The organism is Stieleria magnilauensis (assembly GCA_007753675.1).
Classification (GTDB): Bacteria; Planctomycetota; Planctomycetia; order Pirellulales; family Pirellulaceae; genus Stieleria; species Stieleria magnilauensis.
On record CP036432.1, the window covers coordinates 10,145,111 to 10,375,796 of the forward strand.

The 230,686-nt window shown below is 59.2% G+C and carries 156 protein-coding genes, 1 tRNA gene, 1 pseudogene and 1 riboswitch (2 of these 159 cut by a window edge); of the genes and pseudogenes, 85 read left to right on the plus strand and 73 right to left on the minus strand.

Annotated elements, in window-relative coordinates; genetic code table 11:
• Positions 1 to 24,240: the 5' portion of a CARDB domain-containing protein gene (locus tag TBK1r_RS35940; protein ID WP_145220840.1), read on the minus strand. Its footprint begins 17,703 nt before the window's first position; only the first 24,240 of its 41,943 coding nucleotides appear in the window; its start codon is at positions 24,238 to 24,240; its stop codon lies beyond the left edge, outside the window.
• Positions 24,241 to 25,068: 828 nt separating this feature from the next.
• On the opposite strand from TBK1r_RS35940, the gene TBK1r_RS35945 reads away from it, so the two are divergent.
• The 3 genes from TBK1r_RS35945 to TBK1r_RS35955 all read left to right on the plus strand — a co-directional run bounded on the left by TBK1r_RS35945 (position 25,069) and on the right by TBK1r_RS35955 (position 27,699).
• Entirely contained in the window at positions 25,069 to 25,716 is a 648-nt protein-coding gene (locus TBK1r_RS35945; RefSeq protein WP_419580723.1) for a hypothetical protein, read from the plus strand.
• Positions 25,717 to 25,719: 3 nt separating this feature from the next.
• Positions 25,720 to 26,565, plus strand: a complete 846-nt coding sequence (locus TBK1r_RS35950) for a hypothetical protein (protein ID WP_145220844.1) — start codon at positions 25,720 to 25,722, stop codon at positions 26,563 to 26,565.
• Positions 26,566 to 26,652: 87 nt separating this feature from the next.
• Positions 26,653 to 27,699 carry a DUF1593 domain-containing protein gene (locus tag TBK1r_RS35955; protein ID WP_419580724.1) on the plus strand — a complete coding sequence of 349 codons (1,047 nt, stop codon included), beginning with the start codon at positions 26,653 to 26,655 and terminating at the stop codon, positions 27,697 to 27,699.
• Between the two features lie 330 nt (positions 27,700 to 28,029).
• On the opposite strand, the gene TBK1r_RS35960 is transcribed toward TBK1r_RS35955, so the two are convergent.
• The 3 genes from TBK1r_RS35960 to TBK1r_RS35970 form a co-directional block, all read right to left on the minus strand.
• Positions 28,030 to 28,902 carry an SHOCT domain-containing protein gene (locus tag TBK1r_RS35960; protein WP_145220846.1) on the minus strand — a complete coding sequence of 291 codons (873 nt, stop codon included), beginning with the start codon at positions 28,900 to 28,902 and terminating at the stop codon, positions 28,030 to 28,032.
• A gap of 324 nt (positions 28,903 to 29,226) precedes the next feature.
• A complete protein-coding gene (locus tag TBK1r_RS35965) occupies positions 29,227 to 30,570 on the minus strand; it encodes a DUF1552 domain-containing protein (RefSeq protein ID WP_145220848.1) in 1,344 nt (447 codons plus the stop codon).
• A gap of 4 nt (positions 30,571 to 30,574) precedes the next feature.
• A complete protein-coding gene (locus TBK1r_RS35970) occupies positions 30,575 to 32,875 on the minus strand; it encodes a DUF1592 domain-containing protein (RefSeq protein ID WP_419580725.1) in 2,301 nt (766 codons plus the stop codon).
• Positions 32,876 to 33,215: 340 nt separating this feature from the next.
• On the opposite strand from TBK1r_RS35970, the gene TBK1r_RS35975 reads away from it, so the two are divergent.
• The 4 genes from TBK1r_RS35975 (at position 33,216) to TBK1r_RS35995 (ending at position 40,280) form a co-directional block, all read left to right on the plus strand.
• Complete coding sequence (locus TBK1r_RS35975) at positions 33,216 to 34,583, plus strand: enolase C-terminal domain-like protein (protein WP_145220850.1); 1,368 nt, start codon at positions 33,216 to 33,218, stop codon at positions 34,581 to 34,583.
• A 522-nt stretch (positions 34,584 to 35,105) separates the two neighbouring features.
• A complete protein-coding gene (locus tag TBK1r_RS35980) occupies positions 35,106 to 35,795 on the plus strand; it encodes a sigma-70 family RNA polymerase sigma factor (RefSeq protein WP_419580726.1) in 690 nt (229 codons plus the stop codon).
• Positions 35,796 to 36,265: 470 nt separating this feature from the next.
• Complete coding sequence (locus TBK1r_RS35990) at positions 36,266 to 39,214, plus strand: WD40 repeat domain-containing serine/threonine protein kinase (protein ID WP_419580727.1); 2,949 nt, start codon at positions 36,266 to 36,268, stop codon at positions 39,212 to 39,214.
• A 247-nt stretch (positions 39,215 to 39,461) separates the two neighbouring features.
• Positions 39,462 to 40,280 carry a Vgb family protein gene (locus TBK1r_RS35995; protein WP_145220859.1) on the plus strand — a complete coding sequence of 273 codons (819 nt, stop codon included), beginning with the start codon at positions 39,462 to 39,464 and terminating at the stop codon, positions 40,278 to 40,280.
• A gap of 495 nt (positions 40,281 to 40,775) precedes the next feature.
• Here the strand turns inward: TBK1r_RS35995 and TBK1r_RS36000 are convergent, their stop codons facing one another.
• Positions 40,776 to 41,018: a hypothetical protein gene (locus TBK1r_RS36000; protein ID WP_145220860.1), complete on the minus strand. Its 243-nt coding sequence runs from the start codon at positions 41,016 to 41,018 to the stop codon at positions 40,776 to 40,778.
• Positions 41,019 to 42,366: 1,348 nt separating this feature from the next.
• Here TBK1r_RS36000 and TBK1r_RS36005 point away from each other — a divergent pair.
• Complete coding sequence (locus tag TBK1r_RS36005; protein ID WP_145220861.1) at positions 42,367 to 43,422, plus strand: leucine-rich repeat domain-containing protein; 1,056 nt, start codon at positions 42,367 to 42,369, stop codon at positions 43,420 to 43,422.
• Positions 43,423 to 43,476: 54 nt separating this feature from the next.
• Here TBK1r_RS36005 and TBK1r_RS39355 read toward each other — a convergent pair whose 3' ends face one another.
• Positions 43,477 to 46,803 (minus strand): DUF6797 domain-containing protein, encoded by a 3,327-nt coding sequence (locus tag TBK1r_RS39355; RefSeq protein ID WP_419580728.1) that lies wholly within the window; start codon positions 46,801 to 46,803, stop codon positions 43,477 to 43,479.
• Positions 46,804 to 46,974: 171 nt separating this feature from the next.
• On the minus strand, positions 46,975 to 48,474 hold the full coding sequence (locus TBK1r_RS36015) for a BON domain-containing protein (protein WP_145220862.1): 1,500 nt from the start codon (positions 48,472 to 48,474) through the stop codon (positions 46,975 to 46,977).
• 159 nt (positions 48,475 to 48,633) lie between these two features.
• Between TBK1r_RS36015 and TBK1r_RS39360 the strand changes: the two genes are divergently transcribed.
• Positions 48,634 to 49,050, plus strand: a complete 417-nt coding sequence (locus tag TBK1r_RS39360; protein WP_419580729.1) for a hypothetical protein — start codon at positions 48,634 to 48,636, stop codon at positions 49,048 to 49,050.
• A gap of 75 nt (positions 49,051 to 49,125) precedes the next feature.
• Entirely contained in the window at positions 49,126 to 49,878 is a 753-nt protein-coding gene (locus tag TBK1r_RS36020) for a PRC-barrel domain-containing protein (protein ID WP_145220863.1), read from the plus strand.
• A gap of 207 nt (positions 49,879 to 50,085) precedes the next feature.
• Here the strand turns inward: TBK1r_RS36020 and TBK1r_RS36025 are convergent, their stop codons facing one another.
• Both TBK1r_RS36025 and mntR read right to left on the minus strand, forming a co-directional pair.
• The gene (locus TBK1r_RS36025; protein WP_145220864.1) at positions 50,086 to 51,078 is read right to left on the minus strand and encodes an MDR family oxidoreductase; all 993 of its coding nucleotides are present in this window, start codon (positions 51,076 to 51,078) and stop codon (positions 50,086 to 50,088) included.
• Between the two features lie 415 nt (positions 51,079 to 51,493).
• Positions 51,494 to 51,901, minus strand: a complete 408-nt coding sequence (gene mntR, locus TBK1r_RS36030; RefSeq protein ID WP_145220866.1) for a manganese-binding transcriptional regulator MntR — start codon at positions 51,899 to 51,901, stop codon at positions 51,494 to 51,496.
• A gap of 540 nt (positions 51,902 to 52,441) precedes the next feature.
• Between mntR and TBK1r_RS36035 the strand changes: the two genes are divergently transcribed.
• Together TBK1r_RS36035 and TBK1r_RS36040 are read left to right on the plus strand one after the other, a co-directional pair.
• Complete coding sequence (locus TBK1r_RS36035; protein WP_473772530.1) at positions 52,442 to 53,488, plus strand: DUF1559 domain-containing protein; 1,047 nt, start codon at positions 52,442 to 52,444, stop codon at positions 53,486 to 53,488.
• Positions 53,485 to 53,832 carry a hypothetical protein gene (locus tag TBK1r_RS36040; RefSeq protein ID WP_145220870.1) on the plus strand — a complete coding sequence of 116 codons (348 nt, stop codon included), beginning with the start codon at positions 53,485 to 53,487 and terminating at the stop codon, positions 53,830 to 53,832. The genes TBK1r_RS36035 and TBK1r_RS36040 overlap by 4 nt, the downstream gene beginning before the upstream one ends.
• Before the next feature lie 516 nt (positions 53,833 to 54,348).
• Here the strand turns inward: TBK1r_RS36040 and TBK1r_RS36045 are convergent.
• The gene (locus TBK1r_RS36045; protein ID WP_145220872.1) at positions 54,349 to 56,346 is read right to left on the minus strand and encodes a hypothetical protein; all 1,998 of its coding nucleotides are present in this window, start codon (positions 56,344 to 56,346) and stop codon (positions 54,349 to 54,351) included.
• Positions 56,347 to 56,424: 78 nt separating this feature from the next.
• Here TBK1r_RS36045 and TBK1r_RS36050 point away from each other — a divergent pair, with 78 nt between their 5' ends.
• Together TBK1r_RS36050 and TBK1r_RS36055 are read left to right on the plus strand one after the other, a co-directional pair.
• Positions 56,425 to 56,664, plus strand: a complete 240-nt coding sequence (locus TBK1r_RS36050; RefSeq protein ID WP_145220874.1) for a hypothetical protein — start codon at positions 56,425 to 56,427, stop codon at positions 56,662 to 56,664.
• A 384-nt stretch (positions 56,665 to 57,048) separates the two neighbouring features.
• Entirely contained in the window at positions 57,049 to 58,407 is a 1,359-nt protein-coding gene (locus tag TBK1r_RS36055; protein ID WP_145223343.1) for an ammonium transporter, read from the plus strand.
• Here the strand turns inward: TBK1r_RS36055 and TBK1r_RS36060 are convergent.
• The 3 genes from TBK1r_RS36060 to ribA all read right to left on the minus strand — a co-directional run bounded on the left by TBK1r_RS36060 (position 58,370) and on the right by ribA (position 62,082).
• Positions 58,370 to 59,821, minus strand: coding sequence for an MFS transporter (locus TBK1r_RS36060; protein ID WP_145220876.1), 1,452 nt, complete (start codon positions 59,819 to 59,821; stop codon positions 58,370 to 58,372). The two genes, TBK1r_RS36055 and TBK1r_RS36060, sit on opposite strands and share 38 nt — an antisense overlap.
• A gap of 148 nt (positions 59,822 to 59,969) precedes the next feature.
• Complete coding sequence (locus TBK1r_RS36065; protein ID WP_145220878.1) at positions 59,970 to 60,830, minus strand: prephenate dehydrogenase; 861 nt, start codon at positions 60,828 to 60,830, stop codon at positions 59,970 to 59,972.
• 1 nt (position 60,831) lies between these two features.
• Positions 60,832 to 62,082: a GTP cyclohydrolase II gene (ribA, locus tag TBK1r_RS36070; protein ID WP_145220881.1), complete on the minus strand. Its 1,251-nt coding sequence runs from the start codon at positions 62,080 to 62,082 to the stop codon at positions 60,832 to 60,834.
• A gap of 140 nt (positions 62,083 to 62,222) precedes the next feature.
• Here ribA and TBK1r_RS36075 point away from each other — a divergent pair, with 140 nt between their 5' ends.
• On the plus strand, positions 62,223 to 63,203 hold the full coding sequence (locus TBK1r_RS36075) for an alpha/beta hydrolase fold domain-containing protein (RefSeq protein ID WP_419580730.1): 981 nt from the start codon (positions 62,223 to 62,225) through the stop codon (positions 63,201 to 63,203).
• An 880-nt stretch (positions 63,204 to 64,083) separates the two neighbouring features.
• Here TBK1r_RS36075 and TBK1r_RS36080 read toward each other — a convergent pair.
• Together TBK1r_RS36080 and TBK1r_RS36085 are read right to left on the minus strand one after the other, a co-directional pair.
• Positions 64,084 to 65,268, minus strand: coding sequence for a trans-sulfuration enzyme family protein (locus TBK1r_RS36080; protein WP_145220887.1), 1,185 nt, complete (start codon positions 65,266 to 65,268; stop codon positions 64,084 to 64,086).
• A complete protein-coding gene (locus TBK1r_RS36085; protein ID WP_145220891.1) occupies positions 65,265 to 66,446 on the minus strand; it encodes a trans-sulfuration enzyme family protein in 1,182 nt (393 codons plus the stop codon). Before TBK1r_RS36085 ends, TBK1r_RS36080 begins: the two co-directional genes overlap by 4 nt.
• A 307-nt stretch (positions 66,447 to 66,753) precedes the next feature.
• On the opposite strand from TBK1r_RS36085, the gene TBK1r_RS39365 reads away from it, so the two are divergent.
• The 9 genes from TBK1r_RS39365 (at position 66,754) to TBK1r_RS36130 (ending at position 74,729) form a co-directional block, all read left to right on the plus strand.
• Positions 66,754 to 68,286 carry a hypothetical protein gene (locus tag TBK1r_RS39365; protein ID WP_419580731.1) on the plus strand — a complete coding sequence of 511 codons (1,533 nt, stop codon included), beginning with the start codon at positions 66,754 to 66,756 and terminating at the stop codon, positions 68,284 to 68,286.
• Between the two features lie 152 nt (positions 68,287 to 68,438).
• Entirely contained in the window at positions 68,439 to 69,977 is a 1,539-nt protein-coding gene (locus tag TBK1r_RS36095) for a HEAT repeat domain-containing protein (RefSeq protein ID WP_145220893.1), read from the plus strand.
• Between the two features lie 314 nt (positions 69,978 to 70,291).
• Complete coding sequence (locus tag TBK1r_RS36100) at positions 70,292 to 70,870, plus strand: hypothetical protein (protein ID WP_145220896.1); 579 nt, start codon at positions 70,292 to 70,294, stop codon at positions 70,868 to 70,870.
• A 333-nt stretch (positions 70,871 to 71,203) separates the two neighbouring features.
• The gene (locus tag TBK1r_RS36105) at positions 71,204 to 71,449 is read left to right on the plus strand and encodes a helix-turn-helix domain-containing protein (protein ID WP_145220899.1); all 246 of its coding nucleotides are present in this window, start codon (positions 71,204 to 71,206) and stop codon (positions 71,447 to 71,449) included.
• Positions 71,439 to 73,115, plus strand: a complete 1,677-nt coding sequence (locus TBK1r_RS36110) for a DnaB-like helicase N-terminal domain-containing protein (RefSeq protein ID WP_419580732.1) — start codon at positions 71,439 to 71,441, stop codon at positions 73,113 to 73,115. The genes TBK1r_RS36105 and TBK1r_RS36110 overlap by 11 nt, the downstream gene beginning before the upstream one ends.
• A 168-nt stretch (positions 73,116 to 73,283) precedes the next feature.
• Complete coding sequence (locus TBK1r_RS36115) at positions 73,284 to 73,493, plus strand: hypothetical protein (RefSeq protein WP_145220904.1); 210 nt, start codon at positions 73,284 to 73,286, stop codon at positions 73,491 to 73,493.
• Between the two features lies 1 nt (position 73,494).
• Positions 73,495 to 73,914, plus strand: a complete 420-nt coding sequence (locus TBK1r_RS36120; RefSeq protein ID WP_145220907.1) for a helix-turn-helix domain-containing protein — start codon at positions 73,495 to 73,497, stop codon at positions 73,912 to 73,914.
• Positions 73,915 to 74,022: 108 nt separating this feature from the next.
• Positions 74,023 to 74,418, plus strand: coding sequence for a hypothetical protein (locus TBK1r_RS36125; protein WP_145220910.1), 396 nt, complete (start codon positions 74,023 to 74,025; stop codon positions 74,416 to 74,418).
• Positions 74,415 to 74,729 (plus strand): hypothetical protein, encoded by a 315-nt coding sequence (locus TBK1r_RS36130; RefSeq protein WP_145220913.1) that lies wholly within the window; start codon positions 74,415 to 74,417, stop codon positions 74,727 to 74,729. The genes TBK1r_RS36125 and TBK1r_RS36130 overlap by 4 nt, the downstream gene beginning before the upstream one ends.
• 498 nt (positions 74,730 to 75,227) lie before the next feature.
• On the opposite strand, the gene TBK1r_RS39370 is transcribed toward TBK1r_RS36130, so the two are convergent.
• The gene (locus TBK1r_RS39370) at positions 75,228 to 75,473 is read right to left on the minus strand and encodes a hypothetical protein (protein ID WP_419580733.1); all 246 of its coding nucleotides are present in this window, start codon (positions 75,471 to 75,473) and stop codon (positions 75,228 to 75,230) included.
• On the opposite strand from TBK1r_RS39370, the pseudogene TBK1r_RS36135 reads away from it, so the two are divergent.
• Positions 75,393 to 76,289, plus strand: a pseudogene (locus TBK1r_RS36135) (tyrosine-type recombinase/integrase); the annotation flags it as partial. The gene TBK1r_RS39370 and the pseudogene TBK1r_RS36135 sit on opposite strands and share 81 nt — an antisense overlap.
• Before the next feature lie 179 nt (positions 76,290 to 76,468).
• Here the strand turns inward: TBK1r_RS36135 and TBK1r_RS36140 are convergent.
• The 7 genes from TBK1r_RS36140 to TBK1r_RS36170 form a co-directional block, all read right to left on the minus strand.
• Positions 76,469 to 76,542: transfer RNA gene (locus TBK1r_RS36140), tRNA-Ile, on the minus strand.
• Positions 76,543 to 76,799: 257 nt separating this feature from the next.
• The gene (locus tag TBK1r_RS36145) at positions 76,800 to 77,774 is read right to left on the minus strand and encodes a hypothetical protein (protein WP_145220916.1); all 975 of its coding nucleotides are present in this window, start codon (positions 77,772 to 77,774) and stop codon (positions 76,800 to 76,802) included.
• 892 nt (positions 77,775 to 78,666) lie between these two features.
• Complete coding sequence (locus tag TBK1r_RS36150) at positions 78,667 to 80,490, minus strand: IS66 family transposase (protein ID WP_145207195.1); 1,824 nt, start codon at positions 80,488 to 80,490, stop codon at positions 78,667 to 78,669.
• Positions 80,491 to 80,602: 112 nt separating this feature from the next.
• On the minus strand, positions 80,603 to 80,953 hold the full coding sequence (tnpB, locus tag TBK1r_RS36155) for an IS66 family insertion sequence element accessory protein TnpB (protein WP_145207196.1): 351 nt from the start codon (positions 80,951 to 80,953) through the stop codon (positions 80,603 to 80,605).
• Complete coding sequence (gene tnpA / locus TBK1r_RS36160) at positions 80,950 to 81,306, minus strand: IS66 family insertion sequence element accessory protein TnpA (protein ID WP_145207197.1); 357 nt, start codon at positions 81,304 to 81,306, stop codon at positions 80,950 to 80,952. Before tnpA ends, tnpB begins: the two co-directional genes overlap by 4 nt.
• A gap of 467 nt (positions 81,307 to 81,773) precedes the next feature.
• Entirely contained in the window at positions 81,774 to 84,362 is a 2,589-nt protein-coding gene (locus TBK1r_RS36165; protein ID WP_145220920.1) for a DEAD/DEAH box helicase, read from the minus strand.
• Positions 84,359 to 85,318: a HamA C-terminal domain-containing protein gene (locus TBK1r_RS36170; protein WP_145220922.1), complete on the minus strand. Its 960-nt coding sequence runs from the start codon at positions 85,316 to 85,318 to the stop codon at positions 84,359 to 84,361. Before TBK1r_RS36170 ends, TBK1r_RS36165 begins: the two co-directional genes overlap by 4 nt.
• Before the next feature lie 352 nt (positions 85,319 to 85,670).
• Here TBK1r_RS36170 and TBK1r_RS36175 point away from each other — a divergent pair, with 352 nt between their 5' ends.
• Positions 85,671 to 87,134, plus strand: a complete 1,464-nt coding sequence (locus TBK1r_RS36175) for an IS701 family transposase (RefSeq protein ID WP_145213181.1) — start codon at positions 85,671 to 85,673, stop codon at positions 87,132 to 87,134.
• A gap of 357 nt (positions 87,135 to 87,491) precedes the next feature.
• Here the strand turns inward: TBK1r_RS36175 and TBK1r_RS36180 are convergent, their stop codons facing one another.
• Positions 87,492 to 89,027, minus strand: a complete 1,536-nt coding sequence (locus TBK1r_RS36180) for an IS1380 family transposase (protein WP_145207156.1) — start codon at positions 89,025 to 89,027, stop codon at positions 87,492 to 87,494.
• 638 nt (positions 89,028 to 89,665) lie between these two features.
• Here TBK1r_RS36180 and TBK1r_RS36185 point away from each other — a divergent pair.
• Positions 89,666 to 92,821, plus strand: a complete 3,156-nt coding sequence (locus TBK1r_RS36185) for a DEAD/DEAH box helicase (protein ID WP_145220926.1) — start codon at positions 89,666 to 89,668, stop codon at positions 92,819 to 92,821.
• 443 nt (positions 92,822 to 93,264) lie between these two features.
• On the opposite strand, the gene TBK1r_RS39375 is transcribed toward TBK1r_RS36185, so the two are convergent.
• From TBK1r_RS39375 to TBK1r_RS36195, 3 genes are read right to left on the minus strand one after another with little or no spacing between them, the layout of a single operon-like run.
• On the minus strand, positions 93,265 to 93,417 hold the full coding sequence (locus tag TBK1r_RS39375) for a hypothetical protein (protein WP_419580735.1): 153 nt from the start codon (positions 93,415 to 93,417) through the stop codon (positions 93,265 to 93,267).
• 59 nt (positions 93,418 to 93,476) lie between these two features.
• Entirely contained in the window at positions 93,477 to 93,767 is a 291-nt protein-coding gene (locus TBK1r_RS36190) for a hypothetical protein (RefSeq protein WP_145220929.1), read from the minus strand.
• Positions 93,764 to 94,408, minus strand: a complete 645-nt coding sequence (locus tag TBK1r_RS36195) for a sigma-70 family RNA polymerase sigma factor (RefSeq protein ID WP_145220932.1) — start codon at positions 94,406 to 94,408, stop codon at positions 93,764 to 93,766. The genes TBK1r_RS36190 and TBK1r_RS36195 overlap by 4 nt, the downstream gene beginning before the upstream one ends.
• A gap of 363 nt (positions 94,409 to 94,771) precedes the next feature.
• Here TBK1r_RS36195 and TBK1r_RS36200 point away from each other — a divergent pair, with 363 nt between their 5' ends.
• From TBK1r_RS36200 to TBK1r_RS36225, 6 genes are all read left to right on the plus strand, one after another.
• Positions 94,772 to 95,899 carry a hypothetical protein gene (locus TBK1r_RS36200; RefSeq protein WP_145220935.1) on the plus strand — a complete coding sequence of 376 codons (1,128 nt, stop codon included), beginning with the start codon at positions 94,772 to 94,774 and terminating at the stop codon, positions 95,897 to 95,899.
• Between the two features lie 400 nt (positions 95,900 to 96,299).
• Positions 96,300 to 97,427, plus strand: coding sequence for a patatin-like phospholipase family protein (locus TBK1r_RS36205; protein ID WP_145220938.1), 1,128 nt, complete (start codon positions 96,300 to 96,302; stop codon positions 97,425 to 97,427).
• 319 nt (positions 97,428 to 97,746) lie between these two features.
• Positions 97,747 to 98,793, plus strand: a complete 1,047-nt coding sequence (locus TBK1r_RS36210; RefSeq protein WP_145220941.1) for a DUF1573 domain-containing protein — start codon at positions 97,747 to 97,749, stop codon at positions 98,791 to 98,793.
• Between the two features lies 1 nt (position 98,794).
• Complete coding sequence (locus TBK1r_RS36215; protein ID WP_145220944.1) at positions 98,795 to 99,247, plus strand: hypothetical protein; 453 nt, start codon at positions 98,795 to 98,797, stop codon at positions 99,245 to 99,247.
• Between the two features lie 73 nt (positions 99,248 to 99,320).
• Positions 99,321 to 100,346, plus strand: coding sequence for a hypothetical protein (locus TBK1r_RS36220; RefSeq protein WP_145220947.1), 1,026 nt, complete (start codon positions 99,321 to 99,323; stop codon positions 100,344 to 100,346).
• 308 nt (positions 100,347 to 100,654) lie between these two features.
• On the plus strand, positions 100,655 to 101,905 hold the full coding sequence (locus TBK1r_RS36225) for an AAA family ATPase (protein ID WP_145220950.1): 1,251 nt from the start codon (positions 100,655 to 100,657) through the stop codon (positions 101,903 to 101,905).
• A gap of 44 nt (positions 101,906 to 101,949) precedes the next feature.
• Here the strand turns inward: TBK1r_RS36225 and TBK1r_RS36230 are convergent, their stop codons facing one another.
• Positions 101,950 to 102,357, minus strand: coding sequence for a hypothetical protein (locus TBK1r_RS36230; protein WP_145220953.1), 408 nt, complete (start codon positions 102,355 to 102,357; stop codon positions 101,950 to 101,952).
• Positions 102,358 to 102,783: 426 nt separating this feature from the next.
• Positions 102,784 to 103,635: a hypothetical protein gene (locus TBK1r_RS36235; protein WP_145220955.1), complete on the minus strand. Its 852-nt coding sequence runs from the start codon at positions 103,633 to 103,635 to the stop codon at positions 102,784 to 102,786.
• A 180-nt stretch (positions 103,636 to 103,815) separates the two neighbouring features.
• On the opposite strand from TBK1r_RS36235, the gene TBK1r_RS36240 reads away from it, so the two are divergent.
• Positions 103,816 to 104,724 carry a 3-methyl-2-oxobutanoate hydroxymethyltransferase gene (locus TBK1r_RS36240; RefSeq protein ID WP_419580736.1) on the plus strand — a complete coding sequence of 303 codons (909 nt, stop codon included), beginning with the start codon at positions 103,816 to 103,818 and terminating at the stop codon, positions 104,722 to 104,724.
• A gap of 126 nt (positions 104,725 to 104,850) precedes the next feature.
• On the opposite strand, the gene TBK1r_RS36245 is transcribed toward TBK1r_RS36240, so the two are convergent.
• Entirely contained in the window at positions 104,851 to 105,966 is a 1,116-nt protein-coding gene (locus tag TBK1r_RS36245; RefSeq protein ID WP_145220958.1) for an EF-hand domain-containing protein, read from the minus strand.
• Positions 105,967 to 106,296: 330 nt separating this feature from the next.
• Here TBK1r_RS36245 and TBK1r_RS36250 point away from each other — a divergent pair, with 330 nt between their 5' ends.
• From TBK1r_RS36250 to asnB, 6 genes are all read left to right on the plus strand, one after another.
• On the plus strand, positions 106,297 to 107,013 hold the full coding sequence (locus TBK1r_RS36250; protein WP_145220961.1) for an SIMPL domain-containing protein: 717 nt from the start codon (positions 106,297 to 106,299) through the stop codon (positions 107,011 to 107,013).
• Positions 107,010 to 107,267 carry a hypothetical protein gene (locus TBK1r_RS36255; protein ID WP_145220964.1) on the plus strand — a complete coding sequence of 86 codons (258 nt, stop codon included), beginning with the start codon at positions 107,010 to 107,012 and terminating at the stop codon, positions 107,265 to 107,267. The genes TBK1r_RS36250 and TBK1r_RS36255 overlap by 4 nt, the downstream gene beginning before the upstream one ends.
• Before the next feature lie 68 nt (positions 107,268 to 107,335).
• A complete protein-coding gene (locus TBK1r_RS36260; RefSeq protein ID WP_145220967.1) occupies positions 107,336 to 108,070 on the plus strand; it encodes a glucose 1-dehydrogenase in 735 nt (244 codons plus the stop codon).
• Positions 108,071 to 108,515: 445 nt separating this feature from the next.
• Entirely contained in the window at positions 108,516 to 110,537 is a 2,022-nt protein-coding gene (gene mutL, locus TBK1r_RS36265; RefSeq protein WP_145220970.1) for a DNA mismatch repair endonuclease MutL, read from the plus strand.
• A gap of 135 nt (positions 110,538 to 110,672) precedes the next feature.
• Positions 110,673 to 111,659 carry a serine/threonine protein kinase gene (locus tag TBK1r_RS36270; protein WP_145220973.1) on the plus strand — a complete coding sequence of 329 codons (987 nt, stop codon included), beginning with the start codon at positions 110,673 to 110,675 and terminating at the stop codon, positions 111,657 to 111,659.
• 9 nt (positions 111,660 to 111,668) lie between these two features.
• Entirely contained in the window at positions 111,669 to 113,582 is a 1,914-nt protein-coding gene (gene asnB, locus TBK1r_RS36275) for an asparagine synthase (glutamine-hydrolyzing) (protein WP_145220976.1), read from the plus strand.
• A gap of 223 nt (positions 113,583 to 113,805) precedes the next feature.
• Here asnB and clpX read toward each other — a convergent pair whose 3' ends face one another.
• From clpX to TBK1r_RS36300, 5 genes are all read right to left on the minus strand, one after another.
• Positions 113,806 to 115,086 carry an ATP-dependent Clp protease ATP-binding subunit ClpX gene (gene clpX / locus TBK1r_RS36280; protein WP_145220979.1) on the minus strand — a complete coding sequence of 427 codons (1,281 nt, stop codon included), beginning with the start codon at positions 115,084 to 115,086 and terminating at the stop codon, positions 113,806 to 113,808.
• A 423-nt stretch (positions 115,087 to 115,509) separates the two neighbouring features.
• Positions 115,510 to 115,800, minus strand: coding sequence for a hypothetical protein (locus TBK1r_RS36285; RefSeq protein ID WP_145220983.1), 291 nt, complete (start codon positions 115,798 to 115,800; stop codon positions 115,510 to 115,512).
• 161 nt (positions 115,801 to 115,961) lie between these two features.
• A complete protein-coding gene (locus TBK1r_RS36290; protein ID WP_419580737.1) occupies positions 115,962 to 116,768 on the minus strand; it encodes a sugar phosphate isomerase/epimerase family protein in 807 nt (268 codons plus the stop codon).
• 46 nt (positions 116,769 to 116,814) lie between these two features.
• On the minus strand, positions 116,815 to 117,780 hold the full coding sequence (locus tag TBK1r_RS36295) for a UbiA family prenyltransferase (RefSeq protein ID WP_419580738.1): 966 nt from the start codon (positions 117,778 to 117,780) through the stop codon (positions 116,815 to 116,817).
• A gap of 4 nt (positions 117,781 to 117,784) precedes the next feature.
• Positions 117,785 to 118,972 carry a TlpA family protein disulfide reductase gene (locus TBK1r_RS36300; protein WP_419580739.1) on the minus strand — a complete coding sequence of 396 codons (1,188 nt, stop codon included), beginning with the start codon at positions 118,970 to 118,972 and terminating at the stop codon, positions 117,785 to 117,787.
• 888 nt (positions 118,973 to 119,860) lie between these two features.
• Here TBK1r_RS36300 and TBK1r_RS36305 point away from each other — a divergent pair.
• The 6 genes from TBK1r_RS36305 (at position 119,861) to TBK1r_RS36330 (ending at position 128,208) form a co-directional block, all read left to right on the plus strand.
• Complete coding sequence (locus TBK1r_RS36305) at positions 119,861 to 121,366, plus strand: outer membrane protein assembly factor BamB family protein (RefSeq protein ID WP_145220995.1); 1,506 nt, start codon at positions 119,861 to 119,863, stop codon at positions 121,364 to 121,366.
• Between the two features lie 156 nt (positions 121,367 to 121,522).
• Positions 121,523 to 122,137, plus strand: coding sequence for a phosphatidylglycerophosphatase and protein-tyrosine phosphatase 1 family protein (locus TBK1r_RS36310; RefSeq protein WP_419580740.1), 615 nt, complete (start codon positions 121,523 to 121,525; stop codon positions 122,135 to 122,137).
• Positions 122,138 to 122,187: 50 nt separating this feature from the next.
• Positions 122,188 to 123,330 carry a DNA-processing protein DprA gene (gene dprA / locus TBK1r_RS36315; RefSeq protein ID WP_145221001.1) on the plus strand — a complete coding sequence of 381 codons (1,143 nt, stop codon included), beginning with the start codon at positions 122,188 to 122,190 and terminating at the stop codon, positions 123,328 to 123,330.
• A gap of 344 nt (positions 123,331 to 123,674) precedes the next feature.
• Positions 123,675 to 125,381, plus strand: a complete 1,707-nt coding sequence (locus tag TBK1r_RS36320) for a DNA-methyltransferase (protein ID WP_145221004.1) — start codon at positions 123,675 to 123,677, stop codon at positions 125,379 to 125,381.
• A gap of 156 nt (positions 125,382 to 125,537) precedes the next feature.
• Entirely contained in the window at positions 125,538 to 126,218 is a 681-nt protein-coding gene (locus tag TBK1r_RS36325; RefSeq protein WP_145221006.1) for a hypothetical protein, read from the plus strand.
• 136 nt (positions 126,219 to 126,354) lie between these two features.
• Positions 126,355 to 128,208 (plus strand): hypothetical protein, encoded by a 1,854-nt coding sequence (locus TBK1r_RS36330; protein WP_145221009.1) that lies wholly within the window; start codon positions 126,355 to 126,357, stop codon positions 128,206 to 128,208.
• 56 nt (positions 128,209 to 128,264) lie between these two features.
• On the opposite strand, the gene TBK1r_RS36335 is transcribed toward TBK1r_RS36330, so the two are convergent.
• From TBK1r_RS36335 to smpB, 5 genes are all read right to left on the minus strand, one after another.
• On the minus strand, positions 128,265 to 129,482 hold the full coding sequence (locus TBK1r_RS36335; RefSeq protein ID WP_145221012.1) for a hypothetical protein: 1,218 nt from the start codon (positions 129,480 to 129,482) through the stop codon (positions 128,265 to 128,267).
• A 110-nt stretch (positions 129,483 to 129,592) separates the two neighbouring features.
• Positions 129,593 to 130,969 carry a TCR/Tet family MFS transporter gene (locus tag TBK1r_RS36340; RefSeq protein ID WP_145221015.1) on the minus strand — a complete coding sequence of 459 codons (1,377 nt, stop codon included), beginning with the start codon at positions 130,967 to 130,969 and terminating at the stop codon, positions 129,593 to 129,595.
• 99 nt (positions 130,970 to 131,068) lie between these two features.
• Positions 131,069 to 132,433: an ABC transporter permease gene (locus tag TBK1r_RS36345; RefSeq protein ID WP_145221018.1), complete on the minus strand. Its 1,365-nt coding sequence runs from the start codon at positions 132,431 to 132,433 to the stop codon at positions 131,069 to 131,071.
• 81 nt (positions 132,434 to 132,514) lie between these two features.
• Entirely contained in the window at positions 132,515 to 133,219 is a 705-nt protein-coding gene (locus tag TBK1r_RS36350) for an ABC transporter ATP-binding protein (RefSeq protein ID WP_473772476.1), read from the minus strand.
• A gap of 163 nt (positions 133,220 to 133,382) precedes the next feature.
• Positions 133,383 to 133,892 (minus strand): SsrA-binding protein SmpB, encoded by a 510-nt coding sequence (gene smpB, locus TBK1r_RS36355; protein ID WP_095740379.1) that lies wholly within the window; start codon positions 133,890 to 133,892, stop codon positions 133,383 to 133,385.
• A 116-nt stretch (positions 133,893 to 134,008) separates the two neighbouring features.
• Here smpB and lipA point away from each other — a divergent pair, with 116 nt between their 5' ends.
• The gene (gene lipA, locus TBK1r_RS36360; RefSeq protein WP_145221022.1) at positions 134,009 to 134,929 is read left to right on the plus strand and encodes a lipoyl synthase; all 921 of its coding nucleotides are present in this window, start codon (positions 134,009 to 134,011) and stop codon (positions 134,927 to 134,929) included.
• 130 nt (positions 134,930 to 135,059) lie between these two features.
• Here lipA and TBK1r_RS36365 read toward each other — a convergent pair whose 3' ends face one another.
• From TBK1r_RS36365 to TBK1r_RS36395, 7 genes are all read right to left on the minus strand, one after another.
• Positions 135,060 to 136,229, minus strand: coding sequence for an FG-GAP repeat domain-containing protein (locus TBK1r_RS36365; RefSeq protein WP_145221025.1), 1,170 nt, complete (start codon positions 136,227 to 136,229; stop codon positions 135,060 to 135,062).
• A gap of 51 nt (positions 136,230 to 136,280) precedes the next feature.
• Entirely contained in the window at positions 136,281 to 137,591 is a 1,311-nt protein-coding gene (locus TBK1r_RS36370; RefSeq protein WP_145221028.1) for an ABC transporter permease, read from the minus strand.
• A complete protein-coding gene (locus tag TBK1r_RS36375) occupies positions 137,588 to 138,958 on the minus strand; it encodes an efflux RND transporter periplasmic adaptor subunit (protein ID WP_145221031.1) in 1,371 nt (456 codons plus the stop codon). Before TBK1r_RS36375 ends, TBK1r_RS36370 begins: the two co-directional genes overlap by 4 nt.
• Positions 138,951 to 140,465, minus strand: coding sequence for an efflux RND transporter periplasmic adaptor subunit (locus tag TBK1r_RS36380; RefSeq protein WP_145221034.1), 1,515 nt, complete (start codon positions 140,463 to 140,465; stop codon positions 138,951 to 138,953). Before TBK1r_RS36380 ends, TBK1r_RS36375 begins: the two co-directional genes overlap by 8 nt.
• A gap of 188 nt (positions 140,466 to 140,653) precedes the next feature.
• A complete protein-coding gene (locus tag TBK1r_RS39515; RefSeq protein WP_473772477.1) occupies positions 140,654 to 143,314 on the minus strand; it encodes a TolC family protein in 2,661 nt (886 codons plus the stop codon).
• A gap of 309 nt (positions 143,315 to 143,623) precedes the next feature.
• Positions 143,624 to 144,382 (minus strand): NIPSNAP family protein, encoded by a 759-nt coding sequence (locus tag TBK1r_RS36390; RefSeq protein ID WP_145221040.1) that lies wholly within the window; start codon positions 144,380 to 144,382, stop codon positions 143,624 to 143,626.
• Positions 144,383 to 145,056: 674 nt separating this feature from the next.
• On the minus strand, positions 145,057 to 146,409 hold the full coding sequence (locus TBK1r_RS36395; protein WP_145221043.1) for a putative sugar nucleotidyl transferase: 1,353 nt from the start codon (positions 146,407 to 146,409) through the stop codon (positions 145,057 to 145,059).
• A 189-nt stretch (positions 146,410 to 146,598) separates the two neighbouring features.
• Here TBK1r_RS36395 and TBK1r_RS36400 point away from each other — a divergent pair, with 189 nt between their 5' ends.
• The 3 genes from TBK1r_RS36400 (at position 146,599) to TBK1r_RS36410 (ending at position 150,027) form a co-directional block, all read left to right on the plus strand.
• Complete coding sequence (locus tag TBK1r_RS36400; RefSeq protein WP_145221046.1) at positions 146,599 to 147,732, plus strand: hypothetical protein; 1,134 nt, start codon at positions 146,599 to 146,601, stop codon at positions 147,730 to 147,732.
• 313 nt (positions 147,733 to 148,045) lie between these two features.
• Positions 148,046 to 149,242, plus strand: a complete 1,197-nt coding sequence (locus TBK1r_RS36405; protein ID WP_145221049.1) for an amino acid aminotransferase — start codon at positions 148,046 to 148,048, stop codon at positions 149,240 to 149,242.
• The gene (locus TBK1r_RS36410) at positions 149,239 to 150,027 is read left to right on the plus strand and encodes a hydroxypyruvate isomerase family protein (protein ID WP_145221051.1); all 789 of its coding nucleotides are present in this window, start codon (positions 149,239 to 149,241) and stop codon (positions 150,025 to 150,027) included. The genes TBK1r_RS36405 and TBK1r_RS36410 overlap by 4 nt, the downstream gene beginning before the upstream one ends.
• Before the next feature lie 176 nt (positions 150,028 to 150,203).
• Here TBK1r_RS36410 and TBK1r_RS36415 read toward each other — a convergent pair whose 3' ends face one another.
• Positions 150,204 to 150,452 (minus strand): hypothetical protein, encoded by a 249-nt coding sequence (locus tag TBK1r_RS36415; RefSeq protein WP_145221053.1) that lies wholly within the window; start codon positions 150,450 to 150,452, stop codon positions 150,204 to 150,206.
• A 251-nt stretch (positions 150,453 to 150,703) separates the two neighbouring features.
• On the opposite strand from TBK1r_RS36415, the gene TBK1r_RS36420 reads away from it, so the two are divergent.
• Positions 150,704 to 151,744, plus strand: a complete 1,041-nt coding sequence (locus TBK1r_RS36420; RefSeq protein ID WP_145221056.1) for a ferrochelatase — start codon at positions 150,704 to 150,706, stop codon at positions 151,742 to 151,744.
• A gap of 457 nt (positions 151,745 to 152,201) precedes the next feature.
• Entirely contained in the window at positions 152,202 to 153,053 is an 852-nt protein-coding gene (locus tag TBK1r_RS36425) for a tetratricopeptide repeat protein (RefSeq protein ID WP_145221058.1), read from the plus strand.
• A 158-nt stretch (positions 153,054 to 153,211) separates the two neighbouring features.
• Here the strand turns inward: TBK1r_RS36425 and TBK1r_RS36430 are convergent, their stop codons facing one another.
• The 10 genes from TBK1r_RS36430 to galE form a co-directional block, all read right to left on the minus strand.
• Positions 153,212 to 158,596: a protein kinase domain-containing protein gene (locus TBK1r_RS36430; protein ID WP_145221061.1), complete on the minus strand. Its 5,385-nt coding sequence runs from the start codon at positions 158,594 to 158,596 to the stop codon at positions 153,212 to 153,214.
• A gap of 134 nt (positions 158,597 to 158,730) precedes the next feature.
• Positions 158,731 to 159,573 carry a hypothetical protein gene (locus TBK1r_RS36435; protein ID WP_145223349.1) on the minus strand — a complete coding sequence of 281 codons (843 nt, stop codon included), beginning with the start codon at positions 159,571 to 159,573 and terminating at the stop codon, positions 158,731 to 158,733.
• 119 nt (positions 159,574 to 159,692) lie between these two features.
• A complete protein-coding gene (gene fabF, locus TBK1r_RS36440) occupies positions 159,693 to 160,982 on the minus strand; it encodes a beta-ketoacyl-ACP synthase II (RefSeq protein ID WP_145221064.1) in 1,290 nt (429 codons plus the stop codon).
• Positions 160,983 to 161,164: 182 nt separating this feature from the next.
• Positions 161,165 to 161,410, minus strand: a complete 246-nt coding sequence (locus TBK1r_RS36445; RefSeq protein ID WP_095739641.1) for an acyl carrier protein — start codon at positions 161,408 to 161,410, stop codon at positions 161,165 to 161,167.
• Positions 161,411 to 161,659: 249 nt separating this feature from the next.
• Positions 161,660 to 162,418 carry a 3-oxoacyl-[acyl-carrier-protein] reductase gene (gene fabG, locus TBK1r_RS36450; protein ID WP_145221067.1) on the minus strand — a complete coding sequence of 253 codons (759 nt, stop codon included), beginning with the start codon at positions 162,416 to 162,418 and terminating at the stop codon, positions 161,660 to 161,662.
• A gap of 78 nt (positions 162,419 to 162,496) precedes the next feature.
• The gene (gene fabD / locus TBK1r_RS36455) at positions 162,497 to 163,417 is read right to left on the minus strand and encodes an ACP S-malonyltransferase (protein WP_145221070.1); all 921 of its coding nucleotides are present in this window, start codon (positions 163,415 to 163,417) and stop codon (positions 162,497 to 162,499) included.
• 119 nt (positions 163,418 to 163,536) lie between these two features.
• Entirely contained in the window at positions 163,537 to 163,719 is a 183-nt protein-coding gene (gene rpmF / locus TBK1r_RS36460; RefSeq protein WP_095739644.1) for a 50S ribosomal protein L32, read from the minus strand.
• Between the two features lie 208 nt (positions 163,720 to 163,927).
• Positions 163,928 to 164,944 carry a class I SAM-dependent methyltransferase gene (locus TBK1r_RS36465; RefSeq protein ID WP_145221073.1) on the minus strand — a complete coding sequence of 339 codons (1,017 nt, stop codon included), beginning with the start codon at positions 164,942 to 164,944 and terminating at the stop codon, positions 163,928 to 163,930.
• A 119-nt stretch (positions 164,945 to 165,063) separates the two neighbouring features.
• Positions 165,064 to 167,049, minus strand: a complete 1,986-nt coding sequence (locus TBK1r_RS36470; protein ID WP_145221075.1) for a c-type cytochrome domain-containing protein — start codon at positions 167,047 to 167,049, stop codon at positions 165,064 to 165,066.
• Positions 167,050 to 167,366: 317 nt separating this feature from the next.
• Positions 167,367 to 168,359 carry a UDP-glucose 4-epimerase GalE gene (gene galE, locus TBK1r_RS36475; RefSeq protein ID WP_145221078.1) on the minus strand — a complete coding sequence of 331 codons (993 nt, stop codon included), beginning with the start codon at positions 168,357 to 168,359 and terminating at the stop codon, positions 167,367 to 167,369.
• 110 nt (positions 168,360 to 168,469) lie between these two features.
• Here galE and xerD point away from each other — a divergent pair, with 110 nt between their 5' ends.
• On the plus strand, positions 168,470 to 169,423 hold the full coding sequence (gene xerD / locus TBK1r_RS36480; protein WP_145221081.1) for a site-specific tyrosine recombinase XerD: 954 nt from the start codon (positions 168,470 to 168,472) through the stop codon (positions 169,421 to 169,423).
• 18 nt (positions 169,424 to 169,441) lie between these two features.
• Here xerD and TBK1r_RS36485 read toward each other — a convergent pair whose 3' ends face one another.
• Together TBK1r_RS36485 and TBK1r_RS36490 are read right to left on the minus strand one after the other, a co-directional pair.
• On the minus strand, positions 169,442 to 170,095 hold the full coding sequence (locus TBK1r_RS36485; protein ID WP_372894299.1) for an FHA domain-containing protein: 654 nt from the start codon (positions 170,093 to 170,095) through the stop codon (positions 169,442 to 169,444).
• A gap of 98 nt (positions 170,096 to 170,193) precedes the next feature.
• On the minus strand, positions 170,194 to 171,417 hold the full coding sequence (locus TBK1r_RS36490; protein WP_419580741.1) for a class I SAM-dependent rRNA methyltransferase: 1,224 nt from the start codon (positions 171,415 to 171,417) through the stop codon (positions 170,194 to 170,196).
• Between the two features lie 162 nt (positions 171,418 to 171,579).
• Here TBK1r_RS36490 and TBK1r_RS36495 point away from each other — a divergent pair, with 162 nt between their 5' ends.
• Positions 171,580 to 171,858, plus strand: coding sequence for a ferredoxin family protein (locus tag TBK1r_RS36495; protein WP_095739652.1), 279 nt, complete (start codon positions 171,580 to 171,582; stop codon positions 171,856 to 171,858).
• A 93-nt stretch (positions 171,859 to 171,951) separates the two neighbouring features.
• On the opposite strand, the gene TBK1r_RS36500 is transcribed toward TBK1r_RS36495, so the two are convergent.
• Entirely contained in the window at positions 171,952 to 172,557 is a 606-nt protein-coding gene (locus TBK1r_RS36500) for an HNH endonuclease (RefSeq protein WP_145221089.1), read from the minus strand.
• A 578-nt stretch (positions 172,558 to 173,135) separates the two neighbouring features.
• Here TBK1r_RS36500 and TBK1r_RS36505 point away from each other — a divergent pair.
• From TBK1r_RS36505 to TBK1r_RS36580, 16 genes are all read left to right on the plus strand, one after another.
• On the plus strand, positions 173,136 to 174,956 hold the full coding sequence (locus TBK1r_RS36505; RefSeq protein ID WP_145221092.1) for a hypothetical protein: 1,821 nt from the start codon (positions 173,136 to 173,138) through the stop codon (positions 174,954 to 174,956).
• 89 nt (positions 174,957 to 175,045) lie between these two features.
• The gene (gene gltX / locus TBK1r_RS36510) at positions 175,046 to 176,596 is read left to right on the plus strand and encodes a glutamate--tRNA ligase (RefSeq protein WP_145221095.1); all 1,551 of its coding nucleotides are present in this window, start codon (positions 175,046 to 175,048) and stop codon (positions 176,594 to 176,596) included.
• A gap of 206 nt (positions 176,597 to 176,802) precedes the next feature.
• The gene (locus TBK1r_RS36515) at positions 176,803 to 178,161 is read left to right on the plus strand and encodes a cytochrome c (RefSeq protein WP_145221098.1); all 1,359 of its coding nucleotides are present in this window, start codon (positions 176,803 to 176,805) and stop codon (positions 178,159 to 178,161) included.
• A gap of 180 nt (positions 178,162 to 178,341) precedes the next feature.
• A complete protein-coding gene (locus TBK1r_RS36520; RefSeq protein ID WP_145221101.1) occupies positions 178,342 to 180,048 on the plus strand; it encodes a glutamine--tRNA ligase/YqeY domain fusion protein in 1,707 nt (568 codons plus the stop codon).
• A gap of 22 nt (positions 180,049 to 180,070) precedes the next feature.
• The gene (locus TBK1r_RS36525; protein WP_145221104.1) at positions 180,071 to 181,204 is read left to right on the plus strand and encodes an aminotransferase class I/II-fold pyridoxal phosphate-dependent enzyme; all 1,134 of its coding nucleotides are present in this window, start codon (positions 180,071 to 180,073) and stop codon (positions 181,202 to 181,204) included.
• 173 nt (positions 181,205 to 181,377) lie between these two features.
• Positions 181,378 to 181,454: riboswitch (cyclic di-GMP riboswitch) on the plus strand.
• Between the two features lie 59 nt (positions 181,455 to 181,513).
• The gene (locus tag TBK1r_RS36530) at positions 181,514 to 181,945 is read left to right on the plus strand and encodes a response regulator (protein ID WP_145221106.1); all 432 of its coding nucleotides are present in this window, start codon (positions 181,514 to 181,516) and stop codon (positions 181,943 to 181,945) included.
• Positions 181,946 to 182,002: 57 nt separating this feature from the next.
• On the plus strand, positions 182,003 to 182,287 hold the full coding sequence (locus TBK1r_RS36535; RefSeq protein ID WP_145221109.1) for a hypothetical protein: 285 nt from the start codon (positions 182,003 to 182,005) through the stop codon (positions 182,285 to 182,287).
• A 31-nt stretch (positions 182,288 to 182,318) separates the two neighbouring features.
• Positions 182,319 to 182,864 carry a chemotaxis protein CheW gene (locus tag TBK1r_RS36540; RefSeq protein ID WP_095741735.1) on the plus strand — a complete coding sequence of 182 codons (546 nt, stop codon included), beginning with the start codon at positions 182,319 to 182,321 and terminating at the stop codon, positions 182,862 to 182,864.
• Complete coding sequence (locus TBK1r_RS36545; protein ID WP_419580742.1) at positions 182,861 to 184,243, plus strand: methyl-accepting chemotaxis protein; 1,383 nt, start codon at positions 182,861 to 182,863, stop codon at positions 184,241 to 184,243. Before TBK1r_RS36540 ends, TBK1r_RS36545 begins: the two co-directional genes overlap by 4 nt.
• Positions 184,240 to 187,227: a hybrid sensor histidine kinase/response regulator gene (locus TBK1r_RS36550; RefSeq protein ID WP_145221115.1), complete on the plus strand. Its 2,988-nt coding sequence runs from the start codon at positions 184,240 to 184,242 to the stop codon at positions 187,225 to 187,227. Before TBK1r_RS36545 ends, TBK1r_RS36550 begins: the two co-directional genes overlap by 4 nt.
• An 81-nt stretch (positions 187,228 to 187,308) precedes the next feature.
• Positions 187,309 to 188,964: a response regulator gene (locus TBK1r_RS36555; protein ID WP_145221117.1), complete on the plus strand. Its 1,656-nt coding sequence runs from the start codon at positions 187,309 to 187,311 to the stop codon at positions 188,962 to 188,964.
• Entirely contained in the window at positions 188,961 to 190,571 is a 1,611-nt protein-coding gene (locus tag TBK1r_RS36560; RefSeq protein ID WP_145221121.1) for an FHA domain-containing protein, read from the plus strand. Before TBK1r_RS36555 ends, TBK1r_RS36560 begins: the two co-directional genes overlap by 4 nt.
• Before the next feature lie 46 nt (positions 190,572 to 190,617).
• A complete protein-coding gene (locus tag TBK1r_RS36565; RefSeq protein WP_145221125.1) occupies positions 190,618 to 191,463 on the plus strand; it encodes a hypothetical protein in 846 nt (281 codons plus the stop codon).
• A 15-nt stretch (positions 191,464 to 191,478) separates the two neighbouring features.
• Entirely contained in the window at positions 191,479 to 192,525 is a 1,047-nt protein-coding gene (locus TBK1r_RS36570; protein WP_145221128.1) for a formylglycine-generating enzyme family protein, read from the plus strand.
• 69 nt (positions 192,526 to 192,594) lie between these two features.
• Positions 192,595 to 193,503 (plus strand): TRAFAC clade GTPase domain-containing protein, encoded by a 909-nt coding sequence (locus TBK1r_RS36575; protein ID WP_145221131.1) that lies wholly within the window; start codon positions 192,595 to 192,597, stop codon positions 193,501 to 193,503.
• A gap of 5 nt (positions 193,504 to 193,508) precedes the next feature.
• Positions 193,509 to 194,282, plus strand: a complete 774-nt coding sequence (locus tag TBK1r_RS36580; protein WP_145221134.1) for a GAP1-N2 domain-containing protein — start codon at positions 193,509 to 193,511, stop codon at positions 194,280 to 194,282.
• A gap of 85 nt (positions 194,283 to 194,367) precedes the next feature.
• Here TBK1r_RS36580 and TBK1r_RS36585 read toward each other — a convergent pair whose 3' ends face one another.
• Positions 194,368 to 196,209 carry a M64 family metallopeptidase gene (locus tag TBK1r_RS36585; RefSeq protein WP_419580743.1) on the minus strand — a complete coding sequence of 614 codons (1,842 nt, stop codon included), beginning with the start codon at positions 196,207 to 196,209 and terminating at the stop codon, positions 194,368 to 194,370.
• Between the two features lie 168 nt (positions 196,210 to 196,377).
• Here TBK1r_RS36585 and TBK1r_RS36590 point away from each other — a divergent pair, with 168 nt between their 5' ends.
• Entirely contained in the window at positions 196,378 to 197,160 is a 783-nt protein-coding gene (locus TBK1r_RS36590) for a DUF1444 domain-containing protein (RefSeq protein WP_145221140.1), read from the plus strand.
• Between the two features lie 67 nt (positions 197,161 to 197,227).
• Here TBK1r_RS36590 and TBK1r_RS36595 read toward each other — a convergent pair whose 3' ends face one another.
• Both TBK1r_RS36595 and TBK1r_RS36600 read right to left on the minus strand, forming a co-directional pair.
• Positions 197,228 to 198,016 carry a hypothetical protein gene (locus TBK1r_RS36595; protein WP_145221143.1) on the minus strand — a complete coding sequence of 263 codons (789 nt, stop codon included), beginning with the start codon at positions 198,014 to 198,016 and terminating at the stop codon, positions 197,228 to 197,230.
• Between the two features lie 23 nt (positions 198,017 to 198,039).
• Positions 198,040 to 198,576 carry a Uma2 family endonuclease gene (locus TBK1r_RS36600; RefSeq protein WP_145221146.1) on the minus strand — a complete coding sequence of 179 codons (537 nt, stop codon included), beginning with the start codon at positions 198,574 to 198,576 and terminating at the stop codon, positions 198,040 to 198,042.
• Positions 198,577 to 198,765: 189 nt separating this feature from the next.
• On the opposite strand from TBK1r_RS36600, the gene TBK1r_RS36605 reads away from it, so the two are divergent.
• From TBK1r_RS36605 to TBK1r_RS36640, 8 genes are all read left to right on the plus strand, one after another.
• Positions 198,766 to 200,142, plus strand: a complete 1,377-nt coding sequence (locus TBK1r_RS36605; RefSeq protein ID WP_145221149.1) for a sulfatase family protein — start codon at positions 198,766 to 198,768, stop codon at positions 200,140 to 200,142.
• Between the two features lie 103 nt (positions 200,143 to 200,245).
• Entirely contained in the window at positions 200,246 to 200,635 is a 390-nt protein-coding gene (locus TBK1r_RS36610; RefSeq protein ID WP_145221152.1) for an EF-hand domain-containing protein, read from the plus strand.
• A 438-nt stretch (positions 200,636 to 201,073) separates the two neighbouring features.
• Entirely contained in the window at positions 201,074 to 202,318 is a 1,245-nt protein-coding gene (locus TBK1r_RS36615; RefSeq protein WP_145221155.1) for a metallophosphoesterase family protein, read from the plus strand.
• Positions 202,315 to 206,193, plus strand: coding sequence for an AAA family ATPase (locus tag TBK1r_RS36620; protein WP_145221158.1), 3,879 nt, complete (start codon positions 202,315 to 202,317; stop codon positions 206,191 to 206,193). Before TBK1r_RS36615 ends, TBK1r_RS36620 begins: the two co-directional genes overlap by 4 nt.
• A 247-nt stretch (positions 206,194 to 206,440) precedes the next feature.
• Positions 206,441 to 206,941, plus strand: coding sequence for a pilus assembly FimT family protein (locus TBK1r_RS36625; protein ID WP_419580744.1), 501 nt, complete (start codon positions 206,441 to 206,443; stop codon positions 206,939 to 206,941).
• A 7-nt stretch (positions 206,942 to 206,948) separates the two neighbouring features.
• On the plus strand, positions 206,949 to 208,139 hold the full coding sequence (locus TBK1r_RS36630) for a prepilin-type N-terminal cleavage/methylation domain-containing protein (protein WP_419580745.1): 1,191 nt from the start codon (positions 206,949 to 206,951) through the stop codon (positions 208,137 to 208,139).
• A complete protein-coding gene (locus tag TBK1r_RS36635) occupies positions 208,132 to 208,779 on the plus strand; it encodes a hypothetical protein (protein ID WP_145221168.1) in 648 nt (215 codons plus the stop codon). The genes TBK1r_RS36630 and TBK1r_RS36635 overlap by 8 nt, the downstream gene beginning before the upstream one ends.
• A gap of 12 nt (positions 208,780 to 208,791) precedes the next feature.
• A complete protein-coding gene (locus TBK1r_RS36640; protein WP_145221171.1) occupies positions 208,792 to 210,135 on the plus strand; it encodes a hypothetical protein in 1,344 nt (447 codons plus the stop codon).
• 176 nt (positions 210,136 to 210,311) lie between these two features.
• Here the strand turns inward: TBK1r_RS36640 and TBK1r_RS36645 are convergent, their stop codons facing one another.
• The 4 genes from TBK1r_RS36645 to TBK1r_RS36660 all read right to left on the minus strand — a co-directional run bounded on the left by TBK1r_RS36645 (position 210,312) and on the right by TBK1r_RS36660 (position 215,521).
• Positions 210,312 to 212,006, minus strand: coding sequence for a hypothetical protein (locus TBK1r_RS36645; RefSeq protein WP_145221175.1), 1,695 nt, complete (start codon positions 212,004 to 212,006; stop codon positions 210,312 to 210,314).
• A gap of 270 nt (positions 212,007 to 212,276) precedes the next feature.
• A complete protein-coding gene (locus TBK1r_RS36650; RefSeq protein WP_419580746.1) occupies positions 212,277 to 212,843 on the minus strand; it encodes a DinB family protein in 567 nt (188 codons plus the stop codon).
• Between the two features lie 269 nt (positions 212,844 to 213,112).
• Positions 213,113 to 214,822, minus strand: a complete 1,710-nt coding sequence (locus TBK1r_RS36655; RefSeq protein WP_419580133.1) for an IS1182 family transposase — start codon at positions 214,820 to 214,822, stop codon at positions 213,113 to 213,115.
• Positions 214,823 to 215,020: 198 nt separating this feature from the next.
• Positions 215,021 to 215,521: a hypothetical protein gene (locus TBK1r_RS36660; RefSeq protein ID WP_419580747.1), complete on the minus strand. Its 501-nt coding sequence runs from the start codon at positions 215,519 to 215,521 to the stop codon at positions 215,021 to 215,023.
• A 189-nt stretch (positions 215,522 to 215,710) separates the two neighbouring features.
• On the opposite strand from TBK1r_RS36660, the gene TBK1r_RS36665 reads away from it, so the two are divergent.
• The 5 genes from TBK1r_RS36665 to TBK1r_RS36685 all read left to right on the plus strand — a co-directional run bounded on the left by TBK1r_RS36665 (position 215,711) and on the right by TBK1r_RS36685 (position 222,631).
• Entirely contained in the window at positions 215,711 to 217,762 is a 2,052-nt protein-coding gene (locus TBK1r_RS36665; protein ID WP_145221180.1) for an efflux RND transporter periplasmic adaptor subunit, read from the plus strand.
• Between the two features lie 50 nt (positions 217,763 to 217,812).
• Positions 217,813 to 218,760 (plus strand): efflux RND transporter periplasmic adaptor subunit, encoded by a 948-nt coding sequence (locus TBK1r_RS36670; RefSeq protein WP_419580748.1) that lies wholly within the window; start codon positions 217,813 to 217,815, stop codon positions 218,758 to 218,760.
• A gap of 70 nt (positions 218,761 to 218,830) precedes the next feature.
• Complete coding sequence (locus TBK1r_RS36675) at positions 218,831 to 221,074, plus strand: hemolysin D (protein ID WP_419580749.1); 2,244 nt, start codon at positions 218,831 to 218,833, stop codon at positions 221,072 to 221,074.
• A gap of 286 nt (positions 221,075 to 221,360) precedes the next feature.
• Positions 221,361 to 221,753 (plus strand): DUF3467 domain-containing protein, encoded by a 393-nt coding sequence (locus TBK1r_RS36680; protein ID WP_095741756.1) that lies wholly within the window; start codon positions 221,361 to 221,363, stop codon positions 221,751 to 221,753.
• A 293-nt stretch (positions 221,754 to 222,046) separates the two neighbouring features.
• On the plus strand, positions 222,047 to 222,631 hold the full coding sequence (locus tag TBK1r_RS36685) for an LURP-one-related family protein (RefSeq protein WP_095741757.1): 585 nt from the start codon (positions 222,047 to 222,049) through the stop codon (positions 222,629 to 222,631).
• Between the two features lie 184 nt (positions 222,632 to 222,815).
• Here TBK1r_RS36685 and TBK1r_RS36690 read toward each other — a convergent pair whose 3' ends face one another.
• The 3 genes from TBK1r_RS36690 to TBK1r_RS36700 all read right to left on the minus strand — a co-directional run bounded on the left by TBK1r_RS36690 (position 222,816) and on the right by TBK1r_RS36700 (position 225,961).
• Positions 222,816 to 224,510 carry a hypothetical protein gene (locus TBK1r_RS36690; protein ID WP_145221186.1) on the minus strand — a complete coding sequence of 565 codons (1,695 nt, stop codon included), beginning with the start codon at positions 224,508 to 224,510 and terminating at the stop codon, positions 222,816 to 222,818.
• Positions 224,511 to 224,602: 92 nt separating this feature from the next.
• Entirely contained in the window at positions 224,603 to 225,316 is a 714-nt protein-coding gene (locus tag TBK1r_RS36695; protein WP_145221189.1) for an SDR family NAD(P)-dependent oxidoreductase, read from the minus strand.
• 411 nt (positions 225,317 to 225,727) lie between these two features.
• Positions 225,728 to 225,961 carry a hypothetical protein gene (locus TBK1r_RS36700; RefSeq protein ID WP_236649846.1) on the minus strand — a complete coding sequence of 78 codons (234 nt, stop codon included), beginning with the start codon at positions 225,959 to 225,961 and terminating at the stop codon, positions 225,728 to 225,730.
• 570 nt (positions 225,962 to 226,531) lie between these two features.
• On the opposite strand from TBK1r_RS36700, the gene TBK1r_RS36705 reads away from it, so the two are divergent.
• Entirely contained in the window at positions 226,532 to 226,948 is a 417-nt protein-coding gene (locus TBK1r_RS36705; protein WP_145221192.1) for a secondary thiamine-phosphate synthase enzyme YjbQ, read from the plus strand.
• Between the two features lie 320 nt (positions 226,949 to 227,268).
• Here the strand turns inward: TBK1r_RS36705 and TBK1r_RS36710 are convergent, their stop codons facing one another.
• Positions 227,269 to 229,998, minus strand: coding sequence for an MGH1-like glycoside hydrolase domain-containing protein (locus TBK1r_RS36710; RefSeq protein WP_145221194.1), 2,730 nt, complete (start codon positions 229,996 to 229,998; stop codon positions 227,269 to 227,271).
• A gap of 245 nt (positions 229,999 to 230,243) precedes the next feature.
• Positions 230,244 to 230,686, minus strand: the 3' end of a protein-coding gene (locus TBK1r_RS36715) for a phosphoglycerate kinase (RefSeq protein ID WP_145221197.1). 754 nt of this gene lie beyond the right edge of the window; 443 of the gene's 1,197 nt are visible here — the last part of the coding sequence; its start codon lies off the right edge, out of view; its stop codon occupies positions 230,244 to 230,246.

The following is a 230,686-nucleotide window of genomic DNA, read 5'->3' on the forward strand; positions in this document are numbered from 1 at the left end:
CGTGATGACATGATCACCTTCACCAAAGGCCTGGCCGGCGCGGGCGAAAAGATCCGCCAAAGGGAACCGGAACGACTTGTCGGCCGAAAGTTCATCGACCATTTCGACGTCCGCGGATCCGTTGATCGACATCAACAGGGAGCTGACGTCACTGACATCGTTGATGACCAGCGAGAACTCGGCGTTGCTTTGGTAGGATTCGACCAACGGCAGCGCGTTGTTCGGCAACGTGACGGCGGCGATGATCTGCGGCGCGACAAAATCGGTCGTCAGGGTCAGCCGATTACGCCAAGCGACAAAATCATGCCGATCGATGATCCCTTCACCGGTCAAATCGCGGTGCCGGACATACCGACTTGAATCGGCATTGGAGTTCAGACTGTTGCGGATGTCGCGCCAATCTTCCACTTCGACTTCGTTGTTGCCGTTGACGTCGCTGAGCAACCGATGGAACGGCAGCGGAAAATAATCCCCGCCGAACTCGGGACCGGTCGCCAACGTCTGCAGTCGATTCGCGGCGCTGGCGATCCCCGCCGTTCGAAGTGCGAGGTAATACTGTTTGTCTTGCTGAATCAGTCCGTCAACGTCCAAGTTCAGCTGGAATGTCCCCGAGTCGTAGGTGTAACGCGACGGATCCAGACGAATCTGATGACCGTCAATGTCGATGATAAAAATGTCCGCGGCGGGGTCGATGATCCAGGCGTCTTGATTGAACGTGACCGTCAAGGTGTGAATCAGCGAGCGTTGGACTTCGCCGCGGTTGACGACAAAATCGACGACGGACATCGGTTCAACAATCACGGACTCGACATCCAAATCCAGCGATTCAGTTTTGACGACCGGATCGGCAGTTTGATCGGTCGCGGTGACCTGGACTTCTAACTTGGCTTGCCCCGACCATCCGGCGGCGGGGATCAAACTCAACGCGTCCAGTTCATCCGGTCGCAAGCGATAGTGACCGTCGGCGACACGTGTTCCACCGCTGAGGGTCGCCCCCTGAGGCAGCGACTGAATCGTGATCATCACTTCTTCGCTGCCATCGATATCCATCGCGGCCGCATCGATCGACAGCGGCAATTCGGTGTCCTGGGGTCCCGATGTCCTCTCAGTCGTCAGCAGCGGGTCATCGGTGATCGGCGCGACCGTCAGACTGACAAACGCCTCGCCGGAAACAAACCCGTCGAGATCCTTGACCGTGTAAGTGAACGAATCGTTTCCGGAGTAGTCCAAATCGGGTGCGTAGGTCACATGACCGCTGCCGGGCGTGACGAAGAGCTGTCCGTGCGAGGGGCCGGACATGATGGTCAGCGTCGACGGATCCAACAACGATTCGTTGTCGACGTCGTTGGCCAGCACGTCGAAGATCACTGGCACGTCTTCGTCGGTCGTCACCAAGTCGGTGTTCGCCACGGGGGCGCGCAACTGGCCGGTGACCAGGAACACGTTGTCGATTTTGACCTCGCTGTGAGTTTCGGCGAATCCCAACAGATCGAACGAAAGCACGGCAAGGGTCCCCGCCGGGATCGCGGTCAAATCAATTTGCACCAGCAAGCGATCCCCCGAAACCGTTCCACCCAGATCGGCGGACGGATCGACGGAATCGGCGTCGCCCACCGTTACCGACGAAGCTGATGTGTACGTTCCGTCGGAGGCGATGTTGAGCAGTGCGTCGCTGTTACCGATGGCCAGTTGACCGGCCAGCGGCGCCAGGGACGTCGCGTCCAACAAGGCGACTTCGAAAGCATCGGGCGTTCGCGCATCGGTCGCGGCAAGGGTCAAACCCGTCACGGTGAAACGCAGGATCGATGCATCACCCGGGACAAAGAACGCTTGCCGCACAGACGTCCGCTCACCAAGCGTCTCGTGAAGGGTTGCGGTCCCATCGTCAAACGAAACGTCTCCACCGACGCTCCATTGGTCGCCCGCGGCATCGAACAGTCCGTTGCGGATGGCAAACGCCGCGCCGTCGGTCGGTGCCAGCGAGATCGGAATCAGCGTCGGCGGATCGACCTCGGGCACGGGTTCCGGCGCCGGTGTGATGCGCGTGTCGGTTCCCGTCGACGGATCGACCGGAGTTTCCATCGTGGGCGGCGTTCCCGAGACCGGATCCGGCTGGAAAATCGGAAACAGCGGATCGGTCACGAATCGGTCAGTCAGTGCCAAGGCGGCGAAATCGGACGTGAACCCGAAGTTGGCGGCCAACAACTGGGAATCCGCGACGGTGATCGCACCATCGGAATCAAAATCTGCGTGCGGGTTGTATTCCAGATCGCCGACAAAGGTGCCAAACGACTCGAAGATCAATTCGCTGTCGAGACCATCGACGGCGCCGTCGCGGTTGATGTCACCGACGACATCCAGGAACAGTTGGTAACGCCCGTCGTCGTCGTCTGACGCTCCGCGGACGTCCAGCACATACTGATCGGCGCGATCGATCGCGAACAACGCGACGGTACGGTCTTCGTCGACGCTCCGTGCGATCGGTGAAAGCCCGGCGATGCTCGGTGTTCCGGCAACAAACGGACTGCGATACCTTTCCACCATCGCCCGCACCCAGACGACTTGTTCGCCGGTCGAACGCAACTGGTCTTGATCGATCGTAAAGGCATACTGATGTGTCTGCCCGGCTTCGAGTTCGTTGATGATTTCGGCGCCGCTGAAATCGATCGCCCGGCCGAGATCACCGGTCAGGGGAAGCCCTCTGGGGTAAGAAGTGTTTTCGCCACCGATGCCGGTCGCCACCGTCAACGCGCCACCGCTGCGCGACTCGTAACCGTAGCGATGCAGGGAGACGGGTGGATCTCCGGTCGGCGGCACTGCGACCGCGGCGACTTCGATCAGCCGACCGGCGTCGTCATAGACGTAGTGCAAGTCGCCGAGACTGGAAAGCCCGGCCGGCAGTCGGATCGATTCCACACGCCCGGCATCGTCGGTGACGATCGGAATGAACGTCCCGTCGGAAAAACTGATCCCGCTGTCGCTGAAGTGCCAAACGTCACCGTCGGGCCAAACCTGCCGCGCCAAGCGACCGTTTCCGTCCAGCACGTCGACTTTCCCGCTGGGGTACGTCAACCGATAGGCCTGGTCGCCCAACACGTCGTTCGCCGGATGATAGGGCTGGCCGGTTTCCTGGTCATAGTAGCGATTGCCACCGGCGACGAGCAATCGATCGAGTGATTCAAGTGCAAAGTCGACGCCATCATCGGCCACCCAGTTCGGCCGGTAGAACACGAGCGTGTCGTTCTGGTCGAACGGCTGAACGGCAACCGGTTCGAACGTGAATCCCCCGCGGGTCCCGTCGGGCAAATCCAGATAAACGCGGTCACCGGCGGACAGCGCGGAATAAATACCGATCGATTCGAGGGCGATCGGATCGCTGCCACCGGCGCGTTGCTGCGGCGTGATACCGAGCTGCAATCGAGTTTCGCCGAACGTGAAACGCCAACCGTCGCCGAGTCGTCCGGTCACGTTTTGCGCGAGTGAATCGTACTGTCGGGCGAACTCAAACGTTTTCCCGCCCACGACGATCGTCGCATCGACGTCCGTGCGGACAAAGGCGTCGGTTTTCAGCGCCGAATTGATGGCCAGATCGATCGTCGTTTCGCTGCCTCGGCCGCTGATGTCGCGTGCCGACAGCCGCAGCGTGTAAATGCCGTTGGCAATCGTGGCCGGATCAATCGTCGTCAACACGAATCCGTCGCCGGTCGATTCGCCTTCGACCAGCGGGCGGAAGTCATTCGAACCGCGTGATGCGATCTCCAGTACCCAGTTGTCGAGATTGACGTCGACGACCGACGCGATCAGATCGAGCGGTTCGGTCGCCGTCGTCACGCCACCGAACGAGAGCGCCAGTTGAGGAGGAGTCTTGTCGGCGGAATCCCGTACACGAAGGGTTTCGGTGGTCGAACCGACAAACCCGTCCACATCCGTGGCGGTCGCGACCAGCGTTTGTTTCCCGGGAACTCCGGCGACGATCTCGCCTCGTCCGTTGGCATCCAACGCGACCGGCACGCCGTCCAGCGTCAGCCCCAGCGAATCAATCGGCGCGAAGCCATCGGCGATCACGTCCACCCGTACGGTTTGCCCGGGCAATGCGGGGAAACTGGGTGTGGTGACGATGCGGACGTCGGGCAACTGCGGTGTCGCGACCGAATCGATCACGATGGTGTGCTTGGTTTCGGCCAGACCGTCACTGGCACGGGCGTCGATGATCGTGCGTCCGAGTTGTCCAGGGTTCGGCACCCAAGTGATTCGTCCGGTGGCCGGATCGAGTTGCGCGCCAGTGGGCAAACCGTACGCCGAGAAGGTCAACGTGTCATCGAGATCGGGATCGGTTCCGGCGATCGAGAAATCGAGCAAGTTACCCACCACGACCTGGTGATGGCGACTCTCAATGACCGGCGCGCGATTGACGTTTTCGACCACGATCGGGACGGTGATCGAATCCGATGCGGATTCGGAATCGGTCAACGTAAACGTGACGTGGTACGTCCCCGCTTGGTCGTACCGCGGTTGCCATCGAAACACTCCGGTGCTGGCGTCAAAGAGTGCACCGTCGGGAACATCGCTGGCGGTCAATTCGAGGGATCCGCCGTCAAAGTCCGCGCCGGTGACTTGGAACTGTGCAAAAACCCCTTCCCGAGCGTATTGGGCGGCGGGGAAGGCCAGTCGCGGGGCGCGATTGACGGCGCCGACGGTGATCGCAAACGGTTTCGCGTCCGAACCTGATCCGTCGGTGGCGACGACCTGGATCGCATACGAACCGGCGTCGTTGAACGTCGGCGACCATTGCAATCGTCCCGTTGCGGGATCCAGTGTCGCGCCGGCGGGCAGATCATCGGCGAAAAATCGAATGGTATCGTTGTCCGGGTCCGTTGCGGAGAAATCGACCGACAGCGTCTCGCCTTCGTCGACGCTCGCATCGGCGGGAACGGTTAAGGTGGGCGCGGTGTTGGTACCGCGAACCGTGATCACGAAGGACTGCGACGAGGTGAGCGACCGCGCAAGATCCCCGTTGCCTTCATCGGTCACCGTGACGGTGACGTTGTAGATTCCCAAATCGGCGGCCGTCGGGTCCCAATTCAAAAGTGCTTCACCATAGCGGGCTCCATCAACCAGACGAGCTTCAACCGGCAGCCCACTCATCGCGTAGGTGAGCGGTTCCTGATCCAGATCGCTCGACTGCAACGGCAGACGCAACAGTTCGCCCGGCAAGACCACCAACGAAGACACGGGTGCGAGAACCGGCGGATCGTTGGCCGATTCCACGGTGACGACGAAATCATATTGCACGGTTTCGATTCGACCGCGTCCGTGTCCGTTTCCGTCGTCGCTGGCGATCAACGAAAGCGTGTAGTTGCCCCGGTCGCCCGTTCCCGGTGCGAAGTGGAACGATCCGGTCCCGTTGCCGTTGTCGGTAAAGGAAACGAAATCGGGCAGCGGCAATCCCGGAAATCCGTTGGCGGCTTCGAGCGTGATGTTGTCACCATCGGGATCGGCCACCGAGACCGGGATGTCGACCATGCCACCGCGGCCGAGCGTCAGGTTACTGATCGGATCGATGATCGGTCGCTGATTGATGTCGCGGACGGAGATCGGAACGCGTGATGAAATCGTGATCGGATCGCTGACGCCGTCGCCGTCATCGGTCGCTTCGAACAAGACGCTGTAGTCCCCGGACTGGTCGTAGCGCGGCGTCCAGGTGAGTGTCGCCGTTTCGCTGTCGAACGTCGCTCCGTCGGGCAGTCCGGTGACGCGGTAGGCGATCGGCGAAACGAGGCCCGGCGGGTCGAGTGTGCCGTCTCCCAAACGAACCGGTAACTCAAAATCGGGATGATCGGGGTCAAAGGCGAACGACGTGATGACCAGCGTCTGGCCTTCTTCGACCGACCAACCTTGCATCGCGTCAAAGCTGGGCGCGCCGTTGGCGTTGATCACCGTCACGTCGATTTGGCCGTCGACTGATTGACCACCCGCTGTCACGGTCACGGGAATCGATAGCGCCGGTGGAACATCAAACCCGACGGTCCAACGGAGTGTTCCGTCGCGCGAATCCAACGTGGCACCGCTCGGCAGGTCCGCGCTGGTAAACAGCAACCGGTCTCCGTCGGGATCCGACGCACCGATGCGATAGGTCCACTGGTCGCCCTGACGCAAAGTGAATTCTGGAATCGGGTCCAAAACCGGCGGCCGATCGGCTTGACCGACCAGCAAGTCAAACGCATGCCGCGTGATGCTGATCCCATCGGTCGCGACCAACGTGACATCTCGATAGACGCCTGCGGCGTTTTCGCCCGGTGTCCACCAAAGCGTTTTGGACGCCGGATCGAAGAACGCACCCGGCGGAAGGTTGTCGGCCCAGACATCGACCGGATCGTCTTCGCGATCGTCGATCTCCACGATGATTTGCAACGTCTCGTTCTCGATCATCCGAGCGTCAGCCGGCGGCTGGACGAATTCCGGTGCCCGGTTTCCACCGGTGACGCGAACCGTCCATGTTTGGGATGTGAATCCGCCGCGTGAATCGAACGCGTACAACACGACATCGTTCTGCTCGGCGACCCCAACCGTCGGGGTCCAGGCAACAAGTCCCGTCTCAGGATCCACCGTCATGCCGTCGGGTCCGCGTTGCAGCAGGTACGCGACCGCGACACCGTCCGGGTCGACCGCATCGGCGTCGTACGAATAGGGCTGGTCGACGGTCGCGAATGTCACCGGATCGGTTTCGAAATCGGGCCTCAAATTCGGCGACGCGGTGGCCAGGAATCCGGGAACGAAATCGGCAGCGACGTTGTTCGGTGAGAGCAACCGAATCGTCTTGGCCGTCGTCGATTCGCCCGGACGCAGGTGAACGCCGTCGGGGACGTTGGCGGTCAAGTCAAACAGCCATCGTCCATCGGGACCCGGGATCGCCGGTTGACCGGGAACCGCGCCGCCGGCAGAAACGTCTCCGCCGGCCGGATCGAGAACCAGACTCATCGGCAACAACAAGTCATAGTCACCGCTGTTGCGGATTTCGACCTCGTACGTCAGCGCTTGGGTCTGACGATCGAAGCGTGTTCCGGTCAGCGTGATGTCGACGTCCGCGGAGAATTCGCTGACCGTGGTGAAGTGGACTTCGTAACCCGCCGGCAGCGAGAACCCGCCCACACTTTCGATCCCTTTGCCGATGTACAGCGTGTGCTCCCCGGCAGAGAATCCTTGCACAAACAGATAGGCCGTTTGCGACGCCTCGTGGTAGCGGACTTCGGTGATGACCGGTTGTTGATCCTCGGGCAGGGCCGCATCACCGCGGATGGCGTAGTTTCCCGGATTGAGAACCGACTCGATCTCCGTGCCCAAACCCGTGAACATCTCTTCGCTGAACGTCACACTGACAAGACCCAGCGGCAGCGCGACGACGGTTTGTTCGGCTGGATGGGTCGCGACGACTTCGGGGATCGCGATCGGGCTGATCACATCGACTTGTTCGGACTGGGTGATCAGAACGCGTCCGTCGCTGGTCGTCGCAACGACGTCGCCGCGGGTGCCGCCGGTGGCGACCGCGACCCGACGCAGCGTCGCCATGTCGACCATCGTCAGCTCGCTGTTTTCGCCCGTGGCGACCGATTGGCCGAAACCGGTGTTCCCCGTGTTGTGGGAAACGAACATCAACCCTTCCAGTGACGTTTCAGTTTGTCCGAAGGCGATCGAATCGATCGGGGTTTCAAAGGAGAGCACCGTTTCGGCGCGTCCGAGCGGATTGAACCGCACCACCGCGTCTCGCTCGGGCCACTGCACGCCATAGAGTGTTCCGTCACCGGCGAACGCCAAACTGCCGACTCGCAAGTCCAAGTCACGACTGAGTCGTTTGAAGGTGCCGGTGTCGGGATCGAATCGTTCGACACCATAGCGGGAACCGACGATCACGTCGCCGCCGGCCGGATCGATGGCCAGACCCATCGTCAAACCTTCGCCATGTTCGGCCAGGATGCTGCCGTCGATCGGATCGAGTTGCAACAGCGGACCGCCGCCGGTGGTCGCCCACAGTCGACCGTCGTCATCAAACGCGAGGTTAAAGATCGGATGATCCAGTTCCGCCCATGTGCCTTCGGCCGTCCCACCGTTGGCATCAAACAGGTACAGCTGGTTTCTGGCCGTGCCGCCGCTGATCAGAATGTCTCCGTCGGGCGTTTCGGTGATCGCCATCGGTCCGATGCCGCTGGTTGCGACGCCGGTGGCGGTGATGTCGAAACCATCGGCAAATCGCTTGGCGGTAAACGGTTGCAAGACGGTGTCAAAGATCGCCGGGTTGGTGGTCGATCCGGTCGATGGGACCAGGTTTTCGGCTGCGGCGAACAACGGATTGGTCGACGGCTCGGTGGTCGGCGGCGTCGGTTGCCCAAAATTCGGACGTGTCGTCGCATCGACCGTCGGCAAGGCCCCGAGAGAATTGGCGGTGCCGTCGTCATCCGCTGTGGCGCCCGCCGGCGGGGTTTCGCGGTTTCCGGCCAGGTCCGTCGCCAACGCCAGAAACTCATACGTGTGCCCGACGCGACCGATGAAGACTTCTTCGCCGACCGCTTGGCCGACTTGGCGTTGCCAGATTTTGTAGTCGCCGCCGTCTTCGGCGACGTACAGCGTGACGTGCTTGAATCCACTTCCACCCGCATCGTCGGCGACATTCCAGGCGACGACGAAATCGTTTTGAGCGTTCAGCGGCGTGACGGTCACGTTGCTCGCGGGCGCCTGTGCATCGATGGTGTACGTCAGATCGTCGGCATCCTCCGGTGGCGCGTTGTCCAACAAGACACGGGCTTTGGCGGTCAACGATTGTCCCGTTTCGGCGTCATCGGAAAGCTCGATGCTGTAGGAAACGAAACCCGCCCCTCGGCCTTGAGCGTTGTTCGGCGGCAGCAAGCCCCCATCGGTATTCGTGCGGACTTCACCGGTCAGCGGATCGATGGCTTGAATCAACCAGGTCGCGGCGTTGGATTTGACATCGACCCCTCCGCTGACGCGAACATTAAACCCGAGCGTTTCGGCGAATTCAAAGTCGCCTTGATAAAGGGCCCGTCCGCCCGGAACGCGGATCGTGATGTCGCCGACCTTGATGTCGCCCAGCTGGAACGTTCTGACATCCATGTTCTCGTCCAACGGAACCACCACACGGACTTCGTTGGCATCGCGAGTCGTGTTCGGGTCGTTCTGGAAATTGATCGTGAACGGAAGCGGTTCGTTGGCGGGAACAAAACCTCCCGTTTCCAGCGTGAACGGACCGGTTTGCGAAACCGCGCCGACGTTGGTGCCTTGTTGGTCGTAGTACTCCTGCAAGTTCAACGGAAAGAAGACGTCTTCGTCGTTCGGCGTGATGCCGCGGATCTGGTAATCGGCGGGGATGCCGGCACCACGTTTGTCGAACGGAACCCATGGGACATAGACACGCATCGTTTGAAAATGCGTGTTCAGATCCAGCCCCAAATCGTAATCGTCGAACGTCGGCAGCTCGGGAACGGGATTGGCGCCGCTGAGGATTCCGAAGAACGACAATGAGTCGCCGGTGAAGTTGGCGCCGGTCGTGTCGTTGGGAGCTTTGAGAGTCGGATCGTGACCGTACCAGCGGCGGACGGTGTCAAAGAAGTCACCGAATTCGCCGGAGAGAATAATTTGATCACCGCCGGGTCCGCGCAGCACACCGCCGGCCAGCGTCGCCATCAAACTGGCCAGTTCCTGGTCGCGTCGCGTCGGCGGCACGGCATCTTCGGCGCGCAGCCGTCCGCTTTCGGCCAGGTAGCTCAGGTACATCGATTGCCAAGCCGCTTCGTTGCCGGCCAGATTCACCAGCGCCGCGTCGGCATCCGCGTCATCCAAGATGCCTTGACGCAACTGATCCGCTTCGGCCAACGCATGGTCGACGAACTCATCGCGCGACATCGACGTGGCCGAGGCGACGACATGGAATTGGAAGGGGATCTTGGGGATCGTCAAGAAGTCGGGGACCGCACCAAAGACTTCCCAGATGAACGACAGACCGGGTGAGATCTGGTCCAGTGCCGAGGGACCGTCGGCAAGCAGATCGATTTCGGCGTATTGCGGAAGCGCCGCGTAGATCTTGGCTTTGAAGGATTCCCAGGCGTGATCGTGCAACTCACGCAAGCCCGGATAGGTTTGGACTTGGAACGTGAATCCCGCGAACCCGTCGGCCGGATGGTCGAACAGGTAGCCGCCGGCGGTGACGGTTCCGTCGGTGTTGACTGCCGACTCGAGTTCCGCCCAGGGCAAATCGGCCAGCGAGCCTTCCTCGGGGCCGCCACGCAGATTGGACGTGAAATGGTTGTAGGGCAATCCGTAAACGAAGTCATTGATGCCCATTTCCGGGATGCCGACGTTGTAGAACACGTAGGGCGCATCGATGTTGCCCAGGTTCTGCAGCGCGACGCTATACGTCCCCGGATCTCCGGCGAAAATGTAACGCGGCCCGCCGATCCCGATCGTGACTTCGGGTTCGATCGTCCGTTCGATCTGGAACCGATACGGCACAACCGCGACTTCACCGCCCGGATTGATGACTTGCACGTCATACAAACCGTGCGGAGCATCTTCGAAATCAAACGTGACGATGATCTCGGACGCCGACACATAATTCCGATTGACGGGAACGATTTCGGCGAATCCCGGTCGGACCAGTTTGACGACCGCGTCTTCGTGAAAGCGTGCTCCGGAAATGGTCGTGGTGACGTACTTGGAATCCCCGCCGAGATCCGTTTTGATGTTGGTGATCGCCAGCGGCAACAACTCGGCGAGAATCCGAATCGGTGACTGATCACTCTCGGTGGCAAACCCCCGCACGAGCACATAGTAGGTCCCCGCTTCGGTGGCCGGAATGATTGCCGCGGGTGTTTCCGACAGCGTGCCGCCGCTGCTGGCGTCAAAGGTTCGCACGGTCGGCGCATCGTTGTGCCGCAAGAAGATTTCGTGGGTCGAATCGTCGTCGGCAAAAACGGTCACGCGCAACGTGCGGTCAAAGGGAACCTCGACCGCGTAGAGTCGTTGCTGTCCGGTTGCCAGAGTCGTCGGCAGGGGGACGTCCAGCGTCAAGAACGGCGCGGTCAATTGCATCGTCGATGGCGATGCGGTGATGTTGTTTCCGTCCGCGACGTCCTCGTAGACCTGATTAAAGATATCGGTGCGGACGATGGCCCGGTACGCGCCGGGGGTCAACGAAGGCGTGATCGTTTGAAACGTTTGGGTATAACTTTCTCCGGGCGCGAGCGTGCCGCGGAATTCCAATCGTCCCGCCGGAGCATCCCGCAAGTCCCATGTCGCGTCGCTGGAAAAGAACAGACTGTCGGACCAGCGTCCGCTGGCGGTTTCGTTGCTGGTGTTGGTGACGGTCCACGAGATCGTTGCCGGCGAACCGGCTTCGACATTCGCCGGAACGGTGATGTCGGTGACCTGCAAATCGGTCGGCGGCGGCAGTTCAATGATCGTGGGGACCGCAGTCGTACGCGAGTTATTGCGCTCGTTGGGCCCCTCGAAGACGTTTCCGCTGACGTTGTTTCGATCCGGGTCGGTGATCACGAAGACGTAATATGGCCCCAACAAATCCGCCGGCAGCGAGACCGTTCGCGAGGTCGTGTACGAGGCCCCCGCGTCCAACCCGACCTTTCGTTCCAGGGAGCCGAGGTAGACGTCCGTGCTGAGATCCAAGAACTCATCGCGTGACAGGTAAATCAGATCGAACCAGTGCTGTTGACCGGCGACGGTGTCACCGCCGAGATTGCTGACGGTGAATTCGACATTGATCTCTTGCCCCCGGTCGGCACGAAGCGGCGCGGTGACCGCGGTGACCTGCAAGTCCGGCAGCGGCGCCAACGTGATCGGCAGATCGCGGATGGCGATGTTGTTGCCCTCCAATTGGTATTCCTTGACATTGGCCCGCGCCGATTCACGCGATGCTTCGGACGCCAGATCCCAGGGGGCGAGTGTGCCGGGTGTTTCGAACTCGAGCCCGATCAATTTGAACCCGATATTGCTCGGTCGCCGCGCGCGATCTTGCCTAGCGGCCGAGTCGGTGAACAACAGCAAACTGAAATCACCTTCGATCCCATCGGGAAGACGTGCCTGGATCGTGCCGGTGTACGTTTCACCGGGCTTCAACGTTCCGGTACGAAAACGCGAACCGATTTCGTGGTCAAAATTATCCAGCGAGGCGTCGTGCGAAATGAACAGCCGATCGAACCACGACCCGACGCGTGTTTCTCGGTTGCCAACGTTTTCGACCGTGTAAGAAATCTGTATGGTCTCGCCGGACGTCGCCCCCGCCGGGACCTGAAAATCCGTGATCGTCAGATCGGCTTCTTTGTAGATGATGGGAAAATCGGCGCGGGCCAGGTTGTCGCTGGGGTCTTCAAACGCCCAACGATCAAAGTGGCCGAGCCACGTAGCGTTGTCGCCTTCATTGGCGGGATACCAATCCGTTTCCAGCAGCCGTGCCTGGTAGGGAAAGTACAACGGCGAGCGGTCATTGTGGGCGTCCAAATGCACCCACAGCGAATAATCGTCTCCGGTGCCTTCGGGCAACGTGGTGGTGAACGCGATCGTGTAGCGGTCGCCCGGGTTGATGATCGATGTGGGAGCGTAAATCGACGTGCCCAGGAAAGACGCCCGCCGGCGAACAAACTCGTCATCCGCCGACAGCCAAATGAAATCCTTCCAGTAACGCGTGCCGCCCCAGACCGGATGGGTGCCGATGTTTTCGACCGTGTAGGTGAACGTGACCTCTTCGCCGGAGAACACGTTGTCGGGAATGTCGAACTCCACGACCTTCAGGTTCGCCGGATAGCTGCGGATGTCGGAATTGACTGCGGTCGCGTTGTTGGTTTCGTCGACTTCGTCAACCGGATGGTACTTTTCCGGCGGCGGGATCTGTGGGAAGAACCCGGACAGGTCGATCGAGGGTTCCGGCGGCACGTCATCATCGGTGATGACCACGATGTACTGGCCGGTCGCCGAGGGCGACAGCGCGATGTCCATCGAATCGGTGTAAGACGCTCCTTTCGCCAACGGCAGGTCGCGTTTCTTTTCGCCGAGTAACAGCGTCGTCGCGTGGACGCTCTTGGGATCGGGCAGGTCGCTCAAGTAAATGCGATCGATCCATCCGCCGGGTTCCGCGTCGGCCAGTCCCAAGTTGTCGACGGTCCACGTCACGGTGATCGTGTCGCCGCCGGACCCCGTCGGCGGAGCGATCACTTCCGAGACGACCAGATCGGGTTGCGATCCCAACACGTCGATCGCGCGTGCTTTGTAGTTGTTGTTGTCAAAGTTGTTCGGGTCGTCGGGGTTGGTGTTCGACGCCAACGTGTCTTCGGGGATCACATCGAACGGATCCACCCAAGGCGTGATGTACCAGGTTCCCGACTCCAGTTCTCTCGGAATGCGGACGGTGGTTTCCGTTTCATATCCGGCAAACCGGTCCAACGCACCCTGATGCGTCAGCGTCGTTAGAAAGAAGTCGCCTTGACCGGGATGGGGACGATTTTTGTCACGCGTCAGCCAAACACTTTCCGACCAGGTGTCGCCGTGGGTCGCGCCGCTGCCGAGGTTGGTGACGGTGTAGCGGATCGAGATCGTGCTTCCGGCGACGACTTGGCTGGGCGCGACGACGTCGCTGACGACCAGATCCGCCAGCGGTTCGGGCTCGATATAGATCGACTTGTAGGTCAAGTTGTTATTGTTGTTAGGCCACTCCTCGACGCGGTCTTGTGCGTCGGTCACGGCGATCACGTAGACGTCTCCGCGATAGCGAATCGGCACGACGACGCTTCCCGCTTCGGTGCTGTAACGCTCGCCGGCCAGCAGCGCGGCGCTATTGGGCAGCTCGCCGATCAAGACGTCCGCGTGATCAACCGTCGTATCCAACGACAGGTACACGCGATCGACCCACTGAGTGCTGCCTGTGCCCACGCCGCCTTGGTTGACGACGACGAATTCGGGTGACAGCGTGGCGCCGGCTGGCAAGCGGTCCGGGATCGTGATCGATTCGACTTGCAGATCCGGCCGCGGAAGCACGTTGATGACGATCTCGTGGGACGTCGTGTTGTTGTCGTCGCCGGCACCTTCGTAAAGCGCGTCGTTGAAGTTCGTCTTGACGAACAGATTGAACGTCCCCGTCGTCTGCGTAGGAATCCGAACCCGTTCGCTGCGGTGGTAGGTTTGACCGGCGGCCAGCGGATCGATGAAGGGGAATTGACCGAGTTGGATCACGTCGGCGTTGGGGTTGCCGGCCTGTTGCAAGTAAACGCGGTCCACCCAGCCGCCGGACGCCTCGTTGAGTCCGATGTTTTCCACCGTCCATTGGATGTCGACCAGTGTCCCCTCTTGCGCTTCGGTCGGTGCGGTGACCGAAGCGACGATCAGATCCGGCGGCGGCAGCAAGGTGATCGAAAACGCCGCACTGGCGGTGAAGTTGTTGTCGTTATAGAGGAATTCGAAGGGGGCGTTACGCCGGGCCGCATGCACGATCAGATAATGGTCACCGGAAAGACCGTCGGGGATCCGCAGGTTGCCGGTGCGGTCGTAGGTTCCGTCGGGAGCGATTTGACCGAAGTGCTGGAAATCGGTTTCGGTTCCGTCGATCAATCCCGTCGCGTCAGGCGTCGTCGAGAGGTACACGCGATCGTACCAGTCGCCGCGGCTGGTCACCCCGATCCCCGCGTTGCGTACCGTCCACGTCAAACTGGCGATCTCGCCCGCGTTGACCGGCAGCGGCACATCGATTGAATCAACGACCAAATCGGCATAGGGTGCCGGCATGATGTCGATTTCGCCGAGCCGGGCGACATCGTTGTTCGCCTCCAAGTCGTTTTCGAACACCAGGTCGCCGAAGTCGCTTCGGACGAACAGGGTAAACCGTCCATTGGTGGCGATCGGCAATCGAAAATTTTCGCTGCGGGTGTAGGAAGCGTTTTGATCGAGTCCGCCGGTGTGTTCAAACGTGGCGACCACCAAGTCGTCGGCGTCGCCGACCGTCGCGTTTTCACTCAACACGATCGCATCGGTCCACTGGTCGACGAAGCCGCGACCGAGACCCCGGTTGGTGACGGTCCAACCGACCGTGATGTCCGCCGGGTCACCGATCGTCAGCGCCGGCGCCGTGACGTTGCTGACGGCCAAATCCGCATAGGGCGATAGCGTCAACTCAATCAGTTTCGCGGCGACGTTGTTGTTCTCGCCCGCCGAAAGCTCACCGAGTTGGCCGGCCGTGTCGGTGACGAGCAACAGAAATTTGTTGCCCTCTAGATCGACCGGCAATCGAATCGTCCGAGATTCCGACCGTGTTTGCCCGGGATCCAGCGGCGAGGAAATGATGAACTCATCGACCAGACGATCGTCGCCGGAAAGTGTTTGATTGTCCGAAAGGTAAACGCGTTGTTGCCAGGTTTCGGCGGCGGCGGTTCCCGAATTCAAAAAGTCCCAGGTCAATTCGACTTGTTGTCCCGAGTTGCCTGCCGCCGGTGCGTCGAAGTTGCGGATTTCGACATCCGGGTGCGTCATCGTCGTGATGCCGCCGTACAACGCATTGTTGTCTTCGTAGGGACCCTCGAAAATGCGATTGTTGTAGTCGCTGACGATCTGAATCCGATAGTCGCCGTCGGCCAGATCGGGCAGGTTGGTCGTCATCATCGACACGTAACTTTGGCCCGGACTGAGCGGGCCGGACTGCAAGACCGTTCCGATCAGGTAGCGGGTCGCGGGATTACTGACCGATTCGAGATAAACCCGGTCGTACCAGTGCGTCGCGGTCGGCTCGTCACCCTGATTGGTGACCTCCCAGGTGAACACGTTGCTTTGCCGTGGTTGTCCGGCCGTCGGTCCGGTGATGGACGTCGGCAGCAAATCGACCAGCGGGGGGAAGGTCAGTTCGAGGGCGGCGGAGGCATAGACGTTGTTCTCGTCCGACTCGCTGATCCAATCGAAGTAGTCGACCGCTGCGAGCAAGTAATAGGTTCCGGCAAGCAGGTTGTCATCGAGCGGCAACGTCAATGTCAGGTCCAACGGATAGCTGTCACCGACCGCCAGCGGATCATCGCGTGAAACGCTTTCGAGCAAGACATCGTTGCCGTCGAGGATCAGGTCGGTGGACAGGTAAACCCGGTCTCGCCAAGCGTTGCCTCCTGCGACGGATGCACCGGAATTGGTCACCTGGAAACTGAGCGGGATGTCGCCGCCGAATGAATAGGTCGTTTCCGGCGTGGTCAGGTTGCCGCCGACCAGTTCCAAGTCGGGCAGCGCCCAATCGAAGGTCCCGGTGAACTGGTCTTCGATCGGTTCGCCGTTGATCTGGTCCTTGTCTTGATTCATCACGTTGCCGACGAAATCCAACACGTCGGGACCGATCGTGATGCTGTATTGCCCGTCGACGTATTGGGCGAAGTCTGGCCGCAAGAGGAACAGGTTGTCGGTTTCGGCGAACGGTTCGATCGAATCAATATTGATGGGCACAGCGCCCGGACCGATCAAGGTGACATCGTCGACGAAGAACGACTCCGGATCGATCGGTTCGTCAAATTCGATGACCAAGAAGGGGCCGTTGGGATAAACAGCACTATCCGATGGCGTGATGCTGGTGATCGCCGCACCGCTGGAGAACCCCGTGATGAATTCCAGGCTGGTCGGTGACAATTCGGGTGCGAGCAATTGGCTGCCGAAATCGAGGCCTTCATAGGTAGGCGTTCCGAACTTGACGTCGAACGTCATCACCAGATAGCTATCACCTTCGGCGGGTTGATACCCGCCTCCCTGAACCGTCCGAATGGTGCCCAAAAACTCGACGAACCCGGTGACCTCCAGCACGTCATGCTGGGAAATCGGTGCCAGCCCGGCGATGTCAAACTCCAGATCACCGAGCGTGTCGAGCAGCAGATTACCGTCGATCGTCAACTTCCCCGCCGGAGCGAGCAACCCGCCCACGATCAAGTTGCCCACGACAACACCGCTTCCCGTCAACACGGATCCGGGCTCCAGCGTGAATTGCCCGCCCACCACACTGTTGCTGCTGGTCGTCACGTAGACCCCGCTCAGGTCGGTCAGCGATGCGGAATTGGAGCTTCCTAAATCAACGGCGCCGCCGTAGCGTGAATGGATCCTCGAGTACCGCGCATCGCCGGACAGGCTGCCGGCCGAGGGATCGGTGAATGACTGGAGTCCGGAGAGATTGATCGAACTACCAATCCCCTCACTGAGCAATTCGACGCGTCGTCGTCGTTGATCGCCCTGGCTGGTTTCCGTGATTGCTTGCGTACCGGAAAGATCAATGACCCCGCCGGAAAGCGATTCCAACAACAGAAGTGCGTTGTAATTGTTTCCACCCGTGATTTGGGTCACGTTTTGCAGATCGATGACGCTTCCATAGCCTTCGGCGCGCAAAACTTGCGATTGGCTCGAACCGGTGGTTAGATGGGTGATCGACGTGACCGCGGGCAACGCGAGGGTCACTCCATCGATCACGATCAAGTTCGCGCCGTCGATGTTACTCAATAGTGGCAATGCGACGTGACCGCCACCGGTGAGCGTGATCTCGCCGCGTTGGAGCGTGGTCAAAGCGGGCGCGGCGACTTGGTAGCCATGGATACGCAGCGCGGTTCCGGGCGCGTCGGTCAGCACGTTCAATTCGATCGTTCCGACACCAACCGGTTCAATCACGCTGTCGCGTGCCGATTCGAGTGCAGGTGCGGGAAACGTTCCGAGCTCATCCACATAGACGCGAACGCCACGAATCGTTGTTAAGGCTTCGGCGTCAACTTCTCCGCCACGGGTGGCGGTCAGGGTGGAGTAGACTTTGTCACCTGAATACGGCACCGGCGGTTGGCCGACATCGGTGAGTGTCGTGAGCATCGAGACATCGATTCGACTGGCGCGGCCGTCGGCGATAAAGTGAACCGCCCGACGTCGGGTGTCGCCTGAGGACGGGTCCGTGACGGTTGCCAGTTTTGGCAGTTCAATCGCCCCGCCGTCTTGAGCTTCGAATCGAAGCGTCGCTTCATAATGGGTGCCGCCGGTGATCTCGGTCAGATTCGGCAACGAGATTCGACTGCCATCTCCCGATGCGATGAACTGGCGCGTTTGATAGTTGCCCGTCGAAACGTGCGAATAAGCGGTGACCAAAGGAAACTCGACTTCGATTCCCGAAGACACCGTCACGCCGGATCCGTCAAGATTGGTCAACGAGACGAGGTTGGCGCTCCCATCGGCAGACAGGTTGATCGTTCCCTGCGTAAACTCGGTGATGTTGGGTGCGTCGATGGTCGCATCGTTGGCGACGAACGACGTGTAACTGGCTGTCAGCAGATTGGGAAAACGGACCGTGTTGCCCTTTGCCGCAACTTCCGAAGCGGACAGGGTGGTGACGCCGTCGAATGTCCAATCACGACGCTCATCGGGCTCGATCCGAACCCCGATCAACGTTTGCAGGGCATCGAGACGAATTTCGCCGCCGCGACTGAACACCAATTGTGATCGCTGACCGTCACTGCTGGACGACCCGCTGCTGTCTTGGAATCGCGACAGCGAACGCAGGTCGATCGAACTGCCCCGATCCCGAGCCACGACGTGGATCGCCCTGCGCCGTGTGTCGCCGGACAGTCCGTCGACGATCTCGGTAACACCGCGTAAATCAATCCGTCCGCCCGCGTGCGATTCGATCGTCAAGTCATTGTCGTAGAAGGTTCCCCCGGTGATTTTTGTCAGTCCGCTCAAATCGATCGACGAACCGGCACCGCGAGTCGTCCAAGCTCGGTCTTCATAGTTGCCGGTGGCAATGAAATCGTATTCGGTGACACCCGAAAGATCGAGTGAACCGCCGTCAAAGACGGACAGTGAAACACCGTCGATCTTGGTGAAATGGCTCCAATCGATCGCCAATCCGCCCCGCAGGTTGATCGCACCGCGATTGAGTTCCGCAAGAGCACTCAAGTCGGCCGTCGCTTGATTCAGCGTGATTGTCGTGTTGGCCGCGGCGGTCAGTCCGCTGAAATCGTAATCGCCGAAACTCAAATTCAAATAAGCATGATTCACCGATTGGATGTTTGCCGTTTGCATCGCGCCACGGCCGTCGAGTGAAATTTCCACACCGACCAGTGACTCGATCGACGGCGCATGAATCGTCCCCCAATCGTAGGCGACCAATTGGGAACGTTCGTCCGGATTGGCATCGGAGAAACTTGTCAGCGCGTCCAGACGGATTTCGCTGCCGAACCCCGAAGCGACGAATCGCACGCGGCGAACCCGGGTATCGCCGCCCCCATCGTTGATCTGGGTAACCGCGGGCAGATCGATCGTGCTTCCGGCCGTCGCGGAAATCGTCAGATCCGTGTCATAGTGCCCGCCCCCAGTGATAGCGGTCAAACCGGTCAGCGCAATCAAACTCTGTGGCCCGTCGGTCGTCCATGTTCGGTCTTGGTAGTGTCCGGTCGATGCGTGATCGTACGTCGTAACCAACGGCAGACTGATCGACGAACCGTCGCCGGCAAACAGGGAGGTTCCATCGATGTTGGTCAACAAAGGCGCCGAAATCGCGGCGAGATGGTGCAGCGTGATCGCCCCACGGGTGAACGACGTCAGCGACGAAAAATCGACCGATGAACCCGTCGCGGTCAGACGGACCGACGTGGCCGTAGCCACCGCACTCAAATCCAACGTCGATGTCCAGGGCTCGACATCGACCCGATCGAGCGACGCGACATTTTGCAACGTGACGCGGCTCTGGGCTTCACGGACGACCCGCACGCCGGCAAGCGTTTGCAGCGACGGGGTATTGATCGTTCCACGATCTCGCGCCTCGATCGAGGAGTACTCCCCATCGAATTCCGAGGAGCGATCGTTGATCGAGGTCAACAGCGGTGCGTCGATCACACTGCCGTGACCGTTGGCGACCAAGTTGATTCTGCGCAGCCGCAAGTCACCGGAATTCGGGTCCTCGATCGTCATCAAGGCCGGCATTTCGATTTGCCCACCACCGAACACGTCGATGCCGAGACGTGCCTGGTAATGAGTCCCCCCGGTAATCGTCTGCAACGCATCAAAGACGATCCGGCTACCGGCGTCTTCGACGAACCAACGCCGCGTTTGGTAGTTCGCCGTCGATCCTTGGGAGTATTGAGTCAGGGTCGGAAAATGCAACGCGGCGCCTCCGACGACGGTCAAGCTGGCGCCGTCCAAGTTCACCGTTCCGTCGGCGGTAAAACTCGCATCCCGTCCCGAAGCCGCCAAGGTCGCACCGTTGTTGACGACCAGCGATCCCGAGAGCACCGAGCCGTCATGAATCGTCAGCGACCCGCCGGTGATTTGCAGATTCCCCGAACCATTGATGCTGCGGACCGCTTGGCCGCCGGCGGAGATCGTGACGGTCACCGCCGCGTTATCCAAAATGACATCGTCCTCGGCATCGGGGACTTGGCCGGTACTCCAGTTTGCCGCCGTCGTCCAATCGCCGTCGCCACCGATCCAGGACACCGGTGCAGCCTGTGCCGACGGAGACTCGACCGGTGCCATCGGGAGTTCGGCGTGTGCGACGATGTCGTTGTTTTCAATGACCGGGGCCGCAGCAATGATCGGTTGCTCGGCGGTCGCAATCGGACTGTTTGCGACATCGCCGTTCACATCGGCGTTGACCAATGTCACGATGGACGGCGCAAAGATTCGGCCGTCGGACGTTTCGGTCAGAAACGAACGCACGTCCCCGTTGACGTCGATCAGGTTTACCAGCGAATCGAACGCGATCTCCGAACCGCTGCCCGTTGCCGTGAATCCAAACCGTCGTGTCCGCGTGTCCCCGTCGGGACGATCGACGATTTGTTCGACGCCGCTCAGATCAAGCGATCCGCCGTTGCTGACAGTGACATTGAGTCGGTTCTGGTAGGCACTGCCGCCACGAATCCATTTCACTCCGGACAGATCGAGTTTGCTTCCAGACCCGCTGATTTCCCAAGTCGACTGTTCATAATTTGAGGACAATGCCAGGTCATAGGACTCGATACCGGGCAACGAGACTTCAGTCCCACCGTAAACTCGGAAAGCCGTCCCATCGATCGTCGTCACTGCCGGCAGCTGGATCGTCGCGCCGGCGTCGGTGGTCAACGTGTTGAAGACGAACCGCGTGATGCCGGGCAAGGAAGCGTTGGCATTGTTGAGCGACAATTCGGTCCGGCTGATCGACTGCAGCGACGTGAAATCACTCGGCATCGAATGAATCGTCACCGCACTGTGCTCCAGGCGAACCAGGTTTGCCGCGGCCAGATCACCGGCCGTGTCCAGCGTCGTGGTGACACCATGCAAGTCCGTCAGCAGAGGAGCCACCAGTCGTCCGCCGGCGGTCGCATCGATTCGCGACCGCTGGTCGGTGTTTCGATCAATGATTGAGGTCAATGCACTCAAATCGATTTGGCTGCTCTCGCCTTCCGCCGTCACTTGAAAAGACCGCACGCGGGTGTCGCCGCCCCTGGGGTCGATCAGCTGCGTGACCGATGACAGATCGAGCACGCCTCCGCCGGTCGCCCGGATGGTCATGTCGGTGTCGTAGTGGCTGCCTCCTAAAACGCCCTTCAGGTTCGGCAGTTCGAGCCGGCTGTCGACGCCATCGACGTGCCAGATTCGATCGACGTAGTTGCCCGTTGATGCATGTTGATACTGGGTCACACCGGGCAGCGAAACGGTGACTCCGCCGCTGACGCTCAGGTCGGTACCGTCGATATTGGTCAACAGCGGCGCCGTAAACGTCGCTCCCGCAGTCGCCGAAATCGCACCTTCACGAACGCTGGTCAATAGTGGAACGCTCAGGTCGACTCCGGTCAGTGCAAATTCCGTCCCGTCGGCGATCGTCAATTGGTTCAGCGCCACACTGCTGCCGCTGAGTGACAGCCGCGAGTGGGACAACACTTCGAATTGCGACAGCGGCATCGTGCCCGTGCTGTCGTTGATGAAGTGGACGCCATGTGCATCGGTCAGATTACCGATCTGAAGACTGCCACCCGTAGCCGCTTGAAAGACCGAACGTTGATCGGTATTGAGATCGACGACCTGTCGCAGCGAGGCAAGATTGATCAACGAGTTGGCTTGGGTCGATCTGAATTCAAATGCCCCCCTGCGGTTGTCGCCGGGAATGTCTTGCACCGAGACTAGCGACGGCAGATCCAAAACCCCGCCGTCACTGGCGGTAAAGTAATGTCGCGTTTCATAACCGGGCGATCCGGTGATCGTGGTGACGTTCGGCAATTCGATTCGGCTGCCGGCGCCGGAGACGGTCCAAGTGCGGGAGTGATAGTTTGAGGTATTGCTGTCTCGCACGGCGGTGACCGAAGGCATCGACAAAACCGCACCGCCAGAAACATTAAAATCGGCCTGATCGATGTACTTCAGGGCACTGACGTCCAGCGTCGCTCCCTCGCGAAGAATCAAGTCGCCGCCTTGGATCCCGATCAGACTGGACAGATCCACGGCCGCCGAGCCGATGTCGAACGTGACGTCGTCGGCACGGGTCAGATTCGGAAACGCTCGGTCGACATCGCGGATCGTGACAACGCTTTGAAAGATCCCGCGGAACTGATCGGAGGTGATCGAACCGGACGCGCCCAAATTCAAGCGGGCACCACGAATGAACTGCAAATTTGGAGCGACGATATCGGCCCCTGCGGTCGCTTCGATCAACGAACTGTTTGAGGTGTTGCCGTCAAATCTGTAGTCCGCAAACGAGACCAGCTGCGTCAAATCAATCTGGCTGTCCGCGCCGTCGGCATCGATGACAACGCGTCGCAATCGTGAATCACCGCCGGTCGGTTCGGCGATCGTGGTGACCGAGGATAGATCGAGTGCCCCACCGTCGAACGCCTCTAAATAGAACTCGGCATCGTAATGCGACCCGATTTCGATGGCGGCGAGGTTCGGTAGTGACAACGTGCTTCCGGCACCGCTGGCTCGAAAACGTTTCCGCTGATAATTGCCGTCCGACCAAAATGAATAGTGATCCACCGCCGGCAACGTCAACGTCGCGCCGCCGGAAACGAGTAGGCTGGACCCGTCGATGTCGGCGAGCGCCGCCGGCATGAAGGTTCCGTCGCGCAGATCGACCGTCGAACGGACGGCGCGCTCCAGCAGCGGCGCCGTGTGAGTGCCTCCGGAGAGCACAAGCGTCGTGCGTTCCAAGTGCCGCAATGCATCCAGCGGCCCGCCTTCGGCGGACTGAAGTGTGATGCTGGCGCCGATCGCCGAATCCAGTGCACCGAGTAACAGGTCGCCGCCATCGGATTCGAGCAATCGGGTCAGCCCATCGGCGTTATAATCCTGCACGGCCACCAGCGCTGACAGATCGATCTGGCTGGTCGCGCCGGTGGCGCTGAACTCGATGACGCGATTGCGCGTGTCACCGCGACTGACATCGACGATCGATTCGAGCATCGGCAGCGCAATCACACCGCCGGCCTGGGCGCGAACATACGTGTCGGAATACCGGGAGGTGCCGCCGATGATGTCGACGAGGTTGGGAAACTCGATCCGACTTCCGCTGTCGGTGGCGGTGTAGTAACGATCCTCGTTGTACTCCGACGAAATCGGAAACCGCGTGACGCCCGGCAAGGAAATCACACCACCGGAATTGGCCGTCACGTTGACGCGATGGAGTTGCACATCGCCATCAACCGTCAACGCTGCATCGTCTCCCGTGGCAACCAGCGTCAAACCGCGTTTGAGATCCAAGTTGCCGCCGACGGAGACATTGCCCAGGATCACGAACTGGCTGGCCGAACCGTCGACGGTCATGTCCCCGGCGATCGTCGCCGTCAGGACCTGGCCGTCGGTCGGGTTGAGCGTGCCGTCTTCGAAGCTCACCTCTTGTGCGATCAGACTGCGCGTGCGCAGTTCCGCGCCGTTGACTTCCAAGTGTTCGGTCGTGTCGATCGAATCGACGACCACGTTCGCGTCGATCCGCACCAGCAACTCGCTCGACGCATCGGCGATCACCGCTTGATCGACTGCGGTCGGCACGACGTCGCCGTCCCAGTTGAGCGGATCGTGCCAACGCTCGTTGTCACCTCCGCCATCCCAGGTGACGGTGGCGAGCAAATGCCGGTCTTCCAGTTTCTCAAACGGAGACCGCATCAAGCCTTCGGAAAGCTGCTTGCGTCGCAGTCGAGCCGCCTTGATGCGACGACGATCACGAAGCTTTTCCACAACCCCGCGCTGGTCACCCAGCGAGTGTTTGTTCCGAGTCATCGGAGATGCCTACTGGTGCGGACGGCACGCGGGCAGATTCAGAGTCTCAATGAAGGGTGTCGGCTTTGGACCAACATCGGACGGAACGCTTCGCTGAATGACGGATCTACCCCGACCGCCCATTTATCAATGGAGGGGGACATCGGCTTGATTCACGCAGATCACGGACCGATTGAAGGCTGCCGGGAGCGGCGGGATCGAATCCGTCGTGAATCGATCCGGCACTCACCGAGCGGTCATCGTCTGGTCTGGCAAAAACGACGCAAAGTTCCACCGGGCATAACCTTCTAGCCTAGTGGTACCGAAGCGCAATTCAACATGCCGGCCGTGTAGTTGGTGGCATTCTTCTGCAATTCATCGAACCACGAAATCTCGCATAGTCGATGGGTCCGAACGTGTCGTCAAAGCGTTCACAGTGAGCTTGGCCATGTGCGACGAATTCGCCCGCGGCGCCTTCGCACTGATGCACATGACCGAATACGTCACACTCGCAATACCCCTCCGGCTGACTAGTCACCGAAGCGTCCAAGACGAAAGCTTGCTTTCGCCTGTCGGCTGGTCTATCGTCAGGGATCGGTGTTCACCCGCGCGCGGGTGGATTGCGTTCGCATCCACCACAGTCCCTCAACTTTTACGAAGAGGTTCCGATCATCCGAGAAGGACGCTCGACGCATCGGATCGATCATGAATTGCCAAGCATGTCCTAAGAGAGCCAAGCTGCCGGTAAATCATAAGCGGTATATCGCGGCTGCCTTTCTGCTCATCGTTGCCATAGGTGTCCCTCAATCGGATTGCCGAGCTGGGTTGATCGGAGGCCTAACGGAACTCGTGAATGACTCCACCTTGAAGCGATTGACGGCGGAATTTTGGATCAAAGCACAATACGACCCGACTGGTGGTACGTTTGTCGGTCCCAAAGACTTGGACTTCGTCGAGCTGGATATCGTCAAAACCAAGTTCAATTCGACATTTTTGGTCGATGACGATTCAAACCCACTCAGTTACAAGAAGGTGAAGCTCGATCCGGTGGACCACTTTGTTGACTGGCGAGACGCCACGCCGATGGACTACCAACAGTTCGGATTCAACGACACCTTCCCGTCTCGCGCTTTGCTGGAGGGATACGGCCCTCTAAATGCCACCGCATTTGAGATGCAAGACAATGTCAAATTCCAATTTGGAATTCTCACGTTTGACTACTCGGGGCTGACCATCAACACCGGCGACACCTTCACGCTCGACATTACCGGAGATTTGGAAGCGAGCGGTCTCTACACAACCAATGCAGTGGTTTCTGATCCGGGAGATCCCGGAGGAACGGTACCGATTAACTTTGAGTTTGATGCCGGTCTCGGACCGAGCGTGCAATCATATACCTTCGGTGCCACACAAAAGCCCGTCATCCCTGAACCAGGCAGCGGAGCGATCTTTCTCGGTTTGGCTTGCTTGACGTTGACCTCATTTCGTCGACGCTAGACCATGGATTTAAAGCCTATCTTGAATCTGAATTCCTCGGTAATCCGCTTAGTGGTCATCACTTGCGGAATTGCCTCAATCGCATTCGGGTCTCGTTGCCGAGCCGAAGTCATCGCTCAGTTCGACTTTGACGGAAACAACTACGTTGTCGATACCGCGAATCCATTGGGATCCAATACAGGATTGCAATTGTCAGGCGATCTTGGGCTAGTCGGCATCGCAGTAACGCAACTACAGTTCTCACCCGGTCTGGATCCGACTGCCGCGCTTGGCTTTGGTGCCGCTGACTACAACAACGCCCTGGGCTTCAGCACGGATGTCAACAACGATCGCGATTTCTTGACCGCCGACCAGACGGTTTTCTTTCAAGTTGAAGTGCAGTCGGGTTTTCTGCTCGACCTGGAGTCGTTTCGCTTTGACACGCTTAAGACGCGGGGCACAAATACCGACGACGCGCGGCTAACGTATTCGGTCTTTCTCAACCCGGCAGGCGATCCGTCGGTCGACGGACTGATCGGGGACTTCGACTTCTTACCGAACGGCAACGGCGCCCATGACCACTTCGCCGATGGCGTTGCAGGCGCGGAGACCACCGGCCCGAGCTTTTCCACCGGACGCCATGCGGTCGGACCGATCGACCTGAGCGCCAATCAAAACCTGACCGGGACCCAAACCATCGCGATCCGATTGTACGGCAGCGCGGGCAACGGAAACGACCAGGACTTCGGCATCGACAACCTCGTCCTCCGCGGTCAAGTCACCGCGATCCCCGAACCCGCCTGCACCGCTGTGCTGCTGCTGGGCATCGCCGCATCGACCTGCCGCCGACGCCGGTCGAACGCCCTCTGACCGTCCGGACGCCGGCTTGATATCATTCGGGCGACTCGTTTGCATGGGGCTGACACCGCCCATCCACCGTCTTTCAGAGTGAATTCCGTGGCCCTCCGTTCCATCGTTTCGATTGTGCTGCTTGCCGGGTGTTTCGCCACCGCACTGTCCCCAGTCTCACCCGCAGTCTCGCCCGCAGACGAGCGCCCTCGATTGTTCGTGCTGACCGACATCGGCGGTGACCCCGACGACCAACAGTCGCTCGTTCGGTTGATGGTCTACAGCAACGAATTCCAGATCGAAGGCCTCGTCGCCTCCGCCTCGGGAACGCCCGGGGAACTGAAAGTTGCCACGACCAGAACGGACATGATCCGCGAAACGGTGTCGGCCTACGGCAAGGTCCGCGGCAATCTGCTGCGACACGCCCGGGGTTGGCCCGAAACCGAATCGTTGCTGAACGTCATCAAGTCCGGTAATCCGCAACGGGGCCGCCAGAACGTCGGCGAAGGCCATGACACGGAGGGGTCGGCGCTGTTGATCGAACGTGTCGACGCGGGATCCGCAGATCGCCCCTTGAACATCACGATCTGGGGCGGACAGACAGACCTGGCCCAAGCACTGTGGCGGGTTCGCAAGGATCGCGGCGCTGAGGGGTTGGCAGAATTCGTCAAGCGATTTCGCGTCTATGACATCGCCGACCAAGACAGCATCGCCGACTGGATGCAGTCCGAGTTTGCGGGGATGTACTACATGCTCAGCAAAGCCAAGGCGGGGACCGACAAACGCAATGCAACCTTTCGGGGTATGTATCTGACCGGCGACGAATCACTGACCTCGCGAGAATGGATCGAGACGAACGTCCGCTCGACCGGCCCGCTCGGTCAACTCTATCCCACCAAAACCTGGACCAGTCCCAATCCTCACGGCTGCATGAAGGAAGGCGACACGCCTTCCTGGTTTTTCTTTTTGCCCCAAGGCCACAACGATCCCTCCGATCCCACGCAACCCGGCTGGGGCGGGCAATTCGCTCAGGCGGCTGACGGTTGGTATCGCGACGACCAACTGACAACGGACCCCCGCCTCAACGTCAGTCGATGGCGAGCCGAATTTCAAACCGATTTCGCGCTCCGCATGTCCTGGTGCAAGGGCCCCTGAACACGTTACTGGGCGGCGTGATTCGCTTGGCTGCGACGGTCTTGGCGACACCTGATCGGCGACATTTTCCCAGGTGGGGCCCGAAGGCTCACGCCCAATACCGCAAAATCGAGAAGCGACTTACCCAAAAATGGCTCCCCTCTCCCCCGAACAAGCCTCTTGGTCGATTCGGATTGATCATGCGCGCCAAGTGATTTTAGTAAGCGAAAACGTTGCGACGAGTAGAGGCTTGTTTGGGGGAGAGGGGAGCCATCGTGTTTGATTTTCGTTTCTCGATTTAGCGGCATTGGCCTCGCGCCAATCGGCTGATCATCGTTGAGCGGTATCGCGTTACAGCCGCGCGAGCAATTCGCTCTTCTTGCTGGCGAATTCTTCGTCGGTGATGTAGCCCTTTTCTTTCAGCGAGCCGAGTCGCTCCAGGGTCTCAATCACGTCTTCACGCGACGGATGCGTCGCGGGCGCGTCATTGGACGGATTTGTCGCGGCGACGTTTTCGGATCGGTTCTCTGGCGGCGGTGCGGCCGGACCGACGCTCATCGATGGCGCCGGTGCATTGGCCGGCGGGTGAATCGAACCGTCTCGCGAAACGACCGGCAGCGTCGACAAGTCGACCGTCCCGTACTGGCTGGTGAAGGTGATCGATTGCCCGCCGCCTTGCTGCTGGCTGAAGCCGCCGATCTGATGATCCAAGGTATCGTACACCCAGGGCGTCCCGCCGGTCGTGACGGCCAGCCGATGCGAATCGGCAAAGTACGCGTAGCGCAGACTGTTCTGTGATCCCACCGACGTCGGCGACCCGAGTTCTTTCGGCCACCAATTCGTCGACGGATCGGGCACGAACAGACTGTTGGACGAGCCCATCTGACCGCTCGCCTGAGCCTGGGAACTCATCCCGTTTTGACTTTGAGATTGAAACGAACCACTAAACGGCGTCGATTGATGGTTGGCCAATTCGTTGGAAATGTCATTGCACAGGTTGTCGACCAGGCATTTGAGATTGTTGTTGAACAGGTCGCTGACCATGGTCATCCCGCCGCGCATCCATTGACCGGAGCCGCAGAATTCGGGATGGCTGAACTGGGCCATCGTTCCGTTGCCGTTGTAAACGGCGATCAACATGTGGGTCACCGCGTCGTTGGAAAGGCCGTAACGGTTGGCGAGTGACTGGACGATTTGTTGTCCCGTCGGGGAGAGGTTTGGCATCTTTGTGCAAGGGTTGGAAATGGTGTCCTGCCGGGGAAATCCCCCGTCAGACTGGGGAACCGCTCGCGTCGCCGGCCTTGGAATCATTTCCACAAACGCAAGTGTTCAGAGATCGAACGAACTCCAGAGCCTAGCAGATCGACAACAAAAATGAATGTCCCTATTTGAGCCGGATCGTCGATTATTTGCCCGGCCCACGGTACGAGTGGGCTGTGAGTGAATGAGCCGAAGCCGCTCGCCGCGGGCCCAGTGGTGACGGCGCTTGGGATTTAGGGCATCACACGCCACTGGCTAACGCCACGTGCTGAAATGCATTTCAGCGAGCTACAGCTTGATCACACCGTTGCTGTCGCCGAACTGCTGTGCGTCGGCGCCCATTTGCTGCATCATCCAGACGTACAGATTGCACAGCGGCGTGCCGTTTTCGTACTTCAAATGACGCCCGGTCTTGATCCGCCCGGCCGCGGATCCGGCCAGCAAAATCGGCAGATCGTCGTGGTTGTGGCGGTCACCGTCGCTGATGCCACTGCCGTAAACAATCATGCTGTTTTCCAACAGCGTCCGGCTGCCTTCGCGGACGCTACGCAACCGCCCCAGCAGATACGCGAAACGGTCCAGGTGATAGCGATTGATCGTTGCGATCTGTGTTTGCTTGTGCGCGCTCTTGCCGTGGTGCGACAACTCGTGGTGCCCCTCGCTCACGCCGATCTCTTTGTAACTTCGATTGCTGCCGGCATTGGTGAACATGAACGACAGGATCCGCGTGCTGTCGGTTTGAAACGCCAACGTGACCATGTCCATCATCAGATCGCTGTGCTTGTCCAATTCCCGCGGTACACCGCTGGGGCGCGGGTAATCCGGAACACCGCTCTCATCAAACCTCAAACGCTCCGCGCCGCCGAGCCGTTTCTCCACGTCGCGGACGGCATACAGGTACTCGTCCAACTTGCGACGATCCACGGCCGGCAGGGCTTGATGCAATCGCTTGGCGTCTTCGAGTGCGAAATCGAGCACACTTTTGCGAAACAGTTCGCGTTTCGTTTTCGCCTGTTTGGTTTCCTTGACGCTCTTTCCGGCAAACAGCCGATCGAACACCGCCCCGGGATCAATCTCCTTGGCCATCGGGTTGGTCGGGCCACGCCAAGACATGTTGGATGCGTAAGCACAGCTGTACCCGCTGTCGCAATTGCCCGCCTGGGCGCTGGCTTCGAGCCCGAGTTCCAGCGACGCGAATCGCGATTGGTCGCCGACAGACTTGGCGGTCGCTTGATCGACCGAGATACCATTTTGGATGTCTGCGCCGTTGGTTTTACGGGGATGGGCGCCCGTCAAAAACGCGGCCACGCTGCGGGCATGATCGCCGCCGCCGTCGCCGTGGGCGCGAGCCCCGTCGAGCGTCAACCCGCTCAACACATTGACGTCGTCGCGAAAGTCGGCGATCCGCTCGAGCGTCGGCGACAGATCGTATTTGTAACCCGCCTTCTGTGGCGTCCAGTCCGGCATGTGCATACCGTTGGGCACATAAAAGAATGCCATCCGAAGCGGCGGACGGGTGCGTGCTTCGGCGGCCGACAACAGACGACTTGATGACATCACATCCAACAGCGGCAAGGCCAGCGAAACGCCGGCGCCACGCAATACGGTTCGTCGAGAAAGGGTCTTGGGCATCGGATTACTCTCGGAAACCTTGTTTCTGGAAGGGGTCACTTTGAATGATGGCGGCGATCAGATAGGCGAAGCGGTCGTCGTGCTCACGACACTCGCTGACAATCGTGTCGATCGCGCATTTGTCATAAAACTCGGTGCCGCGGCCGATCGCATAGATCAACAATTTCTCGGCCAGACAGCGAACGAATTGCTCTTTTCGAGAACCGGCCAACAGCCGACGCAGATCATCCACTCCATCGAACGCGGTCCCATCGGGGAACACGCCGGAGGCATCGATCGGGTCGCGGCCTTCCTTCATGCGCCAGCGTCCCACGGCGTCAAAATTTTCCAGCGCAAAGCCGAGCGGATCCATCATGTTGTGGCACGTCGCACAGGCCGGGTTCTGGCGATGTTGCTCCATCCGTTCTCGCAACGTGCCGACCAATTCGTCACGTTGCAATTCGGGAACATTGGGCGGCGCCGGCGGTGGCGGTGTATTGAGCAGGTTGTCCAGCACCCATTTCCCACGCTTGACCGGACTGGTGCGGGTCGGATTACTGGTCACCGTCAACACACTGGCGTGCGTCAGCAATCCGCCACGCGGTGTCCCGGCCAGCGACACCTTGCGAAATCCGTCACCATCAACACCCGCGATCCCGTAAAACTCCGCCAGCGGCTGATTCAGATACGTGAAATCCGCATCCAGCAGCGTGGTCACGGGCAGGTTCTCCCGCATCACGGCGGCAAAAAACGTCAGCGTCTCGCGCATCATCAACTTGCGAATCTGATCGTTGAACCCGCGATACACCTTGGTGTCGGGATCGACGTTTTCCAAGTTGCGAATCTGCAACCATTGCGAGGCAAAATTCTCGACGAACTGGTTGGCACGTCGGTCCTGGATCATCGACGCGATCTTTCTCAATAACACGTTCGGATCTCGGATCGTACCGCGATGGGCCATCATCAACAGTTCATCGTCGGGCATGCTGCTCCACAGGAAGTACGAAATCCGCGTCGCCAGTTCGTAATCGGTGATCAGCGGCATCGATCCATCGGGCCCCGGCGATTGCGGCCGCTCGACCTTGAACAAAAACGATGGCGAAACGAGCACGGCGCCGATCGCGACTTGGATGCTTTCTTCGAAGCTTCCGTCCGCATCACGCACTTGAGCGGCGAGTGCGGAGAGCCGATCAACTTCCCAGTCGCTGGCCGGTCGACGGAACGCGCGACTGGCAAACCGGGACAGGACAGCACGTGTCGCCTGGTCGACGGTCACGTCTTTGGACGGCGTGACAAAAATGATCTTCTGATGACTCGGTGGAATCTTGGACGCGTCGATCGAAACACTTCGGGTCTCGGTTCCCGCCAACTTCACGTGGTGCAAGTGGAAATTTCGATCCGCCACGTTCTTCTGGTAGTAGTCATTGATGAAACTGATTTTGATCGTGCGTTTGCCTTTTCCCAAACGCATCGGAATCTTGAATTCCTGGGGCTCGTGATTGGGGATTTCGATCACGGTCGGTCGACGCCCCCAATCGATCTCCGCCTTGACCGGTTCGTCCCCTCCCTGATCACCGCCGGCCATCAGCGTCAGCTGGTACATCCCGCCGAACGGCAGCGTGACCTCCAACGAAACGGTGCCGTGGGAGGCGAGAATGAGTGGCACACGGGATCCGAACTTTTCGGCACCGACCAACGACGCGGGGCCGCGTTCGATCTCGTACAACTCCGGCGGCGGTGGCGTGTAGATCGCTTCGCCGGCAATCTGCAACGCCGCATCGACGTACTTTTCCATCAACAACGGGGGCAGCGAGAGCACGTCACCGATGTTGTCGAATCCGTACCCCACATCGTCGCCGGGGAAATCCGCCGCCGGCGTGTAGTCGACGCCCGTCAAATCACCAATGGTGTTCCGATATTCGTCACGGTTGAGCCGGCGCAAGGCGACCCGACCGGCGTTGGGATTCTGGACACAATCGACCGCATTGGCCACCGCATCGATCATCCGCACCATCCGCTGCCGCGTCTCAGAATCCAGCTCCGGGCCGTCTTCGGGCGGCATCGTTCCCAAACGCAAATGGGCGATCGCCTGCCCCCAACGGGTCCGATTGGTCTGCAAACTGGTGGCGCGGTCGTCGCTGGCCAAGTCAATTTCGCTGCCGGAATCGTGACAGTCGTAACAATACGTGCGAAGCAACGGCAGCAAATGGGTTCTGAAGTTGGCTTCACGGGCCGCCGAATCCGCCCGACAGGGGGACGCCGCAAACACCAGCACCATCAACGTCACGTGAGGCAGAAACGTCGAAAAAGGCCGGCGGAGAAACATGGGGGCGGGAGCGGAGACGATGGTCGAAACAAAAAGTTCAAGGGCGATGCATCCATTCTACCTCATCAGAAACGCCGCACGCCGCACGCCGCAACAAGGTGCTCAGCAATCTGTCGACGGCGGTCCGTGTTTCGCCTCGTGCGCACCGCGTGGTCCGCCGACGGAGCGTGCATTCACCTGGCCATCGAGCCGGTGGCGCAATCTGATAGACTACCGCCCCGTCTGCGGCGTGTGGATTGAATCGCATCACACGCAGGGTCAGCCGGTTGGCTGCAACCGACAGGCCCCCACCTCGTCTCGGCGATCAAATTGCATCGCGAACGATCTGAATCAAGGAATCATGAAACCCACCGACATTCGCATCACCGGCGTCCGAACCAGTTACGAGCACCACGATTACCGGACGACGATGAAGTTCGGCGGCATGCCCGTCGATAAAGCCACGGTGTTGAACGTGGAGTGTGATGTCGTCACCCGCGATGGAAAAACGGCCACCGGATTCGGTTCCATGCCGCTGTCGAACATCTGGGCATTCCCGTCGCGTGAGATGAAATACGACCAGACCCTGGCCGCAATGACCACACTGGCCGGGCGCTGCGAAACGATCACGGGCGAGTACACCGAATTCGGACACCCGGTCGACCTGGGCATGGCGTTGGAGGAACAGTATCTGGCGGCGGCCGCTGAGGTCAGCGGCGAACTCAAGTTGGTCCAACCGATCCCGATGCTGGCCACGATGGTCACCGCCAGCCCCTTTGACGCGGCGATCCACGACGCGTTTGGCAAAGTCCACGGCAAGAATTGTTTTCAAACCTACGGCCAAGACTTCATGAGCCGTGACGTCGGTGCGTACCTGGGCCCGGACTACGCCGGAGACTGGATCGGAGATTTCTTGCTGGACAAGCCCAAGCCGCGGATGCCGCTGTACCATTTGGTCGGCGCGCTCGATCCACTCGACGACAATGAATTGCAGAAACCCACCGGCGATGGATTGCCCGACACGTTGCCCGAGTGGATTCGATACAACGGTCTGACGAACCTGAAACTGAAACTCAACGGCGACGACGTCAATTGGGACCTGGAACGGATCGTCAAAGTCGATCGCATCGCCGCAGAAACCCAGGCCACACTCGGCGTCGACACCTGGTATTACTCGCTGGACTTCAACGAGCGCTGCCCACACGTCGATTACTTGATCGAGATGTTGGAAAAACTTCGCGAGCGGACGCCGAAAGGATTTGACCGCGTGCAATACATCGAACAGCCGACGGCGCGCGATCTGAAGGCGCATCCGGAGAACAAGATGCACGAAGCGGCGAAGCTCAAGCCGGTCGTGATCGATGAATCGTTGACCGATCTGGAATCGTTGATGCTGGCCCGCGAGATGGGTTACACCGGGGCGGCGCTCAAGGCGTGCAAGGGACAGTCGCAATCGATGTTGATGGCCGTTGCCGCACAGAAACTGGGGCTGTTTTTGTGCGTGCAAGATTTGACTTGCCCGGGCGCCTCGCTGATTCACTCGGCCGCCATCGCCGCCCACGTCCCCGGCGTCGCCGCGATCGAATCGAATTCGCGTCAGTATTGCCCGAAGGCGAATCTGCCGTGGGAAGACAAGTTCCCGGGGATCTTCGTCGTGCGAGACGGATCGATGGACACCAGCTGCCTCAACGGCGTTGGCCTGGGCGCCGTCCCGGACGGCGCGATGTGACAGCCAGCGACGCGGCACCATCAAGCCACCGGCTATTTCGCATCGGTCCTACAGGTCGATGGTCACCCGACCGATGTCCGGAAACAAAGCCGTCGGACGATCGGAGACGGCGGGTAAAAAACTTTGAGAGGTAAGAAAATTGCCGACGATCAAGGATCGCAGCCGGAATTCATGTTCTTACCTCCGAAATCTTCTTACCTTTTTCCAGCGGCCGATTCGGGAAAGAGTGGCAAAACATTGGGGCAAAACAACTCCAGATCCTAATCGTCTTGCCCCGCATCGTTTTGCCCCCTGCTCGTTCTCGATTTTCACTCCACCGGACACATCGACGCCCGAATTCAGAATCAGCACACCGGCGCCGAGGTTGCATCGACCGAACACGGCCGGCAAAAATGCTTTAGCGCACGTTCCTTGAAATCCCGGACCCGATCCTCGGAACCGTCCACCGAAGCCTGCGATCCGCGTTTGGAAGCTAGATTTGGCCGCGTTAGCGAGCTGCGATCGAACGACGTATGAGAAAAGGTGTCAGGATCAGTCCTGGCACCTTTTCTCGCGCAGCCAGAGAAATTCGCGGCACGTATTCTTGAAAAATGCGTCTCTGGAAACAAAAATGCTAGCATGGCCGAGCAGAAAACATTGGGGCAAAGCGCCGCATCATTGGAAGCGAAGATCGAAAATCTTTCAAATTGGCAAGAGCGCGTGAGTCGCTGGATTGCCGAATCGTGCCGTCACTCTTTCTCGCGTTTTCCGCAACTTCGGCGGTGGGAAATGACTGGTGATGTTGCTCAGCAGGCGACTTTATCGTTGCTTGACGCCATCAATTCGAAGAAGGTGAACCCGACTTCTGAGGAGCATTTGCGCCGCATTGCGATTCTTCATGTGAAGTGGACTTTTCTGAGGCTGGCTCGGCAGCATCGGCGGTCTATTCGTACAGCGTACGCTACACCGATCGCTGAAAACGGAGGGCTCAGAGTGGAGGAGGTCCATGCGTCTGAATTCACTCCAATGAAGCGCAGAGTCGATTGGCTGCAGTTTCACTGCACGGTCGACAATCTACCTGAATTGCAACGGGAGATATTTCATAAGTGCTGGTACGACGAGATGAAGAAGTCGGAGATTGCTGAACAACTGGGTGTCAGTATCCGAACCGTCCAGCGAAACTACCGACTCGCTTGCGAGCGACTGATTTGTGCATTGGGTGATTTCAACTGATCGGCGATTTCATCCCGGCCTACGTTTTGTGGCCAAGAGGCAAATGGTGACTTGCAACGCGAATGGCGTTTGGGTTCAAATCTTTGCATGAATCAGTCCGACGAAAAGAATCCGGAAGAGCTTCAGAACCCGAAAGTGGGTGAATTGCTAGACGAGTTCTTAATTGCGGAAGAGTTAGGTTCACCGGTATCGGCTGAAGAGCTTTGTAAGGAAAACAGCGGTTTACTGACGGCGCTCCAAGATGCGATCGCTCGTCAGCGTCGCTTCGAATCACTCAAGGAGGACTTGGATTCGCAACTTCCGTTAGTCTACGGTTCCTACGAAGTCGTTGAAGTTCTTGGCAAAGGAGGATGCGGCACAGTCTTCAGGTGCAGGCACAAGCACCTTCAGCGTGAAGCAGCCGTGAAAGTGGTTGTGTTATCCATGGCAATCCTTTCGCCGAAGCTCACTTCGTTCGCGAGATTGAGGTTGTGCGAGAGTTCGGTCACGACCGGATTGCCACCATCTTTGACAGTGGCGTTCTCAACCATGGGTCAAGCATTGTCGGCTGGTTGGCAATGGAATACCTGTCTGGCGGCCGCATTGACGATTTCGTGTCGAATACAAACGCATCAGAATTCGCGATCCTTTCACTAATCAGAAGCGTCGTGTCGACGTTGTCAGACGCTCATCAATCAGGAATCCTGCATCACGACATCAAACCCGGTAATATCCTGATGTCCGAACGTGGGGAACCGCACCTAACGGACTTTGGATTGGCAAGGATTGCGGGAAGCCATGACTTGGAAGGCCCCCACGGTCCGATCGGAACGCCCGGCTACATCGCCCCAGAACTCAAAGACAGGACCGGGCGCCCCGGCGTGACTTCCGAGATATACAGTTTGGGAGTCGTACTTAGAAAACTGTTGGGTCGAATGTCTGACGTTCCGGCAAGTGCGTCGGGCACGCGAACACCCAAACGACGCCACGATTTCGTGGAATGGCGATCACGCGATCTGGATGCCGTCTTGGCGCGGATGACAGCGGACAATCCAAAGGATCGGTATTCGTCGCTTCCGCTACTATCTGCGGACATCGACTGCCTCATTGAGGGAGATTTGGTTGCGGTTCGACCAGTTTCGCTGGTCGAAAAAGGCGCCCGATGGATACGCCGAAACCCTACGCTGGCGATTCTTTGGAGCGTCATCGCAGCGACATTGCTGATGGCTTTTGTTCTCCTGACAGTGAACGTCACTTCAAGATACAGGCATGCACGAGAAGTCGACCAGCAGAATCAAGAACTCCTCGCCAGAGAACAGCAACTGAGGAGGGCAACGGTAAGTTCGCGTCTTAGATCGATTCAGTCGCTCCTGGGACGCAATCGGATTGTGGCGAAGCAGCAGCTTGAAGATGAATCGCTCTTTCCACTTGGAGATCGCGGTTTCGCATGGAAGTTCCTACATTCGGAGGCGACCGACGTTGCGTATGACTTGTCCGAATTAGACGGTGGATTTGGTGGGATCTATCAGGTCAGGTTCTCGCCTGACAACAGAAAACTTGTCGTATGCAGCAAGCCAAGAAGTCTTTCGCTCGTCGACGTGGTTCATCGAACTAGGATTGTCGTGCCTTGTGATTTGCGGCTTGCCGGAACCCTGCTTTCTCACCCGGCGATGACATCTTTTTACTGCCAGGAGTCCAGTGGCAACTTGTTGGAAATCTCCTGGGAGTCCGGTGCGATCCTGCGCCGCATCGATCTGCCAGTGCCAACGCGAGCAAAGATGGCTTTAACATCACGAGGCCACCAAAGCTATGGGCTCACCAAAGAAGGGTCCCCATTTCGAATCGATTTGGCGTCGGAAACTGCTCTGACTGGGAGCAATCCAATTGACGCCGTCCCCGCCGGCTTGTGGCTCACTCCAGATGACCAGGTCCTGCATTGTGTGACCCGAAAAGGTATTTGGCATCGCTGGGATACGGGTACGCTTGAAGAGCTGCAGCAAAGCAACATTTTTGATGCTCTCGATCCAGAGGCTATCCTTCTCGATTCAACCAAACGCACGCTGAGAGCAGCGGAAGCGAATTATGAAATGGATTTCGGCCTCTGTATCGTTCTCGGGCTCGACAATGGAATAGCAATAGTCGCTTGGCCCGGCTCGCCTCGAAGTTATTCTTTGATCGCTCGATCCTCGCCGCTGACAAGCCATTTCGCATTTAGGCCCAGGTCACAATGCGTCATACCGGACGGACGAGGCGGGCTCCTCTTCTCAGTATTCGATCCGGCAAATCAAGAAACGATCGGCGCAGTCACGGATAGCGTTCTTGCCGCAGCCGTTTCTTCTGATAACAGATGGACTGCTACCGGTGGGAGCAAGGGCAAGCTCTTCGTAAGGCGAATCCGAGATCCAAGTGAAAGGACTCGGCGATTGCAAACGTTTACTGGAGAAGATCGTGGGTACGGTCCCCCAGTGCGTACCGTCCAATTGACGGCATCCGGTGAAACGCTCGTTTGCCATCGAGAGGGCTGGTGCGCGGTGGTCGATGTGGAAACAGACCGAGTCCTCGAGGGCTTTCAAATCAACAACTCCCAATTTTCGACGATCGCCTATTCTCGAAAGAACCAATTGGCCGTGCTGGGCTTTCGAACTCCCGGGAGCAAGGTTGTCGCAATGCGGAGACGCGAGGATGGGGGCTTCTGCGATCAGGAACTGTCATCGACGGGAATATCGGAATCCTCAGGCCCTTTTTGTCCACCTCCAAAGCCTGCTTTTGAAATCGAATGCGATGCAAATGTCACGTCGTTGTGCTTTTCAAAGGATGAAGACGTACTACTCGTGGCGCTGCGAAACGGGGAGTTGTTCACGGCTGATGCTTTGACAGGAAAGATTCTTAAGCACTGTAGCCTTCTCGGAGGGAAATCGGCTTGTCTTTCAATGTCAGCGGTAGCGGGTGGAATCTTGTGCGGTGGAGCGGACGGTAGAATCCACCTCGTCAACGTCGGAGATGGAACGATCGAGGCGTCGTGGCGAGCCGGCGAAAGTCGCATCTACTCATTGACGGTCAACAGCGACGAATCCCTGATCTACAGCGGGATGGCAACCGGTGTGATTCGGGTTTTCGACCCCGAGGGAAAGCTTCGCCGCCAAATGTCGGGACATCAAGGCCGAGTTCTATCGCTAGCGCTAAGCAACGATGGTGAAACATTGGCCAGCGGAAGTGCGGACCACAGGATCGTGCTCTGGGACACGCGCAGCGGAGAAATGCAACTGCTGCTGAATCGGCACACCGACTCCGTGACGGACCTGTGTTTTTCAAAGGACGATTCAGAGCTCTGGTCCACATCGGCTGAAGGGACCGTCTACAGATGGAACTCGCAGGACAGCGACGGCTCCATTTCAAGAACTCCCGATCATTCTGAAACTCCCAAGAGCCCCCCCGAGTGATGGACTCCTGGCGAAGTGCAATGCATTGAACGCAATGCGCTCGTTTTCGATCCGTATTCTTGTCGCTTGACCCGTTGCAGTTTCGTCCGAGGCGGGACGTCTAAATCGAGCATCTGGAACGTGAGTTCTCACGGCAATTCTTGTCTTTCGTCCGATTTTTCGAGATTTCCTGACGCTTCGCACGCAAATCGGTTCAGGGGTAGCCGTGGAGATCTCATTTCAACCAATCGGCAGGACTTCAAGCACCATGATTCGCGCTTTTCTATTTCTGGCATCATTCATTGCCCCAGCCACCTGCAGTGCAGGACTAATGTTGTATGGAAATGACAACACCACGGATCAATTGATCAGGCTAGATCCAGTCACTGGGATCGGGACTGCAATAGGAGCAACGGGCATCAGTCGCATCGCCGGGATTGCAGTTGGGTCCGACGGAACCATTTACGCTTCCGCCGATCTGGACCAGAATCTCTTGACCCTTGATCCCGTCACGGGCGCGGCTACCGTTGTTGGTAGTTTCGGGTTTCCTGGCGTTCGAGGCTTGGCTTTCGATAACAGCGGGCAGCTTTTTGGATTTGACGATGGCACTAATCAGATCATAAAGATCGACATCTCAAACGGTGCTGGTACAGCTGTTTCGTTGGTAGGGCTGACCGATGTTAATGGCCTCGCCTTTGATTCTTCCGGAGTATTGTTCGCAACGGATCCGTTTAGCAACAACCTTTTGACAATCGACCCTGCGACCGGTGCTCACACCGTGATTGGCGCGTTTGGCGCCGGCACGACTTCCATCCGTTCAATAGCCTTTGATGACACCGGGACATTGTTTGGAGTGGATGCCGGCGCCACTGATTCGCTGTACAAGATCAATACATCAACGGGTGCCGCAACTCTGGTCGGCCCAACAGGATTTAGTACGATTTCCGGTATCGCTTTTGCTCCAGCAATTGTCCCGGAACCGAGTGGCCTAGCCGTTTGGTCTCTGATCCTGCTTACTGTGCCTAGCCGGCGAAAACGACATCCATCAAATCTTCGCCCACTTTTCCCGGGAGAGAAAAGAGAGTGAAAAGGTGTCTTATCGGCCGAAGCAACCATCTACGGATAGAACTCGCAGGACAGCGACGCTTCGTAAGCGTTCTATCTGCCCACGGTGGCCTTGGTGGCGGGGGAAGCTGCCGACGGCCAATCGTCGCCCCGTCAATTCGGTGGCCGCCGCTTCCCATGTCTCCAGCACGCAGTTCATCGGCGCTGCCACTGATGCTGCGTTTTGATCTCTCTGGGGTGTCTGTGAGCTCTACTTCCGCTCGACTCCCAAGGGGCGGCGCGAAGTGCGGTCAAGGGATTCGGTCTTTCGCTAAAAGAAAAACCCATTGGATCACGCATCGCATGTCACGAGGGAGTCAGGCGTCTATCGATCCACCACGGGCCACGAGAGATCAAAACGCTTTCGCGGTCTCATCGCTGGTAACCTACGGCCAGAAGACCCCTGAAGCTGGCGATAGCCTTGCTCGCCATCACGTCTGATTTCGGGCGTCCCCTGACGGAAGCGACCTGGTGCATTTCACCACATCATGTCCAGGCCCCCGTCACCGGTGCGCTGGGCGTAATCGAGGTGGTCGCACAGGTCAGCGACCGCTTCAACATCGGAACCCGCTTTGCCTTTGACGCACGAGTGACTCAGGTCGCCGATGAGCCACTGCAACTCCACACGAGTCATTCCCACTCGGCGAATCGCTTGACCCTTCGGCCAACGACGCAGCGACGCCTCCAAACGGCCTGAGACGTAGCCGTACTTCAGGATCAAGTCACGATGTTCGCGCGGAGGAGAAAAAGGGTCAGGAGCCGAATTGGTAGGTTGGGCAATTTAGTTTCATCGTTCGATTGGCATTGCCCTGGACCTGATAGCTGTGGAATCCATCTTCCGTTTTCGTCCGCGACTCTCCTAGCCAGACCGGCAATTGTCGCAGGTTGCGTGGCGACTCCTGCCGTCAGACACTTTCGCTTGCCGTCGCCGCAGAGGTCGCAGACACCGACGCACGCTCGAAAAGTCACCTCCGCGCGGAGGTTGGTTCAACTTCCGCGCCGAACGAGATCTGGAAAATGAAGGCGGTGTCCGCCACCGCCCGCACGAAAGACAATCGCTTCGTGCAGGCGGTTGGTCCAACCTCTGCGAGGTTGAGATAGTTGTTTCGTTGCTTCGGACGACGAACAAGCGGGGGTAGGAAAATTTTGGAGGTAAGGAAATTGTCGACAACCATGGATTGCAGCCGTAATTCATTTTCTTACCTCCGAAATCTTCTTGCCTTTTTCCAGCGACCGATTCGGGGATGAGTGGCAAAACAATAGGGGCAAAACAATTGCAGATAGTAATCGTCTTGCCCCGCATCGTTTTGCCCCCTGCTCGTTCTCGATTTTCACTCCATCGGACAAATCGACGCCCGAATTCAGAATCAGCACGCCGGCGTAGAGGTTGCATCGACCGCTGCGCCCTACAAATCAGCCCTCAGCGCGGCGGTCAGATTCACCGCCTGCACGAATGAATTTCACCTCAGTGAGCCCCAAGTTGGCTCGTTTGACGCGACGATTGCCCTATTCACATGTTCAGTGGCGTCCTCAATCGAAATCGCCCTGGCCGGTTTTCGCTGCTCCGGCATCGGCCACCGGAGCAGCGTCGGTGTTCGGGACCGAAGGCGATTTGCCAGTCTTCCAAGAATCTCTCGGCTTGTCGAACTTCAGCGTGGGAAGATCAGCCGGATCGGTCCGATCAGACGGGTCCGACTGATCGAAGCAGAGAGAAAAGACAGCTCGTCAGCGGACATCTCTTCGTCGGCAGCGACCGCGCCAGCTGTTTCGGGTTACGACAAAAACGGTCCTAACTGCCATCGGCCTCTCACTCAATCCACCTATGAGTCAGTACCTTGCTAGACGACTTTGATTTTTTCGGCGATGTAGGTGGCTCCAACAACTCCATGGGCTGTGGAGGGCTAATGATCACGTTCGGCATCGCTGCGTTATTGTTCGTCATCGTTATGGCTTGGATGTCGTGAGAGCGTTTTCGTCTTGCTGAGGTGCATCGACCGATCACTGGAAGAGAATCTCTTCGGCACAGAAGTGATCCGACCGACGCGACGAAGGGCCGTGTATAATTCAACGTGATCAATCACGCATCTGTGTCGAGTGCCGACTCGATTCGACGCAGCGCGCTGATCTCCAGCAGCCTGAGCGAATCGGTTGAAGCCTTAGAGGATAGCGGCATGCGGTTGCGATACTCGATCCGTTTCTTGCTTGCCACCACAGCCGTGTTTGGTGTACTCGCGCTGGGACTTCGACAGTGGATGGGTCAAACGACACTCGAAGACGTTGCGGCGGAACTGAATCGTGCCGATGCGAAGCCCTACGTTTGGGACCACTGGAACGCCGACACGTTTCTCGAGGACCAAGTGGAGGTGGCCCATCTGTCAGGCGCCATTCCCTGCATCGGACTTCGCTTCGACAAAATCACGTCGGAATCGACACTGATCGCTGCTGCTAAAGTGCCGCAAGCGACCGAACTCGTCATACGCGAGATCGATTCGTCGCTCTCCGTGAAAGGTCTCGATTTTGCGCACCTGATCAAGTTGCATTTGGGCGGAGCGACTGAGAAACAGCTCACCGAATGGCTGGATGCATCCAAACGACTGGAAGACCTCAGCCTGGCATGGAAAGACGAGGGGCCGCAACCAGACTATTCACGTCTTGCTGCGATCAAGTCGTTGAAGGTGTTCCGATTAAGTAACGCCAACGTTTCCGTAGGTGACCTGTCCGAGCTACGGAAACTTCCGCGATTGACTCACATTTCCTTCTATTCGTGCGAAATCGACGATGCCGTGTTTGCCGAGTTGGCGTCGTTTCCTGCCCTCAGCAGCCTCGAACTCTACGGTAAGACCTGCAACGACCATACGGTGCGCCAGTTGCGTGACTTGCGGAAAATTGTTTCGATCGATCTCTCGTCCTCGCGCGTGACCGATCGTGGCGTGGAAATCCTCTCGGAGATGAATCACCTCAAGAAGCTGAGCCTCTACGACTGCCAAGACATCACCTCGCGCTGCGTCCCCGCCTTGTCTGAAATGCGATTTCTCGATTGGTTGAATGTCCTGAAAACTGCGGTCGAGAAAGACAAAACACTCAATCAGGATCCACCCACACAGTTGGCGGAGTGGATGATGTAATCTGCCGGACGCACAGGCATTCGGTTGCATCGTCTTCGCGGGGTTCGCTGGCGATCATCCCTCCGGCACGCGGTTGATCGTCCAGTAGATTTCCTCTTCAAACGCCTCGCCGTCGCGGGCTGTTAACTTGAGCAGCAGGTGGACTTGGTCGACGGGTTCCAAGTCGGGGATGTTTAACAACACACTCTTGCCGTCGCTGCCCAATGACACGCTGGTCACGTTCATCTTGTCGACACCGATTTCACCGGTCTCAGGCGAATACATTTCTGAGCCGTACGATTTGGCCCATCGATAATTCCAGTGGGTCACGTCGTAGGATGCCAGATCGGTCGCCGACGGGATGTCGAGCGGGAAATTGAATTGCAGCTTCAATCCCTCCGCCTGGACCTTGCAATCGCTGACCATCTTGTGCGGCTTTCCGGTGTACCGCAGCCGCTGGATCCCTTTGTCGTCTAATCCGATCCGGCCGCCGCCGTTCCAGCCATGCAACCCGGTGGCATAGACTTGACCGTCGGCCGGATTCACTCGGGCTCGCATGATGCCGGTGCTGAAATCAAACGGCAACTTGATGATCGCGGCTTGAGACACGTCGGGAAAATCCTGGATCATCATGTAGTACATCCAGCCCTTGCCGAAACTGGTGTGCAACAGGCGCCCCGACAGAGGCCCCCAACGCTCGTCGTCGACCCAAGCCTGGCCACCACACGAGTTATCGAATTCTTGCGGCATCCAAACCAGCGGCGGATCGAACGAATCCGGCGGAACGACTTTTTCAAGGTCGATGGTGCCGCCACCAGGCGCCCACATGCCGGGGATCGAATAGTTGCCGACCCAGCCGTAAAAGCCGCCGGGCCGCAGCAGGCTGATCTTCGACGCCGGCGTCCATTGACCTTGATTGTCGCTGGCGACCACGCGGCCGTCGGGCAAACTGCCCATCCCGTTGGGCGTGCGAAACCCAGTGCAATACACCTCTCGATGCCGCCCGTCGGCCGACACCTTGATCACCGCGCCGGGGATGTCCGAGTCCGTCCCGTGCCCGCTTTTCGCGTAATAAAAATTGCCTTGATCATCGGTTTGCAAATCAAAATTGAAGGCGTGGAAGTTGACCGAAACGTCTTGATCGGCGCTGTAGCTTTCATAAAAATCCGCTTCGCCATTGCCGTCGGCATCGTGCAGTTTGACCAACCGGTCCTTGCAGGTGACGAAGACGCTTTCATCCACGATCTTGACGCCGAACGGTTCGTACAAGCCGCCGGCGAATCGTTTCCATTTCAAGTTCAGCAAGTCGTCGTCGATTCCCGAAACGATCCAAATGTCGCCACCGTGTGTCGCAACGGCCATCCGTCCATCGGCAAAGAAGTCCAATGCGGACGTGCGAAACCAGGTGTTCCACGGCGTGGCGTCTGGAATCGTGATCGTGTCGAGCGCATAGGCACCTTGTTCCAATCCCAGATACCCGGTGGTCGTCAACACGTCGGGCCACAGCAGCGGTCCGCCGGTCGTCAGGCGGTCAAAGTCCACCGGCGGTGATGTCGACGCAGACTCGGCGAGGAAGGTTTTGAATTGCGACAACGACACGTGCCGGTCCGCTCCGTCGGCGTCTCCGACGGAATCACCCGCGAGACAGTAAACGTCAACCTGTCGCGTTTGATCACTGGCCGGAATCACCAACCGCAATCGATGCTTCGCATCGACCTGCCATTCCAGCCCGTCGACATCACCGGTCACGGCCGCGGCGGTGAACTCAGCCATCGTGTCGTCGGTGCCGTCGTTGTCCGCCGGCGCAGCGACCAACGCGATCACCGCGCCCGCGTCTGCGGCGTGGGCATCACCATTGCCTGTATCCGCGTTGCCGTCGATTGGCACGAGCATCGAGTGATTCCGCGACGCGTCGCCTTGGGCGGCCGACAGCACCAGTTCCTTGCCCGGGCCGATCCGCAGCGAATGACGGACGGAGTTTCGCAGCGCGCCCTGTTGCGGCAACTCCAGGATCTCGCGGCCGTCGATGCGATAGCGCAGCACCAACTGATCGCCGTGCAAGTAATGCCCGCGATAGTCCATCCACCGCTGCGGCATCGGCCCCCGCGGCAGCAAGTTGTCCCGCGGATAGTCGAGGGTTCCATCGTATCCCCATTGCCAACCGGCCAGGGCATCGAGCACCTGGCCGTCGGGATTGGCGGTTCCCTCGCCGCGTGCCCGAACGTGTTGCGTGTTGCTGAGGTCCAAAAACCCGTCGCGCCAGATGCCGGCCTGGTTCATCGTGTGCAAGTCGTACGAGACGGTCAGATCACCGAGCTTGACCGTCAGAACGCTACTGAGTTTTCGTTCCAATTGGGACGCCAAAGCGGGACCAAAATCGCGCTGCACGTTTTCGATTTCCGTGCCATCCTTGGTTCCCTTGGGCAGCCCCGCCAAGTAATCCTTGTCGACCTTGAAGTAATCGGGGTTGGACGGCTTCATAAACTGCTCGCGGATGTAGTGCACGACCTGATAACGTTCCTTGGGCGTCAGGTGCGACATCGGCGCCATCAACCCGTTGCCGCGCGTCAGGGTCATGAACATGCGATACGGGTCGCTACCGAACTTCAGCTTTTGAGTTCCGAAAGCGCGCGCCGTAGGCAAGGAGGGTGTGTTGCCGTCGCTGCCGTGACAATTAAAACAATAGCCGTGATAGATTCCTTTGCCGGTTTCGAAGTCACGGGAACGGAACCCGCCGATGATGCCCGCATGATCTAGATCTTGGGAATCATCTTTGACCGCCACCTGCTCCGGTCGCGGTTTCAAAGCGGCGAAGCGTTCGGGACCACCGGCGGCGACATCGGTAACGAAGCGGACCAGATCCAGAAAATCCCGCTGGTCACGCAGCGACGCGACAAGGCCTTCGGGCATCATCGATTTGGACGCCGGCTTCATCTGCACAATGTCGTCACGCTCGATCGTGGTCTCGCGGGTCAAGTCCGATGCCGAGCGCAGCGTCACGGTGTCGTCGGTCGTCGTTGCAATCAAGCCCGTCACCACCGCCCCGTCTTCCAACAATAGGGTGTGAGTTTGAAAGCCTTCGCGAATCTTGTTGGACGGATCCAGCAACGATTCGATCACGTGCTGCTCGGTAACCGGTCCGATCGTCGCCAAATCGGGACCGAGTGGCGTCGCGTCGTCCCCGCTGCCATGACATTTCACGCACGCCGCCGCGGACTTGTAGAACACCAACGCGCCACGGCGTGCGTCCCCACGCAGTCGAACCTGTTCGGCCAAGAATTCGGGGGACACGCCGCCGAGTTGTTGCTCCAGGCTTTGCGGGTGCCGGAGCGTTTCGGCGTTGGCCCACGAAAAAAGACTACCAATTGCGAACGAGACAACGCAAAGAAAAAGGTGACGCATGAAGACGGAGGTGGGAAAATCGGGGCGGGGAGAGAAAGGCGAGCAACAGTCACAGCCGCACAGTTTACACGCTCCCGCCCGCCGACTCACGGTAGCGGCGTCGGGATCGCGTTGCTGTCCAGCCTTCAGGCCAAGCCACCCGTGAACATCAACGGGAGACCACCCTTGACGTTAGCGTGGCACATAAATCCTGGAGCCCCCGTGCGGCGGGTGCATGCGAACATTCAGCAGGTTGTGCGGATGTCGTGCACCTGCTTCGATCGCCAAATCCATCGCGGCTTGCCATTGACGCCACGTGTCGACTTCACCGTTCAAGATGACGACCCCATCGCTGACCTCCACCTGGATCTGATTGGACGTATCAAACAACGCGAACTTGAGTTTTCGTTCCAGGTCTTCGCGGATCTGGTCATCCGACTTCGGTTTCCAGTCGTCTTGCACGGCCAGTGCATTGTTGACATGAACCACACCGGGGACCCCATCGACAATCCATTCGGCCAACTGTTTTTCGAATTCGCTTTCCACCAATCCGTAAAAACTGACGTGCGCGGCTTGACAATGGATACGGAAATCACGCCGATCCAAATTGGGGCTTCGCGAGATCGCTTGCTGGGACAGGCGTATGATCTCGGCATCTGACGGAAGTTCGCCTTCGTACCGCACCTCCAATTCGTTGACAACGCGGGTGACGCCGATCGCATCCATTGCCAGCCGCTCCGCCTTGTTTTTCACCCGCAGATTTCCGACGGTTCCGTCCAGGGTGACGACTCCAGACTGGACGGTCGGTGAAATCGAATCGGCGAACGGGAACACGATCGGGTCATTGGCGAACACACGATCCAGCGTCTGCCGGATCGATTGGTCGCTGACGATTGCGTAGCGGCCGGCTCGTCGTGTCGGATCCAGCTGATCGGGATCCACCGATACGTCGTCGGCGACTACACCTTTGACGCCCCAGATCTCTGCCGTCTCAATCAGGTTCGCCTTTTGCGCGACCGACCCGACGGTGCCACTCAATGTGGCGATCGCATCGTCGACTTGGACGCGAATTTCGACGTCATCGAAGTAGACCGAGTTGACGATCAATGCTTGAATCTCCTCACGCAGTTCTTCATCGCTTCGTGGTTTGGTCAGTGCGACGGTGAGTTGATTCTGGACTTCGGTCACGCCACGCACTCCGGCGGCGGCGGTTTCGGCGAGCCGTTTCTCCGCCAGCGAATCGATCTTGCCCGCCATCGCCACGTTGCCGTTTTCAACGTTGACCACGATCTCGGGGCGGTCGAGGCTGTCGTTGACGCGCAACCGCATCAAGACGTCCTCGCGGATGGCGTCGTCGCTGCGATCGCTGCGGTCGACGTACAGTTGGTTGAGGACGCCCTGGATCGATCGGGTTCGTTTGGCAATCTGTCCGGCACGGCGTTTGTCCATCAAACTGGAGACGTTGCCGGAAAGGGTCACCAGTCCGTTTTCGACCTCCACGCTGATACGGCTCGCGTTGAGAGACTCGGTGTCGTCGAGATCGGCCTTGATCGCCGATTCAAGTTCCTCCGAATCAAATTTGTCCTGCTCGGCCGCGAGGGCCGATGCCGGCCCCAGCAGATCTGGGCTGGGGAAGGAAAGACTGACAAGGGTCATCAGTGCCGCAGCAGTGGCAAAGGTTTGATGGATCATGATGGGATTCGCGTAGAGGGAGGGGTGAAGCAGAAAGACAACACCGACACGGTGCGATCAGGAGGGCCCCCCGGCCGGCAGCGCTGTTACTTTTTTGAGCGGCTGGCCACAGCAGGTGAACTCGACCGTCGGCGAGTCACAACTACAGGGTTGAGTGATATGGATTTCCAGATCACAGGTTTGGCAACGGTACATGTCACCGGTCTTTGGCGGTTCTTCTTTGATGGGCATCTGTGTTCCTCGGTGCTACGGTCAACGATGGGTGACGTTCGCCGGTCAGATGGCGGCTGCGAAGGTCAATCACGAACGCGATGGAGCACTTCATATGCCGAATGCCCGAACGACGAAAATCCGTTCCCCTTCGTTGAAGCGGCCGATGAAAATGCCACCGGAGTGATGGGGCAACAACCAGAGTGGTGCCTGTTCCTGCATGCCACCGTCGCGTCCTGTCGACTGAGTCGACCGTCGGAATTCGCCGCGATCACATCAGCCCGACGCGTAAGCGAGGGACCGGTCGACGATTGCCGCTTGCTTGCCGGATCTCGACCCGACTGGGAACACGACTTGCGTCATTGATCGAACACGGCTTGAACGGCCCATTCGAAGCGTCGCCGAGCCTTTTTTGTGAGACTGTTTGACAGGAGACCCGTCATGTTGATCGCTTTTGATTCAGTTCGTGGAACCACACTCGCCGGTGTTGACGACAAGGTCGGAACGATCTTGGACCTGCTAATCGATACCGACGACTGGCTGACCCGGCACTTGGTGGTCGACACGGGAAAGTGGCTTTCCGAACGCCGCGTCTTGTTGCCACCCAGCATTCTAGGACAGCGTGATTGGCAACAGCGATCGATCGCGATCAAGCTGACCAAGAAACAGGTCCAAGACAGCCCCCACGTCGACTCGAAAAAGCCGGTGTCCAGGCAAATGGAAGCGGAGCTGTTCAAGTATTACGACGTGCCAGCTTATTGGGGACCGGCCGGAGTTTCGCTTGCCCTCGGCGGCCCGTCCGGCATGCCGATGTCCGCGCACGTTCCCAACGAAGAGCAGCAGGTGGTGGAAGAAGCACTGCCGAATCTTCGCAGCGCCAAAGAGATCCGAAACTATTCGATCGAAGCGACCGACGGCGACCTCGGCCACGTCGAGGACCTGATCATCGACGATGAAACGTGGGCGGTTCGGTATGTCGTCGTGGACACAAAGAACTGGTTGCCGGCGCGCAAGGTTTTGATCTCACCGCAATGGGTCGAATCCATCTCGTGGTCGGAAACCACCGTGTCAATCAACATGACCCGTGAGGAAATCAAGAACTCGCCCGAGTACGATCCGCTGACACCGATCAACCGCGGCTACGAAGAGCACCTGTACGATTACTACGGCCGAGAACGCTACTGGCTCCCCTAATGCACTCACGCTGGTGTCCAGCCTTCAGGCGCATCCCCACTGGCCTTCAGGCCAAGACCACGGCGCTGAGATCAATCGAGAAGCCCGGACGCTGGCGCGAACCGGCTGATATCAAACGAATATCAGCCGTTTGGCGCGAGCCTACGGGCCCCAATCCGAGCAAACGACGCCTACCCTAGCCTTGTCGGCCGCGCTGGTGTCCAGCCTTCAGGCATTTACATCGACGACGATCCGGCCTTTGACTTGACCGGCCAGGATCTGTTCGCCCAGTGACGGCACGACGGCCAGGTTTGCCTGCTGGATCATCGCATCGAGCTTGTCCAGCGGCAGATCACTGGCGATGCGTTGCCAGGCTCGGACGCGTTGTTGATAGGGTTGCATCACGCTATCGATCCCCAGCAAGTTGACACCGCGAAGCAGAAACGGGATCACACTGGTCGGCAACGCGGCTCCACCGGCGAGCCCGACCGCGGCGACCGACGCGCCATATTTTAATTGGCCGATCACTCGTGCCAGCATTTCGCCGCCGACGGCATCGACACAGCCCGCCCACGTTTCTGATTCGAGCGGCTTTCTCGACACGGTGTCGATCTCTTCACGAGCGACGATCCGGCTGGCACCGAGCGACTTCAAGTACTCAGCGGCCTGCGGCCGGCCCGTCACGGCGGCGACTTGATAGCCGGTGTTGGCCAGGATCGCCGTGGCGATCGAACCGACGCCCCCCGCCGCTCCGGTGACCAACACTTCGCCTTGGTCCGGTTTCAATCCGTGATCTTCCAACGCGACAATCGCCAGGATCGCGGCGAAACCGGCCGTCCCGATCGCCATCGCCTGCCGTGTCGTCAAGCCGTCGGGCAACGGCACCAACCAATCCGCATCGACGCGAGCCTTTTGGGAATAGCCGCCCCAATGCGTCTCGCCGACACGCCAACCGGTCAGCACCACTTTGTCACCGGGCTGGTACCGTGGATCCGCCGACGATTCAACCGTTCCGGCAAAGTCGATGCCCGGCACGTGGGGATAGTTGCGAACCAGACCGCCGCCGGCGCGCATGCACAGTCCGTCCTTGTAGTTGACGGTGGTGTACTCCACCGCCACCGTGACGTTGCCGGCAGGCAATTGATCCTCGGTCAACGTTTGCACCGCGGCGGAGACTTCGGACTCGCCGGTTTTGTCGACAACGAGTGCTCTGAATGTCATGATTGTTCCTGGATGAGTTTCGGGTTTGATTGCAACGGTGTGGGCGTGATTGCCAATCCGATGAGAGGCTAACTTCGGTACATACCCTTACTCACAGGCAACCCTTTCAGACAACGCTGTGAAGTATTTTTTTGCGGTAGGCCGCGAGCCCTCCGGTCTTTCAGGGTGTTTTCAAGCTGGCACCGGACGGCTCGCGCCGTTCCGCTAGCTCATTCAGTACCCCCTACTTGACTAACAACCGGGGTGTTTTTTGTTAGCGGCAGGGCGCGAGCCCTCCGGTCTTTCAGGGTCAAACCGGACGGCTCGCGCCGTTCCGCTAACTCATTCAGTGCCTAAGTAGGTGGCATTGGGCTTGCGCCCTGCCGCTAACACGCGGACCATTTTTGGGACCAGTACGCTGTCACGGGGTCACCGGTCACTGCGGCCACCCGCTGTCCAACACTCGCTTCATCGCCGCCAGTGTTTCCTTGCTGACGTGATGCTCGATGCCTTCGCTGTCGACCGCCGCCGTCTGGTCACTGACGCCCAGCTTTTTCAAAAACGCCTCGACGACCTCGTGCCGCCGACGTGATTGGGAGGCAAGCCGCCTGCCCGCCGACGTCAATTCCACCGGTTGGTACGGCGCCGTCGTCACCAAGCCGTCGCGTTCGAGACGCTTGATCGTATTGTTGACCGTCGCGTGCGTGACCGCAAAGTGTTTGACCAAATCGACAGCTCGGCAGACACCGCGTTGCTCGATCGCATCAGCAATCGCCTCCACGTAGTCCTCCGCCACTTCGCTGGCATGGTCCGAACGGGTCCGTTGATGAATCTTAATGGGCAATTTCGCGACCATACCGCGGCAAGGAAAGGCTGATGCTCATCCACTGAGCTGTTTCGTCGTGCTGTTTTGGCAGCCGACACAGTTTAACCGGAAATTCGTTTTCCATCGAACCGCTTTCCTTAGGGCTTGCGTCCAATCGCCAGAGACTCTATTCTGGCCGCACACCCGGAGTTAGCCCTGGCTAACTTTGGGCGGAGCGGCTTTCTGCTGATGGAGCCTCGCCTGGAACCGCGTGTTTCGGCAACACTCGAGCCCCATACCGCAAAGTGAAGACAAGTGGAGGTGCCGCTCGCGCTGGCGCGAACCGACGGATCATCAAACGATGATCAGCCGTTTGGCGCGAGCCTACGGGCCCGACCTGAAGAAACCACGTTTAACTTCGCGGAACTGCGCTTCACCCGGCACTAAAACTTAGCCCCGACTAACTCCTTTCCTCGCACGCACGACAGGAATTCAACCTTGAATACTTCATCACTCCAGGCAGATCCGCGGGGCGGCCCGCCGGGTCGGGCCCGGTCCGAGCGGCCGCGCGGGTTCACGTTGATCGAACTGCTGGTCGCGATCTCGATCATCGGAGTCATGGTGGGGCTTTTGCTGCCGGCCGTTCAGGCCTCGCGTGAAGCCGCCCGTCGGATGTCCTGCAGCAACAACCTGCGGCAAGTGGGACTGGCGGCCCAGAATTACCATGCGGCCTTTCGACAGTTCCCGCCCGGCTACGTTTCGCATCCCACGACCGACGGTTCCGCCCCGACCGTGGTCAACATGGACCCGCTGACATGGGACGCCGGGCCGGGTTGGGGCTGGGCGGCGGCGCTGCTGCCGTTTGCCGAAGGCAACTCGGTGTTTGAAAGCCTGCGGATGGAGCAACCGATCTGGTCGAGCGGCAACGTGGATGGGATTTCGACGACGATCCCGATGTTCCTGTGCCCCAGTACGACCGGTGGCGACGACCCCTTTGTGGTCCTCAATGAGGCCGGCGATCCGCTGCGAGTCCATGGCCGCGAAATCGTGCTGGGCCGCAGTCACTACGTCGCCAGCCACGGCCAGGAGAGTTGCTGGGGCGAATGCGGCTCCGCGGCGACCGGCGAAGTGTTCACCAACATCTACACCGGCCAGACGAAAATCATCGCGATCAACGGGGATGCCGGGCAAGTCGCCGACGGGCCGTTCTTTCGCAACTCCAGGACAAAATTCCGAGACGTGTTGGACGGGCTCAGCAGCACGATTTTCTTTGGCGAGCACAGCTCGGCACTGAGCGAGAAAACCTGGGTCGGCGTCGTCCCAGGCGCGTTCACCCATCCCCAGTTCACGTCGCCGGAAAACGGCCCCGACGCGGCGGCCACGCTGACGTTGGTTCACGCCGGTCCGTCCGGCGGCGAGTTGGACATCACCGGCAACCCGATCATTCACCCGATCAATTTTCCGACCTACCACGTCGGCCAAATGTTCTCGCAACACCCCGGCGGCGGCTATGTCGCGATGGGAGATGGATCGGTCCAGTTCGTCACCAACTTCATCGATCTGTTCATCTGGGCAGAACTCTCGAGCATGCGTGAACACGAAGTCATCGAATGGGATCAACTGTGAAACCATCCAATCGCAACCAAACGTCAACACGATCTCGCAACGTGGGCCTGGCGCTCGCCGTGATCGCCTGCGCGGCGTCGCTGTGGTACTTCAGCCGCTCGCCGGTCCAACTGGATCACGACGGCTACGATCTGACGATCGCGTTGTACCGCGTTTGCAACCAGCGCGACACCGAGGCGTTGCAGCAGATCGAAAGCCGGCTGAACGAGATGGCCGGCGCCCCATCGCAAGGCGATCATCAACGCGAAGCGCTCCAGGACGTCGTCCAGGAAGCGCGACAAGGGAACTGGCGTGATGCCATGATCGCCTGCAGAACGTTGCTGGAAGAACAGGTTCGTTATTGAAGTGGAGTCAACTTCCGTTGAGGGGCATTGGTATCGACACATCGTTTGCATGTCAGATCTGTTCTGAGCGGATGGTTTCGGCCAACGGCCGTTTACATCCATAGCCTTGGGCATCGCCCAAGGGCCTCAAGCGAGAACGAGAACGATTGGCCAACGGCCATGCACAAATGCCTCGTCAAACGCGAAGGTTGTGCATGGCCGTTGGCCAAATTCAACCTCATTGCGATGCGGTTCCTGGGGCGGCGCAACCCTCGCAAATGCTCGGTTTGCTTGCCCCAGGCTAGGGATATGCATGCCCTTTAGGCAAAAAGCGACTTGTGTAGATACCAATGCCTTTTGGGAGGGTGCTTCGGCGTCGTTGTTCGCATCGGTGAACGCGAGGCAACGGAAACCCTCCCGCACACGGGAGGGTTACTTCCTAACCTGATGCCTATGCCCCTCGCTGCGCTCGCCCCTCCCGCACACGGGAGGGTGACTTCAAACGGCACGATCTGCAACGCAGGGGGAGGCGACCGCTCAAACCCGGCGAATAAACTCTTCCGCATACGACCGGACTTCACGACCGTTGAGGACATGAACCATCCGCAACTGCTGGACTTGTTCGTCGCTGAAGGAACTGAGCGGGACGTGGACGAGCGTTTTCTTGTAGTGTCGCGCGAGCTTTCGCCATCCGGCACCCGGCGGCAGGGCGCTGAGCAAGGCGACTTGCCGGCCGCCGGCGTGCATGCAAGCCGCGGTGATCAAGCGCTCTTCCAGCGTGCCCGCGAAATCAAGTCGCCGATCGCCCCAGATGTCGGGAATCATCACCGGCGGGTACAGGAACATCGCCCCGCCGTAGCGGCTGAGCCCGATGCCGGGGCCAACCATTTCATCGGCAAAGCTGGTGGCATAAAACGCCAACGTGGATTCATCCTTGTGTTCGGCGAACCACGTCGTCCGCCACGGGTAATCGCGGGGATCCGAGGGTGAATCGAACAACATGACACAGGCATCGAGCGTCCCGCGGCTGGGCGGGATGACTTTGACGTAGATTTGGCGGTCGTACCAGTGCCGCAGCGTGTCGCGGATATCGATCCCGTCTTTGACGCTGGTGGTGAACTTTTCCGTGCGTGCCAAATCGTTGCCGATGATCGCCTTGGCTCGATCAAACACACGGGTTCGAAAATTTTCAATCCGCTCGTCTTCGGGTGGATAACTGCACTGCGTAAACGGATTCCATTGGTACTTCCAGCGGCTCTTTTCCGGGGACGACGGTTTACGTTTCAGTTGCAATGTCCGCCAACAGATCGGCGGCCCCGGCAAACGATTGACCATCGAGATCAAATCGCCATCGGGCAGACGGGCCTGATCGATCCCCAACTTGACCTCGTCCAACTCGCTATCGGTCGAGTCGTCTTCGGACACATTGGCATAGGAATACTGGTTGGCCAATTGCGCGACGTGCAGCGCGTACTGATCGCCCATGATCTGTTGTGCCGCGGTCACGATCGTGATCAGATCGGGCGTCATCCGCCGCGACATCAACGAAAGGTTGCGGATGTACTTCAGGCACTTGGAAAGATGCAGTGGGGTGATGCGTCGCGCGAATTGCTTTAATTCCGCTCGGTAGCTGACCCGCGCCGCAATCAAGAGTTCTTTCACGCCATCGATTTGCAGATCCTCGTCTTCCTCCAGCTCGCTGCGGGCGCGTTCATACAGCCCGGTGATGTAGGGCAGTTCGCCGAACAGAAACATCAAGGTCCGCGAATCGATGGCGTAGCAGCGAGGTTCCTGGACGGCATCGTGTTGCGGAAAATCGAACTGGTCGGACGATTCGCTCTTGTTGGCCGCCGGGGCGGAAAAGGACTCGGTGTAGGCTTCGCGAATCCACGGCCAATTCAAAATGCTTGTCACGAACAAGATTCGGTCATAGCGTTTTTCCAGCTCGGCCAACCGGTAAGCCATGTGTACGATCCGCGACCGCGTCTGGCGATCCGGCGGCCGCGGCAGACTCGGCAGCACGGCGGCGGCGAATCGCTCCGCGGCGACTTGGCGGACGGCAAACGGATCGGGCATCACCGAAGAAAACGGCAGAAACGGGTCCGTCTCCAGATCCACATAGGCCCGAGGAATGTGCTCTCCCATCGCGGCCCGAATGGCCATGATGACCGGCTGGCAGGGATCGATCGGAACGTAGCTGGCGGGATCGGAATCGGCGTCCCCGCTGTCGCAACTCTCACCCGCCTCGGGGTCGTAGGGAGCAAATCCAGACTCGAGATCAGGACGGGTGAAGCCGGCGCCGGGTTTTTGAATCACGATCGACGGCCGCGGCAACTCCAGGATCGCCGCCTCGGTGCTCTCACGAAACGACTCCGGCAGCGGAACCGCAACGCAATCAAAATCCTGTTCCAGCATCCAGCGACGCACCGTCAGCGCGAATTGGCCGCTGCCATGAATCACCGGCAAGACGGCGATCGATTCCCCCAGCCGAAGGAGTGCGGGAGGATTAAATTTTGGTTCACTTTCTAAGTTCATGAAATCAGGGCTTGCAACCCCCTACCGCGACGCATATGCTCCGAATCTCCAGGTTGCGAGCGAATTATCACCGCGACGATGGCACGGATTCGTGCCGCGGTTTCTCAATCTGGCGTATTTGGCTTGCGATTGCTCGCCAGTTTAACAGTTATTTTTGGAAACGCAGGTGTTCATTCCCACCTGCGTTTTCTTTTTGCCGGTTGCCAATCTCGTCGCAAACAACTCAGGGTGCGTCAACCCGATGGAATGGGCAAGCGCGTTGGTGTGCAGGCTTTAGCCGCCCAGTGTCGCCGCGACTGGGAATCGCCGAAAGGCTAACACCAACGGTTGCGGAACCTCTTGTTACTGCCCCCCTTTTCCGCCCCGCCCACACTCCGATAGCGGCGTTTCGCAGTTCGACGTATTCTAACCGCTGCGCGACTGTCACGGAGCGAAGCAATGTCCCCTCCCGTCGCGGATTGATGATTCGGTTCTCGACCGTCAACGACCTCCTCGAGCATTCCCCGTCGGTGCATCCCAACGCCGGCCGCTCGGTCTTTCGGCGGCACGAGAAAGGCGGCCGAACCCACCGATCCGACGACCGCTGCTGCCTTGCGTTTCAGTCACCCGACAAGTCCTTTTCTCAACGAGGTGATAGCTGTGAGTAGGTGGAGACTTTGTTTTGCGATCTCGATCCTGGGATCGCTTTTCCTGCTGGGCCCGATGGGTGCCGCGCTGGCCCAGGAGGCGACCGAGACAACCACGTCGCCGGCGGGCATGACCGATGAACAAATCGGAGACGGGCCGCTGGCGGCCCACAACGCGTGGATGCTGATCTGCTGCGCATTGGTTCTGTTCATGACCGCGCCGGGGCTGGCCATGTTTTATGGCGGCTTGGTGCGACGCAAGAACGTGTTGAGCGTGATGATGCAGTGCATCTTCCTGATGGGACTGATGACGGTGATCTGGGCGATCTATGGCTACTCGCTCGCCTTCGGCGGATCCGGCGGCTGGATCGGCAACACCGACTACCTGTTCATGAACGGGGTGCAACGCGAATGGAGCGAAACGCTCGGCAAGCCGGTCACACCGATGGAAGGCAGCATTCCGCGGCTGACCCACATGTTGTTCCAAGGCATGTTCTTCATCATCACCCCCGCCCTGATCTGCGGCGCGTTCGCCGAGCGGATCAAATTCGGCGCGATGGTGATCTACTCGATCCTGTGGGGCACGCTGATCTATTGCCCCCTTTGCCATTGGGTCTGGGACGGCGGACCGCTGGCCTACAGCGAAGGCAGCATCATGGGCGGCGCGCTCGACTTTGCCGGCGGCACCGTCGTTCATATCTCCAGCGGTGTGTCGGCGCTGGTCGCCGCGATCCTGATCGGACCTCGCATGGGATTCCCCAATGAACCCTTCCAGCCACACAACCTGACCTACACCGCGCTCGGTGCGGCGATGCTGTGGGTCGGCTGGTTCGGATTCAATGCCGGCAGCGAATTACTGAGCGACGGCCTCACCAGCAGCGCGTTCGCGGTCACACACTTTTCCGCCGCCGCCGGCGCGTTCGCCTGGGCCATGACCGAGTGGATCGTGCTGGGCAAGCCCACGGTCCTGGGCGCGAGCAGTGGTGCCGTTGCGGGGCTGGTGTGCATCACACCGGCCGCGGGATTCGTCCAACCCATGCCGGCACTGGTCATGGGCCTGGTCGCAGGGATTCTCTGCTATCTGGCGTGCAGCAAGCTGAAGCACACGCTGAAGTACGACGATGCACTGGATGCGTTTGGCGTCCACGGCGTCGGCGGAACTGTCGGCGCCGTCTTGACGGGCGTGTTCGCCAGTCGCGCGTGCTGGGACGTCAGCGGAAATGGCACCAAGATCGGGCTGCTCGAATCCGGCAACCCCTCGCTGCTAATCGGGCAAATTGTTGCGGTCCTGATCACGTTCGCCTTCGCAGGGATCGGAAGTCTGATCTTGCTCAAGCTGATCGACATCGTCATCGGGCTTCGCGTTCCGGCCGAGAGCGAGCAACGCGGGCTGGACATCACCGATCACGGTGAAGAGGGCTATATGTTCGCGTAGGACCGACGACACGAAACAGCATGCCGATCGCGGCGGTGACCAACAGGGTTGCCGCCGCGATTTTTTGTGCCGTCCCCACACCTGTGCCAACCCCGGCAGCGACTCCTTCGTGCGTCCCAGCGACGCCGATCGACTCGGCGATGCTGCCCCACAAAAACGACCCGGTGGACATCGAGAGTGCCAGGGCGGTCAAGTAACAGCTCATTCCCCGCGCCCGCATGCGACTGGGCAACGTCGTTTGTGCGGCCGTGTTCAGCGTCGTCAGCGTGACCATCCAGCCGCAGCCCATCACCAGCGTCGCCACCACCACGACCCAGCGCTGCGTCGAAGACCCCATGACGGCCAGTCCGCCGGCAAACACCAGCATGGCCAAAGCGATGGTCGCGTCGCCGCCGAAACGCCGCTGCAACATCGGCAAGAAACGCGCCGCGAGTAACGCCCCGCCGCCGACGCAGGTGACCAACACGCCGAATCCGTCGGCGCCCCAATCCAATCGCTGACGGGCCACCAATGGCAACAGCCCCCACAGCGCGCTGGCCGGCACGACAAACAACCCCAGACGCACCAAGACGTGTCGCATCTGGTGATTGCGATAAACGTAGCGCAGCCCCTGGTACAACGATTTTCGATACGACAATCCGCGCGACGATTCGCGTCCCTGGCGACGCCACATCAACAACACCACGATCACGCCGGCAAACGAGATCGCATTGAAGGAGAACGCGATCCACGATCCCGCGATTGCCACCAACGCGCCCGCGATCGCCGGACCGGCAGACCGCGCCAAATTAAAATTAATACTGCCCAACGCGATCGCCCGCGACAACTGGGGACGTGGCACCAACTCGGGAATCGACGCCTGCCACGTGGGGACGTGCAACGTCAGCCCCAACCCGATTAAGAAGGTCAGCCCCAGCAACAGCCAGCTGGTCATCACGCCGGCTGCGGTCAGCGCCGCCAGACTCGCTGCGGTCAACAGCATCAGCACTTGGGTGGACAACAGCAATCGGCGTCGATCGACCCGATCGGCCAGCACGCCGGCGGGGATCGCCAGCAAGACGATCGGCGTCGCCATCGCCGTTCGCACGGCGGAAACCATTTGCGGCGAGGCGTCCAAGTCAGTCATCAACCAACCCGCACCGATTTCATGCATCCACGTGCCGACGTTGGAAACGAACGACGCGATCCAGAACGAGCGATAGATCGGGTTGCGCAGCGGCAACCAGGGCGAGCCGTTGTCGTCACCGGCCTCGCCATTGCTTTGTCGCCCCTGACCCTCTGTGGAGCCCGAGTGCCGGTCGCCCGCTCGGGCAGGCTCAACCGGCGGCGTCTGCGTCGAGAGACCCGTCGTCTGATTGACGACCTGGGGATAGGGTTCGGTGAATTCGTTCGTTTCGTTTCGCACGTCTTCCATCACTACACCATCGCACCAGATCAAATCTCCGAATAGGGGCCCAAACAGGGGAAGGGGTCAGCGGCGCGGTGACCGCGTGAAAGACCGGAGGGCTCGCGCCCTGCCGCTAACAAATCACTCCAGGTGCTCGCGCCCTGCCGCTAGCAACTCACTCGCTCGCTTCCTTGCGTGCCTTGGCATCGTCCAGCCAAGTCTTCAGCGCCGCCATGTCGCCCCTGGCCAACATTTCTCGGAGCGACCCCAGCGCATCGGAAAAATGATCCAGCTGCCCCAAGATGGCTTCGCGATTGTGCACACAGATGGCCGTCCACATCGTCGGGTCTCCGGCCGCCACGCGCGTCATGTCTCTCCATCCGCTGCCGACCAGCGGCAAGGATTCGTCATCGACCAGGCTGGCCAACAGCGATGAAACCAGATGCGGCACATGACTGACCGCCGCCAACCGTTGGTCATGTTGCTCAGGCGACATCGAAAGAATGTCACCGCCGGTCTGCAACCAAAACGCGGCGGCCCGATCCACCGCCGCCGCCGGCGTGTGGTCACCGGGCGTCATGATCACCAGCTTGCCTTCGAGCAACGTTGCAGTGGCGTTTTCGACACCGGTCTTTTCCGAGCCCGCGATCGGATGGGCGGCCACAAATTTCCGGGCCAGCGACGGTGACTGCGTCTCGATCTCCGCAACGATACGGGCCTTCGTGCTGCCGACGTCGGTGATCAACGCGTCGTCACCCAACACTTGATCGGCGGCGATGGCCAGTTCAACGATCTTGTCGACCGGGGAGGCGACGACGACGACGTCGCTGCCACGACACGCCGCTGCGATCTCCGTGAACCCCTCATCGACCGCACCGGCTTCGATCGCCGCGCGACAACTTGATTCGCGTCGACTGTAACCGACGACGTGAACCCCGCGCCGCCGCAACGCCATTGCGACGCTGCCGCCGAGCAGCCCGACACCGAGGATCGAAACGCGACGGAGCCACGCCGGTTTTTCAGGAAGCGTTTGCATCTCAGCCCAAATCCGGCAATTGATGGCCCATCTTCTCTCGTTTCGTTTCCAGGTAATTCTTGTTGTGCTTGTTCACCGGCGTCACGATCGGGACTTGATCGACCAGCTTCAAATCGTAACCGCGCAAGTTAAACGCTTGCTGTTTCTTGGGGTTGTTGGTCAGCAAGCGAACTTCGCTGATGCCCAGATCCTTCAAGATCTGCAACCCGACTCCGTAATCGCGCATGTCGGCTTTGAAACCCAGCGCGTGGTTGGCTTCGACGGTGTCCATCCCCTGGTCTTGCAGTGCGTAGGCGCGAATCTTCTGTGCCAGTCCGATGCCGCGTCCTTCCTGGGGCAGATAAACGAGCGCGCCGCGACCTTCGGCGGCAATCATCTCCAGCGCCATTTCCAACTGGTCGCCACAATCACATCGCAGCGACGCGATCAGATCGCCGGTGAAGCAACTGCTGTGCATCCGAACCAGCGGCGGCTTTTGACCTTCGCCCTGTTGCGACAGTTCACCAAGTGTCAACGCGATCGGCTCTTGATCTTCGAAGTCGACTGAATAGACGATGATTTGAAAATCGCCGTACTTGGTCGGCAACGTCGCCTGGGCGGCACGGTTGACCAATTTTTCGCTCACGCGGCGATGCGCGATCAGTTGCTCGATGCTGATGATCTTGAGCGAGTTCGCCTTGGCGATGGCGATCAATTCATCCCGTGTGGCGCGGTCACCGGACTGGTTCAGGATTTCGCAGAGCACCCCGGCGGGCTGCAAACCGGCCATCCGCGCCAAATCGACCGCCGCTTCGGTGTGCCCGGCGCGACGCAACACGCCTCCTTTTTTTGCGATCAGCGGATACACGTGCCCGGGGCGGACGAAATCCTCGACCTTGCAATCCGGTGACGCGATCCGCAAAATCGTCTCGCTGCGTTCGGCGGCTGTGATCCCGGTGCGAGCGGTCGCGATGTCGATCGGGGTGACGAAGGCCGTCCGCAGCGGCGCGTTGTTGTCCGAGACGACGGGAGTCAACTCCAATCGTTTGCCGACTTCGGGCAGGATCGAAACGCACAATTGGCCGCGACCGCCGAGCATGAAATTGATCGTCTCAGGAGTCGCTTTTTCGGCCGCACAAATGAAGTCGCCTTCATTTTCGCGATCCTCCGCATCGACGACGATCACGACCTCGCCTCGTCGCACTGCCTCGACCGCGGCAGGGATGGAATCCAGGGAAAGGTCTTCGCCGGAGAGCGAATCATTGAAGGGCATCGTGTGGCTTTGGGTGTTCAGTGGGTCGGATGGTGGAGGGCCTGGTCGGTCCATTATTATACGGATGATGGCCAATTGCCCAATGAGCGGACCGATTGATGAGACGACAGCGGATCAAGAAGCGACCCATTTGCGTTTTGGTGGGTACTTGCACTGTGTTTGCGGGCATTTGCAGCAGCGAAATCGCGGCGATTGCCGTAGACCCGGCGGGCGGGCCGACACCTCCGGTCGCGGCAGATTCGGCCCCGGAACGCCCGAAAGCGACCGCGTTTGGTGTCAAAAAGGTCGCTGATTTGCGTTTTTGCGGCACAGACGACGACGATCTGGGCAGCGCGGGCCGCTGCGACGTCTATCTGCCGCAACCCAAGACGCCATCCCAGCAGGCGTCCGGGGCGGCCCCCGATCGCCGCTGGCCGGTGGTGCTGGTCGTCCACGGAGGCGGCTGGGCGACCGGCGACAAATGGACGATGGAGCGTCATGCCCGGGATTTGGCGGGCAACGGTTTTGCCGCCGTGGCGATCAATTATCGGCACGCCCCGAATTCAAAATTTCCCGATCAAGTCGATGACGTACGGTCGGCTCTGGTCTGGATCACCGAGAACGCACCCACCTACCACTGGGACACCGAGCGCGTCGGTCTGTATGGCTATTCCGCCGGCGGTCACCTGGTGTCGCTGGTCGCCACCCTCGCCGATGAACCCTGGCAATCGGTCCGCCAGACGACGTCCTGGCCGCAGCAAGACGAACGCTGGAACAAGCTCCCGTCGATCGGTGCCGTTTGCATCGGCGGCCCGCCGACGGACTTTCGCCAGTTGCCACCGGACAACACGTCGCTCGCGTTCTTCCTGGGCGGATCGCGACGCGAGCTGCCGAACGTTTACACCGCCGCGTCGCCGATCTGTTTTACGTCTCCCAAAGACCCGCCGTTTCAAATCATCCACGGCGAAGCGGATTGGATCGTCCCGATCAACAACGCCAAAAATTTCCACCAGGCGTTGGTCGATGCCGACGTCGAATCATCGTTACACACGCTGCCGGGCAACGGCCACCTGTTCGCGTTCCTCAGCCCCAAGCTGACCGATTGGATGCTGAAGTTCTTTGACGAGCAATTGACGAAGTAGCCGCTGTCATGCACGCGCCGGTCGCTCACCGGGGCTATCGATTTAATCAGCCGTTTGGCGCGGGGCCTACTGGCCCATCGAACCCTGCAGTCAACGCTGTGTAGCATTTATCCCCTGTGTTTGATGAGGTGTTAGCGGTATGGGGCGCGCGGCATGACCCCGACGGGGTCCAAGCCAGTAGCCGGAGGTGAGCGAAGCGACACCTCCGGATATCCGGTCCCCCGCCAGACGCGACCCCGAAGGGTGTCGAAGCAAATGACGTCGGCGCCCTCGGACCCGGCCAGCAACTTGACTCGCTGCGACCCCGACGGGGTCGAGGGAATTTAGGGCGTGCTTTCCGGAGGTGCCGCTGCGCTGACCTCCGGCTACACGCTGGCATCCCTCCGGGATGCTGGAACCGCTGTCGCTCTCCTGGGACAACAAACCGTGCATCTATTGTTAGCGGCGGGGCGCGAGCCCTCCGGTCCGTCTGGCTTCGCGGCGTGACCCCGGCGGGGTCAAAGCCAGTAGCCGGAGGTGAGCGCAGCGACACCTCCGGATATCCGGTCCCCCGCCAGACGCGACCCCGGAGGGTGTCGAAGCAAATCGCGCCAGCGCCCTCGGACCCGGCCAGCAACTTGACTCACTGCGACCCCGTCCGGGGTCGAGGGGATTGTGGGACGTGCTTCCCGGAGGTGCGCTGCGCTGACCTCCGGCTACTCGCTGCCATCCCTCCGGGATACTCGGTTCGCTGCCGCTCTCCTTTGACACCAAACGGAGTGACGCTTGTTAGCGTCACGGCTCGCGCCCAATAAAGCTAAATCGAGATTTAGCGCCGCCGCTCGCGCTGGCGCGAACCGGCTGATGGCAAACGACGATCAGCCAGTGGCGCGTGCCGGATTCATGCCGCGTCGATCGCCCGGGCCAGATCATCGCGCAAGTCTTCAAACGACTCCAACCCCACCGACAAGCGGATCAATCCGTCGGTGATGCCGAACCGGGCGCGATCGGCGGCGTCATAACTGGCGTGGGACATCGTCGCCGGTTGCTCGATCAACGATTCGACCGCCCCCAGGCTGACCGCCAAGTGAAACAGCTTGGTCGACTCGCACACCGCCGCGGTTTCCTTGATGCCCGCATCCAACTCGAACGTCACCATCGCTCCGAATCCGCCGACCAGTGTCTTGGCCGCCAGCTCGTGTTGCGGATGACTTTCCAGCCCCGGATACAACACCATGCGAACCTTCGGATGTTGCTCCAGCCAGCGTGCCAAGGCGAGCGCGGTGTTGGACTGTTCCCGGATCCGCAGATCCAACGTCTTCAGTCCACGGCTGACCAGGAAACAGCTCAAGGGATCCAGCACCGCGCCGGTCGCATTTTGGATGTAGTAGAGCCGGTCCAACAGTTCTTGATCGGCCACCGCCAGCGTCCCGCCCAAACAGTCGCTGTGACCGCCCAGGTACTTGGTCGCCGAGTGCATGACGATGTCGATGCCGTGTTCCAGCGGTCGCACCAGCGCCGGTGTTCCGAAGGTGTTGTCGACACCGATGATCACACCACGTTCTTTCGCGATGCCGGCCAACGCCGACAGATCGGGGATCGTCAGTCGCGGGTTGCCGATCGTTTCCGCCCAAATCAATTTCGTCCGATCGTTGACCGCCGCGGCGACGGCGGCGGGGTCGGTCATGTCGACCAACGTGACATCAATCCCGCTGCGATTGCAGATCTTGTGCAGCAATCGATACGCACCGCCGTACAGGTCGCATCCGGAGACGACGTGGTCGCCGTTTTCCAACAGCATCGTGACGCAGTGGATGGCGGCCATGCCACTGGAAAACGCCAACGCACCGACGCCCGACTCCAGCGACGCCAGTGTGGTTTGCAGATTGCTTCGCGTCGGGTTGCCGCTTCGCGAATAGTCGAACTGGCCCCACTCGCCCGCGCCGGGTTGGCGAAACGTGCTGGCCAAATGGATCGGCGGGACGACCGCACCGGTCGCCGGATCGATCTCATTGCCGACGTGAATCGCGCGGGTGCGGAAAGAGTTCTCGCCCGCCGACACCTTGTGTCCGTCCTGATCGCTCATACCGACAGAGCCTGCTCCAAGTCGGCGATCAAGTCATCACCGTTTTCGATCCCGCAGGACATGCGGATCATGTTGTCATCGATCCCGAACCGCACGCGGTCTTCGGGCGTGCAATGGAAGTAGCTCATCACCAACGGTTGTTCGATCAGCGATTCCACGCCGCCCAGACTCGGGGCGATCCGCGGGATACGAGCCGCATCGACGATGTTGGCCGTTTGCTTCCAGTCGGCGTCGCGAATCGTGAACGTGATCAATCCGCCAAAGCCACGCATTTGCGCCGCGGCGATCGCGTGCGTCGGATGGCTTTTCAGCCCCGGGTAATAGACGCGTTCGACACGGGGATGCGACTCCAGGAACTCGGCGATGCGGAGCCCGTTTTCGTTTTGACGCTGCATCCGCAATTCAAACGTCTTCAACCCGCGTTCGAGCAGGTACAGATTGTGGGGCGAGCTGATGTTGCCCAAGATGCCGCGCATGCTGCGAACGGCTTCCAGTTGCTCGCTGCGTCCGCAAAGCACACCGGCCAGCAGATCGTTGTGTCCGCCCAGATACTTCGTTGCCGAGTGCAGCACGTAATCGACGCCGTACTCGGTGGGATTCATGTTGTAAGGTGTCGCCAACGTCGCATCGATCAACGTCTCGACTTCATTGGCTTTGCCGACGGCAGCAAATTTTTCCAGATCGATGACCGACAGGTGTGGATTGGTCGGCGACTCGCTGACCAGCATTTTGGTGTTGCGGTTGATCGCCGCTTCCATCGCGTCGTAATCACCGGTCGTCACCTGGCGGGTGACCACTCCGAAACGCGACAGGTGCTTGGCACAGAACTCACGACTGCGGTGATAACACTGGTCGAAGAAAACAATTTCGTCGCCGGCGGACAGTTTGGTCATCAGCAATCCGACGAGCGCCGACATGCCGCTGCCATAGACGATCGCTTCCTCGCACTTTTCCAATGCGGCGATCTTGGCTTCGACGCTGCGCTCGTTGGGATTTCCGTAGCGCCCGTATTCTTCCCGCTGGTCTTCGCCGTTGACGAACCGAAGCAGATCATCGGTCGATTCAAACGTGAACGTCGCGGCGGTGTAGATCGGGGTGGCAATGCTGCCGGAGTCTTTCTGACGAGCCTCCCCGGCGTGGACGCATTGCGTGGACAGTCCGGCACGTCGTGTGGGCATCGTCCCTGGGCTCCCGGTAACACGCTCCACCCTCGAATTCGCGGCGGGATCGTTCGCCGGTAGGGAAACGTTGCCTTGGTCAGAAGGCGTGATCGACGAAGGTGACGTGGCGTCACCGGTGGTTTGCTTTGTTTGCATGGCTCTTTAGCAGTAAGGCTGCAAGTGGCCGTAAATCCCATGAATTACGATTCGGGCGGAAGTTCGACCGAAATGTCACTCCCCACAGACTAGCTGCACGGGATAGAATCGACAAGCGAAAACGTGTTGACGCGACGGCAGCTCGCCTCCTTGGGACCCACTTAGCGGCATGATCGGTTCATTTTCTCAGCCCTGGCCAAATCGCCACCGTAGCCCGGCCTACGGCTCCCTGGCGTACCGAACACGGGTGTGGTGCGTGCTTGCCGCCGCGGCTCACCTTTGGGGGGGCGGCGGTCTGGGGACCGTTGGCCTGCAGACCGTTGCGATCGGCCAAGAACCGGTTGCTGCCCCGGAAATCCGCACCACCGCCCAGACTCCGGCGGCCCAGACGCCAGCCGCACAGGCTCCAGCCGCCCAGACGCCACCCGCCGGCACTCCGGTCGCCGACGAGGTGGCCGAACAGGCCCGCCGACTCGTCGATGGGCTGCGCAGCGACCAATTCGCCGTCCGCGAACTCGCCTCCGAACAACTGTTTCGCCTCGGTCCGGCCTGCTTGCCGATCCTGCGAGCGGTCCGCCGCCAAAGCAGCGACACCGAACAATCCGACCGCTTGGACCGCATCATCGATTCGCTGGCCAAGCAGAACCTGGAATCCCGAATCCGCTCGTTCTTGCAAGGCGGACCGTCGGAGCTTGAGAACTGGCCCGAGCTGGAAAAGTGGTTTGGCGATTCGCCGCGAATCCGCGAGCTGTTCGTCGACCTGTATCGCGAGCACCCCTACTTGGTCGATGCGCTCGGTGGCACCCCCCAACAACTTTCGATGGGACTCTCGCGGGTGCGCCGCCGGCTGATCGAACGCGGCGTCGGCCCCCGCGAAACCCCTCAGCGCGTCGACTTGATCGCGCTGCTGTTGCCGATGACGGATCCCAATTTTCAAGCCGGCCCCCAATACGATCTGATCGTCGCGTCGCTGTTACAGCTTTACCCCGCCAACGACTTTCGAAAGGATGCCGTCTTCGGCGAACCCTTCACGCGAATGGTCGCCAAGTGGATGTCTCGCAGCGACATGAGTATCCGCGAACAGGTGCTGCGTCTGGCGTTGCAGTGGAAGATGGATATCGGTCTGACGCTCGCCGTGGAAACCCTGAAACAAAACCCGGATCCCATTTTGCTGTGCCGCTGCATGCAAACGATCTCGCGACAGGGGACGCGTGAGCATGCGGTCTTGCTGGCCGCGTACATCAACGACCCGACCGTCGTTTTCCAAAAACGCTACCTGGGCGTCCGCGGCGGTGAAGTCCAGGTGGGCGACGTCGCCGCCGCCTCGATCGCCCTGCTCAACTCCGTCCCGGTCACCGAAATCGGCTTCGCCGAACCCGCCGAACACCCGATTTTTGGCATCATCTACGAAGAGCTGGTGGTGCCGTTGAAGGTGCCGAAGAAATCCGCCAACGGTGACGCCGACAGTGACGCCGACGACGGCAGCAACGACGACAATGACGGGGACACGGCGGAAGCTGCTGACGACGAATTCCTGGACGAAGACGACCTGACGCCGCTGCAACCGGGCGACCTGTCGCCCAAGGAAATCGCACGCCTGATCGAACACGCCAAGCGGCGGGAAGCCGCCCGAGTGGAAATCCGCCTCAGGGCGCTCGAGCTTGTCCCCTCCGCACCGGCGGAAGCTCCCCAAAAAAGCTGACAGCGGAACAGACGGCGGACCGAACGACGGAACAGACAGCAGAGCGGGCGGCAGAACCGGCAGTGGCGGGGGACGCACCTTGATCGACCGCTGCCTTCCGGTTATCACTCCGAAGCTGGAAGCTTACGCCACTTTCCCGGACCTTTTTTGTCGTGTCGATCCAGCAGACCACCACTTCGCTCCTCGGCCGCGACACCGACCCGGTCGCCGCCGGCTACCATCTCCGCGACCTGGCAACCGGCGATGCCGCCTCCGCCGTCGCCATCCTGTCCCGTCTGGCCGGTAACCGGGACCGCTTGGCCGAGTCGGACCCCGCCATCATCGGCGCCCTACTGCGGGTCGTGCACACGCTGCTGGTTCAAGACCGCTCCGAGTCGTCGCTGGAAATCATCGGCTCGCTGACGCCGGAGGTGATGGAGCAGATCGACGACTCGCTGCCACCGGAAACCTCCAATCGCCATCTGCTGTTGCACCTGTTGACGATGGCCCGTTCGCGCGAGTCGCTGCAGGTGTTCGTCGAGATCTTAAAGCAGCGGCCGCCGACGGATTGGATGGACGCCGCACAGATGCTCAGCCCGCTGATGCAACACGACGATTGGCCGGTCGACGCCGTGTTCCCTGCCGCGCTGGAGTGCCTTTCCGAACCCGCGCTCGCCGCCTCGCTGCTGGACCTGGCCAACTACCTGGTCCGTCACGGTCGTGTCGCCGAGCACCCGGCTGCGGGCATGCTCGACACGCTGACCGCACTGCTCGGACAAGTTTCCAGCCGCCTCGGATTCTTTGAAGACAACCCGCGTGCCTTCGGTGACGACGTGCCGACGGTCCAGAAGCGGCTGGCCGAAGCGGTCGCGCTGGCGGTCGCGTTGTGCGATTCGCTGGCGTTGATCGGTGACGAGTCGGCGATCGGAAAACTGAACCAAACCGTCTTGCTGCGACACCGGCGGGTGCAGTGCGAAGCCGCCGGGGCGCTGGCGAAACTTGGCGACGAAGAAGGCCGCAAGCGATTGATCGAACTCGCCGGCGATCCCGCCGCCCGGCTGCGCGCGATCGCCTACGCCGACGAACTGGACTTCGGCAACGAGATCGACGAAACCTACCGCACCCCCGACGCGACGGCGGAAGCGGAGATGGCGTTGTGGCTCAGCCAGCCCCATCAAATGGGCGTGCCGCCGACCAACGTCGAAGTCGCCGCGTCGCGGCGGTTGCTTTGGCCCAGCTTCGACGATCCGGTCGACGTGACGTTGGTGCGGTTCGAATACAACATGGGCGAGCGGGGCTACAGCAACATCGGCATGACCGGGCCGGCGGTCTTCACCATGGCCTGCGACTTGGCGGACATGCCGATCGACGACATCTTTGCGATCTACGCCGGCTGGCACGCCGACCACCAAGACATCTTCTCGGTCCCGACCGAAGCGATGAACGAAGCCCAACAGCGCGCGATGGAGACGTTCCAACAACACCTGCAACACCTCGGCTACGAAGAACTCAAACCCGTGCTGCTGGGCCTGTTCCTGGACGAGCGGGCCGGCGTGTTCACCGCGACCCGCGAAGGCACCGCGTGTGTCGTCATCACCGACGGCTTAGAAACGATCGACCAGGCGACCGCCGGACGCAGCCGCCCGTTGAGCGGCGAAGACCTGTTCAATCTGTACAAGGGACGCAAGATGCTGCGGACGTTCAATCCCTAAGACCCGTCCAAATAGGGGTGGCAGGACTACGCGGATGCTGGGAAAAACCGGGTCCAAACCCGATTCAACGGATCGCGGCACACAAATAGGCACACTTTCGCCCGAAAATGCCCTTCAAATCATCCGCTCGGATGAGCGTTTAGCGTCCCTGGTCGAGCGCTGGCCGGACCTTCCGGAAGACGCGAAGCAAGCAATAATCAACGCGGAAAATCTCTCAAGCCGGTAGTGGGTAGCTCCCACGTCCGCCCAGTGCGTCACGCGTATTGCTCCGCGCGAGGTATCTGGGCGGACCGGCTACTTTCTGGAGCAATGTCATGGCAAGACGAAAAGCCACACCGGCGGAAGACGCATGGAAAGAACGCTACGCGAAATATGAAGCCCAATGTCACGAAGCCGCCAAGATCGAAGACGAAGCGGAGAAGGCCGCGGCATTCGAGAACTGCAATCGCGTCTATCGCGAATTGATGGCGAAACCCGAGGCACCGAAGCCGCGTACCGAGCCGACCATTGAAGAATCCGCGTTCATGGACATTGAGGTGTTCCTATTTCTACACGGTCAAAATCTACCCAAGACCGAACAGTACGCATGGCGGCAATGGCTCAACGCGGGCGGAACGCAAAAGCCACCACCAACGCGTGACGACGAATTGACGCGACTTGTGGAGCTATGGAAATGGACAGCACCAAGCACACCGCGCGCACGGCCTAGTTCCAGAGGCCGCAAGCGCGAGTATGACCCCGACAACGACGCGGAGATTGCTGATCAATGGCAGAAATCGAAAGAGGCGGGAATCACAAAACGTGACTTTTGCGATGACCGAGAGTTGAGGGTAGAGGCGTTTGACAACTTGCTGGATCGAGTGCGGAAAAGGCCAAAAAGCGATTCGGAATAAATGCAGCGAATTATTCCGAATCGGAGTTTTGTTTTCTTGATGCCGTAATTCGCAGGGCGAAAATGGATTCGGATTCGGATTAAATCAATTCCGTTCCGAATCGCCCTTTCAATGTTGCCTCCTTCGAAAAGGCAACGCAATGAAAGAACCAAATCTCTGGCCTGAGTGGATGCAGGTCGAAACCGCCGCCCGATACGCTGACGTCCCGCCCGGAACAATTCGGCGATGGATCAAGCGTGGTTTGGATCACGTGAAGATTGGAGACTGCACGCCGTCCATCAAGCGGACAACGCTCGATAAGTGGATGGCCGAAAAAGCATCGGAGCCAGTTTCATGCTGAAAGCGGCCGATCTTGCCGAGCCAAACATCGTGGTCGCTGTCGAGCCGGTCTCGGTTTCAGTTTCCGACGCCGGCGCGATACTCGGCGTCTCAAGCCGCACGATCGAAACACTGGTCGCCCGCGGAACGCTTGAAAGTTTCCGAATCGGCAACCGTCGATTGATCGCGGTTGAAGACATCCGCGATTATGTCGCCCGCCAACGAACGCTCACGCGGAAGGGGTCACCCGATGAAAATTGAGCCTCTCCGTGTGCCGAATCGATCGACAACCGGCGCGATCACCGAAAACACGGGCGAATATCGCAACGGTTCGCGTCCCACGGGGACTAATCAACCTTTCGATGGCGAAGCGGAACGTGCGGTTCTTGGTTCGCTGCTGATCGACGGTCGAATCGAAACGGCACAACGCGTTTTCGGTCGCTTGTCGCCGCGTGATTTTCATGATGACGGCAACCGATTGATTTTCACGGCAATGTGCGATCTTGCGGTCGATGGCAAGCCGGTTGACGTGGTGTTACTGGCCTTAAGATTGAAGTCGCAAAATCGATTCGATCGCGTTGGCGGGGCGAGCTACATCGCGCGATTGTCAAATGCCGTACCGTCGGCTGCGATGGTCGATCACTACGCGGACACCGTTTCGAAACACGCCCAAAGCCGCCGACTAATCGAATCGCTGCAACGGGCCATTCAAGACGCTCAGGCTTCACCCGATGACCTCACGGGCATTGCGGCATCGCTTAGGGCAAATCTCGATCAAGTTGTCGCAGCGAATCCCGACGGCGAATGGGAAAGACTGTTGAGCGCCTACGGCATCGATCCGCCTTGGACGTCTGCCGAGCTTGCGACCGCCGACATCGTGACGACGTATCTGGTCGAAAACGTCCTGGTTGCGAATCAGTCTTGCGTCATTGCCGGCGGCTCGAAGGGCATGAAGACGACATCGGGCATCGACCTTGCGTTGTCACTCGCGACCGCTCGCAAGTTTCTTGGTCGCTTTTGGATCCCGGATCCGAAACGCGTTTTGTTTCTGTCTGCCGAATCAGGGGCGGGCACCATTCAAGAAACAGCATTGCGAATCGCAAAGTGGAAAGAACTTGATCTTGCGACCGAGGCGAATATGCGTTGGGGGTTTTGGGTGCCGAAGGCACGCAACGCCGAAATGCTCAAGATTCTCGGCAAGCAACTTGATGAAAGCCGCGCCGAAGTGTGCATCATCGATCCGCTCTATCAGGTTCTCGCGGGCGAAGACCAAAATAATCTAAGTCTGAACGGGCAGCAAATCACAATTGTCACCGACCTTTGTCTTTCGCGCGGATGCACGCCCGTCTTGATCGACCACGTTAAGAAATCAAGCGAAAATGCTCGCAGCTATCAGCCGCTCGAACTGAACGACGTCACCGGCGCAGGGAAAGCCGAGAATTTTCGTCAATGGCTGTTGTTGTCGCGCCGTGAGCGCTTCGAGCCGGATCACCCGATACATCGCTTGTGGATGACCGTCGGCGGCTCGGCGGGTCATTGCGGGGCTTATGCAATCGACATCGACGAAAGCCGCGACGAAGACGGCAGCCGGACGTTCGCGGTCGAAGTGTCAAGCGCCAGCCAAGCACGCGAGCACGATCGCGCCGAGCAGGAACGACAAAGGGCTAACGCTCAGGCAAAAAAGGATGCCGAGCGGATTCGGCTCAGCGTCAGCAAAATCCGCAAAGCGCTGCCCGTAGATGAGCATTGGAGCAAAAACCAAATCAAGAACGCGACCGGATTGAATACCGGGCAGGTCAGTTCCGCTATCGCTCACCTGCTGGACCAAGGGGAGATCCAAACCGGGCGTTACAAAAACGAGACCGGACCCTGGTTTGAGGGCGTGAAATGGACCGAGAACGCCACCCATTTAAGGAGCACCAAATGAAACCCGGACGAACCCGGACAGAACCCGGACACGAACCCGAATCCGGGTTTGGAACAATAACCCGGACGGACCCCTTTATTAAGAAGGGTCCGGGTCCGGGTTGTTGTTGTTACCCGAGCGAATCCGGACGGTCTGGATTCTTGGTCCGGGTTCGACGGAGTTGAAGCGATGACCAAAACGACTTACCGAATCGAGGACGCAACGGCGCGGCCGGTCTTCGTCATCCGCTGTCGCGCCGATCATCAAGTCATCGATGAATTGAGAACGCTTCGGGGCCTCAGGTGGCTCCTAAAGCGTTTGGGCCGAAATTACGGCTTGCGGGTGGTCAGCATTCAAACCGAGCGCCACGAACCGACCAGCCCCATGGAGGACAACTGAAATGCCACAGTACACCGACCAGGAAATCATCGATGCGATTCGACGAAGCGACGGCACCGCCCGAGCAGCCGCCCGCGTTCTCGGATGCCATCGCGAGACGATTGCACGCCGCGTAAAGGATTCCTCCGCGATCGCGGAAGCACTCCGCGAGGCGAACGACTGCACGACTGACGAAGCCGTTGGGCAACTCAAGCGGGCCATCAAACGCGGCAAGGCTTGGGCGATCAAGTTTTGGCTTGCAACCCAGGGGCGGCACGCAGGTTTCACCACATCGATGACCGCCAACGCGGCAGACCGATCGGCCTCGGTCATCATCGTGCGCGACCAATCGCAAATTCCCGAGCCGACGGGCGACGGGATGCAAATCATCTTACCGGACAACGGGCGCGGCGGCTTACGCACTGACCAAGCGGAGACATGATTAACGACACTGAGGTTGATTAACGTCACGGGCGACAGGGGTCTTTATGATAAGCCAAGTGCCAGTGGAAGCGGACAAAATCACTCGCGTTACAGGAGCGGCAATTAGATGCAATTGAGTGTGCACAAAATCAAGCCCGGCGAACCACTGCCTGAGCCGAAGGATTCAGAGCAACACATCGTTTTCACGCAGGACGATCTCGACGAGCTTCGACACGTCGTTGGCGATGAGCTCTGGGATAGCTACTACGAAACCCTTCCCGCATTGCTCAAAAGGCTTGGCGATCAACTGCGGACGAAGCTGAGAAACGCCGAGCGGGAAAAACGCTGGCCGATCTCAGATGAGATGCTTCAGACCGCCCGCGAATGCTTACCCGCAACAATGAACCTTTGTGACCATGATGAGGATATCATTGACCCGAGAACCGCGACGGTCACTGAGCAACCTTTCCCGGGGCGTCGCGACAGCAAGATTTCACCTCCAAACCCACAGGCAAGATCATGAACAAAGAGAATCTATTATTTGGCGTCCTGATGCTGTTCATCGGCCTATCGATCGGGGCAACTAGCACGCCGAACGAATACGATCGGGCGTGTCAGAATTTCATGGCTGAAACGCGAGCAGCACAGGTGGTGATGAAAGACGACAAACGCTGGGAGGCCGCAAGAAAACGCGGTGAACACTGGCTATCCATTATGGAGCAGTTCCGGCCAACTGCGGCAGCACCGCAGCAGCAGCCACTCCAACGTGGCGGCGAAGTCACCGATCCCACCCTCGATAAAATCCGGCAGGAGTTCCCCAACTTTGGCCGATAGTGTGCCGCATGAAGTATCGGCGAAAGCCTCGTACCGAAAACACTTGTGAATTGGCTTTTGGTTCGCGTCCATGATGGGCTGAGCAACGCTGGTAGGAGCCAAAAACATAGGTCGAACTTGACACAGCGATGCCGAAAGATAATCTTGGAATCGCCGTCGTCTTGGACTTCAAACCGAAACGACTTGGCCATCGCTTGTAAATGCGATCGGCGACGAAGCAACAATCTCACAATTCTTCAATCATTGAGAAACGTCAACGGCGAATAATTTGTGGGAGCAATCCCGAGCTTTGATCTGGCATAGGCCAGCTAGCGACGGACCCGACCGGGCGTGAGATCCCGGTTTGAAGCAGGTTATTCGCCGTTGGCGTGCGCGGTCCACTCAAGCCGCAAAGGAGCAACCATGGCATCGATTCGAACTGAAGCAAACGGGCGGTCGAGTGTGCTTGTGATCCAGCGTGACCGCAAGACCGGAAAGAAACGCCGCCGGACAATCCGCCTACCTGAAATGAAATCCCGAGCGGTTGAAGACGCGGCGGAGCGGATCCAAGAACTGGTCGATCGGTATCACGATGGCGAGACACCCAGCAAAGCGGCGCGGCATTGGCTTGACGGGCAACCGGACGTTTTGCGCGATCGCCTGGAACGATTCGGAATCGTCGAAATGAGCGCGGAGAAGCGGGATGCCATTGAAGCCGCCGAGCAGGGCCAGCGTGAGGAAACGAATAACATCACGATTCAACAACTCGCCAAGCGTTTCCTAGACTTGAAAAGCAATCAGAAGAAGTCGACGATTCTGACATTTGAGAACGTCATCGCGAATCTAAAAACTCACTTCGGAAGCAATCGGTTGATTCACACGATCACCCCTTTCGATGCGGAGAAATTTGCGACTTGGTTGGCGACGAAAAGCAACCGCCGCGATACCGCCCAGAAACGCAAGTCACTTTCGAAGGCAACCGTCGGGAAGCGTATCGGAATCGCTCGGCAAATTTTCAAGACCGCGATCAAGATGAAAGTCTTAACCGAAAACCCATTCGCTGAAGTGAAGGCGGCTAACGCGATCAACCGAGACCGCCAAGTGTATGTCTCGGTTGAAGACATCAACCTTTGTTTGGAACAAGCCCCAGGCCAACAGTGGCGGACAATCATCGCCCTTTGCCGATTCGGCGGACTCCGCAATCCATCGGAAGTTTTGCGACTGCGTTGGATCGATGTTGATACGGTCAACTATGAATGGATGATCGTTCACAGTCCGAAGACCGAGCACCATGAAGGCAAAGAATCCCGCCGCGTTCCGATCTTCGGTCAACTGCAGAAGGAGCTTGAAGCATCTTGGGACGCTGCCGAGGAAGGGGCCGAATGGGTTGTCAGCGAATACCGTTGCCCGTCGCAAAACATGCGTACCACGTTTCAGCGAATCATCAAGAATGCTGGTCTGGCCCCTTGGCCAAAACTGTTCCAGAACTTGCGGGCGTCAGCGGAAACCGACTTCATCCGGGCAACCGGCGGAATGACCAAATTGGTTGCCGAGTGGATGGGCCACAGCCCAAGAATTTCGCTGGTCCATTACGACATGACCCACAAGGCCGCGCAGGAGGGTGCCATTGCCAGCGTCAAGGCGTTTTTCGCGGCACACGATACAGGCACAGCAATGGACCGAAACAGCCCGCAAGCGACCGAAACCGAAAGTGCAACATGCGAAAAACCCCGTAAACACGGCGTTTCAGGGCAAAACCATAGGGGTGGCAGGACTCGAACCCGCGACCAAGGAATTATGAGTTCCCTGCTCTAACCGACTGAGCTACACCCCCGGTGTCGAGGGCAGATTCTAGCCCAAATCCGAGTCCGTTCGAAGCCGTACAGGGCCGTAATGCGCGCGGAATCCCTGACCAACCAAATTTTGACCAGCATCTCCTCCGCGACAAACCCGTCGGGAACAGAGCACGCGTGCGACCACTGAATCGTGTTCCGAAAGTGTGGAGCGGACGAGGTAACCCACCGATGGCAGCGCGAACCCACGGATCACCTTCCCGGCGGTCGTTGGCACCGACATCCCGGCTCTTCCCAATCATTCTGCCATCCATCGACCGGCATCCGCAAAACAGTCGGCAGTGCTAATTCGTTGAGAGCTGACGCTGACAGAGACCCTCTGCGGGCCTTCAGCCTTGGCTGCATTCGGACCAGCCTTCTCCTGACGTTCGACTGCAAGTTCGGACCCGATGAACTCTTCCATCGGTTCATAGTATTCCTCGACCGACCGGATGTAGGTCTCCAGTCGTATTTGTGCAGGGCGTGCGGTGACGTAGTTCGCCGGCTCGATCCAGACCCAGACGTTCAACCAGAACAGCGTCAATACGCTCACGGCGATCAGCAATTGACCGACACTCTGTGCGAAATTGAAGCTCCAAACCAACCGGATTGCAATCAATACCAGGAAAACTGCGACACTCCAGGATGGGCCTTCATGCATCACCCACTGCAAGATCAACGGGCTTACCCAAGAGGGACCAGGTAGCCAGTGGTCCGATGAGTTTGGCTGGTGCTGTTCGATCATCCCAATCAACCGATCGCTTGACGCATGGACGTGGATTGGAAGCCCAAAAGCGTCCCAACCAAGCTGGAAATGGACCACCATCTGCAGCAACAGTGCCACCACGCCCGTTCCGATCAACAAACTTCGAATCGAAAACTGAACGCGAATCGCCAAACGCGCCGCAATGCCACCCATCAATAGCCACAGAAGAACAAATGACACGCCGGTTAGAATCCAGTGCTGAACCGATTCTGAAACGAGTCCAGCCGGCCCTGCTCCTAAAAACAAAACGCTAAGGCCGACTCCCAGGAAGTACAATGCGAACAGCCAAAGAACGCCCCTGGTGTTCGGGCTTGGGCGTCCAAAGAGAATCCAGAGTACGGTCAGAACAATCGTTGTCCCAAGCGCGCTTGCAAACAGCGAAAGCGCGATCATGCTCGCCGCACGGACCACGGCACCAGCCGGCGTCGGTTGGCTTTGATTTACGCTGGCGGCAGCTCTCTTTACCACCGCCTCCCACCGAGTCGCGTCCTTGACGCTCCGATGCTGTCAGCTTGCTAACTTGACCGCGTTCTCGTTCAAGATCTGATCTGACCTCCAAGAGAATGCGTCGCATTTGGTAGGTGATCGTTTGGTATCGTGTCAGCTTGTCTGATCGTTGATTGACTTCCCTGGGAAACAGAACCGCGCGGACATCCTCGTCCGCTACGTCTTTAGCAACGTCCGATGTATACAACAAACAAGGTTCATGAAAGATCAGAGCCGCCGCTGCGTACAGCCCGGCATCATCAGGGTGTGCCTTGAGGATGCGATCCACCGCTTCTTGCCAGAATTCATACTGGCGATCAGGGTATGATTCCGCCGGCGTACGCATGTCGACGCCGACCCCGATCGTTGCGAGTGAGAGCGTGTGCAGCGAAGACGCAAACTCTTCGGATCCAGGACGAGCCCTCCAATACAGATTCACAAACCCGAACAGCAAAAGTATTGACAGCAAGCCGATCCATACGGTTGCAGCGCCGACGCAAGGTCGGACGCGATGCAACGGACGTCGAATTTGCTCGCGGATTCCCATCGTCGCAATCGTACCAGTTCCGCGGCAATTGCCCAAAGGGAATCAACAACATCGCCTGGGGATATCGATCGTAGACCGGCAGCTTTTGGCAACCCATTTCGTTTCTCTCCCTCTGGGAGAGACGGCGTTTGCGCAGCAAGCACACGCCAGAGAGGGCCCACGTCGCAAGAGACGCCGCAAAAGACTCGGCGCCTTGCGCTACGATCAAAACCATCACTGATACAATGAACGTCCCTTGGCGAACCGAGCCGAGTGATCCTTTTTTCCGACCCATCGTTTCTGCCAGACGACAACAACCGCTTCGTCGTAACCGTACACCAGAACCAGTTAGCGACGTCTGGTTGACTTGTTGAGGAGGCGGCGGCGGGCTCGGCGGGTGCGTTTGCGGTCGGCGGCTTGGCGGCGTTCGTCCTGCCTGTACTCGCGAATCGATTCAGGGTGCTCCGCTTTCCATGCGTGGGGAGTCAGTACGGACCAGTCTGTCTCGCCGGCGAGCGCCCTCCGTAAGACATCGTCCAAGTACGCTCGCACGTCCAAGTCGTTGCGGATCGCGCTGCCGATGATCGTTAGCAGGTTTGCTGCTCGCTCTCCTGAAGCCACCGAGCCCTTAAAGAGCCAGTTCTTCCTTCCCGTGGCGACGCGTTTCATCAACTGCTCGCAATCGTTATTGTCCAGCGGAATCGTCGCGTCCTCGGTGAAGCGGCACAGTGCTTCCCAGTGACGTCGCACATAGCCAGCCGCCACACCGAGATTGCTCTTGGGAAGAACCGACGGTGACTGCATCGCTTCGCTGTCGAGGTACTCCGCGATCTGGTCGAGAACATGACGCGATAAGCTTTGACGTCGCGCAAGACGCGCTGCATCGTCAAGCTCCTTGATCTGGTCTTCTACGTCGTAAAGCATCCGAATCAGCGACTCCAACTTCGCCACTTGCAGAGGGAACGCACCGCGACACTCATCGATCTTGCGACGCGCATGCGCCCAGCATGCCGCGAACGTGATTCGCGAGTCACTTCGTAGATCGATCTTTTGAAAACCCGACCAGCAGTCTCCTAGGACGTTGCCTTTAAAATCACTCAGTACATCATCCGGTCCATCGCGGTGACGACTCACCGTAAAATCGAACACCACCACCGGAAGACGTGAGGCGTAGTAGCCCCACATGTTTGCGTTGATGCTTGGCTTGCCGGACTCGATCGCATTTCCAAGCACTTCGCCGATCCGCTTGCCGCGGGGATGTTCCGATAGGTCAGGCATGGCCTTCGGTGTGATCAACAACACACCGGTGTCGTCGCAGCCGACCGTGCGATCGTGCTTCAAAACGCTTCGCAAGTAATCAGCAAGCGGACGAAGCGCGAACTCGACGGCCGTTTCGATGTTCCCCAATGTGCTGCGACTGGGCGTCCAGCCACTGCCGGCGAACAGATCTTGCTGACGATAAAACGGCAGGTGATAGAAGTATTTCCAGGCCACAACTTCGACTCCAATCGAGGCGTCAAAGCGATCGCCTTCGACCAGACCGGTGGGACGCTCGGGAGTGACGATTCCTTGTGATTTGTCGGTCGGGTGAGCGTACTTGGCATACTTGGTCACCCGGACTTTCAGTTCACCGGCGGTGCTTTCGAGCGTCTCGACTTCGTCATAGCCGATCAGGATGAGGCCTTTGCGTTGGGCTTCGGGCAGGTCGACGATCTTTTCGTATCGCGGCAAGTGTTCGGGGAACTTGCGGTCGCTTGGTTCCGGACGTTTCTTTCTGCGTTTCTTGTTTGCCTCTTCGGCGTCATCGACAATCTGTTCGGCCTCGCGAATGGCTTCTTCCAGCGCGCTGACCACCTCGGGCGTGGGCTCTTCTCCGAGATCCAAAAACAACTGGCCTTCGCCATCGACGCGTCGTTCACTCTTGCGCCCGTAGAGTTGTTTGAGCAGTTTTTCGATCTTCAGGTTTAGCTCGATGACCTTCTCGTCGAGCTTGTCGTGATCGGCTTTGAGTTCCAGGACGCTATGAGCTTGCTCCTCGATCAGCTTGTCTTTGAGCGATAGCTCGGTGGCCTGCTTGCCAATGATCTGTTGATGTTCGCCGACCTGCGATTGCAGCTCTGCAATCAGTTGATGGCAAGCGTCGATGTCGTTTGGAAGAGGCTTCGAATTCATGATGGCGACATTATAAATTTCACTCCAAATCGCGCAAAGCAAGGCGCAAAAAAACCGACTCCGCGAAACAAATTTCGTGGAGCCGGTTCGTTTCGAGTCGATTGGCGATGGGCTAAGCTGCCATTCGTTTGCGTCGGGTCTTGGCCGCTTTCAGTGACACTCCTGCGATCCACATGGCCAGTTCGACGTTATCGATCACGATGTGCGAGCTGCCGTCCTCTGCCTTTGGTATTTCGACGGTGCCTTGTTCGAGCCTTCGATACCAGAGCGTCAGTCCGCCGGTTTCCCACCACAGGGCTTTGATGCGATCGCGTCTGCGATTGACGAACAGGAACAACGAACCATCGGTCACGCTGTGATTCATCGCAGTGGTGACGATGCCGGTCAGTCCGTCGAAGCCTTTGCGAAAATCGACCGGTTCGGTGCAAAGATAAATCGGCACACCGGAGGGCAACCCGATCATGGCCGGGCCTCCGGCTGTTGGCTTGGTTGCCGATCCGTCGGGACCTCCACGCGGATTCGAATGCCGCCGGGAAGTTCGATGGTGGTGCAGGCAGTCGCCGGGCCGACGACCCGATCAGGCTCGCCAGCCTGATCGCCGGGCAGGCCAGGTAGGCGAAGCGGCACGAACTGGACGTTCGGCTCGCCTGGCTCTGGCTCGAGGAGTGCTGGCGACTGGCGCAGCTTTTTCTTCCATTGATAGAAGGACGGCTGCGAGACGCCTTCATTTCGACAGAACTGGGCGACGGTCATTCGCGAGCGATCAAATCGACGCAACCGTTCCTGCCAAACCTTGGCAGTTTTGGATCGGGGCATGAGTTTTCTCCGTTTGGTGAAACGAAACAAAACCCACCACGGTAAACCCCGCGCCTACAACGGTTCTGGTGTACGGTTACGCTTCGTCCGCGAAGTGAAAAACCTCGAGCTGTAACGTGGCAGAGGCATCCTACCTCTCAAAAAACAAGCTGAAAGCTTGCCCGACGTTCCGAAACACCCGCGGCGGAGCAAACCATCGCGGGTGATTTCATTAGACTTCATCGAAGAACGCCCAACCGGCCTGTCACCTATCACCACTGGGACCGCAGCGATGGCGTATCCTTCTAACTTCTGTGACAACGCACTTGAAAGAGCAGCGAAGAACGTGAGACAGGGTGCACGGAGGGTGTTCCGGCGTCGGCCGCCGGAGCAGTGAAGCAGACATTCTAAAGCCGCACCGTTTAAACGGACTGGCTGAATACCGAAAACAAGACCTGACCTAGCCGAAGCATTGCCGATCAAAGCAACTACATGACTCGGCCTATTCGCTTCAATGCAGATCGGGCTTCGCGGCGTACCACATTTGGTACGTCAATCGCATCCAAGTCCTGCGCCTTCAACCATCCAACGACTTCTGTCTCGCCGAGATCCGTTTCGACGATAATTTCACAAAGAAAGGTTGAGGACGTGCGGGTCATTCCAAGGCTCATTAGCACGAGTTGTGTCTTCGACGACGCTCCGAACTCCAGCCAGAGCTTGACCTCCTCCATCTCCTTCAGATCTGTCTCGCTATCCATTTGCTTCGCTACGAATGAAAGTACGTCGACGTAGCACGAGATATACTTCGGAGCGAGAAACCTCGCTACGGACTCAACCTGTTCCATGACAGAGCGAATCAGACCCGGCAGAGGCGTCTCTCGACCGGCACGAATCTCCCATGCAATACGCTCACTGATTATTCGCGCAAGCGAATGGCCTCGCATCCAGCTCACCACAAGTAACGCTTGGCCAAACGTGTTCCTCCGAAATGCGGCTGCCAGTGTCTTATTGATGCGCCCCAAAATCTCAGCGTACTCTGAAACAGCGTCCTCACTCTCTGGCAGTACCGGAGTCAGGTCGTCAACCGCCACCCCATCTTGAAGCTTGGTTTCAAAGTACTCGATAAGCCGGAAGAGGCTTGCCGGGGAAATGCCCACGTTTCGCGTCGCTAGGGCAACATCAACCTTGTCCCATGCCTCAGACTCCTCAATCGCACTGCGCAGCGACATCGTCGAATCTTCGTCAAGAATGTCGAGTAGATCAGTTTCCGCCCACCCCACTTCACGCTTGCTAATAATTGACAGGTACGAGAGTAGATGTTCCCATTCTAGGCTTTCTTTCGATCCGTCTGGGAGTGAGGGGTTCGCTGCGAAAATGAGAAATTCTTTTTTTGAAAGAGTTGCCTTCGTTGCGCGGCTCGCAGTCGATCGCTGGCGCGATGTCGGAGCAGGGACCTTCCACACATTGTCGTCACCCGGATCGACACAAATGATATTGCCTTGAAATTCTTTGCCTAGTCGCCCTGCTCGGCCAGCTAAATTCCAGAAGTCTTCTGGCGACATGGGGCTGTTGCCGCCTCGCTTAGGCCCCCGAACGAAGACGTTGCGACAGGCAAGATTGACACCCTCGACGAGTGTGGAGGTGCATACAAGAAATCGAATGACACCTTCTTTGAAGAGCCGCTCGATCTCCGAGCGAATTAGTAGCGGCATATTGCCATAATGACATGCGATTCCGTGTGGCAGAACGTCAACCAGGACGTATCGCGGATGAATCGCCTTCTTCACCAAGTCCACAAGATCAGTCAGCTCTCTATTAGGCTCGCCCATGCCCTCGCGGGCTTTGATGAGTTCCGCCAGCTGCCGAGCCATCTTCTCAGCGTCCGCTGCACCATTCGCGTAAACGATGTTGCCACCGCCATCTTTCCCAAGCGCGTAAGCCACAAACGGAAGACGCTTTGATGCCTGACTTGGCCGCTCGGCAAGCTCAAACGCACCGAGTACTCGCTCTCTTTCTTGATGCCAGACACTCAAGATCCAGTGTTGCGGTTTTCGAAGTCTCTGCCTTGCCCAGAGAAGGTTCTGGCTGACTGTGACCGTCTCAGAATCCAGATCCACTCGTTCCAAGTAGCCAGAAGCCAACGGAAGTAAGACATCCGGGTTTGAGATAAGGGGGCTAAGAAAGAGTGCAGTCGAAGGACGATGCTGCAAGACAATCTGCCGAGTCACATGCTCCAGTAAAATACCCCGTACACCATCTCCAACTTTGTGCGCCTCATCGACTATCAAGCAGTCGAGCTTCTCAGTTTCTCCAAACGTCGGCAAAAGCAAAGCGGCTCGTTCTTGCGTCAATACATAAACAACGTTCCGCGTACCGCGATCTTCAACCGGAGAGGGTATTGAAGAAACAAATGTGTCACCCTGCTCCTGGGAGATACTGGCACGGACGCCTTCCTCAACCTGTCGAATCAACGCACGTGTCGGTACGAGATAGACAACAGTGCTACCAGTCCTCTCATTTAGACGCGTTTTGAGCCATTCCAAAACGACAAACGATTTCCCCGCAGAGGTTGGCGCCGAAAGACTCACGCATTGCGAGGAGTCGATCGCTTTCCAGAAATCTTGCTGAAAACGGTTGAGACGCAGGAAGTCTGCAGACTGAGAGGACACTGACTGGCTAAAGTCACGCCCTACATACTGAGCTAATAGGTGAAACGGAAGTCGATCTACGAACCGAGGATCTGCGAGTTCCCGCGATACCGCAAGATTGATGGCTGCTCGATTTGAGAGCATATCGAGAACCACGCATGCTGCATCGCATTCCACAGATTCAGTTGACCTATGACTTAATACCGCTTGACTAATTCGAAGAGCGGCGGCTTCGAATTCAGGCCGCTTTCCTTTTGCGAGAATGCTCGAGCATGTCAACAGGTTTGCCCAGTCATGATCGCTAGATACTCCCTCATCTTGGGAAATAATTGCGAATTGAGATGCCGTGTCGAATACGACAAGCTTTTCGTAGGCATGAGCGAAGCCGTCACGAGCGTAAAGTCGGGTCGCCAGGCTACTGGTACTCATTGATGCATTAGCTCATGAAGAAATGCGTTCCGAAACGAGGCGACGCTCGGAAATGGCAAACAGAATAAGTCGATCACGAACGGACTAAGCTCCCGAGAAGTCGCACAACGCTGAACCGACTTGGTCCACTGAGGAGCTTGCGTTGCTAACAACGCCCGCACCTCTTCAGACGTCCGCTCTTTTGCACCGCTCGGGTAAGCATCTGCATCGAATCCTACGAAACACGCGCCTCTGTATTCGAGCTGGCGAAATTTGGGATGAGAGGGATCGAGGTAGTCCACTAGTGCAGACTCAAGTACCTCGTCATCCAGGTCCAAGTGGTCAGAGAGGAGGTCGATATCCCGCTCTTGGACGCTCCCACTTCCGCCATCTCCGAGCAAGAAACCTTTCAAACTATCGAGACAGCTGGATATCGCGGAGGAGTAGTCCGCATACATCTTCGCTTCACCCCAATACACGCAGAGGTTGCTAGTTGTTGGATCGACTGTCATATGCAACCCATCACACCCGTGATAATGGACCCCGCCGCTGGTCTTGAGGCGCATTTTACAAAGCACCTGCGGAATACGGAGTAGCGACTCGGTAAGCAGAAACAACAACAGCTCCCCACCTTCTCCCGTTTTGTCGAGCTTGACGAATAGGTCGCGTGCTTTACGAAAAAGCTTTGCCGTCTCACGCGTCATTCCGGTATCAGCGTCGGTAGCTTTGGCAGCGGCTATCACTGAACGCGGAAAAGCATAGTCGATTATCGAGTAGACTAGCATCGCGGCGAGATCCTTCACCCTCGGGCGGTCCATCGCGTCACTCAGCAAATACCGTGTCCTAACTGTAAGTAGACCATCGACGGTATCTTCGACGAGTTGTCCGTGATAAGCATCGAGGTCCTCGACGTTGCCACGCACGATATCCAGAAAGGCTTCCTCAGTTAGCGCCGGTGCTGTGTCGGCAGATGTCATCTGGCACCTACCGCAGATAGCGATTCTATTCTTATTTCTGTAATTCTGTCGCACATGTTGGACAATAAAGGTTATCACACACCAAACGCTGGAGGCGATCAAAATACGACAATCGATCAAACTCAAAAGCTCAACCGGCGACTCCCAACTGCAATAGGGTCGATATTATGACGACCAAGATCATCGTGGATGCGGGAGACGCTGTAAAGTTCGTGTACGAAGTTTTTTCTCCGTCGGGCTCATAACTGCACTTTAGGCGAAAAGTTATCGCAGACCGATTGATATTGCCACGAAAAAGGCCCTCAGAGAAAATGGAGGTTACCACACCAATCCACATCTCAAAGGGCCAAGGATGGCTAAGCGTAAACGCTCCGGCAGACCACCGCAAGCTCAACATTCTCGCAAATCCACGCCTTCCCAGCACGACAAGCGGCGAAGGCTTGACACACCGAATCCGAGTCGCAGACGAACCAAAACGGCAAGCATTCCGCTCAGCGGGACGATCGCAACTTTGGTCGCTTCGATGAGTGACTTGCTTGACAAACGAATCGGCTTTCGGTTGCCGATCGTTATCGCCGGGGCGATGCTCGCCGGTGGTCGCCGCACTGCCGCCAGTTGGTTTCGCTGCGGCGGCGTTAACGATGATTGGGACCGGTTCTACGAGATGCTTCAATCGATCGGGAGAAACACTGTCTCGTTGATGCTGCCGTTGGTTATGTTCATCTTCAAGAAGTTCGATCCCGGCGAGAACGGTCACTGGACGTTTGCCATCGATGATTCGCCCACCAAGCGATTTGGGCCGTACGTTGAAGCGGCTAACATTCACCACAATCCGACACCCGGCCCTGGCGACGGAGATTGGCTTTATGGTCATAACTGGGTTTGCTTGGCAATGGTCCTGAGCCATCCGCTGTTCGGAGTCATGGCGTTGCCGTTGCTCTCGCGACTGTACGTTCGGCAGGTTGACATCAACAAGCTGAAACAACGATATGACTGGGACTTTCGTACCAAACACCAACTCGCCATGGAGTTGCTTCGGCAAGTCTTTGGCACGCTTCGTGCGCTCGGCAGCAAAGCGAGATTCATTGTTGTGTTCGATGGCGCGTATGCGGCCAGGGACCTTGTGCGCCCGTTGATCGCTGAAGGTGCCACAGTAGTCACACGGCTTCGTCGCGATGCGAAGCTGTTCGATCTGCCGGCGAACAAACCGGGGCAGCGCGGTAGGCCTCGCAAGTATGGCAAGAATCGAATCAGCTTGGCCAAGCGAGCTGGACGCCGAGATGGCTGGAAAGCGATTACCTACTGTTGTCGAGGCGTACAGACGGAGGGACGTTACAAAACGTTCGTCGCGACCAGCAAGGTCGTGGGCGGTCAGGTTCGAGTCGTTTTGTTGGAGCATGCCAGTGGGAATTGGGCAGCGTACATCAGCACCGATCCGACGATGAGCGTGGAGGCAATCTTGCAAACGGTCTCTGACCGTTGGTCGATCGAAGAGCACTTTCACGACGTGAAGGAGATTTGGGGTGCCGGCGAGCAGCAGGTCCGAAACGTTTGGTCTAGCATTGCCTGCTGGAACTTGTGCGGGTGGATGTACAGCCTGGTTGAATTGGAGTGTTGGGACCTGTCGGCCGAACAGCTGGTTGATCGCAGTGACCGACCGTGGGACAATCCATCGCGTCGTCCCTCACACACAGATCGCCGTCGCCGAATCACCCGTGAAATGCTGCGTTCTGAATTTTTGAACGATCTGCATCTGGCTCCTGACGAAACAAAAATTCGCGACCGATTCGAACGCTTGCTCGCGTTTGCGGCGTGACGATCGACGACGCTACAGTCAATCACCTAAAGTGCAGGCTCATAACCAACAGACGCAAAAGAAGAAAAGGTTCCTGAAGAAGAAAAGGTTCCTGGACTCAAGAGTTGCCAGGCACCTGGTGGCCACTCTTATGCAAGGCACCGAAAGCCAGGTGAATTCACTAGTCCTCAATCAAGCGAACGCTAGCGTGGATTTTGCGTGACGCTTTCGGATTTTTGAGGCGCAGCAGCACGCTTGGGAGCACTGCTCCTTATTGGAAATTCGCATGGTATCGTGCTCATAAATTCGCTTCTCTCGGGTTAGGCGTTAGCGGCGGTACCGAAGCATCCGGACTTCGGCTTCGTTGGTTTCGACGTGTCACGTTCGAAGCGGCATCGCAATATGGTCACTGAGTGTGAACAAGTTTTCGACGCCGAGACGGTATGTCAAAATCCGCAGCTTCAGTTGACGCGATGAGCGGATGACTTGGGCCGGAATCTGGATCAACGAAGTCAAGAACGTCGAGAACTCCATTTTGATCACACGATCACGAAGGCGTTTTCGCGTCTTTCTCTGCCCGGGATTCCCTTTGACGCGGACCATCATTCCACTCCAAAGCTTCAGCGTCCAGGCAAGAGAAGCAATCAACATGTACGCCCAGTTGCTTTCCAGCGAATCCAGCGGCGCGGTCAATGCGTGACTCGCCTTGAGCTGGCTAATCGTGTTTTCCTGATCACAGCGATTGTTGCCGTCTCCGATCAGTTCACGCGACTGTTTTTCTTCCTTTGGTTCGTTGCTGATGTAGAAGAAGTACTTTTCGGTGCTGAACAAGAATTGCTGCCCACTCGTGACGTCGATGTCTTTGCGAACGGCAACCATCCGGTAGGGACGCTTGCAATTGCCAGGCTGATACGGGAACTCGGCATAGCTTTCAGCACGCAGCTTCTTGTTCTCGTAGCCGTTTTCTACGACGATTTCCTCTTTGTAGTTGGGTCGTTTTGCACGCGGATTCTCAGAAGTCTTTTTCTGCCGCCGAAGCGGTTTCCATGCTGATTCGTCGAGGGAGTCGGCAATTGCGGTCAGTGTTTTGTTGGCGTCATAGCCAAACACGAAACGGACATCCTGCGCGTCCCATCGATCGAGATGTTGGGTTGACGAAAAGTCCGTGTCGCCACGCAACAGGATCTTTCGAAACCCAGCATTGCGACATAGTTCGATCGCCCTGTCAAAGTAGAACGATGAGCCTTCACCGCTCGGGCGATTGCCGCTGCGGTTGGCCAGGTACAGTAACTCGTTGGTTTCCGCGAGCGTAACGACCAGTGGATGGTAGCCCCATTGTCCTTTGTAGTTGATTCCGATGCCCTCTTTCTTTTCACCGCAAGTCTCGACCATCGTGCCATCGGCTTCAATGGTGGCCTGCTCGAAGAACGCATCGGATTGTTGTTTCCAAACCTTCTTGCGTGCCACGTTGATTCCCTGCATCAATAGCAGTAGCTTGAAGCCATCAAAACGACGGCAAAAGTCACCAGCAGTTGTCGGATCGGGAATCCGTTCAGCGCCCAGTGCGTCCAGATACGCCTCGTCGGTGCGGCGATGCTCCAAATGTTCGAGGCAGGTCCCACCGGCCAATAGATTCAGGGCAATGTTGAGCACGTGATCGGCTTCGTCGTACGGCGCGTGAAGCTTGAACACCGGTGCGGACTGGTTGATGTGCTTTCGCAATCCGAGTTGCTCGACAAGCTGCATGACCATGCCGATACCGCCACAGGAAACCGCCTCAACTTTCTCGGCCAGTTCGTACTTTGCCCGCAAGGGGCGAATCATGGGCGTATGTGTCTTACCCTTCTTCTTGTCGATACGTTGTAGAAGAACTCGCTTGCGGCGCAGCAACCGACGGCGTAAGTTGTCGTTCACTCGAAATCCTCCGTTGAGTGAGTGCGTTGAAGTTGTCGTTATCTCCAATACACCCGCAAAACGCCGAGGGTTTCGAGTTTTTTCAATTTTTCACCATCAAGCGTTCGCTTGATTGAGGACTAGTCTGGTATAAGTTGTAAACTCTCGTTTGCGTGCACCGACGGCCGACACCGGAGTGCCGATCGAGTTCACCTTATTGGCGTTGGTTTCAATCGGTTTAGCTTTTCAACTAATCAACGAAAGGCTGAGCCGCTGTTGACGCGCCCAATACAAGCATGATCACTGGAGCAATGACCGCCCACAACCCGCACTCTGGAGGACGCTTGCGAACCGAAGTGGGGAGGGCGAATGGCAATGGTGATCGTTCGTGGCGGCATCTCAGTTGCTCTATCATTCTGCCCCGAATGATTCTGCCTTCTTTCGACGGTCAGCGTGCTCGCTTGCAACTCTGCACGACCGTGTTGATAACTCTTACGTACCGCTCGGAATTCTCTGCCATCGATCGTGCGTTGATGGAGACACAATGAATCCATCATCGTGGTAAATCCGAGGGGGCCAATTTTCATTCGGCCAGCGGATTGGTATTGAGCGCTCTCTGAAACCGGACACGCAACCACTGGTCGGTCTAAGACGCTAGAATCTACCATCGTATCATCGGGCAGCGTCATCCTGCCGGCAACAATCAACTGGGCAGTAGGCAGCGAGTGGAACCGGGACTCTACGATCATCTTCTGACAACCGCGATCGAAGACGAGATCGCTCGGCTGGGAGATCCCCGATTAACAATGCTCGCGCCGGTGGACCCGGAGGAGGCGCACTCGGCCCTCGCGCAGTTTCTTGAGCGGTTGATCGCGGGCAGTTTGGCTGCATTTCGTGGGGCCGAGGCCGCTGAGAAGCAACGACAGCTGACCGATAGAATTCTAAGCACGCTCGCAGAAGCGTTACATGAGAGCGATGCTGAAGTTCTCAGCATTGCCAGTCCACTGCAACGGCTGATGGCGATTCACCGGTCAGTCGATGGCCTGCCAAACGACAGACCGGACAGTCCTCTTTCACGTTGCTCGCTTCTAACGGGAACTCGACTCGACGCGAGCCTGGGAAGCCAGCTTCGCAAAGAAATTGCAACGTGTGATCAAGTGGACATCCTCTGCTCGTTCATCAAGTGGAGCGGATTGCGTGTCATCGTTGACCATCTTCGCGAACTCACCGAACGAAATGACGAACTTGCGATTCGTGTGATCACGACCAGCTACATGGGTGCAACGGATCCCAAAGCGGTCGCGGCACTGAGTGAATTGCCCCGGACGGAGGTGCGGGTCAGCTACGACACGAAACGAACCCGACTGCACGCAAAAGCCTATCTATTCCATCGCAAGACCGGCTTCAGCAGCGCTTATGTTGGCTCTGCCAATTTGTCGAACGCGGCATTGTCCGAGGGACTTGAATGGACAACAAAAATCAGTCAGTACGAGTTGCCGTATTTGTGGGACAAGATCAGCGGCACCTTTGAAACGCATTGGCAGGATGACGAGTTCCATGCGTTCGATACCGAGTCACTTCCTCGACTGCGCCAAGCAATTCGCACCGAGCGGAAATCAGAATCCACCCCTGGACTGGCGATCAACTTCGACTTGCGTCCGTTCCCGTTTCAGGAAGAAATCCTCGACATCATCGCTGCGGAACGCGATGTCCAGAACAAGCATCAGCACCTCATCGTGGCCGCCACGGGAACCGGCAAGACAATGATTGCTGCGTTTGATTACGCTCGCGTCGCGAGAGAATGGGGACGCAAACCGCGATTGCTGTTTATCGCTCACCGAAAAGAGATCCTCAGCCAGGCCATGGTCGCGTTTCGTTGTGTGTTGCGAGATCAAAACTTTGGCGATCTCCTCGTCGATGGGAATCAACCGGAGCAGCACGAACATCTATTTTGCTCGATCCAGAGCTACAATTCCCGGAATCTGCGGATGGAGTCCGCGGAGCAATTTGAGTATATCGTCGTCGACGAATTCCACCACGCTGCGGCACCCAGCTACCAATCCTTGTTGGACCACGTCAAGCCTCGCGTTCTGCTTGGACTGACCGCGACGCCCGAGCGTTCTGATCAACTGGATGTGTTGAGTTGGTTTGGAGGACGAGCAAGTGCTGAAATTCGGTTGCCGGATGCCATTTCACGGCGACTGCTGTGCCCGTTTCAATACTTTGGGATTTCAGACGCAGTCGATCTTGATGGTCTGACATGGCAACGTGGCGGCTATCGAGTTGATGACTTGGATCGGCTGTACACCGGCAACGACGTCCGCGCCATGCTGGTATTCGAGAAGGTTGCCGAGACCGTACTGGATTTGCAGGAGGTGCGTGGGCTGGGATTCTGCTGCAGTGTTGCTCATGCCGAATTCATGTCTCGCTTCTTCGATGAAAACGGCATTCCGTCGATTGCATTGTCAGCAAGTTCGACCAACGAGCAACGCAATTCTGCTCAGCAACGGTTGCGCGAGCGCTCGGTCAATTTCATCTTTGTAGTCGATCTCTACAACGAAGGCATCGACATCCCCGAGGTCGATACGGTGCTGTTCCTCCGACCGACGGAAAGCTTGACAGTGTTTTTGCAGCAGCTCGGGCGCGGTTTGCGTTTGCATCCCGAAAAGGAGTGTTTAACCGTGCTGGACTTCATCGGGGCGCAACGCAAAGAGTTTCGGTTCGCCAGTCGGTTTCGTGCACTGAGTGATAAACCGACTGCCAAACTTGACCGCGAAATCGAAAGCGGTTTCCCTCACCTACCCAGTGGTTGCGTGATCAAGCTGGAGCGAGTCGCTCAACAACGTGTGCTTGAAAACGTGCGTGAATCGATTCGCCTGGTGCGACCGCGAATGGTGGGTTCCCTGCGTGATCTGAAGCAGTACTTGGGGAGAGTCCCCACACTTGAAGACGCGCTCGAATATTTCGACACGACTCTCGATGAGCTGCTCAAGCGAGGGCTTTGGTCGCGTCTGTTGGCAGACGCTGGCTTGATTGATGTGGCGGACGCCCCAGACGAGAAACAACTCGCCAAGGGGCTACGTCGCCTAAGTCACATTAACTGCCCGCTGCAAATTCGGGCGATACTGAATTACCTGGAGCGGGACGCCGGCCCGGTAACGGGCGTGGCTGAGATGCTGCACGTGTCATTGTGGGGGACGCAGCATTCCGAGATGACCCTCGCCGAGGCGGACAAACGCTTGCGAGACAATTTGGTCGTCGTCGATGACCTGCGATGTGTACTGGACTATCGATTGAAACACTCGCCATTGATTGCTGGTCGGAATGCGACGGCATTTGAGCCCTTGGCCATCCACGCAGCCTACACACGGGACGAAATCTTGGTGGCGCTCGGACATTGGAATTTCAATGATCGGCCAAGCCAGCGTGAGGGTGTGTTGCATCTAAAAGACCGCAAATTGGATGCATTCTTTGTGACGCTGCAGAAAACCGAGGATGAGTACTCGCCAACGACGATGTATGAAGACTACCTGATCTCGCACAACCAATTCCATTGGCAATCACAGAGCAACACGTCCGAGCAATCACCGACTGGCCAACGCTACATCCGTCACCGCGAGATAGGCTATACGCCGTTGCTGCTTGTGCGTGAGACAAAGAGCCTGCCTTCTGGACTCTCGGCTCCCTATCACTTCCTTGGGCCGTGTCACTACTTAAGTCATACAGGCAGCCGTCCTATCAGCATTGTTTGGGAGCTTGAGCATCCCGTACCAACGCGCCTGCTACGCACGATGGCCCGGCAGATCGCCGTCTAGCAAAGTCACAGATACCGAATCGCCGCAAGTTGACAGTGATCCCCGACGTCACGGAGTTCTGACTTTGGCTCTTACCGAACCCGGAAAGCTTTGCCCGCTTTGCCGCAAGCCGATGGAGAATCCGCAAACTGAGTTTTGCACATGGGCGCATCTCGAATTGCATTGCCACCCGGAGTTCTGTGTTTTGAACGACGCGGCCGTCCACCAAGCCTGTATCGACGAGTGGGCCCAACGCGATCGGTTCGTGGAATTCTACAACGCCAACGTACGCGATGAACTTGTGGTCGATAGGACGGGGCGCGTTCGGCACCGCAGAACCGGGCTGTATGAGTTGTTTTGGCGCCTGCTTCACCGCCGGTGTTCCGCGACGAGTGGCCCGAGATCTGCTTTGGTTGGGGGTGGGGAGCTTCTTTGGTAGTCTGAGCTGTTTCGGTTTGCCTATTCTATTTGAAATGCTCCTGACCCTTTTTCCTGACAGCGTACACCGGAACAATGTTGGGATGATCGAGTGTCGCCGCCGCGCGAGAATCGTGTTTGAAACGAGTGATCGCCTTCTGGTCGAGCATCGCGACGTGCGGCAAGACTATCAATGCCACCGAGCGTCCCGGGACAGCTGCTCGGCTTCATAGACCACTCCCATCCCGCCACGGCCGAGTTAAGGAATGATGCGAAAGTTGCCAATGGCCTCCGTCGTCGAAGTGCCGCTGGAATGATCGACGTTCCCATCGGCCACCGAGTGTGCGACCGCGGCGACCAAAGCGTAGGCTTGCAGGCAGTCATGCAACTCATCGCCCAGATCGGGATAATCTTTCACGTACAAGTCGATATCAACCTGCTCGCCAGTCTCAATCCGCGCCACGTATCGTTCGACCGCCTTGACGAGCGGGGCATCGCCGTCCTGTTCCGGTATGGGTACACCAAGAGAGTGGTTCGTCGGTGAATTCATGATGATTCTTCGAAGGACTGCGTGGACTCGTTGTCACCGTCGATCGCTCGGCGCATGTTCGCCAGAGCCCGAACCCATAGGCTCTTCACTGCCGCGGTGCTACGCCCCATGGCTTGGGCGACCTCAGGAAACGTCTGGTACTGAAAGTTATGTCGAATGATCACTTCGCGGTGATCATCACAAAGTTGCGAGAGCGCGTCGGCCACCATCACTTCCGACTCTCGCTTGGCCGCGATCGCGATAGGCGATGCACCCGGATCGACGACGCCTCGGGAAAGCCCGGCGGACGTCTGGTCGAGTTCTTCGCGCAAACGTTTTTCCCTCGCGATATCCCGCCGATCCCGCGTGTAATAGCGTGCCTGGCCGGCAATCTCAGTCGCCAGAATGCTCCGCAGCCAGGCCATCAATTCGCGTTCACTCTGCCCGCGGAATTGCCCGAATGCTTTCTTCGCCGACAAAAACGTCTCTTGGACGACGTCCGAGGGGCTGACTTTTCCACGCAGTTGATGGTTGAGCCGAAGGCGGGCAAGCAACTTTAAATACGCTTGGAACGACTCCAACACATTGCCCAGTGCGGAATTGTCACCGGCTCGCGCTTGCGCGATCAGACGCTCGATGGAATCGCTTGAGTGGGGGATCATCCCGGCAATTTTCCCGTGTTTAATTCACCAAGCCCCCAAAAGATCACGCCGCAGGCTGCGCCAGTTGCAAAGGCGGACACCGAGACGTACTCGACCATGCTCTAGGTGACTTGGTTGCTACCGGAAGTGCGATGGTATCGGGTCACTCGATGAAAACTCCGAAAATTTCTCTCTCGTGGTGTGATTCGGACCTGGAGTCCGTGTCTATCACAAAATAGCCGCTTTCGATCCCGGTGACCCGACACCATTGACTTCGCGGCGGCAACTTCTTTCCTAGAGTCCGCGCGACAGGCGTGACACGGGACCGATGAAGCCAATCTCGCATAACCCAGGACCGCTACAGTGAACATTCGCACCCCATCAATGCTACGTTGTCTCCTCGTTGTGACGTTAATCACGTTGCTCCCGAATCAATTGGCATTTGCCAAGAAAGGAGGCAAAGGTGGCGGCAGCGACGCACCGGTCGCGTACCGCGTGTACGAGATTCCTGCTATCGACGGTCTGCCGTTCTACGCGGGTGGCGTGAACGAATTCGCCGAGGTTTGTGGGGAGGTAGGTCAACTACCAGGTCAGGCCGCTTGGTCCGACGGAATCACGACGTCGACACTCAATTCGCTCGTGGATCTTGTCGACCCCCAGGCGCGAGTCGATTCGACAACGGGAGAAAAATGGCACCTCAGAACGGCCAATGCGATTAACAACTGGGGCCTAATTGCCGGACAGACTAAGTTGACCGAGGACGGCCAACCAGTGATAAGCGGCGTCGCGAGCGCTGGATACCTGTTCGATCCAAACTCCGAAACGCCACTGAAGTTGCTTCAATCGCCAGATGGAAGCGATTCGTGGGCAACCGATATGAACAACTCGGGGGACGTTCTCTTGATGGCATATCAGTCTGACATTGCCTACTTGTATCGATCTATCGATCAATCGTTCACCCCGGTCGCAAGCGATGCGTTCAATGGATGGATCAGCAATCGCAACACGGACGGCGATCTTTTTATTGCGATCCAACACTCGGCCGGCTATGTCCGATACTGCCTAAAGGCCGACGGCGTCGTTGAGGAAACCATGCTTCCGTTGACGGTTCGCGACATCAACGACTCTGGCACGGTCGTTGGGTGGGTGGATAACCGAGGCAGCGTCGTTAGTTTCTTCGATGATTCACTCACAGTCCTCAAGAATGGGCGAAAGAATTTGCCGGGACAAGGCTGGACCACCAATAACGACGGCGACATTGGGATCAACGTTTACACGGGACTGTACACCCCCGAACACGGTGCGATCGATTTGGATAGTCTCGTTCATGCGGACGATGCGTCTCTCTTCTTGGACGACTTTCACACGATCCATATCGCAGGGATGACCGATCGTGATTCGGCAACAGGATTTCCATTGCTGACGACATCCAATTATGCATCGAGTGCTCCGAATAGCGATCGGACGGACACGTCGTTTCTCCTGATCCCGACGATTCCGACTGGAAACTGATTCGCGCTCGCATACGTCAGAATGGTTTCTCAAAAACGCTGCATTCGTTGAAAAGCAGACCGGGGACACAGCGTCTTCGTATTGATTACGCCCGGCCAGGCTGGCGATTGCGACAAGTGCTGGAAAGCTCAGGATCGTGTTCGGCGGCAGGAACGAGCGTGGCATTTCGATCGTTTGCTTTGCGTGACGTGGGAATCCGGTCGCTCCAGTGCCGTGACGGAGCCGGCTGCATTGGCGCTATCACGCGACAAGGGTCGTCGTTTTAGCCGGCGATCGCTGGATTGATCTGGATCTGGCGATTGCTGCGACCCTACCATCGCGGCGACGTCTGACGCGCGAATCCCCGATGATTTTGCGGGTCCACTGGAAGCCCTGTTTCACGCCATCACCGCAATGTTTCATGAAGATCTCGCTGGCATTCTCTGGCGGTGGCGTCCGTGCGACGGTGTTTCATCTCGGTGTTCTGGCTCGGCTGGCGCGGCAAGACTTGCTCGGCAACGTGGAAATCGTCTCCAGCGTTTCCGGCGGCAGCTTGGCTGCCGGGCTGGTCATCGCATCGGCCGGATACCGATGGCCCGGCAGCGAAGAATACTTGCATGATGTCGTGCCCCGTTGCCTGTCCGTGTTGACGACGCGAAATGTGCAGCGGACGTATGTCCTGAACTCGCTGCTGTTTCCGTGGCGTCTGGCGACCGGCCGGGCATCGGTGCTGGGCGACGCATTGGAACGCAACTGGGGCATCGGGGGATCGCTCGCCGATTTGCCCGTCACGCCACGCTGGATCATCAATGCGACCTGTTACCAGACCGGCAAAAACTGGCGTTTCCAACGCGACTTGATGGGCGACTATCAAACCAAGTACGTCACCGACCCTCGTTTTCGTTTGTCGCACGCGATGGCCGCGTCGGCCGCCGTTCCGGGTTTGATCGGGCCGTTGCGTCTTCAATCTCGCAAGCACCGGTGGAGCGAGTATCGCGATGGCGATTGGTGCAACATCACACCGAAGTACAACCACCTTCACCTCTGGGACGGCGGCGTCTACGACAACTTGGGCGTCGAGTCGCTGTTCAAGCCCGGCGAAGGCCTTTGCGGTGACACGGATTTCTTGATCGTCTGTGATGCGTCACGCCCGCTGTCGAGCGAGACTCGACAATCACGGTGGCGTCCGGGGTACCTGAAGGCATCGATGCGACTGGTCGATATCGCAACCGACCAGGTCCGCAGCCTGCGGACGAGGATGTTGATGGAGTTCTTTAAACAGAACCCGGGAACGGGCGCCTATTTGCGTCTGGGGTTGGCGACCAAAAAGGTTTACTTGCGCAATCCCGGCACGGGCAAACCCGCGCTGACGGACGACGAAGTCAGCCGGGTCGCGCAGATCGAAACCACACTCCGTCGGCTCACCCACAGCGAGTTCAGCCTGCTGTTCCGCCACGGCTTCGAAGTCGCCGATGCAACGCTCTCCACCTACGGCAACGAAGCCCTCGGCCGCGTCCCCAGCAATCAAGTGCTGTTCAAAGCCGCGTGAAGCGTGATCGGCCGCCGAAAACGGTTCTGCACTCATCTCAAAACGGCGCCCCTGTCTCTGGAATGCACCCCAAACATTTGCACGCGATTGGGTGAACACTGCTCTGAAACTTTATCCTTCAAAAAAACTGGTTTTTCATTGACAGACGCAGACCGCACCGCTTCCAATGGCTCCGGTTGCTTAACAACACCATTGAGAGGCGGCTATTTAACTGGGGCACTCTAAGCATGCTGCGCAACAAGCACTCTTGATACTTCAATGTGCGCAGCAGCGGGATTTGCGTCGTGAGTGGCTGGCTCGTTAATCATGGAGCCAAACAATGCTCGTACGGATGTCGTTTTGGGGCGTCGCGATCACCAGCCTGCTGACAATCATTGCAGTTGCTGAAGAAGCGAAACCGACACAAGAAATCTTGCTTAGCAAGACGGAAGTGAGCCAGCTACCGTTGTTCGGAACAATCATGGTCTCCGATGGACCGACCGAGAGCACTGTTGACCTTGGAAAGAGCTTTTCTGGAACAATCCACCAGGGTCGTGTCATCGTAAACAACGATGCCACGCAGCCAGTACGCGTGGGCAACATGATAACCTCGTGCGGATGCACGCTCGCAACGCCAGAAGACGGCTCGATTGCTCCCGGAGACCAAAAACACGTCTTGCTACAAGTTGCGAAAAGAGGAGTCGGCAACTTTTCCGAGAAGGTGAGTCTTGAGCTCGCTGGCCGATTCCATACGATCAATCTCAAAGGAAGACTGGCTCCCCGTGTCACGTGCGCGGACGAGCTCGTTTTCCCCGATGGTGGCACAGGATCAATCGAGATCGTCATGCATGACGAAAACTACAGAAATTCCGCCTTAGAATTTGAAGTGTCTGGCGGTTATGCATCCATCGTTGACAGCCGAACGATCGGCGAGAACACCAAACTGACCTTCCAATGGACCGACGACACAAGGTTTATAGACAATCTTCAATTGAGGACGTTTGTCCTGCGTCCAAACAGAGAACGACTTGAGCTCACACCGCTCCTCATACCACTCAAGCATCCCGGCAGGATTAGAAGTGTTCCGAGCACGGTGTTCATCCACCCCGACAAGGATTTCCGACTGTTTCTCTTCGGTGACATCGAAAGCATTGCATCGAAGGCGAAAGAAGGCGATGGGACGTTGAAAATCGGGCTGAAGTCGGTGTCGGAAAACTCAATGCCCATCCGGATCCTCACGGCATCTGCCGTTTCAAACACGAAGTCGGTCATCTTGACATTCAGCGGGAAAGATGTAATTGACCTGAAGGATGGCGAGACTCTCCTCGCATCGTGCGAAGACATCGAATTTCGGTTTAAAGTTCGTTCGTTAGAAAAGGGGTTATGAAATGCGTCTGTTACTTACCATCATCTTGGCTGCAGCTATCGGCCCTGCTGCGAATGCACAGTTTGACTGTGTCAGGTACATCGTTCCTCACAATATGATCCGCGTGTGCTCAACATTTTACACTGAAACATGCTGGACCAATCAATCCGGAGGAGTAAAGACGTACCAGTGTGGAAATCCAACGACGGCAGCTGCTTGCGCAGGGAAGAGCTGGCACTACCATGGAGACGATTACAATCAAGAGGTAAAGGAGCAGCGAGACGCAAACACCAATGAAGAAGGACGCGAGCCTGACGAGGCAAATCCAGATACTTATCAGTGCGGCTTGGAAGGAGACTGTGAGTGCAACGAACATGAAACATACTTCAAATGCGAAGGCGACATCCTCAATCCTTCATTTGAAGATGCCGTCGACTGGGTCGAGTTAAGCGGAACTCAATGCTTCGGGTGGTAACGCCACTTTCTTTCAACCGTTCTGCTCACGGTGGATACCTTCACCGTGAGCAGAGTCAAAAACGAGGGCTCGCATGCATCACCGTTCAATCACGCTGTGCTTTTTATCCTTCCTGGCCTCGACACCAAGCCTCGCCGAAAATCGCAAGGCGCCGAGCACTGCGGAGGAAATCGCATTTCAGGGAATCGCCGATTTAACCCTGTTACGCGACAGCACACTGAAAAGGTACTCCTTGATGATCCAAGGAGAAAGCCAAGTAATCTATGATGCGTCGGTTGCAAGGCCGCCTCTCCAGATCAACCGAATCTACAAGTTCTTTGCCGCCGACAGCAATCGGGGACTCGAATACCTTTCCCATTGCAAGGTGATGGGGCCAGAATCCACCAGCCGAACGTATGAACATCAGTACTGGGTGGAGTTCTACAAGTGCAAGGACAAGGCGATGGGACGTTACGGCTCCGCTTCGCGACGACCCTACAAGGTGCGTGAGGCAAACCAGTCCATCAATGAATTCATGGAGAAACAGCGTCTCACCGGCGTCCGGCTTTCCGTTTTCGACACGCTGATCGTTCACCCGATGTTTGTCGGGAATGGAGATGACCAATACGGCTGGATCGAAAGAACTTACCTGCAGAAATCAGAACTGCTTGAGGCAGCGAAGGTGACCCAGGGAGATGTGAGGAGCAAATGGCGGTGGAAATCCGGAGTTCATGATTTTGAAATTGAATTAGTACAGGGCAAAGCATACGACTACCTCCCGGTAAAAGTCACGTTCAAAAGCAAAGACACGAACAGGCCTGACCATTTTGGCGAAACCGAGATCAAGTGGAAAAAGCATCCGTCAGGAAAATTCCTTCCCTACGTGTTGAAGATGGCCTCGGGAAGCCCATTCGGCCAGAAGCAAGAACACCATCACTGGGTCCTTGACTGGCGTCTTGGAGATGAACTGCCAAGCGACTTCTTCCAGTGTGGCCTTTCAGACTTCCGTACTCAGTTTACGCCAATCTACGACTTCAAGGCTGACATCTACGCGCGTCCGGGCGGACTCATCCTCGGCACTCCATGGAAGACTCCCGAGGCACTTGTCGAAGAAGAGTAACGCTGCGGCTGAATCCCATGCTGCGTCCACCGAAGTAAAGGTTCCAGAATTCCGATTGTTTCTAAGTCGTGCCGATTCTTGCTTGCCATTGTCTCGGCCGATAGGCTGTTGATTCCAGACGGTTGGCCACCGCGCGTCGGTGTCTGATTTCGGGGCGGGCGAACGAGATTCTCTTTGGCGAGGAGCTTCGACTCCGCGTTGATTCGGCGCCAACTTGGTCCGCAGATCGGGTACTGACCGAACCTAAGTTGAGCTGCTGGGTCTGGTAGAAGGGCCGGTCCGCGACACGATAAGCGATACAAAACTTTATGCTTCCTTCAACATTTATCTCTGAGGCGTTAGGTGACAATCCATCGGCGCTGGCCGTCAAGGCTGAGTCGATTCTGCTGGGCCATGTAGGCGACCAGGCGGTGGTGCCCTGTCGAAATCTCGAGGTGGAGGAGTTCGCGCGGCTGGGGCACTGCGAACTCGAGCCGCTTGCAGAGCCGCGGCCGAGCCTGTTTCGGTATTGGGGCGGTGAAGACTACGACCGCCTGTTTTCCAGCTATGAACAGGTTGTTTGGCAGGTGACATGGAATGACCACTCCATCCACGTCGTGCATCTGCAATGGGAAGCCGGATGCGGCGGCGAAAGCCGTGACTGGGTCGTCGCCGAGTCGGCCGAGATCGCCGACGCTTTCATTCTCGATGTCGAGCGAAAGACGCACGCGCCGGGGAACGCGATCCTGGTCTTCTCCAACGGCCGATGGAACCGCAGCCACAGCCTGTACGAGGCGACTCGATCGGCATCCTTTGACGATCTGATCCTGGCCGACGGCATGAAGGATGCGATACGCAACGACTTTCAACAGTTCCTGGAAGCCGAAGATCGCTACACCCGGCTCGGCATTGCTTGGCGGCGTGGCGCATTGATGATCGGCCCGCCGGGCAACGGAAAGACGCACTGTGCCCGCGCGCTCGTGAAAGAACTGGACATCTCGAGCCTCTACGTGCAGAGCCTGAGCCATCAGTACTACACGCCCGAGCAGATGTGGAAACAAGTCTTTGACCGCGCCCGCGGACTTCGCCCTTGCGTCCTGGTCCTCGAAGACTTGGACTCGCTGGTCAATGACGAAAACCGATCTTTCTTTCTCAATCAGCTGGACGGTTTCGAGCAGAACCACGGGATGATCGTCCTCGCCACGACGAATCACGCCGAGCGGATCGATTCGGCAATCATCGACCGCCCCAGCCGTTTTGATCGCAAGTACCACTTCAATCTTCCTGCGCTCGAAGAACGGAGCCAGTATCTCGCCGACTGGCAACAACGACTTTCCGGCGAGTGTGGCTGGACGGCGGAACAAGTCGATCCGATCGCCGCAATCACCGAAGCGTTTTCGTTCGCCTACCTGAAAGAGCTGGTCGTCAGTTCGTTGATGAAGTGGATGCACGAGTCATCCACCGATTTCGCAGCCGTGATGACCGAGCAAGCGGGAATCTTGCAACGGCAGATGAAGACCGAGTTGTCGGAACCTGCCTCGCACAATGGACGGCGTCGCCGGCGCGGCGAGCGTGTGTAACGCTGCCGTTAGCCGTTTCCGATGTCGGTCCATCGGCCAACCAACTAGCCTCGACGCGATGCGCTTCGCTTCTGGGCATCGATCAGTCGGTCTGCAATTTCAGCAATGATGAAATCACGCCTCTTTGAAGACAACGATTTCTCGGAGTACTCCACTTCGTCAACCGGTTTATTTTTGCGATGGTTGAACCAGCGAATGAGATCCAGTTTTGTTCGAGGTTTTTCGACAGTGAACGGCGAGAGAACCGCCGTACGTTCCATCACAACAAAAATCCAAGGATCACCGGTCCGGTCAATTGAGCTGTAGTTCTTCTTTTCGACAAGCTCGAGCGGTGAAAGTTTTTCGTAGAGCGTCTTTGCTGACTTTGCCGCGACCAACACTCCATCAACATCAACAATCACGGGATAGGCGGGTGCGCGGAGAAAGTACGAGAGTTTATCAAAGCTTGCCATTTTGTCCCCCTTGAATGCTCTGCATTTTAGCCGTTTCAAACAGCACAAAAAGCAGGGCCGAGCTCACAATGGGACAAAAGGGAGCAATCGGTCAGATGTTCCGCGCAGGTCCTCCAAGCCGATGGTCACTCGACTGATGCCCGGAAACAACGCCACCGGTCGATCGAAAACGGAGGGTAAGAAAATTTCGGAGGTAAGAAAATTGCCGACGACCGGGGATCGCTGCGGGGATTCATCTTCTTACCTCCCGAATCTTCTTACCTCCCGAATCTTCTTACCTCCCGAATCTTCTTACCTCCCGAATCTTCTTACCTCCCGAATCTTCTTACCTCCCGAATCTTCTTACCTCCCAAATCTTCTTACCTCCCAAATCTTCTTACCTCTTTTCCCCGGCCGGCTCTGAAGTGTCACGGGAACTGGTCGCACCTACTGATCCTGCCCGCGGTTGGACTCGATGATCACGGGGCGTTCGACGTTGATTCCCCAGGCCTTGAGCGTTTGGTAGGCTTGGTCGCGGACGCCGTAGTACTTGGTGCGGGTTCGATCGTCGGCCGTCTGTTCGCTGTACCCCGTGTCCTGCAGCAGCCCGCGCAGTCGGTCGATGTTGGCTTCGGACTTGAAGTACCGTAGCACCTCGGCGGCTTTCGATCGGCTGGAGTAGTTTTCGGAGTTCAGCCATCCGATCGCCAGCGTCTCCAGTGGCTCGTCCACGGGCACGATCAGTTGCCCGTGTGGTCCCCGTTTGGAATCGAACGGCACGTCCGGTGGAATCGTCAAACAAACGGTATGCAGTTGCCGCACGTTGGGTGGCACGCGGCCGATGATCTCCCTGGCCGCCTGGAGGACCGCCTCAGGTGTGCGCAGGATCGTGAAATCAGCCCGAAGGACTTCGATCTTGCCCGGCGTCAACTCAATCAATTTCGGCGAGAACTGGTGATGATCGCTGTGCGCGATCAGCAGACGACTGGAACGCTCCTCAACGTCTTTGAACCGCGCCGTCGGGTGTTCGACGAACAGCCCCATTTTCTCATGATGTTGCTCGAAGATCGGGTACTTGAGCGTTTCCTCCACTGCGATCGTGATGCCAGGCTTCTCCGAGCCGCCGGGGATCGGCTCGTCGCGGACCCTGACGACCCTGGCAATCCAAACACGGTCCGCGTTGATGATCCAGCTTTCCAGACTCTCTGCGGTGTAGACCAAGGGTTGAGCCGTGGCATGGTCGCCCGCGAAGAGCGCGAACGCCAAGACGACAATTGAAATTCGGCAAATGCGACGCATGCGTACCGGTCTCCTGAAAGGGACGAACCACTCGGGATTCCCTGTTGGAGTATAGCCGACTTGGTACCGCCGTCTGGCGACGGCAGCGACGCTCGCTTTGATTCCTTTCGAGCGGTGCGATATGTTTTGCGACATCCCACACCAATTGCCGTTTCTTCTCTGGAACAGAAAATCAAATCGATGAACTCCGACGCAAACCCACCCAACGCACTGCCTCCCAGAGACGCGCACAAACGAGGATTACACCGGACGATGACACTCGGTGGGGCCTACGCAACCCGCAACCATACGATCAAGCATCTTCAAGATTTGAAAGGAAAAGCGGTCCTCACCGAGACCATGCCGTTTACGACGCGCGAGGCAGCGGCGGCGGAAGAGGCAGGAATCGACACGCTGAAAGTCAAATTTGATCCAGCGGATCCGGCCAGTGCACTTGCGATCCGAAACGCAGCGCCGCACACCTTCATGACGTTCTGTATCGGATTGACAAAGATTGCGACCGCGGCCGAAGCGGTGCGTGCCGGCTACGACGCCATGGAACTCGGCGCCGATGGAATCATGTGCCAATGGGGACCCGAATTCATTCGAGCCGTTTCGGACGCTGGAATTCCGGTGGAAGCGCACGCCGGCCTGGTGCCCCGCTTGAGCACCTGGACGGGAGGCCTGAGGGCGGTCGGCAAAACGATCGAAGAAGCGATGTGGGTCTACGAGCAGATTCAATCGTTTGAAGAAGCAGGAGCCTGGGCGGTGGAAGTGGAAGTCGTACCGGCCGAGCTGCTTGCACAGATCTCCAAACGCACCCGCCTGGTGACGTCGTCCATCGGTGCAGGCAGTGGCGGTGACATTCAATTCATGTTCGCCGAAGACATTTTGGGCAACCACGCTCCTCCCTATCCACGACACACCAAACAGTATCGGAACCTGTTCAAGATGGAACAGGCGATGCAGGCGGAGCGCGTCGGGGGCTTTCGAGACTATATCGACGATGTCAAAAGCGGACAGTTTCCTGGCCCCGAACATGTGGTCAAAGCACCGGAAGGATTGATCGACCAGTTCCTTGCCGCTGTTGACGGCGGCGGGGACAAGTAGCTTCCACCGGCATCGGTGAGTGCCTGCGTTCTCACCCGCCGGATGCTTCATTTTTTGACCACTCAGTTTTTTGACCCGATCTCCTTTGAGATGCACGACGACCTGACCGACGGCAACTTCCCGCCTTCACGGCCGCCGGGTCTTCTGGATGAACCGTGCCAGTTCCTTCATATCGATCGCAGCATCGCCGTCTTGGTCGATCAGACTGAGTTTTTCAGGGAAGAGTGGACTGTCACGGTTGGCCCCACTGGCCTTCAGCTCCGCCTTGGACAGTTTGCGATCGCCGTTGGAATCATTTCTCGCGATCAAGATCGATGCCCGGTTGGCGGATTCGTCGTCGAACCCCAGCAGCTTTCGCTGCTTCGCCAAATACGTTTCGATTTCCAACAGCGACAGGAGTCCGTCACCGTTTTCGTCGGGGCTACCGAGGTCTGGGTCTGGGTCTGGGTCGGCTTGGCGAAACAGGTTCGCCGGCACTAAACCGTCGCCGTCTGGGTCGCTGCGTCGGATCACATTTCTGGCGAGCAATTGATCCGAGGGCGTCATCCCCATCCGCATGCGGCGGTCGGCCAAGTATTCGGCCAGCTCCGAGACCGATAACGATTCGTTGTCGTTTCGATCGAACTTCATCGTTGCCGAATCCAAGTCGACGGCGCCGAGTTCATCGCCGCCCAACTGACGATCTCCATTGAGATCACCTTGATTGATCAGCGCCATCGCACCGCCTTGGTCACAACCCTTGACACCCAACTCATCACGAAACTTGCGTTCAAACGCCAATCCACGAATCAATTCATCGGCAGAGAGTTCGTCATCGGAATTTCGATCGTAGCTTTCGATCTGATCTGAAAACGTATTGTTCTCCAGTTCCCTCAACTGCAACTTTCCGTCTCGGTTGCTGTCATATCGCTTGGTGTAACGGTCGGCCAAAATCGAATCCATCTGCACGATGCCCGCACGTTCACGTTCGGCCGCGAGTTTGAGCGTGACTTCGACTTGCTGCAGGTCACCGCTGCGATTGAGATCAAACGGGCGGATGTCTTCGCTGGTCCACTTCAGCCGCTCGTACTCGGATTTGCTCAGCGCCCCATCGTCATCCAAGTCATGCCGGGCAAACAGTTTGGCGGTCGCCGTCAAATCCATTTCCAGTAGCTTGATCGAGAGTGGCTCGGCTGGCGCGCTGTCGTCCTGTGCAATGAGCGTTGGCGTGGTGTGCAACCCGGTAAAACAGACGGCAAGCAAGAGTAGGCATGCCGCAGAACGATTGGATCGGCAGCCGTGGAAGAGCATGAGAGTCGGCACGTCAGAACGCCCCCGCGTGATGGACTGAATCATTTTGCAACCGACGCAGTATAACTGCCCCGGCCGATCCCATTGGGGCCTCGCCCATTCCGCCGGCGCGTGGCAAACACAGCAGCCCCACCCTCTGGCGGAGGCAACCCAATTTGCCTGCCACACACCTTCATTTGACGCTTCTTCGATGGTCCATTAGTGTGAATTTGGAGCAGCTGCTTGCAACCGACCGCCACGCCGGTGCAGCTGCCCTGTCTGATACAAAATGGAACTCAACTTATGAACACGCGTTTAACATTTGTCGCTGCCCTGTTGCTCTTTCCGTTGGGGATCGGTGCTCAGGAGCCGAACTCTGAAACCAGCACCGCCAACCGGGTGATCATCGTCAGCGGCACGGGAGAGGTGAACGGAGTGCCCGATGTGGCCGAGATCAATGTCGGTGTTGTGGTCGAGGCAGACAGCGCCAAAGCGGCGCTGGTCGCAAACAACGATCAAATGAAGCGACTGCTGGAGAAACTGAAACAGCTTGGCATCGCCGAAAAAGACATCCAGACCACCAGTTTCAACGTCGCGCCGCGCTACCAACGCATGCGCAATCCCGACGGCGAGCCGCCCAAGATCGATGGCTACCGGGTGTCCAACCAGGTCCATGTCCGGGTGCGTAAAATCGAATCGCTTGGCGTCGTGCTCGATCAAGTCGTCACGGCCGGCGCGAACCAAATCAACGGCATCAGCTTTTCGATCGCCGATTCAGAAACGTTGATGGACGAAGCCCGCAACAAAGCCATCCGTGACGGCAAGCGCAAAGCCGGCTTGATGGCCAAGGAAGCCGGCGTCAAGCTCGGCCAACTGGTGGAAATCCGCGACCACTCCGGCGGCAACCAGCCCGGACCGATGCGTTTCATGGCGATGGCCGAATCCCGTTCGTCGGTTCCCATTCAAACCGGCGAACAAACGCTTTCGGCACAGGTTCAACTGACGTTCAAGTTCGAATGAACGGGCCCAATCCCTACCGGCCGACGCAAGTCGTCAACCCTGATGACTTGCGTGACTTGCAATCGCCGTATCGAAAACGCCCGGCCAAGCCGGTGTCGGCGCGAACCAGAGTGGTGGCCTCCCTCGGGCTCTTTGCCGGCGGGTTGATGGTTCAGGCTGCCACGGGTTCCTTCGGGTTTTTGTTGTGGTGGTGCTGCTATCTCGCGAGCATGATCTGCTTGATTTGGGCCATGTTCGCGACTGTTGCCGACTGAGTCGTCTGCTTTGCCACACGTGCTAAATCTCAAGGTGTTGTCGACGTGCCACAATGGAGACGAGCAAGATGACTGAAAAGGTCGCGATCGTGACCGGGGCGAGTCGCGGGATCGGCGCCGCGACGGCGAGGCTTCTCGGCCGCAACGGCTATCGCGTTGCGGTCAATTTCCGCCAACGATCGAATGCGGCCCAGGCGGTCGTGGAGCAAATCGTTGCCGACGGAGGCGACGCGTTCGCCGTTCAGGCTGACGTTTCGGATGAGAACGAGATCCGACGGCTGTTTGCGGCGGTCGACGATCGCTGGGGACGTCTCGATGCGCTCGTCAACAATGCGGGAATTCTGGAACCGCAGGCGACGGTGCAAGCGATCACGGCCGATCGTTTGAATCGAATTTTCTCCGTCAATGTGATCGGTCCGTTTCTTTGCTGCCGCGAAGCGATCCAACGCATGAACGACGGCGGCAACATCGTCAATGTGTCCTCGATCGCCTCGCGCACCGGGTCACCCGACGAATACGTCGACTATGCGGCATCCAAGGGAGCGATCGATTCGTTGACGATCGGTTTGGCCAAGGAGGTTGCCGGCCGAGGGATCCGGGTCAACGCGGTCCGACCGGGGGTCATCGAGACGGAAATCCACGCCGACGGCGGAGAACCGGGACGGGCTCAACGAATCGGCGCCACGCTTCCGCTGGGGCGGCCCGGCATATCGGAGGAGGTCGCCGAAGCGATCCTGTGGTTGGTGTCGGATCGATCCAGTTTCACCACGGGCCAGTTCATCGACGTTGCCGGGGGAATCTGACGCCGATTCAGACCGCCAACGCGAAGGGACGTTGATGCAACACTTGAGCCGCCGGCCGTCAGGCCACGGGCCCCACCGGACGCGTGCTGATTAGCGCCGCCCGGACGCTGGCGAGAACCGGCTGACGCCAAAGTGCGCGGCACGACCCCGACGGGGTCCAAGCCAGTAGCCGGAGGTGAGCGAAGCGACACCTCCGGAAATCCGGTCCCCCGTCAAACGCGACCCCGAAGGGTGTCGAAGCAAATGACGTCGGCGCCCTCGGACCCGGCCAGCCCGCACGCTCAAGCTCACCAATCACCTCCTTTACGAGCGCAGACTGCCGCACCGCCGGCGGATGCATTCGACGCGACCCCGGCGGGCGTCTTGCTAGCAGCCAGGCGGGCTTTCTGGAGGCGTTTCGGTTTCGCCGGTTGGTCTGTTGGGCTTGGAGGGGTAAATTGCGGGCATGGAAGCCACAGCTAAAACATTGCCGACGATTCGCCAATTGCCCCCCAATCTGATCAACCAGATCGCCGCCGGGGAGGTGATCGAGCGGCCCGCGTCGGTGGTCAAGGAATTGTTGGAAAACAGCGTCGACGCCGGGGCGACTCGGATCGAGGTTTCGATCGTCGGCGGCGGCACCGAGATGATCCGCATCAGCGACAACGGTTGCGGGATGACGGCCGAGCAATTGCCGCTGGCGTTGGCCAGTCACGCGACGAGCAAGCTGCCGACCGACGAGGACTTGTTTCACGTGTCCACGCTCGGGTTCCGCGGTGAAGCGTTGGCGTCGATCGGCAGCGTGTCTCAATTGACCATCCGCAGCCGCACCGACGGCGAGACTGCGGGCAACGAAATTCGAGTCCGCGGCGGCGTGATCGATCCACCACAGCCTTGTGGTTGCCCGGTCGGAACGGTGATGGAAGTCCGCAATCTGTTCTTCAACACGCCGGTTCGGCATCGGTTTTTGAAAACCGCGCAAACCGAAAAAGGGCACATCGTGGAGGCCTTCACGCGGATCGCGCTGGCCAATTCGCACATCCACTTTGTGCTCAACAACAATGACAAACCGCTGTATGACCTGCCGGTGACCGAGCGGTGGAGCGAGCGGATTGCGGCGTTCTTCGGCGGCGAAATCGCCGACGCGTTGATCCCGATCAACAGTGACGACTCGCAAATCCATGTCCAGGGTTACGTCTGTGACCCGTCGGTCAGCCGCGGCAATTCGCGGATGCAGTATCTGTTCCTCAACAGCCGACACATCCGCGACCGTTCGCTGCAGCACGCCTTGGGCGAGGCCTATCGTGGGCTGTTGATGGTCGGCCGGCACCCGGTTTGTTTCTTGCGGATGTCGATGCCGCCGGAGTTGATCGACGTCAACGTGCACCCGACCAAGTTGGAAGTTCGTTTCACCGACGGCGGCCGAGTTTACAGCCGGTTGTTGCAGACGCTGCGACACCACTTCTTGACCACCGACATGACGCAGCGGGTCGGCCCCGCGCCGGTTGCCGACGACGCGGACCTGACGCCGGCGCCCCGCAGTGAACTGGGGATGCCGGTTCGAGCCGAGCAGGCGCATCGGCAATCGGTGATCGAATGGGCGCGAACTGGAAACAACCCATCCGACGTGTTCGTCTCGCCCGCCCGCGGTGACGATTCCAGCGGCGGATCGGCGATGGGATCCGCTCCAGACGTCGCGGCTCGTTCGATTCCCTCGTTCGGTTCGGTCCCCAGCTTTCAACCGTTCCCCGGTGGCGGCTCACCCTCGATGCCTCACCAGGGGTCTCCGACGGCGACGACCGACTCGGCGAGCGACGAAAACGTGGCGCCCTGGGATGGCCCACAAGCCGCATCGCCGGAAGATTCCGGAGTCGACCACCCCGCCGTTTGCCATCTCGGGTTTCAAGTCCACAACCGCTACCTGGTCACCCAAGACGAAAAAGGCATGGTCGTGATCGACCAGCACGCGCTGCACGAACGCGTCTTGTACGAGCGGGTCAAAACCAAAGTCTTGGAGAGCGGTCAATCACTCGAATCGCAAGGGCTGCTGGTCCCCGAGCCGGTCTCGATGACGCCGGCCGAACGAACGGCGGTGTTGGACCACCAGGAAACCTTGGCGCAGATCGGGATGGAAATCGCAGAGTTCGGCGGGGATACGATTGTGATTCGATCGTACCCGGCGATGCTCAAGAACAAGCCGCCGGCGGACATGCTGCGGACGCTGATGGAATCGGTGCTCGGGGGCGGCGAAAAACCCGAACCGATCGAATTGCTCAATCATTTGCTTTCGACGATCGCGTGCAAGGCGGCCGTGAAAGCCGGCGACCCGCTGCGGCCTGAAGAAATCCGCGCCCTGTTGGAACAGCGTGACCTGTACAACGACACCCATCACTGCCCGCACGGCCGGCCGACGGCGTTGTTTTTCAGCCGTGACGAGCTGGACCGCATGTTCGGGCGACTGGGACCGCGCGCCCGGACGACGAAATGACGGCGGTTTCGACGGACCGAATGGCCATCCGGGGGCGGCCCATCTGGGGCAAACCGGTCACGTTTCTGCTGGGCTAACCGAGTCCCTGCGGGTGCGCTAGAATGGTGGCGTCCATTATCTTCATTGGCGAGCGTGATGCAGAACGAACCGACCATCATCCTGTCTGGAACCGACCCCGACCTTCCACGCAAATTGCCGTCCGGAATACGCCGCTACTCGGGGCTCCGTGAAATCGCCCGGGGCGGCAACGGCGTCCTCAGTGCAGCTTTCGACCCCGTCACCGGCCGGACCGTGGCGATCAAAATGTTGCACAGCGACAACCGGAATGTCCCCAACGAAAAACGCCGGCTGCTTCGCGAGGCCCGTGTCACCGCCCAGCTGCAACACCCCAACACGATCCCGGTTTACGAAATCGGAAACGACTTGGTGCATGGCATCTACTTCACGATGAAGCTGATTTCGGGGGTCAACCTGTTCGAGATTCTCAAGCAGATTGCCCGCGGGGATGAAGAAATCGCCAAACGCTACCCCCAAGTTCGCCGGATCTCGGCACTCGCGGACGCCTGTTTGGCCTTGGCTTATGCCCACGCACGTGGCGTGATCCACCGTGACGTCAAACCCGAGAATATCTGGCTGGGCAATTTCGGCGAAGTCTATCTGCTCGATTGGGGCACGGCGAAGGTTTGGGGATCGATGGATGACCAAACCGTGACGCGATACGACGCGTCCCAGCTTCAGAAAGAAGAAGACGAACAGCAATTGTTGACGCTGACCGGCGGCGGCCAGCGCCCCGGCACCCCGTTGTACATGTCGCCGGAACAAATCCAAGGCACACGGACCATCGACGAACGCAGCGACATCTTTAACGTGGGCGTCTGCATGTACGAATTGTTGGCGATCCGTGAACCGTTCCGGGGCGCCAACATCGACCAGACGTTTCGCAACATCATCTCCGGCGAAGTGCCTCCGCCGAGCGAAAAGTCACCGGAACGCAAGATCCCCAAGGCGGCCGACGAAATCGTCATGCGGGCGATTCAAAAGAAGCCGCAACAACGATTTCAAACCATGCGTGAGATGGTCGATGCCATCGAAGCGGTGCTTCCCCAGTTGGACCAAGGCTGATCTGACTCAATGTGCGGAATCACCGGAGCGGTATGGCAAAGCGAGTCTCTTCGTGTCGATCGGTCACTGCTGAAGCAGATGACCGACGCGATCGCGCATCGCGGTCCGGACGACGACCGCGTTTGGATTGACAACGATCAACGCGACGGCCAAGGACGTCGCTACGGCGTCGCACTCGGATTTCGCCGCCTGTCCATCATCGATGTCGAAGGTGCCCCACAGCCGATGTCCAACGAGGACGGTGGCGTGCGAATGGTTTTCAACGGCGAGATCTATAACTTCAAAGACCTCCGCCATCGGCTCGAAGGCAGCGGCCATCAATTTGCCACCCATGGCGACGGTGAATCGGTGCTGCACCTGTATGAAGACATCGGCACGGATTGCTTTGCCGAACTCAATGGCATGTTCGCGATCGCGATCTGGGACACGCGCCGCAGCCGACTGGTGCTGGCGCGGGATCGGATCGGACAAAAACCCCTCTACTACGCGTTGGTCGGCGATCGACTGGTGTTCGGCAGCGAACTGAAAAGCCTGGCGGCCGTCCCCGGTGTCTGCAATGAAATCGATCCCGCGGCGATCGATGAATTCTTGACCTATCAGTATATCCCGCACCCGGGAACGATTTGGAAGGGCGTTCGAAAACTGCCGCCGGGCCATGTCGCGATCTTCGAAAAAGGCAAACTGGTCGTCCAGCCGTATTGGGATTTCGACCCGACCGTCGAAGTGCCCCGCAGCAAGGGCGAAGCGGTCGAACGGCTGCGCGAATTGCTGTCCGATTCGGTCCGTCTGCGTCTGCAGAGCGATGTGCCGTTGGGATCGTTCTTGTCCGGCGGCATCGATTCGTCCTTGATCACCGCGATCGCCCAGCGCCAAGAAGGCGACACGCCGATCCGCACCTTTAGCATCGGATTCCCGATCGCCGACTTCGACGAAACCGGCTACGCGGCCCAAGTCGCCGAGCACCTGGGGACCAACCACCAACGCTTCGAAGTCCAGCCCAACGGCGTGGACATCATCGACAAACTGGTTTGGCATTACGACGAACCGTTCGGCGATTCATCCGCCGTGCCGACCTGGTACCTGTCCGAACTGACGCGCCGCGAAGTCACGGTGGCGCTGTCCGGCGACGGCGGTGACGAACTGTTTGCCGGATACGATCGCTACCGCGCGTTGTGGTTAAGCGTGCGTCTGCGGAGGATGTTTCCGATTCACAAACTACCGGGCATCGGGCTGATCCAGCGATTGCCCGACAACAACAAACAGTATTCGATCACGCGACGTGCCAAACGTTTTTTGGAAGCGATCGATCAACCGGAAGCACGGCGCTATTTGAATTGGCTGCAGATCTTTCCCGAACGGATGCGGGCGGAATTGTACACCGACGAGTTTGTCCAGCGATTGCCGGGCGAAGACCCGTTCGAGTTCCTCGGCGCGATCTGGGATCGCAGCGAGGGCCGCGACGTCGTCACCCGGGCATCGATCACCGACATGTTGTCCTATCTGCCGTGCGACCTGTGCACGAAAGTCGACATCGCGTCGATGGCCCATTCACTGGAGGTGCGACAACCGATGCTGGACCATCGTGTCGTCGAGTTCGCCGCCTCGCTGCCGGTGCATTTAAAATTCCGCGGCCGGCGCGGCAAGCTGCTGCTTCAGGACGCATTCGGATCGATGATTCCCAAGTCGATCTTCACGCGAAAGAAGATGGGATTCGGCATTCCGATCGGCGCCTGGTTCCGAAAGGAGCTCAAGCCGATGGTGCATGACACGCTGTTGGCCGACGACGCGCGGATCGCACCGTACTTCCGCCGCGAAGTCGTCGAACGACTGGTCGGCCAACACGAGCGGATGGAAAACAACCACGGCTACCGCTTGTGGAACCTGCTGATCCTGGAGAAATGGCTCAGGCAGTGGGCGGGGTGACCGGCAGGGGGCGTGGCGCTCCATCAGTCGCACCGGACGGGAATGTCACCTGTGTCCCATTGGTCCCATCGGAGAATCGCACGCAGCGAACTGACAGGACGCAGGGGACGATCGTTACCCCAGCTCGGCAACGCTAAAAAAAAACGCCGATGGCGGGGGGAGGCCATCGGCGTTTTGGTGGAGAAGTGATTCGCGATCAGGACGTCGCTATTGAGGGTCGCTGTTAGGCGCTCTTGGTGGTCGGCATCTGGAACAGCTTTTGCTTTCCGGCGACCACTTCCTCGTCGATCGTGTACACCTTGCCTTCTTCTTGCTCGGGCAATTCGTACATGATGTCCAACATCACTTCCTCCAGAATCCCTCTCAGTCCTCGGGCTCCGACGCCTTTATTGAGGGCTTTGCGGGCGATCTGGTGCAACGCTCCATCGGTGAAGTGGAGTTCGCAGTTCTCCATTTTGAACAGCGCTTCGAACTGTTTGGTCAACGCGTTCTTGGGTTCCCGCAGCACCTGAACCAAGCCTTCTTCATCCAGCTCTTGCAGGTAGCTAACGACGGGCAACCGGCCGACCAATTCGGGGATCAATCCGAACTGCATCACGTCTTCGACTTGAATCTCGGCGACCAGTTCGCTGTGCGTCTGTTCGTTCAGTCGTCCGGCGCCTTCGCCGAAGCCGAGGGTTTTGTGACCCAGTCGGTCTCGAATGATGTCTTCGATGCCGACGAAGGTCCCGCCGACGATGAACAGGATGTTGCTGGTGTCCAGCTGGATGTACTGCTGCTCGGGGTGCTTGCGTCCGCCTTGGGGCGGCACGTTGGCAACGGTGCCTTCAAGCATCTTGAGCAGGCTTTGCTGGACGCCTTCGCCGGACACGTCGCGGGTGATCGAGACATTGCCGCCGGTCTTGCCGATCTTGTCGACTTCGTCGATGTACAAGATGCCTCGCTGGGCGGCTTCGACGTCGAAGTCGGCCGCGTGCAGCAGTTTCAGCAACAGGTTTTCGACGTCTTCACCGACATAACCGGCTTCGGTCAACGTCGTCGCGTCACCGATGGCGAAGGGCACATCCAACATGCGGGCGAGCGAGCGGGCCAACAGTGTTTTACCGCTGCCGGTCGGTCCGACCAACAAGATGTTGCTCTTTTCGATTTCGACATCGCTGCTGCCTTCCCAATCACTGGTCAAGCGTTTGTAGTGATTGTGAACGGCGACAGCCAAGACACGCTTGGCGGACGATTGTCCGATGACGTATTCGTCCAGGTGCTCGACGATCTTACGGGGCGATGGGATATCGCTGAACAATTGCTTGCTGGGACCGCGACGACGCTCTTCCTGTTCCAGAATCGACTGGCACAGGTCAATGCATTCGGCGCAGATGTACACGTCGCCTGGCCCTTCGACCAATGGACCGACGTCACGATAGCTCTTTCGACAGAACGAACAGAAGGCGTTCTTTTTGTTCGACGAGCTACTGCGCGTGGTACTGTTGTTATCCTTGACGGGCATAAACGACTCCTTATGTGCTTTAACAGACTCGTCCGAAGATCGACCACGCAGGGAGTGTTGCGATTGGCGGCCGAAGCCGGGTCACCGCAACGCTACGTATCCAGTCGATCCATCGGGACGCGCCGATTGAAAGCTTCAAACGGTTCGGCCCACAGCCCAAGCATCTCTTTTGCGTCATTGCTGGGAAGGAGATGAGTGATCAAGTTGATCGGTCATCGACTTCCGAGCGGGAGGTGATTTAAAAGAGTCGTCCGTAACGGATGCCTGAGCCCTGGTTGGTAAACTTAGTGGGTAAATGGTTTCCGAAGCCGATTGCCCAGGGAAAGATGGGAGGGCCAACTGCGGAAAAGGTGGCATCCTGCACGTCAGAACAAATTGATTCGTCATTGAATCAATGGAAGGTTCACTCCGACGAAGCTGATCTCAATCGTTACGACCGGGCGCCGTCTCGGCGTCGGGTCGATTCTCAGGAGCGTCCCCTTCGTCGGTTCCGTGGGATGCTGCCTGTATTGTTCGGAATTCCTCCTCGCTGATGTCACCTTTCAAACGCATTTCTTCGAAGTTTAAAAGGCCACTGGAGGTCGAATCCCAGTCTCCATTGGTGTAGTCGCGCAACCTTGCCACGAGGAAAAATGCGGCGGCAGACACGATGATCAAAATCAGTAGTGCAAGACCAGCCTTCACGGCCGGATCACTCAGTACGTCCATCATCATCGTCTTGTCTCTACCTGACCGCCCGCTCGCCCCGGCGTCGCCAGCTGACGTCGCCTCTCAGGGGGCAAATTCATGATACGACTGTCCAACCAACGTGGTCCAGCAGATTCGCCCTCGTGAAACACTTTTTTCGTGTTTCACGGGGTTTAAGTCAACATCGATTACGAAAGATCCAGCAACGCCAACGCCTCGCGCGCCGCGACCAACCCCAACCGTCCGTGCCCACAACAGCGAAAAACCGCCGGGCCGCCGTAGCCGCTTTCGGTCATCACCTCCCAGACCCGTCCCAAATCGATATCGCCGTGGCCGAACCGTTGATCGCAGCCGCGTTCCAGGTCCGGTTCACACAAGTACACACAGCTGAGCCGGTGCTGCAGCCGTGCCAAGCGAGCCCCGATCGGAAACTCTCCCCCTAACAACATCTCTCCCACATCGGCCGCCAAGCCCAACGGCGCGTCGGTTCCGATCCATTGCCCGAACCGTTCGAAATGGGCCACCGTCGCGATCGCGTGTTCAGACACCGGTCGCAATGCCAGGTTCACTCCCAGCGGCGAAGCCAGTTGGACCAAGGGGGCGATCGCACCGGCCAATCGCTCCAGGATCTGTTCGCCGTGATCCTCGGGGACGGAGGGACGGCTGCCGCGCGGGCACACGCGGCCTGTGGAAAACGTGATCGCGACGGCCCCCATCTCCGACGTCGCTTCGATCCAGCGGCGGATGTTGGCGGCGGCCGAATCTCGGATCGCCGCATCCTGGCTGGCCAACGAAAACGCATCCAGGCATTCCGGGTCATCGTAAAACGGCGCATCGAGATCAATCACAATCGAAACGCCGTGCTCCTTGGCCGTCGCGGCAATCTCGGCCGACACCGAGTCAAACCACGGCGTGTCCAGATCCCAGCCGCCACGACACGGCCGGATCGCGACGGCACCGAACCCCAGTTCCGCCAGCTTTGGAATCAACGTCACCGGATGGTGAAACTTCAAACTGCTGCAATGGAACCCCGGCGTCATCTCAGGTCACCCGCAAACGTGTCGCAAGCAACAGCGCCGGCACCACAAGTGCAAACACGGCCACACCCCACGCGGGCCCGGCACCCAAAAACGCGAACGCCGCCGACAGCGGAATGATCGTCAGGATACTGATGCGGATCAGATTTCCGATCACCGCCGGTTCGGGATGCAACTGAGCACGGAGACCGCGCAGCGCGATCGGTAGGAAGATCAGCCCGATCAGCATCGCGAATTGGCTGGTCGAAGCAATCGCCCAGCCGACCCGTGTTTCCGCCAGGGAAAAACTCGGCGCCAGGGCCAACGTCACTCCGCCGACCATCATCACTACAAACCCGGTCCTGAGGTTGATCCGGTGGCCACCGATCGCTTCGTCACGGGCCACCGTGGTGATGCCCATCACATAGACACCGAATCCCATCGCGATGACCAGCACGTAGCGTGGCACCACGGGCAAACCCTCATCCATCGCCAACAGCGGAGACGCACCGAGAAGAAAACTGAGCACGCGGCAGCCGCCCATCGCCGCCGGTGCAATCGGCGTGGGTTTCAAGGGACCGTCATAAGCGACGATCAATCCGGCCAGGGCCAGCGCGATCGCGGCCGGCAACCAAGTCGTGGCATGATCGGCCGACGGCACATATCCCGACGCCGCGGCCAACAGCACGCCCAGGATCAAACAGGCCCAGCCGGCTGACTTGGCCGCCTGAACCGAAATCGCGCCGCTGGCGATCGGACGCGTCTTTCGCTCCGCCTCATCTTTCTCCAAATCAAACACATCGTTGAGGATCATGCCGGCCCAATACAGCGCGACGCCGGCGGCCAGCACCAGGGCGAATCGTGCGACCGGCAGCGGACCGCCACCGACGAGCAGAAACGCAGCCCCGACGTCGGCCAACACCGTGAACACGTTGGGCAGACGAACGAGCTGCATCCAGGCAACGAGCGGACGAGAGGGTTCAGCAGTCAACGATTCACTCGTCCGTTGCCGGTGGCTCCGAATCGCCCTGGGCATCATCCTGGGCATCATCCTTGGCATCGCCTGCGGACTTCTGATCGGCGTTCGACTTCAAGTCGTCCAGCAACAGGCTCATGCGTTGCTTCTGGCTTCGGGAAACGCCATCGGCAAGCTCGACGCCCTGCTCGGCAGCCTTGATCGCTTCGTCCCAACGCTGATCGGCGGCATGCAGGCGCGCGATCAATTCCAGAATCGCGACCTTGCCGTCATCTTCGACGTTTTCCATCTCCACGGTCAACGCTTCGATCACCTCGGCACCCAAGGGTCCGATTTTGCCACCGTTCTGGACGATGTTGTAGAGCGTCATCGCGTGGCGGAACAACGCTTGCGGGTTGCCCTGAGTCGCCTTTCGCTCTTCGCGATAGAATGCAAAGTCGGCTTCGGTCGCTTTGCCGGCCATGAAGTTGAACTGCGGCTGCACGACGCGTTGCACCGTGGTCAAACGTTCTTTCAGTTCCGCGTCGCTGGTCTGGGCGATTTGATCGGCGAGCATGGTGCTGGCGTCTTCAAAGCGTCCGCGTCCGGCAAGCTGGTCCAAGCCTTGCAGGATTTCCTGGAACTTCTGCTCGCGCTCCATGTCGGCTTTGAACGCCTCGCGATCCCAGCTGTCATCCAAGACGGCAGCCAACGGTTCATCGAGCTCTCCCGGGTGACCGATCCACTCGATGACGCCCGTCTTGCCGACGATGAAGGAGGTCGGAATGCCGTTCTGGCCGGCCGCTTCCATGTAGTCGCGTTGGGTCGAACCGTCGGGATCCGTCGTCAGCGTGTAAGCCGCGGTGACCTCGGCGAAGGAGGCCTTTTGTCCAGGATACGGTTTTGCCAGCAGGGCCTCGACTTCATCGACCGTTTCATCCGAGACGCTGATGATCTGGACGCCGTCGTTGCGATGTTTGGTTTGCAACTCGGCCAAGTGCGGCATGCTGGCGATACAGGGTCCACACCAGGTCGCCCAGAACTCGACCACGTAGACCTTGCCGTCTTTGAATTCGGTGACACGCGTGTCGTCTTCGTGAAAATAATGCTCGATATCCAACGCGGGGGCATCCGACCCGATCCCGAGCGAGGGCTCGGCTTCGGCAGGTCGCAGCGTCAAAGCAGCGACGACTGCACAACAAACGGCAAACAGGGCGATGCGTTTCATAAGTGATTTCTTGATGGAAGTGGGGGGAGTTGGGGTGGGGGACGACGCTTTGATTTCGCCGCTGGTAGGTTCCGTTGTCAGTTTCATTACGCAAACATTCTACGAACGGAGCAACCCGCGGCAGAGGGCAATTCGCCCTCATTGAAATGGATTTTGATCACCAATCCCCGACGCATCGCTCCGTCGACATGATAATCGAGCCACATCGCTGCTTCCGACTCGCAATCGGCCAGTCCCATCGGGGTCCGGCCAGTCCCATCGGGGTCTGTCCCTAAAGGCCCCCGGGGTCTGTCCCCGGACGCATGGGACGCATGGGACGCATGGGACGCATGAGGGAGAAAACCCACGGATAGCAGGGCGAACCCACGGATTTGCTACTGCTCCCCATCCGTGGGTTCGCGCTGCTATCCGTGGGCTTATTTAGATAGCATTTCCCTCGGGGTCTGTCCCTAAACGCCCTCGGGGTCTGTCCCTAAACGCCCTCGGGGTCTGTCCCCAAACGCCCCCGGGGTCTGTCCCCGGGCGCCCTGAGCAATTCTCCGGGGGTCTGTCCCCGGGCGCACGAAAGAGAGAAAACCCACGGATGGCAGGGTGAACCCACGGATTTGTTACTGCTCCCCATCCGTGGGTTCGCGCTGCTATCGGTGGGCCTATTTAGATAGCATTTCCATCGGGGTCTGTCCCCGGGCGGGAGGGACAGAACTGATTCATTGGGTTGTGGCTCGACTGAGATCCGTCGGAAGCCGTGAGCGTTGGGGGCTCTCCTCTGATCTGCAACAGACGCGACCGATCCTTCGAAACTTCGCCGCCTCGCTGGGGTTTAGATGCGTTGACCGCGTGCGGCGACTTCGCTTTTCCGTTCTTTTCCTTCTTTGGAGCTTTTCTAACATGACCGACCGATCCTGCCACCGACGTGCGTGGACATTGCGGCAGCGTTTCCTTTCGGCCGCCGCTTTGACGGGAAGCCTGGTTGCCGCTGCCTCGGCCACAACCGCTGCGGATTGGACCCGATTCTTGGGGCCAGGGGGCAATTCCATCAGTTCCGATTCGGCGCAGCTCCCCGAAACCTGGAACGACACCGAAAACGTCAAATGGAAAGCCAGCCTCCCCGGCCAAGGGGTATCGAGCCCGGTCGTCGTCGCCGGCAAGGTCTTTGTGACCAGTTACTCGGGATACGGAACCGGTGGCGAGAACGAGCAGATCGAGGACTTGAAACGACACGTGTCGTGCTACGACGCGGTGACCGGCGAGGAGCTGTGGAGCAAGACGATCGACGCGGTCCAGCCGGAAGATCCGTACAGCGGGATGGGGGTGCCGGCGCACGGTTACGCCAGCCACACGCCCACCAGTGATGGCAAACACGTGTTCGTGTTCTTGGGAAAAAGCGGAGTCATCGCGTTTGACCTGGAGGGCAACGAGATCTGGCGAAAGAGCGTCGGAACGGGCAGCGGCCAACAGCGCTGGGGTTCGGCGTCGAGCCCGATCGTGTATCAGTCGGATTCCCAAAACCTGGTGATCGTCAACGCATCGGACGAAAGCGAAACCCTGTTCGCCTTTGACGCCGCGACCGGAGACGAAGTTTGGAAAACACCGGCGGGCGATTTGGCCAGCACCTGGAGCACCCCGAACCTGGTCAAAGCCGGCGACCGAACCGATCTGGTGATCACCGTGCCGGGAGAGGTCTGGGGGCTGAATCCTGAAACCGGCAAGCTGCGTTGGTACTCGCGCGGCACGACCGACAACACCGCCTCGGCCAGCCCGATCGTGGTCGACGACGTCGTGATCGCGGTGGGCGGTCGCAGCGGGGATGCGGTCGCGGTCAAAGCGGGTGGCAAGGGCGACGTGAATGCGTCCCATGTCGTTTGGGATGCGAATATCCCCGGACGATTCGCCACACCCATCGCCTACGACGGTCACCTGTACGTTTTCAATAGCGGCGTGCTGTCCTGCTACGACGCGAAGACAGGCGAGCGGGTCAACCAGCGACGACTGTCGGCCAGTCGCGGCGGTGGCGGGGGACGTCCCGGCGGCTTCGGCCCTGGTGGTGACCGCGGCCCTGGTGGTGACCGCGGCCCAGACGCCGACCGTGGCCCTGGTGGTGACCGCGGCGGTGATCGAGCTCGCGGCGGATTCGGCGGCCGGCCCGGTGGCGGCGGCCGAGGCGGATTCGGCGACCGACGCAGCCAGGAGTACGCGACCCCGGTGTTGGCCGACGGCAAGATCTACGTCGTCGCGCCCGGCGGCGAGGTGCATGTCATCAACGCCACGCCAGAGATGGACGTGCGACACACCAACACGCTGAGCGACGATTCGGGCTTTTCCGGCTCACCGGCGATCAGCGAGGGCCGGCTTTATCTGCGTAGCGGTTCCGCCCTGTACTGCATCGCCCAATAGACGGCATCGCCGCAGCGGAACGAGTCGGGAGGCGGGGATCGGTGCTGACGAAAGCGTCAAAACGTGGTGCCGGCGATTATCGTTTTCCGCTCGATGCGGTAGGATAGTTGCCCGGCCTGCCCATTTGCATCTACTCACTCCCCTTCGATCGTCACCTTGTTCGCTCGACTCTACGCTCGCACTGTTTTTTGGCCGACACTCGCCTGGAATCTGCTTCTTGCGCGGGTGTTGCGTCGTCGTCATTGGTGGAGCCGAATTGATAGCCACGTGATCGTCGGCGCCTATCCGTTCGCTGCCGATGTGGCGTCGCTGCGAGGCGAAGGCGTTCGCGCGGTGGTCAACACATGCGAAGAGTACAAAGGGCCGATCATTCAGTATGAACAGCACGGCATCGAGCAGTTGCACATCCCCACGACCGACTTCACGCACCCTCGACTGCGCGACGTCGAAGCCGCCGTTGAATTCATCCAAAAGTACAAACTGCAAAACGATACCGTTTACATTCACTGCAAGGCAGGCCGCGCCCGCAGCGCGACGATTGCGATGTGCTGGTTGATCAAGTACCGCAACATGACGGCCCAACAGGCGCAAGAGCATCTGCTGGCCGCGCGCCCCCACATCAATCCCAGACTGACCAGCCGCCCGGTCGTCCAACAGTTCCAGGCGTCGCTCAAGGCCGCTGAAAGCGAAGCCGGTCTTTTCCCCGCAATTGAAGAGCCCTTGGGAACCGCCAGCCCCCCGGACAGCGAAAAACCCGATATCTTGTTGTAGACGCGCCTCCCAACCCGCTTCTCAACCCCTTTGACTGAGTCCACGCTGCCATGGACGGACCCGACATCACCTCGGCGGAGCATCGTGGGCTCGATGACGAAACGGTCAGCACGCTGCGTCTGTCGATGCTGCCGGGCATCGGACCGCGAACCCTGACCGCCCTGCTGGACACCTTCGGCTCACCACGGCGTGTGCTGGCCGCCGACAACAGCCAACTGGCGGCGGTGCCCGGGGTGGGACCGAAATTGATCCACACGATCCGCACCGCTGCCGACTATGTCGACACGGACTCGATCCTGCAGTGGTGCCAGAGCCACGACTGCGATTTGCTTCGCAAGGGTCGCGGCGGCTACCCGCGACCGCTGGAAGACCTGTCTGACGCGCCACCGATTCTGTTTGCCCGCGGCACGCTGACCCGAACCGACGAACTGGCCGTCGCGATCGTGGGCACGCGGCACGCCACCGCCTACGGCACCCGCCAAGCCGATCGCATCGCGTATGGGCTTGCCAAAGCGGGGGTGACGGTGGTCAGCGGATTGGCCCGCGGGATCGATGCGGCGGCACACGACGGAGCGTTGTCGGCCGGCGGGCGGACGATCGCGGTGCTGGGCGGGGGCCTGGGACAGATCTACCCGCCCGAGCACGTCGGCTTGGCCGACGCGATCGCCGCCGACGGTGCCGTGATCAGCGAATACGCGCCGTACGCCAAACCGCGCGGCGGCATGTTCCCCCAGCGCAACCGGATCATCGCCGCCCTGGCCCTGGCGACCCTGGTCATCGAAGCCCCCGATCGCAGCGGATCATTGATCACCGCGCGACAGGCCGGCGAACTGGGGCGAGACGTCTTGGCGCTGCCCGGCCCGGTCACCAGCCGTGCCTCCCGCGGGACGAACCAACTGATCCGCGACGGCGCGACGTTGGTCCAGACCGTCGACGACATCCTGGAATCCCTCGGCCCGATGGCTCGCAGCGTCAGCACCGACGACGGCCATGAAGTGCGAAATCCGGCCGAATTGAAGCTCAACGACGTCGAACGCACGGTGCTCGAATCCATCGACGCCTCCAGCACCCTGATCGACCAGGTCATCGCCCGCTGCGGATTACCGGCCCACCAGGTGATGGCAACGATCAGCGTGCTTGAAATCCGCCATCTGATCCGCCGCCAAAGCGGCCACTACGTCTGCCGAATCTGAAGTGGCGTGAGCTTCCAGCTTGCGACTCCCCGCCGACTTGCGGACGGAAGCTGGATGCGGATGGGGTCGCTGTGAAGCATTGATTCCCTGCGTTTTACGAGGTGTTAGCGGCAGGGCGCAAGCCCTCCGGTTCCTCATCGTTGCCGAAACACCGGAGGGCTCGCGCCCTACCGCTAAGAAATACTTCACCGCGTTAGCTGATGGGGTCGCAAGCTGAAGCTTGCGTGGACGCAAGCTGGAAGCTTACGCCACTTGGAGGCTTGCGCTACTGGCGCGAGGGGCTTTAAAATCGTAGACTTGGCGTGCTGCCGTCCGCGACCGATTGCCACCATCCTTGGAAACCCATGCCCGAGACGACCACCGCAACGCTCTCTGCCAATCAAATCCACCAAGGCGACTGCATCGAAAAACTGGCCCAGATCCAGCAGGGCACGATCGATCTTGTCTTTGCCGATCCGCCGTTCAACATCGGTTACTCCTACGACGTCTACGACGACCAGCAGTCTCACACCGATTACTTGGACTTTTGCCGTGACTGGATCAGCGGTGTTCACCAGGCACTCAAACCGGACGGCTCGTTCTGGTTGGCGATCGGTGACGAATACGCCGCGGAGCTGAAGTTGCTGTCCCAGGACATCGGGTTCTCGTGCCGCTCCTGGATCATCTGGTACTACACCTTTGGTGTGAACTGCGTCCGCGGATTCAGTCGCTCGCACACGCATTTGTTTCACTTCGTCAAAGACCCCGAACAGTTCACTTTCAACGGCGACAACCCGACGGTGCGAGTTCCTTCGGCGCGGCAACTGGTCTATGCCGACGCGCGGGCCAACACCCGGGGACGACTGCCAGACAACACCTGGATCTTGCGTCCCCAAGATGCTCCCCAGTTGGGCTTCAGTCCCTCGCACGACACCTGGTACTTTGCCCGCGTCGCCGGGACCTTCAAAGAACGCGAAGGCTTTCACGGGTGCCAAATGCCCGAACAGTTGCTCGGCCGAATCATCCGCGTCTCCAGCAACCCCGGCGACCTCGTGCTGGACCCCTTCGGCGGCAGCGGCACGACGCTGGTGGTCGCCAAGAAACTGGGACGTCGGTTCATGGGGATCGAACTCTCCGAAGACTACGCCGCGCGGATCAACGAACGATTATCGGTATGCAGCGCCGGCGATCCGCTGGACGGCCCGGCCGATCCGATCAAGAGCGCACCGACGACGTCCAAGGGGAAACAACGCACGGAATTTCGCAACGGACGCCCGGTGATTCCACTGGACGAACAAAACGAACGCGTCATCCAAGCCGCGTTTGCGGACGTTTCGAAAAACCATAGCGCCGAGGAACTGCTGTTCGATCCGATCCGCAACGCGCTGTTCGTTCGCTACTGCAAAGACGCCAAACTGCTCGGCGACGCACGCACCTGGAACGAGTTCCTGTTGCAGCTTTCGCGCGAGGAACGGCTGGTCGGTGAAGGCAAACACAAAAAGGTTTCGCTGAAGACGATCCTGCCGTGCTGCGACGCCGCCGAGATCGCATTTCAAATGCTTTCGGTCGACTACGCGATGGACTTGGAACAGATCCTTTGCACTCCCGATGCGGCCACGGAGTTCGATCAAATTGCCCAAGCGTTCGGCGACGGCCATTCGGAAATCGCGGCCCGCGAGGCGATCTGGCACTTCCGGCGCATCGCGACCAACGGCAAAATCACCCGTGCGGCCAAGAAACGTGCCGAGGAGTTTGCCAAGCAAGACGCCCCCGCCGCTGAATCCATCGACGCCTATCTGGACGGCTGTGGCGACGAACCGGTCGCCGGCGTGTACGCGATCTCCGACCCCGAATCCATCTTGTACCTCGGCCAAACGACCGATATCGCGGCGCGACTGAAACAGATTCGCGTCAGTGACGGATGGAACAAATTCGAACCGACCGAAGTCCAGGTTTGGCCGATCAAGGATGCCAAAGAGGCACTGGTGTGTCGCTGTTTGTTGGTCACGCGGTGCAAACCCTGGCTGAACGCCCATTTCTTGCATCAACCGATCGCGACTACACTCTTCTAGTGCTCCATCTTCAAGGTCTTCGTCCACTTGATTCTGGACAGCGCACCAAGAACAGCGTTGGCACCGTCGGCCTCGGCTGCGGGAGCGTGCCGTCTGGCGCGAGGGTTCGTCGTCGGTTCGTGTTGATTATTTTTCGGGACAAACGTCGTTTCAGCCATGGCTTCGCAACGCGATCAGCAGATTCCTCTTGAAGCCACCCGCGGCATGCTGGTGGTGATGGTCGTCGTCATGGGTGTCGCCTGGTTCGGCGCCACCGGCGGTCGGCCGGGCGGTCGCGACGGGCAACGGCAGAGCGACGCCTTCGGGTCCTGGACGACGCCCGACATCATGCCGATCCATGACAAGACGGTGGAATCCCAAGAATTGGGGCTGCGGATCGAAGCGGCCGAAGGGTTTTTGTTTTTCCTGTTGGACCATCCCGATGACGGACAGGGCCCGTCGACGATTTCGTTTATCAATCGCAAAGCGTCGATCCTGGGGCAGATCAAAACCTTTGACCCCGCCGCATCGACCTGGCCGCCCACCGCAGCGGATTTCCCACCCTCGGTGCACCTCGACCTGGGCGACGAAAACGCGACCGAACCGGCGGTGTTGCGGGTCGGGGCGAGCGACGATTTTCAGCTGCAGGTGCAAACGATCCTGTACGACAACGCCACGATTGACTGGGCCTCACCACGCAAAAGCTCCGCGTGGCCACTGCGGGTCCACATCGGCAAATGCGCCTTAGGTCAACGGACATTGCTCGTTTCGGTGTACGAAATGGACGCCCAAACCCCGTCGCCGGACTACCAGCGGGGACCGATTGCCGTCCTGGCCGGGGCACTGGGACCGCTGTAAGGCAACTTGCCGGCGATCCGAGGGTGTTTTTTTTCCCAACTCGCCTAACTCCACCTGCAAATCCTTCGCCCTTTCACTATCTTCGCATCTGTATCGCACTTCCCGACCGCCGGTCCACCGTCAACTTGGATGTATCATGACACGACCAAGCCTTCGCGTCCTTGCTTCGCTCGGCCTCTGGGTCGTCGCGCTGCTGAACGCCTCGCCTGCTCAATCGCTCTCCGAACAGATTGCCGAAGCGGCTCGGCAGTCGGCCGATCGACTCGATCCGAGCCGAATCGCCAGCCCGGATTCCAGCGCCGCCGAATTCCAAGCGGCGATTGATCAGCTGCGGGCCCACCTGGCCAAAACCGCAACCGGCGCCAACGCCCAGGCCTGGATCGACTACCTGGAAATCGAACCGGCCCTGCAGGCGCTGCAGTCCGAAGCCAGCGATGTCGAAATGGCCGGCAAAGCCATCCGCATCTCGCAGAAGGCCACCGGAATCCATCCGGGGCTTGAGGTTCCCGCGGTCCGACGCCTGCGCAGCACCGCCCAGCGATTCAGCGACGCGCTGCGGTTTCGCCGCAAAGAGAGAACGACCGCCTTGCTGGCACAACTGCTCAGCCGCACCGCCGACCAGTGGACCGAGATCAGCGGAAACCCGTCGCCGGACCAGATCGCGACGTTGCGGTTGCTGCTGGAACTGCTTGAGCGGACCGATCAATCGGTCGCCCTGGTCGATCGCACACAAAACCTATTCTCGTCGACCAATCTTCATCTGACGATCGACGAATCATTGATCCAGCGGGCCGCCAATCGCCGAGTCGACCAATCCTCGGCGGTGCGCGAATGCATTCTCGGCACGCGAATCATCGGCAACGCGTTTTTAACCGGCGACGTGACCACCTCGCTCTTGCCCTCGGTCGGCAGCATCCGCCTGCAGATCGCGCTCAACGGAACCGTCACCACGGCCAACCGGGGATACAACGGCCCGGTTCGGTTGCGGACGTCCGGCTATGGGCAAGTGTACGCATCGCGACTGCTGCAGATCCGTGAATCGGGCATCCAGTTCGAACCGGTCGTCGTCTCGGGATCGATCAACAACCGCATCACTTCGATCGAGCATCCGCTGCGATTGGTCCGACGCATCGCGCAGAAAAAAGCCGCCCAGCAAAAGCCGCTCGCCGATCGAATCGCTCATCGCAAATTCATCTCGCGGATGACCGAAGAATTCACGAAAGAAACCGACTCGGCCATCCCGCAGCCGACACGCAATCTGGCCGCCGAGATGGAAGCGTACCTGCAACGCTTGGACTTGGCCGAACCGACTCGCACCATCGGCTCGACCGAACATTCGATCAATCTGTTCGCGACGATCCGCAAGAACAACCAGCTCGCCGCACCGACGCCGCCGCCGGCGATCACCGAGACCAACGACGCGACGGTCCAAATCCATGAATCCCTGATCGACAACACCGTCGGCGCGCTGCTGGCCGGCCGCACGATGACGCGAAGCGAATTGCAACAACTGGCCAGCAAAACAAAACGCGGCGCTGAAATCCAAGCCGCCGCGGAAGACGAAGAAGAAGAACCCGAATTCGAGATCGACTTTCACGACAGCCGTCCGATCATCTTTGAAGCACGCGACGGAAAACTGCGGATCGGCATCCAGGGGACACGCTTCGCGCAAGGTTCTCGCGAGCTGAAACGATTGCTGGAAATCGTTGCGGTCTATGAACCGACCACCACCGAGTCGGGTGAAGTGGTGTTGCAACGCGTCGGCGAAACCGAAATCAACTTCCCCGGCACGAAACGCTTGAGTGTCGGGCAAGCCGGTTTGCGGGGATCGATCAAGAAAGGATTCGCCAAAGCGTTCCCGGAAACCTTGATGGACCGGCCCTGGATCATTCCGGCCGACGTCCAAGTCCCGGCGCTGCAGGGCCTGAATTTCCGCCCCCGCAGCTTCGACGCCCGCGACGGCTGGCTCACCCTCGGCGTCAGCTCCTGAGACCAAGTGGCGTAAGCTTCCCGCTTGCGAAATCCGTTGCGCCAGCAACCGGAATCCTAAATCTCTTCGTCTACGAAGATCACATGACGAAAGTAGTTTTGTGACTCGAAGCTTGCCCCGAGCGCGCCGATCAGCAACCCGACCGAACCACTGAACACGGCCATTTGCACGTAGTCGGCAAACGTCACGTCGCTGCCGGCCAACTGCGACGAAGCCGCCCAGCTGGCGATCAGGGGCGCGTCGAACAAAAACAGACCGACGATCGCCCCGAGCAAGAACAGCGCAAGCCAGGTGACCGCCATTCCCATCAACACGATCCCGAACGCGGATGCGGCGGTGACGACCGATTGCTCGCTTCTGGTCTGGCTGCGACGAAGCAATAATTGTTGCCGCGTGATCACGTACACGGTGGTCGCGAGTAACGCAAACACACCGAGGCCGTGAACGCGAGCCCACGATTGTGAGAGCGCCAAATCCCACGCCTCGGCGGTCATCAGCAGCACGGCGACCGTCGAGACCGAGGCCAAGGTGAGTCGGCTCAGTCGGCGGGGGAACTGCCAGGCTCGCGCGGCCCAGATCGCTTGGGCGATTTCGCGGCGGTTGATCCAGGTCGCCCGTATGGCAAACATCGAATTGCTCATCGCTCGCCCAGAACCTTCTTCCAAACGTTGGTCGGCCACTTCCGCCAACGCCTCCGCCTGACGCGCCGTCTGGTCGTCATCCACCAAGCCCATCACATCCAGGTCCTTCGCCGTGGCGGGATGATAGAGCAGGTGATCCGGCCGGTCGTCACGCGGCAAACCGAGCAGGTGCGCCAGAGAGTGCTGCATCAAGCGGGACACACGCAAGGCGATTTGGTCGATCCGTGCCTGCGCCGAAAGGTCCACGCCGGCCGCTTGTGGATCAACCAACGACACCGAAATCACGGCCGCATCAAGCGGTCGGCTGAGCGCGGCAAAGCAGAACGAAGAATAAATACCGATCAACTCGGACGCCGTGATCACGAACACAAAATCCCAGTGCTTTGCATCGCGGTCTTCGGTGGCTTGTTGCAGCAAGACACTCGGCTCGACCCGGCTTCCGGCGGACAGTTCGGGTCGCCGCACGCTGAAGAACTGGAACAGAAACGCGGGGAACCGCTGCTTCAATTCCTCTTGGGTCATCAAGACGGCCTGCTGCATCGCTTCACGGTCGATCTCGTCAAACGGACCGGCGGCAACGACCCCGATTTCAATTTTCGTCGATGTGGCGGCGGGAAGTGACTCTGTTGGCATCACCCAATAAACTCCGAGCTGTGGACGCAAACGAATCGACGAGTGTAAATATGCAAACCAAACGAACGACTGGCTGTCTGATTCGCAGCGGGCGTCGTTTCCAGTGCCCTCTAATGCTCGATCGGCACCGGCACCTCGTCCGGCGTGTCTCGATTGACGGTTTCGGGATACTTTCGGAACACGGCGATCGCTAAGAGGAAGGCGACAAAAATCAAAATCCCGCCCAACAAGAATGGGGCACCGGCAAACTGGAACGGGGCGATGTCGCTGGTGAAGTAGCCGAACAGCCCGCTGGTGAACACGATCGGAGCGGCGATGCTGGTCAGTCCTTGCAGCGACGTCAGCGCCCCTTGCACTTCACCCTGTTCGGTTTCATCGACCGTCTTGGTGATCAAGCTTTGAATGGTCGGCCCGGCCAATCCACCCAGTGCACCGACCGCCGCGATCACCGGCAACATCCAAGCGGCGCTGGCAAAGGCGTAGCCCAAGAACGAGACCGCGGAGATCACCGTCGCGATCAACAACACGTTGCGTTCGCCGAATCGTTTGACGATCGGACGCACCAACCCGCCCTGCACGATGATCGCCAGAATCCCCACCCAGCCCAAGAACAAACCGACCGTCATTGCGGTCCAGTCGAAGCGAAATTCGGAGAACAGGACGAACACATTTTCCAACCCGCGTTGGGCAAACGCCTTGAGTAAAAACACAACCGCAAGCGCGGCGACCAGGGGATAGCGTCGCAGCGTTCCGACGGCACCGAGCGGCCGTGCGTTCTTGAGCGAAAACGCCCTGCGTTTCTCCGGCGGCAACGACTCCGGCAAGATGAAGTAGCCGTACAACCAGTTCACCAACGCCAGGCCCGCGGTGACAAAGAAGGGAACGCGAATGTCGATCGCGTCACCGAGCACACCGCCAAGCGGCGGCCCGAACGTGAACCCCAGTCCGAACGCCGCACCGACGAGCCCGAAGTTGCGGGCCCGCGTGTCATCGTTGGAGATGTCGGCGATGTAGGCGTTGCCGACGGTGAAGCTGGCACCGAAGACGCCCGAGATCAATCGGGCCAGAAACAACAACCACAAACTGTTGGCGAAGCCTTGAATCATGAAGTCGACGCCCAGGCCGAATAGCGCCACCAACAGAATCGGCCGCCGTCCGAATCGATCCGAAAGCCCGCCCAAGATCGGCGCGAAGAAAAACTGCATCGTCGCGTAAGAGGCCACGATCAGTCCGTAATACAGCGACGCGCCGGACTCATCCAAGCCCGACAATTCCTGGACCAGCGCGGGCAGCACCGGGATCACGATTCCGATTCCCAAGATGTCGATGAACAACGTCACCCAGATGAACAGCATCCCGGGCTGGCGCCGTTTGGGCGGGTCGACCGATCCGCCGTCGTGCGGCGGGGGTGAAGTGGGCGGGGTGGTGGCGGGGTCGGAAGCGAGTCGATCGTCGCCGGACGTTTCGTTCGGCTCTGGCTGATTCATGGAGTTTTTAGGGGAGGATGGTCAGACTGTCGTCGCACGGCCGATCTGTCCGGCCGGCGGCGATCGACTCGGCCACGCATGCTAATTGCTGCGCCGCCGCTACGCGGCAAGATTCGTACCGACGTCGGTCCGATAGGCACTCGCCGCGGGCAGGATCCCCGCCAGCGCGGCCAGAATCAGAACGAGCGGGAAAATGTACCACTCATAGGCGCTGGTCGTTAGTATCCCGACCTGGACCCCCGTCCGGTCCTCGATCAGGCCGCTGAACGCCCAGATCGAGGCATGTGCCAGAAACCATCCGGTCGTCGCTCCGATCACCGCGACCAAAAAACTCTCCAACAAAATCACCCCGGTCACCGTCCCGCGACGTGCCCCCAAGGCCCGCATCACCGCGATGTCGCGGCGGCGATCGTTCATCGAGTTGTAGATCGCCACCAGCACGCCGACCGCCGCCACCACACAGGTGATCAGGGTGATCACCAACAGCGCCGTCAGCAGGGGGCCGATGATGGCGTTCATCAGCTTGGCGATTTCACCGACCGGTGCGGCCGCCTGACTCCGCAGACTCTCGTTGACTTGGTTCTCCAGTACCACGCCCATCATCGGCATCCCGGTGCGGACCAGAATCGAAGTGACTTCACGTTCCGGAATCGACAACGGCATGAACCCGTCGGGGTCCTCGGGCGCTTCGCTGGGCGGGACGATCGTCTCCTGCCCGGTCAGGGGCTTGGCGTGGTTTTCTTGCAGATAAAACCCTTCCATGTTGACAAACGCGGCGCGGTCGTTGGGCGTGCCGGTCGGCGCCAACACTCCGACGACCGTGAACTTCTTGCCGTGCCCCTTGCCTTCGGGATCGCCGTGCGTCGAACTGAACTGATCGCCGACGGACAAGTTCAGCTGCCCCGCGACGCGTGATCCGAGCACGGCTTCGAAATACCCGTATTGCTCGGAGTGGGACACCAGCGCGCGGCCTTCGCGCATCACAAAGGGCTCTTCCAGCGTCGGACCGTGCCGCAGTTTTTCGAAGAAGTCCGGCGTGGTTCCGACGACACGAAAATCGCCCAGGTAATCGCCCAACGCCAACGGGATGGCATAACCGCCACCGATCATCGGCACATAGACGCCGTCACGCTCACCGAGCGCCGGGTCGCCGCCGTACTTGCGAACCATTTCGGCCCGCGTCTCGGCGTCAAAGTACTCCATGTATTCGGTGTACGGCAGGTTCTCGATCGGCTGGCTCAGGTAATAAACGCTGTTGAGCGTCAGCTGCAGCGCACTGCCTTTGGGACCGACGACCAGGTTGTATCCGACTTGTGCGTTACGCGAAAACGCTTCGGTCACGATCCCGAACACCGCCAGCACCATCACCACCAGCGCCACCCCGAGGGCCAACGAGATCGTCGTCAAGACACTTGAAAGCGATCGATAACAGAAGTTTCGCCAAGCAATTCGGAGCAGCCACATGGTCAAGTTCTATGGGGGATGGCAGAGTGTGATTCGGTTGGATCCGCTGAACGATGGAGGTGGATCATTCAGCGGCAGAACTTAGATCGTTTCAAAAATACGGTTGAGCTTGTCCAAATGTTCCACTCGTTCAAACCGCTTGGTCACCTCCATCGAGTGCGTGACCATCATCAACGCGATGTTCTCATCACGACAGGAACCGATGATCAAATCCAACACCGTATCGCTGCTGGCCGGATCGACGTTGGCGGTCGGTTCGTCGGCCAACAGCAACTTCGGTTTTCCGGCCAACGCCCGTGCGATCGCCACCCGCTGTTGCTGGCCGACGGAGAGTTGATTGGGACGGTAGGTCGCCCGATCGGCCAAGCCGACTTTGTCCAGCAGATCGTAGGCGCGATGGGTGTCGATCGCCCGGTTGCCGAACGCCATTCCCAACTGGATGTTCTCGATCGCGGAGAAGGCGGGCAACAGATTGAAGGTCTGAAAGACATAGCCGACGGTCGCGGCGCGACATCGATCACGTCCCTGTTCGGACAGCTTGGTCAACTCGATGCCGGCGACGCGAATGCTGCCCGAGTCGGGCGTCAGCAATCCGGCGATGAGATGCAACAGCGTGGTCTTGCCGCCGCCGCTCTGTCCGATCAGCGCCAGTTGCTCGCCGGCACGAATCGTCAGCTCGGGGATGTCCAGCACCGTCAGCTTGCCACCACCGGGCTGGTCAAACGTCTTGATCACATCGGTGATCTTCAGCACATCAGATGTGTTCGAAGTGGTTTGTTCAGTCACGGTCGGATCGGTGTCATGAGGATCAAGTGGTGTAACCTTCCGGCTTCTAAGTGGGGTACGCTTCCAGCTTGCCGTTGCAGGAGGTTTGACAGGCTGGAAGCCTCTTCCACCGTGACAGGCTGGAAGCCTGTCCAGGGTGGCAAGCTGGAAGCGTACCCCACGGTTAGCCCCGTCCGCGCATCGCTCGCTGCAACCCTCGGTCGGAGTCTCGTTTTTTGAGTGTCTCTCGTTTGTCGTGAAGTTTCTTGCCCTTGACCAGCCCCATCACACATTTGGCCAAGCCCCGATCGTTGAAATAAACGCGCAACGGGATCAGCGTCAGCCCCCGCTCGTGGGCCCGTCCGGCGAATTTGTCGAACTCGCGGGCGTGGATCAGCAATTTCCGGGGGCGGCGCGGGTCGTGGTTCCACATCCCGGCGTTGTTGTAATGGGCGATGTCTGCGCCGATCAGCCACAGTTCGCGATCCTTGACACGGATGTGGGCTTCGTCGAGCGACAATTTGCCCTCCCGCATTGATTTGACTTCGCTGCCCATCAGCATCAATCCGCACTCGAGCGAGTCCAAAATCTCGTAACGATGGCGGGCTTTGCGGTTTTCCGAGACCATCGTGAAGCCCGAGTCGGATTTCTTGTTTGCCGCTGCACCTTTCTTTTTTGATTTTTTCTTGGCCATGGTGGGGGGATTGTATCCGGACTCGAGACGATAGCCATTGCCCTTCAGACAGACTCACTACAATACGAGCCCCGAAAGGGTTCACTTCGTCCACGCGTCTCTCCCCCTGTCCGTCCATGGCCTTTCGATTACCCGTCGTCGCAGATCCTGAAATTCCCGCCGGAACCGCTCTCAGCGGCAGCGGCCGATTGCCCCGCTGGCTCAAGCGTCCCATCCCCAAGAGCAACGCGAACCATATGACCGAGGGGCTGTTGGAGGAATTGAAGCTGGAAACGGTTTGCGACAACGCCAAATGCCCCAACCGGATGGAATGCTACAGCCAGCAAACCGCGACCTTCATGATCCTCGGGAACGTCTGCACGCGACCGTGTGGATTCTGCGCGGTCCACCGGGGACGTCCGCCGGAATTGCCCGAATCAGATGAACCCGATCGCGTCGCCGAAGCCGCCGCCCGACTGGGGCTGAAACATGTCGTCATCACCAGCGTCACGCGGGACGACCTCCCCGACGGAGGTGCCGACCACTTTTATCGCTGCGTCGTCGCCGTCCGCGAGCGATGTGGTGCGACGACCGAAGTTCTGACGCCGGACTTCGTCGCCTGCAAAGACGCCTTGGAACGCGTCATCCAAGCCAAGCCGACCGTGTTCAACCACAACATGGAAACGGTTCCGCGACTGTACCGCCGCGTGCGAGGCCCCAAGAGTGATTACCGCTGGACGCTGGGCATGATGCGAAAGGTCAAAGAATACGACGCCGATGTCAAAACCAAGAGCGGCTTGATGTTGGGGCTCGGTGAAGAACGCGGCGAACTGTTGGACGCCCTGGCCGACCTGCGCGAGTACGACGTCGACTTCCTGACCCTCGGTCAATACTTGCAGCCGGGTGAAAAATACCTGCCCGTGGTGCGTTACGTCCCGCCGGAAGAATTCGAAGAACTGGGCGAGATCGCCAAGAGCATGGGGTTCAAAAAAGTCGCCAGCGGCCCCTTCGTCCGCAGCAGCTATCACGCCCGCGACATGGCCGAAACCGACGTCTAGATTCAAACAGGGGCAGGTTGTCGGTGGGTAGGAAGATTTTGGAGGTAAGAAAATTAGGGCTCCTCAGGTTCTTCATCTTCTTACCTCCGAAATTTTCCTACCGAATCTATTTTTCTAGACGACCTCCTTTTCACTTTAACGGGTTTTCATACCAGACCACGTTGTTGCTGCCGCGTCCGGCGTTGAGTAGATCTGCGTCGCCATCGCCGTCCATGTCGACCGATCGCAGGTCGTAACTCTGCTGGCCGGTGTCGACGGTGTGCTGGGCAAAATTTCCGAGTCCGTCGTTTTCATACCACATCACGCGCTCGCTGCCGTAGCCGCACGTCGCCACGTCCGAGTCGCCGTCTTGATCGAAATCCGCGACCGTCAGACTGTGCGGAAATTCAATCTCGATATCGATGTCGTGAATCTTCCAGCTGGGATTTTCAAACCACAGCACGCCCATACCGTGTCCGCGTGACGCGACCCAATCGACTTTGCCATCGCCGTTGACATCAGCCGGCAGAATGTTGGTCGCGGCGGTTTGATTTTCGGCCAACACGACTTTCTCCCAAGCGCCATCGAGCTGTTCGCCGCCCGGGTGCTTCCAAAACGCAAACCAATTGCCGTCGGCGAACGGTTTGCCTTTCGCGCCGACCGCGATTTCTTTCCAGCCGTCGCCATCGATGTCACCGGCACCCATGTAATGGCTACCACCTCGCGCGTCACCATCGGCGAACACATGGCGCACCCATGACGTTGCGGTCTTGGGGTTTGCGGGACGACTGAACCAGGCCATCGAATCACCCAGTCCTTTTTCTGGTTCAAAGTTATTGATCACCAAATCGTCACGACCGTCGTTGTCGATGTCCGATCGCAGCAGACAATGGATCCCGGTGATCTGGTTGTCGATCGGTCGGGCCGTCCATGGACCTTGTGTCGCCGTCGCCGGGCCGGGGTTTTCCAGCCAAAACGGATGAGCGTTGGCGAGCGTGCCCGCCCAGTCCAAGTCGCCGTCGCCGTCGGCATCGATGGGAGCGGAGTGAATGCACGCCCCGCGACCGTCGAATCGATGGAGTACGATTTCTTGTTCCCAACCCGGCGCGATGAACAAACTGACCGTGCCGTTGGCACTGGCAATCACGTCCAGCAAACCGTCGCCGCTGACGTCGATCGCGATCGCGGTGTTGCAATGCCCTTGCTCGGTGACCACATGCTTCTTCCAGGGACCGAGGTCCGCGGCAAACGAGAACGTTGTCGTGGTGGCAACCAGGATGGCGGCCAGAAAGGGCCGAATGAACGTGGGCAGGCGTGTCATGTCTTGCGTTCGGTTGAGCGAAAGAAGGTGGTCAAAAGCTGGGTGGGTTCGTCACTCATGTCGCAGAGCTTCGATTGGATTCATCATGGCGGCTCGGCGGGCGGGATAGAGCCCAAAAATCAGGCCGGTCCCCAGGGAGATGAACAACGACAACCCGATCGACCAGGGCGCGATCCGCGGCTCAAGCGTGTAAATGATCGGCGGCAAGGCGTCGGGAGAGATCGCGGTCACCGCAGCGCGGATGGCACGAAACAGTGGGCCGCACATCAGCCCACACAACACGCCCAGCAATCCGCCGGTGCCGGTCAGCACCAACGTCTCGGTCAAGAACTGTTGAATGATGTCCCGGCGTTTGGCGCCGATTGCCCGCCGAATTCCGATCTCGCGTGTCCGCTCAGTCACCGTGGCCAACATGATGTTCATGATACCGATGCCACCGACCAGCAGCGAGATTCCGGCGATGATCACCAGCAGGATATTGAACATCGCACGGGTCCGCGCGGCTTGCGCCAGTAGCTCTTTGGGGACGACCACGGCATAGTCTTCGGTCTTGTGAAACTTCTTGAGCAGCGATTCAATGATCGCCGCCGTTTCATCCACGTTGTCGACATCATCGACGCTGACCGTGATCTGACTCAGCTCGACGATCTCACCGGTAAACTGTTGCCCGGAGCTGCGGGTCAACACCCGATCGCCGATGCGATCACGAAACGTTTGCAACGGGATATAGGCGTCCAAGTTGTAATCGCGGGCATCCAAGCTTCCGCCGATCGCCGCCGACGCGGTTCGCGGTTTGGTTTGTCCGATGACGATGTAAAACTCGCTGCCGACCCAGATCGATTTGCCCAGCGGGTTTTGGTACCGAAACAATCGTGTCGCGGTCTGGTCGGCCAGCACGACGACTTTCTTGCCGCGATCACGCGGGGTCAACCACCGCCCCCGGGCGATTTCCAGTTGGTTCATCTGCAAGTGTTCTTCGCTACAGCCAACCAATTTGGCGTCGGCCGAACGGTTTTCCACTCGCAATTCCATCCTGGTCTCACGCATCGGAATCGCGTCACTGATCCCTGGAATGGTGGCGACGATTCGCTCGTGGTCTTTTCTCAGCAAGCCAAATTTCTTGACCCGGCTGTTCGCGTTGTCTTCGGACGAATTCGGTTCGACCGATCGGACGATGATGTTCTTGGCGCCCAGTTCCAAGATTTGTTCTTGGGCGCGATGGCTGACCCCTTCGCCCATCGCGACCAACCAGATCACCGTGGTGGTTCCGATGAAGATCCCCAGCGCCGCCAACCCGGCGCGCATTTTCTGCAGCAGCAGACTCTTCACGCCGGTCGAGATCGTGCGCAGCAGGGTGTTCATGGCTTCGTCTCGTCGATCGTGCTGAGCGCGGCCCGTTGAGCCTGGTCGACGAACGACAACGGGTTGAGCACGACTTCCTCGCCTTCGCGGAGTCCTTCTTCGACGATGATGAAGACATCGTTACTGTCACCGAGCGTGATCACACGATGCTGCGGTTTGCCGTCGACCATGACCCAGCACAGTGTTTCGGTCTCGGTCTCCAGAACGGCCGAGACGGGAACGGTCAGCACGTCTTGGTAGTCAGCCATCACGACTTCAACCTCCGCGCTCATGCCCGGCTTGAGCCCCGCGATCGATGGCAGCTGAATGATGCAGTCATATTTGACGATGTTACCGGTCCACCAACCCGTCGGCTGGGCCACCGAAGCGACCGAATAGACGGTCGCGTCCATTTCCAGATCAGGCAAACTCACGGTGGCATCCATGCCGGGCTCGATGCGGTCGACGACGGATTCGTGGACGCCGACTTTGACTTGCATTTTGGACAAGTTGGGCATCAGCATCAGGACCTGGTCTTTGTGCACCGTTGCGCCTTCGGCGATGTCTGGAGAATTTTTCCAAGCGGCCGCCGAAGGATAGATCACCAGACCACTTTTCTCCGCCTTGACGACACAGTGCTCGAATTCTTCGAGTGCTTGATCGCGACGCGTCGCATCCAGGACGGCACGCTCGACGTTGGCGGCGTGTGTCGCCTTGATCGAATTCAGATTGCCGTTGAGCGTTTCCAACTCCATCTGTTTGGTATACGTCTTCAGCACCTCGATGCGTGTCTTCGTGGCTTTTAAGTTCAGTTCCGCCTGGGTCAATGCAAACTCTTTTTGTTCGACATCCAATTCGCTCACGTAGCCTCGCTCGGACATGCGTTTGGAGTGCGACAACATGTTCTTGGCCGTACGCAGATTGGACTCGGCGACCGCCAGATCTTTCTCCAGCGTTAACAACTCCGACACATAGCGTCCCTCCAGGTACTCGTCGATCGCGAGTGTCGCGCGGGCCACCTCGGCTTTGGAGTATTCCGCACCGCTCTGTGACCAGTGGGCGTACTTGGTCCGTTCGTTGATGGCGTCTTCGATCTCCAGCGTGTCCAACCGCACCAGCACGTCGCCTTGCTTGACTTGCGTGCCGTTTTCGATCACCCAAATGACCGTGTTCTGTCCGCGCACCTTGCATTTGATCTCGGTGTTCTCGGAACTTTCCAGAACGCCTTGTTCGGTCACCGTGACTTTCATGCCCCCGCGGGACACGGTATGCGTCAGCTTGGGGCCGCTGTCCTGGGTCGACGACGTCGACAGCATCATGCTGCCGGCGGTGCCGAGGATGGCGAGAAACAGCACGGCAAAGATGCCGCGTGTGATCCACTTAGACATGCTGCTCTCCCTCGACGGTCATCCGCTCATCGTCGGGCTTCCTGTCGTCAAACTTTTGCCGCACCTCGCCCTGCGCTTCGTCGACGAATTGCAGCGGATTGAGCACCACTTCGTCGCCTTCTTTCAATCCCGATTCGACGATGATGAACACTTCATTGCTGTCGCCGAGCATCACCACGCGGCGTTGGAATCCGGTCGGTGTCTGGACCCAACACAAGGATTCGTCTTCGGTTTCGACCACCGCAGAAACGGGAACGGTCAGCACATCCTGGTGCGTCGCCATGATGACTTCGACTGCGGCCGTCATTCCCGGCTTGAGCCCGTTTACCGACGGCAGATCGACGATCGTGTCGTACTTGACGACGTTGCCTGTCCACCACCCGGCCGGCGCGGCAACCGTGGCGACCGATTTGACGGTCCCTTGGACAGACAGATCAGGCAGACTCACCGTCGCCGGCAACCCTTTCTCGATGCGATCGACCAGCGATTCGTGGATCGCGACCTTGACTTGCATTTGCGTCAGATCAGGCATCAACAACAACACCTGATCTTTGCGAACCGTCTTGCCCTCGGCGATGTCCGGCGTCTCTTTCCATTGTTCCGAAGAAGGATAAATGACCAATCCACTTCGCTCGGCAGTGATCACGCAACGGTCCAACTCACCAATGGCGCGGTCGCGGCGTCCTTCATCCATCGCCAACCCGGCTTCGTCGGCAAGCAGCTTGGACTTTTGTGCCCGGAGTTGGCCTCGAAGTGTTTCCAGCTGCATCTCCTTGGTGTACTTATCGAGCACCATGACCGCGGTTTCGCGAACCCCCAATTCCAACTCGGCCTGCTTGACCGTGAACCGGTTGCCTTCCACTTCCAACTCGCTGACGTAACCGCGTCGAAACATGTCTTCGCTGTGGCCGAGCATTTTCTGCGCGGTTTCCAAGTTGGACTGAGCGATTTTTAGTTGCTGTTGCAGCCCCTGTCGTTGCGTCTTGTAAGATCCTTCCAGATAGGCTTCGATCGCGATTTCGGCCTTGGCCACATCGGCCTTGGTCCGTTCATGGGTCGCTCGGGCCATGTGGGCGTCGGTCGTGTGTTTTCCGATCGCGTCCTCGATGCGTTTGGTATCCAAACGCACCAGTTCGTCACCCGGCTGGACAACGGTGCCGCCTTCGACGACCCAAATGATCGTGCTGAATCCCCGGATCTGGCATTTGATTTCTGTGTTGTTGCTGCTTTCAAGCGTCCCTTGCTCGGTCACCGAGACGACCAAGTCGCCGCGTGAGATGGTGTGGGTCAGGTGCGGGCCATTGACCGTCGCGAGAGGCAATCCCGGCAGAACCACCGTCCCACCGATCAGGATGCCCACGAAGGAGACGAGCAGAATGATCCGCAGCAGCCAGCGTTTTGGTCGCGTCGGCGTCGCCGCGGTGGTGCGCAACGATCCGGTCGCGTCGCCGTGACCCTGTTCGGGCGACGGCTCGCGTCTGGCGGGAGAGGAAGCGAGCGACATCATCGGGAGGATTCGGGTGCCGAAGGGAGACAAGCCCCGTTAGGCGGGCGGACAAAGCGGGAAAGTGGAATACATCGTAAACCGATCCCAGGCCCAATAAGACCAACTACGCAAAAGAAACGTGGACAAAAACCCGCCGGAATAGAGGAGCATCCGACCGGTCCCCGGCAGAGCGGGAGAGGCGTCGAGAGTCACTGATCCGCTTCGATCAGACCTTCGGCGGGAAGCTGTGCCGCATCGATCAGCGTCTGACCGATCGGTGGTGGCAACGGTTCCACGTCCGTCGCATCGAATTCCAGCGGGGAGACTTCGCCAGGCAGCGGCGTCTCGATTCTGCGGCCTTCCAGGTCAAGTTCCATCACGCCCAACTCGCGAGCGAGGCGTAACTTCGCCGCGTAGTAGCTCAGCCACGCCGTCAAGAATGAATCCTGAGTATCGCGCAGCGCGGACTGGGCGGACAACAAGTTGATCGCGGCGGTCGGTCCAAAGGGGGCCGAACGCTGGCCGGGTTGCGGCGGCGGAACGGGAGCGTAAAGCGCCGAGCCGGTCACGTCGACGCGTCGAATGGCGATCGCGACGGCACGGCGCTGGATCTCCAAGTTGGTCCTCAGTTGCTCGATCTCGCGGAGCAGCACACGTAACCCTAAATGCAACGAGTCGTGCGATTGAATCAACGCGCGGCGGCTGCGTTGGTAATTGATCAACGATTCACGATACTGATTGCGTTCGACCAGACGCGTCAATGGCGCATCGAACCGCAGGCCGACCGCGGCGCTGCCCGTCGAACCGCGAAAGCTGAGCGGATTGTTGCGATCGGTCTGGACCGAACCGCTGGCGCTGAAATCCAAAACCGACTGCAATGCGTCGGCAGCAATCTGGATCTGCCGCCAGTCGTCGACCAACGCCGCACGACCGTTCATGAAGTCCAATCGATTTTGAAGCGCGATCTGATACGCCTGCTCGGTCTGCAACGTGATCCGATCGACACTGACGGCCTCCAATCGGGCGCGTGCTTGGACCAGGATCGAGCCTTGGATCAGCCGCAGCATCTTGCGAAGCAGGATCACCGTGCGGTCGATGTCGCTGGTCACCTCGGCGGTCGGATTGACCAACTCGGCGATCGTTGCAGCACCGTCGGGTGCATCACTGCTTGGTGCAATACTGTCTGGTGCAATACTGTCTGGTGCAATACTGTCTGGCTCATCCACAACGGGCGCCACGTCATCTTCATCGGCATCCAGTCGGAGCGAGAATTCGTCGGGATCGGGAAGCCGCGGCAAACCTGCTTTCATCCGTTCCACTTCGATTTCGATGCGTTCCAACTGGATCAGTAGATCGGCGTAGCCGGTGTCCAGTTCGGTGATCTCGCGGGCGAAGGCTTCCTTGGCCGCGTCGTCCATCGCGCGCTGGCGTAGCGGAATCGAGTCTTTGGCCAACTTCAAATCGGTGGCCACGGTGACCAGGTTTTCGCGAAGGGGTTGGACAAGTTCATAGACGTCGCGACGGAGCGACTCGATGGCTTCCGGATCGGGGTTCTCGCCCAATTCGCTCGGACGCCGCTGGAATTCAGCGATCGTGTCTTGAATCGCAGTGGCCGCACGATCGACCAGTTGAAACTGATGGATCAGATCGTCATCCAATTCGACCGGCAAGTTGGGCGGCAGTCCGAGCGTGAAGGCTTTGTATTGGTCGAGTGATCTCAGGAAGTCGTTTCGGCTTTGTAACAAACTGGCCCGATCGCGTTCGACGTTCTGCCGGAATTGGTCGACTTGGACCAAATCGATCAGCCCCGCGACGAGCAACGCTTCCAACTGGGCGAGGGTACGAATTTGCAAATTCAAGTTGTCTTCGGCGTTGCGGATTTGTTGCAACTGTCGCAGCAAGCCGACGTAACCACCGAGCTGAGCCTGGCCGCCGAACACTTGCAGGCTGGTGCCGCGTCCGTTTCGCTGCGGACCGACGACGCCCAGTTCGCCGATGGCAACTTGCGTGTAAAAGCCTTGTCGAAATTGCGCATAAGATCGCAGGTTGGCCAACAACGTGCGTTCGACTTGCGTCAGGCCTTCGAGCCCGATGTCACGGCCCGCACCGCGCAACAGGGGCTGCAGAAAGGTGAAGTTCAACAGCGAGGCGGAAAGTCCCGCGTCCGGTCCGGTGAACTCAAACACGAAGGAGTTGGCAAAGCCGGCCAACAGGGTTCCCGCGGTCGCGAATTGGCGCCGCGCCTCCAACGCCCGCCGCTGGCCGGTCGTGCCGATCGCGAGCAGATTGCGTTGCGCGCCTGTTTGGGGTGGAGCGATCACCCATCGACTACCGTCGTGATTCAGTCGCGCGGGAATGATCGAGCCGTTGTGGCTGTAGCCGATGTCATAGCCGCCAAAGAATTGGGTGTCCAACTCGAATCGCTCGCGGGTGACGTCCAACGACGACAGATAGAGTGTTTCGAGCTGTGTTTGATGATTCGGCGAGTGCACGTAGGCCAGACGTAACGCGGAATCGATATCCAGCATCACTGAATCATCGTCAGCGAGTTCGACGTACTCGCCCAGCAACGCCTGCCAAGCCGGGTTTTCCAATCCGGCACGGATGCCGTTGTCGTACCAATGCCGCCAACCTTGCTTGCCGTCGACGCATCGCATGTACTGCCGCGAGGCGGGGTCGTCGACCGGGATCGGTGGACAGTCCGGGTCGTAGACGTCGGCGTAGCGGCTCCGCGGATCGGGCTCGATGCCATACTTGACCGTGCTCCAACGCGGGTCGCCGTTGCGTTGGGCGATCGCGTTGTACGCTTCCTGGTCAGCCGCCAAACGGTACTTGGAACGGCTACACCCGATGCTAAGACTGCTGAGCATGAGTATGCATGCTAGCAATCGAATCGAGGATCGGATCGTGTGTGCGCAAGAGGGATCTCGCATCATTGCCGCCCGTGTGACTCGTCCGGAGCCACCTCGCTCGAGTCAATGCCAACGCCACCGATATTACCAGGCTCCTCCTCAGTGGCTTATCGAAGCGTCGGCACGAGCATCTTGAACGGGTTTATCGCCAAAGACGTTAAATGCGGTGAAGTCTTCCACCGCGTCTCCATTTCCGCGGCGCGGATCACGGCAGCCAGCGGCCAGAACTGGTCCTGGCATGATCCGATTGTGCGTCGCGAGGCGGGGTCATTGGATCGGCGAGTAATCGGTCGCCTTCATGTAGATCGATTCGGGCTTTTTGGCCAAGCCACCGACACCGGATTCGCGGGCGGCTTTTTTCCAAGCCGGGTCCGATCCGAAGGCTTTCCAGGATTGCTTGGCCGCGTCCGCGCTTTCGTGCTCGATGATGTAGATCAACGTGTCGTTCGAATCCGGCTCATCGGTCGGATGCCAATAGGCGACGGACTTGATGCCATGCTTGGCAAATAGGTCGATGGTGTGATCTCGGAACCGGGCATCGAGTTTGCCGAGGGTGCCCTCGCGGGCCTTGTAGATCCGCAATTCAAAAACGTCGTCTTCATCGCCTTCGGCGTTTTCGTAGTTGGGCGAGTAGTCGGTCGCCTCCATGTAGATCGATTCGGGCGGCTCAGCCAATCGTCCGACGCCGGATGCTGCGGCGGCTTTCTTCCACTCTGGATCGGCGATGAACGCTTTCCAGGACTCGGCGGCGGCTTCACGACTGGCGTGCTTGATCACGTAGATCAGCGTGTCCTTGGAGGCCTCTTCGTCGGTGGGCACCCAGTAGCCGATCGATTCGATCCCGTGCTTCTTGAACAGCCGCATGGTGTGGTCGCGGAAGCGAGCGTTGAGCGCGTCGAGTTTGCCTTCGGCCGTCTTATAAATCCGCAATTCGTAAACGTCGGCCTGTGCGTCGGGTGTCGCGATCAGTGTGGAGGCAAGCCAACCGAACGCGACAACAACCATCAATTTTCGAGTGAACGTCATGCTGTGATCCAGGTGGGAGAGAGGGAAGCGACAGGGCATCAAGGATACCAAATCCACCCACCGAGGAAGCCGAGGGTCTGTCCCCATTCCCCCACCCGCGAGGAGAAAGACAGGCACGGGGTAAAAAATGGATTGGTCAAAAAATACGAGCACTCAGGTCAGTGGTTGTCTTGCAATCGGGACACCCCATTTTTTGATCCACCAATCTTTTGACCAAGCTCTTCCGGGGTCTGTCCCCGTCCGGATCATTCGTGGTCTGTCCCCGGTCAACGAAAGCTCACCTGGGGTCTGTCCCCGGTCACCTGGGGTCTGTCCCCGTTCGGCGCGGGGTCTGTCCCCGGTGGGTGGCGAGAATTGGGTGCGATCACTTTGAAGACTGCGGAGGTGTCTCATTGATGGCGCGTGACGGGGTCAGACCGCGGAAATTCGATGTTTTTCCAATTGGCATTCAGGCTGCACCCTGTCAAACACGCACGTACCCACATCTCGCCCCATTCACTGAGACCCGTTCACTGAGACCCCGATGCTGATTCGCTTGTTCGCCCTTCCGGCCGCCTTGCTCGCGCTGGCCCTTTATCTGGCAGCCTCCAATGCCCAGTCTCCGATCTGAGCCAAAGGCGTTCGCAGTCCTTCACAGCAAACCGACCGCATTCCTCATTGCTACGGCGTGCAGCTCAAAACCCGTCGTGGTCGGCGCGATCACGTTCGGCGATCGTCAACTTGTACATGTCCTGAATCAGCTGGATATCGCATTCCCGCTGCTCGACTTTTCGGCGCGAGAACATGCGTTGTTGGGTGTTGACCATGACTTCGGCCGGCAGCAACGACTGCTGCCCGAACAGCCGGGCATAATTGACAAAGCTGGGAACGTTCGACGTCGCGAACCCATACAACATGCTGCACACCCCGATGACCTTTCCGGTAAAGATGCTGGTGTTGATCGCCGTCTTGCTGTAGTCGCCCATGATGCAGCCGAGGAACTGCATGCCGGTGGCGATCTTTTCGTTCCCGTACTCGATATTAATTTTGCCGTACGTGTTCTTGAGGTCACTGTTGCAGGTCCCGGCGCCCAGGTTGATCCAGCTTCCTAAATAGCTGTGACCGAGAAACCCGTGGTGTTGTTTGTTTGTGTACGGCTCGATGACCGACGCTTCGACTTCACCACCGATTTTGACGGTGTGACCGAGCGAGACGCCATCCTTGAGCGCCGCGTGTTCGATGATGCGTGTCCCGCGTCCGGCGTAGACCGGTCCGGACAACAAACAGAAGGGACCGACTTTGACGTTCTCGTCCAACAGGATCGGCCCCTCGCTGGTATCGACGGCGGCATACTGTCCGATCGAGACGCCGTCGGCGACGAACACACCGTCGGCCGTTTCGGTGTATCCGCCGCGTGCCAGTCGCCACTGCATGGCCATCGGCATTTCCGTCATGTGCCAGGCGACGACTTCGTGGGGCCAACCGAACGCCGGCAGGTCGTCCGCGCTGATCGGAAGCGAGTCGGTGGGCAGATCAGCGGCGAGTTCCAACAAGGATTTGGCCACACCGTCATCACTGAGCTTCTCCAGGTCGCCGACCGCTTTGCGAGCCGCTTTCTGAAACGGCGAAGCGGGCTCCTCCACCTTGTCGGCCGGGCTCGGCGGCAGCGCATCGAGCCGCGACGATTCCTTTGCCGTCAGACGAGCGGCCAAGATCGCACCGGTTCGATCGCAGCGGACCACACCGGCAACGGTGGCCGCACAGAGTGACTTGAGGGCCGCCAGGGTGTCGACGCGCGGGACCAATCGCGCGTTGACCAACAGAATCTCTTCGCCCCGAACCGAATCCCGCGAGGGAGCGGAAAGATCGGATTCCAGCAATTGAATCGGCGCCAAGTAGTTGCGAATGGAAACGGTCAATTCGCCGGGCAACAGCTTCAACCAATCGACCAACTGATAGCTCGCACACGTGATCGCATAAGCGGGCCGCGCGAGGGTGATCGGCTGGAGCTGGCTGACGGATTCGTCTTCGAAACAGATCAGTTTCATGGCGTGGTTGCTTGGCAGTGCAAAGGTTCGGCGTAGCGTTCGGGTTGTAGCGGTCGCGCAGTGTACCCGAACCGTTGACGTCTTCCGATGAGGATTTGGACGGTCAACGCGGCGTGGAAGCCGGTATCGACATCGGGACGGGCTAGGGTTTCTTACCTTGCAAACAACTCGATGTGCTCTTGATTGCCGATGTGTCGACCCGATGCCCGTTTCTTTTGGCTCTTCACCCTCACGTTGACGGCGTTGATCACCGGCCGTGTCCAATCCCAAGCGCCGGCGTCGCCACAGACAGAACCGTCGGTTGAATTAGAAGCACTGGTCGCGGGATTGGCCGCCGATTCATTCTCCACACGTGGGCGATCGGAAACGCGACTACTCGCAATGGCGATTGGCAGCGAAGTGTTGGCAGAACACATCAAAGCCCTGCTTCGCGCCAATCCGTTCCCGCCCCCGGACTTGGAGCTTTATCTTTCCAAGCAACGTTTATTGAGTCGTCTGGAAATGCGGGAGCGCGAGATCCTGATGGAACGTTTTCTCTACGACGCGTCGTTCGACGGTCGCGAGCTGACCGGATGGGAACAGTTTCGTGATGCCGCCGGGGGTGGTCATGACGCACGATTGATGTTCGCCGCGGCCGTCCAAGATCGCCCGGGGATCGGGCGTTTGCTGGCAGGAGTCTCGACCAATGCGACTCGCTGGGCAGAGATCGAAACCCTTGATCGACACGACATTGCGTCGTGGTCGGTCGTGCTTTCGTTGGCGTCGGCTCGCAAGCTGAAGACGGCCGACGGGGCGACGCTACGACTGGTCGCCCACTTGAGCAATCCCGGCAGCGGCCCGGAGGCGCTGCGTGACCACGAGCGCCGCGTCCTGTCGCGATTGGTCAGCAGTTTCTTGACCGACGCGCCGATCGATTTGCGTGACCGGTTGGTGATCGGGTTGCGGTACGATTGCGGTCAGCTGGTCGAATCGGATTGCCGACGGGTGTTGAACGATCCGGCCGAATCGCCGTCGCGAATTGCGACCGCTCTGTTGGCCGCGTCGAAGCTGAATTTTGCGACAGCGGAAATCGACGCCTGGATCGCAAATTTTTCAGCCGACACGCGAATCAGCCACGTTTGGCGATCGATGGTACCGCCCAAGACGACTCATCGAACTCAGGTCCGCGACGTCGCACTGGCCCTGGCGCTGCATCGCGAGGGCATCGATCCGCGCACACGAGGTTTCGGTGCGTTGGTCGCCGATCCGATCCTGGTCTTTCGCCCCTACAGTTTGGGGTTCGAATCAGAATCAACGCGGCAGCGGGCCCACGCCAATCGCTAAAAAGTCCGCGAGCCAGAGTCACAGCAAGAGAGCTCTGTGCAAACACCGCACTCGGTTCACGTTGCACATCGGACGCCCGTGGTGCTGCTCAAGCTCCGCCGAGTGGGGGCCTCAACTGGTCGAGAAATCGTTGCGGCCGGTTTGCGCCGGCGAAACGTCTGCGGGAGAGGTAGCGTCGGCGACGGTCCTGAACCAAAAGGCCGCGTCCTGGGTCGGGGACAGGATAGCCGAATTGCCGCCGTTGGACTACGATTCGCGGGCATTGGCAACGTCCATTTCCACCCCAGGCCTAGCCCACGCGCGAGCCACCATCATGAGTCATCGTTTTTCCGTCATTCAAACCGCCCCCCCGGATGCGATTCTGGGACTCACCGAAGCTTTCAACGCGGACCCGAATCCAGGCAAGATGAACTTGTCGGTCGGGGTCTACAAGGACGAAAACGGGCAGACACCGATCTTGAAATCGGTCAAAGCGGCAGAGCAGAAGATCTTGGACAGCGAAGCGACCAAGGGCTATCTGTCGATCGATGGTTTGCCGGAGTACCGCGCCGATGTCCGCAATCTGGTCTTCGGGGAGACGTTGGCGGCCGATCGCGTGGCGGTGCTGCAAACGCCCGGCGGTACCGGGGCGTTGCGAGTCGCCGCGGATTTCATGCAGACCCAATTGCCAAAGGCCAGGATTTGGATGCCCAATCCCACGTGGGCCAATCATCCGGCGATTTTTTCCGCGGCGGGATTGCCGTCGGAAACGTATCGCTACCTGGGTGATGATCGCACGTCGCTGGATCTGGACGGCATGCTCGGTGCGCTCGACGACAACGCCAAACCCGGCGACGCGATCCTGCTGCACGGTTGTTGTCACAACCCGACCGGCATCGACCCGACGCCCGAGGATTGGAAACAGATCGCAGCGGTGATCGCAAAAAAGAATCTGTTGCCGCTGATCGATTTTGCCTACCAGGGTTTCGGCGACGGGATCGAGCAAGACGCCGTCGGTTTGCGAACAGTCCTGGAACATGTCGACGAAGCGATCGTCTGCACGTCGTTCTCCAAGAACTTTGGCTTGTACAGCGAGCGGGTCGGCGCGGTTTCGCTGGTCGCGGCCGATGCCCCACAGTGCGCCGCGGCACTCAGTCAGCTGAAGCGAGTGGTTCGCACCAATTACAGCAATCCGCCGCGACACGGTGGTGCGATCGTCGCCACGATTTTGGCCGACGAGCAGCTGACCGAACTGTGGAAGGAAGAACTGGAAACGATGCGTTTGCGGATCACCAAACTTCGAGAACAATTCGTTGAAACCATGAAGTCGACCGGCTCGGGCCACGACTTCTCGTTCTTGCTTCGTCAGAAAGGCATGTTCTCCTACAGCGGGCTCAGCCCCATGCAGGTCGACGAGCTGAAGAGCAAGCACGGCATCTACATCGTCGGCAGCGGTCGGATCAACGTTGCCGGCATGAGCGAAACCAAAATGAACTCCTTCTGCGAAGCGGTTGCTTCGGTCCTGTCATGAGCAGTCAACCCACACCCTCAAGCCTTCGTCCCTCGGTTTGCATCGACGCCGTTTTTGAAGGCGTTGCGCCGCGCGAGGCGATCGCCCGCGTCAAAGCGTGTGGCATCGACGCCTTTGAATTCTGGGGCTGGTGGGACAAAGATCTCGCGGAGATCGAAGATGCCGCGGCGGAACACCAAATGCAAATCGCCGCCTGTTGCACCAAGTTCATCAGCCTGGTCGACCCGGCCAGTCGGGCTGCCTATCTAGACGGACTCGGCGAATCGATCGAAGCGGCCAGGCGGCTCGGATGCCCAACCCTGATTTCCCAGGTCGGCGACTTCCGGCCCGACGCCGGCAACGAAGCACAACACGATTGCCTGGTCGACGGGCTGCGCGAAGCAGCACCGATGTTGGAGCAAGCCGGCGTCACGTTGGTCTTCGAACCGCTAAACGATCTGATCGACCACGTGGGTTATTACCTGGTGCGGAGCGAGCAAGCGTTTGCGATCGTCGACCAGGTCGCCAGCGAAAACGTCAAAGTCGTCTTCGACATCTATCACCAGCAGATCAGCGAAGGCAACGTGATCCGCAATGCGACCGCCAACATCGGTCGGATCGGTCATTTCCACGCCGCCGGAAACCCGGGCCGAAATGAACTGACGCGGGGCGAACTGAATTATGGCGAGATCTTTCGCGCCATCGGTGAAACGGATTACGACGGCTACGTCGGGCTGGAATACTGGCCGATCGGAGAGATCGAAGCCGGCTTGAAGGAAGCCACCCACCTGATGGCTGGGCGCTAACTACTGACAAGATATTTTCGCCCGTGTCGGAAACTTTTTGTGCAGACGAGATGATTTCCGCCGACTTCCGACCGGCTGCCCGCCGACGCTCGATTTTGCGAGAACTGTCGTAATTTGAGACGATCAGCCGGCGTAACACCCCAAATGGCGGCCTCGCTAAAGCGAGTGGCCAAGGATTAGGTTGCCGTGAACGAGCCCATCCCCGGAACCTTGGGGAACTTCGGGCTCCCCGATTTGCCGAAATTTCTCGGCCCGCGATAAAAGTTCTCTGGCGTGACAGAAACTCGACTCGCGTATCGCGACAGGTTTTTCATCAGCTTCATCTCTCTCAAATCGAGACGTTCATCACTGATTGCGACGCGGATGGACATCACCACCAACGCCAAACACAGCACAAATATCGAAGCGATCAAGACCCAAACCATGGTGGCACCTTCGTGGGATTCATTGTTCACGGACGCGAACGCGCAAGAGTGCATTTTTCATGCCAATTTCGATGTTGCAGCGGGGTGATGGGAACCGGTGCTCGCCGACGTTTCTTCTGGAGCGAATTTCTGCTGCGGCCGACGATCGGCCCGGTCAACGATGCGACGACCAAGCCCCCTCTGACATCTGGATTGACGATCGGGGAGAATGTCCCGCCGGTTTCCATTCGCTCCGTGAACTCACCCGATCGATGTCTGACCAAGACCTGCCCTACGATTCGTTCCTGTTGGTTTCCTTCGGCGGCCCGGAAGGCCCCGAGGACGTGATGCCGTTCTTGGAGAATGTGCTGCGAGGGAAAAACGTGCCACGCGAGCGGATGCTGGAGGTTGCCGAGCACTACAAGAGTTTTGGCGGCGTCAGCCCGATCAACGAACAGAACCGCCAGCTGCTGGCCGCGATCAAGACCGAGTTTGAATCCAACGGAATTGATTTGCCGGTTTACTGGGGCAATCGGAATTGGCATCCGCTGTTCCCGGACACCTTGCGGCAGATGAAGGAAGATGGGTGCAAACGGGCGATTGCGTTTTTCACCAGCATGTTCAGTTGCTACAGCGGTTGCCGTCAGTACCGCGAAAACATCATCGCCGCGCAAGAGGAGGTCGGCGAAGGAGCCCCGTTGGTCGAAAAAGTACGGATGGGGTTCAATCATCCGGACTTCATCGAAACGATGGCGAGCAGTGTCCGCCGATCGCTGGCCGAGCTTGAAACCGAGCCGGGGGCGGCGACGGTGTTGTTCACCGCCCACAGCATCCCGATGGGGATGGCGGACAACTGCGACTACGTCAAGCAACTGCATGAAGCGTCGCGATTGGTCGCCGAGGCGGTGGGGGTCGAGACGTGGCGGTTGGTGTACCAGAGCCGCAGCGGCCCACCGCAGCAGCCCTGGCTGGAGCCGGATGTGTGCGACACGATCGCCGAGATGGATGATGCGGAGAAACTGAATCAGCTGGTGATCGTCCCGATCGGCTTTGTCAGCGATCACATGGAAGTGTTGTACGATCTGGACGACGAAGCGGCGACGCTGTGCCGAGAGCGTGGCATCAAGATGGGCCGTGCCGCAACACCGGGCATCAGTGCTGGTTTTGTCAGCATGATTCGCAAACTGGTGGAAGAACGCATCGGGCTTCGCCAGCAGAAGGACGCGGCCGGAATGTTGGGTCCGTGGCACGATGTCTGCCCGTCCGATTGCTGCCTCTACACCCCACGGCGGCCCCCGTCGCGGGCCCGCTAGTGCACCGTCAACTTTTAGGATTTGGGGTGCCGCGGAACTAATGCCCACCGATGGCAGCGCGACCCCACGGATGACAGGCAACGCTGTGAAGCATCTTTTAGCGGTAGGGCGCGAGCCCTCCGGTGCTTCGGGAACGATGAGGGACCGGAGGGCTTGCGCCCTGCCGCTAACACTTCGTCAAACGCAGGGAATAAATGCTTCACAGCGTTGGATGACAGGGTGCAAAAAATCCGTGGGTTCGCGCTGCCATCGGTGGGCCCAAATACCGTTTCCGAGACGCTCTTGACTCGATCTGCACCGATTGCGTATCGCGTCGGGGATGATTGTCACTTGCGTTCGTCCCCTCGCCCGTTGTGCCTTCCTGGTTGCGTGTTTCACGTCCCTGGGTGGCTGTCGCATGGGCGCTCCGATTCACGTTTGGTCGCCACCAACGCTGCGTTCCACGGTGGGTCATTCGGTGATGGTTCCCAAGATCGTCGGTCCCCGGGAACTGGCCACGCCGATTCATGAAAAACTGCTGCAGGCCGCTCCCGCCGACGCCGGTCGTTCCACCCGCTTGGTTTCCGCCGAATCGATCAACGAATCGACGCCGGGCTTTGATCAAGGCGTCTCGCTGGTGTCTTACAACGCCGACGACGAAAGTGATTTGGCGCTGGCCAAAAAGGCTCAACAAGGACACATCGACTTCATCTTGCGCGGCGAGATTCTGCCGGATCGGCGTCCCCGATCCATCACCGAAGCGGGCAACCGGCTGACCGTTTCTTGGCGTTTAACGCCGGTCAGCGCGGACGTCCAAACACAGACCGAAGGTCGGCCCTTGGGCAAACCGGTCGTGGTGGAATTGGAATCCGCGCTCAAACGCTACCCCGATTTAGCGTTGGCCGTCGACAAGGATGCGGCATTGCAATCGGCGCTCGTTCGCGAGACCTTGCCGCTGATCACACCGTCGGTCGTGCGGGAACGTGTGCAGTTGGAAATCCCCTACTTGCTGCCCGGCACGCAAGCCATTCGTCGCGGCAATGCCTTGGCAGTCGCCGGGCGATGGGGTGAGGCGGAAGCGATCTGGCAAGAGGTTCAGCAGCGATATCCGTTTTCATCCGTCGCGGTGCACAATTTGGCGATCGCGGCGGTGGCCAAACAAGAGTTTGGACAAGCCAGGTCGTTGGCCAGTCAAGCTGTCCGGATGAAGCCGACCAAGCTGCACCAGCAAACCTTGGTCTGGGTCGAGCGAGCGCAGCGTGCCTACCACGAGGCCTTCGAGTTGCCGGATCCGCCGGAAGGCTGGTCGGTCACGCGGACAACACGTTGAGCTTGGCTACATCGATGAGGGGCCTCTCGCGCCAACGCGAACCGGCTGATCTCAAACGAATCTCAGCCGTTTGGCGCGAGCCTACGGGCCCTCACCTTAGGAACCCAAGCTTGACTTAGCGGTATTGGGCTTCCATCGACAGGCCGTCACGCGGCCGGTCACTCAAGCGCCGGCCGGATCGTTCTGGCGATTCGAAATCCCATGTAGACCCAACGTGAATCGGCGCCGTGAAGATTGCGTTGGGAGGCGCGTGCGTCACCGGGCTGGTACAGCATCGCGCCGCCGCGCGTGATCATCCGGGTGCGCCCTTCGACGTCGAACCATTCATTGCCGGGATCAGTCGCCGGTGCAAGCGATTGCCGCGGGTACGCGAGACTTTGGGAGTGGCACCATTCCATCACGTTGCCCAACATGTCGAACTGTCCGTAGTCGTTGGGTAACAAGCGGGCAACGGGCTGGGTTCGGAACTTGGAATTGCTGACCGTCCAGGCATGGTCATCGAGTCGTTTCGGGTCAAAGCCGAACCAGCGGTTGCGATCCACGCCGCCGCGGCAGGCATATTCCCATTCCGCTTCGGTTGCCAACCGATAACCGATTCGATCCACCGATCCTGCCGAGACGACCATGCCCTGCTTGATCGCATCGATTTCGGGATAACACATCTCGTCTTCGGGAATGCCTTCTTGCTCGCTCAACCAGCGACAATATCTTGCCGCGTCATACCAGGTCAAATTGATCGCGGGGCTGTCCATCGATCGGGCATAGTCTTCGGGATAGTCGAAATCGCTGCGAAACGCCAGGAACTGCTCGACGGTCACTTCGGTAGCCCCGATCGCGTAGTCATGGTCGATCACAAACGCCGTCCGCGGCTCTTTCTGTCCGTCACGCCCCGGTTCATTGCCGTACGAACCGAGCCAAACGGTTGCTTCGGGCCGAACGACCACCATCCGCTGTCCCGAGACGGCCAGGAACTCACGATCGGGATCACTCGGCGGCGGCAAGGGCAGATCCAGATTCCAAGCGACGGCCAGCGCGAGTGAAGCGGACCGAATGCCCGGGTCGGTCGTTCGCCGAAGCGGATCACGCCAAACCTCCGTGACCGACGACCGTTGTTGCGGACTGACTTGGTCGACCGGAATCAGCTTCAACGCCATCAGGCAACTGCGGACCCTCGTCGCGTCTTGCGGGGCTTGGTCATCTTGCGAGTTTTGAATCTGGTCGAACAACCACTCGGGAGGCAACATAAACTCGCCGAATCCAGCGATGACGGCGCCGCGCGTCTCTTCGCCCCAATGGCCGGCGAGCGCGGCTTTCACATTCTGGTCTTGCTGCAGTCGCAACTGCGCCAGTGCCAGATTGCAGCGAACTCGGGCGGAGGCGACCTGGGCATCGATCTCCGGCAGCCCGCGCCACCAGACCGAGTGAAATCGAAACGTCCGATCGTCGTCAAAGGCGGCCGCATCGAGCGAAACGGGAAAGTACCCCTCGGCCATCAGCTTTCCCGCCGCACGCAGGTGATCGAGTCGTCCTTGGTGTTCCAGCAACTTCGCCTCCACGGGAAGATCATGCCACCAGACCGGAGTGACCGTCCCATCGCGTCGACCGTCGATCGCCAAGCTGGATCCCGCCACAAGCACTGGCGAGGATCGATTCCATTGGATGATCTGGCGACACTCGTCGGCCGACTGGTTCCAGGCGTCGGCGTATCGAATCCCGCGAGTCGTTTGCCAGCGAATGGACGTGAATTGCTCGGGCAGATCCGATTGCCGGACCGAAAGATTGAATCGCGGCAGTGACAGGCCCCGTTGCAGCATCGGCTGCCATCCGTCGCTCTGGTGATGGTTCCCCGGCACCTCGAGATACAGGTCAGCGGCGGTCACGCCGTTGTTCTGCGGCGGGCGAATCCAGCTGACGAAATAGCGCAGGGTTTCATCTTCGTCGGCGTAGCCGCTGATACTATCGGGAAGAAAGCCTTCGTCACGATGGTCGCGATTGAGGGCGCGCACCTGATCGGCCGAGAGATCCAACGCATACTTCGACTCCAACGAGTCTCTCGTGAACAGGACAAAACAATAGCGCTGTGCGTCGTGACGATAGACGGCAAGATGTCCGATTCGATAGCCGCTGTCGGCGAGTTCGGTGGCGAGTCCGGCCAGACCATCGCGAGGGACCTGGTGGGCCACGATCGCGTGCGGGCCGATCACCGATTGAAAGGAGTCCAGCTGAACCAAGAGGGCGTCGTCGATTGCCGGGTTGGGTGTCAAATCGACTCGATCACGATCACCGGCGACCCACCAGGGCGACCCCCAGGGACGAGTGACATCGATCACCGCGGTCTCGGCCTGACTGATCTGATCCCACTGCCGCCGCAGCGCATCACGTGCCCGATCCGGATCCGCTTCCATCGTTTCCAACAGCAAGTTGAATTCGGAGGCGTGGGCGGAGCGGACGAGGTCGGCGAGCAAGTGGAAATCCGTTTCGGCGAACTGACGCACCAAATTGACGGCGGTCAACGAAGGCTGCTCCCGCTGCGGATCGGACAAGTGTTTGGCAAGCCGCGGCAGCAACGTCTCCGCCAGCGGGGAAAACCCCAGCCCCCAGTTCTTCGACCAGACCGGATTTTCGGCCAGCAGCAACTGCACCAAAACCGCTTGATCGTCCGGATCATCGAAGCCACCGATGCTGCCGGGGTCGTTGGCGATCAGACAGGCCGCGCGAAGCAATTCCCCGCGCGTCGCGGTCTGGTCTCGCCACAGGCCGACCGCCAGCTCGTTGGTGGAGTTCATCAAGGGGACGATGTTCCGCGCGATCTGGACGACCTCGTCGACCGGCGCGGTCAGCGCGTGCCTGGTCAATGTTTCTGCCGCGACGACGTCTCGGTCTGCATTGACCAGGGCCGCGCGGACACGAACCGATGGCCTGGAATTTGGATCGGCAACGAGTGTCGACGCCTGGGCTCGAATCCATGCATCTTCGCGCAGCGTTGTGGCCAACGGGATCGCTTCGGAAAGCTCGGCGTCGACCAGGCGGGTCAGCGCCGCTTGACTGTCCCGCTGTCGAATTTGGTTGAACACGAACGCGTAGCCGCCCCAGCTGACGGCCAACAACAATCCGACGACCAGCAACCACGCCCCGAGCCGACCGAGATGGCGCTGTCGGGCGGCGTTCATCATCCTCAACTGCGGTCCGGTATAGGTCGATGGCGGGATGTGTCGACGAACGGCAAGGTATTCGCTGAGCGTCGGCAGCGCTTGGGGCAGCGGACGAGCACGGTACAGTTCGGTGAATTCATCCAGCCGCAATCGCGCCTTGCCGGCTTTGGTGGTGCGGTTTCGCAATTCGGCCCAGTGACGGATGGGCGCAATCAAGAAATCATGCGTCAGCTGATAGCCGGTCGTGCCGATCTGGCTAGTCGACGATTCGCTGCTAAAGCTGTCTTCTTCGGTCCGGTCGGTCGGGGTGATCAGATGCAGCTCACCATCGAGCACAGCGATCAGTCGACGGAACGCGGCTTTATCGCGGTAGCCGGTCGCTTCCATCAGTTCCTGCTCGCTCCGCACGGCGCCTTTGATACTCGACCCCGATTCGGGCAACAGGGCGCGGAGAACATGCTCGGCGCCTTCGGCGAACAACCGGATCCGCCGCGGCGAACGCTCATTGTCGAAGGTCTCGTCCAGGAACCGGACCCCGATCCCGGTGCCGCCGTCTTTGAACAGCGACGAGCTGGTTTCCCAGTTGCGATGTTTGAGCATTTCGGTCAGCAGCGCCAACTGGACACAGATCACTCGACCGTCGCTGGCCAGGTAACGGATCGCCGAATCCAGGAATTGATTTTGGCGTGGACTGAAATGAGTCTGTGAATCAGGTAATCGCTCGTGCGCGGCGCCGAACAGCGCCAGCACATGACGGGCGTGACGGGTATCAAACAGATCCAACAGCGTCGCGTTTTCGTTCTCGGCGATCGGCAGATCGATCGCTTGCATCAATCGTGAAATGCCGAGCCAAAAGTCGTCGCGCACCATCAAGATGCATTGCACCTGTACGCCATCGCACTGTCGCAGCGCGGCGGTCAACGATTCGCGTTCGATGTCGGGATGGGAGAACAGCCACTGTTCGAACTGATCGATGAAGATCACGACCTTGGGTTGATTGCCGCGGCGGAGAGCGGCAATCAGGTCCGCCAGATCCGTGACCGATCCAAAACGGGCATCGCCGAACTTCGATCGGATCGCACCGGCGAGGGCCGACTCGGTTGATTCGGGAGTCGCTTGCAGATAAATGCTCGTGCACGGACTGCCCAATCGCGGCATGATACCGGCCCGGACCAGCGACGTTTTTCCGCACCCGCTGGGTCCATAGATCAGTCCGACCGGGACGGCTCTGGACGCATCGTTCGACTCGATCCGCGCCAACCAAAATCGGACAATGTCCGGCAAGCCGTCGCGGTCATAGGGTCCGGGCAACAATTCCAAGTAGTGCTCGGCATCTCGCAAATCAAACGGGCGAAGTCCTTTGGGCAGGGTGCGGCGCTGGCGGTGGCTGTCTGCCTGAGTTGCGCCCGGACCAAACGCCGACGGAGCCGACGCGATAGACGTGGACGACTCGCCGTCGATCGATTCGACAAAGTGCGCCAAGTCATCGACCAACAGTTCACAACTGGCGTAGCGGTCGTGAACGGACTTCGAAAGCGACTTGAGACAGATCCGCGCGAGTTCCGCCGGCACCTCGGGCTCGATTTCACGAGGGTCGACCGGATCGTGATAGATGATCTCTTGGAACAGGCTGTCGCGGTCTTCGCCTTTGAACGGTTTGCTGTCGGTCAGCGATTGATACAACACCGTGCCGAGGGAAAAAATATCCGAGCGCCCGTCGACCCGGTGGCCTTCACCCCGCGCCTGTTCCGGACTCATGTAGGCCGGCGTTCCGACGTAGGCGCTGCGGCCTTCACGCTCGACGTCGCGCAATGCTAAACCGAAATCGACGACATACGGACAATCCTCTTCGTCGATCAGAATATTGCCCGGTTTGATGTCGCGATGGACGATGCCGCGGGAATGGGCGTAGGCAAGCGCGTCGGCGACGTAGCGAAGGACGTCGGCAAGCTGTCGATAGGAGGGACGTTTTCGCCGAAGCCACTGGCCGAAGGGACAACCGTGGATCAGTTTGGTGACCAGATAACAGGCGACCTGTTGCGTCGCGGCGGCCCGATACACGGGCACGATATGGGGATGGTCCAAGCTGGCCATCGCGCGGGCTTCACGCAGATACGCCGCGGCGAGATCGGATTGATTGACCAGGCGTTGATGCGGGACCTTGAGCGCGACCTCACGTTGCAGCAAGCCGTCATAGGCGCGATAGACCGTTCCGAAACCACCCTTGCCCAGAAACCCCAAGACGGAAAACTCTTCGATCTTTGTCAGTTCCTCTTCGGAAGCATGTTGCCGGGCCGATTCCAAAGAGTAGTCGCCGGTGGCGACCTGATCGTCGAGTCTGGAAGGGGTTTGAGACGCGTTGGTCGGCTGGGTGATGTCGTCTTCGCTCATCGATGCGCCATGGTGTTGCCGTCTGCAGTGCTCTGGCCAGAGCGCTCGCGTCCGTCCGCGGCTGGTGCGGCGCAGGACCGTCCGATTCACCCCGGAGCCATTCTAGTTGACCCGCCATCACCCTGCGCGCATGTTCACTCTGGAAGCTTCAAGCGGTGCTTGTTTTGCTCGTAGAACTTGGTGATATCCAGCGACGCCCGGCGTTCCTCTTCCATCAGCTGGATCCGGGCCTCCAGCCGCTCGATTCGCCGAGCCATCTGGGGAATCAGATCCTGGGTCTCGTCCGCCGGGACGGGCTTGGGAACGGCGGGATAGCCGAGGTGTCGCTGCAAGGCGCTGAACAGGTACAGCGGATCCTTGCGGCGATTGGCCAGCGCGATCCGGCCTTCTTTTTCGCCAAACAGGAATGGGCCCTTGTCGTCGACAGGTTTACCGGCCGCTTTGAGTTTGTTGCGGTAGTCCTCGCTGACCAGGAAGACGAGGTCGGCAAAGTCGATCAGACCGATTTGGGCGCGGAGGCCGAGGATCCACTTGCTCCAACGGTCGTCATAGATCGGATCGCCGCTCATCGCCGTCAATCCGCGATCGTAAGAGAGTCGATTTCGGCATAGGACCTCGAACTGAAAGAAGAACATTCCGGCCGGATTGGCTTTTTCGACACGGTACTCCGCTTCGGCCTGCATGACTTTGAAGGCGGTGTTCATCATGAACCGGCCGGTGTCCGATTCACTCTGGTCGACCAAATAGGTTTGGAACGGGGTGAAGTAATGGGCCAGCTGTCGCATCGCCGGCCCCAGCAATCCGGAGTGTTTGACCTCGGTCAGCAAGTACTCCATCGCCATCGGCAACCGTGTGGTCGCCAAGACTTCGTGACGCAGCTGTTCGAGCAAGTCCTGGATCGGAAACTTACCCCCGGCCTGTTCGTGCAGCAATTCGAACAGGTGGGCCTGTTCGATGTACTCGTCACGATCGAGGATGTTTCCCCGCTCGGGCGGATGGGTCGCGTTTGGCGGTTTGAGAGGTGGCATGGCAATAGCGTACCAGCCGACGCGGTGTTTTAGGGAGCGGCTTGCCGCGGCGGACGACGTTTGCCGCGTCAGCCGTCGAACCGACCAACAACGATGCAGGCGTTGTGGCCACCGAATCCGAAGCTATTGCTCATCGCGACTTTGACGGCGCGTGACTTGGCCTCGTTGGGGGTGTAGTCGAGATCGCAGTCGGGATCGGGCGTTTCCAGATTGATGGTCGGCGGGATGACTTTGGATTCGATGGTTTTACATAGAATCACGGCCTCGACTCCACCGCTGGCACCGAGCGAGTGTCCCAGTGCGGACTTGGTGCTGCTGACGCTGGTCTGATAGGCGGCATCGCCGAAGACGCGTTTGATGGCGGTGGTTTCGGCTTTGTCGCCCAGAGGAGTACTGGTGCCGTGGGCGTTGATGTAGTCCACGTTTGCCGGATCGATCCTGGCATCGGCAAGGGCGGCGGTCATCGCGGCAGCGGCACCGATCCCATCGGCGTCGGGCGCGGTGATATGCCCGGCGTCGCTGGTGGTTCCGTATCCGAGGACTTCGCCGTAGATCTTTGCCCCACGCTTCTTGGCGTGTTCGAGTTCCTCAAAGACCAACACCCCGGCGCCTTCGCCGAGCACGAAACCATCGCGATCGGCATCAAACGGCCGGCTGGCCTTGGTCGGTTCCTCGTTTCGCGTCGAGAGGGCCTTCATGTTTTGGAACGCGGCCAGACCCATCCGGGTCAACGCCGCTTCGCTGCCACCGGTGATGACCAGATCGGTTTCGTTGAGCCGGATACTGCGGAGCGCATCGCCCATCGCGTTGGTCGCACTGGCACAGGCGGTGGCGACGGCATAGTTGGGGCCTTTGAGCCCGTAGGTGATGGAGATATTCCCGCCGGCGGCATTGACCATCATCTTGGGCACGGTGAAGGGACTGACCCGCGAGGGCCCCTTGGTCAGCATGCGTTCGATCTGGTTTTCGATTTCGATCAGCCCGCCGATACCGCTGCCCAGGATGACGCCGCAGCGGGTGCGGTCGACGGATTCAAAATCGATGCCCGAATCCTGAATCGCTTGGTGGCCGGCGTGGACGGCGAACTGGGTGAAGCGATCGAGTCGTTTCGCTTCACGCGGATCGGCCACACCGTCGAGCGTGAAGTTCCAGACTTCACCGGCGAAATGAACTTTGTACTCGGACGTGTCGAGCAACTCGATCTTGCCGACGCCGCTTTCCCCGGCGATCAATCGGTCCCACATTTTGGGGACTTCCAGAGCGAGCGGAGTGACGGCGCCGATGCCTGTGATGACCACACGGCGATCACCTCGAAAAATCTGTGGTTGTGACACGGTGTGTGATGAACCCTGGGTCATCGTGATGCCTTGGCGATGCGTTCAATTGATCAAAGCTGCGAACGTGACGAATCAGAGGTTCGAGAGGTCCGAATGAAAAAAATGCCGCCCACAATGATCGGCAAGCGGCTGCTGGAGCCGGATCACCACAAGACCATGAGGCGGCAATGCGATTGAATAAGGTGGTTCGAACGAGGGACGAATCAGGCGTCTTCGCCTTTGGCATTCTCGATGAAGTCCACCGCCTCGCCGACCTTTTGGATCTTTTCAGCAGCTTCGTCAGGAATGCTAATGTTGAATTCCTCTTCAAGCTCCATCACTAGTTCGACGGTATCCAACGAATCGGCACCCAGGTCGTTGACGAAGGACGTTTCGCGGCTGATCTTGTCTTTCTCGACACCAAGTTGTTCAGCAACGATATCGACCACGCGCTCTTCGACGGTAGCCATAAGCAATCTCCAATGGTTTGATCTGCAAGGGAAGTTATCGAGGGAACGAAACGCCCCTCATCTGTAGGGAGGAACGAGACGGCAGGGTTTGGAGCCCGGAGACGCTTCGTTGATTCGCCGAAAAGATAGGGGAAACAAGCAAAAGGCGTCAATATGCCGGGATTCCCGACTCACCATCTCGCGAAGGTTTTCAGTCGGCTAAGGTGGCCGAAAGTCGCTGCGGCACCCGCTACGGGGCCGATCGACTCGCTATCCGGTGATTCCCCCGTCGACGACGATCGTCTGGCCAGAAATATATCCGGCGGCCGGGGAAGCGAGAAACAGCACCGCGGCAGCGACATCTTCGGGGTTTCCGATGCGTTTGGCGGGAATTGTTTTGATCACTTCGTCCAAAATCCCGGCGGGAATCGCGTCGGTCATGTCGCTGGCGATGAAACCCGGGGCCACCGCATTGACCGTGACACCGCGATTGACCAATTCTTTGCTCATCGTTCGGGTCATGCCGATCATCCCGGCCTTGCTGGCCGAATAGTTGGCTTGGCCCTGGTTGCCGATCAGCCCCGAAATGCTGGCCATGTTGATGATTCGGCCATATTTTTTCTTTCGCATGATCCCCGCAGCGGCCCGGCAGCAGACAAAACAGCTGGTCAGGTTGGTCGCGATCACGCTGTCCCATTCTTCGTCGCTCATCCCACGCATCGTCTTGTCGCGTGTGATGCCGGCGTTGTTGACCAGAATGTCCAGCCGGCCGTGCTCCTTGGCCACGCCTTCGATCGCCGCGGCGGTCGCTGCACGGTCGGTCACGTCACAGGCCAAGGCGATGCCCTTGCCGCCGACGGCTTCGATTTCCGCGACCGTCGCCGCCAGTTTTTCCGCATTGCGGGCCATGCAGGCGACCGTGGCGCCGTTCATCGCCAGCGCTACCGCGACGGCTTTACCCAATCCTTGTGACGCGCCGGTGACAATCGCGACTTGGCCGGACAGATCGGCTTTGAGTGTCAGTTCCATGTTTCTCGTTCGGGGAAAATCTTGGGAGTCGGGAAGACGGGGCAATCGGTCTGACGATTGCATATTCCTGGAAACGCTCTACTGGTCGCCAAATCCATCGGTCGGGATCTTACGCTGAATCCGCTTCAGCGTTCCTCGCAGCACGCGACCGGTGCCGGCTTCGAGAAACCCTTCGATTCCATCGGCGATCATGCGGCGAATACTCGCCTCCCACATCACCGGCTCGGTGACTTGGCGACTGAGCAGGTCGCGGATCTCATCGGCCGATTGATGCGGCGCCGCGTCGACGTTGCTGTAGACGGGAATGCGGGTGTCGCAAAGGGGGATCTCTGCCAGGGCTTGCTGGAGCGACTCGACCGCCGGCGCCATCAGCGAGGTGTGGAACGCGCCGGCAACCGACAACGGCACCACCTTCATCGCTCCGGCCTCGACTGCGGCGGGCTGCAAACGCTCGATGGCCGTCAGGTGGCCGGAAACCGCGATGTTGCCCGGGCACAGCAGGTTCGCCGGACGCAGGACCTCATCGTCTTGCCGTACCTCGTCGCACAGGGCTTGCAGCTTTTCCAGCTCCATCCCGATCACGCTGGCCATCCCGCTTCGGACGGCGTCGGAAGCCGATTGCATCGCCTGGCCGCGGCGTTGGACCAATTTCAATCCGTCGGCAAATTCCAGCCCACCGGCAAAGCAAACTGCGGTGTATTCACCGAGGCTCAGCCCGGCACTGGCGCTGATCCGTTCGACCCGCTCGGGATGCTCCGCTGCCAACACCCGGGCCGCGGCGATGCCGACGGTGAACAAGGCGGGCTGACAAAATTCGGTCGCATCGAGTTTTTCGGACGGGCCGTTCTGGCACAGATCGGTGAGATCGTAGCCGAGAACCTCACCCGCTTCGGCGAACGTCTCGTTGGCGATCGGATAGGTTTCGCACAGCCATCGACCCATGCCGACGCCCTGTGCCCCCTGACCCGGAAACAGAATTCCGGCGGAATTTACGTCCATTGATAACAGCCGCTAAAAAAGAAAACCGCCGAACAACCTCATGCCGGTGCCACAAACGACACCCGGCAACACGGCACGGCGGAAAGCGTCGAAAAGAATCGTCCCATCACGCCGGACGATTACTCGTCAACCGGCTCGACAACGGTACGCCCTTGGTAATAGCCGCATTTCGGGCAAATCGTGTGCGTCGGCACCGAGCTGCTGCACTGCGGGCAATACGCAATTTGGCGTTTCTTGACGCGATCGTGGCTGCGGCGTTTGCCGGTTCGACTGTTGCTGTGTTTTCGCTTGGGGACAGCCATTGCTGCTTGGGGGGGTAAGTATGGTGTTGATTTCGAATCAAATTTGGCTCAGCATCGTAGAAATTCTGAGTCGGTTTCGTCAATCCACGATTAAAAAAAAGGGCGACTCGGGGGCAAAGTAACGCCGATCGCCCGCCTCGACCGACCGCCGACGGACTCGGCAAACCGAGCCACAGCACCAGCTCCCTGCGTTCTCCCTGCACTCTCGCTACGCTTTTTCGGCCACCATCATCCCCAGTCCGGCTTCGCTGGCGGCCAAGTACGTGAATTGTATTCCCCCCAACCCGGCAGCCTGAAACATGGCCTGGCACTCGCGCAAATCGCGGACCCGGCCCTGCGGGGTCGCCAGGTGGATCGACAATCGCCCCAGCGATTCTTTCAACCCGGCCCGCCCCGGTCCGATGTAAAAGTCCGGCACCGCGATCCGACCGCCAGGTTTCAGGGCCGCCGTTGCTTTTTCCAACAGGCCGGCGGCTTGATCGTCCGAATAACCGGACAGCATCTGGGCCAACACGACGAGTTCAAACTGTTGCTCGCCCACGGTGACAGCCAGCGGATCGCTTTGAATGGTTTTGAAGCGATCGCCCAGCCCGATCGACTCGGCCGTGCGTCGCGCCGCCTGCAACGACGCCGGTTCATCGACGGCGACAACACTCGCCTCGGCGTCCCGATGCGCCATCGCGCAACTCCACACGGCCGACCCGCAACCCAAGTCCAAGATCTTCGGGCCGGGCGATGCGTCTGGGCCGCCGATGTCCAGGATTTCGGCCGCCTGCATCGCCGCGGCGGTGTGAATCCACTGGGTCGCGGCGTTGCGAGCGCGGTATTCCGCGGCATCGGCGAACGACGCGGTTTCGGGGTCGCTCAATCGGTCAACGAGACCTTCCCAGCGGCGGTCGCCCAAATCGTCATCGTATTGGCAAAGCAGATGCCCGGCCCTGGCCAGCGCGAAATCTTCCCCGTACTGCTCGACGAACCCGATCGCCACCAAGGCGTCGAGCAACAGTGCGGTGGTCTCGCGCTGCAGCGACAGGGATTCGCAAAGTTCTTCGAGCGTGTGTTGCTTTTCACGCAACCGAGCGGTCAGCCCCGATTGTCGCGCCGCGCGCATCAAATGAGCCGCCGCGTTGGTCTGCATCCAGTTCTGGTATTGCTCGATCGTGCGGTCACCGGCGGCGCGGACGGCGGACTCGCTCGCTTTGACTTGTTCGGGACTCGGGTTCATGACTGAAATGGATCGCGGGGTAAGCTGAAAGCTTGCAAGCTTAGCCGATGGCACGCTGAACGCTTACCCCACGGGTCGAGCGGAAAAGGGGTCAGGCACCCCTAACTCTAGCCGGAGCACTAGCGCCTGAACTGGAGCAGCTGGTCGATGTAGATGGTGGGCGTGACGCCGAACCCGCCGACGAAGGCATCGTTGAACGATTTGCCGTCATCGAGCGATCGGAACGTGGCATCGAGCATTTTGCGGCGGCTGCGGTCTAACATCGACATCGCCAAGGCGGTCCCGAACGAGTCCGCTTGCTCGGGCGTGAGCTTGTTGTCCAAGAAGGCCTTGGCATCTTTGACCGCCGATGCAGCTTCACCAGCCAACACCCGCAATTTTTCTTTCTCGCTGCGGCTCTTGGCGTTCTGTTGCATCGCGGTGGCCGAACCGATCCCTTCGGCGAACCAGCGTGGGACATCGCTGCCGCGGCTGGCCACCGCCAGGCTCACGATCGGCGATAGAAGTCGAGATTCAATGGCCTCTTCGTCCTCGGTTTCCGACGCCACGGTAGCGGCGTAGGCGTCGATCCCGTCGTACTGCCAGTGGGCCGACCAATCGCTCGGTACGCTGCGTTGCTCGACCATTTTGGCAAACTCGCTGTAGTCATAGCGGCGTGGCAAAACAAAGATCGTCGCGCGGCCGTGGAAGTAATCTTCGGCGGCCGTCGCTGACGCCGGTCGCGCGACCGACTTGGCGATTTTGAGATGTTTTTCTGCCGCCCGGCCGACCACTTCCAAGGTCTGCTGCGAACCGGAACCGACGACGCGGAAGTGGTCGGTTTGGTATTCGGTCAGCGCGGTCGATGAGTTGGCCAATTTATAATTTCGATCGGCCAATTCGGCTCGCTTGGCGGACATCTCGGCACTCGAGGCGCGTGAGGCCCAGGCGAGTTTGCTGATCACTTTGATCGGCTGCGATTGGTTCGCATCGAGGGTCGCGCCTTCGTCGATCCATTTGGAAATCAACGCGATCGAATCGTCGCTCAGCGGTGGCCGCCCACCGGCCGGCATCCGTTCGCCGTCGGTCGCGGTCCCGCGCAGTTTCTTGACCAACAGACTCGCTTCGCCACGCCCCGGCGTGATGACCGCCCCGCTGTCACCGCCGCGCATCATTTGCACAAACGTGTCCATTCTCAATCCGCCGCGGACCTGCATGGCGTCGATGTGGCAACCGCCACAATGCTCGACCAGCAGCGGCGCGATATCGAAGGAAAAGCTAACCGTTTCGTTGCCTGTCGCTTGCGTGATCACCGGCGGCTTGGTTTCCATCGCCGGGGCGGGCGTGTTGCCGGCGGCGAGCATTTGATTCGGATCGTTGCCATCAAATTTGGCGCCTTGGGTGATCCATGTTTTCAACGTATCCAGTTCGGCCGCGCTGACCTTGGCGCCGCCGCGCGGCATGTCGCCCGTTTCGATCGTTTCGATCAGCCGGCTGCCGATGACGTCACCGGCGAACACGACGACGCCTTCGGGTGGCCCTTTCATCAACGCGGTGTAGCTGGACGTGCTAAATCCACCGCGGCGTTCGCTGATGTGACAACGACCACATTTGCTGCTCAAGATCGGCGCCACGTCTTTGGTGAAGCTGACCAGGGTGCCCGATGGCGGAGTGCCGGGCGTGTTGGGATCGGGTGAATTCGGATCGGGCGGATCGGACGACGCCATCGGAGTCGACGCCGTCCCGGTCGGACGCGGCGGACGTCGAAACGGCGGCAGCGAGATCCCTTCCAACTCCAGCATCGCGTGAGCCCGCGAGATCTTGTCGATGTGCACGACAATGGCGTCGTACAGCTCGGGGCTCCCCAGGTCGACCGCGCGTTCGACCTGCTCGAGCGCCTTGCGAATCTCGTTGCCCGACGAATCGTACTTGCCTTCGAAGTAAGCCTTCCCGGCCCGGTTGATCGTCGCACCGATCGTCGACACGATCGCTTTTTGACGTCGATCCAGTTCGACCGCATGGGCTGTTCCCCCACCGATCACCCCGCCGGCAACCAGATCGACCATGAACGTGGCGAGGAGCAGGACGCAACGCGTCGCGAGGGGGATGATTCGTTTCATCTTCATTAAGTCGTCGGCGGGGCGTCAGTCGCGTTCTTGCGACCGTTGCGGGACCAGAAAGGTAGTTCGTTGTCGGCTTTGAATGTTTGGGTTGCGTCTGTCGAGCGGAAACGGGGTCAGGTACGAATGACACGGGCCTTAGTGTTGGTGTGCAGGCTTTAGCCGCCCACGGTCGCTGCGACGCAGCGACCGGGAATCGCCTCAAGGCTAGACACCAACGGTTGCTGAATCTCTTGTTGCTTCGAGTTGACGAAGCAATCGGCGTGTCTGTGGACCGCGCCTCCCTTGGCGAACGAAATTTGCGGTCGCGAGAGCCCAAAATTCTAGTGCAAAGCGTCGGAATAGCCGTTCGGGTGGCTTTGGTGCCACTTCCAGGCGGTTTCCACGATGCTTTTGACATCGTTGTACTGGGTTTTCCAACCCAGCAACTCCGCCGCCAGACTCGCATCGGCAACCAGTTCCGGCGGGTCGCCGGCGCGGCGGGCTCCCATCACTTCGGGGATCGGATGGCCGGTGACCTCGCGGCAGGCCTGAATGATTTCGCGGACGCTGGTGCCCCGGCCCGTCCCCAGGTTGACGCAGATGCCTTTGCCGGGCTGCAGTTTTTCCAGCGCGACCAGGTGAGCCGCACCGAGATCGTCGACGTGAATGTAATCGCGGACGCAGGTGCCATCGGGTGTCGGGTAGTCGTCGCCGAACACGGTGATCGCGTCGCGTTGGCCGAGCGCCACTTGCAAGACGATCGGGATCAGATGCGATTCCGGGGTGTGGTCTTCGCCGATCGACCCGTCCGGCCGCGCACCGGCGGCGTTGAAGTAGCGGAGTGCCGCGTAGCCGAACCCGTACGCCGCGGCGTAATCGGCGAGCGCTTGTTCGAAGACCAGCTTGGTAAACCCGTAGGGGTTGATGGGCTGTTGAAGCGTCGTTTCAGCAATCGGAATCGTGTCGGGTTCGCCGTAGGTCGCCGTCGTGCTGCTGAAGACGATTTTCTTGACGTCGGCTTCGCGCATCGCGTCAAGCAATTCGATCGCCGCGACGACGTTGTTGCGATAGTACAGGGCGGGATCATTGACCGATTCATTGACCAACGCAAAGGCAGCAAAGTGCATCACGGCGTCGATCTGTTTGTCTTTCAACACGCCGGTCAATTTTGCCCGGTCGGCCAATTCGCCTTCGACCAGCATGCCGTCCGGCACCGCCTGACGGTGCCCCCGCGAGAGATTGTCGTAGACGGTGACCCGGTGGCCAGCGTCGGTGAGCAATCGAACGGCGTGCGAACCGATGTAACCGGCACCACCGACAACCAAAACATTCATGAAATCCACTTCAGGCATTAAGGGCAACGGATGTGGCGACGTGGTGTGCCGACCAAGAGATTACGGAAACCATACATCAATCTTCCCCCGATATCGGATGAAATCAATCGGTGGCCAAACGACGAACCAAGTTGCAATTGATGCAGGAGTCGGGGCCGCCCGAAAAACCGTCGCACTCGGCCGATACCATCCGCGAGGAGTTTTTGAACTATCTGCGCGGTGAGTGCCACCTGGCCGACAACACGATCGAAGCCTACGGGCGGGATCTGAACCGTTTCATCGGCTGGGTGGGAAAGAAACGCCTGGACTCGATTCGCGTCGGTGACCTGACGCAGTTCATGGGCACCCTGTCCGAATCCGGCCTCGCGCCGGCTTCGGTGTCACGCGCGGTCGTCGCCATTCGCACGTTCTTCAAGTACCTGCAGCTGGAAGGGACAGTCAGCGAAAACCCGGCGGAACTGCTGGCGGCCCAAAAGATGTGGCAGCGGATGCCGGGCGTGCTGTCGCAGCGGCAGGTCGATTTGTTTCTCCGCGCCCCGCGCCGGTCCGACGCCTTCTGGCTCCGCGACATCGCGATGCTGGAAGTCTTGTACGCGACCGGATGCCGTGCCAGCGAAGTCTGCTCGCTGCGGGTCCGCGATCTTTCCTTGGACCAAAAACATCTCAAGTGCACCGGCAAAGGCGGCAAGCAACGCATGGTCCCGATCGGCGGCCAAGCGATCGCGGCGATCGAACGCTATTGCGAAGAACTGCGTGGCGAACTGGCCGCGAAACCACCGCACCCGCCGGACGAACTGTTTCTATCACGCAGCGGACGGGCGCTCGATCGCATCCAACTCTGGCGTCTGGTCAAGCACTACGCCAAACGAGTCGGCATCGATTCGGCCATTAGTCCCCACTCGCTGCGCCACAGTTTTGCCACGCACTTGTTGGCCGGCGGTGCGGACCTGAGACAAGTGCAAGAGATGCTCGGCCACGCCAGTATCCAGACGACGCAAATCTACACCCACGTCGAGCACTCGCGACTGAAACGGGTGCATCAGCAGTACCATCCGCGGGCTTGAATCAGGGGCGTCCCGCAATCATTCGCCATTCCAATCGGGGTCGGCGATCTTGCGATGCATTTCACCCAGACGTGCTTGAACACCCAACAGTCGTTGCCAGGAACTCAGCTTCAAGGTGACCGATTGGCTGGACTCGTCGATCTTGGCCGTCTCCACCAATTTGCAGAGACGGTGCTGCAGGAAATCCAAAATCTCGCACAGTTGTGCTTTTTGCCCCGGGCTCAAGTTGTCGGGGATCGAGGGGATTTCTCGGACCGACGCGATGTCCATTTGGAAGGGCGATTTCTCCTGACTCAACTCGAGTGCAACGGAACTCTCCGACGAAGACATCTCCCGCGACATGGTGGGGTTTTCGCTGCCCAGTGCCGCCAAACGCGCCGCAATCTCTTCTTCGGATCCGACCAGCATCAGGCTTCGACCGACCGAGATCAGGTCACCGCTGCGAAGGATTTTGAGCGGATATTCCACTCCGTTGACCTTCGTCCCGTTGGTGCTGTCCAAATCTGTCAGGACCAATCGGTCGTTGTCACGCTGGATCTTGAAGTGGCAACGGCTGACACGCTCGTCGTTGAGTTGGATGTCATTGACTTCTTCTCGTCCCACCGTGAACGGTGGGATGAGATCGCCGAAGACTTTGCCGCGATCGGCGCCGTGAAGAACTTTCAACGTCACACCCGACATGGGCAGACCCCGAGATGAAGAGGATCGAGAAAGAGGATTGTCGTGATGCATCAATATATCTGGTTGTTTGACGTGCGTCTGCCAGAATTCTAGACCACCTGGGCGATCACGCATTTTAAATAGTCACTTTCCGGGCAACCGACGGCCAGCGGGTGATCCGGAGCCGGCCCTCGATTTTCCAAAACGATGATGTCGCGACGCTGTCGACGCCCCACATCGACCAGCATGTTGAGAAACTCGCTGCGTGAAACACGACCGCTGCAGCTGCACGTGACCAGGATCCCACCGGGGGGAAGCAAGTCAACGGCCAAACTGTTCAACCGCCGGTAGGCCCGCAAGGCTTGGTCGACCTGGTGACGCGAGCCGGCAAAACGCGGGGGATCCAGAACCACGGCGTCGAAGGTTTGCCCCTCGTCGCCGAGCCGTTTGAGGGCGTCAAAGCAATCTTCCTGCAAGAACGACATCCGATCGGAGACCCCATTTCGTTGTGCCGACTCGGTGGCCGCCGCAATCGCCGACGCACTCGAGTCGATGCCCACCACGTTTTCCGCACCCTGTCGCGCCGCCACCAATCCGAACCCGCCGGTGTAGCAGCACACATCTAAGACGCGTTTTCCACGCAAATAGCCCGCCGCCGCTTCGTGATTGAGCCGCTGATCCAGGTAGCCGCCGGTTTTTTGGCCGCCGACCAGGTCGACCGTCAAATCGAGTCCGTTCTGGCGGTACTTGACCGGCTCATTGAGTTCCACCCCCGCGATCGCCAGCGTACCCGGCTCGGGATCCAGCCCTTCATACTTGGCAGTTTTTTCATCCACGCGGACCACGATCTGGCGGCACTGCGTCACCTGCTGCAGGTGATCGAGAATCGGCTGACGCCATTTCATCAATGCCCCGGCGGTAAATTGGACGCCGAGACAATCGGCGTATCGGTCCACGATCAGACCGCTGATCAGATCCGATTCGCTGAAAATCAGCCGTTCGGCTTCGTCGGCTTCCGCTTTCCGCGATAGCCGACGCCGACCGATCGCCGCGTCAATCCGCTCGATCCAAAGTGCATCGTTGATCGGCGTGGCGCTCTCATATGTGTACAAACGCACCCGCAAGCGGCTGTGGGGATTGACCAATCCGCGGCCCAGAAAATTTCCGTCCATGTCCACTAACTCGACGATGTCCCCACGCTCCAGGTTGCCGCCGTCACTGAACCGGTTGCCGTCGCTGATCAACGCGTGGGCATGCACCCAGGGGTGTCGGGAGAGAAAAGGAAACTGTCGTCCCGGTTTGACACGGAGCTGTTGGGGGGTGGGTTGGGACACGGCAGGCCAGGGTGCGAGTCGAAGGTATTGGTCAGAATCTTTGAAGAATGACCGATCGCTGCCTCGTTGCACAGGTTGGGGTGCAGCCAATCGCTTCTCCGGCCGATATATTGGGCGAAGAGCTGATTCTTGAGTGGTTCCCGTTACGAAAGGTTTTTGAACATGACTCATATCGTCGCCGAACCCTGCGTGGGTTGCAAATACACCGATTGTGTCGTCGTTTGCCCCGTGGAATGCTTCTACGAGGGCGAGCAAATGGTTTACATCCACCCCGAAGAGTGCATCGATTGCGAAGCCTGCGTACCCGAATGTCCGGTCGAGGCGATCTTCCACGAAGACAATCTGCCCGAGGAGTGGAAGAGCTACATCGAATTGAACGCTCAAAAGTCTGAAGAGTGCGAGGTCATCACCGAAAAGAAAGAGCCTCTGGCAGACGATTGATCGCGATTGGGACGATCCATGTTTGGCCCCCAGCCAAACAAAGAGCCTCGTCGGTGATTCACCGACGAGGCTTTTTTTGATGCGGCAGCGATTTCAACCGGCGGCCGGCAAAAACGTCTTCCAGCAATCGTAACGCGGGTCATTGACCGAATGCGTGACGAGCGGATTGAACCGTGGCTTGGCCGGCTTGGTTCGCAGCTTCATGCCCGCTTGCTTGGGCGTTCGGCCGCCCTTGCGACTGTTGCACCGCAAACAACACGCCACGATGTTTTCCCACGTCGTCGGTCCTCCCTGGCTCCGCGGCACGACGTGATCCAAGCTCAACTTGTGTGTCGGATAGTCCTTGCCGCAGTACTGGCAGGTGTGTTCGTCGCGGGCAAACAGGTTCTTGCGATTGAAACGCACCGTCTGCATCGGCATCCGATCGAAACGAGTCAATCGAGCGATCCGCGGAACTTGCATTTCAAACCCGACCGCTTGAATGAAGTCATCGCCGGGCTGCTTCTCGATCGCGTTGAGCTGACTCATCTCGCACCAGCTGTCAAAGTCATAACTGATGAACTGGCCCGCCTCGTGGCTGATCACCTCGGCACATTGGCGATACAACAGCGTCAACGTTCGACGTACATCGACCACCCGAATGGCCATGTAAAATCGGTTCAAGATCAAAACGTGACTGTCCAGCAAACTCTGACTCATCGCTGCGAAATCCTTGCACTTGTTGCAGGCCTAGCGGCCGGCCGGGGTGACACGATCGGGATGATGTTGCGTGTTGCAATCCGCACTGTCTTCTGATGAACCACATCAGCATTCACATTCTAGTCAACCCGACAGCGCGGATGGGCCCCCAATTGAGCCTCAAACGCCCTCTGAAACGTCGACTTTTGCGAAACCTTCATCTCCGCCGGCGGCTTTCGACCCTCAAACGCCCGATCCGCCTGGCAGCGAGACACTTGGTGCCCCCGTCCGGGTTCGCGGTCTGGGTTCGCAGTCGGGGTTCACAGTCGGGCAGTTTTGAAGTCGGTGACCGCAAGGGATTTTGGGCACTCCCCCCCCTGAGCATCGTTGTCGACACATCTGAGCATCGTTGTCGACACATCTTTGATGCGTTCCCGGGGGCCGGGCGTGGGAACCCGATTGACCCGGTCCGGCGGTTTTTCGTAGGAACTCAGAGCGACGATTTCCCCGTTCCCGCTGGAAGCAGCCAACGCCGTTGCTAGCGTTACAGGCTCCAGCATTACTGCCGCCTTCGATCGACTCGACCGCCCCCGTCCTTCATGTCCCAACTTCGCCGCACCACGGATCGCCGGCGGCGCGTGCTGTACCATTCGCACGTGTCCCCCCACACCCCTTCCACCCCGGCGACGCGTCGCGCGGCGGCGGAACTGCGTGCCGCACGGCAGCCGGCCCAACCCTTCGGGTCGCGCGTCCATCAACATCTCCGCGGACGTTGGTTTTCGTTGGTACCGGTCTCGCGCATGGCGATGGGGGTGACCGCAGTGATCGTGTTGGCGATCTCGATCGCGCTGACGGTGCTCCATCACGCGGCGTTCACTTGGCCCACACTTGCCTATCGCGCCGATCTCGCCCGCCCCCTGCTAATCCATCGGCCGGACAGCTTTGCCGCTTGGTGGACGACGATGCTGCTGCTGCTTTCGGCCGGTGCCACCCGTTTGATCTACGTGCTTCGCCGACACCGCCGCGACGACTATCGCGGCCACTATCAATTGTGGCAATTGACGCTGGTGGTGTTGCTGTTGGCCAGTGTGCATGCGACCGTCGATCTGGTCGGTTGGCTGGGCGCGTCGCTGGATCTTCTGGTCGGCGATCGCGCGGTGCTATCCGGGGCGAATTGGTTGCGGATCGTGCTGGACGTCGGCGGCATCATCCTTGCCATGCGACTGATCGCCGAAGTCTATCTTTGCCGCCCGGCGTTGATTGCCATGATCGTCTCGGCCGTGCTGATCGGTTTTTCAGAACTGGCCCATTGGCAGATCGTGGTCGTCGATGGGGCCGCCAAGGCGACACTGGTGACTGCCGCGCCGATGCTGACATGGTCCTGCTTTCTGGTCGCCGCGACGCTTTATTTGCGGTCCATGTACCGCCAGATCCGCAACATCCCCGCGGCCCCGTCGCTCCGCGAACGCCTCGCCCAATGGGTCGCCGAGCATCGCAACCGTGATGAGGAAGACTTCCCGTCGGAGTTCTTTGAGCCGCAAGACACACCACGTCCCGCGGTCGCCAGCGTCGCACCCCGGCGTTCCCCCGCGGTTGCCCCGGCGGCGAAAACCGACGTCGTTGCTAAGAACGTTGATGACCATACAGACGTCGAAACCGATCTCGATGAAAACGATTCGGCGCGGCCGGACAAGCCGGGTTGGTTCGCCCGCTTGAGACGCCGCGGCGGGAAAAAACCATCCGATACCGATTCCAACGACGCCACGCCCGACGACTCGTCCCAGGCCGATGCGGCCGACAACGATGCCGTCGATGACGACGGCCCTGATCAACCCAAACCCAAACGCCGTTGGTTCGGCCTTCGCGCGGCGCGTTCGACCGAGCCAACCGACGATGCGGAGGAAGCGGCAGCCGAATCCGAAAACGATTCCGACGACCAAGCGGACAGCGAACGCCCGGCGAAAAAGAAAGGCTGGTTCTCTCTGCGGCTGAAACCCCAACCGTTGGCGGACTCCGCGGACCAGGACGGCGACTCGACCGAGCCGGTGGCTGACGCTGACGCGGAGACCGAGACGCAGGAGAAAAAGAAAGGATGGTTCGGCGGGCTGCTACGACGCAAGAACGTCGACGCCGAGGAGTCGGATGACTCGGAGACCGAAGCGACAAACGGCAGCTCCAAGCCCCAGTCATCCGGTCGCGCGCCCGCTCGCGGTGCCGGTTCCCCGTCACGCGGCTCGGGCCCGCTCAGCTCCGCCGCTCGACAGCAACGCAGCTCGCAGACCGCGGAACCGTCGCGCGGTAATCAAACGCAAGCCCTCGACGACGACATCGATCCCGATGACATCGACTGGGAATCGATGAGCAAAGCGGAACGGCGACGGATGCGAAAGCACCTCAAACGCACCGGCCGAGCGGCTTAGGATCGGGCACCGCGGCGCCGCCCTTCGTTTCAACCGCGGGCGCTGATATCGTGTCGCTATTCCCGTCCTCCCGTTCCCATTCAAATCCCATGATTCGAACCCGTTTTGCGCCCAGTCCGACCGGTTACTTGCACATCGGCGGTGTCCGTACGGCCCTCTTCAATTGGCTGTTGGCCAAACAATCCGGCGGGCAGTTTATCCTGCGGATCGATGACACCGACGCGGGACGCAACGTGACCGAGGCCCTGCAGCCGATCCTGGAGGGTTTCAAGTGGCTCGGCATCGACTGGGATGAAGGCCCCGAGGTGGGCGGCCCCAATGGTCCCTATTATCAATCCCAACGCATCGATCTTCACAAAACCGCCGTTGCCCAATTGCTCGCCAGCGGACACGCCTATCGCGACTATGCGTTGCCCGAGGAATTGAAGGCCGAGCGCGATGCCGCGGAAAAACGCGGCGAACGCTTTTTCTACGATCGGCGTTGGATGGCGGCCGACGATGAAGCAGCCAAGGCCTATGAAGCGGAAGGTCGCCAAGCAACCATTCGCTTGAAGATGCCGCGTGAAGGCGACTGCGTGATCGAGGACCTGGTCCGCGGGACGGTGACCGTGGCTTGGGAGACCGAACAAGACCATGTGATCGCCCGGACCGATGGCAGCCCGCTGTACCACCTGGCCAGCGTCATCGACGACCATGCCTTCGGGATCACACACGTCGTCCGCGCCGAAGAACACCTGCCCAACACGCCGCGGCAAATTTTCATCCTCGAATCGCTCGGCTACCCGCGTCCGCAATACGCCCACCTGCCGTACGTCGCCGAACCGGGCGGGACAGCCAAACTGAGTAAACGCAAGCTGAAGAAGTATCTCAAAAACAAAGACTTTGCGAACTTGCTCGAGCACGGCAACCGGATCGCCCAACGCTGCAACCTGGAAACCGATGACGAGACCTTCAACCCCGTGATCGTCGACTTCTACCGCGACATCGGTTTTACCGCCGACGCGTTGTTGAACTATCTGTTGTTGCTGGGTTGGTCGCTGGACGGTGAACGGGAAAAATTCTCCGTCGACGAGATGATCGAATTGTTCTCGTTGGCCCGCGTCACCAAATCACCGGCCTCGTTTGACCCGCAAAAGTTGATGGCGTTTCAAGCCGACCACTTCGCCTCGCTCTCGGCCGAGGCTCGATTGCAGGCGGCGGCTCCGTTCGCGATCGCCGCGGGACTGGTTGAATCGAGCGACGACCCGAAACTCGCCGCGGTCGTCGCCGCCGCCGGGGATCGGCTGAAGGTCGCCGGAGACATCATCGACTTCGACTATTGTTTCGTCGATGCGATCGAGTATGACCCCAAAGCCTTCGCCAAACGGATCACCAAGCCGGCAGACGCCTGCAACCTGTTGGCGGGTTTTCGTGAGGTGGTATTGGCGGCCGAGTCGTTCGATGCCGCGGAGGCGGAATCCCTGCTCAAAGGCTACTGTGAAACCGCCGATATCCAGATCGGACAGATCATTCACGCCGTCCGAGTCGCCGTGACGGGAACCGCCGTCGGGTTTGGCGTGTTTGATACACTGGCCATTCTCGGTAAAGAGAACGTGGCCGAGCGGATCGAAAACGCGTGCAAAAAAGCCGCAGAAGCTTGATTCGGTTCCCGAAATGGCGCAGGTTACAGGATGCCGGTCGACCACCGAGCAACCGGATCCCGATCAAACCTGCACCACTCCGTCGAGCCACCGAGGATGGATCGCTGGCCTGTAGACTCGCGTGAAACGGCTGATTTCCTCGCAGAATCAGACGGTTCGCCGCGAGCGCCCGGGCCTGTCCCGCGTACGTTCCCCGTCGAAATCCCATGAAAAACTACATCCTTTCCGCCCTGCTCCTGCTTCCGATCGCCTTCGCCGGATGCAGCCGACAACCGACCGAATACCCGGCGGAGTTCGAGCCGAATCTGGTCCATGCGATGAAGTACCAGATCAAAGAAGGCATTCCGATGGAGCAGGCGCTCGAGGACGCCAACTGGATCATCGACGGCATGTTCGGCACCCCGGACGAACCGACCCTGCCCGAGACTTTGCAGGACGACGAGTTCGCCGACTTGATCTCGCTGGACCGAATCAAGAAAGCAGCCGGACCGAACGCCAAAGGCAGCGGGCTGTATCGCAAACACTGTGTCACCTGCCACGGCGTCACCGGCAACGGACGCGGGGAAAGTTCGGCCCTTTATGATCCCTATCCGCGAGATTACCGGCACGGGATTTTTAAATTCAAATCCACCAAGCGGGGGTCCAAACCGGTCCGCGAAGACCTCGCCCGCGCGATCCGTGATGGGATCGCAGGCACGGCGATGAAGAAAATCCCTGGGCTGAGCGAAGCGGACATCCAAGCGCTCGTCGACTACGTGATCTATCTGTCGATCCGCGGGGAACTGGAGCGGACGCTGATCGACGACGCGATCTTTGAATTGGACCTGGAAGGTGGTGACCGGATCATCGATCGCCAGCTCGGAGAAACCCTGGCCGCCGGCGGTCGCGAGCAAATCGAAAAACAAATCGAAGCGTGGGAAAAGGCCGGAGAACCCGAGGACGCTCCAGCGGCGGAGCTCGCCGAGCGATTGGAGAATTTTGACGAGTCGATGGAAATTGCGGTCGAGATGCTCGAGGACATCGCATTTGATTGGCTGGACGCCGAAGAAGACGTGGTCGAAGTCCCCGAGCCGCCGGCCGACATCCCCGTCGCCGATAATTACGCCGAGTTCGTCGAACTCTCCAAGGGCGACCAAGCCGAAGCGCTGGCCGCGTCGATCAAACGGGGCCAAGAAATTTTCACCGGAAAAGTCGCTTCGTGTAGCAAATGTCACGGCGAAAAAGGCTACGGCGACGGCCAGAACAAAGACTACGACGACTGGACCAAAGACTGGACGACCCGGGCCGGGCTGAAACCCGAAGACACCGAGTCGCTGATCCCCTTGATGGCCCGGGGAGCGATGCCACCGAAGAACGCATTGCCGCGTAATTTCTCCGAAGGCGTGTTTCGCGGCGGAGAAGCCGCCGAAGACCTGTATCGTCGGATCCTGCAAGGCATCGAAGGCACCCCGATGCCGGCGTCCACCTTTGTCCCCGGCGAGTACGAAAAAGACGACATCTGGCATTTGATCAACTTCATCCGCTCGGTCAAAAAGCCTGAACCGGAGATCACCGAGGCGATTTAACGCCCTGCGGAGATCAACCGGACCGGGCGTCCCACCCGTCCAGACCGTCGCATCCTGCCGTTGCGTTTTCGGCAGATTTGTTGTTTGATCCTGGCAGTGGACGTGCGCACGAACCCGAACCGGTCGTGGCACGTCGTCTTCCCGTAGAACTGCTTTATCATCCAACGCAAAGCCGACGCCATGACCGACAGCTCCAGCGAGACCAGTGCCGATTCGTCACGCCCGACCAAACACTTTATCGAGCAGGCGATCGACGCGGATCTGGCCGCCGGCAAGGCGAACGGCGTGGTCACCCGGTTCCCTCCCGAACCGAACGGCTACCTGCACATCGGCCACGCCAAAAGCATCTGCCTGAACTTCGGGCTGGCCAACACCTACGGCGGAACCTGCAACCTTCGCTTCGACGACACCAACCCGTCCAAGGAAGAAACCGAGTACGTCGAATCGATCATGGACGACGTCCGTTGGCTGGGCTTCCAATGGGACTCCTTGCACTACGCCAGCGACTACTTCGGACAACTCTATGAATGGGCCGAAAAGCTGATTCAAGAGGGACTCGCCTACGTCTGTGACTTAAATGCCGAGCAGACGCGAGAATACCGGGGCACGCTGACCGAACCGGGAAAGAACAGCCCCTACCGTGACCGCAGCGCCACAGAAAACCTGGAACTGTTTCGCAAGATGAAAGCAGGCGAGTTCCCCGACGGAAGCCGGACGCTGCGGGCGAAAATCGATATGGCGTCGCCGAATCTAAATCTGCGTGATCCGGTGATGTATCGCATCATGCGCGCCCACCACCATCGCACCGGCGACGACTGGTGCATCTACCCGATGTACGACTGGGCACACGGACAAAGCGATTCGATCGAAGGGATCACGTTCTCGATCTGCACGCTGGAATTTGAAAACCATCGACCGCTTTACAACTGGTATTGCCAATCACTGGGCATCCATCACCCGCGACAAATTGAATTCGCCCGGTTGAACATGACGTACACCGTGATGAGCAAACGCAAGCTGTTGCAACTGGTCAAGGAAAACCACGTCAACGGTTGGGACGATCCCCGCATGCCGACGATCAGTGGCCTGCGCCGCCGCGGCTACACGCCCGAGTCGATCCGCAACTTTGCGGCCGATATCGGCGTGGCGAAATTCAACAGCACGATCGATGTGGTGCGTCTGGAGAACGCCGTTCGAGAACATCTCAATCGTGTCGCGTCGCGACGCATGGTCGTGTTCGATCCGATCAAATTGACGATCACCAATTGGCCCGAAGGAAAGGTCGAAATGGTCGACGCGATCAACAACCCCGAGGACGAGGCTGCCGGAACAAGGTCGGTTCCGTTCAGCGGGACGCTTTACATCGGTGCGGATGATTTCCGTGAAGAGGCACCGCGCAAGTTCTTCCGACTCAAGAAAGGCGGCGCGGTCCGACTGCGAAGCGGCTACATCATCGACTGCCACGATGTCGTCAAAGATGACGACGGGAACGTGATCGAGGTCCTGTGCACCTACGATCCGGAAACGAAATCAGGCCAAGACAGCTCCGGACGCAAGGTCAAGGGCACGATTCATTGGGTCAGTGCCGATCACGCGATCCCCATCGAAGTCCGCAACTATGACCGCCTGTTCGCGGTCGAAAACCCCGACCAAACCGCCGAAGGACAAACGTTCTTGGACCACTTGAATCCGGACTCGCTGTCGGTGACCGAAGCGTTTGCCGAACCGGAAATCAAAACCGCCGAGGCGGGGGACCGGTTTCAATTCGAACGACTGGGATACTACGTCGTCGATCCAGACTCCACGGACAAACAACGGGTCTTCAACCGAATCGTCCCGCTCCGTGACAGTTGGGGTAACATGGTGGCCAAAGGAAAGACGAATTGAATCGCCGATAGCGTAGGCCGTGATGTGGGATGACTTTGATCAAGCGTTAGCCGAACTCCGTCGCCGCGGAAGGATGCGTCAGTTGCATCCGCGGCGGCTGGACGGTGTCCACTTGGTCGACGAAGCGGGCCGGCGATTGATCAACTTCGGCTCCAATGACTATCTGGGTTTGGCCTCGTTTGCGGCGTCCAACTCGATGCACGTTGATTCGGTCGGTGCCCAGGCCAGCGGGCTGGTCTGTGGCTGGACCGATCGGCATCAGTTGCTTGCTGAAGCGATCGCCCGTTTCGAACAGACCGAGTCGGCGGTCGTCTTCCCGACCGGATTCGCCGCCTGTTCGGGCACGGTGTCGGCGGTTTGCAGACAGGGCGACTTGATCCTTAGCGACGAATTGAACCATGCGTCGCTGATCGACGGTTGCCGGTTGTCCAAAGCCTTACGACACGTTTACCCCCACCGGGACGTCGACGCGGTCGCCCGGTTGCTGGCCGAGCACCGCAGTGCGTATCGCCGCGTTTGGATCGTGACCGACTCGGTGTTCAGCATGGATGGACACGTCGCGCCACTCGGCGAACTGTGCGAGTTGGCCGCCGGGTACGACGCGACCCTGATCGTTGACGAAGCGCACGGGACCGGCATTTTGGGCGACCAAGTTTCGGGGGCGTGCGAAGCCTGGGGAGTGAAAGATCGCGTTCCGATTCGAATCGGAACACTCAGCAAAGCGCTCGGCGGCCAGGGCGGGTTCGTCGCCTGCCCCCGCGTCGTTGCGGACTATCTGGTCAACCACTGTCGTCCGTTGATCTACAGCACCGCGTTGTCGTTGCCTGCGGTCGAGTCGGCGCTGGCGGCGTTGGCGCATCCCGAGGAGATGCGTCGCCGCCGTGATCGGGTGTGTGCGCTGGCCCGAAACGTTCGCGCGCAGCTGGGGCTTGATTGCCCGGCGATCGAATCCGGGATACCGATCGTTCCGATTCCGATCGGAACGGACGCCGATGCCGTTGCGGCGTCGCAGCGGTTGTATGAACTGGGGATGTTTGTGCCGGCGATTCGACCGCCGACGGTCCCCGAAGGCCAGGCACGACTGCGTCTATCGCTCTCAGCCGACCACAGCGACGAAATGGTGCGTCGTCTGATCGAGGGTTTGCCGTCTTTCTGATTGACGGACACTTTTCACAGTTTTGCTTGACTCTGTCGCGGAGTGACCAACCCTTCACCAGAACACTCCAGTGCTTTCGCTGTCGTCAACGGCGATCTCTCGGAGCGTTCTTCCCGCGGTAGGTCCATCTCGCCATGGAGCTATCGAGAGAGGCGTGCGGCCGGAAATCGGCGCTCGCGAACAGGCAAGCCGGCCGTGAGGCCGTGCACGCAAAGTGACGGATCTCGATAGAGATGGCCGCATTACCGAACGAACCAACCCCACGCCTTTGCCTGCGACCGACCGTTGCCGGCATGCCGGAGTCAATTGATGACTGCAACGAAACCGACCGCCGGTATCGCCGCCCGCCGCGGCGCCTCTTCCACCCAGTCGGATCAAACGATCTTGGTCGCCGACGATAGTCGCACCGTCTTGCGACTGCTCGATCGAACCCTTCGCGACGCCGGCTACAACGTCGCCTTGACCGAAGACGGCCGCCAAGCGGTGGAAGTGGCGACGGAAACCAAACCCGACTTGATCATCCTGGACATCAACATGCCGGTGCTGGACGGCTATGGCGTCTGCCACGAGTTGCTCGCCGATGAAACCTGGGACCGCTCGACGCCCGTGATCTTTCTGACCAGCGCCGATGCTCCCCACCTGGAAACACTCGGCAGTCAACTGGGCGCGTTCCTGTCCAAACCGACCGAGCCCGACTTGCTGCTCGAAACCGTCCAAACGCTGCTGCGGCGCACCGTCTGACAGCGATCCGGTGATCCGATCTGACTCAACTTGTCTCCTTGTTCCCGTGCGTTCGCCATGCCCCAAAACCCGCAATTCACAACCGATGACGATCTCGATCTGAGCCTGGAAACGCTCGATCAGTGGGAAACCGAGTTGGACCAGTTCGCCGCCGGGATCATGAAACGTTTGTCACAGGCGAGCGGAAAAACGATCGACGTCAGTGGCCTGATCCCCCAGTCCCAACTGGCCGCGGCACCACAGGCTGCGGCAACACTGGCTGATCCGGTCGACACGGACGACACGGACGACGAGAGCGAGGCGATGCAACTGCTGAAGTCCTTGCGTGAAATGACCCAATAACCCGATTCAATCTCAGCCCCAAGTAGTTTCGATGGAAAGCGTGATTTCCCATCAATCGAGAATCGCCAACCTGAGCGACAAACACTGCATCTTCCGATCCGGCGACGTGATGTTTTCGGTCCCGGCGACGACGGTGCGTGAAGTGACGATCATGCCGACGATCGTTCCGGTTCCGCTGAGCCATCCTTCGTTGGCGGGGATCGGGAATCTGCGCAGCGAATTCCTGCCGGTGATCGATCTGGAACCGCTGATCGGAAACCAGGCTCGGCTGTCGGCCGACAGCGGACAGCTGTTGGTGATGCAATGCCCGCTCGGATCGTGGGCCATCGCGATCGACAAAGTGGTCGCGATCGACGGCATCGAAACCCACATCGATGCCGGGCAACGCAATGAAAACACCATGTCGGTCTTGATGGGCACGGCAACCTATGACGGAAAAGTCATCAGCGTCTTGGACGTCAACGGGTTGCAGCGAATCGCACAACAAACACTGGAGGACCAATGGCATGGTTCCCAGTGTGTCTTTCCTTCTACCGTCTCAACCCCAACGTCCGCGTCAAAGTGGAACGCCGTATGAAAACCAACATCACATTTTTGGCCACGCACTCGTTGGTCGCGGTCGTCGCGACGGCCGCTGCGATGGCCGGATCATCCCTGTCGAGCGGTTCCCAGTGGGTCGTTGTCCTGATCGCCGCGATGACCGCCGCCGGCGTCGCGTCACTGCTGTTGACGCACAAGGTCAGTCACGGGATCCGGCAATTGAAAACGATGCTGGTCGAACGACAGCAGACGATCGTCTCCAGCGGGATTCGCGAGCTCGACGAACTCGGCTCCACCGTCCTGCAGACCTCGCAACGCTACGACGAAATCGAAGTCGCCAGCCGGCAGAATGCACGCGAACTGCAATCCATGCTGTCCCGACTTTCCCGACGCGACGGGTATGACTCGGCCGACATGAGTGAGTTTAAAAACGTACTCGGTGGCGTCGGCCGATCACTCAGCGAGCTGATGGCGCAAGTCGAAAAAGACGTCGTGGAGATCGGCAGATGCAACGCCGACGTTCACAGCGGCAAACAATCCGAAGCGACCTACCGAACCACCGCCTTGTTGCAAAACCTGACCAACGGCATCGAACGGATTTCCGATCGCTGTGCCCAACTACAGCAACAAATCGGGTCGGCCGAAAAAGCAGTCGCCAAAGCGATCGAAAAAACCAATGTGCTGACCGAAGGGGTGCATCGCATCCGCAGCTGCAGCGAAACGAGCAAGAAGAAACTGCGATCACTCGGAGATCCGACGCGCCAGATCGGTAACATCGTCGGCACGATCACCGACATCGCCGCCCGCACGGAAATGCTGGCCCTGAACGCGTCGATCGAATCGATCCGTGCCGGCGAACACGGCCGTGGCTTTGCCGTGGTGGCCGACGAAGTGAGAAAACTAGCCGAGCAGACGGCCCACTCCGCCCGCGAGATCGGTGTGCTCGCCGAATCCTTGGAAATGCAGACCACCGATTCGCTCTCCGTGCTCAGCCGAGAACAAAACGAAGTCGAATCCGACATCGCCGTCGTCGAAGCCATCCGCGACACGCTGAACGAACTTTCGCAAGTCACCGCGGCCGGCATGTTCGTCGTCTCGGATCTTTCGCAACAGGGCGACCAACAACAGAACCTGGTTCAAGGACTCGCCGGAGGCATCGACTCGATCGCAAGTGCTCATCAGGCCGATCGCAAACGCGCCGACCATGCCTCCTGGGCGATCAAGTCGCTGGCCAAAACGGCCATCGACCTCGATTCCAATATCCATCGGCTCCGAGGTTGCACCAACCCGAATCTGGATCTCAACCCCGGCGAACGACGACAGTTGCTCGAATTGGCCAATCAAACCCGCGCCGACGCGACGCCCGACGCCGCCAGCCGTCACGAAAACGTCCGCGTTGCGGAGGAAGTCAAATGAGCACCCAAGACGCTTCCTCGGGCGCGTTCACCGAACATCTGTTTTCGTGTGAACCCGGTCCCACCGGTGCATCCGGCGCCCCCGGTGCCGCGGAATCAGACGCAACGCGTCGCATGGCCGACTTTGCCAACGCCGTCGAGCTGCTTCATGAGCTGACCCACGCCGGTCTGGAAGACGTCGATGCGTGCTTGCAGGACACCGTCGAGAAATTGGGCGAACTGGCCGATACCGTCGATCGCTCCCTCTCGGATTTCAACGATGACGATCCCGATGTTCTGAACCTGGTCGACTTTGTCGTCGAAAGCTGTAACTCGGTCCGCAACGTGGCGCTCGGTGAACACGCCGACGAGATGGACCAGGAGCAATTGGAATTGCTCAAGGAAGCGATCGAACTGAGACTCGACTCGTGCGATGCGTCGGGCGAGTTTGTCAACGATGACGAATCGGCCTGCGACAGCGAGAGTGATTGGGACGGCGGCGATGCAAGCGCCTCTCCTGAGTCCGACGTGATTGCGCCCAGTCAAGCTGAAATTGCAGCCTTGCTGAGCAGCCTGAGTGCCCAGACTCGGGGAATCGCCCCGGAAGACGGTGTTTGGCAAGACGCCCAGGCGACGCAACCCGTTTTCGATTCCGACCAACCGGAACAGCCGACCGACCCAACAACCCACTCGCCCGCGGCGGCGACGGCACCCGATGCGATCAAAGTCGGCGGCAGCCCGATCGCTATGCCCGCAGTCGACGAAATCGACATCGACGACGAATTGCGCGAAGCCTTCATGGACGATGCGACCCGCGGATTGGAATCAATGGAGCAAGCGCTGCTTGATCTGGAATCCGGCCCCGGCGACGACGGCCCCGTGAAAACCATCAGCCGCGAACTGCACACCATCAAGGGAGCGTCGGCCAGCATCGGCATGTCCAACTTGGCCGACTACATCCACGAAGTCGAAGAGCTGATTCGCCAGACACAAGACGCCGGGCAAGCGGTCACCCCCGAACTGTTGCTGCCGCATGTGGATCTGATTCGCGCTCGTGTCGATGGCGACGAAACGGATCCGGTCGATTCGCCATACGCGTCCAACGATAACTCCACCGCACCCCAACCCGGCGCGGAACCTACCGCCGTGGCTTCAACTGTCCCGTCGTCCACCGCTCAGCCGACAGGATCCGCTCAACCCGCGGCGCGGTCGCCGAAGAAGAACACGCTTTCGGACAGTCACGGTGACGACGAAACCGTGCGAGTCAAAGCATCACAGCTGAACCGGCTGATGGACATGCTGAGTGAACTGGTGATGCTGCGAAATCAGCGCGACACCGAAATCTCAGAGCTGAAGGGGATTCACGACGAGCTGATCCACAGCGTCACCCGCATTCGGATGCTCAGCCACGAAGGCGAAGCTTTGTTGGCCGGTGACAGCCTTGCCAATCCCGTCCTGGCCGAAGACGGCGTGTCCTTTTCCCACCTCAATGAAGTCGCCAATGACGTGCTGGAATCGGCCCAGCGATTGCGTGACTGTTACCGCCCCGTCGCCGACGGGAACCAAGCGGTCTCTCAATTCATCCGCAACTTTCGACTGGAACTGGTTCAGCTGCGAAGGATGCCGGTGTCCGGACTGTTCCGCAGACTGCATCGCGCGATCAGCGACGCGGCGAGGACCGAACACAAACAGGTGCGTGTGGAGTTGGTCGGAGAGAACACCGGGATCGAGCGGTCGCTGCAGGAGCGGATTTTTGAACCGTTGCTGCACATCGTTCGCAATTCTGTCAGCCATGGAATCGAGCCAGCCGACGAGCGTGTCGCCGCGGGCAAAACACCGCAAGGCATCGTCAGACTTCACGCCCACTCGGGGCCCGACCTGTTGGTCATCGAAGTCAGTGATGACGGCCGCGGTTTGGACTTCGATGCGATTCGCAGACGGGGTATCGAGCGGGGTTTGATCGATGGCGACAAATCGGTCAGCCATGCCGAACTGTCCCGCCTGATTTTCAATCCCGGGTTTTCAACACGTGAATCGGCCAACCAACTCTCCGGACGCGGTGTCGGCATGGATGTCGTTGCGTCGACGCTGGAACGGATGCGGGGCTGGGTCGAAGTCGAATCGGAACACGGTTCGGGATCGACGATCCGGTTGTCATTGCCGCTGCCTTCGATGATTCAGCACGCGATGGTGTTCCGCAGCGGCGGTCAGCTGTTCGCCTTGCCGGCTCAATCGGTCCGCCGCACCGGTGAATTTGACCCCAGCTACTCACCGATTGATCTGAACGAAATCCTGTCCTTGCGGCATCACGATCCGGCTGCCCAGAGTGACCATTCACGCCGCGCCATCATCGAACTCGCCAGCGGGTCGGCAACCGTCGACGGCGAATCGGGAGGCGACTTTGCCTTGCTGGTCGACCGAGTCCTCGGACCCGAGGAAGTCGTCGTTCGACCGATGCCGCCGATGCTGAAGTCACACCCGTTGTGCATTGGAGCGACCCTTTCGGGGATGGGCGAAGTGGTGCTGCTGTTGGACCCACGTGGACTGGCCGAGGCGTCCAAGGGTGCCCGTCAAGTCGTTCAACCCCTGCCCTCGGAAGAACGGGCCTGCGGCAAGGAACTGCCCAAGGTGCTCGTCGTCGATGATTCAAAAAGTGCCAGGCTTCGCGTGACGCGGGCACTGGCCAAGTATCCGGTCACCGTTGTCCAAGTCGAAGACGGACAGGCTGCGATCGAAATGCTTTCCAAAGAAACCTTCGCCACCGTTTTCAGCGACATCGACATGCCGCGGATGAGCGGTTTGGAGTTGCTGCAAACGATCAAGGGTGAACCTCGAATGGCATCAATCCCTGTCGTCGTGATCAGCAGCCGCAGTCTCGAAACGGCTGGCAAACAGGCCCGACTACTGGGCGCCGTCGAATACATCCAAAAACCACTCACGCCCGAACGACTCGACGCTGTCGTCGCCCCACTCGATTGGGCCAAACCTTACCCGGACCACCTTTAGATCGTTCGCCCGCGGCTCGTTGCCCCATACCAAGCCCCTTTTCAAATCACTTTCGTTTCCCGTCACAGAGGAATCAGTTTCATGGCCGAAAAAAAAGTCCTGGTCATTGATGACAGTGCGACCATCCGTAAGCTGGTCGATACACACCTAAGCCCGGCCGGTTACGCCGTCACCCTCGCCCCCACGGCTGAGGACGGCTTGCAGCTGGCCGAGGAGATCCGGCCCGATCTGATTCTGTTGGACCACCAACTGCCGGGAACGACAGGCTTTGAAGTCTGCCAACAACTGGCCGCGTCCTCGACGCTGAAAATGATCCCCGTCGTGGTCAGCTCGACGCTGCGAAAGAAAGCGTACGTGGAGTACGCCGACCTGGACAACGTGGTCGACATGTTGCCCAAACCCTACACCGAAAACCTGCTCCGCACGACCGTCGAAAACGCGATCGAAACCGCGACGATGATTGTCGAATCCCAGACCAAGGGATCGGCGGTGCCGGAGATCATCGGAGAAACGTCCGAGCCCGATCTGGCCGGCCGCTTCGCCGTGTTCGGCATTCGCGAGGTCGTCGATTTCCTCAACAACGGCCACAAGCAAGGCGTGCTCGAGATCGAAGCCGAACGTCTGCGGTTGTGGATCTACCTGGATCGGGGACGCGTCCAAGGCATCAGCGCAACCGGACTGCAACCCGAAGAAACGCAGATGGTCGTCGAGCGGCTGCCCGAGTCGCTGCAAAGCCTGGCCGAAGTCCTGCGTCTGACGATCGCCGGACGTGGAACGGCCGAGTTCGACGGCTTTGTGCAATTGATGGACAAGCGAGTTTTGGACCCACGATTGACGGCCAAGCTGCTGCGTTTCCAAGCGGCCATGCTGATCGGACTGGTGATGAAGCGACCGTTGAAAGGCTATCAGTTCCGCGCGACTTCGAATTTCCCGTCGCTGCAACGCGATTTGCCCCTGGAAGTCAGCTTGATGGGCCTGCTGGTCGAACACGCACTGCACTGCGATCTCTCGGAGATCCAGAGCGATGATTCAGCGCTGCGATTCGTCCGTCGCGCCATCCGAGGCCAGAACTTGGACCGTGCCGGGTTGTCTGCCAAACACATGAAGATCATGAACCTGCTGAGCGAACCTCGCTCGGTCGAGGAACTGCAACAACGACTCGGCTGGGATCACGACGAAGTCCGACGCGTGTTGTCAGGATTCGTCGCGGCCGACATCCTCGAAGTCCGACGCGACGAAAGCGAAGGCAAATTCGTGGCCTACGAGACCAATGCGATTGCGGCCGCACAACTCCGCAGCGGACTCAAGCAAGCTTCCGGCAAATACGTCGGCAAGATCGTTCGCGATACGTTGACGTTGCAGTTGCTGGTCAAACGAACCAAACCGGACGCGGTGTTCTTCGCCGTCGACACCCCGCAAAGCTGCGACGCCATTCGCGAAGCCTTCACGTCGGCACAAGAAGCCTTCGGGAACTCGCGAAAGATCGTGTTGGCTCCCGCGAAGGTCGTCGATGACCCCAACGTTCCGTGGCACAAACTGCTGGGATTCACTCCCGATCGATTGCTGCATTCCCCCTACACCTGCGACACCTTGACCGAAACGATGGACGAACTGGATTCCATCCCGGTCGCTGAACCGCCGCGTGATGGATCGCAGCAAGAGACGCATGGTGCCGCGACCGACCCGGCGTTGGCCTCCAACGGTTTGGACACCCCTGTTGCGGAGACCCTGTCATGATTCGATCCACCGAAGCAACCCTGACCGGTTTTAAAATCCGCGTCGTTCGCCAGAGCGCCTCGCCGATCGACCACGCCCTCGAAGAGGGACGAAGTGTCTTTGTCGGCAGCGGCAATTCGTGCGGCATCAAGGTCAGCGGCGAAGGCGTCGCCGAGATCCATTGCCTTGTCGACGTCGATGACGACGTCGTCTCCATCCAAGACTGGGCGTCCAAGGCGGGAACCAAAGTCAATGGAACGACGATCGACGACAAGACAGCGATCCAAGTCGGTGATTCCATCCTCGTCGGTTCGATCAAGCTGGAACTGGTTGGTGGACCGAGCGGACCAAGTCAAGCCGCCAAACAAAACGCCCTCGAACTGGCCGCCAAAGCCGCCGAGGAAGCACGGGAAGAATCAGTGGGAATGGAAGACTTGGGTTACGAAGACGTGCAAGACGATGCAACAACCGTCGCCGAACCGACGCCCGCCGCGCGGCCGCCGATCGGACGGCTCAGCGACGTGCTGGCCGAGACCGCCACCGAACCGATCTCCGCCCACGACACCCATGTCGCCGAAGCACCCGCGACCGACACGTCGGACTTGGACGCACCAATCGTTCAACCAACCGAGGCGTCTGCGGAACACAACCTCGACGAACCGGAATCCGACGAGATTGCGATCGTGGACGACTTCCCTTCGAATCATCTCACCGCCGAAGATCTCGATTGGGATCCCTCCACCTTCGACGACGATCAGGTAGATGCCGAGATCGTTCAGTTGCTCAAGTCAGAAATCGAAGACCTCCGCATTCAGCTGGCCGAACGCGACGAGCAATTGGCCGCGATGGAAGGACTGGGCGCAGAGGATGGCGAACACGCCACGTCAATCCAGGCCGGATCCATCGACCAAGATTTCGGTGGCGACGAACTGGTCGGACGTGTCGACGACTTGCTCGCCGAGCTGGCCGAGCACGACGAACGGGTCTCGATGCTGCAAGAATTATTGCAGACCGCTGAAATCCAAAATCAGGCGGAACGGGAAGAGCGCAGCTGCCTGGAAAACTGGGTCGGCGAAATCGAACAACGGATCGGCGAGCGCGAATCGGAATGGAAAGCCGAACAGGACGCCCTCCGTGATCGACTCAACGCGGCGAGCCAGGAACGCGATCAGTTTCAGCAACAGCTGCACACCGCCGCCAAACGCTACGGACAAGCGTCGGTCGGTGACGTGGCCCCGGATGAAACGCTGCAGAAGCTGCAAAAACAAAACGCGGAGCTGCAAGCCGCACTGGAGGAATCGCAAAAGCAATGCGTCAGCCTGAATCGTCAGATTGAGCGAATGCAAAACGAAGAGCCGGAATCGCTGCAGGAACTGCGTGCCGAATTGGCCCAGGAGAAAGCATCGGTTTCACGGATGCGATTCCAGCTCTCCAAGCAGCTGCAGGAAATCGACGGCGACGCCGCCGCCAAAGAGCAGCCGGACCGCGAGTTCAGTTACAAGCTGCAAGCCCTGCGACAGCATTTGCGGGAGATTCACGAGGAAGAGAAGGTCGAGCGCGAACAGAAAGGAGAGTCTTTGCTCGGCCGGATCTCCAATCTCTGGAAACGCGTCGGTGACGAGTACTAAGACGCTCAGAAAAACTTCGTCGTAATCATTTTAACCCTGAATCGATATGACCGACCGAAACGACATGATTGCTTCGTTGCCCCTGGGCGGCGGAAGTGACTCGCCAGGAACGGGCGTCCCCCCGGTGATCGCACCGTTGGACGGCTCGCAAGCCGAAGCGATCGGTTCCATCGTCTTTGACGTGGAACATTTCGCGCGAGGTTGGATCGGTCGCATTCGCAGACTCATTCATCGGTCGTCCCAGTTGATCGAGCGAGAATCGCTACTGGCCGGTGCGATCTCGCGTTTGGATCAACAGAAGACCGAATGGAGCAAACGGACGGCGGCCAAGGAAGAAGGCCTGCGAGATCAGTCCAAACGGCTGACCGAAGCCTGGTTGGAAGTCGAGTCCGAACGCAGGAAGGCGATTCAAGGTGCACGCGCCGCGGCGACCGTAGCGAACAAGTCGGCCATCGGTCCCGTCGTTCCCTCGGTGCCTGCTGGCGTTTCGACCGGCACGATGCCGACGGCCGCTGGGCTTCCCCAGCCGACCGGCGCCGGCCCTCTCCCGATCGTTCCGGCGGCGGAACCGCCGCGCGACCCGAACCTGCCGTCACCAGCCGCGATTCAACGGCAAATGCCGGCGGCACCCCCGTCGGTCAACGTCAACGTTCCCGTCTGTGGTCCAAACACAGCGCCGCCCGCTGATGGTCGCGGAGGATCTCCCGTGATGCCGGTCGGCAACGCGCCCATCCTGCCCGGCCAGCCCGCCTCCGGTGGCCAGGGATATCCCACTCAAGATCGCGACCAGCAAGCCGCACTTGAGCATGCCGAAGCCGCCCGGCAACAGAAGATTGAAGAATTCAAACGCATGCAACGTGCGATCCGTTCAAACCGAAGCCAGTCGAACTAACCGTTGGAGACCATCGTGCCCTTTGCCACCTTTTTCAGCCGGCCGCTGAGTGCGTTTCGCGCGTCGTTTTCGAGCGCGAAGCCTGATGCTGCAGCCGCCGCGCCGCCGACATTGGATTTCCCCGGCGCACCGCCCGACATCCGCCAGCTGGTGCGTGAGCGACAGTATGCCCACATCGTCCGCCCGGCCGACGGGATTGCGTTTGACCCCGACTCGTTGCGGTACGCCTGGAAAGCGATCGATCACGACATGGCTTACGTGCCCGGTGGCGACGTGACACTGTGCGGTGAATACGCCACGACGTCCGAGGAAGGATTCGTGCTCGTTCCTCAGGTCGTCGGAAACAGCCAAACCGATTCGATCTACCTGGATCGGTGGTGCGTGACCAATGCCGACTTTCAACGCTTCGTCCAAGCCGGCGGGTACGAGAATGTCTCGCTGTGGCCCGAACAGATCCTGGCATCGGTGCTCAAATTCGTCGACAAAACCGGACAACCCGGCCCCGCGTTTTGGGAAAACGGCCGGCCCGCCAAAGCGATAGCGGCTCATCCGGTCGTCGGCGTGTCCTGGTACGAAGCCAACGCCTACGCCCAATGGGTCGGAAAACGGTTGCCGACCAGCGCCGAATGGCAGCGGGCCGGGACCTGGGGATCGACCGGCAGCGATTCACTGAAGGAATCAAAATATCCCTGGGGCAATTCCTTCGATCCGCAATTTGCCAACACCTGGGCGTCGGGCCGACACCAAACGGTCTCGGTCCACGAGTGCCAGGGCGGCAACACACCCAACGGCATTCGGCAATTGATCGGAAACGTCTGGGAGTGGATGAACACCCAGTACTTGTTGGCCGCAACCGAAGAGATCACCGTCCACATGACCGACCCGATGGCCGAAGTTCGCGGCGGTGCCTTTGACAGTTACTTCCATTCACACACGACGTGTCAAAGCCGCAGCGCCCAGACGCTGCTTGCCCGCAAGAACAACGTCGGCTTTCGATGCTGCTTCTCCGCCGAAGGGCTCGACCCGCACGGTGACGAGGAACTCCAATCGGCCGACGCCTGACTCGGTAATGATCCCTGACTCGGTAATGATTCCTGACCCCGAAACGCGCCTCGATGATGAAAGAAAACAATGAGTAAGGAAGAAGGCTACAACACGGCGTTGTGTTACCAAGACGCGCCTCCGTGCGTCTGTTGCGACGCCCAAATGACCAGCATGGATGACTACTGCGACGAGTGCCAAACGCCGGCTGAAATCACGCGTTCGGTTTCCCAACGACATGCCAAGCCGCATTTCATTTCGGTAGTCGGACCCAGTAACGCTGGCAAGACGGTCTATCTGGGGCTGCTGTTGGACATGCTTTGTGGCGGCGCCAAGAATCTCAAAGGTGTTCCCAACGGCGCATTTTCGATCAAGCTTCAAGAGCAAGTCGTCTCGGCGCTGGAGGAACGGCGTTTTCCGGAAAAGACGCCCAACGAATCCGATCTCTGGAAATGGTTGCACTGTGTCGTCACCGATTCTTCGCAACGCAAAGAGAAACAGGTGGACTTTGTCGCACCGGATTTTGCCGGCGAAGCCATCGCGACCGAACTGGAGCAACCGGGGACCTACGCCGCCGTCAGCCACATCGTTCAGCGAACGTCGGCGTTCTTGTTGCTGTGCGATTCGGCCGAAGTTCGCGACAACGGTGCCCGCGAAGACCTGTTTGCGATGAAACTCGGCTCGTACATCTCGCAACAGCAATCGCTTTCCGAGTTAGGAAAATCGCGTGACCTGACGCCGGCGGTTGCCATCGTGTTTACGAAATCGGACACCTGCCCCGAAGCGGCGGCGGACCCTCACCGATTCATGGCCAACAACATGCCCCGTTTCATGGATTACTGTCAACATAACTTTCCACGGCACGCGGTCTTCAGTGCCAGCGTCGTCGGTTCGTCGGCGCTGCTGAGCAACGATGTCGGTGGTGTGGCACGGGTGCCGTTTCACATCCAACCCCGCGGTGTGATTGAACCCTTGCACTGGGCCATCCAGAACAGCTAATCCACATGCAAGTCGAACAGATCAGCTACGGCTCGCTCAAGCGTCGTCGGATGAAGGGCTACCAGATCATCGGGAAGTCTCCCGGTGTGGATGCGACCGTGTCGAGCGAGTTTTGCAAATGGGCACCCTCACACAACTCACTCGAGGTCGCCTCCGATGCCGCCGCTCAGGACGCCTGGGGGCTGAGCTTTTTTCCCCTTTCGGATTACTTCTATGCCGTCGCGCGCAGTGTGCACGGCGGTCCGGAATACAGTGGACGGGGCGGGCTGGCGGTGGTGACCATCGCGTTGGTGATGAGCCGCAAGCAACTTGTCGCCTATGAATTCCATGCCGTTGATACCGCCCGCACGGCACTCGCGTTGGGCAACCTGATCCTGCAAATGGACCGAGATGAAACGCTGCCCGCGGTCACGCTGACCGGACGTCCCTTGTCGCTGCAACCGCCGACGAGCGACTTTACCGATTCCACACCTGCCCTCTTGCCGGGACACGCGGTCAACTGGATCGCCCGCGAGACCGTCAGCCTGCTTCGTGACAACCGCAAGGTCATGATCGTCGGCAAATGCGATCCGCTGCCGATCTTGACGCTGATGCTGGACCAATTGACTCCCAAAGAACGCAGCGAAACGAGTTTTGCCTGCGGCCTGAAACCCAGCAGCCGACGTGACTTTCGCGTTCAGATCACGCAGGACCCGATGACGCCGAAACTGCAGAAAGAACTGGACCGGTCCGGCATCGTCCCGATCGACGTTGCCCGCGTGCTGGTCGAGACCAAGTAACCTCTCACGCGACCCGGGTTTGCAAGATCATTGAGCCGACGGGTGCGACGGTGTCTGACCCGCTGCCGGCGGGCAACCGGCGCGGTTAAAACGGCATGGTTTTCAAGAACCGCAACCCGAACTGCCCGTAGTCCTGCCCGTCCACATCGCCGTCGCCGTCCCGGTCAAACCGTGCGTCGAACGCTCCGCTTGTCGGCCCCTGAAGAAACGTCTGCCCGAACCGGCCATAGTCCTGGCCGTCGACGTCGCGGTCGCCGTCGACGTCACCGAACAGACGGAAGAACGCGTCGGTTGCCTGGTTCCCAAACAAGACATCGGCGGACATCGGATCATTGCCCACGGTGGTGGTGACGGCCGACGCGATGATTTTCAGCTCGTATTGACCATCGAGCAACGAGTGCAGCCCGGCGGCCTGACGTTGGAGCACGAATTCGCCGGGTTGGAACCTCAGATCTGCCACCGTGCCGGTCGTCGTTGTGGACGATGTGACGTTCAAAGCGATGGATTGTTGCGTTCCACGAGGCATCAATAGAAATGAGGATGCGGAAACATCGACCAACGAATCGAACGTGACCTGGACCGACGTGACGAGCGAACGACTGGAGTCGCCGTGATTGATCTGCACACTTTGCACCTCGGGTGGCGCCAGCACTTCGACGGTCCAGCCGATCGTCTGTTCCAGCGTTGATCGTTGATGGCGCACCCAGTCGGTCGGGTCATAGACGCGTGCCGAGACGTCGTACACACCGGGGCCGAAGCCGGCGTCGCGTAGATTGAAGGTCCCCGCCGTTGCGGCCGGCACCTCGACCCCGTCGACGGACCACTGCACCGCTTGGACCTGCCAGTCAATCGCCTGCACCCACAACTCCGGAGCGGTGTCTCGGATCGTCTGAGCGTTGTCCAACCAGTCATCAACAGGATCCACCAGGTCATAGATGTCCAAGATGATCTTTTCACGGCTGACCGCATCAAAGGGTCGCCCCAGGCTGCGCATCTTGGAATTGTTCGATGGACGATACAGACCTTGGTTAAAGTATCGCGCCCCTTCATAAGCGCCGATCGTGCCGATACCGGGCTGATCATACCCGACCCACCGTTGCCACTTCGCACCTTGCGGATCGGTGGTGACGTTGACTTCCCGAGGTTCGCCTCCGGTGTAGAGTGGGCTTCCCCCGTACTCATCAGCCAAGTCGTTGAACGAGTGTGCGACTTCGTGCAAGGCCAGTTCGTTGGCCGATCCGTTGGCTCCGGCGAAGACCGCGTAGCTGCCTCCGCTGCCACCGTATTTGGAATCGTTCACGGAGACAAATTGCATCTCGGCGTTGAATCCCGCGCCGGCCAGCGCCTCATTCTTGGCCGCGTTGGCCTTGGTGTTGTTGATACAAATCAACCGTTCCGTCCCGCCGCAAAAATAGTAGGCATCCAACGCCGTATCGACGAAGATCCCGTTGGGCGGTTCATCGGCACCGGACTCGTTGGAAATGACGTTGATGCGATGGGCATTAAAGAAGTTGGCGTAACGCGGGTAGGGATCTTGCCCCGCATTGAACAGGTATTCCAACATTCCGTTGACGTGACTGAGATAAACGTTGTCGATCTGCGCTGCGGTGTATCCGTCACCGAGAATCACGATGTCCACCCGGTTGTCGGATGGACCGTTGTTCAGCACCGTTTCAAAACCGGTGGTCTGCTGCGCCGGCGCGTCGAGATCAGCCGAGTTCAATAGCACCTGCTGTTGAAACGGCCCCATCCTCCATTGGTCCACACCGGTCACGCCCGATTCGATCGGGGGCGCCGTGGCCGGATCAATCCAATCGTTCGACGCGACATCAGCCGCCAGCAGTCGCCGAGCTTCGAGGGATTCAAATGAGAATCGTGTTTTTCGTTGCCTGAGCATCACGATGGTGGGACGGAGGGATTTTTGCATTGGCGCCGTGATTCGCACGAGTCGCCGCAAGGTCATAGGGTAATACGAAATCGCTTGCCAGGGCGTTTCAATGACAGGTACTTCTCGCCCTGTGACATTCGTGGCACAGCGCGTTAGACTTGAGGAGTCGGTTTGCCAACACTCTTCTTCGCCAGTCTGGACTCCCCCATGCTCGAAGCCTTCACAAATCGCGTCCTCTCGGTCATCCAGCGTGAATTTCCGACACGCGGCTTTCGTCTCGGCGAGGAATTGGGCGTCATCACGGATGGATCGGCAAAATTTGGGATGAGCAACTTGTGGGCGCAATTTCAGCAATCCCCCATGCCGGATGAAGAGTTTGATCAGGTGATCATCGAGAAATTCGCCGGTGCGTTGAAACTGATCGATGGCGCCGCCGAAGCGATCCCGCAGGCCTGGGAAGACGTCAAACCGAGGCTGAGAGTTCAATTGGTCAGCGCGAAAGTCACCGATGTCGGCCGTGCGATCACGTTCCCCTTCGCCGACGACGTGCACTCGAGTCTGGTCAGTGATTGTGACACCGGTTATGCCTACATCAGCAACGAAGATCTGGAACGCTGGGGCCAATCAGCGGTCGATGCGATCGAACTCGGCAAGCTAAACATCGTGACGTCCAGCCCGACGTTGCCGATGACCGTCATGCCCGGTCCGGCTCCGCTGGTGGCGATCCAAACGGGCGATGGCTACGATGCGGCCAGGATTCTGATTCCCGAGATCCGCGCCAGGATCATCTCGGAGTTGACCGGCGACGAAGACGGAGAAGTCTACGTCGGGGTGCCCAACCGTGACTTCCTGATCGCCTGGCCGATGACGGTCGATGAGGACCTGCACCAACAACTCAGTCAGACCGTCGCGCTGGACGCCCGCCGACAGTCCCACCCGCTCAGCGAGCACGTGTTGCGCGTGACCAAAGACAAGATCCAGCTCGCGTAGCCGGACGGTACGTCTCGCTGTTTCTGCCGATCCTTCATCGGCGAAGCGGCGCGATTCAAGAACGGACCTATGGGCCGACGCGGAGCATCGTCAGCAACTCCTCGCGTTGCTCTTGAATCTCGGTCAATTCGTTGCGAAGGATTTCTTGAGGTTTCTCTGCGGCCTCACTGTCGGAGAGTTGCCAGATCATGAACGAGCCGGCAAAGGTTCCGTACTCGCGTTTGGTCATGTCATGCTCGCGGTACATCACCGATTCGATCACCGCGTCAATCTCCGGAGCATCCTTGTCTTCCGCCCGAATCAATTTTGCGATGCGTTTCTTCTCGTCACCGGACAGTTTGGAAGCGAGCTGCGCCAGACCCTCCAACCCCTGTCGTTCAATGGCAACTGCGACCAATTGATGAATCAGCAGTCCGCCGTGAGCAGACTTCCTGCCGATCACCGCGATCTTTGCCAGCGCATCGGCCGCATCGGCGGATCGGCCTTCGAGTTCGGCAAGCCGAGCCTTGACATACAGCAGCCGCATCGGCCCCCGAGCGTAATTTGCTTTGTCATGCATTTCCTGCATCGTTTGCATGTCGGCCATGCGGATCAGACAGCGCTGTCGCGCGGCTTGATCGATCAAGGATAGCGGATCGAGATTGGCATCAAGGTAGGTTTGTAGAGCTTCGACATCCTGAGAGGTGTCGAAGTCCATCGGCAGCGGCGTCATCTTGCCGTTCGCTTCAGAAAGCGTGTCATACGCATTGGGCGACGGATAGCTGATGTTTCCTGATCGAGGTGCGTTGATGAAGTAAATGACAGCGACAGCGACGAGCACCGTCGCAAGCACGCCGAGGCCGATTTTCAGTTTCATGATCGTTAAAGTATCGAGTTTCTTTAAAACAGATCGGCAAGTCGAATGGTAACGGCGCAGTCTTCACACAGTGTGATCTCAAAGGAATCGACGACGGATTCACTTCTCCATTTGCCTTCGCCATCGCGGCGATAGAGCTGGACTGTTTTTAACTCGGGATCCAGAATCGCGTAGATCGGGACGCCTTGCTCGTCATAGAGATCCCGTTTAAAGCTGCGGTCACGCTCGGCAGTCGAAGCAGACAGGACTTCGGCGACGAAGTGGGGCGTCAATTCGATGTGTTTTTCGGGAGCCTCGCCACAAATCACCACGACATCGGGCCGGACCACCGTCTCGCGCGAAACGATCCAGTCGGTTTCTCCGAGTACAATCGCATCGCATTCTTGCGAGCGAAGTTGTGTCCCAAGTTCCCTGGCAAGATTAAACAACACTAATTGGTGCACACCAAAGGGGCTGGGGCTCATCGACACGGCGATCCCGTCCCAGAGTTCCCAGTCGCCTTCCCAGGCGGCGTAGTCATCGACAGTGTAACGCGGAATGTATTTGGGGACGGCAGACATCGAATCGACGGTGGCGAGCGGGCGGTGAAGATCTCACTTTCCAGTATATCACGGTTGCGTCAACTCGACCGTGTGCGATGAATGCCCACAGGCACCGATCAACCGCACCATCGCGGCCCGCCACACAGCAGATTCGCACGGTAGAATGGGGCATTGCCGACTTGCACCTCACGTCGATCGAGATCACGAATGCTACGTTTGATTCCTCTGCTTGCTGTTCTTTGCTGCGGTGTTTGGCCTTCATGGGCCAGCGCCAAACAGCCCGACATCATCTTGGTCATGGCCGATGACATCGGCATTGAAGGACTGGGTTGTTACGGGGGTGTGTCCTATCGAACACCGAATTTGGATCGGATGGCGGCCGCCGGCGTCAGGTTCACCCACGCCTACTCGCAGCCGCTGTGTACGCCGACGCGAGTGGAATTGATGACCGGCAAAGACAACCATCGCAACTGGACCTACTTCGGGATCCTCGATCCGCGCGAACGCACATTCGGTCACGCGATGACCGATGCCGGATACGCGACCGGGATCTTCGGCAAGTGGCAATTGCAGTCGTACGATCCACCCGATCTGCCGGGCGCGGAGGCCAGACGCGGCAAAGGCATGCATCCCAAAGACGCGGGTTTCGATGAGTACGCGTTGTTCCATGCCCTGCATACCGAAGACAAGGGGTCTCGCTACGCCAACCCGACGATGCTGGAAGGCCGGCGCGGCAGCGACGGAACCCTCAAGACGTACCGCGGCCGCTACGGCGAAGATGTTTGGGTCGAAAAAATCATGGCCTTTATGGACACCAAGACCGACAAGCCGAAGTTTGTCTACTACCCGATGGCGCTGCCCCACTGGCCGTTCGTGCCGACGCCCCACTCGGCCGACTGGGACCCCGACAAACCGCAACAGGAACATCTGCGTTACGGAAGCGACATGATCGAATACATGGACACGACGATGGGAACTTTGTTGCAAGGGTTGCGTCAGCGGAATCTCGCACGAGAAACGATCGTGATCTTTTACAGCGACAACGGCACCCACCTGAAAGTCACCTCGAAAATGAAAGATGGCCGTTCGATCCCTGGTGGCAAAGCGATGCCGACCCAAACCGGGATCCACGTGCCGCTGATCGTGCATTGCCCAGACCGCTACAAACCCGCGGTCGTCGATGGCATCGTCGAAGCCTCGGATTTTTACCCGACACTGCTGGAGTTGGCCGGAGCCGAAAAACAACCGGGCAAGCACCTGGACGGGATCAGTTTTGTGCCCCAATTGGTCGGTCAGCCGACGCCACGCCGGGACGCAGCGTTCTTCTGGTATGACCCTCGTCCGGGCTGGGACAAAGAAAAATTCAGCCGGCATGTGTTCGCGCTCAACAAGACCCACAAGCTGTTCCGCGATGGACGGTTGTTTCGTATCGGTGAGCTGCCCCTAAAAGAAACGTTGGTTCAGCAAGACGACGACAAAGATCGTGCGGCGCGAACTCAGTTGCAAGCTGTGATCGATCAGGCGATGGCAGGTACCAACGAACCGCCACTGGTCGATGCTTACGGCAAGCGACTAGACAAGTGATCCACTGCCCGATTGGCAGGCGAAACTCCGGGCATCAAGCGGGGCTGGAAGCAAACGCCCCGAAAGCGATTCACCCCCAAGCGAGAATGATGATCCCAAAAGCGTGCTACCACTGGTCGACATTGTCGGATCTTCCACCGAAGCCACGTTGCCGCTGTTGATGGAACTCGCCAACAGCGAAGATCCCGAAGTCGCGGTCTGGGCGATGACTTGGATTCCAAACTTGATGGAACAGGTACGCAAGTTGAATCAACAAGCGCGCCAACTGGCCGAGCGACAGAAGCTGGGCGTGGAAGGCCTGGACTCCAAAATGGTGGAGTACGCCAGACGCATCATCGCCCGCTACGACGTCGATGGTGACCAGGAATTGACGTCGGCAGAATACGAGAAAATGCTGCAATCGCCCGAAGTCGCTGATGCCGACGGGAATGGACGCGTCAGCATCGGCGAATACGCGACGTGGCTCCAGGCCCGTTCCAGACGCCGGCAATGACGGGTCGATCACCGGCACCCTCGCCCCAGAGACCCTCGCTTCGCTCGACCCTCCCTGCCAGGGAGGGTTTCGTCATTGGTGTAAACACCAACTCATGTTTTGACCAACCCATTTTTTGACCTTTCTTCCCCACGCCGCCGCTCACCGCCCGCTCGCAAGTATTGCTAGCAATTCCGCGCCCCGAATGTTTCACGGAATTGCCCCCAGAGTGCGGGAAACTGGATTGGTGATTTTTTCGTCGTTTCGCTAAACTCGCAGCACCGCGCGGCCGAAGGGCCTGGTTTGTTTCACAAATCGGGCTGGGAAATAGGGCGAACACGTTGTTCGTCTTCGCCGCGGTCACGGGATTGATGAGGGAGCATCAACGAAGGCTACGAGAGTCTTCCGCTCCATTGATCAATGAAGCGAACACGCTGCAAGCGTTAACGGAGGGAACCGATGCCGGGCGAATCTTTTCGATTCATCCACGCCAGTGATTTTCACTTGGAAAGTCCACTCGGTGATTTGGATGAGCTGCCCCCGCCGCTGCGCGATCAAATGGCCACCGCGCCGCACGAAGCCGTCAAGGCGGTGTTTGAGGCTGCGCTCTCCAACAACATTGATTTCGTCGTGTTATCCGGCGACCTGCTCAATCCCCAGGCCGCCGGGCCGTACGGAATGAACCTGTTGTTGGAGCAGTTTGAAAAACTGGCCGCTGCCGACACGCCGGTGTATTGGGCGGCGGGCACCGTCGATGATCCACAGAAGTGGCCCGAAGCGGTGGTGATTCCGCCCAACGTGACGCTGTTTCCCAAGGACCGCGCGACCGACGTCAACGTCGTACGCGGCGGGCGGACGATCTGTCGTCTGATCGGCCGCGGCAGTGACGGCCGCGCCTCGCTGCACATCCCGGGGTTTGAATGCGAGGCCGCCGAGGAATTCGCGATCGGAGTCGGCCACGGCGATGCATCGCTGGAGATGCTGGAGGAGGCTCGATTCGATTTTTGGTGCCTCGGCGGTAAACACAATCGCCTGGAACTGGAATCCGATGGCGAAATCCGAGCGGTCTACAGCGGTTCACCGCAGGGTCGGTCGTTGAGCGAACCCGGTTCGCACGGCTTTTCCATCATCGACGTCGACGCCGAACGAAATGTTCGTGTCAGCGAAATGCCGGCCGATCAGTTCCGCTACTGCAACGTCCGCCTGAGGGCCGACGAAATTGCCGCGGTCGGCAGCATCCAAAACTTGCTCGGCGAACGGATCGTGCGCTTGCAACACGAAGCCGGTGGCCGACACCTGATCATCGGCTGGGACATCACCGCCGACAGCGGCGAGTCGTTGATCGAGATCGGCGACGGCGAGGCGTTACTGGATTGGGTGCGTCACGAATACGGGCACGGGGCGCCGGCCGCCTGGTCTACGTCGCTGCGAATCCGTCCGCCCCAACAGTACCCCAAGTCGTGGCACGAGGAAGACACGATTTTGGGTGACTATCTGCGGATTGCCGCCGAGCATCGCAAGCCCGAAAGCACGGCGACCAATCTGTTACCGATGACCGAAGAACATCCGGGACTGCCGGCAAGCACGACGACGCTGCTGGCCGAAATTCCACAGACGCGTCGAATCGAAACGTTGGACCAAGCGACGCTGTTGGGCGTCGAACTGCTCCGTGGCGGCAAGCCAAATTGGGTGAACAAATCATGAAAGTCAAAGACCTGAATATCGATGGCTTCGGCGTTTGGACCGGGCTGAGCATCGATTCATTACCGGACGGCATGACGTTGTTTTACGGGCCGAACGAGGCCGGCAAGACGACCGTGATGCAATTCCTGCGGTCGATGCTGTACGGATTCACGGCCGAACGTCGCGACAAGTATCTGCCGCCGATCTATGGCGGAACGCCCGGCGGCGCGATTCGTGTCACCGGCCCGGGCGGCGGCTATCAAATCCGACGCCACGCCAAGATGACCGACGAAAACGTGGTCGGCCAGCTGGCGGTCACCGGGCAAGACGGCCTGGCACAAGGCCAGCACCGGTTGAGCATGCTGCTCGGCCAGATCGACGAACCGATCTTCACCAACGTGTTCGCGATCGGCATGCGCGAATTGCAAGAGCTCAATACGCTCGATGACACCGCCGCGGCGGACGAGTTGTACAAGCTTTCCAGTGGACTCGATCGCGTCTCGCTGGTCGACGTGATTCGATCGTTGCGCGACGGCCGCAAATCCCTGGTCGGTCATGCTTCCCAAAACTCTAAAGCCGATGCCGACAAACTGGAAGCCTTGCTTCGACGGCGAGAAGGCTTGCGGGACGAAGTCCAGCGATTGACCGGCCAGAGTCGGCGTTGGAGCGAACTGGCCAGCCTGCGACAAACCCAGCAGAAAGAAATCAGCGATCTGGCGGCGCGGATCACGGCCTGGGAACGCGAAGCGCGACACGTCGAAGCGGCGATCAGCGTTTTCGACCAATGGACCGATCGAACCCGCATCGCCGGTGAAATCGCGGCGATCGAAGCCGAGACGCATCTGCCCGACGAAGCACCGGGCCAACTGGTGCAAATCGAAGCGATGATTCAAGATCGTCGCGGCAAGTTGGAAGAGGTGAAGGCGAAACGCCGCTCGCTGCGCGAGAAAGCGGCGCAGCTGCCCGTCAGCGCGCGAATGTTAGACCTGCAAGGCCGCATCGAAGCGGCGACCGAACAGGCGACGTGGGTCGAAGCCTTAGAAGAGCAACTCGAAAAGGTCGACACGCAAATCCTGAAAGCCCGCAATCAACTGATCGCGGACGCCGAGCAATTGGGGCTCAGCGAGGAAGACCGCGACGCGCTGCTCAATGGCGACGCGTCGCAGATGCCCGACCTGTCACGCCAAACGCTGGCTGCCCTCGCCGGACCGGCCAAACGCGTCAAAGAGCAACTGTTCCTGCTCAAACAGGCGCGGGGCGAAGGCGTCGAACACAAGAAACGCATGGAGCACTTCGACGAAGAACTCGGCGAAGTCCTGCAACGCACCCGGGCCACGGATCTGCAGCAGGCGATCCGTCAGGAAAATGAGCACCTGGCTTCGCTCCGCCGTGCGCTGCAACTGGGCGAACACATTGACAAACTGAAACGGCACTATCGATCGCTTGAAAACGAATCGGTCGACCTGTCGACCGCCGAGGTCTTGCCGATCGACAGTCTGCTGTTGATGGGGCTGCCGTTTGTCGTCGGCGGTTGTTGCCTGATCGTGGCGTTTTCCCATTTCCTGGGGATCAACTGGTTCTTGGCGGGCGAGCCGACGCCGACCGCCGGCATGGTCTGGATGCTGTTCGGGTTGATGTCCATCACGCTGTATTTCTTCAGCAAACAAAACAATCATCGCTCCACGGCCATCGACCGTGAAGATTGTGACCGTCAAATCGACATGCTGAGAAAGCAGATCCGTGAGCTGGAAGCCGAACAGGACGATGTCGAATCGGAGCTGCCCGGCAGCACCCAACCGATCGAATTTCGCGTCCGCCAGGCCGAACTGCTGCTCAACGATCTGGAAGCAAGCATGCCGTCCTACCATTCCCACGCCGCAGCCAAACAGGCCTATGAAACGTCGCGGGCCAAGGCGGTCAAAGCGGCCGAGCAGCTGAAAGCCGCCCGCCGCGAGTGGTCGGCCACGCTCCGAAAACTCGGGCTCGCCGAATCGATGTCACCCCGCAGTGTCCGCAAGCTGAGCGAAGGATACGAAACGCTGCAAGGCAGTCTGCGGCGACTGGAAGAATTGCAGAGCGAGAAGGATCAACGCCAGCGGGAACGCCAAGGCATCGCCAAACGGATCGAATCGCTTTATCTGGAATCGCTCGAAATCAGCGATCAAGATCAGCAGCGCGCCACGGGCGAACCGACCGGCGGCGACAAGGGTTCCCAAGACGCCTCAACCACCCGCGCGGCCGACACGACGCCGCCCTCGGAACACGCGCTGCGACGTGCCAGTCGCGTCGGTCCGCTGGAACAGCTCAACCACCTGCAAGAAGAGGTCCAGCGACAACGGCATTGGATCAAACGTCGTCGCGACCTCAAGGAACAGGATGCACAGCTCAAACGACAGCACGCTTCTTATTCCCGGGCGATCGAACGCGGCGAACAACAACGCCGCGCCCTGTGGGCCAAGTGCGGTGTCGCGACGCCCGAACAGTTCTATCAAATGGTCGACAGCAAGGCCAGTTTGGCCCAGCTGAAGGATCAACACGCCGCGGTCGATAAACAAATCCGCTCCATGGTCACCGGCAACCTCTCCTATGACGCGGTGAAACAAGAAATCGAAGGCGTGACCCAAGCCGACCTGGAACGCAAATGGGAATCGCTGACCTCGCGAACGGCCGAAACGCAACAGCGAATCGCGACCCTGCAAACCCAGATCGGTGAATGCGCCGCCGACATGAAACACCTGGCCGACGACAATCGTCTGATGGTCGCGCAACTGGAACTCGGCTGCATCAATCGAAAGATCCAAACGCTGGCACAGCGCTGGCAAACTCTGGCCACCGCAAGTTGCTTGGTCGAAGAGGTGTGCGGCAAATTTGAACGCGAACGCCAACCCGAAACGTTGCGAGAAGCGTCGTCGTTCTTGGCCCAATTGACCGACGGAAAATACACGCGGATTTGGACCCCGTTGGGCACGAACCAACTGAACATCGACGGCGCCGACGGCAACCCCATCTCACTGGAAGTGCTCAGCCGGGGAACACGCGAAGCCGTCTTCATCGCGCTGCGTCTGTCGCTGGCCGCGGCCTACGCGCGACGCGGTGTGATGTTGCCCCTGATCCTCGACGACGTGCTGGTCAACTTCGACGGCGATCGCGCCCTGCACGCCGCCGAGACGCTCAAAACGTTTGCCGAACTGGGACACCAGGTGATGATGTTCACCTGCCACGACCACATCGTGGACATTTTCCATTCGATCGATGTCGAAGTCCGCCAACTGCCGCCCCAAGGCGTCCCCGGCCGGGCCACGATCTTGATGCCGGAAGCAGACGAACAATACGACGAAGAAGACTTCGAAGACGAAGACGTTCCGCAGCAGGAGTATGACGAGGCCGACGAGGAACCGGCCGAAGAAGTCTATGCCGAGGTCGAAGCGCAGGAACCGGAACAGCCCGTCGCAGTTGAACCCCAGCCTGAACCCGAGCCGGTTGCCCAACCCGAACCCGTCGTGGCAGAAGAGCCGCCAACCCAACCTCAACCAGCAGCCAAGCCCCAACCGGTGGCCAAAGCTGTCGAGAAACCCCGACCGCCCGTCGAGCGCAAGCCCAAACCCGTGGTCAAGAAGGTTTACATCGAGGACGAGCCAGACGAGTACGAGGATGACGACAGCGAGATCGACGAACGGCCGGTCGCTCCCTCACCCTCGATCGGTTGGGCGTGGTTCCAGCGTGAACCGGCCGACGGACGCATCAGCACCGAGGAGCGTGCCGCCGAAACGCTGCGTGCCGCCCACCGCGCCGTCAACGCCGAGCTGTTTGAAGGCGAAGCGGCTCAGGAAGACATTCCCGAGGAAGTGTGGAACCGTAACGATGCCTGGTGGGACGGCAGCCGCGTGACGACCTAACCGGACCGTCAGCCGCGGGCGACTCACCCGCGCGGCGGATCGTTTGCAACGATCAGTCGGATCGTCGCAATCATCCGGGGGAGTCCCTGGGTAAACAAAGCGGAGTTGTGGGACAAGAAACCGGTCGGTGGTGTCAGTCGCTGACGTAGGTTTTTCTATCCGTCGGGGCCGGTCCGGTCACCGATCGGTCGTCCCCGCTTTCGTCCCCGTCTGCCCTCCGATATTGATGCATCGCTCTCGACGTGCAATGACGTTCGTTGAACTGACCGTGGTCGTCACGATCATGGGGCTGTTGGCGGTGCTTGGGGTGCCGCGTTTCGCCAGGGCACTGCACGCACGCAACGCGCGTCACGCGGCGATCCAGTTGGCCAGCTATGTCGACTACGTTCGCAACACCGCGATCAATGAAGGCCGATCGACGACGCTTTCGGTCGACGCGACCGGCGATCGGTTTTGGAGTCCCGATGTGGAGTTCCCCGACCAGGCCGGGGTGCCGCTGTCGGTATTGATCAAAGATCGGTTCGACGCCAGCTTGGAAATCAAGGCATCGTTTGATTCGGCGACCTCGGTCAGCTTCGACCTGGAAGGCACCCCCAACGTCGGCGGAACTCCGCTCAGCAACGGTGTCATCACCATCGGCACACGGGCGATCGCTTACGAGATACACATCGCTGTGGGGCCGGGAAGTGCAACCATCACGGAAGTCGACGATCCAGACGTGGATGCGTTTTCGAGCCCCGATGAGTAGCGTACCGGTGAGTCACAATTCAAGTCAGTCGCAAGCGATGTCGCCGATCAGTTCGGCGTCCCGCATGACAGAGCACCGCGTGGGGCGATCGGTTGCTCGGGCCGGCGCGCGTCTGCCGAGCGTCTGCGGGTCGAGCCGACCGGTTCACGATCGGGGCGGATACACGCTGATCGAAATGATTGCCGCGATGGCGGCGGCAAGCTTGCTGATGCTCGGCCTGGCCACGTCCGTCGTGATTTCGACTTCGTTGGTCGAGCCCAAGAATGAAGATGGCGATCGGAGCCGGGATCGCGTGATCATGGATCGCCTGCAACACGACCTGCGTTACGCGACGAACATCGACAGCACGAGCGGGTACGGCGTTTCCATCGAACGACCGGACTTGTCGAACCAACCCCAGTCGCTGCAATACGAATCGTACATGGACGGCTTGATGCGCAACGTCAGCGGAGGCGCGAGCACGCAACTCGACCCGCTGGCCCCCACGGTCAATCACTACGTCGACGGGTACACCGCACCGACGTCCAACCTCAATTCGTTGCGTCCGCGGATTCGCGACGTTTCGACAGCCGTGACCAGCGGAGGCTCGGCTTCGTCGCTGACAATCCAGATTCCCGACGGCGCGCGGCCCGGTGATTTATTGCTGCTGGTCGTGTCGTCTCGAAATGCATTCTATGTCAACACGTCGCCAAGTGGCTGGCAGCCTTTGTTCCTCGCCTACAACGCTGGAATCGTACTGGACGTGCACGGCCAATGGATGAGCACGTCAACACCGGACACCTACTTGCTGAGTTTCTTTTGGGGCGGCGACGTGGTGGCGGCCGTGCTCGCCATCGAACACGCCAACGGATCCTGGCCCTTCGGATGGTCCGGGTCCAGCTTCGGCACCTCGATCAACGGAAGCACCTCGACCTATCCCCGGCCGCTCGAAAATACCGACACGATTGGTGAGCGGACGTTGAACTTGCAATTCATTGCTTCGACCGGTGCGCCATCGCCCCAAACATCCTTAGGCATCGCGTCGTTCAGCGAGTGTGTCAACGAAGTCGGCTCGCCGGGCACAAGCGGTGAATGTAGCCTGGGCATCGCCTTTCGCACCGGACCGATGCCCGCCATGGCGATCACGCCGCACGTGCTCCATCAGCAATCGTCAAGCTGGACCACGATCGCGATCGAAGTGGAGGGAGAAAGTGAGTAGACCACGAGTAGCGAACGACGAACGTCGCGGTGCCCGCCGAATCGGTTTATCGATGTTGGAAGTCATCGTCTCGCTGACCCTGGTCGCGACGATCATGCTGGTATCGCTCAACGCGTCGGCCAACATGATGCGAAACCGAGTCACCGCCGGGCAAGCCGTCCAAGGCCAGCTCTTGGCGGGCTATTATCTGGATGAGATCTCGTGCCTGGATTTCCGCGAGGCCTCTGACGATGCCGTGTTCGGTCCCGAACCCGGCGAATCGGCTTCGAACCGATCCTCGTTTGATGACGTCGACGACTTCGCGGGGTTTCACCAAGACACTCCGACGTTCCGCGATGGCGGCGCAATTCCTGATTTTGACGCGTGGACGGTTGACGTCAGCGTGATCCCGCTGAGCAGTTTCGGCAGTGGTTTTCAAATCGTCGCGGATACCAATTCGCAGTTTCGCATGGTGGCCGTCACCGTGACCGGCCCGGATATATCGTCGCAAACGTACCGGATGGTCAAGTCGATCACACCGTCGGATCGACCGGCGACGCAATCTTTTGAACGGCTGCGACGGGTCGAACTTCGATTCTCCGGCGATCGGCGGCTGAACGTCGTCGTGCCGCTTCGCAACACTCCGGCGCCCCTGTACTAGGATCCGCAATCGATGAATGCCGTTGCAAATGACCGATGCGGTCGACCGTTCCCCCGCGGCGTCCGTCATACCCGACGACGTCGACGTGATGCTCGGGGTGGCTACTTGTATGTCGCCGTGTTGTTCACCGCGTTGATCGTGGCCGGTGCGGTGGCGACCGCGCTGTCGTTGGACACCGCGCGGATCAAGTCACACAGCGCGGCAATGGACCGAGAATCCGCGATTCGATTGGCCGAGTCGGAACTGCATCGTGTCTCCATCCAGCTGTCCACCGATCCCTATTGGCGAGAGGACCTGACCAACGCGGCCGTGTCGGCTTGGATCAACTACGGCGCCATGGCCGGAGCCGCCAATGCGGCGGCTCGCTTCAGTGTCCGCGACGATGATGGCGATCTTTCCGATGAACTGTTTGACGATCTCCAGGTGATCGCGCACGCCAGATTCGGCTCCGCCCAAGCCGCCGTTTCGGTGGAATTGGAAACCGGGTTCGCGCCATTGGATTGGCTCCGTTACGGAGTCACCACGTTTGATGACCTTGAGTGCCATGACGGCGCGACGCTCGTCAGTGAACGACCCGTTCAAGTCTTCGACGATTGCCGGACCAATTCGATCGGCTACCTGACCACCGCGACCTTGGAATGCTCGGGAACGATCGGATTCCCCGTTCGCGGTGACATCGCCGTCAGCTCTGTTGCCGCCCCGGTGTTCGACGTGGTTGCGCGCTACCAGCAGAACGGAACCGAGATTCCCTACGACGCCCTGTCGACCTATGACGGCGTTCGGGCGATCGCATTGTCGGTCCTCTCCGCGAATTCCAATCCCTACGGCGAGACCGATCCCAATGGAATCTATTGGATCGACGCAGAAGGACAGGACGTTCGAATTGTCAATGCGCGACTCGTCGCCACATTGGCGATTCGCAATGCCGATCGCGTTTATTTAAACGGCGCGTTGGCTTGGGAAGCCCCCGGCGATTCGGGTGCCATCTTGGTCACCGACGCAGAGATTCGATTCGATGCGATCGAGCCGACGTTGGATGAAACCACTCTCGGAGCAAACTTCAATCCGCCGGCGACGCCCTATCGGGGTTTCGATGCCAACCTGACGTTTAGCGATCGAATTCCCACCGAGTTTCGCGGCATCGTTTACACCACCGACAATCTATTGGTCAGACCCACCGTCGACGGCGCCCCCCTGACACTCACCGGATTGATCCTCTGTCGCGACCTGAAACTCTACCACAACCTGTTCGTTCGGTCTTACGACGAAGTGCTGACCCACGTGCCATTCGGATTCGCCGATCCCCAACCGCTGCGATTCAAATCCGGAACCTTCCGCCGCGTCGACACCCTGTGACATGGTGTTGACGGCTACCTCTGCCTCGCCGGCTGTCAGTCCGATCACCAAATTGCCTGGCGGTCTAACGCACGCCCCCCGTCGATTGATCGATTTTGATGAAGGCGACGAGGGATCCTCTTCGTCAATCATGCCGTCTCTTGGACCCGTTTCGGTCTCAAGCGAAACGCTCCGTTTCATGCCCGCTGATTGACAATGCCACCTGGAAGAGACAGCACGGCTTCCAGTTCAGCGATCGCTTGAGAAGCGATTTCGCCTAGATTGTTGACCAACCCCTCCGAACCGAAGAACACGGCGTTGAATACGTCAGCGTTCTCACGAACCGATCGAGCGAGTTGGCTTCCATCACTGACACGCATGACTTGACTGCCTGCTGAATTCAAACTCAATCGAAGACTCGCTCCGATCCGAAAGGATTCTCCGTCAGCGACTGAGGCGATTGCCTGCCCGATGGTGCTCCGCAATCTATCGGCATAGCCACCCTCGAACCCTCCCTCGTCGACACCGGCATAGAGCCGATTGAGCCCCTCGGCGAGTTGCCGCAATTGACTGGCGAATGCCCTGGACGTACGTCGTCCGGGAGTCACACCCTGAGTCCGACTGACGACTTGCTCGATAGGCTCGAAGGTGCCTTCGGGAATTCCCAATGCATCCAGTAAGCCAGAAGAGTCGCTGCCAAGGTGCAACGCCTGCAACGGATCGGAAGAGCGGATTGAGAATTGCGACGCGAAATTGAGTCCGGATTGAACCCCCGCATCGGAGAAGTTGATTCGGTCAATCACTTGAGACAATGAATCTGTCTCGATATCTACCGCAACAACAGATGCATTCACGGAGAAGGAGCCACTTCGGACAGTCGAAAACGCCTCGACGTCTTCGAGCAAACGCCGCTGGCCAGGAACTTCATCGGTGCCGCCGACCGCAACGGCATCGTTGAGCTTGAACGCAGCAAGAAATCCGGAGGTGTCTGCCCCCAATGCAATCGTCGGCTCAGCTCCTAAAGTCTGGTGAGTTAAAACGACTCGCTCGGTCGCCGCATCGAACTGCGCCTGCACCCCTGCGCCAGATTCGCCGATTCGTTGCAAGACGGCATCCAGACTGTCATCGGAACTGACGGCAATCGAAACACCGTTGATTTCGAATTGACCGTCCGAAATCTCAAATCCACTTTCCAGCCACGGCGACTGCTCACGAATGCCATCGAAAGGGTTCTGCGGGCGAGGCGACTCTCCAATGCTATCGTCTACATCGACATCAAATGAATCTCCCACCTCGAATGACCCTGCGCTAAGATCCAGGGTCAGCCCATTCGACATTTCCAAGCTGATGTCCTGCGAAAAGGTCGGTAAAGCAAACTGATCGACGAGATCGCCCTGACCATCGCGAACCTCTAATTCCTTGTTCACCCCGAGTCCGCCTGCGGCGACAATCGAAAACGTCAGGGTATCCGTGCCGTTGCTGCCGTCGTAGATTCCACTGAGCGTCGCCTGACTTGTCGTTCCTCCGGAGAACTCAGGACCACGAGTCGAATACGAAGTGGGGGTCGTGTTGATTTGCTCCGTCGATGTCAATGTCGCCGCCGTTGCAGGCAGCGGGTCCAGCATAACAGGGTCGGCTGAGAGCACTTCAAACGCTCTCCATTGCGTGCCCGATGAGCCCGTCGTGGGCGTCGACCGCAGCGGCCCGGAACCGGAAAACGAATCGATCGCCTTTTTTAGGTGAATGACCGCACTGCGAAGCCGAACCAATTCAGAAGCCGGGCTACCAGAAAACGAATTGCCGCCACGGACCTCCGAAGGAACGACGTCAGGACTGCGGAAATTGATTCCAAAACCATTGGGGGCGACAAAAGAATTGGCTGCAATGCGCATGAAGTGCGAGCGCCTTCACCGCTGCTGGCGGTGTTTCGAGGAGGACTGACCGTATAAATCATTTTCAACCCCGTAAGCCAACGGTAGCTCGGACCCCGCCCCCCGCATGGCACATTTTCATTCCATTGAGTGACGGTTGGCAGACACGTCGCCAACCGTCACTCATTGAACACGGGCTGAGTAATCGTCACGCCACGGATCGAATGGCCAACGAGTGCCGGATTCCACTCTTTTTCCTCGCGTTGATCAATGTGAACACGCTGCTCGCATCTAGCGAACCGGATCAAGGCCGAGGGCGCGTCGTACCAGCCCGATCTGGCCGGCGTGAATGTGTTCGTGCAACGGGCAAAATAGAATCGCACCCAACTTGACCGGATAAGCGGCGTAGGGCATGTCGATCGGCTCGAGCAACACGTCCGGCGAAACCGATTCCAACACCTGCAGCCCTGATTCATAAACCCGGCCGAGACGCTCCAACAGCTCCTCGGGACTCGGTTGGCCCTCGGGATCCGACTTGGGTGTCGAGCCGCGTCCGTACGCTTTGCGGAATCGCCCCGGAATCAGGTCCAAGTCTTCGCTCTGCCGGCCTCGGATCCGGAACATCAACAGACCGTATTGGCTGACCGTCAGATGCCCGACTTGCCACGCGATATTCGTCGGCAAGCCAGCGGGAATCGTCAGCCATTGATCGTGCGGCGTCGCGTCGAGCAACTCGAGCGTGTAGTTGCGCGCGAATCGAATCTGCTCGATCGCTCCGGTCAACATTTCGCGGGCGGATTCGGGCGACGGCAGTGAAACGCTCGATGCCGACGTAGATTGATTTTCGGATTGGCTCATGCAGCGATCATAACAATTTCGATGGCCGCTTTCTCTACCCACCATTTCAGGCTACGCAGTGAAGCATTTATTCCCTGCGTTTGACGAGGTGTTAGCGGCAGGGCGCAAGCGGCCTGTCGATTTAGTTCCTGGGGACGGTTGATTCGATTTTGGTTCCGGACGAGGCTTTTATGGTGCTATGCGGGGCATCCAGAGTCGTTGGTAAGCGTGTTGACGGGATCGTGGCGTTCGCTTGTGGCGGATTTCGTTCGAAATGCCCCCTATCTCCCCTAGTTTGCTGTTCCGAGCGATTGTGTCGCCGCGGCGGCGCGCAGCTTCGCCAAGTAACTCATGATTTTCTTCAGATTGAATCCGGTCGCCGCCCAGCGCCATTCTTGATTCACACCTGCGATACCTCGAAGCAGGAATCGCCGCATATCAAGCGTGCTCTTGATCACGGCGAAAGGCGTTTCACCGAAATGCTGACGACGAGAGTAAGCCTCTTTGGCTGCAGGCGTTTCCATTCGCGCACGCTGCCGACGTCGCGCTCCTTCATGCTCATCATGCATCGTCTCGCGACCACGTGGCGGGCCAGGCTTGCGACCACGTCGCTTGCCCGCTCGCTTGTCCGACGAGGTCGCTTCGCTGGACTCCTGGGACGATGCCTCGCTGCTGCTTGCCTCGTCTTTTGGCTTCACGTTCTTGCGACAACGCCCAGCCAGCGTGCAGCCCTCGCATTCAAAACAGGTGTAAACCTTTCGCTGCACCGGAGAGCCGTCGCCATGCGTCGTGTTCTCGGTCGTCCGATGTGAAAGCACTTTGCCTGCCGGGCAGTAATAGCAGTCGTTCGCTTCGTCGTACACAAACGCTGCTTTGTCAAATCGTTTGGTTTGTGGATTAACCGGCAACTGATCAATCTGATCGGCGGCAACGGGCTCAGTCAAATCCGAACGCTCGGCAGGGTTGTTCTCGCGATTGGTTTCGGCAAGCGGGCCAATCAGTTCGATCTGTTTTTCCTCAGCCGCAGTGAGGTTTTTGCCCGTCGTGTAAGCCGAGTCAGCCATGACTCGCTTAATGTCAATTCCAAAGTCGTTGGCCACACAGTCGACGATGGTGGCAAATTCGTGGTGTTCGACGTTGCCGATCAAGACGTCCGCCGCAACGATCAGGCCGCTCTGCGTTTCGGTCGTCGCCATCGGAGTAAAGTTGGCTGCGTAACCACCCTCCTTATTGGGAAGAATGCGACTGTCCGTGTCAGTCTTGGGTAACTGGGCGGGGCCCTTCGTCCCATTTTTCCTGCGGACTTCGTCCATCGCATTGACCGTCTCCAGATGAGCGGCCAGTTGTGAGCGGCGTGACTTCAAGTTGGCGACGGCGGCGGGGAGGCGGTCCGCCGAAACGTCCTGGCCGATGAGATCTTCGTCGCATGCGTCGTTGACTTCGAAGGTTTCCAGGGCCTCATCAATTTGCGCGTCAAGTTCTTCGAGTGCTTTGGCTAATCGTTTGGCCGTCCAAGTCTTGTATTTGTTGGCGTCAGCCAGGATGCGTGTGCCGTCGATGCACAGTTCCGAGAGATTGGCGATCCCCAGGTTGATCGCCAGCTTGACCATTTGTTTGAAGATGCCTTTGACTGCATCACTATTGTTTCGGCGGAAGTCGCTGATCGTGCTGTGATCGATGCGGCGACCGCTGCTAAGCCAGATAAAATCGATCGAATGCTTGAGTTCGTATTCAATGTTCCGGCTGGATCGGATTCGCCGAATCATGGCAAACAGCAGGATCTTTGCCATTACGCTGGGATGGATCGGCGGCTGACCGAATCCGCCGTTGTAGGCCGCCTCCCAATCAGTCCAGTCCATCTGATCGAGAATCTCGTCGACCAAGCGAACGGGATGATCCTGAGGGATGAGTTCCTCCAGGGCGGTGGGAATGAGGACCAGTTGCCCGCGTGGTGTAGGAGCTTCCTGCCAATAGCTGGTCTTGGGTTGTCTCTGGCTCACTGGGCAAGCCTCCCTGCGTGAGAAGTGAATCGCGACGACGATCCGCCAAGAATAGCAAACATCGTGACGATGCCTACTAAGCCACCTCCCCTCGTTTTGTGGATACACTAAACCGACAGGCCGCAAGCCCAATACCGCTAAAAAATGCTTCACAGCGTTGCATTTCAGGGTCACAGAACTCGCCACCCGCATTGCGATTCAGCCCGCTTTCTGTTCCCCACGGGGTCTGCGGGCCGGTTTGGCAACCAGTCGGATTTCGGGCATCAAGACCCGGCCGCCGTGAAACGTGCGACGCCCGTCGATCGTGTGATCGAACACGAACACACCGGCCGCCGCCCCCGCACGCGGCGAGACCCGCAGGATCGCCGGATGCCCGCAATGCGTGCAACGCACTCGCAAACCGTGTGCGTCAAGCATCTCTTGGATCGACCGGGCCAATTCGCGATTTGCTTCCATGCTGCCCAACGTCCGTCCGCTCATCTGTGCCAGTTGGGCCTGGATGGCGAGGCGGATCTCTCGTTGCAGACGGTTCATTTCTCGCTTCAGCTCGGCCAACATCGCCGTTGCGACAGCCGCGCCGGAACCATCCTCCTGGGTTATTTCCCCACCACCCCGGCAGGCGTTTTCCGCCTCCTGCTCCTCGTTGGGCGGCGACGGAATCGGGGGATCGGCGTTCGGTGGTCTTTGCGGAGCGTTCATTTCAGTGGACAATCATATACAAACTGTATATGATGTCGAGTCGAATCGCCAAAACCGGTACACGACGCCCCCGCTGGCGAGCATTCGCGTGGCATCGTTCAGGTCAACATGGAAACGGCTCCTAAGATTTACTACTGTCGCCTGATCCCCAGTCCTTTGTCCTTTTTCATCGCAGACCCCTCCTGATCCATGTCGGTTAATCAGCAAACCGTTGAAGAAACCAAGGCGCAGATTCGCGGCTTGGTGAACGAGATCGCGGCGCTCGCCAAGAGCGGCGCGACCGCCGAGGAGTTTTATCCGGAGCTTCTCAGCCGGATCATCACGGCCCTGGCCGCCGCCGGCGGTGCGATCTGGCTGCTCGACGACGACAAACAGCTCAAGCTGCAGTACCAGATCAACGCCGAGCCGTCGATTTTGGCCAGCGACACCGATGATGCGGTGCGTCACTCGCGGCTGATCGGCCGCGCCGCCAATGCCGGCCAATCGGTGCTCGTTCCGCCCTACAGCGGCACGACCGATGGCGACGCTGAGGGCAACCCGACACGTTATTTATTGGTGCTCGGTGCGCTCGCACACGATGGTCACAAGGACGGATTGATCGAGGTCTTTCAGCGACCGGACACGGCGCCGGAAACCCAGCGTGGTTACTTGCGTTTTCTCGAGCAGATGTGCTCCTTGGCGGCGGAATGGTTGCGCAGCCAAAAGCTGCAGACGCTCGGCGATCGTCAAACGCTCTGGCAACAAGCCGACGCCTTCGCGCGGGCGGCCCATGAATCGTTGGACTTGAAAGAAACAGCCTACGTGGTTGCCAACGAAGGTCGCCGCTTGATCGGCTGCGACCGAGTCAGCGTGGCGATCAAGAAAGGCGGCAAGTGCAAAGTCGAGGCGATCAGCGGTCAGGACACGATCGAAAACCGGTCCAACATCGTTGCCGCCCTGAACAAGCTGGCCACGCGCGTCTGCGCCGCCGGCGAGCCGCTCTATCACGACGGTGCGACCGAAGACCTGCCGCCCCAAATCGAAGAAGCGCTGGAAGATTACGTCGACCAATCCTACGGCCGAAACATCGCCGTGCTGCCGCTGCGTGAACCGCAGCGCAAACTCGGCGCCGAGGAAGACTCCGGTGCGGCCGGTGAAATCGACCGCGACGACGCGCACCGCGGCGAAGTCATCGGCGCACTCATCGTCGAACAGATCGAGACCGACATTCCCGAACAGATTTTCCGTCAACGTTGCGACTTGGTGTACGAACACGGGACGCGCGCGATCGCAAACTCCCAATCGCACAGCAACCTGTTTTTGATGCCGATTTGGCGAGCGCTGGGCCGCGCGACGTGGATCTTGCGTGCCCGAACGCTTCCCAAAACCATCGGCATCGCCGCGTTGGTCCTGGCCGTGATTCTGGGCCTGACCTTTATCCAGAAGGACTTCAATCTTTCCGCCGAAGGCAACTTGGAACCCACCGTTCGCCGACAGGTGTTCGCCGCGATCGATGGTGAAGTCATCGATGTCTTGGTTCAACGCAACAGCAAGGTCACCAAGGGGCAAGAGTTGGTCCGGCTCCGCAACCCCGAGATCGCCATCCAGTTGGAAGAACTCGAAGGCCAGCTGCGCAGCACGTTGGCAGAATTGAGGAAGGTCAAGGGCCAGCAATTCGGTCAACTCGAACCCGCCGACCGAACGGCACTACAGGGCCAGGAGTTCGAGCTGGAAACCAAACTCACCTCGTTGCAACAGAAGCTGAAACTGCAACGCGAGCGGGAATCGCAATTGACGATCCGCGCCCCGATCGACGGCGTCGTGACCACCTGGGATGTGGAAGAAACACTTCGCAGTCGACCGATCATGACCGGTCAGGTGCTGCTGGAAATCGCCGATCTGACACAGCCTTATTCGCTGGAGCTGCAGTTACCGGAAAAGCGCGAGGGGCACTTGGACGCCTACGTCATGGAAACCAAAGAAACCGAGTCGCTCAAAGTGACCTACATTTTGGCGACCGACCCGACGATGGATCCGCTCGACGCCACCTTGCCGATGAACAGCATCTCGCCCCGCGCCGAGGCGCACGAGGAGCACGGCGCGGTCATCGAGATGGAAGCGCTGCCGGATCAAGAACCCTTGAGAGCACTGAAACCCAGTCCGGGAGCCTCGGTGATCGCCAAAATCCACTGCGGTCGGGCCTCCAGCGGGTTCGTCTTTTTCCACGAGATCTGGGAATGGCTTTGCAAGTTCTTCTTCTGATCCCACGACGCATCATCTGTTCGACTCCTCAATCACAGATCACCGATTCAATGTTCAAACGAAACGCTTTTTTTCTCGGCACCCTTCTCGGCGGCGTGATGGCCATCGCCTTGCAAGTCACACCGACGTGGGCACAGTCCGCGATCGATACCGATGCAGGCATCTTGGTGGAAAACTGCATGGTGCGGTTCATCAACAAGACCAAGGTCCCGTCGGAGACGCAGGGCAAGCTGACCGAACTGCCCGTCGAAGAGGGCATGTCGATCAAGAAAGGCGATGTCATCGCGATCGTCGATGACAAGCAAGCCCGGCTGGCACTTGAGCTAAAGCAGGCCGAAGAACTGGTCGCCAAACTGAACGCGCAAAACGATGTCAACAAGCGTGACGCCGTTCAAAGCGAAGTGATCGCACGCCAAGAAGCAGCCGCCTATCGCGACTTGTACGCCAAGGGTGCCGCACCACAGTTTGAAATGTTGAAAAAACAGGCCGAAGCGGACCGGGCCATCCTTCGCATCGAACTGGCGGATCTGAACGAAAACACCGCGATGGCCGAATACGTCGCCAAGCAGATCGGGACCAAACTCGCCCAGTCGGATATTGAGATGCGAACCATTCGCGCCGAATTCGATGCCTATGTCGAAAACCGATTCGCGCAACTGGGCGAATGGGTTCAGCCGGGCAGCCCGATCGTGGAACTGGTGCAAATGGACTTTGTACGCGTGGAAGGATTTATCGACGCGTTTCGCTACGCCGGCCAAATTCAAAAAGGAGCGGACGTCAAAGTCGAAATCACCGTCGGCGGAACAAGCACCAATCCCATCACGAAGACCTTCGTTGGGAAAATCGATTACGTCAGCATGGAATTAGATTTGAACAAGCGACACCGCATCTGGGTCAAGGTCCCCAACGAACGCGACGGCGACGATTGGCTGATCAAACCCGGCATGCGGGCGACGATGCAGATCGCACCGCCCACCGCAGCAGGCGGGTTGTTTTAGGTTTCAAGTTTCAAGTTTCAAGCTTGAGCGTTCAGTTCCTGATTCCCTTTTGGGTCCCTTGTCGAAATAGATGGCCACACTTGCCGAATCTCTCGTCAGCAGTTCGTCGCGCCCGCTCACGGTGCGCAAACGTCCTGATTTGACGTCCAGTCGACATCGCTATCAGGGAACGGGCTACTGGGTCCTGAAGGAACCCGTCGGGCTGCAGTACTTTCGTTTTCATGACGAAGAGTATTTCATTTTGAACATGCTCGACGGGCATGTCAGTCTGCAGCAGATCAAGGACGGATTTGAACAGCGATTTGCCCCCCAGAAGATCACCTTCGGCGACTTGCAGCAATTCATCGGCATGTTGCACCGCAGCGGGTTGGTGATCAGCAATTCGCCGGGCCAGGGTAAAGCACTTCGCCATCGCGGGCGGAAGAAAAAGAACAAAGAGATGATGGGCAAGATGGCCAACGTCTTTGCCCTGCGGTTTCGCGGCTTCGACCCCGAACGCATCTTGAATGCGATCCTGCCGTGGTTCGGCTGGATGTTCACCGTTCCGGCACTGCTGTTCTTCGTCGGGCTGTTCGTGGCCGCCTCGTTGATGTTGGCGACGCAATACGAAACGGTCTACGCGCGGCTGCCGACGTTCCAGCAATTTTTTGCGGCCGATCGTTGGTTGATCCTGGCCGCGACGATGGCGATCGTCAAAGTATTGCACGAGTTCGGGCACGGGCTGAGCTGTAAAAAGTTCGGCGGGGAGTGTCACGAGATCGGCTTCATGTTGCTGGTCTTCACGCCCTGCCTGTACTGCAACGTTTCCGATTCATGGATGCTGCCGAACAAATGGAAGCGGGTTTGGATCGGCGCCGGCGGGATCTATGTCGAAATGATCTTGGCCTCACTTGCCGCCTTTGTGTGGTTTTTGACCGAGTCGGGGACGACACTCAACGACTTGTGTTTGAACATGATGTTCTTGAATGTCGTCAGCACCATCTTGGTCAACGGGAACCCGCTGCTGCGGTTCGACGGTTATTACATCCTGATGGACATGTTGGAGATTCCCAACCTCCGTCAGAAAAGCACCGAAGTCCTAAAACGTTGGTTTCAAAAGACCTGCTTGGGATTGGAACTGCAAGACGACCCGTTCTTGCCGACGCGGGGGCGCGTTTATTTTGCACTCTTTACCATCGCCAGTGTGATTTATCGCTGGGTCGTGGTGTTCTCCATCTGTTGGTTCGTGATCAAGGTGCTCGAACCCTACGGTTTGGAAGTGATCGGCCGGATGGTCGCAGTGATCGGTTTTTCGGGACTGGTTGCTCAGCCCGTGATTCAAACATGGAAGTTCTGTCGAACTCCTGGGAGACTTTCGAAAGTGAAACGTTTTAATGTGATGATCACACTGTCGGTCGTCTCGGTGATCATCGCCGCGGTGTGTTTCATCAAGCTTCCGCACCACGTGGATTGCGCCTTTGAAATTCGACCGACCGAAGCGGGACGGGTCTACGCGGGCAGCGTCGGGCAAATCGTCGACACCGTGGCTCCCGGTCAATTCGTCGAGGCCGGCGAGACGATTGCGGTGTTGAAAAACCCAGACCTTGAAATGCGAATGAAGGACCTCGAAATCGAAGAAGCCGTCGCCACGGTTCAACTGCAAAAGCTGGCCGACCGCGTCTTCTCCGATCGATCGCTCGCCGCACAACTCGAGACACAGCAAGAGATCCTGGACTCGATCACCGAACTGAAGAAGAAAACTCAAGTCGAAATCGACCGACTGACGATCACGGCGCCGATTTCCGGCGTGGTCATTCCGCCCCCGCGTCGGCCCGAACGAGACAGCAACGACGGCCAGCTGCCGTCCTGGTCAGGGTCTCCCTTGGAATTGCAGAACCGCGGCGCGATGCTGACCTCGGACGACTTGCTGTGCGAAATCGGCAACGCCGATGACTTCGAAGCGATCTTGGCGATCGACCAAGGCGACGTCCAATTGGTGCGCGAAGGCCAATCGGTCGACATGAAACTCGATTCGCGGCGACTGGAAACCTTCTCCGGAACGATCAGCGAAAAGTCGCGTGAACCGTTGCGGATGACGTCGACATCGATGTCCAGCCAAACCGGCAGCGACCTGCAGACCGAGATCGATCCGGCGACCGGACAGGTCAAACCGCGGAGCGTGACCTACCAAGCCCGCGTGCCGCTGGAAATCCTCGATTCCGATCTGCCGCTACGACCCGGATATCGCGGCAGTGCCAAGATCCACGTCGACAAGAAATCACTCGGGCAACGACTGTGGAGAGTGATCGCCAAAACCTTCAACTTTGAGTTTTAAAGCGATGATGCAATCTGTCTTGCCCGCTTGCTCTCATTTCCCTATTTACACTCTCGAATTTCCTAGTCGACGCACTTTGCCTCTAGTTAACTCATTGCATCAAGCATGAACTGAATTTCCCTTGTGGATCGGTTTTCGTGGCCCATCACGGCCGTTAGGATGAATTCCTCGCGGTGTCGCGATCGGTGAAAACCGAACCCAAAATCGATCTTTCCCCTTTTTGAGCGATCCGTTTTCTGCTTTGGATCACGATCGCGACCCTAACCTTTGTGGAGAACTCTCATCGATGGCTGATGAATCCAAGAAACCTGAAGCTGCAGCACCACCGGCCGAACAAGCGCAGACGCAACAGCCCGTTCAAGTTCAGGTGAACGACAGCAACACGTTGGCGACCTACGCAAACTTCTGCCGCGTCACCGGATCGCCGGAAGAGCTGATCGTCGACTTCGGTCTCAACCCGCAGCCGATCGGCGTGCCGAAAGAGCCGATCGAAGTCAAGCAACGCATCATCGTCAACTTCTTTACCGCCAAGCGTCTGCTGGCCGCGTTGCAAATGTCGATCGCCCGTCACGAAGCCGTTTTCGGTGTCCTGGAAACGGACATCAACAAGCGAGTTCGTCCCGGATTGGCGCAGCAACAAAGCGCTCCGCAAGCCGCACCGGCTCCCGCAGCCGAGTAGTCGGTTTCTGGCGGGTCACCGTCCAGATCTCAAAAAATCACCAAACCGCGTGCCATCCGATTCTTGGCACGCGGTTTTTTCGTGGCCGATCGGTTACAACGGGCGTTTCCCAAACCTTTCCGACCCCGTGCGTTGCAGCAGCCTGCTGAAGGTGTCGTGGACGAGGTGAGATGTCCGACGCGGCAAATCTCTAGGACTCGTCGGCTCGTCCACTACGACAACCCTCATCCGTCGCTGTGACACGACACGAGTCGCATTTCTGACATGTCCTTTTCTTGTACGAGCCCCGATCGATGCAGTACCCGCTAAACCTCAGCTTCAAACTCTTAACGTTTGGCCAACGGATTGTCGCTTCTGACGCCGACGGCAACGTGTTGATGTTCATCAAGCAAAAGATGTTCAAGCTGAAAGAAAAGGTCGAGATCTACAACGACGAGAAACAGTCTCAGTTGATCTTTCGCATCGAAGCCGATCGGATGCTGGACTTTTCGGCCAACTACAGCTTCACCGACGCCGAAGGCAACCCCTGGGGATCGGTCCGTCGTAAGGGGATGCGATCGTTGTGGGCGGCACACTACCAAGTGATGCAAGAGGGCCAGGTCGACATGGAGATCCGCGAGGAGAGCCCGATGAAGAAGGTGCTCGAAAGCATTCTCGGAGAGATTCCACTCCTCGGCTTGGCCGCCGTCTACCTGCTCAATCCCAGCTACATCGTCACCCGCCCCGATGGGACGCCGCTGCTGAAGCTGATCAAAAAACCCGCGTTGTTTGAAGGCAAGTTTGTGCTCGAAAAGCTCAATGACATGCCCGAAGACGACGAACTGCGGTCGCTGATGGCGCTGCTGATGCTGGTGCTGCTGGAACGCCGTCGCGGTTAATCGCGGCCAGGGTGAACCGCTGGCTAATATTCCGCCGCACCTTGGTTTTCGGGGAGGCGGTAGTGGACGAGGCGACGAGTCCTTGCCAATTTGCCGACTACAGAGGACTCGTCGCCTCGTCCACTACCCGAAAATTGAGCTGCGGTAGACCACTAGCGTTAACCGCGGGCCAGCGGGTGGACGATCAATCGTCGACCACACCGATCAACAAGTTTCCGAACAGGGCCGCATCGTCGTTGGTCAGTTGACGCGATGCGTTGCAGATCACGACCATGCGGTGTGGCTGGGGCGGTGCAGTGACGATCGCGGTGATCGTCCGCGGTGTGAACGGGTCACCGTCGGGCGGGTACGCGACGACGTCGTCCTCTCTGCTTGTGCGCCACTGTCCGTCAGGCGTTTTCCAGCGGATCGATAGCCTCGTCAAACCGCGACCTTGCTGGACCACTTGCACCTGTATCATGTAGCGTCGATTCGGCTCGGTATTGAAGGTCGCGATGCCGCTCGCGTCCTCCGCCGCGGTGATCGTCACTTGGCCGTTGCCGAGCACCACGTCTCCGCGTGGATCTGCTTTAAAGGTTTCCCAGACCGGTTCCAGATCGAGCACACTCGCGCCGATTTCGCCGTCGCCGGCCGCTGCGGTTGATTCTGATGGTTCTGAATCTGGTTGAGCCGATGGTTTCGTTTGCGGCTGAACCTTCAGTGCAGATTGCTGGGTTGCGTCCGCGACGACCGACTGGATCGCTTGGGAAATGCCCGGCAGCAACGTCTCCCAATGCGGATAGGTATCCTTGCCTTTCCAGAGCGACTCGTCACCGGCTTCGGGCCACCAGCGACCATGTTCGCCATACAGCCAGACCAATCCGTCGCCGAATGCGATCGCCGCGTTCAGGTTCCGCTTCAGCAGTGCCAGCCGATCGGACCGAGTGGGCTGCAGCGTGTACTGGCCGGCAAGTTTGGGATGGATGGCATCAAGATAGATCGGGAATGCCACGCGGACTTGCTTGCTGTACTTTTCTCGATTCTCGACGGCAATCAGCTGAACGCCTTGCGTTCGGACGGCTTCGGCACAATGTTGAAATTGGCGGGCCGAAGTGAACCAATAGCCGTTTTCGCATCCATCGACCAGGGTGATCGTGGGTGGCAGAACATCCAACCAACCGTCGACCAGTGCCGGCAAGAGACCATAAGCGTGACCCGCCAAACACCACTGATCGTCGCTACGGCCGACCGGCGAAGGCCCGCGATGGTGGTGGTCGTCGATGAAGTAGCTGAGCAGGAAATACGTGCAGATTTCGGCATCGGGGAACTCCGCCGCAATCGCCTCCATCATTTCGCGACCGCGGCGTCGCGCCGCGGTTTGATAATCAGCGAAATCGTGCTCCGTCGCAGCAGCCTGTCGTGAATACTGAAATTGTCGGTGCGGATCCGTGTAGGGCTCAAAGTCTAACAGCAGCCCACGCAACCCTGCTTGGCGGGCCAGGCCGGCGGCGATGCGATAATGGTCGACGATCGTTTGCCAGCCGTCGTCGTCGAACCAATCCACCGCCCCGGGATTCGCCTTGAGCAACAGATAGTTGTCCGGCATCGATTCTTTGGACACGCCCGCGGCGGCTTCGATCGATCGACGGACATCCAATTGGCTCCAGTCGTCGGTCCCGTGCGCCGTGGCCAGCGGATCCGGGTTTCCCGAATCGGCATGCAGCGTCAACACACAACCGGTCAGCGGCAACTCGCCAGGCATCTTGTCCAGATCGCGGGCGAACTGTGCGACCGTCGGCGCGTTCCAACCGCAGGTGATGATCCGCGGCAAGGGGTGTTGGGCACTCGAGGCGGAGACCCAGAAGAGCCAGAGGACGAGGAACGATTTTCGATGGACCATTCGCTGATTGTAACCCGGTTGTCTCGCTCCGGGTTCGCGATCTGGCTGCCATGCACACTGCTGCAACGGGCAACGGCGTATCGGACGAGGATCTACTTCCTCACCGTACTCATGCCCCCATCGACACCCAGCGTCTGGCCGGTGATCCACGGCCCGTCGGTCAACAGATAGTGGCTCAGCGAAGCGATGTCGTCGATCGTTCCGGTACGTGCCAGTGGGTACCGCGCGGCCATCGCCTGTTCCTTCTCTTGGTCGCCAAAGAACTGGCTGGCCAACGGGGTGTCGACCAGCGCCGGGGCGACGCAGTTGACGCGGATTTTGGGTGACAGCTCGGCGGCCAGTGTCCGGGCTAATCCCTCCACGCCCGCTTTGGCCACGGCAACCGAGGCGTGCAGGGGGATTCCCAGCTTGACCGCGACGGTGCTGTACAGGACGACGCTGGCCGCGTCAGCAGCCCGCAACCCCTTCATCGCGGCCTGGATGCACTTGATCGCCCCGACGACGTTCAATTCAAAATCCTCCCGGAAGGCGTCCGGTGCGATCCCTCGAAACGATCTCAATCGGATCGATCCGGGACAGTAGGCCAGCCCGCGAATCACCCCGGGTAACAGCTCGCCGGAGACCTCGTCTTGGGTCACGTCGATCGCCACGTGCTTGACGCCGGGCAGGTCACCGGCGTGCTCCCAGCTCCGGCTCAGCACGGTCACCGCGGCGCCATCCTGGACCAGCCGCCTGACAAGCCCCAGCCCGATCCCGCTGCTGCCACCGACGACGACAAACTCATCTTGATTCGACTCGTTACTCAATTTAGATCCACCATGGATGGAAACGTGTTGGTCCTACGCCACAAGCCGGTTGGACGGGGCAACGCTGTGAAGCATTTTTGTTTCTGCGTTTTGCGAGATGATCGCGGCAGGGCGCGAGCCCAATACTGCTAAGTCGAGTTTGATTGGGGCGCCCGGACGCTGGCGCGAACCGGCTGATATCAATCGATGATCACCCGCCGGGGCGGGCGTTCGAGAAAGCGTAGCGGGCCGGCAATGCATCGCTGGGCGGCGATGGCAGGCTGGGCGGCGATGGCAGGCTGGGCGGCGATGGCAGGCTGGGCGGCGATGGCAGATCATGCGATACGAAAAAACCCCGCGAGCGAGGCTCGCGGGGTGACTGGGTCTTTCTCAGCGTTGGTGCTGCCGTGCGACGACGGCAACCGGGTCGATCTATTCGCGGGGGCGGATCGCACCGGTCAGGCCGCTGTAATCAACACGGTCCGTGTTGTGCCACAGCGGTTGTCCGCGTTCCACTCGGCTACGCAGCACTTCAATCTTCTCGGCACTTCCGGCAGGAGCGTCGGTCGGCGAGAATCGGTCGTCTTCATGGGGCACGAAGTCTTCATCGTGTCCGTAACGAAGGATCGCTTCGAAGACGTTCTTGCATCGGGTCATGTCTTTCATTTCGTTCCGCTCAATGATTTCAGTAGGGGTTCGACAACTATGTCTGAACGACTTTGGTGCATCGGTCCAGGCCGACGCACGTGATTCGTCAACAGTCACTTTTTGCTAACAGTAACTTTTAGCCCGCGGGCACAATTCCGCGCAACCCGGGCTGGGACGAGGGGATTATTCACGTCGCTTGACGGGAGTCAAGAAAATTGTCGGGTGGTCCGACGCCGCCGCAGGACCCCGACCGGGTCTGGATTGCTTCGATTTGCGGGCCCCCGCAAGGTGCGAAAATCGCCGCCGGAGCGGCCTGTCGGAAGCGTCGCAAACCGGGTTCATGGACCCTTCGCGCGCCAAGGGGGCAGATCTTAACATAGGCGGCCCACCGCGGTGGATCAATTCACCGGCAGATCGTCAATGGGGCAGCCTACAAAATGACACCTTTGGCGAGCGTCACCTTGCCGACTGTGGAAAATCGGTGCACAATCGCTAGGTTTTCGATCGTTCGCGGGCGGAAAAAAAGTTTCAATTTTTTCTTTGCCGCGGTTTCTTCGGTTCGACTATTTCGTAGTGGTGGTGCTAGGTATGTGGGTTCAGCGAACATTGACGCTTCCGGCCAAACCACGAGGGTTCCATCTGGTGACCTCCGATGTCTTGGACTGCGTGCCCGAGATCGCCACCGTTCAGACGGGACTGCTGCACGTGTTCATCCAACACACCAGCGCCTCACTGACGATCAACGAGAACGCCGACCCCGACGTCCGCGTGGATTTCGAAACGGCGATGAACCACGCCGTCCCCGAATCCCTGCCCTACGTTCATACGGTCGAGGGCCGCGACGACATGCCCGCCCACGTCAAAGCGAGCATGATGGGGGCGAGCGTCCAGCTTCCGATCGGCGGCGGACGGTTGCTGCTGGGTGCCTGGCAGGGCATTTATCTGTGCGAGCATCGCAACCACGGCGGCTCGCGAAAACTGGTGTTGACCCTGACGGGCCTCTGACGGGCCGCGCGTGCTCCAGGACGCCAAGTGCAGCGTCGTTTTGTTTGGCCCGTAGGCTCGCGCCCAATGCCACCTACTTTGGCACTGAACGAAGTAGCGGAACGGCGCGAGCCGTCCGGTTTCGGCTTGAAAACACCGTGAAAGACCGGAGGGCTCGCGCCCTGCCGCTAACAAAAGTACCTCGCTTGACATCAGCCGGTTCGCGCCAGCGTCCGGGCGTTTCATCATGTTAATTACTCACCGGCGCCCGTAGGCTCGCGCCAAACGGCTGATTAAATCAACAAGCCGTGAAGCGTCACGCCGGCAGACGCATCCGCCGATCAGGGGACCAGCTCGGTGCCGACGTGTTTGGGCACGTCGGCCTGGCTGCGGATCATCGAAGCGACCAATGCCGTCCAACCCGTCTGGTGGCTGGCGCCGAGCCCCTTGCCGTTGTCGGCATGAAAGTACTCGTAGAACAGAATCAAGTCTTTCCAGGCGGGGTCGTCGCGGTAGCGAGTTTCCTCACCGTGCGCCGGGCGGGCACCGCTCTCGTCACGCTCGAATAGCGAAATGCAGCGGCTTTCCAATTCCCGCGCGACTTCCATCAGCGTCATGCTCTGCCCGCTGCCGGTCGGGCATTCCACCCGAAACGATTCTCCATAAAAGGCGTGGTAGCGTTTGAGCGATTGGATGATCAGGTAGTTCATCGGGAACCAGATCGGCCCGCGCCAATTGCTGTTGCCGCCGAACATCCCGCTTTCACTCTCACCGGGCACGTATTGGACTTCGTGATGTTGGCCGCCGAAGTCGAATACGAACGGTTCGGCGCCGTGGGCGGCAGACATGCTGCGAATTCCGTAGGGCGACAGAAACTCGGTTTCGTCCAGCATCACACTCAGCAGGCGTCGAAAGCGGTCTTCGCTGGGGATCGCCAACAATCGTCGCGTGACCTTCGTCTCCTCGGGATCTTCGCCCTCCATGTACGTCATGTGTTGCGTCAGGTCGGGGCGGCTGTTCAAGAACCATTTCATCCGTCGTTTGAAACCGGGCAACTTGTCGATGATGTGTTCTTCCAGAATCACGCCGGTCATCAGCGGCAACAGCCCGACGAGCGAACGCACGCGGATCGGAATGGATTGCCCGTCGACGAACAGGTGGTCGTAATAGAACCCTTCGGTCTCGTCCCAAAGTCCCGAGCCGTCCATGCTGTTCATCGCCTCGGCGATGGCGATGTAGTGCTCAAAGAACTTGCTGGCCATATCGCCGTAGGCTTCGTTTTCATCGGCCAATTCGATCGCCATTCGCAACATGGTGCCGCAATAGAACGCCATCCAAGCGGTCCCATCGGCCTGTTCCAGGTGACCGCGCGGCAGGGGTTTGCTGCGGTCGAACACGCCGATGTTGTCCAATCCGAGGAAGCCGCCGGAAAAGATGTTCTTGCCACGCGGGTCTTTGCGATTGACCCACCAGGTAAAATTCAGCAGCAGCTTCTGAAACGCACGGGCGAGAAACAATTTGTCCCGATGGTGTGGCGGTCCGCTGGCCTTGTAGACCTGCCAAACGCCCCAGGCGTGGACGGGCGGATTGACATCGGCGAGGTGCCATTCGTAGGCCGGGATTTGGCCGTTGGGATGCATGTACCATTCGCGCAAGAACAGGATCATCTGATCTTTGGCGAATCCATAATCCAGGTGAGCCATCGGAACCATGTGAAAGGCCAGGTCCCAGGCGGCGTACCAGGGGTACTCCCATTTGTCCGGCATCGAGATCACGTCGCGGTTGAACAGATGACGCCACTCGCTGTTGCGTCCCTGCTTGCGCCCTTCATTGGCCGGCGGCCCGTTGGGATCACCGTCCAGCCAGGTGCTCACGACGTAATGGTAGAACTGTTTCGTCCACAGCAGTCCGGCATAAGCCTGGCGGATCACCGGGCGCCGACACTCGGCGACCGAATCGGGGATGCGTGTTTCATAAAACGCATCGGCTTCGCGCTTTCGCGATTCAAAGATCGCATCAAAGCGTTCGCCCAACGCGGCCGACGAATATTTCGCGATGTCGCCGCCACAGTCTTCCTTGATGATCGGCTCTTGGACGCCCGACAATCGCATCTTGATCGTCTTGGTCACGCCCGGCAGCACCAGATCCAGTCCGTAGGCGGCGCACTTGGTCCCGCGTTGATCCGGGTTGACGGTTTTGACTTCACCCTTGACGACGTATTGGTGAAACGCGTCTTTGTAGTATTCCGACTCCGACGGCAAATCGGGGTGGCGGTCGGCGTTGGTTTCGTTGTCGGTGAACAGCCACGCCCAGGTGTCTGGCGTGCCCATGCAATCGCAGGCGAACCAGAATTCGTCGAGCGTTTCGTGAAAGGTCTTGACCACATCGCCGACCAGCTTCATCGTCGGCCGGGTCGTGCAGCCTTCATCGGTGCACTGCCAGGTCCACGTGTTGCGAAAGAACAACTGGGGCAACACATGCAGCACGGCGGGCTGCGGTCCGCGGTTGGTGATGTTCAGCCGGATCAGAATGTCATTGGGACCGGCCTTGGCATATTCGGCTTCGACATCAAAGTAGCGTGACTGGTCAAACACGCCGGTATCGATCAATTCGAATTCCGGTTCGGTGCGTTCCCGGCTGCGCGAGACGTCGACCAATTCGTCGTACGGATAAATCGCGTGCGGGTACTTGTACAGGGCCCGCATGTAGCTGTGCGTGGGCGTGCTATCGAGATAGTAATAGCACTCCTTGACGTCTTCGCCGTGGTTGCCTTCGGGGCCCGTGACGCCGAACAGCCGTTCTTTGAGAATCGGGTCGCGGCCGTTCCAGAGGGCAACCGAAAAACACAACCGGCCTTCGCGGTCACAGATGCCGAGCAATCCGTCTTCGCCCCAACGGTAGGCTCGACTGCGGGCATGATCGTGGGGAAAGTAGCTCCACGTCGCGTCGCCGCCGTCGCTGTAATCTTCGCGAACCGTTCCCCATTGTCGCTCCGACAGGTAGGGTCCCCAGCGTTGCCAATTTTGAAGGCGTTTGGCGCTTTCGTCTAAACGTCGGTCTTCGGCAGTCATGGGCATCAGATCCGTGCGAGCGGGACGTGGTTTGCAAACGTTGAAACGGTCGTCAACGGAGCCGACCGTGCGAGCGCGTTGTTGCCCATCCCTGTCGGCCGCAGCTCATGACGGTCTGTCGATCCAATCGACGGGCCGTTGACGAGTTCCGCTACCCTCGAACGAGACGCTGACTTACTGTTCGGATCGGCCGTCGTGGATCGTGGACAGGATCCACGACGCGACCCTCCAGCGGCGGCGGAACCCTAGGCTTCGTCGAGCAGGTCGACCGCGGCAAAGGACTGGCCTTCGAGCATCGCCAGGCTGGCACCGCCGCCGGTGCTGACATGGCTGACCTGGTCGGCGAATCCCAGTTGGTCCACCGCGGCGGCACTGTCACCGCCGCCGATGATGCTGATCGAATCGCTGTCGGCGACCGCTTGGGCGACGGCTTTGGTCCCGGCGTCAAACGGCGGCTTCTCAAACACTCCCATCGGGCCGTTCCAGACGATCGTCTTAGCCGAAGCCAGGATTTCCGAGTATTTGGCGCTAGTCGCCGGCCCGATGTCCATGCCTTCAAAGCCGTCTTTGATTTCGCCCGCCGGAACGACTTCTTTGTTGCATCCCGCGGGGTCCCCGAAATCGTCACCGCAGTGGGTATCGACCGGCAGCACCAGTTTGTCGCCGCCCTTGGCGATCAGTTCCTTTG

Bases quoted from the DNA above. Each gene is read 5' to 3' on its own strand.
- TBK1r_RS35950 (WP_145220844.1), top strand. From the start codon at position 25,720: ATGGATTTAAAGCCTATCTTGAATCTGAATTCCTCGGTAATCCGCTTA.
- TBK1r_RS35960 (WP_145220846.1), bottom strand. From the start codon at position 28,902: ATGCCAAACCTCTCCCCGACGGGACAACAAATCGTCCAGTCACTCGCC.
- TBK1r_RS35965 (WP_145220848.1), bottom strand. From the start codon at position 30,570: ATGCCCAAGACCCTTTCTCGACGAACCGTATTGCGTGGCGCCGGCGTT.
- TBK1r_RS35970 (WP_419580725.1), bottom strand. From the start codon at position 32,875: ATGTTTCTCCGCCGGCCTTTTTCGACGTTTCTGCCTCACGTGACGTTG.
- TBK1r_RS35975 (WP_145220850.1), top strand. From the start codon at position 33,216: ATGAAACCCACCGACATTCGCATCACCGGCGTCCGAACCAGTTACGAG.
- TBK1r_RS35995 (WP_145220859.1), top strand. From the start codon at position 39,462: ATGATTCGCGCTTTTCTATTTCTGGCATCATTCATTGCCCCAGCCACC.
- TBK1r_RS39355 (WP_419580728.1), bottom strand. From the start codon at position 46,803: ATGCGTCACCTTTTTCTTTGCGTTGTCTCGTTCGCAATTGGTAGTCTT.
- TBK1r_RS36015 (WP_145220862.1), bottom strand. From the start codon at position 48,474: ATGATCCATCAAACCTTTGCCACTGCTGCGGCACTGATGACCCTTGTC.
- TBK1r_RS39360 (WP_419580729.1), top strand. From the start codon at position 48,634: ATGGATTTCCAGATCACAGGTTTGGCAACGGTACATGTCACCGGTCTT.
- TBK1r_RS36020 (WP_145220863.1), top strand. From the start codon at position 49,126: ATGTTGATCGCTTTTGATTCAGTTCGTGGAACCACACTCGCCGGTGTT.
- TBK1r_RS36025 (WP_145220864.1), bottom strand. From the start codon at position 51,078: ATGACATTCAGAGCACTCGTTGTCGACAAAACCGGCGAGTCCGAAGTC.
- TBK1r_RS36045 (WP_145220872.1), bottom strand. From the start codon at position 56,346: ATGAACTTAGAAAGTGAACCAAAATTTAATCCTCCCGCACTCCTTCGG.
- TBK1r_RS36050 (WP_145220874.1), top strand. From the start codon at position 56,425: ATGGCACGGATTCGTGCCGCGGTTTCTCAATCTGGCGTATTTGGCTTG.
- TBK1r_RS36055 (WP_145223343.1), top strand. From the start codon at position 57,049: ATGGGTGCCGCGCTGGCCCAGGAGGCGACCGAGACAACCACGTCGCCG.
- TBK1r_RS36060 (WP_145220876.1), bottom strand. From the start codon at position 59,821: ATGGAAGACGTGCGAAACGAAACGAACGAATTCACCGAACCCTATCCC.
- TBK1r_RS36065 (WP_145220878.1), bottom strand. From the start codon at position 60,830: ATGCAAACGCTTCCTGAAAAACCGGCGTGGCTCCGTCGCGTTTCGATC.
- ribA (WP_145220881.1), bottom strand. From the start codon at position 62,082: ATGCCCTTCAATGATTCGCTCTCCGGCGAAGACCTTTCCCTGGATTCC.
- TBK1r_RS36080 (WP_145220887.1), bottom strand. From the start codon at position 65,268: ATGAGCGATCAGGACGGACACAAGGTGTCGGCGGGCGAGAACTCTTTC.
- TBK1r_RS36085 (WP_145220891.1), bottom strand. From the start codon at position 66,446: ATGCCCACACGACGTGCCGGACTGTCCACGCAATGCGTCCACGCCGGG.
- TBK1r_RS39365 (WP_419580731.1), top strand. From the start codon at position 66,754: ATGATCGGTTCATTTTCTCAGCCCTGGCCAAATCGCCACCGTAGCCCG.
- TBK1r_RS36100 (WP_145220896.1), top strand. From the start codon at position 70,292: ATGGCAAGACGAAAAGCCACACCGGCGGAAGACGCATGGAAAGAACGC.
- TBK1r_RS36105 (WP_145220899.1), top strand. From the start codon at position 71,204: ATGCTGAAAGCGGCCGATCTTGCCGAGCCAAACATCGTGGTCGCTGTC.
- TBK1r_RS36110 (WP_419580732.1), top strand. From the start codon at position 71,439: ATGAAAATTGAGCCTCTCCGTGTGCCGAATCGATCGACAACCGGCGCG.
- TBK1r_RS36115 (WP_145220904.1), top strand. From the start codon at position 73,284: ATGACCAAAACGACTTACCGAATCGAGGACGCAACGGCGCGGCCGGTC.
- TBK1r_RS36120 (WP_145220907.1), top strand. From the start codon at position 73,495: ATGCCACAGTACACCGACCAGGAAATCATCGATGCGATTCGACGAAGC.
- TBK1r_RS36125 (WP_145220910.1), top strand. From the start codon at position 74,023: ATGCAATTGAGTGTGCACAAAATCAAGCCCGGCGAACCACTGCCTGAG.
- TBK1r_RS36130 (WP_145220913.1), top strand. From the start codon at position 74,415: ATGAACAAAGAGAATCTATTATTTGGCGTCCTGATGCTGTTCATCGGC.
- TBK1r_RS36150 (WP_145207195.1), bottom strand. From the start codon at position 80,490: ATGAATTCGAAGCCTCTTCCAAACGACATCGACGCTTGCCATCAACTG.
- tnpB (WP_145207196.1), bottom strand. From the start codon at position 80,953: ATGATCGGGTTGCCCTCCGGTGTGCCGATTTATCTTTGCACCGAACCG.
- tnpA (WP_145207197.1), bottom strand. From the start codon at position 81,306: ATGCCCCGATCCAAAACTGCCAAGGTTTGGCAGGAACGGTTGCGTCGA.
- TBK1r_RS36165 (WP_145220920.1), bottom strand. From the start codon at position 84,362: ATGAGTACCAGTAGCCTGGCGACCCGACTTTACGCTCGTGACGGCTTC.
- TBK1r_RS36170 (WP_145220922.1), bottom strand. From the start codon at position 85,318: ATGACATCTGCCGACACAGCACCGGCGCTAACTGAGGAAGCCTTTCTG.
- TBK1r_RS36175 (WP_145213181.1), top strand. From the start codon at position 85,671: ATGGCTAAGCGTAAACGCTCCGGCAGACCACCGCAAGCTCAACATTCT.
- TBK1r_RS36190 (WP_145220929.1), bottom strand. From the start codon at position 93,767: ATGAATTCACCGACGAACCACTCTCTTGGTGTACCCATACCGGAACAG.
- TBK1r_RS36195 (WP_145220932.1), bottom strand. From the start codon at position 94,408: ATGATCCCCCACTCAAGCGATTCCATCGAGCGTCTGATCGCGCAAGCG.
- TBK1r_RS36200 (WP_145220935.1), top strand. From the start codon at position 94,772: ATGCTACGTTGTCTCCTCGTTGTGACGTTAATCACGTTGCTCCCGAAT.
- TBK1r_RS36205 (WP_145220938.1), top strand. From the start codon at position 96,300: ATGAAGATCTCGCTGGCATTCTCTGGCGGTGGCGTCCGTGCGACGGTG.
- TBK1r_RS36210 (WP_145220941.1), top strand. From the start codon at position 97,747: ATGCTCGTACGGATGTCGTTTTGGGGCGTCGCGATCACCAGCCTGCTG.
- TBK1r_RS36215 (WP_145220944.1), top strand. From the start codon at position 98,795: ATGCGTCTGTTACTTACCATCATCTTGGCTGCAGCTATCGGCCCTGCT.
- TBK1r_RS36220 (WP_145220947.1), top strand. From the start codon at position 99,321: ATGCATCACCGTTCAATCACGCTGTGCTTTTTATCCTTCCTGGCCTCG.
- TBK1r_RS36225 (WP_145220950.1), top strand. From the start codon at position 100,655: ATGCTTCCTTCAACATTTATCTCTGAGGCGTTAGGTGACAATCCATCG.
- TBK1r_RS36230 (WP_145220953.1), bottom strand. From the start codon at position 102,357: ATGGCAAGCTTTGATAAACTCTCGTACTTTCTCCGCGCACCCGCCTAT.
- TBK1r_RS36235 (WP_145220955.1), bottom strand. From the start codon at position 103,635: ATGCGTCGCATTTGCCGAATTTCAATTGTCGTCTTGGCGTTCGCGCTC.
- TBK1r_RS36240 (WP_419580736.1), top strand. From the start codon at position 103,816: ATGAACTCCGACGCAAACCCACCCAACGCACTGCCTCCCAGAGACGCG.
- TBK1r_RS36250 (WP_145220961.1), top strand. From the start codon at position 106,297: ATGAACACGCGTTTAACATTTGTCGCTGCCCTGTTGCTCTTTCCGTTG.
- TBK1r_RS36255 (WP_145220964.1), top strand. From the start codon at position 107,010: ATGAACGGGCCCAATCCCTACCGGCCGACGCAAGTCGTCAACCCTGAT.
- TBK1r_RS36260 (WP_145220967.1), top strand. From the start codon at position 107,336: ATGACTGAAAAGGTCGCGATCGTGACCGGGGCGAGTCGCGGGATCGGC.
- mutL (WP_145220970.1), top strand. From the start codon at position 108,516: ATGGAAGCCACAGCTAAAACATTGCCGACGATTCGCCAATTGCCCCCC.
- TBK1r_RS36270 (WP_145220973.1), top strand. From the start codon at position 110,673: ATGCAGAACGAACCGACCATCATCCTGTCTGGAACCGACCCCGACCTT.
- asnB (WP_145220976.1), top strand. From the start codon at position 111,669: ATGTGCGGAATCACCGGAGCGGTATGGCAAAGCGAGTCTCTTCGTGTC.
- clpX (WP_145220979.1), bottom strand. From the start codon at position 115,086: ATGCCCGTCAAGGATAACAACAGTACCACGCGCAGTAGCTCGTCGAAC.
- TBK1r_RS36285 (WP_145220983.1), bottom strand. From the start codon at position 115,800: ATGATGATGGACGTACTGAGTGATCCGGCCGTGAAGGCTGGTCTTGCA.
- TBK1r_RS36300 (WP_419580739.1), bottom strand. From the start codon at position 118,972: ATGAAACGCATCGCCCTGTTTGCCGTTTGTTGTGCAGTCGTCGCTGCT.
- TBK1r_RS36305 (WP_145220995.1), top strand. From the start codon at position 119,861: ATGACCGACCGATCCTGCCACCGACGTGCGTGGACATTGCGGCAGCGT.
- dprA (WP_145221001.1), top strand. From the start codon at position 122,188: ATGGACGGACCCGACATCACCTCGGCGGAGCATCGTGGGCTCGATGAC.
- TBK1r_RS36320 (WP_145221004.1), top strand. From the start codon at position 123,675: ATGCCCGAGACGACCACCGCAACGCTCTCTGCCAATCAAATCCACCAA.
- TBK1r_RS36325 (WP_145221006.1), top strand. From the start codon at position 125,538: ATGGCTTCGCAACGCGATCAGCAGATTCCTCTTGAAGCCACCCGCGGC.
- TBK1r_RS36330 (WP_145221009.1), top strand. From the start codon at position 126,355: ATGACACGACCAAGCCTTCGCGTCCTTGCTTCGCTCGGCCTCTGGGTC.
- TBK1r_RS36335 (WP_145221012.1), bottom strand. From the start codon at position 129,482: ATGCCAACAGAGTCACTTCCCGCCGCCACATCGACGAAAATTGAAATC.
- TBK1r_RS36340 (WP_145221015.1), bottom strand. From the start codon at position 130,969: ATGAATCAGCCAGAGCCGAACGAAACGTCCGGCGACGATCGACTCGCT.
- TBK1r_RS36345 (WP_145221018.1), bottom strand. From the start codon at position 132,433: ATGTGGCTGCTCCGAATTGCTTGGCGAAACTTCTGTTATCGATCGCTT.
- smpB (WP_095740379.1), bottom strand. From the start codon at position 133,892: ATGGCCAAGAAAAAATCAAAAAAGAAAGGTGCAGCGGCAAACAAGAAA.
- lipA (WP_145221022.1), top strand. From the start codon at position 134,009: ATGGCCTTTCGATTACCCGTCGTCGCAGATCCTGAAATTCCCGCCGGA.
- TBK1r_RS36365 (WP_145221025.1), bottom strand. From the start codon at position 136,229: ATGACACGCCTGCCCACGTTCATTCGGCCCTTTCTGGCCGCCATCCTG.
- TBK1r_RS36370 (WP_145221028.1), bottom strand. From the start codon at position 137,591: ATGAACACCCTGCTGCGCACGATCTCGACCGGCGTGAAGAGTCTGCTG.
- TBK1r_RS36375 (WP_145221031.1), bottom strand. From the start codon at position 138,958: ATGTCTAAGTGGATCACACGCGGCATCTTTGCCGTGCTGTTTCTCGCC.
- TBK1r_RS36380 (WP_145221034.1), bottom strand. From the start codon at position 140,465: ATGATGTCGCTCGCTTCCTCTCCCGCCAGACGCGAGCCGTCGCCCGAA.
- TBK1r_RS39515 (WP_473772477.1), bottom strand. From the start codon at position 143,314: ATGCTCAGCAGTCTTAGCATCGGGTGTAGCCGTTCCAAGTACCGTTTG.
- TBK1r_RS36390 (WP_145221040.1), bottom strand. From the start codon at position 144,382: ATGACGTTCACTCGAAAATTGATGGTTGTTGTCGCGTTCGGTTGGCTT.
- TBK1r_RS36395 (WP_145221043.1), bottom strand. From the start codon at position 146,409: ATGAAACTGATCTGTTTCGAAGACGAATCCGTCAGCCAGCTCCAGCCG.
- TBK1r_RS36400 (WP_145221046.1), top strand. From the start codon at position 146,599: ATGTGTCGACCCGATGCCCGTTTCTTTTGGCTCTTCACCCTCACGTTG.
- TBK1r_RS36405 (WP_145221049.1), top strand. From the start codon at position 148,046: ATGAGTCATCGTTTTTCCGTCATTCAAACCGCCCCCCCGGATGCGATT.
- TBK1r_RS36410 (WP_145221051.1), top strand. From the start codon at position 149,239: ATGAGCAGTCAACCCACACCCTCAAGCCTTCGTCCCTCGGTTTGCATC.
- TBK1r_RS36415 (WP_145221053.1), bottom strand. From the start codon at position 150,452: ATGGTTTGGGTCTTGATCGCTTCGATATTTGTGCTGTGTTTGGCGTTG.
- TBK1r_RS36420 (WP_145221056.1), top strand. From the start codon at position 150,704: ATGTCTGACCAAGACCTGCCCTACGATTCGTTCCTGTTGGTTTCCTTC.
- TBK1r_RS36430 (WP_145221061.1), bottom strand. From the start codon at position 158,596: ATGAGCGAAGACGACATCACCCAGCCGACCAACGCGTCTCAAACCCCT.
- fabF (WP_145221064.1), bottom strand. From the start codon at position 160,982: ATGACCCAGGGTTCATCACACACCGTGTCACAACCACAGATTTTTCGA.
- TBK1r_RS36445 (WP_095739641.1), bottom strand. From the start codon at position 161,410: ATGGCTACCGTCGAAGAGCGCGTGGTCGATATCGTTGCTGAACAACTT.
- fabG (WP_145221067.1), bottom strand. From the start codon at position 162,418: ATGGAACTGACACTCAAAGCCGATCTGTCCGGCCAAGTCGCGATTGTC.
- fabD (WP_145221070.1), bottom strand. From the start codon at position 163,417: ATGGACGTAAATTCCGCCGGAATTCTGTTTCCGGGTCAGGGGGCACAG.
- rpmF (WP_095739644.1), bottom strand. From the start codon at position 163,719: ATGGCTGTCCCCAAGCGAAAACACAGCAACAGTCGAACCGGCAAACGC.
- TBK1r_RS36465 (WP_145221073.1), bottom strand. From the start codon at position 164,944: ATGAACCCGAGTCCCGAACAAGTCAAAGCGAGCGAGTCCGCCGTCCGC.
- TBK1r_RS36470 (WP_145221075.1), bottom strand. From the start codon at position 167,049: ATGAAGATGAAACGAATCATCCCCCTCGCGACGCGTTGCGTCCTGCTC.
- galE (WP_145221078.1), bottom strand. From the start codon at position 168,359: ATGAATGTTTTGGTTGTCGGTGGTGCCGGTTACATCGGTTCGCACGCC.
- TBK1r_RS36495 (WP_095739652.1), top strand. From the start codon at position 171,580: ATGACTCATATCGTCGCCGAACCCTGCGTGGGTTGCAAATACACCGAT.
- TBK1r_RS36500 (WP_145221089.1), bottom strand. From the start codon at position 172,557: ATGAGTCAGAGTTTGCTGGACAGTCACGTTTTGATCTTGAACCGATTT.
- TBK1r_RS36505 (WP_145221092.1), top strand. From the start codon at position 173,136: ATGTCCCAACTTCGCCGCACCACGGATCGCCGGCGGCGCGTGCTGTAC.
- gltX (WP_145221095.1), top strand. From the start codon at position 175,046: ATGATTCGAACCCGTTTTGCGCCCAGTCCGACCGGTTACTTGCACATC.
- TBK1r_RS36515 (WP_145221098.1), top strand. From the start codon at position 176,803: ATGAAAAACTACATCCTTTCCGCCCTGCTCCTGCTTCCGATCGCCTTC.
- TBK1r_RS36520 (WP_145221101.1), top strand. From the start codon at position 178,342: ATGACCGACAGCTCCAGCGAGACCAGTGCCGATTCGTCACGCCCGACC.
- TBK1r_RS36525 (WP_145221104.1), top strand. From the start codon at position 180,071: ATGTGGGATGACTTTGATCAAGCGTTAGCCGAACTCCGTCGCCGCGGA.
- TBK1r_RS36530 (WP_145221106.1), top strand. From the start codon at position 181,514: ATGACTGCAACGAAACCGACCGCCGGTATCGCCGCCCGCCGCGGCGCC.
- TBK1r_RS36535 (WP_145221109.1), top strand. From the start codon at position 182,003: ATGCCCCAAAACCCGCAATTCACAACCGATGACGATCTCGATCTGAGC.
- TBK1r_RS36540 (WP_095741735.1), top strand. From the start codon at position 182,319: ATGGAAAGCGTGATTTCCCATCAATCGAGAATCGCCAACCTGAGCGAC.
- TBK1r_RS36545 (WP_419580742.1), top strand. From the start codon at position 182,861: ATGAAAACCAACATCACATTTTTGGCCACGCACTCGTTGGTCGCGGTC.
- TBK1r_RS36550 (WP_145221115.1), top strand. From the start codon at position 184,240: ATGAGCACCCAAGACGCTTCCTCGGGCGCGTTCACCGAACATCTGTTT.
- TBK1r_RS36555 (WP_145221117.1), top strand. From the start codon at position 187,309: ATGGCCGAAAAAAAAGTCCTGGTCATTGATGACAGTGCGACCATCCGT.
- TBK1r_RS36560 (WP_145221121.1), top strand. From the start codon at position 188,961: ATGATTCGATCCACCGAAGCAACCCTGACCGGTTTTAAAATCCGCGTC.
- TBK1r_RS36565 (WP_145221125.1), top strand. From the start codon at position 190,618: ATGACCGACCGAAACGACATGATTGCTTCGTTGCCCCTGGGCGGCGGA.
- TBK1r_RS36575 (WP_145221131.1), top strand. From the start codon at position 192,595: ATGAGTAAGGAAGAAGGCTACAACACGGCGTTGTGTTACCAAGACGCG.
- TBK1r_RS36580 (WP_145221134.1), top strand. From the start codon at position 193,509: ATGCAAGTCGAACAGATCAGCTACGGCTCGCTCAAGCGTCGTCGGATG.
- TBK1r_RS36585 (WP_419580743.1), bottom strand. From the start codon at position 196,209: ATGCAAAAATCCCTCCGTCCCACCATCGTGATGCTCAGGCAACGAAAA.
- TBK1r_RS36590 (WP_145221140.1), top strand. From the start codon at position 196,378: ATGCTCGAAGCCTTCACAAATCGCGTCCTCTCGGTCATCCAGCGTGAA.
- TBK1r_RS36595 (WP_145221143.1), bottom strand. From the start codon at position 198,016: ATGAAACTGAAAATCGGCCTCGGCGTGCTTGCGACGGTGCTCGTCGCT.
- TBK1r_RS36600 (WP_145221146.1), bottom strand. From the start codon at position 198,576: ATGTCTGCCGTCCCCAAATACATTCCGCGTTACACTGTCGATGACTAC.
- TBK1r_RS36605 (WP_145221149.1), top strand. From the start codon at position 198,766: ATGCTACGTTTGATTCCTCTGCTTGCTGTTCTTTGCTGCGGTGTTTGG.
- TBK1r_RS36615 (WP_145221155.1), top strand. From the start codon at position 201,074: ATGCCGGGCGAATCTTTTCGATTCATCCACGCCAGTGATTTTCACTTG.
- TBK1r_RS36620 (WP_145221158.1), top strand. From the start codon at position 202,315: ATGAAAGTCAAAGACCTGAATATCGATGGCTTCGGCGTTTGGACCGGG.
- TBK1r_RS36625 (WP_419580744.1), top strand. From the start codon at position 206,441: ATGACGTTCGTTGAACTGACCGTGGTCGTCACGATCATGGGGCTGTTG.
- TBK1r_RS36640 (WP_145221171.1), top strand. From the start codon at position 208,792: ATGAATGCCGTTGCAAATGACCGATGCGGTCGACCGTTCCCCCGCGGC.
- TBK1r_RS36645 (WP_145221175.1), bottom strand. From the start codon at position 212,006: ATGCGCATTGCAGCCAATTCTTTTGTCGCCCCCAATGGTTTTGGAATC.
- TBK1r_RS36650 (WP_419580746.1), bottom strand. From the start codon at position 212,843: ATGAGCCAATCCGAAAATCAATCTACGTCGGCATCGAGCGTTTCACTG.
- TBK1r_RS36660 (WP_419580747.1), bottom strand. From the start codon at position 215,521: ATGAACGCTCCGCAAAGACCACCGAACGCCGATCCCCCGATTCCGTCG.
- TBK1r_RS36665 (WP_145221180.1), top strand. From the start codon at position 215,711: ATGTCGGTTAATCAGCAAACCGTTGAAGAAACCAAGGCGCAGATTCGC.
- TBK1r_RS36670 (WP_419580748.1), top strand. From the start codon at position 217,813: ATGTTCAAACGAAACGCTTTTTTTCTCGGCACCCTTCTCGGCGGCGTG.
- TBK1r_RS36675 (WP_419580749.1), top strand. From the start codon at position 218,831: ATGGCCACACTTGCCGAATCTCTCGTCAGCAGTTCGTCGCGCCCGCTC.
- TBK1r_RS36680 (WP_095741756.1), top strand. From the start codon at position 221,361: ATGGCTGATGAATCCAAGAAACCTGAAGCTGCAGCACCACCGGCCGAA.
- TBK1r_RS36685 (WP_095741757.1), top strand. From the start codon at position 222,047: ATGCAGTACCCGCTAAACCTCAGCTTCAAACTCTTAACGTTTGGCCAA.
- TBK1r_RS36690 (WP_145221186.1), bottom strand. From the start codon at position 224,510: ATGGTCCATCGAAAATCGTTCCTCGTCCTCTGGCTCTTCTGGGTCTCC.
- TBK1r_RS36700 (WP_236649846.1), bottom strand. From the start codon at position 225,961: ATGAAAGACATGACCCGATGCAAGAACGTCTTCGAAGCGATCCTTCGT.
- TBK1r_RS36705 (WP_145221192.1), top strand. From the start codon at position 226,532: ATGTGGGTTCAGCGAACATTGACGCTTCCGGCCAAACCACGAGGGTTC.
- TBK1r_RS36710 (WP_145221194.1), bottom strand. From the start codon at position 229,998: ATGACTGCCGAAGACCGACGTTTAGACGAAAGCGCCAAACGCCTTCAA.